General features: G+C 64.1%; 205 protein-coding genes, 3 tRNA genes, 1 other RNA gene and 3 pseudogenes (2 of these 212 only partly in view). 122 read left to right on the forward strand and 90 right to left on the reverse strand.

Annotated features, from left to right (window positions below):
- Positions 1-166, reverse strand: the 5' end (the start) of a protein-coding gene (locus EJA05_RS00835) for an NfeD family protein (RefSeq protein ID WP_125857060.1). It extends 1,175 nt beyond the left edge of the window; only the first 166 of its 1,341 coding nucleotides appear in the window; the start codon lies at positions 164-166; the stop codon falls past the left edge of the window.
- 96 nt (positions 167-262) lie between these two features.
- Between EJA05_RS00835 and EJA05_RS00840 the strand changes: the two genes are divergently transcribed.
- The 3 genes from EJA05_RS00840 to EJA05_RS00850 all read left to right on the forward strand — a co-directional run bounded on the left by EJA05_RS00840 (position 263) and on the right by EJA05_RS00850 (position 1,733).
- Positions 263-721: an aminoacyl-tRNA deacylase gene (locus EJA05_RS00840; protein ID WP_125857061.1), complete on the forward strand. Its 459-nt coding sequence runs from the start codon at positions 263-265 to the stop codon at positions 719-721.
- Between the two features lie 60 nt (positions 722-781).
- Complete coding sequence (locus EJA05_RS00845) at positions 782-1,024, forward strand: DUF2789 domain-containing protein (protein ID WP_125857062.1); 243 nt, start codon at positions 782-784, stop codon at positions 1,022-1,024.
- Between the two features lie 70 nt (positions 1,025-1,094).
- Positions 1,095-1,733, forward strand: a complete 639-nt coding sequence (locus EJA05_RS00850) for an NADH:ubiquinone oxidoreductase subunit N (protein ID WP_125857063.1) — start codon at positions 1,095-1,097, stop codon at positions 1,731-1,733.
- 12 nt (positions 1,734-1,745) lie between these two features.
- On the opposite strand, the gene EJA05_RS00855 is transcribed toward EJA05_RS00850, so the two are convergent.
- From EJA05_RS00855 to EJA05_RS00875, 5 genes are all read right to left on the reverse strand, one after another.
- Entirely contained in the window at positions 1,746-2,183 is a 438-nt protein-coding gene (locus EJA05_RS00855) for a CBS domain-containing protein (RefSeq protein ID WP_125462146.1), read from the reverse strand.
- A gap of 171 nt (positions 2,184-2,354) precedes the next feature.
- On the reverse strand, positions 2,355-2,816 hold the full coding sequence (locus EJA05_RS00860; RefSeq protein ID WP_125857064.1) for a DUF805 domain-containing protein: 462 nt from the start codon (positions 2,814-2,816) through the stop codon (positions 2,355-2,357).
- Between the two features lie 30 nt (positions 2,817-2,846).
- The gene (locus tag EJA05_RS00865; protein WP_125462148.1) at positions 2,847-3,194 is read right to left on the reverse strand and encodes a DUF4190 domain-containing protein; all 348 of its coding nucleotides are present in this window, start codon (positions 3,192-3,194) and stop codon (positions 2,847-2,849) included.
- Positions 3,195-3,381: 187 nt separating this feature from the next.
- A complete protein-coding gene (locus EJA05_RS00870) occupies positions 3,382-5,112 on the reverse strand; it encodes a dipeptidase (RefSeq protein WP_125857065.1) in 1,731 nt (576 codons plus the stop codon).
- A 216-nt stretch (positions 5,113-5,328) separates the two neighbouring features.
- A tRNA-Arg gene (locus tag EJA05_RS00875) sits at positions 5,329-5,405 on the reverse strand.
- A gap of 209 nt (positions 5,406-5,614) precedes the next feature.
- Between EJA05_RS00875 and EJA05_RS00880 the strand changes: the two genes are divergently transcribed.
- The 8 genes from EJA05_RS00880 (at position 5,615) to EJA05_RS00920 (ending at position 12,902) form a co-directional block, all read left to right on the forward strand.
- Positions 5,615-6,364, forward strand: a complete 750-nt coding sequence (locus EJA05_RS00880; RefSeq protein ID WP_125857066.1) for a GntR family transcriptional regulator — start codon at positions 5,615-5,617, stop codon at positions 6,362-6,364.
- Positions 6,361-8,085: a fumarate reductase/succinate dehydrogenase flavoprotein subunit gene (locus tag EJA05_RS00885; protein WP_125462151.1), complete on the forward strand. Its 1,725-nt coding sequence runs from the start codon at positions 6,361-6,363 to the stop codon at positions 8,083-8,085. The genes EJA05_RS00880 and EJA05_RS00885 overlap by 4 nt, the downstream gene beginning before the upstream one ends.
- A gap of 159 nt (positions 8,086-8,244) precedes the next feature.
- A complete protein-coding gene (locus EJA05_RS00895) occupies positions 8,245-8,490 on the forward strand; it encodes a 4Fe-4S dicluster domain-containing protein (RefSeq protein WP_008096634.1) in 246 nt (81 codons plus the stop codon).
- A 125-nt stretch (positions 8,491-8,615) separates the two neighbouring features.
- Positions 8,616-10,022, forward strand: a complete 1,407-nt coding sequence (locus tag EJA05_RS00900) for an ABC transporter substrate-binding protein (RefSeq protein WP_125857067.1) — start codon at positions 8,616-8,618, stop codon at positions 10,020-10,022.
- Between the two features lie 15 nt (positions 10,023-10,037).
- A complete protein-coding gene (locus EJA05_RS00905) occupies positions 10,038-10,814 on the forward strand; it encodes an ABC transporter permease (protein WP_125857068.1) in 777 nt (258 codons plus the stop codon).
- Entirely contained in the window at positions 10,814-11,665 is an 852-nt protein-coding gene (locus tag EJA05_RS00910; RefSeq protein WP_125857069.1) for an ABC transporter ATP-binding protein, read from the forward strand. Before EJA05_RS00905 ends, EJA05_RS00910 begins: the two co-directional genes overlap by 1 nt.
- Positions 11,662-12,627: a HEAT repeat domain-containing protein gene (locus EJA05_RS00915; RefSeq protein ID WP_125857070.1), complete on the forward strand. Its 966-nt coding sequence runs from the start codon at positions 11,662-11,664 to the stop codon at positions 12,625-12,627. Before EJA05_RS00910 ends, EJA05_RS00915 begins: the two co-directional genes overlap by 4 nt.
- A complete protein-coding gene (locus tag EJA05_RS00920) occupies positions 12,627-12,902 on the forward strand; it encodes a DUF971 domain-containing protein (RefSeq protein ID WP_125857071.1) in 276 nt (91 codons plus the stop codon). Before EJA05_RS00915 ends, EJA05_RS00920 begins: the two co-directional genes overlap by 1 nt.
- Before the next feature lie 102 nt (positions 12,903-13,004).
- Here EJA05_RS00920 and EJA05_RS00925 read toward each other — a convergent pair whose 3' ends face one another.
- Both EJA05_RS00925 and EJA05_RS00930 read right to left on the reverse strand, forming a co-directional pair.
- Entirely contained in the window at positions 13,005-13,868 is an 864-nt protein-coding gene (locus tag EJA05_RS00925; protein WP_125857072.1) for an ABC transporter ATP-binding protein, read from the reverse strand.
- A complete protein-coding gene (locus EJA05_RS00930) occupies positions 13,865-15,457 on the reverse strand; it encodes an ABC transporter permease (protein WP_125857073.1) in 1,593 nt (530 codons plus the stop codon). The genes EJA05_RS00925 and EJA05_RS00930 overlap by 4 nt, the downstream gene beginning before the upstream one ends.
- A 298-nt stretch (positions 15,458-15,755) precedes the next feature.
- Here EJA05_RS00930 and EJA05_RS00935 point away from each other — a divergent pair, with 298 nt between their 5' ends.
- Together EJA05_RS00935 and EJA05_RS00940 are read left to right on the forward strand one after the other, a co-directional pair.
- Positions 15,756-16,796, forward strand: coding sequence for an ABC transporter substrate-binding protein (locus tag EJA05_RS00935; protein WP_125857074.1), 1,041 nt, complete (start codon positions 15,756-15,758; stop codon positions 16,794-16,796).
- A 36-nt stretch (positions 16,797-16,832) separates the two neighbouring features.
- Positions 16,833-17,738: a TauD/TfdA dioxygenase family protein gene (locus EJA05_RS00940; RefSeq protein ID WP_110995712.1), complete on the forward strand. Its 906-nt coding sequence runs from the start codon at positions 16,833-16,835 to the stop codon at positions 17,736-17,738.
- A gap of 200 nt (positions 17,739-17,938) precedes the next feature.
- Here EJA05_RS00940 and elbB read toward each other — a convergent pair whose 3' ends face one another.
- On the reverse strand, positions 17,939-18,607 hold the full coding sequence (gene elbB / locus EJA05_RS00945) for an isoprenoid biosynthesis glyoxalase ElbB (protein WP_125462161.1): 669 nt from the start codon (positions 18,605-18,607) through the stop codon (positions 17,939-17,941).
- 284 nt (positions 18,608-18,891) lie between these two features.
- Here elbB and EJA05_RS28315 point away from each other — a divergent pair.
- Positions 18,892-19,491, forward strand: a pseudogene (locus EJA05_RS28315) (sterol desaturase family protein); the annotation flags it as partial.
- Between the two features lie 501 nt (positions 19,492-19,992).
- Here EJA05_RS28315 and EJA05_RS00955 read toward each other — a convergent pair.
- Complete coding sequence (locus tag EJA05_RS00955) at positions 19,993-20,637, reverse strand: DedA family protein (protein ID WP_110995710.1); 645 nt, start codon at positions 20,635-20,637, stop codon at positions 19,993-19,995.
- A gap of 208 nt (positions 20,638-20,845) precedes the next feature.
- Here EJA05_RS00955 and hemB point away from each other — a divergent pair, with 208 nt between their 5' ends.
- Both hemB and ppk1 read left to right on the forward strand, forming a co-directional pair.
- Positions 20,846-21,856 (forward strand): porphobilinogen synthase, encoded by a 1,011-nt coding sequence (gene hemB / locus EJA05_RS00960; RefSeq protein WP_110995709.1) that lies wholly within the window; start codon positions 20,846-20,848, stop codon positions 21,854-21,856.
- A 20-nt stretch (positions 21,857-21,876) separates the two neighbouring features.
- The gene (ppk1, locus tag EJA05_RS00965; RefSeq protein WP_125462163.1) at positions 21,877-24,120 is read left to right on the forward strand and encodes a polyphosphate kinase 1; all 2,244 of its coding nucleotides are present in this window, start codon (positions 21,877-21,879) and stop codon (positions 24,118-24,120) included.
- Positions 24,121-24,526: 406 nt separating this feature from the next.
- Here the strand turns inward: ppk1 and ppx are convergent, their stop codons facing one another.
- The gene (gene ppx / locus EJA05_RS00975; protein WP_125462164.1) at positions 24,527-26,029 is read right to left on the reverse strand and encodes an exopolyphosphatase; all 1,503 of its coding nucleotides are present in this window, start codon (positions 26,027-26,029) and stop codon (positions 24,527-24,529) included.
- A 246-nt stretch (positions 26,030-26,275) separates the two neighbouring features.
- On the opposite strand from ppx, the gene trxA reads away from it, so the two are divergent.
- From trxA to EJA05_RS01000, 5 genes are all read left to right on the forward strand, one after another.
- Positions 26,276-26,602 carry a thioredoxin TrxA gene (gene trxA / locus EJA05_RS00980; RefSeq protein WP_125462165.1) on the forward strand — a complete coding sequence of 109 codons (327 nt, stop codon included), beginning with the start codon at positions 26,276-26,278 and terminating at the stop codon, positions 26,600-26,602.
- Between the two features lie 308 nt (positions 26,603-26,910).
- Entirely contained in the window at positions 26,911-28,170 is a 1,260-nt protein-coding gene (gene rho, locus EJA05_RS00985; RefSeq protein ID WP_011536308.1) for a transcription termination factor Rho, read from the forward strand.
- A gap of 201 nt (positions 28,171-28,371) precedes the next feature.
- Positions 28,372-29,838, forward strand: coding sequence for a 4-hydroxy-3-polyprenylbenzoate decarboxylase (gene ubiD, locus EJA05_RS00990; RefSeq protein WP_110995705.1), 1,467 nt, complete (start codon positions 28,372-28,374; stop codon positions 29,836-29,838).
- Positions 29,838-30,806: a CDP-6-deoxy-delta-3,4-glucoseen reductase gene (locus tag EJA05_RS00995; protein WP_125462166.1), complete on the forward strand. Its 969-nt coding sequence runs from the start codon at positions 29,838-29,840 to the stop codon at positions 30,804-30,806. Before ubiD ends, EJA05_RS00995 begins: the two co-directional genes overlap by 1 nt.
- Before the next feature lie 346 nt (positions 30,807-31,152).
- Positions 31,153-31,803 carry a gamma-glutamylcyclotransferase gene (locus tag EJA05_RS01000; RefSeq protein WP_125462167.1) on the forward strand — a complete coding sequence of 217 codons (651 nt, stop codon included), beginning with the start codon at positions 31,153-31,155 and terminating at the stop codon, positions 31,801-31,803.
- A gap of 86 nt (positions 31,804-31,889) precedes the next feature.
- On the opposite strand, the gene EJA05_RS01005 is transcribed toward EJA05_RS01000, so the two are convergent.
- On the reverse strand, positions 31,890-32,867 hold the full coding sequence (locus EJA05_RS01005; RefSeq protein WP_125462168.1) for an NADPH:quinone oxidoreductase family protein: 978 nt from the start codon (positions 32,865-32,867) through the stop codon (positions 31,890-31,892).
- A 158-nt stretch (positions 32,868-33,025) separates the two neighbouring features.
- Between EJA05_RS01005 and EJA05_RS01010 the strand changes: the two genes are divergently transcribed.
- Complete coding sequence (locus EJA05_RS01010; RefSeq protein ID WP_125462169.1) at positions 33,026-33,430, forward strand: flagellar basal body-associated protein FliL; 405 nt, start codon at positions 33,026-33,028, stop codon at positions 33,428-33,430.
- On the opposite strand, the gene EJA05_RS01015 is transcribed toward EJA05_RS01010, so the two are convergent.
- Complete coding sequence (locus EJA05_RS01015; RefSeq protein ID WP_125857077.1) at positions 33,431-33,883, reverse strand: EVE domain-containing protein; 453 nt, start codon at positions 33,881-33,883, stop codon at positions 33,431-33,433. It lies immediately after the preceding gene.
- A 177-nt stretch (positions 33,884-34,060) separates the two neighbouring features.
- On the opposite strand from EJA05_RS01015, the gene EJA05_RS28125 reads away from it, so the two are divergent.
- Complete coding sequence (locus EJA05_RS28125) at positions 34,061-34,213, forward strand: hypothetical protein (protein ID WP_189654507.1); 153 nt, start codon at positions 34,061-34,063, stop codon at positions 34,211-34,213.
- A gap of 19 nt (positions 34,214-34,232) precedes the next feature.
- On the opposite strand, the gene EJA05_RS01020 is transcribed toward EJA05_RS28125, so the two are convergent.
- The 4 genes from EJA05_RS01020 to EJA05_RS01035 form a co-directional block, all read right to left on the reverse strand.
- Positions 34,233-34,841, reverse strand: a complete 609-nt coding sequence (locus EJA05_RS01020; protein ID WP_125857078.1) for a 5-formyltetrahydrofolate cyclo-ligase — start codon at positions 34,839-34,841, stop codon at positions 34,233-34,235.
- A gap of 61 nt (positions 34,842-34,902) precedes the next feature.
- Positions 34,903-35,082, reverse strand: a non-coding RNA gene (gene ssrS, locus EJA05_RS01025) — 6S RNA.
- A 17-nt stretch (positions 35,083-35,099) separates the two neighbouring features.
- Positions 35,100-35,420 carry a cell division protein ZapA gene (locus EJA05_RS01030; protein WP_125462172.1) on the reverse strand — a complete coding sequence of 107 codons (321 nt, stop codon included), beginning with the start codon at positions 35,418-35,420 and terminating at the stop codon, positions 35,100-35,102.
- Positions 35,417-35,626, reverse strand: a complete 210-nt coding sequence (locus EJA05_RS01035) for a TIGR02449 family protein (protein WP_110992146.1) — start codon at positions 35,624-35,626, stop codon at positions 35,417-35,419. Before EJA05_RS01035 ends, EJA05_RS01030 begins: the two co-directional genes overlap by 4 nt.
- Positions 35,627-35,779: 153 nt before the next feature.
- On the opposite strand from EJA05_RS01035, the gene EJA05_RS01040 reads away from it, so the two are divergent.
- The 10 genes from EJA05_RS01040 to gcvP all read left to right on the forward strand — a co-directional run bounded on the left by EJA05_RS01040 (position 35,780) and on the right by gcvP (position 48,231).
- Positions 35,780-36,334, forward strand: a complete 555-nt coding sequence (locus EJA05_RS01040; RefSeq protein WP_125857079.1) for a YecA/YgfB family protein — start codon at positions 35,780-35,782, stop codon at positions 36,332-36,334.
- Between the two features lie 21 nt (positions 36,335-36,355).
- Positions 36,356-37,690: a Xaa-Pro aminopeptidase gene (gene pepP, locus EJA05_RS01045; RefSeq protein ID WP_125462174.1), complete on the forward strand. Its 1,335-nt coding sequence runs from the start codon at positions 36,356-36,358 to the stop codon at positions 37,688-37,690.
- A complete protein-coding gene (gene ubiH, locus EJA05_RS01050) occupies positions 37,687-38,886 on the forward strand; it encodes a 2-octaprenyl-6-methoxyphenyl hydroxylase (RefSeq protein ID WP_125857080.1) in 1,200 nt (399 codons plus the stop codon). The genes pepP and ubiH overlap by 4 nt, the downstream gene beginning before the upstream one ends.
- Positions 38,883-39,365: a DUF4442 domain-containing protein gene (locus tag EJA05_RS01055; protein WP_125462176.1), complete on the forward strand. Its 483-nt coding sequence runs from the start codon at positions 38,883-38,885 to the stop codon at positions 39,363-39,365. Before ubiH ends, EJA05_RS01055 begins: the two co-directional genes overlap by 4 nt.
- Positions 39,366-39,374: 9 nt before the next feature.
- Complete coding sequence (locus EJA05_RS01060) at positions 39,375-40,592, forward strand: 2-octaprenyl-3-methyl-6-methoxy-1,4-benzoquinol hydroxylase (RefSeq protein WP_190306069.1); 1,218 nt, start codon at positions 39,375-39,377, stop codon at positions 40,590-40,592.
- A gap of 155 nt (positions 40,593-40,747) precedes the next feature.
- Complete coding sequence (locus EJA05_RS01065) at positions 40,748-41,749, forward strand: extracellular solute-binding protein (protein ID WP_125462178.1); 1,002 nt, start codon at positions 40,748-40,750, stop codon at positions 41,747-41,749.
- A 161-nt stretch (positions 41,750-41,910) separates the two neighbouring features.
- Entirely contained in the window at positions 41,911-43,533 is a 1,623-nt protein-coding gene (locus EJA05_RS01070; RefSeq protein WP_125857082.1) for an ABC transporter permease, read from the forward strand.
- A gap of 124 nt (positions 43,534-43,657) precedes the next feature.
- On the forward strand, positions 43,658-44,740 hold the full coding sequence (gene gcvT / locus EJA05_RS01075; RefSeq protein WP_125462180.1) for a glycine cleavage system aminomethyltransferase GcvT: 1,083 nt from the start codon (positions 43,658-43,660) through the stop codon (positions 44,738-44,740).
- Between the two features lie 49 nt (positions 44,741-44,789).
- Entirely contained in the window at positions 44,790-45,173 is a 384-nt protein-coding gene (gcvH, locus tag EJA05_RS01080; RefSeq protein WP_125857083.1) for a glycine cleavage system protein GcvH, read from the forward strand.
- A gap of 184 nt (positions 45,174-45,357) precedes the next feature.
- Complete coding sequence (gcvP, locus tag EJA05_RS01085; protein ID WP_125857084.1) at positions 45,358-48,231, forward strand: aminomethyl-transferring glycine dehydrogenase; 2,874 nt, start codon at positions 45,358-45,360, stop codon at positions 48,229-48,231.
- Between the two features lie 98 nt (positions 48,232-48,329).
- Here the strand turns inward: gcvP and EJA05_RS01090 are convergent, their stop codons facing one another.
- From EJA05_RS01090 to EJA05_RS01115, 6 genes are all read right to left on the reverse strand, one after another.
- Positions 48,330-48,731, reverse strand: a complete 402-nt coding sequence (locus tag EJA05_RS01090) for a hypothetical protein (RefSeq protein ID WP_125857085.1) — start codon at positions 48,729-48,731, stop codon at positions 48,330-48,332.
- Positions 48,732-48,930: 199 nt separating this feature from the next.
- Entirely contained in the window at positions 48,931-49,332 is a 402-nt protein-coding gene (locus EJA05_RS01095) for a hypothetical protein (RefSeq protein WP_125462183.1), read from the reverse strand.
- A 7-nt stretch (positions 49,333-49,339) separates the two neighbouring features.
- On the reverse strand, positions 49,340-50,743 hold the full coding sequence (locus EJA05_RS01100; protein ID WP_125857086.1) for a PAAR domain-containing protein: 1,404 nt from the start codon (positions 50,741-50,743) through the stop codon (positions 49,340-49,342).
- A gap of 366 nt (positions 50,744-51,109) precedes the next feature.
- Entirely contained in the window at positions 51,110-51,424 is a 315-nt protein-coding gene (locus EJA05_RS01105; protein WP_125462185.1) for a DUF2388 domain-containing protein, read from the reverse strand.
- Between the two features lie 93 nt (positions 51,425-51,517).
- A complete protein-coding gene (locus EJA05_RS01110; RefSeq protein WP_125857087.1) occupies positions 51,518-53,197 on the reverse strand; it encodes a GspE/PulE family protein in 1,680 nt (559 codons plus the stop codon).
- A 100-nt stretch (positions 53,198-53,297) separates the two neighbouring features.
- Positions 53,298-53,624, reverse strand: coding sequence for a hypothetical protein (locus tag EJA05_RS01115; RefSeq protein WP_125462187.1), 327 nt, complete (start codon positions 53,622-53,624; stop codon positions 53,298-53,300).
- Positions 53,625-53,749: 125 nt separating this feature from the next.
- Here EJA05_RS01115 and EJA05_RS01120 point away from each other — a divergent pair, with 125 nt between their 5' ends.
- Positions 53,750-54,220: an Lrp/AsnC family transcriptional regulator gene (locus EJA05_RS01120; protein ID WP_110992159.1), complete on the forward strand. Its 471-nt coding sequence runs from the start codon at positions 53,750-53,752 to the stop codon at positions 54,218-54,220.
- Here EJA05_RS01120 and EJA05_RS01125 read toward each other — a convergent pair.
- Positions 54,209-55,600 (reverse strand): CYTH domain-containing protein, encoded by a 1,392-nt coding sequence (locus tag EJA05_RS01125; protein WP_125857088.1) that lies wholly within the window; start codon positions 55,598-55,600, stop codon positions 54,209-54,211. The two genes, EJA05_RS01120 and EJA05_RS01125, sit on opposite strands and share 12 nt — an antisense overlap.
- 204 nt (positions 55,601-55,804) lie before the next feature.
- On the opposite strand from EJA05_RS01125, the gene argE reads away from it, so the two are divergent.
- On the forward strand, positions 55,805-56,947 hold the full coding sequence (argE, locus tag EJA05_RS01130; protein ID WP_125857089.1) for an acetylornithine deacetylase: 1,143 nt from the start codon (positions 55,805-55,807) through the stop codon (positions 56,945-56,947).
- A gap of 125 nt (positions 56,948-57,072) precedes the next feature.
- A complete protein-coding gene (gene argA / locus EJA05_RS01135) occupies positions 57,073-58,371 on the forward strand; it encodes an amino-acid N-acetyltransferase (RefSeq protein ID WP_125462190.1) in 1,299 nt (432 codons plus the stop codon).
- Between the two features lie 106 nt (positions 58,372-58,477).
- On the opposite strand, the gene EJA05_RS01140 is transcribed toward argA, so the two are convergent.
- Entirely contained in the window at positions 58,478-59,854 is a 1,377-nt protein-coding gene (locus tag EJA05_RS01140) for a glutamine synthetase family protein (RefSeq protein ID WP_110992163.1), read from the reverse strand.
- 667 nt (positions 59,855-60,521) lie between these two features.
- Here EJA05_RS01140 and EJA05_RS01145 point away from each other — a divergent pair.
- The 7 genes from EJA05_RS01145 to EJA05_RS01175 all read left to right on the forward strand — a co-directional run bounded on the left by EJA05_RS01145 (position 60,522) and on the right by EJA05_RS01175 (position 68,837).
- Entirely contained in the window at positions 60,522-61,880 is a 1,359-nt protein-coding gene (locus EJA05_RS01145) for a glutamine synthetase family protein (protein ID WP_125462192.1), read from the forward strand.
- Between the two features lie 48 nt (positions 61,881-61,928).
- A complete protein-coding gene (locus EJA05_RS01150; RefSeq protein WP_125857090.1) occupies positions 61,929-63,290 on the forward strand; it encodes an aspartate aminotransferase family protein in 1,362 nt (453 codons plus the stop codon).
- A 169-nt stretch (positions 63,291-63,459) separates the two neighbouring features.
- Complete coding sequence (locus EJA05_RS01155; RefSeq protein ID WP_125857091.1) at positions 63,460-64,557, forward strand: polyamine ABC transporter substrate-binding protein; 1,098 nt, start codon at positions 63,460-63,462, stop codon at positions 64,555-64,557.
- Between the two features lie 160 nt (positions 64,558-64,717).
- Entirely contained in the window at positions 64,718-65,812 is a 1,095-nt protein-coding gene (locus tag EJA05_RS01160) for a polyamine ABC transporter substrate-binding protein (protein ID WP_125462195.1), read from the forward strand.
- A gap of 75 nt (positions 65,813-65,887) precedes the next feature.
- Positions 65,888-67,030, forward strand: coding sequence for a polyamine ABC transporter ATP-binding protein (gene potA, locus EJA05_RS01165; protein WP_110992168.1), 1,143 nt, complete (start codon positions 65,888-65,890; stop codon positions 67,028-67,030).
- Positions 67,027-67,947, forward strand: a complete 921-nt coding sequence (locus tag EJA05_RS01170) for an ABC transporter permease subunit (protein ID WP_167409790.1) — start codon at positions 67,027-67,029, stop codon at positions 67,945-67,947. The genes potA and EJA05_RS01170 overlap by 4 nt, the downstream gene beginning before the upstream one ends.
- Complete coding sequence (locus EJA05_RS01175; protein ID WP_125857092.1) at positions 67,944-68,837, forward strand: ABC transporter permease subunit; 894 nt, start codon at positions 67,944-67,946, stop codon at positions 68,835-68,837. Before EJA05_RS01170 ends, EJA05_RS01175 begins: the two co-directional genes overlap by 4 nt.
- Before the next feature lie 101 nt (positions 68,838-68,938).
- Here the strand turns inward: EJA05_RS01175 and EJA05_RS01180 are convergent, their stop codons facing one another.
- Complete coding sequence (locus EJA05_RS01180; protein ID WP_125857093.1) at positions 68,939-69,394, reverse strand: REP-associated tyrosine transposase; 456 nt, start codon at positions 69,392-69,394, stop codon at positions 68,939-68,941.
- A gap of 343 nt (positions 69,395-69,737) precedes the next feature.
- Here EJA05_RS01180 and EJA05_RS01185 point away from each other — a divergent pair, with 343 nt between their 5' ends.
- The 17 genes from EJA05_RS01185 (at position 69,738) to EJA05_RS01270 (ending at position 86,700) form a co-directional block, all read left to right on the forward strand.
- Positions 69,738-70,826, forward strand: coding sequence for an efflux RND transporter periplasmic adaptor subunit (locus tag EJA05_RS01185; protein ID WP_125857094.1), 1,089 nt, complete (start codon positions 69,738-69,740; stop codon positions 70,824-70,826).
- Entirely contained in the window at positions 70,823-71,890 is a 1,068-nt protein-coding gene (locus EJA05_RS01190) for an efflux RND transporter periplasmic adaptor subunit (RefSeq protein WP_125857095.1), read from the forward strand. The genes EJA05_RS01185 and EJA05_RS01190 overlap by 4 nt, the downstream gene beginning before the upstream one ends.
- On the forward strand, positions 71,887-74,937 hold the full coding sequence (locus EJA05_RS01195; protein WP_125857096.1) for an efflux RND transporter permease subunit: 3,051 nt from the start codon (positions 71,887-71,889) through the stop codon (positions 74,935-74,937). The genes EJA05_RS01190 and EJA05_RS01195 overlap by 4 nt, the downstream gene beginning before the upstream one ends.
- A 232-nt stretch (positions 74,938-75,169) precedes the next feature.
- On the forward strand, positions 75,170-75,352 hold the full coding sequence (gene oscA / locus EJA05_RS01200; RefSeq protein ID WP_016712582.1) for a sulfur starvation response protein OscA: 183 nt from the start codon (positions 75,170-75,172) through the stop codon (positions 75,350-75,352).
- A gap of 48 nt (positions 75,353-75,400) precedes the next feature.
- Positions 75,401-76,408 carry a sulfate ABC transporter substrate-binding protein gene (locus EJA05_RS01205; protein ID WP_125462203.1) on the forward strand — a complete coding sequence of 336 codons (1,008 nt, stop codon included), beginning with the start codon at positions 75,401-75,403 and terminating at the stop codon, positions 76,406-76,408.
- Between the two features lie 206 nt (positions 76,409-76,614).
- Complete coding sequence (gene cysT / locus EJA05_RS01210; protein WP_110992174.1) at positions 76,615-77,433, forward strand: sulfate ABC transporter permease subunit CysT; 819 nt, start codon at positions 76,615-76,617, stop codon at positions 77,431-77,433.
- Positions 77,434-77,446: 13 nt separating this feature from the next.
- Complete coding sequence (gene cysW / locus EJA05_RS01215; RefSeq protein WP_110992175.1) at positions 77,447-78,319, forward strand: sulfate ABC transporter permease subunit CysW; 873 nt, start codon at positions 77,447-77,449, stop codon at positions 78,317-78,319.
- 3 nt (positions 78,320-78,322) lie between these two features.
- A complete protein-coding gene (locus EJA05_RS01220) occupies positions 78,323-79,312 on the forward strand; it encodes a sulfate/molybdate ABC transporter ATP-binding protein (protein WP_110992176.1) in 990 nt (329 codons plus the stop codon).
- Between the two features lie 365 nt (positions 79,313-79,677).
- Positions 79,678-80,475 (forward strand): energy transducer TonB, encoded by a 798-nt coding sequence (locus tag EJA05_RS01230; RefSeq protein WP_125857098.1) that lies wholly within the window; start codon positions 79,678-79,680, stop codon positions 80,473-80,475.
- Between the two features lie 30 nt (positions 80,476-80,505).
- On the forward strand, positions 80,506-81,228 hold the full coding sequence (locus EJA05_RS01235; RefSeq protein ID WP_125857099.1) for a MotA/TolQ/ExbB proton channel family protein: 723 nt from the start codon (positions 80,506-80,508) through the stop codon (positions 81,226-81,228).
- A gap of 1 nt (position 81,229) precedes the next feature.
- Complete coding sequence (locus EJA05_RS01240; RefSeq protein WP_110992180.1) at positions 81,230-81,631, forward strand: ExbD/TolR family protein; 402 nt, start codon at positions 81,230-81,232, stop codon at positions 81,629-81,631.
- A 340-nt stretch (positions 81,632-81,971) separates the two neighbouring features.
- The gene (gene ssuE, locus EJA05_RS01245; protein WP_125462205.1) at positions 81,972-82,565 is read left to right on the forward strand and encodes an NADPH-dependent FMN reductase; all 594 of its coding nucleotides are present in this window, start codon (positions 81,972-81,974) and stop codon (positions 82,563-82,565) included.
- Between the two features lie 95 nt (positions 82,566-82,660).
- Complete coding sequence (locus tag EJA05_RS01250) at positions 82,661-83,626, forward strand: sulfonate ABC transporter substrate-binding protein (protein ID WP_110992182.1); 966 nt, start codon at positions 82,661-82,663, stop codon at positions 83,624-83,626.
- Between the two features lie 60 nt (positions 83,627-83,686).
- A complete protein-coding gene (ssuD, locus tag EJA05_RS01255; RefSeq protein WP_125857100.1) occupies positions 83,687-84,835 on the forward strand; it encodes an FMNH2-dependent alkanesulfonate monooxygenase in 1,149 nt (382 codons plus the stop codon).
- A gap of 10 nt (positions 84,836-84,845) precedes the next feature.
- Positions 84,846-85,643: an aliphatic sulfonate ABC transporter permease SsuC gene (ssuC, locus tag EJA05_RS01260; RefSeq protein ID WP_110992184.1), complete on the forward strand. Its 798-nt coding sequence runs from the start codon at positions 84,846-84,848 to the stop codon at positions 85,641-85,643.
- Entirely contained in the window at positions 85,643-86,455 is an 813-nt protein-coding gene (ssuB, locus tag EJA05_RS01265; RefSeq protein WP_125857101.1) for an aliphatic sulfonates ABC transporter ATP-binding protein, read from the forward strand. The genes ssuC and ssuB overlap by 1 nt, the downstream gene beginning before the upstream one ends.
- Positions 86,456-86,484: 29 nt before the next feature.
- Positions 86,485-86,700, forward strand: a complete 216-nt coding sequence (locus EJA05_RS01270; protein WP_101322556.1) for a TOBE domain-containing protein — start codon at positions 86,485-86,487, stop codon at positions 86,698-86,700.
- A 131-nt stretch (positions 86,701-86,831) separates the two neighbouring features.
- Here the strand turns inward: EJA05_RS01270 and EJA05_RS01275 are convergent, their stop codons facing one another.
- The 4 genes from EJA05_RS01275 to EJA05_RS01290 form a co-directional block, all read right to left on the reverse strand.
- On the reverse strand, positions 86,832-87,464 hold the full coding sequence (locus EJA05_RS01275; protein WP_125857102.1) for a TetR/AcrR family transcriptional regulator: 633 nt from the start codon (positions 87,462-87,464) through the stop codon (positions 86,832-86,834).
- Positions 87,464-89,041 carry a glutamate--cysteine ligase gene (gene gshA / locus EJA05_RS01280; RefSeq protein WP_190306027.1) on the reverse strand — a complete coding sequence of 526 codons (1,578 nt, stop codon included), beginning with the start codon at positions 89,039-89,041 and terminating at the stop codon, positions 87,464-87,466. The genes EJA05_RS01275 and gshA overlap by 1 nt, the downstream gene beginning before the upstream one ends.
- A gap of 253 nt (positions 89,042-89,294) precedes the next feature.
- Complete coding sequence (locus EJA05_RS01285; protein ID WP_125857104.1) at positions 89,295-89,678, reverse strand: PaaI family thioesterase; 384 nt, start codon at positions 89,676-89,678, stop codon at positions 89,295-89,297.
- On the reverse strand, positions 89,678-92,005 hold the full coding sequence (locus EJA05_RS01290; protein WP_125857105.1) for a Tex family protein: 2,328 nt from the start codon (positions 92,003-92,005) through the stop codon (positions 89,678-89,680). The genes EJA05_RS01285 and EJA05_RS01290 overlap by 1 nt, the downstream gene beginning before the upstream one ends.
- A gap of 228 nt (positions 92,006-92,233) precedes the next feature.
- Between EJA05_RS01290 and ompR the strand changes: the two genes are divergently transcribed.
- Both ompR and EJA05_RS01300 read left to right on the forward strand, forming a co-directional pair.
- Positions 92,234-92,974, forward strand: a complete 741-nt coding sequence (gene ompR, locus EJA05_RS01295) for an osmolarity response regulator transcription factor OmpR (protein WP_110992190.1) — start codon at positions 92,234-92,236, stop codon at positions 92,972-92,974.
- A 106-nt stretch (positions 92,975-93,080) separates the two neighbouring features.
- On the forward strand, positions 93,081-94,394 hold the full coding sequence (locus EJA05_RS01300) for an ATP-binding protein (protein ID WP_110992191.1): 1,314 nt from the start codon (positions 93,081-93,083) through the stop codon (positions 94,392-94,394).
- A gap of 107 nt (positions 94,395-94,501) precedes the next feature.
- Here the strand turns inward: EJA05_RS01300 and rimK are convergent, their stop codons facing one another.
- Entirely contained in the window at positions 94,502-95,407 is a 906-nt protein-coding gene (rimK, locus tag EJA05_RS01305; RefSeq protein ID WP_110992192.1) for a 30S ribosomal protein S6--L-glutamate ligase, read from the reverse strand.
- On the reverse strand, positions 95,404-95,886 hold the full coding sequence (rimB, locus tag EJA05_RS01310) for a retropepsin-like aspartic endopeptidase RimB (RefSeq protein WP_110992193.1): 483 nt from the start codon (positions 95,884-95,886) through the stop codon (positions 95,404-95,406). Before rimB ends, rimK begins: the two co-directional genes overlap by 4 nt.
- A 109-nt stretch (positions 95,887-95,995) precedes the next feature.
- Here rimB and EJA05_RS01315 point away from each other — a divergent pair, with 109 nt between their 5' ends.
- Positions 95,996-96,397, forward strand: a complete 402-nt coding sequence (locus EJA05_RS01315) for an RNA-binding S4 domain-containing protein (protein ID WP_125462211.1) — start codon at positions 95,996-95,998, stop codon at positions 96,395-96,397.
- Positions 96,398-96,542: 145 nt separating this feature from the next.
- On the opposite strand, the gene EJA05_RS01320 is transcribed toward EJA05_RS01315, so the two are convergent.
- Positions 96,543-97,343: a phosphatase PAP2 family protein gene (locus EJA05_RS01320; RefSeq protein ID WP_125857106.1), complete on the reverse strand. Its 801-nt coding sequence runs from the start codon at positions 97,341-97,343 to the stop codon at positions 96,543-96,545.
- Between the two features lie 107 nt (positions 97,344-97,450).
- On the opposite strand from EJA05_RS01320, the gene hslO reads away from it, so the two are divergent.
- Positions 97,451-98,353: an Hsp33 family molecular chaperone HslO gene (hslO, locus tag EJA05_RS01325; RefSeq protein ID WP_125857107.1), complete on the forward strand. Its 903-nt coding sequence runs from the start codon at positions 97,451-97,453 to the stop codon at positions 98,351-98,353.
- Positions 98,354-98,532: 179 nt separating this feature from the next.
- Positions 98,533-100,074, forward strand: coding sequence for a phosphoenolpyruvate carboxykinase (locus EJA05_RS01330; protein WP_125462214.1), 1,542 nt, complete (start codon positions 98,533-98,535; stop codon positions 100,072-100,074).
- A 58-nt stretch (positions 100,075-100,132) separates the two neighbouring features.
- On the opposite strand, the gene EJA05_RS01335 is transcribed toward EJA05_RS01330, so the two are convergent.
- Entirely contained in the window at positions 100,133-100,405 is a 273-nt protein-coding gene (locus tag EJA05_RS01335; RefSeq protein ID WP_125857108.1) for a type II toxin-antitoxin system RelE/ParE family toxin, read from the reverse strand.
- Positions 100,405-100,869, reverse strand: a complete 465-nt coding sequence (locus EJA05_RS01340; protein WP_223811878.1) for a hypothetical protein — start codon at positions 100,867-100,869, stop codon at positions 100,405-100,407. Before EJA05_RS01340 ends, EJA05_RS01335 begins: the two co-directional genes overlap by 1 nt.
- 105 nt (positions 100,870-100,974) lie before the next feature.
- On the opposite strand from EJA05_RS01340, the gene EJA05_RS01345 reads away from it, so the two are divergent.
- Positions 100,975-101,409: an acyl-CoA thioesterase gene (locus tag EJA05_RS01345; protein WP_125857109.1), complete on the forward strand. Its 435-nt coding sequence runs from the start codon at positions 100,975-100,977 to the stop codon at positions 101,407-101,409.
- Here the strand turns inward: EJA05_RS01345 and EJA05_RS01350 are convergent.
- The 5 genes from EJA05_RS01350 to fdhD form a co-directional block, all read right to left on the reverse strand.
- Positions 101,399-102,052: a response regulator gene (locus EJA05_RS01350; protein ID WP_125857110.1), complete on the reverse strand. Its 654-nt coding sequence runs from the start codon at positions 102,050-102,052 to the stop codon at positions 101,399-101,401. The two genes, EJA05_RS01345 and EJA05_RS01350, sit on opposite strands and share 11 nt — an antisense overlap.
- A gap of 93 nt (positions 102,053-102,145) precedes the next feature.
- A complete protein-coding gene (locus tag EJA05_RS01355; protein ID WP_125857111.1) occupies positions 102,146-102,958 on the reverse strand; it encodes a CheR family methyltransferase in 813 nt (270 codons plus the stop codon).
- A 209-nt stretch (positions 102,959-103,167) separates the two neighbouring features.
- Positions 103,168-103,647, reverse strand: coding sequence for a glycine zipper domain-containing protein (locus EJA05_RS01360; protein WP_125857112.1), 480 nt, complete (start codon positions 103,645-103,647; stop codon positions 103,168-103,170).
- A 335-nt stretch (positions 103,648-103,982) separates the two neighbouring features.
- Positions 103,983-106,328, reverse strand: a complete 2,346-nt coding sequence (locus tag EJA05_RS01365; protein ID WP_125857113.1) for an FdhF/YdeP family oxidoreductase — start codon at positions 106,326-106,328, stop codon at positions 103,983-103,985.
- Positions 106,329-106,336: 8 nt separating this feature from the next.
- Positions 106,337-107,164: a formate dehydrogenase accessory sulfurtransferase FdhD gene (gene fdhD, locus EJA05_RS01370; RefSeq protein ID WP_125857114.1), complete on the reverse strand. Its 828-nt coding sequence runs from the start codon at positions 107,162-107,164 to the stop codon at positions 106,337-106,339.
- A gap of 174 nt (positions 107,165-107,338) precedes the next feature.
- On the opposite strand from fdhD, the gene lysM reads away from it, so the two are divergent.
- On the forward strand, positions 107,339-107,779 hold the full coding sequence (gene lysM, locus EJA05_RS01375) for a peptidoglycan-binding protein LysM (protein ID WP_125857115.1): 441 nt from the start codon (positions 107,339-107,341) through the stop codon (positions 107,777-107,779).
- A 127-nt stretch (positions 107,780-107,906) separates the two neighbouring features.
- On the opposite strand, the gene yrfG is transcribed toward lysM, so the two are convergent.
- On the reverse strand, positions 107,907-108,569 hold the full coding sequence (gene yrfG / locus EJA05_RS01380) for a GMP/IMP nucleotidase (RefSeq protein ID WP_125857116.1): 663 nt from the start codon (positions 108,567-108,569) through the stop codon (positions 107,907-107,909).
- Between the two features lie 64 nt (positions 108,570-108,633).
- On the opposite strand from yrfG, the gene nudE reads away from it, so the two are divergent.
- Together nudE and cysQ are read left to right on the forward strand one after the other, a co-directional pair.
- Positions 108,634-109,200, forward strand: coding sequence for an ADP compounds hydrolase NudE (gene nudE, locus EJA05_RS01385; RefSeq protein ID WP_110992208.1), 567 nt, complete (start codon positions 108,634-108,636; stop codon positions 109,198-109,200).
- Positions 109,197-110,030 carry a 3'(2'),5'-bisphosphate nucleotidase CysQ gene (gene cysQ, locus EJA05_RS01390; RefSeq protein WP_125857117.1) on the forward strand — a complete coding sequence of 278 codons (834 nt, stop codon included), beginning with the start codon at positions 109,197-109,199 and terminating at the stop codon, positions 110,028-110,030. Before nudE ends, cysQ begins: the two co-directional genes overlap by 4 nt.
- 223 nt (positions 110,031-110,253) lie before the next feature.
- Here the strand turns inward: cysQ and EJA05_RS01395 are convergent, their stop codons facing one another.
- From EJA05_RS01395 to rfbB, 7 genes are read right to left on the reverse strand one after another with little or no spacing between them, the layout of a single operon-like run.
- The gene (locus EJA05_RS01395; protein WP_125857118.1) at positions 110,254-110,709 is read right to left on the reverse strand and encodes a thioesterase domain-containing protein; all 456 of its coding nucleotides are present in this window, start codon (positions 110,707-110,709) and stop codon (positions 110,254-110,256) included.
- Complete coding sequence (locus tag EJA05_RS01400; RefSeq protein ID WP_125462228.1) at positions 110,706-112,118, reverse strand: sigma-54-dependent transcriptional regulator; 1,413 nt, start codon at positions 112,116-112,118, stop codon at positions 110,706-110,708. The genes EJA05_RS01395 and EJA05_RS01400 overlap by 4 nt, the downstream gene beginning before the upstream one ends.
- Positions 112,115-113,929, reverse strand: a complete 1,815-nt coding sequence (locus EJA05_RS01405) for a sensor histidine kinase (RefSeq protein WP_125462229.1) — start codon at positions 113,927-113,929, stop codon at positions 112,115-112,117. The genes EJA05_RS01400 and EJA05_RS01405 overlap by 4 nt, the downstream gene beginning before the upstream one ends.
- A gap of 38 nt (positions 113,930-113,967) precedes the next feature.
- Positions 113,968-114,828, reverse strand: coding sequence for a dTDP-4-dehydrorhamnose reductase (gene rfbD / locus EJA05_RS01410; RefSeq protein ID WP_125857119.1), 861 nt, complete (start codon positions 114,826-114,828; stop codon positions 113,968-113,970).
- On the reverse strand, positions 114,825-115,385 hold the full coding sequence (gene rfbC / locus EJA05_RS01415) for a dTDP-4-dehydrorhamnose 3,5-epimerase (protein ID WP_125857120.1): 561 nt from the start codon (positions 115,383-115,385) through the stop codon (positions 114,825-114,827). Before rfbC ends, rfbD begins: the two co-directional genes overlap by 4 nt.
- The gene (rfbA, locus tag EJA05_RS01420; protein WP_125857121.1) at positions 115,382-116,257 is read right to left on the reverse strand and encodes a glucose-1-phosphate thymidylyltransferase RfbA; all 876 of its coding nucleotides are present in this window, start codon (positions 116,255-116,257) and stop codon (positions 115,382-115,384) included. The genes rfbC and rfbA overlap by 4 nt, the downstream gene beginning before the upstream one ends.
- Positions 116,254-117,339, reverse strand: coding sequence for a dTDP-glucose 4,6-dehydratase (gene rfbB, locus EJA05_RS01425; protein WP_125857122.1), 1,086 nt, complete (start codon positions 117,337-117,339; stop codon positions 116,254-116,256). The genes rfbA and rfbB overlap by 4 nt, the downstream gene beginning before the upstream one ends.
- A 168-nt stretch (positions 117,340-117,507) precedes the next feature.
- On the opposite strand from rfbB, the gene EJA05_RS01430 reads away from it, so the two are divergent.
- From EJA05_RS01430 to EJA05_RS28320, 3 genes are all read left to right on the forward strand, one after another.
- Positions 117,508-120,408 (forward strand): aminotransferase, encoded by a 2,901-nt coding sequence (locus EJA05_RS01430; protein ID WP_125857123.1) that lies wholly within the window; start codon positions 117,508-117,510, stop codon positions 120,406-120,408.
- A 241-nt stretch (positions 120,409-120,649) separates the two neighbouring features.
- Complete coding sequence (gene aguA, locus EJA05_RS01435; RefSeq protein WP_125857124.1) at positions 120,650-121,756, forward strand: agmatine deiminase; 1,107 nt, start codon at positions 120,650-120,652, stop codon at positions 121,754-121,756.
- Positions 121,757-121,940: 184 nt separating this feature from the next.
- Entirely contained in the window at positions 121,941-122,138 is a 198-nt protein-coding gene (locus EJA05_RS28320; RefSeq protein ID WP_110992219.1) for a hypothetical protein, read from the forward strand.
- Positions 122,139-122,339: 201 nt separating this feature from the next.
- Here EJA05_RS28320 and EJA05_RS01445 read toward each other — a convergent pair whose 3' ends face one another.
- Positions 122,340-124,448: a TonB-dependent receptor gene (locus tag EJA05_RS01445; RefSeq protein WP_125857125.1), complete on the reverse strand. Its 2,109-nt coding sequence runs from the start codon at positions 124,446-124,448 to the stop codon at positions 122,340-122,342.
- Positions 124,449-124,939: 491 nt separating this feature from the next.
- Between EJA05_RS01445 and EJA05_RS01450 the strand changes: the two genes are divergently transcribed.
- On the forward strand, positions 124,940-126,259 hold the full coding sequence (locus EJA05_RS01450; protein WP_125462237.1) for an OprD family porin: 1,320 nt from the start codon (positions 124,940-124,942) through the stop codon (positions 126,257-126,259).
- Between the two features lie 30 nt (positions 126,260-126,289).
- On the opposite strand, the gene EJA05_RS01455 is transcribed toward EJA05_RS01450, so the two are convergent.
- Positions 126,290-127,960 carry an FMN-binding glutamate synthase family protein gene (locus EJA05_RS01455; protein WP_125857126.1) on the reverse strand — a complete coding sequence of 557 codons (1,671 nt, stop codon included), beginning with the start codon at positions 127,958-127,960 and terminating at the stop codon, positions 126,290-126,292.
- Between the two features lie 268 nt (positions 127,961-128,228).
- Between EJA05_RS01455 and EJA05_RS01460 the strand changes: the two genes are divergently transcribed.
- Together EJA05_RS01460 and EJA05_RS01465 are read left to right on the forward strand one after the other, a co-directional pair.
- Entirely contained in the window at positions 128,229-128,420 is a 192-nt protein-coding gene (locus EJA05_RS01460) for a type II toxin-antitoxin system HicA family toxin (protein WP_125857127.1), read from the forward strand.
- Between the two features lie 17 nt (positions 128,421-128,437).
- Complete coding sequence (locus EJA05_RS01465) at positions 128,438-128,851, forward strand: type II toxin-antitoxin system HicB family antitoxin (protein WP_125857128.1); 414 nt, start codon at positions 128,438-128,440, stop codon at positions 128,849-128,851.
- A 27-nt stretch (positions 128,852-128,878) separates the two neighbouring features.
- Here the strand turns inward: EJA05_RS01465 and EJA05_RS01470 are convergent, their stop codons facing one another.
- Together EJA05_RS01470 and nirK are read right to left on the reverse strand one after the other, a co-directional pair.
- A complete protein-coding gene (locus EJA05_RS01470; protein WP_125857129.1) occupies positions 128,879-129,598 on the reverse strand; it encodes a response regulator in 720 nt (239 codons plus the stop codon).
- 152 nt (positions 129,599-129,750) lie between these two features.
- Positions 129,751-130,893 carry a copper-containing nitrite reductase gene (gene nirK, locus EJA05_RS01475; RefSeq protein ID WP_125857130.1) on the reverse strand — a complete coding sequence of 381 codons (1,143 nt, stop codon included), beginning with the start codon at positions 130,891-130,893 and terminating at the stop codon, positions 129,751-129,753.
- A gap of 175 nt (positions 130,894-131,068) precedes the next feature.
- On the opposite strand from nirK, the gene EJA05_RS01480 reads away from it, so the two are divergent.
- Positions 131,069-131,284, forward strand: a complete 216-nt coding sequence (locus EJA05_RS01480) for a hypothetical protein (protein WP_125857131.1) — start codon at positions 131,069-131,071, stop codon at positions 131,282-131,284.
- Between the two features lie 72 nt (positions 131,285-131,356).
- Here the strand turns inward: EJA05_RS01480 and EJA05_RS01485 are convergent.
- Together EJA05_RS01485 and EJA05_RS01490 are read right to left on the reverse strand one after the other, a co-directional pair.
- Positions 131,357-131,432, reverse strand: a tRNA-Thr gene (locus tag EJA05_RS01485).
- 97 nt (positions 131,433-131,529) lie between these two features.
- Positions 131,530-131,778: a hypothetical protein gene (locus EJA05_RS01490; protein WP_110992228.1), complete on the reverse strand. Its 249-nt coding sequence runs from the start codon at positions 131,776-131,778 to the stop codon at positions 131,530-131,532.
- A 655-nt stretch (positions 131,779-132,433) separates the two neighbouring features.
- Here EJA05_RS01490 and EJA05_RS01495 point away from each other — a divergent pair.
- Both EJA05_RS01495 and mdtI read left to right on the forward strand, forming a co-directional pair.
- Positions 132,434-132,793: an SMR family transporter gene (locus tag EJA05_RS01495; RefSeq protein WP_125462244.1), complete on the forward strand. Its 360-nt coding sequence runs from the start codon at positions 132,434-132,436 to the stop codon at positions 132,791-132,793.
- Positions 132,787-133,104 (forward strand): multidrug/spermidine efflux SMR transporter subunit MdtI, encoded by a 318-nt coding sequence (gene mdtI, locus EJA05_RS01500; protein ID WP_125462245.1) that lies wholly within the window; start codon positions 132,787-132,789, stop codon positions 133,102-133,104. Before EJA05_RS01495 ends, mdtI begins: the two co-directional genes overlap by 7 nt.
- A gap of 234 nt (positions 133,105-133,338) precedes the next feature.
- Here mdtI and EJA05_RS01505 read toward each other — a convergent pair whose 3' ends face one another.
- From EJA05_RS01505 to EJA05_RS01525, 5 genes are read right to left on the reverse strand one after another with little or no spacing between them, the layout of a single operon-like run.
- Positions 133,339-134,574 (reverse strand): methyltransferase, encoded by a 1,236-nt coding sequence (locus EJA05_RS01505; protein WP_125857132.1) that lies wholly within the window; start codon positions 134,572-134,574, stop codon positions 133,339-133,341.
- 57 nt (positions 134,575-134,631) lie between these two features.
- Positions 134,632-135,321: an ABC transporter permease gene (locus EJA05_RS01510; protein ID WP_125462247.1), complete on the reverse strand. Its 690-nt coding sequence runs from the start codon at positions 135,319-135,321 to the stop codon at positions 134,632-134,634.
- Positions 135,322-136,014 (reverse strand): ABC transporter permease, encoded by a 693-nt coding sequence (locus EJA05_RS01515; RefSeq protein WP_125462248.1) that lies wholly within the window; start codon positions 136,012-136,014, stop codon positions 135,322-135,324.
- 56 nt (positions 136,015-136,070) lie between these two features.
- On the reverse strand, positions 136,071-136,826 hold the full coding sequence (locus EJA05_RS01520) for an ABC transporter substrate-binding protein (protein WP_125462249.1): 756 nt from the start codon (positions 136,824-136,826) through the stop codon (positions 136,071-136,073).
- A gap of 11 nt (positions 136,827-136,837) precedes the next feature.
- Positions 136,838-137,611: an ABC transporter ATP-binding protein gene (locus tag EJA05_RS01525; protein ID WP_046853793.1), complete on the reverse strand. Its 774-nt coding sequence runs from the start codon at positions 137,609-137,611 to the stop codon at positions 136,838-136,840.
- A gap of 736 nt (positions 137,612-138,347) precedes the next feature.
- Here EJA05_RS01525 and gabP point away from each other — a divergent pair.
- The gene (gabP, locus tag EJA05_RS01530) at positions 138,348-139,733 is read left to right on the forward strand and encodes a GABA permease (protein WP_125857133.1); all 1,386 of its coding nucleotides are present in this window, start codon (positions 138,348-138,350) and stop codon (positions 139,731-139,733) included.
- Positions 139,734-139,896: 163 nt separating this feature from the next.
- On the opposite strand, the gene EJA05_RS01535 is transcribed toward gabP, so the two are convergent.
- Both EJA05_RS01535 and ppk2 read right to left on the reverse strand, forming a co-directional pair.
- A complete protein-coding gene (locus EJA05_RS01535; RefSeq protein WP_125857134.1) occupies positions 139,897-140,340 on the reverse strand; it encodes a hypothetical protein in 444 nt (147 codons plus the stop codon).
- Positions 140,341-140,447: 107 nt separating this feature from the next.
- Complete coding sequence (gene ppk2, locus EJA05_RS01540) at positions 140,448-141,461, reverse strand: polyphosphate kinase 2 (RefSeq protein ID WP_125857135.1); 1,014 nt, start codon at positions 141,459-141,461, stop codon at positions 140,448-140,450.
- Between the two features lie 254 nt (positions 141,462-141,715).
- Here ppk2 and EJA05_RS28675 point away from each other — a divergent pair, with 254 nt between their 5' ends.
- Complete coding sequence (locus tag EJA05_RS28675) at positions 141,716-142,207, forward strand: sce7726 family protein (protein WP_374046940.1); 492 nt, start codon at positions 141,716-141,718, stop codon at positions 142,205-142,207.
- Here the strand turns inward: EJA05_RS28675 and EJA05_RS01550 are convergent.
- The 5 genes from EJA05_RS01550 to EJA05_RS01570 form a co-directional block, all read right to left on the reverse strand.
- A complete protein-coding gene (locus EJA05_RS01550) occupies positions 142,204-143,283 on the reverse strand; it encodes a beta family protein (protein WP_125857137.1) in 1,080 nt (359 codons plus the stop codon). The genes EJA05_RS28675 and EJA05_RS01550 overlap by 4 nt on opposite strands.
- Positions 143,284-143,708: 425 nt before the next feature.
- A tRNA-Phe gene (locus EJA05_RS01555) sits at positions 143,709-143,784 on the reverse strand.
- A 90-nt stretch (positions 143,785-143,874) separates the two neighbouring features.
- Positions 143,875-144,147 (reverse strand): oxidative damage protection protein, encoded by a 273-nt coding sequence (locus EJA05_RS01560; protein ID WP_125857138.1) that lies wholly within the window; start codon positions 144,145-144,147, stop codon positions 143,875-143,877.
- On the reverse strand, positions 144,144-145,211 hold the full coding sequence (mutY, locus tag EJA05_RS01565; protein WP_125857139.1) for an A/G-specific adenine glycosylase: 1,068 nt from the start codon (positions 145,209-145,211) through the stop codon (positions 144,144-144,146). Before mutY ends, EJA05_RS01560 begins: the two co-directional genes overlap by 4 nt.
- Positions 145,208-147,457: an AsmA family protein gene (locus EJA05_RS01570; RefSeq protein WP_125857140.1), complete on the reverse strand. Its 2,250-nt coding sequence runs from the start codon at positions 147,455-147,457 to the stop codon at positions 145,208-145,210. The genes mutY and EJA05_RS01570 overlap by 4 nt, the downstream gene beginning before the upstream one ends.
- A gap of 427 nt (positions 147,458-147,884) precedes the next feature.
- On the opposite strand from EJA05_RS01570, the gene EJA05_RS01575 reads away from it, so the two are divergent.
- The 6 genes from EJA05_RS01575 to hisF all read left to right on the forward strand — a co-directional run bounded on the left by EJA05_RS01575 (position 147,885) and on the right by hisF (position 153,011).
- Entirely contained in the window at positions 147,885-149,543 is a 1,659-nt protein-coding gene (locus tag EJA05_RS01575; RefSeq protein WP_125462255.1) for an OFA family MFS transporter, read from the forward strand.
- 255 nt (positions 149,544-149,798) lie between these two features.
- On the forward strand, positions 149,799-150,392 hold the full coding sequence (gene hisB / locus EJA05_RS01580) for an imidazoleglycerol-phosphate dehydratase HisB (RefSeq protein ID WP_110992314.1): 594 nt from the start codon (positions 149,799-149,801) through the stop codon (positions 150,390-150,392).
- Positions 150,393-151,031 (forward strand): imidazole glycerol phosphate synthase subunit HisH, encoded by a 639-nt coding sequence (gene hisH / locus EJA05_RS01585; RefSeq protein WP_125462256.1) that lies wholly within the window; start codon positions 150,393-150,395, stop codon positions 151,029-151,031.
- A complete protein-coding gene (locus tag EJA05_RS01590) occupies positions 151,032-151,292 on the forward strand; it encodes a DUF2164 domain-containing protein (protein ID WP_125462257.1) in 261 nt (86 codons plus the stop codon). It abuts the gene before it with no gap.
- 107 nt (positions 151,293-151,399) lie between these two features.
- Positions 151,400-152,131, forward strand: coding sequence for a 1-(5-phosphoribosyl)-5-[(5-phosphoribosylamino)methylideneamino]imidazole-4-carboxamide isomerase (gene hisA / locus EJA05_RS01595; protein ID WP_125462258.1), 732 nt, complete (start codon positions 151,400-151,402; stop codon positions 152,129-152,131).
- 109 nt (positions 152,132-152,240) lie between these two features.
- Positions 152,241-153,011 carry an imidazole glycerol phosphate synthase subunit HisF gene (hisF, locus tag EJA05_RS01600; protein ID WP_023629858.1) on the forward strand — a complete coding sequence of 257 codons (771 nt, stop codon included), beginning with the start codon at positions 152,241-152,243 and terminating at the stop codon, positions 153,009-153,011.
- Between the two features lie 113 nt (positions 153,012-153,124).
- On the opposite strand, the gene choV is transcribed toward hisF, so the two are convergent.
- The 3 genes from choV to EJA05_RS01615 form a co-directional block, all read right to left on the reverse strand.
- Positions 153,125-154,303, reverse strand: coding sequence for a choline ABC transporter ATP-binding protein (choV, locus tag EJA05_RS01605; protein ID WP_125462259.1), 1,179 nt, complete (start codon positions 154,301-154,303; stop codon positions 153,125-153,127).
- Positions 154,300-155,148 (reverse strand): choline ABC transporter permease subunit, encoded by an 849-nt coding sequence (gene choW, locus EJA05_RS01610; protein ID WP_178125776.1) that lies wholly within the window; start codon positions 155,146-155,148, stop codon positions 154,300-154,302. The genes choV and choW overlap by 4 nt, the downstream gene beginning before the upstream one ends.
- An 81-nt stretch (positions 155,149-155,229) precedes the next feature.
- Complete coding sequence (locus tag EJA05_RS01615) at positions 155,230-156,177, reverse strand: choline ABC transporter substrate-binding protein (RefSeq protein ID WP_110992252.1); 948 nt, start codon at positions 156,175-156,177, stop codon at positions 155,230-155,232.
- 443 nt (positions 156,178-156,620) lie between these two features.
- Between EJA05_RS01615 and EJA05_RS01620 the strand changes: the two genes are divergently transcribed.
- Both EJA05_RS01620 and gbdR read left to right on the forward strand, forming a co-directional pair.
- On the forward strand, positions 156,621-157,997 hold the full coding sequence (locus tag EJA05_RS01620) for an L-serine ammonia-lyase (protein WP_125857141.1): 1,377 nt from the start codon (positions 156,621-156,623) through the stop codon (positions 157,995-157,997).
- Positions 157,998-158,386: 389 nt separating this feature from the next.
- A complete protein-coding gene (gene gbdR, locus EJA05_RS01625) occupies positions 158,387-159,493 on the forward strand; it encodes a choline metabolism transcriptional regulator GbdR (protein WP_110992254.1) in 1,107 nt (368 codons plus the stop codon).
- Between the two features lie 118 nt (positions 159,494-159,611).
- Here gbdR and EJA05_RS01630 read toward each other — a convergent pair whose 3' ends face one another.
- From EJA05_RS01630 to choX, 5 genes are all read right to left on the reverse strand, one after another.
- A complete protein-coding gene (locus EJA05_RS01630; protein WP_125462261.1) occupies positions 159,612-159,869 on the reverse strand; it encodes a hypothetical protein in 258 nt (85 codons plus the stop codon).
- A 294-nt stretch (positions 159,870-160,163) separates the two neighbouring features.
- Positions 160,164-160,634: a thioesterase family protein gene (locus EJA05_RS01635; RefSeq protein ID WP_125462262.1), complete on the reverse strand. Its 471-nt coding sequence runs from the start codon at positions 160,632-160,634 to the stop codon at positions 160,164-160,166.
- A 10-nt stretch (positions 160,635-160,644) separates the two neighbouring features.
- Positions 160,645-161,610 (reverse strand): L-carnitine dehydrogenase, encoded by a 966-nt coding sequence (locus tag EJA05_RS01640; protein ID WP_125857142.1) that lies wholly within the window; start codon positions 161,608-161,610, stop codon positions 160,645-160,647.
- A gap of 161 nt (positions 161,611-161,771) precedes the next feature.
- Positions 161,772-162,659: a BKACE family enzyme gene (locus tag EJA05_RS01645; RefSeq protein WP_110992258.1), complete on the reverse strand. Its 888-nt coding sequence runs from the start codon at positions 162,657-162,659 to the stop codon at positions 161,772-161,774.
- Between the two features lie 168 nt (positions 162,660-162,827).
- Positions 162,828-163,772 (reverse strand): choline ABC transporter substrate-binding protein, encoded by a 945-nt coding sequence (choX, locus tag EJA05_RS01650; RefSeq protein WP_125462265.1) that lies wholly within the window; start codon positions 163,770-163,772, stop codon positions 162,828-162,830.
- A 146-nt stretch (positions 163,773-163,918) separates the two neighbouring features.
- Here choX and EJA05_RS01655 point away from each other — a divergent pair, with 146 nt between their 5' ends.
- Entirely contained in the window at positions 163,919-164,884 is a 966-nt protein-coding gene (locus tag EJA05_RS01655) for a GlxA family transcriptional regulator (RefSeq protein WP_125462266.1), read from the forward strand.
- 76 nt (positions 164,885-164,960) lie between these two features.
- The gene (locus EJA05_RS01660) at positions 164,961-166,049 is read left to right on the forward strand and encodes a metallophosphoesterase (protein WP_125857143.1); all 1,089 of its coding nucleotides are present in this window, start codon (positions 164,961-164,963) and stop codon (positions 166,047-166,049) included.
- A gap of 184 nt (positions 166,050-166,233) precedes the next feature.
- Here the strand turns inward: EJA05_RS01660 and EJA05_RS01665 are convergent, their stop codons facing one another.
- Entirely contained in the window at positions 166,234-166,635 is a 402-nt protein-coding gene (locus EJA05_RS01665) for a lysozyme inhibitor LprI family protein (RefSeq protein ID WP_125857144.1), read from the reverse strand.
- 285 nt (positions 166,636-166,920) lie between these two features.
- On the opposite strand from EJA05_RS01665, the gene EJA05_RS01670 reads away from it, so the two are divergent.
- The 6 genes from EJA05_RS01670 to etfB all read left to right on the forward strand — a co-directional run bounded on the left by EJA05_RS01670 (position 166,921) and on the right by etfB (position 174,746).
- Entirely contained in the window at positions 166,921-167,898 is a 978-nt protein-coding gene (locus EJA05_RS01670) for a dipeptidase (protein ID WP_016392223.1), read from the forward strand.
- A 78-nt stretch (positions 167,899-167,976) separates the two neighbouring features.
- Entirely contained in the window at positions 167,977-168,507 is a 531-nt protein-coding gene (locus EJA05_RS01675; protein WP_110992263.1) for a DUF5943 domain-containing protein, read from the forward strand.
- A gap of 15 nt (positions 168,508-168,522) precedes the next feature.
- Positions 168,523-170,583 (forward strand): dimethylglycine demethylation protein DgcA, encoded by a 2,061-nt coding sequence (gene dgcA / locus EJA05_RS01680; RefSeq protein WP_125462269.1) that lies wholly within the window; start codon positions 168,523-168,525, stop codon positions 170,581-170,583.
- Positions 170,584-170,780: 197 nt separating this feature from the next.
- Positions 170,781-172,733 (forward strand): dimethylglycine demethylation protein DgcB, encoded by a 1,953-nt coding sequence (gene dgcB, locus EJA05_RS01685; RefSeq protein WP_125857145.1) that lies wholly within the window; start codon positions 170,781-170,783, stop codon positions 172,731-172,733.
- Positions 172,733-173,965 (forward strand): electron transfer flavoprotein subunit alpha, encoded by a 1,233-nt coding sequence (gene etfA / locus EJA05_RS01690; RefSeq protein ID WP_125857146.1) that lies wholly within the window; start codon positions 172,733-172,735, stop codon positions 173,963-173,965. Before dgcB ends, etfA begins: the two co-directional genes overlap by 1 nt.
- A gap of 10 nt (positions 173,966-173,975) precedes the next feature.
- Positions 173,976-174,746 (forward strand): electron transfer flavoprotein subunit beta, encoded by a 771-nt coding sequence (gene etfB, locus EJA05_RS01695; RefSeq protein WP_125462272.1) that lies wholly within the window; start codon positions 173,976-173,978, stop codon positions 174,744-174,746.
- Between the two features lie 1,002 nt (positions 174,747-175,748).
- Here etfB and gbcA read toward each other — a convergent pair.
- The gene (gbcA, locus tag EJA05_RS01700; protein ID WP_125857147.1) at positions 175,749-177,041 is read right to left on the reverse strand and encodes a glycine-betaine demethylase subunit GbcA; all 1,293 of its coding nucleotides are present in this window, start codon (positions 177,039-177,041) and stop codon (positions 175,749-175,751) included.
- Positions 177,042-177,337: 296 nt separating this feature from the next.
- Between gbcA and gbcB the strand changes: the two genes are divergently transcribed.
- Positions 177,338-178,438 (forward strand): glycine-betaine demethylase subunit GbcB, encoded by a 1,101-nt coding sequence (gbcB, locus tag EJA05_RS01710; protein ID WP_031314933.1) that lies wholly within the window; start codon positions 177,338-177,340, stop codon positions 178,436-178,438.
- Positions 178,439-178,531: 93 nt separating this feature from the next.
- Here the strand turns inward: gbcB and EJA05_RS28680 are convergent, their stop codons facing one another.
- Positions 178,532-179,404, reverse strand: a complete 873-nt coding sequence (locus tag EJA05_RS28680) for a methyl-accepting chemotaxis protein (RefSeq protein WP_369992088.1) — start codon at positions 179,402-179,404, stop codon at positions 178,532-178,534.
- Positions 179,387-180,196 (reverse strand): annotated as a pseudogene (locus tag EJA05_RS28685) (MCP four helix bundle domain-containing protein); the annotation flags it as partial. The pseudogene EJA05_RS28685 and the gene EJA05_RS28680, both read right to left, overlap by 18 nt.
- Positions 180,197-180,433: 237 nt before the next feature.
- Between EJA05_RS28685 and EJA05_RS01720 the strand changes: the two are divergent.
- From EJA05_RS01720 to EJA05_RS28695, 4 genes and pseudogenes are all read left to right on the forward strand, one after another.
- Positions 180,434-180,664: a hypothetical protein gene (locus EJA05_RS01720; RefSeq protein WP_125857149.1), complete on the forward strand. Its 231-nt coding sequence runs from the start codon at positions 180,434-180,436 to the stop codon at positions 180,662-180,664.
- Positions 180,661-180,963: a cell division protein ZapA gene (locus tag EJA05_RS01725; RefSeq protein WP_110992273.1), complete on the forward strand. Its 303-nt coding sequence runs from the start codon at positions 180,661-180,663 to the stop codon at positions 180,961-180,963. Before EJA05_RS01720 ends, EJA05_RS01725 begins: the two co-directional genes overlap by 4 nt.
- 225 nt (positions 180,964-181,188) lie before the next feature.
- Positions 181,189-182,217 (forward strand): annotated as a pseudogene (locus tag EJA05_RS28690) (cache domain-containing protein); the annotation flags it as partial.
- Positions 182,218-182,352: 135 nt separating this feature from the next.
- Positions 182,353-183,081: a methyl-accepting chemotaxis protein gene (locus EJA05_RS28695; protein ID WP_374045876.1), complete on the forward strand. Its 729-nt coding sequence runs from the start codon at positions 182,353-182,355 to the stop codon at positions 183,079-183,081.
- Between the two features lie 83 nt (positions 183,082-183,164).
- On the opposite strand, the gene EJA05_RS01740 is transcribed toward EJA05_RS28695, so the two are convergent.
- Both EJA05_RS01740 and EJA05_RS01745 read right to left on the reverse strand, forming a co-directional pair.
- Positions 183,165-183,614: a hypothetical protein gene (locus EJA05_RS01740; RefSeq protein WP_125857152.1), complete on the reverse strand. Its 450-nt coding sequence runs from the start codon at positions 183,612-183,614 to the stop codon at positions 183,165-183,167.
- 315 nt (positions 183,615-183,929) lie between these two features.
- The gene (locus tag EJA05_RS01745; protein ID WP_125857153.1) at positions 183,930-184,970 is read right to left on the reverse strand and encodes a threonine aldolase family protein; all 1,041 of its coding nucleotides are present in this window, start codon (positions 184,968-184,970) and stop codon (positions 183,930-183,932) included.
- Between the two features lie 317 nt (positions 184,971-185,287).
- Here EJA05_RS01745 and EJA05_RS01755 point away from each other — a divergent pair, with 317 nt between their 5' ends.
- The 8 genes from EJA05_RS01755 (at position 185,288) to EJA05_RS01790 (ending at position 195,015) form a co-directional block, all read left to right on the forward strand.
- Positions 185,288-186,541: a serine hydroxymethyltransferase gene (locus EJA05_RS01755; RefSeq protein WP_125861225.1), complete on the forward strand. Its 1,254-nt coding sequence runs from the start codon at positions 185,288-185,290 to the stop codon at positions 186,539-186,541.
- Positions 186,542-186,556: 15 nt separating this feature from the next.
- On the forward strand, positions 186,557-187,807 hold the full coding sequence (locus tag EJA05_RS01760; protein ID WP_110992277.1) for a sarcosine oxidase subunit beta family protein: 1,251 nt from the start codon (positions 186,557-186,559) through the stop codon (positions 187,805-187,807).
- Positions 187,808-187,823: 16 nt separating this feature from the next.
- On the forward strand, positions 187,824-188,159 hold the full coding sequence (locus EJA05_RS01765; protein WP_110992278.1) for a sarcosine oxidase subunit delta: 336 nt from the start codon (positions 187,824-187,826) through the stop codon (positions 188,157-188,159).
- The gene (locus EJA05_RS01770; RefSeq protein ID WP_125462281.1) at positions 188,156-191,170 is read left to right on the forward strand and encodes a sarcosine oxidase subunit alpha; all 3,015 of its coding nucleotides are present in this window, start codon (positions 188,156-188,158) and stop codon (positions 191,168-191,170) included. Before EJA05_RS01765 ends, EJA05_RS01770 begins: the two co-directional genes overlap by 4 nt.
- Positions 191,171-191,313: 143 nt before the next feature.
- On the forward strand, positions 191,314-191,946 hold the full coding sequence (locus EJA05_RS01775; RefSeq protein WP_125462282.1) for a sarcosine oxidase subunit gamma: 633 nt from the start codon (positions 191,314-191,316) through the stop codon (positions 191,944-191,946).
- Positions 191,947-191,959: 13 nt separating this feature from the next.
- Complete coding sequence (gene purU, locus EJA05_RS01780) at positions 191,960-192,817, forward strand: formyltetrahydrofolate deformylase (protein ID WP_125462283.1); 858 nt, start codon at positions 191,960-191,962, stop codon at positions 192,815-192,817.
- Between the two features lie 250 nt (positions 192,818-193,067).
- Positions 193,068-194,267 carry a formaldehyde dehydrogenase, glutathione-independent gene (fdhA, locus tag EJA05_RS01785; RefSeq protein ID WP_125857155.1) on the forward strand — a complete coding sequence of 400 codons (1,200 nt, stop codon included), beginning with the start codon at positions 193,068-193,070 and terminating at the stop codon, positions 194,265-194,267.
- 175 nt (positions 194,268-194,442) lie between these two features.
- Positions 194,443-195,015 carry a DUF2780 domain-containing protein gene (locus EJA05_RS01790; RefSeq protein ID WP_125857156.1) on the forward strand — a complete coding sequence of 191 codons (573 nt, stop codon included), beginning with the start codon at positions 194,443-194,445 and terminating at the stop codon, positions 195,013-195,015.
- Positions 195,016-195,154: 139 nt separating this feature from the next.
- On the opposite strand, the gene EJA05_RS01795 is transcribed toward EJA05_RS01790, so the two are convergent.
- Positions 195,155-196,504, reverse strand: coding sequence for an APC family permease (locus EJA05_RS01795; RefSeq protein WP_125857157.1), 1,350 nt, complete (start codon positions 196,502-196,504; stop codon positions 195,155-195,157).
- A gap of 296 nt (positions 196,505-196,800) precedes the next feature.
- On the opposite strand from EJA05_RS01795, the gene EJA05_RS01800 reads away from it, so the two are divergent.
- Positions 196,801-198,186: a hypothetical protein gene (locus tag EJA05_RS01800; RefSeq protein WP_125857158.1), complete on the forward strand. Its 1,386-nt coding sequence runs from the start codon at positions 196,801-196,803 to the stop codon at positions 198,184-198,186.
- 173 nt (positions 198,187-198,359) lie between these two features.
- Here EJA05_RS01800 and EJA05_RS01805 read toward each other — a convergent pair whose 3' ends face one another.
- Complete coding sequence (locus EJA05_RS01805; RefSeq protein ID WP_125857159.1) at positions 198,360-199,247, reverse strand: acyltransferase; 888 nt, start codon at positions 199,245-199,247, stop codon at positions 198,360-198,362.
- A gap of 182 nt (positions 199,248-199,429) precedes the next feature.
- Between EJA05_RS01805 and rloA2 the strand changes: the two genes are divergently transcribed.
- From rloA2 to creD, 4 genes are all read left to right on the forward strand, one after another.
- Positions 199,430-199,930 carry a retropepsin-like aspartic peptidase RloA2 gene (gene rloA2, locus EJA05_RS01810; protein WP_125857160.1) on the forward strand — a complete coding sequence of 167 codons (501 nt, stop codon included), beginning with the start codon at positions 199,430-199,432 and terminating at the stop codon, positions 199,928-199,930.
- Between the two features lie 108 nt (positions 199,931-200,038).
- Positions 200,039-200,719 (forward strand): two-component system response regulator CreB, encoded by a 681-nt coding sequence (creB, locus tag EJA05_RS01815; RefSeq protein WP_125462289.1) that lies wholly within the window; start codon positions 200,039-200,041, stop codon positions 200,717-200,719.
- On the forward strand, positions 200,719-202,152 hold the full coding sequence (creC, locus tag EJA05_RS01820) for a two-component system sensor histidine kinase CreC (RefSeq protein ID WP_125857161.1): 1,434 nt from the start codon (positions 200,719-200,721) through the stop codon (positions 202,150-202,152). The genes creB and creC overlap by 1 nt, the downstream gene beginning before the upstream one ends.
- Positions 202,153-202,363: 211 nt before the next feature.
- Complete coding sequence (creD, locus tag EJA05_RS01825; protein ID WP_125857162.1) at positions 202,364-203,692, forward strand: cell envelope integrity protein CreD; 1,329 nt, start codon at positions 202,364-202,366, stop codon at positions 203,690-203,692.
- Between the two features lie 147 nt (positions 203,693-203,839).
- On the opposite strand, the gene EJA05_RS01830 is transcribed toward creD, so the two are convergent.
- The 5 genes from EJA05_RS01830 to aceE all read right to left on the reverse strand — a co-directional run bounded on the left by EJA05_RS01830 (position 203,840) and on the right by aceE (position 212,592).
- Positions 203,840-204,454, reverse strand: coding sequence for a glutathione S-transferase (locus EJA05_RS01830; RefSeq protein WP_125462293.1), 615 nt, complete (start codon positions 204,452-204,454; stop codon positions 203,840-203,842).
- 3 nt (positions 204,455-204,457) lie between these two features.
- Positions 204,458-205,126 (reverse strand): peptide-methionine (S)-S-oxide reductase MsrA, encoded by a 669-nt coding sequence (gene msrA / locus EJA05_RS01835; protein WP_125462294.1) that lies wholly within the window; start codon positions 205,124-205,126, stop codon positions 204,458-204,460.
- Between the two features lie 151 nt (positions 205,127-205,277).
- Entirely contained in the window at positions 205,278-207,971 is a 2,694-nt protein-coding gene (locus EJA05_RS01840) for a putative bifunctional diguanylate cyclase/phosphodiesterase (RefSeq protein WP_125857163.1), read from the reverse strand.
- 327 nt (positions 207,972-208,298) lie between these two features.
- Positions 208,299-209,933 (reverse strand): dihydrolipoyllysine-residue acetyltransferase, encoded by a 1,635-nt coding sequence (aceF, locus tag EJA05_RS01845; RefSeq protein ID WP_125857164.1) that lies wholly within the window; start codon positions 209,931-209,933, stop codon positions 208,299-208,301.
- Positions 209,934-209,946: 13 nt separating this feature from the next.
- On the reverse strand, positions 209,947-212,592 hold the full coding sequence (gene aceE, locus EJA05_RS01850; protein ID WP_110992293.1) for a pyruvate dehydrogenase (acetyl-transferring), homodimeric type: 2,646 nt from the start codon (positions 212,590-212,592) through the stop codon (positions 209,947-209,949).
- A 383-nt stretch (positions 212,593-212,975) separates the two neighbouring features.
- Here aceE and glnE point away from each other — a divergent pair, with 383 nt between their 5' ends.
- The 8 genes from glnE to EJA05_RS01890 all read left to right on the forward strand — a co-directional run bounded on the left by glnE (position 212,976) and on the right by EJA05_RS01890 (position 223,047).
- On the forward strand, positions 212,976-215,909 hold the full coding sequence (glnE, locus tag EJA05_RS01855) for a bifunctional [glutamate--ammonia ligase]-adenylyl-L-tyrosine phosphorylase/[glutamate--ammonia-ligase] adenylyltransferase (protein ID WP_125857165.1): 2,934 nt from the start codon (positions 212,976-212,978) through the stop codon (positions 215,907-215,909).
- 174 nt (positions 215,910-216,083) lie between these two features.
- The gene (gene waaF / locus EJA05_RS01860; RefSeq protein ID WP_125857166.1) at positions 216,084-217,133 is read left to right on the forward strand and encodes a lipopolysaccharide heptosyltransferase II; all 1,050 of its coding nucleotides are present in this window, start codon (positions 216,084-216,086) and stop codon (positions 217,131-217,133) included.
- On the forward strand, positions 217,134-218,192 hold the full coding sequence (gene waaC, locus EJA05_RS01865; RefSeq protein WP_125857167.1) for a lipopolysaccharide heptosyltransferase I: 1,059 nt from the start codon (positions 217,134-217,136) through the stop codon (positions 218,190-218,192).
- Positions 218,192-219,316: a glycosyltransferase family 4 protein gene (locus EJA05_RS01870; protein ID WP_125857168.1), complete on the forward strand. Its 1,125-nt coding sequence runs from the start codon at positions 218,192-218,194 to the stop codon at positions 219,314-219,316. Before waaC ends, EJA05_RS01870 begins: the two co-directional genes overlap by 1 nt.
- A complete protein-coding gene (rfaP, locus tag EJA05_RS01875) occupies positions 219,313-220,119 on the forward strand; it encodes a lipopolysaccharide core heptose(I) kinase RfaP (RefSeq protein WP_125462302.1) in 807 nt (268 codons plus the stop codon). The genes EJA05_RS01870 and rfaP overlap by 4 nt, the downstream gene beginning before the upstream one ends.
- Positions 220,119-220,853 carry a lipopolysaccharide kinase InaA family protein gene (locus EJA05_RS01880; RefSeq protein ID WP_125462303.1) on the forward strand — a complete coding sequence of 245 codons (735 nt, stop codon included), beginning with the start codon at positions 220,119-220,121 and terminating at the stop codon, positions 220,851-220,853. The genes rfaP and EJA05_RS01880 overlap by 1 nt, the downstream gene beginning before the upstream one ends.
- Entirely contained in the window at positions 220,850-221,602 is a 753-nt protein-coding gene (locus tag EJA05_RS01885) for a lipopolysaccharide kinase InaA family protein (RefSeq protein WP_125857169.1), read from the forward strand. The genes EJA05_RS01880 and EJA05_RS01885 overlap by 4 nt, the downstream gene beginning before the upstream one ends.
- Positions 221,602-223,047: a lipopolysaccharide kinase InaA family protein gene (locus EJA05_RS01890; protein ID WP_125857170.1), complete on the forward strand. Its 1,446-nt coding sequence runs from the start codon at positions 221,602-221,604 to the stop codon at positions 223,045-223,047. The genes EJA05_RS01885 and EJA05_RS01890 overlap by 1 nt, the downstream gene beginning before the upstream one ends.
- Positions 223,048-223,173: 126 nt before the next feature.
- Here the strand turns inward: EJA05_RS01890 and EJA05_RS28115 are convergent, their stop codons facing one another.
- From EJA05_RS28115 to EJA05_RS01900, 3 genes are all read right to left on the reverse strand, one after another.
- The gene (locus EJA05_RS28115) at positions 223,174-223,350 is read right to left on the reverse strand and encodes a DUF4175 domain-containing protein (RefSeq protein WP_145964608.1); all 177 of its coding nucleotides are present in this window, start codon (positions 223,348-223,350) and stop codon (positions 223,174-223,176) included.
- Complete coding sequence (locus EJA05_RS01895) at positions 223,347-224,459, reverse strand: PepSY-associated TM helix domain-containing protein (protein WP_125857171.1); 1,113 nt, start codon at positions 224,457-224,459, stop codon at positions 223,347-223,349. The genes EJA05_RS28115 and EJA05_RS01895 overlap by 4 nt, the downstream gene beginning before the upstream one ends.
- Before the next feature lie 131 nt (positions 224,460-224,590).
- Positions 224,591-225,837: the 3' portion of a TonB-dependent siderophore receptor gene (locus EJA05_RS01900; protein ID WP_125857172.1), read on the reverse strand. It continues 1,192 nt past the right edge of the window; 1,247 of the gene's 2,439 nt are visible here — the last part of the coding sequence; its start codon lies beyond the right edge, outside the window; the stop codon is at positions 224,591-224,593.

Genomic DNA, 225,837 nt, shown 5'->3' on the forward strand with positions numbered 1-225,837 from the left:
GCGCCTGTGCCTGTTGCAGCCCGCGCAGCAGGTAGTCGGCGCTGGCCGGGCCGATGGCGTCGTCGATGCTCAGCAGCCACACACTGCCCCCGGGCGCGGCTTGCCCACCCGGGGCAAAGCCGAGCAGCAACAGCAACAGCAACACGCGCCAGCCGTGAGCGATCACCTGTCGTCACCTCATGGGGGCCTGTAATTGAAGTTTAGCTGTGGCCGTCTGGCTGCGGCCTAAACTTGTGGATGGGGGCGAAACCGGAGGTGCATCATGCGTATGGCCAAGACCCTTCAGCAGCGCCTGGACCAGGCCAACTGCGATTACGACATTGTTCCCCATCCACATTCGGCCACCAGCCTTGAGTCAGCCCGCACGGCAGGCGTACCTGCTGAACGGGTCGCCAAGTCGGTGATGCTCGATGACCGCCATGGCAACTACATCATGGCCGTGCTGCCGGCCAACCGGCATCTGGACATGACCGAGGTGCGGATGAGCGGCGCCTGGCAGCTGACCCGTGAAAGTGCGCTACCGATGCTGTTCGGTGATTGCGAACGTGGCGCCGTGCCGGCACTGGGGGATGCCTATGGCATAAAAATGCTGCTCGATTCGAGCCTTACCCGCCAAGGTGATGTCTATCTTGAGGCGGGTGACCACGATCACCTGATTCACATGAGCATGGAGCAATACTTGAAACTGGTGCCGCACGCTGAAGTGCGCGAACTGAGCTGATGCTCACAACCAACGCCGGGCTGGCGTCGTGGACGATCGGCCCGGCCCAAGGAGTGAACCATGGAAGCGCCGATCCATAAGTTTTCCGAACTGTTCAAGCAACTGGGCCTGCCCGACGACCCTGTCGGTATCGACCAGTTCATCACTAGCCACTCTCCCCTCAAGGGTGATGTGAAGCTGGTCGACGCACCCTTCTGGAATGATGCCCAGCGAGGCTTTCTGAAGGACAGCATCAATGAGGATGCCGACTGGGCGGAGCTGTTCGATCAGCTCAATGAAGCCTTGCGTCGCCCCCGTAAATAAAGCGCCGAGCGGCACCTGATGGGTGACGGGGCCGTTGCTATGCTCAGGAAAACAACAAGGGGATGGCGCGATGAAAGATCCCTACGCACCGGGTTTCTGGTGCACCGTGACGATCCTGGGCACCCTGACCGCCGGTTACTTCTACGGTATCCGGCACACCCAGCAGATGAACCAGGCCGTGCAGTTCCTGTATGCCGCCGCCGCCGTCACCGCGGCGGTTGCCTTGTGCGGGCTGGCATGGATCGCCTGGGAATACCTGCACCTGAACAGGCGCGAAGTCGCCCAGGGCCGAACGTTGCTGACCATCTGGAACACCAAGGTCGCCCTGCGCCGGGTCGAGACCGTGTTCGATCGCTATTTCTGGGGCAGCTACTGGCATTCCGGGCGGACCTTCGAAGAGGTCATGGGCGAGCTCAAGGGCACGCCGCTGGAGCAGAGCCTCGACGCCCTCAAATTGCAGTGCCGTGAGCTCGACCGGGAAATCCACGATCACCACCATCATTGGCTGGCCAATGCCCGCGACCTGTCCAGCGTGGCCACGGCCATGGCCCGTGAGCGCTATCAGCTGGACCTGTGTGACGCGCCGATACGTGATGGCGGCAATACCGCCGTGCTCAATCGCGATCTGGAAGTGCTGGTGTACACCTGGTCGGCGCGCCTGCGCAGCTTCGACCATCAGCTGGACGAGCTGGAGCGCGCCTATCACTAGCGAGGGGTCGGGTCATTCGCCGCGGATGTACTGCTCCAGTTGCTGGATCAGGTTGGCCTGCTCGGCGATGGTTTCCTTCACCAGGTCACCGATCGACAGCAGCCCCAACAGCGCGCTGCCATCCACTACCGGCAGATGGCGCAGGTGGCGATCGGTCATCAGTTGCATGCAGTGATCGAGTTTTTCCTTCGGCCCTACAGTGACCACAGGTGCGCTCATGATTTCGCGCACGGGCGTGGCGGCCGAAGAGCGCCCTTTGAGCACCAACTTGCGGGCATAGTCGCGTTCGCTGACGATCCCCACCACCCGGTTGTCCTCCACCACCGGCAGTGCGCCGACGTTTTTCTCGGCCAACATTTTCAAGGCATCCAGTACCGAGTCATCAGGGCCGATGGTGTAGACGGTCTGATGCTGGGCCTTGGTCTTGAGGATTTGTTCGACGTTTTTCATGCGAGCCTCGGTGGGTGAAAAAGCGCTGTGTCGGAGTAAATAAAGCATCCGGTACGGCGCTCTGCACGGCAATGCAGGAAACGGCATCGAGACGATTGAAAAACGTCATGGTTGCAGGCGCATGAAAAAGGCGGCCCGAAGGCCGCCTTGTCATTCCCGCGCAGGCTGCACTCAGACCAGGCCTTTGGGGCTCGGGCCGAAGCGGTTGTTGCCAGGGGTGCCGTCCTTGATCAGGAACACCAGGTTGACGATCGGTACCAGCAGCCACCAGCCACTGTGATCACCGTCATGCAGGCGGCGCACGCCCACGGAGATGTTTGGGATCAGCATCGCCAGGTTATAGATCGGCCCCAGCACCGGGGTTGTGCCGAGAGCGGCTTCGACGAAGCCGATGGCCATGCCGATCAGGAAGTTGATGAGCACGAACATCCAGTATTCCTTGCGGCGTGCACGGCCTTTGAATACGGCGTACTTCTTCATGACTTCGATGAAGGCATTGCCGCTGCTGACTTCTGCAGTACCTGCAAATGTACCGCTGGCGGCAGTGACGGCCTGCGGTGCGCCGCAGCCTGGGCAGCTCAGTGCCGTTTGATGGATCTGTTTTGCGCAGCCACGGCAGAACACCATGCTCATTTGTTTTCCCTCACATATTGATTGGCTAGCTTAAATCTGGCCGATCCCGCATATCAGCGAAATACCTGCCATGACAACGCCGGCGATGGCCATGCCGTTACCGGGTCTTTTCTGGTTGATGCTGATGCTACCGACGAGCAGGCTGGTACTTGCGATCAGGACAAACCCCATGATGGTTTCAACGTCCCATTCGGAATCGTCGAACAGCGCTAAGACGCACATGATGCCGAGCATGAGGGAGACGATACCCATCCACGGCGTTTCGCCGCTGACAAGTCTCGTGGAGGAATTTGCGTGCTGTGGAGCGCCGCATTGGGGGCAGGTAGGTGCCGTTTCGTGCAGCTGTTTGGCACAGCCGCGACAATAAACCATTGCCATCGCAAATCCTTTTGTGGCGCTCGATGAGCGCATCCCTTTTCGCATACCGCGTCACCCGTATGGGTGGCCGGCGCAGAGGTTACCAAACATTGCGTGGGTGGCGAAATAGTGGCTCTGAAAATGCGTATCCCATCCGGTGTTGACGAAAAAGGCGCCAATTGGCGCCTTCCGGTTGCAAGTTAGAGGCTCAGAGCTTCGGCATCTGCCCGATCCGCGCCACCATCTCGCTGACGATCTGCAAATCGAGCATGAACTGCTCCACGGTCTTGAACTCGTTGTCGTTGTGCCCGGTGTACTTCACGTCCGGCATGGCCAGGCCGAACTGCACGCCGTTGGGCAGGTCATGTACCGAGGTGGCGCCGGCAGAGGTGCCGAACTCGTGCTTCATGCCCAGGTTCTCGCTGGCCACCGCAAGCAAGGCCTTGACCCATTCGCCCTGCGGGTTGCGGTACATCGGCTCGTCCAGGCTGTAGTCGAACGCCACAGCGGTCTTGCTCTTGGCAGTCCAGCTGTCGAGTTTGCCGGAGATCTCGCCCTTGAGCGTGTCCAGCGCCTTGCCCTTGGGGATGCGCAGGTTCACCGCCAGCTTCAGCGCCTTGTCATCCAGGCCGACGAAGGTCAGCGAAGTGGTCAGCGGGCCCATGAACGCATCCTTGAAGCCCACGCCGAGCTTGTTGCCCAGGTAGTCCAGGCCCCAGTTGTCGGCGGCGTAGCGGGCGGCGTCGGTGATGTGGTTGTGCTTGAGCGGCACCTCTTTGCCCAGGCCATTGAGGAACACCAGCATGCGCGCCACCGGGTTGACCCCCGACTCGGGCTCGGAGGAATGCGCCGACACGCCGGTCACGGTCAGCAGCACCTGCTTGCCCTCGACCTTGGCGTCGATGCTGAAGTTGCCACCGTTGTGTTTGACGAAAGCAGCACCGGCCTTGTTCAGGGCCTTGGCCAGGTCGGCCGGCTTGTCGCTGAGCAGGGTCGCCACCGAGTTGCCGGGGATCTGGTTGGTGGCCAGGCCACCGGTCAGGTTCACCACCTCGGCGCCTTTGCCGCTGCCGGCGCGCTTGGCGAAGGTGGCCATGACCGTGCCGTAGCCTTTCTCGGCGATCACCACCGGGTAGCCGCCGTCCAGCGCCAGGTTGTAGTCGGGCGTGGCGTTGCGCTCGAAGTAGTAGGGGATGGCGTCGCCGGTGGTTTCCTCGGTGGTGTCCACCAGCAGCTTGAACTGGCGGGCCAGCGGCAGCTTCTCATCCTTGGCCACTTTCAGCGCATAGAGCGCGACGACGATGCCGTTCTTGTCGTCCTCGGTGCCGCGGCCGTACATGCGGTCGCCCACCAGGGTGACCTTGAACGGGTCGAGCTTGGTGCCGTCGGCCAGCTTCCAGTTGGCTGGGGTGACCGGTACCACGTCGGCGTGGGCGTGGATGCCGATGACTTCCTTGCCTTCGCCGAGGGAGATCTCGTAGACACGGTTGTCGATGTTGCGGAAGGTCAGGCCGAAGCCTTCGGCCAGGGCCTTGATCTTGTCGGCGATCTTGAGGAACTCGGGGTTCTCGTGCTGCTCCACGCCCTCTTTGCGATAGGTCGGGATTTCCACCAGCTCGCGCAGGGTTTCGGTAGCGGCCTTGCCGTACTTGATGCGCGTGTACAGGCCCAGCAGGCGGTTGATCTCGTCCTGTTGTTCGGCTGCCAGCGGCTTGCCGGCCAGGTACTGCTTGAGGGTTTCGTCGAGCTTGTCGGCCTTGGCCAGGTCACTGCCGGCCAGCTTGCCGAGGAATTGCTTGAAGTCGGCCGGGTCGCTGCCGTCGTAGGCCTTGATGATGGCAGCGGACTGTTGCTGGGACAGGTTGGCCTGGGCCGGGATCGAGAACATGGCCACGCTGGCCAGCAGCAGCGATGTGGCGGAGAGCTTGGTAAATGGCATGGTCGTGCGCATTCCTTTGCAAGTGGGGGAAGTGTGTCCGTTTACGCAAACGGAAGATGCCCACGCTAACACCAATGACTGCCTGCGGGGGAGAGGTGGCAATGTGCACTCAGTCGCAAATCAGCAGGCACAAAAAAGCCCCGCCGGTGTGAACCGGGCGGGGCTTTCTGGGCGCTGTCAGCGATACAGGGGGTGCCGCTGACAGCGTGAAATTCATGGCGCACTCGGCGGGATTCGAACCCACGACCCCTGCCTTCGGAGGGCAGTACTCTATCCAGCTGAGCTACGAGTGCAACGGGCCGCATGATACCCATCTGCGCCGGTGGCGTCCATCGCCTTGATATGAGGGTGTTTTTCCAGGGAACCCAATCGCGGGGCAAGCCCGCTCCCACGCAGGGAAGCTGATCTATCCATATGCAATCTTGGTATTTCTCACGGCGCTGTTATGCCCGTTATCTTCTGGTCACAACTTGTTATAACAAGTCAGCCGACAGAGAAGACCATGGCCGAACTGCTCCCGCTTTCTCCCGTACCGCTCTACACCCAGCTCAAGGAACTGCTGCGCGAGCGCATCCTCGACGGCAGCTACCCACCGCACAGCCGCATGCCCTCGGAAAGCGAGCTGGGCAAGGCCTTCGACGTCAGCCGCATCACCGTGCGCCAGGCCCTGGGCGACCTGCAGAAAGAAGGGCTGATCTTCAAGATCCATGGCAAGGGCACCTTCGTCGCCAAGCCCAAGGCGTTCCAGAACGTCAGTACCCTGCAGGGCCTGGCCGAGTCGATGACGCAGATGGGCTACGAAGTGCTCAACCGCCTGCGCAGTTTCCGCCATGTCCCGGCCAGTGCGCTGGTGGCGCAGCGGCTGCAGGTCGAGGAGGGCAGCCTGGTCACCGAGATCCGTCGGGTGCGCCTGATCAACCGCGAGCCGGTGTCGCTGGAAATCACCTGGCTGCCGCACAGCGTCGGCGAGAAGCTGGAAAAGGCCGACCTGGTCACCCGCGACATCTTCCTGTTGCTGGAGAACGACTGCGGCCTCGCCCTCGGCCATGCCGACCTGGCCATCGACGCGGTGCTCGCCGACAGCGACCTGACCCAGGCGCTGGATGTGGAAGAGGGCGCGCCGATCATGCGCATCGAGCGCCTCACCCACACCGCCGACGGCGCCCCGCTGGACTTCGAACACCTCTATTACCGTGGCGATGCGTTCCAGTACCGCCTGCGTATCGACCGCCAGAAGGGGGGCAAGGCATGAGCATCCAGACCCAGGACTACGACATCGTCGTCATCGGTGGCGGCACCGCCGGGCCCATGGCCGCGATCAAGGCCAAGGAGCAGGACAAGAGCCTGCGCGTGCTGTTGCTGGACAAGGCCAACGTCAAGCGCAGCGGCGCCATCAGCATGGGCATGGACGGCCTTAACAACGCCATCATCCCCGGGCATGCCACGCCCGAGCAGTACACCAAGGAAATCACCGTCGCCAATGACGGCATCGTCAACCAGGCTGCGGTGCATGCCTACGCCACCAAGAGCTTCGAGACCATCGAGCAGCTCGATCGCTGGGGCGTGAAGTTCGAGAAGGACGAAACCGGCGACTACGCGGTGAAGAAGGTCCATCACATGGGCGCTTATGTGCTGCCCATGCCCGAGGGCCACGACATCAAGAAGGTGCTGTACCGCCAGCTCAAGCGCGCCCGGGTGGAAATCAGCAACCGCATGGTCTGCACCCGCGTACTGCTCGATGCGGCCGGCGCCGCAGCCGGGGTGCTCGGTTTCGACTGCCGCAGCGGCGAGTTCCGGGTGATCCGCGCCAAGGCGGTCGTGCTCGCCTGCGGCGCCGCCGGGCGCCTGGGTTTGCCGTCGTCGGGCTACCTGATGGGCACCTACGAAAACCCCACCAATGCCGGTGACGGCTATGCCATGGCCTATCACGCAGGCGCCGAACTGGCCAACCTGGAGTGTTTCCAGATCAACCCGCTGATCAAGGACTACAACGGCCCGGCCTGCGCCTACGTCACCGGTCCCTTGGGCGGCTACACCGCCAACAGCAAGGGCGAGCGCTTCATCGAGTGCGACTACTGGAGCGGGCAGATGATGTGGGAGTTCCACCAGGAACTCGAAGGCGGCAACGGCCCGGTGTTTCTCAAGCTCGACCACCTGGCCGAGGAGACCATCCAGAACATCGAGGAGATCCTGCACAGCAACGAGCGCCCCAGCCGTGGCCAGTTCCACGCCGGGCGCGGCACCGATTACCGCCAGCACATGGTCGAGATGCACATCTCCGAGATCGGCTTCTGCTCCGGGCATTCGGCCTCGGGGGTGTGGGTCAACGAAAAGGCCGAGACCAGCGTCAAGGGCCTGTACGCCGCCGGCGACATGGCCGCGGTGCCGCACAACTACATGCTCGGCGCTTTCACCTATGGCTGGTTCGCCGGGGTGAATGCCGCGCAGTACGTGGCCGGGCGTGAATTCGCCGAGGTCGACACGCTGCAGGTCGAACGCGAACAGGCGCGGGTGTTCGCACCCTTGCAGCGCGAGCACGGCCTGCCGCCGGCCCAGGTCGAGTACAAGCTGCGACGCATGGTCAACGACTACCTGCAGCCGCCCAAGGTGACCAAGAAGATGGAAATCGGCCTGGCGCGCTTCGCCGAAATCGAACGCGATCTTGAGCAGATGAAGGCCAACAACCCCCATGAGCTGATGCGTGCCATGGAAGTTTCGGTGATCCGCGACTGCGCCGAGATGGCCGCACGGGCCTCGCTGTTCCGCAAGGAGAGCCGCTGGGGGCTGTACCACCACCGGGTCGATTTCCCCGAGCGCAATGATGGCGAGTGGTTCGTGCATTGCCATCTGAAGAAGGGCGAGGACGGTGAGATGACCAGCTTCAAGAAAGCGGTGGAGCCGTACCTGATCCCGCTGGATGCCGAGGAACAGACCGCCTACGACCGGCTGCGCGTCAAAGCCGATGCCGCATAGGCAACACCGAACCCTGTGGGAGCGGGTTCACCCGCGAAGCAGGCGACGCGATGGATGGCACCGGCTTCGCCGGTGTTCGCGGGTGAACCCGCTCCCACAGTGACTTGTGCAAGCCTCAAGATAAAGGGCGCCCAAGAAGGCCCCAAGGACCCCGTGAAAATGGCCTACCAACCCCAGGAAATCTTCTTTCGCAGCAGCGCTCCGGTGACCATCGACGAAGACAAATGCATCGCCGAGAAAGGCTGCACGGTCTGCGTCGAGGTCTGCCCCATGGACCTTTTGGCCATCAACCCGGCCACGCAGAAGGCCTACATGGCCTTCGACGAATGCTGGTACTGCATGCCCTGCGAGAAGGACTGCCCCACCGGCGCGGTGAAGGTCGACATCCCGTACCTGCTGCGCTGAACCCGAACCACCCGCCATCCGGCCGAACCACCGGACGCCCACCTGCAATGCCCCCTCGTTTCCCACCACCCATGCCGGGCGGCGGAGACGACGCCAATACCTAAAACGATTCGAGGGGAACACCCATGCGCCTTGTAGCAACCGTGGCCGGCTTTGCGCTGGCAATCACCGGCCTGAACGCCAGCGCCGAAACCATCCGTATCGCCATCGGCACCCAGGACACCACCATCAACTGCGCCACCGGCGGCCTGTTGATCCGCGAGCTGGGCCTGCTCGACAAATACCTGCCCCATGACGGCAAGTACAAGGACGCCCAGTACCAGGTCGAGTGGAAGAACTTCACCAGCGGCGCGCCGCTGACCAACGAGATGGTCGCCGGCAAGCTCGACTTCGGCGCCATGGCCGACTTCCCCGGCTCGTTCAACGGCGTTGCCCACCTCGACGCCGGCAAGCGCAGCCTGTTCATCAGCGTGCTGTCCGGCAGCGTGCACGGCAGCGGCAACGGCATCGTGGTGCCGGCCGCCTCCAGCGTGCAGTCGCTGGCCGAACTCAAGGGCAAGACCATCTCTGTGCCGTTCGCCTCCACCGCCCACGGCATGCTGCTGCGCGCGGTCGCCGCCCAAGGCTGGGACCCGCAGAAGGACGTGAAGATCATCGCCCAGGCCCCGGAGATCGCCGGTTCCGCCCTGCGCAGCAACCGCATCGAGGCCCACGCCGACTTCGTGCCCTTCGCCGAGCTGTTCCCCAACCGCGGCTTCGCCCGCAAGATCTACGACGGCGCCCAGGCCAACGCGCCGACCTTCCATGGCGCGCTGGTGGACGCCGACTACGCGAAAAAGTACCCGGAAGTGGTCACCGCCTACCTGCGTGCCAGCCTCGAAGCCGACCGCCTGCTCGCCGCCGAGCCAGAGAAGTACAGCGAGCTGATCGAAAAGGTCACCGGCATTGAGGCCGAGGTGAACTACCTGTTCCACGGCCCGCTCGGCCTGCAGACCCGCGACCTCACCTGGAAGCCCGAGTACCGCCAGGCCGTGGCCACCTCCATCGACACCCTCAAGCTGCTGAAGAAGACCGACCGTGGTCTGGACACCGCGCAGTTCATCGACGACCAGTACATCCGCAGCGCCTACAAACAGGCCGGGCAGGACTACGACAAGGCGCTGAAAAACTACGACCCGCTGCCACTCAAGGCCGTTGATGCCGCGACCGGCAAAGCCATCACCGACTTCAGCCGCCTGGCGCAGATCTGGGTGCGCGGCGAGGACAAGGTGCGCCACTACGCCTCCCCGGAGGCCGCGCTCACCGCCCTGGCCCAGCTGGAGCAGGAGGGCAAGGACATCCGCGCGATCTACGCCCAGGCCGCCGACAGCGGCATCAAGCTGCTGGCCAACCAGGCCTGGTTCGTGCGCAACGGCCAGGGCCAACTGGCGGCCTTCCTGCTCAAGGACCAGGCCGAGCAGTACGCCAAGGCCCATGGCGGCGAGGCGCTGGACTTCGTCCACGCCAACCAGAAGCTGCTCGCCCAGCGCTGACCGGGAGCCGCCGCCATGACCCGTGACCTTGCGCGCTGGCCCCTGCGCCTGGCTTCGCTGCTGGCCTGCCTGCTGTTCTGGCAGCTGGCCGCGAGCCACAAGCTGGACCTGCTGCTGCTCACCTTCACCTACGTGCCCACACCCGGCGCGGTGCTCGACGCCGCCTGGCAACTGCTGGCCTCCAACACCTTGCTGGCGCACCTGGGCAGCAGCCTGGCGCGGGTGTTCGCCGGCTACGGCGTGGCGGCGCTGCTGGGGGTGAGCCTGGGCCTGTTGATCGGCCGCTCGCAGTGGCTGGAGGACACGCTGATGCCGCCGCTGGAGGTGTTGCGGCCGATCCCGGCGGTGGCCTGGATCCCGCTGGCGATCCTGATGTTCCCCTCATCGGAGCTGTCGATGGTGTTCATCACCTTCACCGGCGCGCTGTTCCCGATCCTGCTCAACACCGTGCACGGCGTCGAGGCGATCGACCCGCGCCTGGTGGCCTCGGCGCGCAGCCTGGGCGCCGGACGCTGGGCGATCCTGCGCGAAGTGGTGCTGCCGGGCGCGCTGCCGAGCATCGTCACGGGGCTGGCCATCGGCATGGGCACCTCATGGTTCTGCCTGGTGACCGCCGAAATGATCGCTGGGCAATTCGGTATCGGTTACTACACCTGGGAGTCCTACACCTTGCAGAACTACCCCGACATCATCGTCGGCATGCTGCTGATCGGCGTGCTGGGCATGGGCAGCAGCGCGCTGGTCAAGCGCCTTGGCGCGCTGGCCACGCCGTGGATACGGAGGAGCGCGTGATGAGCAGTCATCAACAGCTGCCCGGGCGTATCGAAGCGCAGGGTTTGTCGATTCGCCTGGGCCATGGGCGTGACGCGTTCGAAGCGGTGCAGGCGCTGGACTTTGCCATCGCCCCGGGCGAGTTCGTCTGCATCCTCGGGCCGTCCGGCTGCGGCAAGTCCACGTTGCTCGGCGCATTGGCCGGGCACCTTACCCCGGCCAGCGGCCAATTGCGGGTGGACGGGCAAGCGGTCGATGGCCCTTCGCCGCAACGGGGCATGGTGTTCCAGCATCACACCCTGCTGCCGTGGCGCAGCGTGCTCGACAACGTGGCCTTCGGCTTGAAGATGCAGGGGCAGGGCAAGGCCGAGCGCCAGCACCAGGCCGCCGAGATGCTGCAACTGGTCGGCCTGGGTGACTTCGCCCAACGCTGGCCCAGCCAGTTGTCCGGCGGCATGCAGCAGCGCGCCGAGATCGCCAGGGTGCTGATCAACCGCCCGCGCCTGCTGTTGATGGACGAACCTTTTGGCGCCCTCGATGCGCAGACCCGTGCGCGCATGCAGGAACTGCTGCTGGATATCTGGGCGCGCATCCGCACCACGGTGGTGTTCGTCACCCATGACATCGACGAGGCGCTGTTCCTGGCCGATCGCATCCTGGTGATGAGCCCCCGGCCTGGGCGCTTTATCGAAGACCTGCGGCTGGACTTCGCCCGCCCGCGGCGCGCGAGCCTGCTGACCAGCCCCGAATTCACCCACCTCAAACGCCATTGCCTGGCGCTGCTGCGCCATGAAGAAGGCCGCGAACTGCCGCGCCTGACACCCTTGGGCCTGCCCGACACCGACCATCCTCCGCTGCGGATTGCGCTATGACTGAACGAACCACGGACAACCCCGACATCATCGACCTACTGCCACGCCTGAACGACCTGGATGCCGGCGTGCGGCGCATCGCCCTGATCGAACTGGCCGACCTGGAAGACCCGGACGGCCTGCCCTGGCTCACTGATGCGCTGTTGGTCGATGCCAATGCTGAGGTGCGCGCCGAAGCCGCGCGCCTGCTCGAAGCCTGGGAGACGCCGGAAGTGGTGCAGGGCCTGTGCGCCGCATTGGCCGACCCCGCCGAGCCGGTACGCCTGGCGGCTGCCCAGAGCCTGAGCGAGCTCAAGACCCAGGAGGCCGGGCAACTGATCCTGCCCTGGGCCACCCATGCCGATGCGTTCGTGCGGGCCAGCGCCCTGCGCGCCCTGCGCGAGCTGCGCCTGGAGGACGCCGCGGTGCCTGCGTTGCAGGCGTTGGCGGATGTGGATGCCGGCGTGCGCCGCGAAGCGGTGGGCATCCTGGGCTGGCTCAAGCATGCGCCGGCCTTGCCCGCGCTGGCGCAGCTGGCAGCCAACGAGCCGGATACCGAAGTGCGCCGCGCCGCCATTGGCGCGCTGGGCCTGGCCCGCGATGCCCGTGTGCTGCCGGCGCTGATCGGCGCCTTGGCCGATGAGGCCTGGCAGGTGCGTGAAGAGGCGGCGACCACCCTGGGCAAGGTCGGCCAGGCGGAAGCGGGCCAGGCCTTGATCGCGGCCCTGGCCGACAGTTACTGGCAGGTGCGCTTGCGCGCGGCGAGGGCCTTGGGCCGGCTGCGCCATGTGGCAGCGCTGGATGGGCTGGCGCAGTTGCTTGGCCATGGCATCGCCAACCTGCGCAAGGAGGCGGCGCTGGCGCTGGGTGAGCTGGGTGAAGCCCGGGCATTGCCGGCGTTGCAGGCGGCCGAGGCCGACAGCGATCCGGAAGTGCGCAAGGCGGTGCGCATCGCCTTGGCGCAGTTGCAGGGGGCGGTGTGATGAGCGCGCCCAGTGCATTGCGCAACCGCCGCGAACGCGGTGAGCTGCTGGTGCAGTGGGGCGAGGTCGAGCAGGTGATCAGCCACGCCCGACTGCGCGGTGCCTGCCCTTGCTCACAGTGCCGCGCGGCGCGGTTGAAGGGCGCGATTTCGCTGGTGGGCGAGGATGTCCGCGTGGCGCGGATCGAGGCCCAGGGGTATGGGGTGCAGCTGGTGTTCAGCGATGGGCATGAGCGGGGGATTTATCCCTGGGATTACCTGCGCAGTTTTGGTTGACCGGGCCGGCCTCATCGCCGGCAAGCCGGCTCCCACAAAGGCATCGCAACTCCCTGTGGGAGCCGGCTTGCCGGCGATGAGGCCGGTACATGCAACCCATCCCTAGAGCGCAATCAACTCCGGCCGCAACCCTTCCACCCTTTGCACCACCGGCCGCAGATACCCGCCATCCCCGGTAATCTGGTGCAGCACCTTCTCGCGCAAGCCATGCAGCGCCACCCCGGTGCGTTGGCGCGGGTGTGGCAGCCCAATCTCCACCACCGCCTTGATCCGCCCCGGCCGCGGTTCCAGCACCACCACCCGGTCGGCCAGGTAGGTCGCTTCTTCGGCATCGTGGGTCACCAGCAGAATGGTCACCCCCGAGCGCTCACGAATCGCCAGCAGCTCGTCCTGCAACTGCTGGCGGGTCAATGCATCCAGGGCGCCGAATGGCTCGTCGAGCAGCAGGATGCGCGGGCTGGCCACCAGCCCCCGGGCGATCGCCACGCGCTGGGCCATGCCGCCGGAGAGCTGGTGCGGGTAGGCCGATTCGAAACCGACCAGCCCCACCAGTTGCACGAACTCATGCACCCGGCGGGCGCGCTCGCCCTGGGTGAGCTTGTCGTTGACCAGGCCAAGGGCGATGTTCTGCTCCACCGTCAGCCAGGGGAACAGGCGGTGCTCCTGGAACACGATGCCGCGCTCGCCGCCGATGCCGCTGACCACCTGGCCATCGACGCGGATCTGGCCGCTGTAGTCGTTGTCCAGGCCCACCAGCAGGCGCAGCAGGGTGGACTTGCCGCAGCCCGACGAGCCGACGATGGCGATGAATTCGCCCTGCTCGATCGACAGGTCGAAGTCGCGAATGGCTTCGAACGGCTGGCCGTCCACGCTGAAGGTCTTGCCGACTTTTTCGAAGCTGACCAGCGGTGGCGTGGCGTCAGGTTGATTGGCCGCGTGCAGGGCCGGGGTGATGAAGGCGTTCATGCGGATCTCCAGCGCGTGGCGCGCGATTCGAGGCGTTGGCCAAGGTGGCCGAGCAGGGCGCCGACCAGGCCGATCAGGACCATGGCGGCCATCACCTGGTCCATGCGGAACAATTGCTGGGCGCCGATCATCAGGCTGGCGATGCCGCCGTCCGAGGGCATGAAGTATTCGGCGCCGATGGTGCCCAGCCAGGCGTAGATCAGCGACAGGCGCAGGCCGGCGAAGATCGCCGGCGCAGCGCCCGGCAGCACCAGCAGGCGCAGGCGTTGCGCCAGGCCCAGGCGCAGCGCCTGGGCCGCCTCGCCCAGCTGCGGCGACAGGCTGGCGATGCCGCGCTGGGTGGCGATCAGCAGCGGGAAGAACGCCGCCAGGGCGACGAACACCAGCTTGGCGCCTTCCCCCAGGCCGAACCAGGCGGTGAGCAAGGGTACCCAGGCAAACAGCGCCACCTGGCGCAGCGCCGACAGGCTCGGGCCGAGCAGGCGCTCGCTGCGTTGCGACAAGCCCAGCAGCAGCCCCAGGGCAAAGCCCGCGCCGCCACCGAGCAGCAACCCGGCCAGGGTGCGTTGCAGGCTCAGGCGCAAGGCTTCGCTCAGCGAACCATCCAGCAGCCCGGCAGACAGGCTGCGCAGTACATCCAGTGGTGAGGCGAGGATATTGGCGTCTACCCAGCCAAAACTGTTGGCGCACTGCCACAGGGCCAGCAGCGCTGCCGGCAGCAACAGGCTCTGCCAGCCCTTGGCCACGGCGCCACGCGGCTGCTCGCCGGTGGCCGGTTGCGGCCAGTACAGCAGGCTGCGCTCCAGGCGTGAGAAGCCACGGTCCATCACCGCGCCGACCATGCCGATCAGCAGGATGCAGAGGAACACCAGGTCGAGCATGAACAGCTGGCGGCCCCAGACCATCAGGTAGCCGATACCTTCGCTGGAGGCCAGCAACTCGACCGCCAGCAGCGACGTCCAGCCGGTGGCCAGGGCCAGGCGTACCCCGGCGAGAAAGGCGGGCAGGGCAGCTGGCAGCAGCAGGCGCAGGAACAACAGGTGCGCGGGCAGGCGCAAGGTGGCGGCGGCTTCGCGCAGCTTGGGTTGGGCGTCGCGCACGCCGACCAGGGTGTGCAGGGTGACCGGTACCACCACCGCCTTGACCAGCACCACCAGCTTGAGCACTTCGCCAATGCCGAAGAACAGCATGAACAGCGGGATCCAGGCCAGCGTGGGGATTTGCGCCAGGGCCACGAAGGTCGGCAGCACCAGGGTCTGCGCCCGCCGCGAAGCCCCCAGCCAGGTGCCCAGCAGCAGGCCACTGGCGATGCCCGCCAGCAACCCCCACAACAGGCGTTGCAAGCTGATCCACAGGTGGCTCCACAGTTCCCCGGAGCCAAACTCCAGGGCACTCTGCCAGACCAGCGACGGCGCCGGCAGGATCTGCTCGCTCATCCAGTGCTCGCGGCTGGCCACCAGCCACAACGCCGCCAGCAGCACCGGCACGACCCAAGGCAGCGCGGCATGGCCGTAGGCGCGGCCTTGCGCCGCGAACGGGCCACGCAGCGGCCCCAGAAGCCATCTGGGCTTGCTCAAAACTCCGCTCATCCGGCCATCTCCCAAACCGTTCCTTGTTTATTCATTTATGGAATTAAAAGTTCACACAAATAACATTCAAGAGATAAGAGCATGCGCTCCCTGCATCGGGAAGCCCCAACCCGTTGCGTTTTCCTCATATTTTCCATGCGCTGCCTGCAAGCCGCCCCAAGGCCCGCATGGCCGCTGTTTTATGCCTTCTGGTTACTGAAGAATGACGTATTGATCTTTGTAGGTTCTAACCGGACCTGCCTAGCTTCTGGCCAAAGCGCCGGCCATCGCCGGTGGCAGCTTGCCAAGGAGCCTTGCCATGAAAACCCCTTTTCGCCACCTGCTCACCCCGCTGCTCGCCGGCTTGCTGAGCGCCTTGCCGCTGGCGGCGCTGGCCGCGCAGCCCGACGTGATCCGTATTGCCGTGCCCGACCTCAGCGCCGGCAGCAAGCCCAGCGCTGGTGGCGTGGTCGATGTATTGCGTGACCAGCAGTTGCTGGAAAAAGAGTTTGCCAAGGACGGCATCCGTATCGACTGGCGCTTCTTCAAGGGCGCCGGCCCCGTGGTCAACGAGGCGTTGGCCAACGGCCAGGCCGACTTCGCCTACCTGGGTGACCTGGCCGCCATCATCGGCAAGGCCAATGGCCTGGACACCCGCGTGCTGTCGGCCGGTGTGCGCGGGGTCAAGAGCTACCTCGGCGTGGTGCCGGGCTCGGGCATCCACAGCCTGGCAGACCTCAAGGGCAAGCGCGTGGCGGTGTTCCGCGGTACCGCCAACCAGCTGTCGTTCGCCAGCGCTCTGGCCAGCCAAGGGCTGTCCGAGCGTGAGCTGAAAGTCATCAACCTGGACTTCAACGCCGCCAACGCCGCGCTGGCGGCCAAGCAGATCGACGCCACCTGGGGCCTGTCCAACCTGTTGTCGCTGCGCGAACGCGGCCTGGTCGAGCTGCCGGTCAACTCCCGCGACCTCAAGGGCGCCGGCAGCACCCAGGCGGTGCTGCTGGGTACCGGCGACTTCATCCGCCAGCACCCCGAACTGGTGCAGCGCCTGGTCAATGCCCAGCTGCAGGCGGTGAAGTGGCTGCGCGACGAGCACAACCGCGACGCCTACATCGACCTCGTGGCCACCACCGCCAACTGGCCGAAGAGCATCCTGCGCGATGACCTGGCCCAGGAAAACCTTGCCGCCTACTTCGACCCGCGCCTGGACGCCGGCTTCGTCGGCCTGCTGCAACAGGGCGTCGACCTGGCCGCCAAGGAGCGCCTGATCCGCCGGGATTTCCAGGTAAGCGAGTGGGTAGAACCGCGCTTCCTCGATGCCGCCCTGCGACAGGACCAGGCCGTGCAGGCCGCCCGCTGATTCAAAACCCCGACAAAAACCCTGAGGACCACGACCATGAGCAACGCCGCACTGGCTACCGCGCCACACACCCTTGAGCTGGATATCCACCCCGTCGCCGGGCGCATCGGCGCCGAGATCCGTGGCGTCAAACTGTCCGCCGACCTCGACCCGGCCACCATCGACGCGATTCAGGCGGCGCTGGTGCAGCACAAGGTGATCTTCTTCCGCGGCCAGGACCACCTCGATGACATCGGCCAGGAGGCCTTCGCCCAATTGCTGGGCGAGCCGATCGCCCACCCCACGGTGCCGGTGGTGGACGGCACCAGCTACTTGCTGCAGCTGGATGGCGCCGAGGGCCAGCGGGCCAATTCCTGGCACACCGACGTGACCTTCGTCGATGCCTACCCCAAGGCCTCGATCCTGCGCAGCGTGGTGGCCCCGGCTTCGGGTGGCGACACGGTATGGGCCAACACTGCCGCCGCCTACCAGGAGCTGCCGGAACCCCTGCGCGCGCTGGCCGACCAGCTCTGGGCGGTGCACAGCAACGAGTACGACTACGCCAGCGTGAAGCCGGACGTGGACCCGGCCAAGCTCGAGCGCTACCGCAAGGTGTTCACCTCGACGGTGTACGAAACCGAGCACCCGGTGGTGCGGGTGCACCCGATCAGCGGCGAGCGGGCGCTGCAGCTGGGGCATTTCGTCAAACGCATCAAGGGCTATTCACTGGCCGATTCACAGCACCTGTTCGCGGTGTTGCAGGGGCATGTGACGCGCCTGGAGAACACTGTGCGCTGGCGCTGGCAGGCGGGGGATGTGGCGATCTGGGATAACCGCGCGACCCAGCACTACGCGGTGGACGACTATGGCACCCAGCCACGCGTGGTGCGCCGGGTCACCCTGGCGGGCGAGGTGCCGGTGGGGGTGGATGGGCAGTTGAGCCGGACCACACGCAAAGGTTAAGACCACGTAATGCCAGTCAGCTAAGGCAGTTGGGGTCGCTGTGCGACCCTTCGCGGGTAAATCGCAGCGGCGAACCGCCGCTCCCACAGGTTCCGTGCGATCTCTGTGGGAGCGGGTTTACCCGCGAAGGGCTGCAAAGCAGCCCCAATAGGTGCGATGAAGCCCTAACTGACTGGCATTAGCCGCTTGCGGTGCGGGGTTTACTTGTCACCTTCGTGGGTCAACTCCAGCACCCGGTCCACCAGCTTGTAGATGCCGCCGGCAGCTTCGCTGATCGACTTGGCCAGCATGTAGGCCGGGGTGGTCACCAGCTTGCGCTGGGTGTCTTCGACGATGTCATGCACATCGCACTCCTGGTGGGTGCCGCCCATCTTCACCACAGCCGCGCTGGTGCCGGTGTCGTTACCGATGGTGCAGACCACGCCTGGGCCGTAGATCTTGGCTGCCAGGGCTGGCGAGATGCACATCAGGCCCACCGGTTTGCAGGCATCGGCGAAGGCTTCAGCCAGGGCCAGCACGTCGGGGTTAACGCTGCAATTGGCGCCTTCAACGGCGAAGTTGGAGAGGTTCTTCGCGGCGCCGAAACCGCCGGGTACGATCAGCGCGTCGAAGTCTTCGACCTTGGCCTCGCGAATGTCCTTCACCTCGCCCCGGGCGATGCGTGCCGACTCGACCAGCACGTTGCGCGACTCGGGCATCTGTTCGCCGGTCAGGTGATCGATCACATGCATCTGCGCAATGTTCGGTGCGAAGCACTGCACCTGGGCGCCGCGCTGGTCGAGGCGCAGCAAGGTGATCACGCTCTCGTGGATTTCGGCGCCGTCATAGACGCCACAGCCGGAAAGGATCACCGCTACTTTCTTGGTCATGCTCATTACTCCAGTGTCGAGGCGCTAAATGTCCTCTAGTTTGGCAGATGTGGCCATAGGGGTTCGGCCAGGCGCGGCCTAGGCTTTGTACGAAAAGTGCCTGCGCGACGATCATGCTGCGTTGAAAACAGGCTCGGAATGCTCATTTGCAACCAGCAAACTCCGCTTCCTCGCCTGTTTTCGCCTTGCCTGATCGCCGCTCGGCGACTTTTCGTACAAACCCGAATCTCTTGCGACACCCTTGGAGACTGCCGCCGATGGACCTGATTCTGCTGGCTGTGCCGATGTTCTTTGTGCTGATCGCCGTGGAGCTGGTCGCCGACCGCGTGCGCGGCCAGCGCAACTATCGACTGGCCGATTCGATCAACAGCCTGAGCACCGGCGTGCTGTCGACCAGTACCGGCCTGCTGACCAAGGGCGTCGGGCTGCTCACCTATGCCCTGGCCTGGGAACACCTGGCGCTGCTGCGCCTGCCGGCCGAGGCCTGGTGGGTATGGGTGGGCGCCTTCGTGCTCTACGACTTCTGCTATTACTGGCTGCACCGCATGGGCCACGAGCGCAACGTGCTGTGGGCCGCGCATTCGGTGCATCACCAGAGCGAGGAATACAACCTCACCACGGCGCTGCGCCAGACCAGCAGCGGCTTCATCTTCTCGTGGATCTTCTACCTGCCGCTGGCGCTGCTCGGCGTGCCGCCGGTGGTGTTCATCACCGTGGCGTCGCTGAACCTGCTGTATCAGTTCTGGGTGCATACCCGCCATGTGCCCAAGCTGGGCTGGCTCGAATGGGTGCTGATCACGCCGTCCAACCATCGTGTCCACCATGCGCAGAATCCTCGCTATTTGGATTGCAACTACGGCGGTGTGTTCATCTTCTGGGACCGGCTGTTCGGCACCTTCCAGGAAGAGGACGACGATGAGCCGGTGATCTTCGGCGTGACCACGCCGTTGGCCAGCTGGAACCCGCTGTGGGCCAACCTGCAGTTCTATGCGCAGCTGTGGGCGGATGCCCGGCGCACCGGCCGCCTGTGGGACAAGCTGCGCATCTGGTTCATGCCCACCGGTTGGCGCCCGGCGGATGTGGCGGCTGCCGATCCGCACCCCAAGCAGGACCTGGCGCGTTTTCGCAAGTTCGCCATCGCGCTGCACGGCATGCAGCAGCTGTACGTGGTTGTGCAGTTCGCGGTGTACGTGGCGCTGGGCAGTTACTTGATGGACGTGGCCGAGCGGGTGCCGTTCGCCGCGCTGCTGCTGGGCTGGGCGGTGATGGCGTTCGGCTTGTTCGCGTTGGGCGCGGCGCTGGAAGACCGGCCCTGGGCAGGGCGCATGGAGTTGCTGCGGCTGCTTTTGAATGCGCCGGCACTGTATCTGGCCGGCGCTTCGGGGTTAGTGCTGGTCACGCCCCTGGCTTGGGGGCTGCTCCTGGCTTACAGCTTGCTCAGCTTGTGCTTCCTGGCCTTCTGCCGCCGCGCGGCGCTCGGCGCGCTGGGTACGGAAGCGCCGGCGCAGCCAGAGCAGCAAGCCCAGGCCCAGCAGGGCGCCGAGCACCCATAGCTCGTACTTCTTGATACTGCCCAGCATGCCTTCGAGGATGGCGCCGAAGTGGTAGGCGGCAAGCCCCAGCGCGAGGGCCCAGACCGCGGCGCCAATACCATTGAGCAGCAGGTAGCGGCGTGGCGGGTAGCCGGACAGGCCGATGGCCACTGGCATCACCGTGCGCAGGCCGTAGACGAAGCGGAAACTCAGGACCCAGAGGTCGGGGTGGCGGCGGATATGCTCCAGCGCCCGGTCACCCATGGCCTGCCAGCGCGGCTTGCGGGCGAGGATCTTGCGCCCGTGGCGGCGGCCCATGAAGTACCACAGCTGATCGCCGGCATAGCTGCCGCAGAACGCCACCAGCACCACCAGCTTGATGTCCATGTATTCGCGGAACGCCAGAAAACCTGCGAGCACGAGAATGGTCTCGCCTTCGAAGAACGTGCCGAGAAACAGGGCGAAATAGCCGAAATCGTTCAGGAATTGTTGAAGCATTTTCTGACGTGCTGGCGAAATGAACGCGCAGCCTACCCCTTCGTGCTCGTTCGGGAAAGTGTCCAAATGTGTCTCGACGTGAACATTTCCTACAAGGACAATGACTGCGGCCACAAGTCGCAGGGTTGCCCTTGGGTGTAACACAGGCGTCATAATGGCCGCTTATAACTGTCGCGCTCGCCCGCCTGCGCGGGCTCAGGAGTCTGCCGTGAGCTTTACCCCCGCCAACCGTCTGTTTCCTGCCACCCGCCTGCGTCGCAACCGCCGGGACGACTTTTCCCGTCGCCTGGTTCGCGAGAACACCCTGACCGTCGATGACCTGATCCTGCCGGTATTCGTCCTGGACGGCGAGAACCGCCGTGAGGAAGTACCCTCGATGCCGGGCGTCGAACGCCTGTCGATCGACCTGCTGCTCGAAGCTGCACAGGGCTGGGTGGAACTGGGCATTCCGGCGCTGGCGCTGTTCCCGGTAACGCCGACCGAGAAGAAATCCCTCGATGGCGCCGAAGCCTGGAACCCGGACGGTATCGCCCAGCGTGCCACTCGTGCCCTGCGCGCGCGCTTCCCGGAGCTGGGGGTGATCACCGACGTGGCGCTGGACCCGTTCACCACCCACGGCCAGGACGGCATCCTCGATGAAGAGGGTTACGTTCAGAACGACATCACCGTCGATGCCCTGGTGCGCCAGGCCCTGTCCCACGCCGACGCCGGCGCCCAGGTCGTCGCCCCGTCCGACATGATGGACGGCCGCCTCGGTGCAATCCGCGAGGCCCTGGAACTGGCCGGCCACGTCAACGTGCGCATCATGGCCTACTCGGCCAAGTACGCCAGTGCCTACTACGGCCCGTTCCGCGACGCGGTCGGCTCGGCGCTGAACCTGGGCAAGGCCAACAAGGCGTCCTACCAGATGGACCCGGCCAACAGCAACGAAGCCCTGCACGAAGTGGCCCTGGACCTGGCCGAAGGCGCCGACATGGTTATGGTCAAGCCGGGCATGCCGTACCTGGACATCGTCCAGCGGGTGAAAGCCGAGTTCAAGGTGCCGACCTTCGCCTACCAGGTCAGTGGCGAGTACGCCATGCACATGGCCGCGATCCAGAACGGCTGGCTCAGCGAAGCCGTGATCCTCGAATCCCTTACCGCCTTCAAACGGGCAGGTGCCGATGGCATCCTGACGTATTTCGCCGTGCGCGCCGCTCAAATGTTGAGAGGGCAATAACGCCCTCACAGGAACCTCAGATGAATAACGAAGTGCTCACACCTGTCGCGATCAAGGATGCCCAGGCCGTGCCCGAAGAGATGGTGCAGACCCCGCCCGACCTGCCGCCGGCAGCAGAGGCCGAGCCTGCGCCTGTGGTCGAAACCGTGGCCCCAGCACCGGCGCCGGCCCCGGCAATCGCCGTGCCGAGCCTGGACGACAGCAGCCTGTACATTCATCGCGAGCTTTCCCAGCTGCAGTTCAACATCCGCGTGCTGGAGCAGGCGCTGGATGAGTCGTACCCGCTGCTCGAGCGGTTGAAGTTCCTGCTGATCTTCTCCAGCAACCTGGACGAGTTCTTCGAGATCCGCGTGGCGGGGCTGAAGAAGCAGATCAACTTCGCCCGTGAGCAGGCGGGGGCCGACGGCCTGCAGCCGCACCAGGCGCTGGCGCGAATCAGCGAGTTGGTGCACATCGAGGTGGAGCGCCAGTACGCGATCCTCAACGACGTGTTGCTGCCGGAGCTGGAGAAGCACCAGATCCGCTTCATCCGCCGCCGCTACTGGACGCCCAAGCTCAAGACCTGGGTGCGCCGCTACTTCCGCGACGAGATCGCCCCGATCATCACCCCGATCGGCCTCGACCCGACTCACCCGTTCCCGCTGCTGGTGAACAAGAGCCTGAACTTCATCGTCGAGCTCGAAGGCGTCGATGCCTTCGGCCGCGACTCGGGCCTGGCGATCATCCCGGCGCCGCGCCTGCTGCCACGGGTGATCCGTGTGCCGGAAGAGGTCGGCGGCGCTGGCGACAACTATGTGTTCCTGTCGTCGATGATCCACGCCCACGCCGATGACCTGTTCCAAGGCATGAAGGTCAAGGGCTGCTACCAGTTCCGCCTGACCCGTAACGCTGACCTGGCGTTGGACTCCGAAGAGGTCGACGACCTGGCCCGCGCCCTGCGCGGCGAGCTGTTCTCGCGCCGCTATGGCGACGCGGTACGCCTCGAGGTGGCCGACACCTGCCCGAAACACCTGTCCGACTACCTGCTCAAGCAGTTCAGCTTGAGCGAGAGCGAGCTGTACCAGGTCAACGGCCCGGTCAACCTGACCCGTCTGTTCAGCATCACCGGCCTCGACAGCCATCCGGAGCTGCAGTACACGCCGTTCACCCCGGCGATCCCCAAGCTGCTGGTGAATGCCGACAACATCTTCAGCGTGATCGGCAAGCAGGACATCCTGCTGATGCACCCGTTCGAGTCCTTCACCCCGGTGATCGACCTGCTGCGCCAGGCCGCCAAGGACCCGCACGTGCTTGCCGTGCGCCAGACCCTGTACCGTTCGGGCGCCAACTCGGAGATTGTCGACGCCCTGGTGGACGCGGCGCGTAACGGCAAGGAGGTCACTGCGGTGATCGAATTGCGCGCACGCTTCGACGAAGAGTCCAACCTGCAGATGGCCAGCCGCCTGCAGGCCGCCGGCGCGGTGGTGATCTACGGGGTGGTGGGCTTCAAGACCCACGCCAAGATGATGCTGATCCTGCGCCGCGAGCAGGGTGAGATCGTGCGTTACGCGCACCTGGGTACCGGCAACTACCACGCCGGCAACGCCCGCCTGTACACCGACTACAGCCTGCTGACCTCCGACGACGCCCTCACCGAGGACGTCGGCAAACTCTTCAGCCAGCTGATCGGCATGGGCAAGACCCTGCGCATGAAGAAGCTGCTGCACGCGCCGTTCACCCTGAAGAAGGGCATGCTCGACATGATCGCCCGGGAGACCCAGTTCGCCCTGGACGGCAAGCCTGCGCACATCATCGCCAAGTTCAACTCGCTGACCGATGCCAAGATCATCAAGGCGCTGTACAAGGCCAGCCAGTCGGGCGTGCGCATCGATCTGGTGGTGCGTGGCATGTGCTGCCTGCGCCCGGGCATCCCGGGGGTGTCGCACAACATCCACGTGCGCTCGATCATCGGCCGCTTCCTCGAGCACACGCGGGTGTTCTATTTCCTCAATGGCGGTGAGGAGCAGATCTACCTGTCCAGTGCCGACTGGATGGAGCGCAACCTCGACAAGCGTGTGGAGACCTGCTTCCCGGTGGAAGGCAAGAAATTGCTGCTGCGGGTGAAGAAGGAACTGGAAGGCTACCTGACCGACAACACCCAGGCCTGGACGCTGCAGCCGGACGGGCGCTACGTGCGCAGCTCACCGACCGGCAACCAGAACCCGCGCAGTGCGCAGGCGGCGTTGCTGGAGCGGCTGAGCAACCCGGTGCTGAACGTACGCTAGCTGTGATGGCGAGCCGCTTCCCCTGTGGGAGCGGCTTCAGCCACGAAGCAGGCGACGCGGTGGATGGCACCGGCTACGCCGGTGTTCGCGGCTAAAGCCGCTCCCACATGGATCGTGGCAAGCATCGTAACTGTAGGAGCTTGCTTGCCAGCGATGAGGCCAGCACTGACAACACAAGACAGTTGCTCCCACAGGGATCGCGCTAGCCTTGCGGCAAGCATCGTAACTGTAGGAGCTTGCTTGCCAGCGATGAGGCCAGCACTGACAACACAAGACAGTTGCTCCCACAGGGATCGCGCTAGCCTTGCGGCAAGCATCGTAACTGTGGGAGCTGGCTTGCCAGCGATGAGGCCAGCACTGACAACATAAGACAGTTGCTCCCACAGGCCTCTGCCAAAACTGGCTTTCAGCGCACGCTAAGAACGAACCCAACCCGAGTCAGCCACTCCGCCTCGTTGGCGAAGTCGGCCTGGGTCAGCTGGTTCTGCTCCAGCCAGCCGTCAGGGAACACCACTTCCAGGCTGTCATCAGCGGCTTGCAGTTCCACCTTTGGCATCTGCTGGGTGCCGCGGATGTGGTGGAACAGGATGGCGAAGCGCAGCAGTACGCACAGGCGAATCAGCTTGACGCCTTCGTCGCCGAACTCGGCGAACTTGTCCTTGGGGATGTTGCGGCGGTGGCCGCGCACCAGCAGGGCCATCATCTGCTGGTCCTCGCGGGAGAAGCCCGACAGGTCGGAATGCTCGATCAGGTAGGCGCCGTGCTTGTGGTAGTGATAGTGGGCGATGTCCAGCCCCACTTCGTGCACTTTCGCTGCCCAACCCAGCAGATCGCGCCAATTGCCCTCTTCAAGGTCCCATGCCGCTGCCACCTGGTCGAAAGCGTGCAAAGCCTTGCGCTCGACGCGCGCGGCCTGGCCCTGATCGACGTGGTAGCGCTCCATCAGCGAGTTCAGGGTGCGTTCGCGCACGTCTTCATGGTGGTGGCGGCCCAGCAGGTCGAACAGCACGCCTTCACGCAGGGCGCCGTCGCAGTGGTCCATGCGTGCCAGTTCCAGGGCGTCGAAGATGGCCTCCAGGATTGCCAGGCCGGCCGGGAAGATCGCCCGGCGGTCGGGCTTGACCCCTTCGAAGTCGATCTTGTCGGTTTCGCCGAGCTTGAACAGTTTGCGCTTGACCCAGGCCAGGCCCTCGGCGTTGACCTCGCCGTTGCCCAGGCCGCCGGCCTTGATCGCCGCGCCGATGGCGCGGATGGTACCGGACGAGCCGATGGCCTCGTCCCAGGTCAGGCGGTGCAGGGCGTTTTCGATGCTCATCAGCTCCAGGCGCGCGGCGGTGTAGGCCTGGGCATAGCGCGCCGGGGTGACCTTGCCATCGCGGAAGTAGCGCTGGGTGAAGCTGACGCAGCCCATCTGCAGGCTTTCGCGCAACAGTGGCTCGAAGCGCTGGCCGATGATGAACTCGGTGCTGCCGCCGCCGATGTCGGCGACCAGGCGCTTGCCGGGGGTATCGGCGAGGGTGTGGGAAACCCCCAGGTAGATCAGGCGCGCTTCTTCACGGCCGGAGATGACCTCGACCGGGTGGCCGAGAATGGCTTCGGCGCGCAGGATGAATTCGTTGCGGTTACGCGCTTCGCGCAGGGCGTTGGTGCCGACGATGCGCACCGCGCCGGCGGGCATGCCGTTGATCAGTTGGGCGAAGCGCTTGAGGCACTCCAGGCCCCGTTGCATGGCTTCTTCGCTGAGCTTGCGCTCTTCGTCGATGCCGGCAGCGAGCTGAACCTTTTCCCCGAGCCGCTCAAGAATGCGGATTTCCGTGTGATGGGCCTTGGCCACGACCATATGGAAGCTGTTGGAGCCCAGGTCGATGGCGGCGATCAGAGACAGGTTCTTCGCGGTGGTATGCGGCATGGTCTGGGGGTTCTCGGTCGTTAACCTGGCAATCGTGCCACGATCGTGGCCATCCGCCAACGCGCAGCACTGCAAGGCTTTGATGCATGGCAATGTGATAGCGATGTTATGACGGTGATATGACAGTTTCGATTCGTGGGGTCTTGCACAACTATAGATACAGTCAATCGTCCGTGGCTTCCTGTCGCGCCAGGGTGCCGCTATGATGGGCAACGTTTTTTACTGCTTACGACCTTGGAGATTTCCATGAGCGACAAAATCAAACACGTCACCGACGCCAGCTTCGAAGCCGACGTACTCAAGGCCGAAGGCGCGGTATTGGTCGACTACTGGGCTGAATGGTGCGGCCCATGCAAGATGATCGCTCCGGTGCTGGATGCCATCGCTGAAGACTACGCAGGCAAGCTGACCGTCGCCAAGCTGAACATCGACGAAAACGCGGAAACCCCGGCCAAGCACGGCGTGCGCGGCATCCCGACCCTGATGCTGTTCAAGAACGGCAACGTCGAAGCCACCAAGGTCGGCGCCCTGTCCAAATCGCAGCTGACCGCGTTCATCGACGCCCACCTGTGATGTGAAAAAGCCCCGCAAATGCGGGGCTTTTTTTATCTGTCGCAGTTGATCTGCGTGGGAGCGGGCTTGCCCCGCGATGGCGCCAGCCCAGATAAAAACCTGTCGATGTGTGTGGTCAAAACCACTAGACGTCGAAAAATGCAAGTGTTACATTCGGCCTCGCACTGCTTCTTTCAGTGCCCTCTGCACGCCGTCGCCGAAGCATCCCAATTCGAATCAGTACGCGATCCTGTCGCCATCTAGCGGCGCGGCCTCATTAAGCCAAAGCTTAACTCTCTCCCTTCTTACATGATTACGTCACTCCCCTTATGAACCTGACTGAACTCAAGCAAAAGCCGATTACCGATCTTTTGGAAATGGCCGAACAGATGGGCATCGAAAACATGGCCCGTTCGCGCAAACAGGACGTGATTTTCGCCCTGTTGAAGAAGCACGCGAAAAGCGGCGAAGAGATCTCGGGTGACGGCGTGCTGGAGATTCTCCAGGATGGTTTCGGTTTCCTGCGTTCCGCCGATGCCTCTTACCTGGCCGGCCCCGACGATATCTACGTTTCGCCCAGCCAGATCCGACGCTTCAACCTGCGCACTGGCGACACCATCGTTGGCAAGATCCGCCCACCGAAGGAAGGGGAGCGTTACTTCGCGCTGTTGAAGGTCGACACGATCAACTTCGATCGCCCGGAAAACGCGAAGAACAAGATCCTGTTCGAAAACCTGACGCCGCTGTTCCCGAACAAGCGTCTGAAGATGGAAGCCGGCAACGGCTCCACCGAAGACCTCACCGGTCGCGTCATCGACCTGTGCGCTCCAATCGGCAAAGGCCAGCGTGGCCTGATCGTCGCGCCGCCTAAAGCCGGTAAGACGATCATGCTGCAGAACATCGCGGCCAACATCACCCGCAACAACCCCGAGTGCCACCTGATCGTCCTGTTGATCGACGAGCGCCCGGAAGAAGTGACCGAAATGCAGCGCACCGTGCGCGGCGAAGTGGTCGCCTCCACCTTCGATGAGCCACCGACCCGCCACGTGCAGGTTGCCGAAATGGTCATCGAGAAGGCCAAGCGCCTGGTCGAGCACAAGAAGGATGTGGTCATCCTGCTCGACTCCATCACCCGTCTGGCCCGTGCCTACAACACCGTGATTCCGAGCTCCGGCAAGGTGCTGACCGGTGGTGTCGATGCCCACGCCCTGGAGAAGCCGAAGCGCTTCTTCGGTGCCGCGCGTAACATCGAAGAGGGCGGCTCGCTGACCATCATCGCCACCGCGCTGGTCGAGACCGGCTCGAAGATGGACGAAGTGATCTACGAAGAGTTCAAGGGCACCGGCAACATGGAGCTGCCACTGGACCGCCGCATCGCCGAGAAGCGTGTGTTCCCGGCCATCAACATCAACAAGTCCGGCACCCGCCGCGAAGAGTTGCTGACCGCCGACGACGAACTGCAGCGCATGTGGATCCTGCGCAAGCTGCTGCACCCGATGGACGAAATCGCCGCCATCGAGTTCCTGGTCGACAAGCTCAAGCAGACCAAGACCAACGACGAGTTCTTCCTGTCGATGAAGCGCAAGTAAGCTTCGCGTCTGGCTGCAACTGGGGCTGCTGTGCAGCCCATCGCTGGCAAGCCAGCTCCCACAAGGATCACACCTGACCCTGTGGGAGCTGGCTTGCCAGCGATGGGTCGCGCAGCGGCCCCAAGTCATTTTTGGCCTTTACCCCGCCAACGGCGCTACACTCTGCACCCCCGACCGATACGGCCAATACGAGGCTCATGCATGCAGTATCGCGATTTGCGCGACTTCATCCGTGGCCTGGAACAGCGCGGTGAACTCAAGCGCATCCAGGTTCCCATCTCCCCTGTCCTGGAAATGACCGAAGTCTGCGACCGCACCCTGCGCGCCAAGGGCCCGGCATTGCTGTTCGAAAAACCCACCGGCTTCGACATCCCGGTACTGGGCAACCTGTTCGGCACCCCCGAGCGCGTGGCCATGGGCATGGGCGCCGAGTCGGTCAGCGAGCTGCGCGAAATCGGCAAGCTGCTGGCGTTCCTCAAGGAGCCCGAGCCGCCGAAGGGCTTGAAGGACGCCTGGTCGAAACTGCCGATCTTCAAGAAGGTCGTGTCGATGGCGCCGAAGGTGGTCAAGGACGCCGTGTGCCAGGAGGTGGTGGTCGAGGGCGATGACGTCGACCTCGGGCAACTGCCGATCCAGCACTGCTGGCCGGGCGACGTGGCGCCACTGATCACCTGGGGCCTGACCGTCACCCGCGGCCCGAACAAGGACCGGCAGAACCTGGGTATCTATCGTCAGCAGGTGATCGGCCGCAACAAGGTCATCATGCGCTGGCTGAGCCACCGCGGCGGTGCCCTGGACTACCGCGAGTGGTGCGAAAAGCACCCCGGCCAACCCTTCCCGGTGGCCGTTGCCCTGGGTGCGGACCCGGCGACTATCCTCGGTGCCGTGACCCCGGTCCCGGACACCCTGTCCGAATACGCCTTTGCCGGCCTGCTGCGCGGTAACCGCACCGAGCTGGTGAAATGCCGTGGCAGTGACCTGCAGGTGCCGGCCACCGCCGAGATCATCCTCGAAGGTGTGATCCACCCGGGCGAAATGGCCCCGGAAGGCCCGTACGGTGACCACACCGGCTACTACAACGAGGTGGACAGCTTCCCGGTGTTCACCGTCGAGCGCATCACCCATCGGCAAAAACCGATCTACCACAGCACCTACACCGGCCGCCCGCCGGATGAGCCGGCGATCCTCGGCGTGGCGCTGAACGAAGTGTTCGTACCGATCCTGCAGAAGCAGTTCCCCGAGATCGTCGACTTCTACCTGCCGCCGGAAGGCTGCTCGTATCGCATGGCGGTGGTGACCATGAAAAAGCAGTACCCAGGCCATGCCAAGCGCGTGATGCTGGGTGTCTGGTCGTTTCTGCGACAGTTCATGTACACCAAGTTCGTTATCGTCACCGACGACGATATCAACGCCCGCGACTGGAACGATGTGATCTGGGCCATCACCACGCGCATGGACCCCAAGCGTGATACGGTGATGATCGACAACACTCCCATCGATTACCTCGACTTCGCGTCGCCGGTGTCGGGGCTGGGGTCGAAGATGGGCCTGGATGCCACGCACAAATGGCCGGGCGAGACTACACGCGAATGGGGCCGGGTCATCGTCAAGGACGAGGCCGTCACCCGCCGTATCGATGAGCTGTGGGATCAGTTGGGAATAGATTGATGCAGGTAACCTTGCAGCCGTCCGGCGCGGTGCTGGCGGTGGAACCGGGCGAAAGGATTCTGGATGCGGCGCGGCGCCTGGGCTACGACTGCCCGAACAGCTGCCGTAACGGCAACTGTCATGTCTGCGCCGCGCTGTTGGTGGAAGGGCGTATCCGTCAGGAAGGCGTCATTCGCGATCACGGTGAGTTGTTCACCTGCATCGCCGAGCCGCTGGAGGACTGTGTCTTGCTGTGGGACGGTGTGCTGGCCCTGGGCGAGCTGCCGGTGCGCAAACTGGCCTGCACCGTCAGCGAGTGCGTCGACGTCGGTGGCGATGTCTGGCGCGTGCGCCTGCGCGCACCCGCTGGCAAGCCGCCGCGTTACCACGCCGGGCAATACCTGATGATCGAGCGTGAAGGGGCGGACAAGGCCGCTTTCTCGCTGGCCTCTGCGCCCCATGGCGGGCGTGAGCTGGAGCTGCATGTGCTGGCTCGTGAAAGCAGCGCCGTGCAGTTGATCGAGCAGTTGCGACGCAATGGCCTGGCGCGCATCGAGCTGCCCTTCGGTGATGCGCATCTGGCCGAACTGCCCGATGGCCCGTTGGTGCTGATTGCCGCCGGTACCGGCATGGGCCAGATGCACAGCCTGGTCGAGCACTGCCGCGCCCAGGGCTTCAAGCACCCGGTGCACCTGTACTGGGGCGTGCGGCGGCCCGAGGACTTCTACCAGATCGAGCACTGGGCCGAGTGGGAGCGCCTGCCCAACCTGTTCCTGCACAAGGTGGTCAGCGACCTGTGCGGTTGGGAAGGGCGTTGCGGCCTGTTGCACGAAGCGGTCTGCGAGGACATCGGCGACCTCAACCAGGTACACGTCTACGCCAGTGGCTCACCGAACATGGTCTACGCCACCCTCGACGCCCTGGTAGAAGCCGGCATGGACCCGCACCGCATGCGCGCCGACGTCTTCGCCTACGCCCCGCGCGGTTGATAACCAGGCGGCACACCGCAAGGGTGTGCCGTTATTAATAACCAACTTTTTTCCCGTTGATTATATGGCGTGGATTATTGCCGAGACGGTTAATAACTTTCGCTATACTCGAAACATTACTTCCCGTTCGGCGGAAGATTTAATGAAATCTTGCATTCAGGCTTGAGACCGACGTGCGATCTACTTTACGTTAGGCGCAGTGGCATTCGCGGGTGAACCCGCTCCCACAGGGCCAGCGTTGCTTTTGTGGGAGCGGGTTTACCCGCGAATACGTTGGCTCAGGCTCTGCAGTAATCGCGATCGAACGCGCACTTCAGTAGTTCACAGGAAATAATGGCGGCAGCTCATGTCGACACTTGAAAGTTTGTCCTGGCAAATCTCATATCCCCCGTCACTCGATTTCGGGCAGCAATTGACCCGCGAACAACTGCAGCACTCGATGCAGCAAACAATGGCCCAGCACACGGGTGGCCCGGTGTGGCTGTTCGCCTATGGCTCGTTGATCTGGCGCCCAGAGTGCAATTCGGTCGAGCGCCAGCGGGCGCGGGTGCATGGTTATCACCGTGGCCTTTACCTGTGGTCCCACGAACATCGCGGCACCCCGGAATGCCCTGGGCTGGTGTTCGGCCTTGATCGTGGCGGTTCGTGCAGCGGTTTCGCCTACCGCCTGGACGAGAGCAACCTGGACGATTCGCTGATGGCCCTGTGGCAACGCGAGATGCCTTATCCGGCCTATCGCCCGCACTGGCTCAGTTGCCGCCTGGGTGACGGCAGCAAGGTGCAGGCCTTGGGCTTTGTGCTGGAAAGGCACCTGCCGTGCTACGCGGGTAACCTGCCAGACACCCTGTTCAGCCAGATCCTCGCCAGCGCCACAGGGCGCTATGGCACCACGCGCGAATATGTGGAGCAGACGCTCAATGCCCTGCGCAGCCACCAGATGCCGGATCGCAACCTGGAGGCGCGGTTCAGGCGCTGCCATAACCTGCGCGAGGTCTAATCGCGGGGTAAGTCGCATCGGCGCACCGCCGCTCCCACGAGCGTCGCGGTATATAGCGTGGGAGCGGGCTTGCCCCGCGATGAGGTCTATCGGGCCACCACCACCAACTTGCCCACCGCCTGGCGCTGCGCCAGCCGCTCAATCGCCGCCCCCCCTTCAGCCAATGCATAGGTCTGCGACACCAACGGCTTCAGCTTGCCCTCGGCATGCCAGGCAAACAGCTGGCGGAAGTTGGCCGCGTTGTCCTCCGGCTGGCGCTGGGCGAACGCTCCCCAGAACACCCCGATCACTGCCGCGCCCTTGAGCAGCGCCAGGTTCACCGGCAACTGCGGGATCGTGCCGCTGGCAAAGCCCACCACCAGCAGCCGCCCATTCCACGCCAAGCCGCGCACGGCCTGGTCGAACAGCGCACCGCCCACCGGGTCGTAGACCACGTCCACTCCCTGGCCGCCGGTCAGGCGCTTGATTTCGTCCTTCAGGCTGGCCTGGCTGTAGTCGATCAGCTCATCGGCCCCGGCGGCCTTGGCCACCGCCAGCTTGTCGGCGCTGCTGGCGGCAGCGATCACCCGAGCACCCAGGGCCTTGCCGATTTCCACCGCAGCCAGGCCCACGCCCCCCGAGGCGCCCAGCACCAACAGGGTCTCGCCGGCCTTGAGCTGGCCGCGCTGGGTCAGCGCGTGCATCGAGGTGCCGTAGGTCATGCCGAAGGCGGCGGCGGTGGTGAAGTCCATGCCCGCGGGGATCGGCAACACGTTGTAGAACGGCACCGCCACCTGCTCGGCGAAAGCGCCCCAGCCGGTCAGGGCCATGACCCGGTCACCGACCTTGAACGCGCCGGCCTTCTCGCCGACCGCTGCGACCACGCCGGCCGCCTCACCACCGGGCGAGAACGGCAGGGGCGGCTGGAACTGGTACTTGCCTTCGATGATCAGGGTGTCGGGAAAGTTGACCCCGGCGGCATGCACCTCGAGCAGGATCTCGTTCTTCTTCGGCGCGGGGCTGGCGACCTCTTCCAGAACCAGGTCCCGCGCCGGGCCCAGGGCTTTGCACAACAAGGCTTTCATCAGGGCTATTCCTTTGCGTGTGGTGGCCGATAAGTGTAGGAGGGCCGTTTGGCGGGTCAACGAGCATGGTCCGCCCTGATGTGCCGGCATAAGCCCGGGCTTGGGTTTGCCCGGCGCGCTGGGTAAGCTGGCGCCAACTGTATTGAGGAGCGTAATTGGTGAAAGCGTGGATCTTGATGGTGCTGGCCCTGATGCTGCCAGCCGCGGCGATGGCCGAGGAGGCCAAGGAAGGGGCGCCCAAGGTGAGCTATATCAGCCTCAGCCCGCCCTTCGTCGGCAACTATGCCCTCGACGGCAGCCCCAAGCTGCGTGTGTTCAAGGCCGACGTTGCCCTGCGCGTGACCGGCGATGCCGCCGCCGCCGCGGTCAAGCACCACGAGCCGCTGATCCGCAACCAGCTGGTGGCGCTGTTCACCCAGCAGGGTGTGGACAACATGAGCAACGTCGAAGCCAAGGAAAAACTGCGCCAGGACGCGCTCAAGCAAGTGCAGCAGGTGATGGAAGCCGAAGAGGGCAAGCCGATCGTCGAGGACCTGCTGTTCAACAACCTGATCGTGCAGTGATCAACGGCCCAGGGCGATGATCGCCGCCCACTGGGCCTCGGTTACCGGCATCACCGACAGGCGGCTGCCCTTCTGCACCAGCGGCAGCTCTTCGAGGGCGGCCTGCTGTTTGAGCAGGCCCAGGCCGAGTACCTGGCGGAAGGTCTGCACATGCTCTACGTCCACGGCGCTCCAGGGGTTCTTGTCGGCGCTGGCCTTGGGGTCGTGATAGTGGCTTGCAGGGTCCAGCGCGGTCGGGTCCGGGTAGGCGGCGGCGCTGATCCGGGCAATGCCGGCCACGCCGGGTTGCGGGCAGCTGGAGTGATAGAAGAAAAACTCGTCACCGACGCTCATGGCCCGCAGAAAGTTGCGCGCCTGGTAGTTGCGTACCCCATCCCAGCGGGCGGTGCCGAGCCTTGCCAAGCCTTCGATGGAGAGCTCGTCGGGCTCCGATTTCATCAGCCAATAGGCCATGGATACTGCTCCTGAAAGGGTTTGAAATAACTCGTTGCATCAAACCGACAGCCGGTTGGCGTCAACGTTTGCGTGTGGGCTCACGTTGGCGGAAAATGCGCCGATTTTAAAGACAGACGCTCCGGCCGCCACCCATAAAGGCGCCGAGCACGGACAGTTTGCCTAGGGGGGCATTCGATGAAACAACGTAAACCGGACCTGCTCTGGATCCTCGCCTTCATTTTTGGCCTGGGCGTGGTGACTACCGGTTATGCGCAGGGCCTGTGGGAACGCAAGCTGGACGCCGCCAGCCAGCAGATGCCGGTCGACCCGGCGCAACAGCGGCGCTGATCCACATTTTCGAGCCTTATTACTTCGGCGCCAGGTACCTGCCACGGTCCGAGACCGTCCCCCGCAGCGGTACATCCCAGCTGGCCTGAGCGAGGCGTTCGACCTTCTGGCATTCGTGCGCCAGCCCCAGCAGCAACGGCTTCTTCCAGCCCTTGCGCCGCCCCAGGTAGGCCAGGCTGCGGTCGTAGAAGCCACCGCCCATACCCAGGCGCCCCCCCATTTCATCGAAACCGACCAGCGGCAGCAGGATCAGGTCCAGCGCCCAGACGGGTCGTTGGCGCTTGCGCTCGATCATCGGCTCCGAGATCCGGAAGCGATTAGGCCTTAGTTTTTCGCCCTGCTCGAAGCGCTGGAACACCATGCGCGTGCGTGGCCAGGCGTGCAGCACCGGCAGGTAGACGCGCTTGCCGCGCTTGTGGGCCTCGCGCAACAGCAGGCGCGGGTCGATCTCGCCGTCGTTGGGCAGGTACAGGGCAATGTGGCGGGCGCGGCGGAATAGCGGATCCTGCGCCAGCTGGCGGTACAGGCCAAGGGCGGCCTGGCTTTGCTGGGAGGGTGTGAGGGCGCGGCGCGCATTGCGCAGCAGGCGACGAAGCTGGGGGCGGGTAAGCGGCGCGGTGTCGGTCATGGCACGGGCGATCCCTGAAGAAACGAAAAGCCCGCCGTTGGAGGCGGGCAGTTCTGAATGCAGGCTCCCCGACAAGACCGCTATCGGTGTAGCCCTTGAACCCGAAAGTTCAAGGTGGAGATTGCAGGGGGCGTTAAGGCTTTCCGTCGGGCGGACATGCACACCGGCCCCAGCGTGCAACCCCCGTGGTTGTGCGTATCGGCTCAGGGACATAACCGACTGGCGCATCCCCCAGGGAGTGGCGCCAGTATACCAATCTCAGTCGCTTTTGCTAACCGGATCGTCGGACAGCGCCTGATCGACCCGTTCCAGCAGGTCGCGCACCTGCTCGCGGGTGGTGCCGCCGCTGCTGGCCGCTTCCGGTCGGTCCTGGCGGTGCAGCAGCTCGTGGGTGATGTTCAGGGCGGCCATGACCGCGATGCGGTCGGCACCGATCACTTTGCCGCTGCTGCGGATCTCGCGCATCTTGCCGTCGAGGTAACGGGCGGCGCCGACCAGGTTGTTGCGCTCCTCGGGCGGGCAGATGATCGAGTATTCCTTGTCGAGGATCTGGACGGTGACGCTATTGCTTGAACTCATGAGTCTTGCTCCAGTGCCTTGAGGCGCAGGATCATCGATTCGATCTTGCGCTTGGCGATCTCGTTCTTTTCGATGAGGTGGGCGCGCTCCTCGCGCCAGGTTTTTTCCTGCGCTACTAAGAGTGCGTTTTGCCGTTTTAGTTGCTCGACCCGCTCGATCAGCGACTCGAACCGGCTCATCAGCGCTTGCAGGTCGTTCTCTTGCATGGGTTGCACTCGATTCGCTCCATCGTCGACTCACCTTGCGATCATGCCCGCACAGTCGCCACGCGGCCAGTGCTGATGGTCTTGGCGCGCCTGCCGGTGCTAGGATACAAGGCCTTCATTCTAGTCATTGCGCCGTCTGGCGCCTAGCTGCCCATGCCCAATACCCAATCGCCCTACATCGCCTTCGCCATGCTGCTGTCCAGCAATGGCCACCCTGTCACCCCGGCCGAGCTGCATGGCCTGCTGATCGGCCGCAACTGCGCCGGTGCCGGCTTCGATGCCGATGCCTGGCTGGCCGACGCCGCCCAATTGCTGGAAACCGAACCCGGCGACACGGTTCGCAATGCCCTGATCGGCCTGCAAGAGATGGTCAAGGCCGAGCTGACCGGCGAAGACGTCGCCATCGTGCTGCTGCTGCCTACCGACGATGCCGCGCTGGCCGACCGCGCCGCCGCGCTGGGCCAGTGGTGCCAGGGCTTCATCACCGGTTTCGGCTTGAACGCCGGCGGCAAGGACCTGTCCACCGATGCCAAGGAAGTGCTCCAGGACCTGGTAGCCATTTCGCAAGTCCAGGAAGCGCTGGAAGAGTCCGAGGACGGCGAGAGCGACTACATGGAAGTCATGGAGTACCTGCGTGTCGCGCCGCTGCTGCTGTACACCGAGCTGGCCGCACCGGCCGCGCCCGCGCCCAAGCCATCGCTGCACTGATCGATTCGGGGTCGTTTGCCCATGAGCCACATACCCAAGGCGGAGTACGCCCGTCGGCGCAAGGCGCTGATGGCGCAGATGGTCCCCAACAGCATCGCCATCCTGCCCGCCGCCGCCGTTGCCATCCGCAACCGCGACGTCGAGCACGTCTATCGCCAGGACAGCGATTTCCAGTACCTCAGTGGCTTCCCCGAGCCCGAGGCGGTGATTGCCCTGATCCCTGGCCGCGAGCACGGCGAGTACGTGCTGTTCTGCCGCGAGCGCAACCCTGAGCGCGAGCTGTGGGATGGCTTGCGCGCCGGCCAGGACGGTGCGATGCGCGATTTCGGTGCCGATGACGCCTTCCCCATCACCGATATCGACGAGATCCTGCCCGGCCTGATCGAAGGCCGCGAGCGGGTCTACAGCGCCATGGGCAGCAACCCCGAGTTCGACCGCCGGCTGATGGACTGGATCAACGTGATCCGTTCCAAGGCCCGCCTGGGCGCGCAGCCACCGAACGAATTCGTTGCCCTGGATCATCTGCTGCACGACATGCGCCTGTATAAATCGGCGGCGGAAGTGAAAGTCATGCGCGAGGCCGCGGCGATCTCGGCGCGGGCCCATGTGCGGGCCATGCAGGCCTGCCGCGCCGGGCTGCACGAATACAGCCTGGAAGCCGAGCTGGACTACGAGTTCCGCAAGGGTGGGGCGAAGATGCCGGCCTACGGCTCGATTGTCGCGGCCGGGCGCAACAGCTGCATCCTGCATTACCAGCAGAACGACGCGCCGCTCAAGGACGGTGACCTGGTGCTGATCGACGCCGGTTGCGAGATCGACTGCTACGCCAGCGACATCACCCGCACCTTCCCGGTCAGCGGGCGCTTTTCGCCGGAGCAGAAGGCGATCTACGAACTGGTGCTCGCGGCCCAGGCCGCGGCCTTCGCGGTGATCGCCCCCGGCAAGCACTGGAACCATGCCCACGAGGCCACCGTACGGGTGATCACCGAGGGCCTGGTGGAGCTGGGCCTGCTCAAGGGCGAGGTGCAGGCGCTGATCGACAGCGAGGCCTACCGCGCCTTCTACATGCACCGCGCCGGGCACTGGCTGGGCATGGATGTGCACGACGTGGGCGAATACAAGGTCGGTGGCCAGTGGCGCGTGCTCGAACCGGGCATGGCCCTGACCGTCGAGCCGGGCATCTACATTGCCGCCGACAACCAGAACGTCGCGAAGAAATGGCGCGGCATCGGCGTAAGAATCGAGGACGACGTGGTAGTCACCAGGCAAGGTTGTGAAATCCTCACCTCGGGCGTACCGAGAACCATCGCCGAGATCGAAGCGCTGATGCTCGATGCCCGCAAGGCTGTGGCATGAGCCGGGTCAACCTGGCGATCATCGGTGGCGGGCTGGTTGGCGCCAGCCTTGCCCTCACGCTCCAGGCCGGGGCCAAGGCCCGTGGCTGGAAAATCCTGCTGATCGAGCCGTTCGCCCCGGGCGACAGCTTCCAGCCAAGCTACGACGCGCGCTCCTCGGCGTTGTCCTACGGCACCCGGCAGATCTACGAGCAGTTGGGCTTGTGGCAGGCCATCAGCCGCCGCGCCGAGCCGATCAGCCAGATCCAGGTGTCCGACCGTGGCCGCTTTGGCGCCACCCGCCTGGATGCGCTCGAAGAGGGCGTGCCGGCGCTGGGTTACGTGGTCGAGAACGCCTGGCTCGGCCAGTGCCTGTGGCAAGCCATCGACAATGAGGTGGTGAGCTGGCGCTGCCCGGCCGAGGTCAAGGCGATGCAGGCCATCGCCGGCGGCTACCGCCTGCAACTGGACGACGACACTTCGCTGGAGTGCGACCTGGCAGTGCTTGCCGACGGCGGCCGCTCTGGCTTGCGTGAACAGTTGGGCATCCACGTGCGCAGCACGCCCTATGACCAGAGCGCGCTGATCGCCAACATCACCCCGGGCGAGGCCCACCGCGGCCAGGCGTTCGAGCGCTTTACCGAGCAAGGCCCGATGGCGTTGCTGCCGTTGCCGGAAAACCGCTGTGCGCTGGTCTGGACCCGCCAGGGCATGGACGCCAGACGCCTGGCCGAGCTTGACGAGCGCAGCTTCCTGCGTGAACTGCAGGACGCCTTCGGCTACCGTCTCGGCGCCTTGCGCCAGGTGGGCGCGCGGCACCTGTACCCGCTGGCGCTGGTCGAGGCCCAGGAGCAGGTGCGTCCGCATCTGGTGGTGCTCGGCAACGCCGCCCACAGCCTGCACCCGATTGCCGGACAGGGCTTCAACCTGTCGCTGCGTGACGTGCAGTCGCTGGCCGACGCGCTGCTGGCCGGCCCGCAACAACCCGGCGACCTGGCCACCCTGCAGGCTTACCAGCAGCGCCAGCGGCTCGACCAGGCGCTGACCATCGGCTTCTCCGACCAGGTCACCCGCGTGTTCGGCAGCAACCAGCCACTGATCACCACCGGGCGCAACCTCGGCCTGCTGGGCCTCGACCTGTTGCCACCGGCAAAAAGCTGGTTCGCCCGCCAGGCCATGGGCCTCGGCACCCGCCCCGACCCGCGGGGCCGCCCATGAGCGATCCCCGCAAGCTCGCGCGCAAGGCCCGCCTGCTGCGCTGGCTGCTCAACTGCTACCCGCCCTACCTGGGCGCCGGCATCCGTGTCCTGGCCATCAGCCCGGACATGCGCAGCGTCAAGGTGCGCATGAAACTGACGCGGTGGAACCGCAACTACGTCGGCACCCAGTTCGGCGGCAGCCTGTACTCGATGGTCGACCCGTTCTACATGCTGCTGCTGATCGAGCAGCTGGGGCGCGAATACATCGTCTGGGACAAGGCCGCCAGCATCGATTTCATTTCGCCGGGCAAGGGCCCGGTGTACGCCGAATTCCACGTCGACGACGCGCTGCTGGACGAGATTCGCCAGCAGACCGCCAGCGGCAAGAAATACCTGCCCAGGTTGCAGGTGGAGATCCGCGATGGCGCCGGCGAGCTGGTGGCGCGGGTCGACAAAACCCTATATGTGCGGCTCAAGCCGCAAGCGAGGCAGGCGTAAGGCATGGAAATGCGCGCAGATCTTTTGATTGTCGGTGCCGGTATGGTCGGCAGCGCCCTGGCCCTGGCCCTGCGCCACAGTGGCCTGGAAATCCTCCTGCTCGATGGCGGCCCGCTGTCGGTCAAGCCTTTCGATGCCCAGGCGCCATTCGAGCCTCGCGTCAGTGCGCTATCGGCGGCCAGCCAGCGCATCCTTGAGCGCCTTGGCGCCTGGGACGGCATCGCCCGGCGGCGGGTCTCGCCGTACTCGGACATGCATGTCTGGGATGGCAGTGGCACCGGGCAGATCCACTTCTCGGCGGCCAGCGTGCATGCCCAGGTGCTCGGCCACATTGTCGAAAACCGGGTCATCCAGGATGGCCTGCTGGAGCGCCTGCACGACAGCGATGTCGGCCTGCTGGCCAACGCTCGCCTGGAGCAGCTGCGCCGCTCCGGCGATGAGTGGCTGCTGACCCTCGCCGATGGCCGCACACTGCGAGCGCCGCTGGTGATCGCCGCCGACGGCGCCAATTCGGCGGTGCGCCGCCTGGCCGGTTGCGAAACCCGCGAGTGGGATTACCTGCACCACGCCATCGTCACCAGCGTGCGTTGCAGCGAAGCGCACCGCACCACGGCCTGGCAGCGTTTCACCGACGAAGGCCCGCTGGCCTTCCTGCCGCTCGATCGCGATGGCAAGCGGGACTGGTGCTCGATCGTCTGGTCGACCACCCCGGAGCAGGCCGAGCAGGCCATGGCGATGGACGACGCGGCGTTCTGCACTGCGCTGGAGCGTGCCTTCGAGGGGCGTCTGGGCGAGGTGCTGGAAGCGGACCCGCGGGTGTGCGTACCGCTGCGCCAGCGCCATGCCAAGCGTTATGTGGAGGAGGGCCTGGCGTTGATCGGCGATGCCGCCCACACCATTCACCCGCTGGCAGGGCAGGGGGTCAACCTGGGCTTCCTCGATGCCGCGGTGCTGGCCGAGGAGCTGGTGCGCGCCACCGAGCGTGGCGAGCGTCTGGCCGATGTGAAGGTATTGAGCCGCTACGAGCGCCGGCGCATGCCGCACAACCTGGCGCTGATGGCGGCGATGGAGGGCTTCGAGCGATTGTTCCAGGCCAACCCGTTGCCGTTGCGCTGGTTGCGTAACAGCGGCTTGAAGCTGGTGGAGCAGATGCCTGAGGCCAAGGCGATGTTCGTGCGTCAGGCGCTGGGGCTTAGCGGTGACTTGCCGGAGCTGGCCAGGGCTTGAGGTCCAATCGCGGGGCAAGCCCGCTCCCACGCCAGTCCTGTGGGAGCGGGCTTGCCCCGCGATTGTTTGCAACATCTGGTAACTGCTCGGCAGGTGAGCCAGAAAATGGGATTCACTACCATTCGCACCTCTCATATCAGCGAGGAGTGCCCCCCATGTTGCCCCGCAAACCCCTACTGGCCGCCCTGGCCCTCACGCTGTTCGGCGGCACCGCCCAGGCGGCGGACGAAGTGGTGGTGTACTCCTCGCGTATCGACGAGCTGATCAAGCCGGTGTTCGACGCCTACACCGCCAAGACCGGCGTCAAGGTCAAGTTCATCACCGACAAGGAAGCGCCGCTGATGCAGCGCATCAAGGCCGAGGGCCAGAACGGCGTGGCCGACCTGCTGCTCACCGTCGATGCCGGCAATCTCTGGCAGGCCGAGCAGATGGGTATCCTGCAGCCGATCAAGTCGGACATCATCGACAAGAACATCCCCGCGCAATACCGCGCCTCGTCCCACGACTGGACTGGCCTGAGCCTGCGTGCGCGGACCATCGTCTACTCCACCGAGCGCGTGAAACCCTCGGAGCTGAGCACCTACGAAGCCCTGGCCGACAAGCAGTGGGAAGGCCGCCTGTGCCTGCGTACGGCGAAGAAGGTCTACAACCAGTCGCTGACCGCCACGCTGATCCAGAACCACGGCGAGGCTGAAACCGAAAAGCTGGTCAAAGGCTGGGTCAACAACCTGTCTACCGACGTGTTCTCCGACGACACCGCACTGCTCAATGCCATCGCTGCCGGACAGTGCGACGTGGGCATCGTCAACACCTACTACTACGGCCGCCTGCACAAAGAGAAGCCTGACCTGCCAGTGAAGCTGTTCTGGCCCAACCAGGGCGACCGTGGCGTGCACGTCAACCTGTCGGGTATCGGCCTGACCAAGCATGCACCGCACCCGGAAGCGGCGAAGAAGCTGGTGGAGTGGATGACCGGTGAGGAAGCGCAGAAACTGTTCGCCGACATCAACCAGGAGTTCCCGGCCAACCCCAAGGTAAAGCCTTCGGAAGAAGTGGCGGCCTGGGGCAGTTTCAAGGCTGACAGCATTCCGGTGGAAGTGGCCGGCAAGCGCCAGGCCGAGGCTATTCGCTTGATGGATCGGGCTGGCTGGAACTGAGTTTCAGCGCTTATCCTTGCGGGGCCTTCAAGGCCCCCTTCGCGGCTAAAGCCGCTCCCACAGGTTTTGTGCTGCCTGCAAGGTTTGCCCGGCCCCTGTGGGAGCGGCTTTAGCCGCGAACGACCGCGCAGCGGTCGCAATCCGTAACCGAGATCCCCGCCTTGCCCCACGCCCCCCAACGCCACTGGTACCCCCCGGTCTTTCTCATCGCCGCGCTGGTCCTGCTGCCGCTGAGCGTCCTGCTGCTGTCCTGGCAGACGGTCGACCTGCAGATCTGGTCGCACCTGCTCGACACCCAGATGAGCCGCCTGCTGGGCAACACCCTGACCCTGGTGCTGGGCGTCGGTGTCGGCGTGACCGTGGTGGGCGTAAGCCTGGCCTGGCTCACCAGTCTCTGCGAGTTCCCCGGGCGGCGTTGGCTGGATTGGGCGCTGATGCTGCCATTCGCCATCCCGGCCTATGTCCTGGCGTTCGTGTTCGTCGGTCTGCTGGATTTCGCTGGCCCCGTGCAGAGTGCCCTGCGCGAAGTCTTCGGGCCGATGCGCCTGCCCCGGGTGCGCTCCACCGGTGGAGTGATCACCGTGCTGGTGCTGGTGTTCTACCCCTACGTCTACCTGCTGGCGCGCACCGCGTTCATGGCCCAGGGCAAGGGCCTGATGGAGGCAGCGCGGGTGCTGGGGCTGTCGCCGTTGCAGGCGTTCTGGCGGGTGGCATTGCCCATGGCGCGGCCGGCCATCGGTGCGGGTATCGCCCTGGCGCTGATGGAGACACTGGCCGATTTCGGCGCGGTGTCGGTGTTCAACTTCGACACCTTCACCACCGCCATCTACAAGACCTGGTACGGCTTCTTCAGCCTGTCCAGCGCCGCGCAGCTGGCCAGCCTGCTGCTGCTGGCCGTGATGCTGGTGCTGTACGGCGAGCGGCGTTCACGCGGCGCCAGCCGCAGCGGCCACGAACGGCCACGGGGCCAGGCGCTCTACCACCTGCGGGGCATCAAGGCGTTCGCCGCCAGCAGTTGGTGCCTGCTGGTGTTCGCCTGCGCCTTCGTCATCCCGCTGCTGCAACTGCTGGTGTGGTGCTGGCAGCGGGGCCGGCATGACCTGGACGAACGTTATCTCGGGTTGGTGCTGCATACCCTCTACCTGGGTGGCATGGCGGCGCTGATTACCGTCTGCGCCGCCTTGCTGCTGGCCTTTGCCCGGCGCCAGGCGCCGACCACCGGCATCCGCGCCGGGGTCGGCCTGGCGAACCTGGGCTATGCCTTGCCGGGCTCGGTGCTGGCGGTGTCGATCATGCTGGCGTTCAGTTACCTCGACAATCAACTGGTGATTCCGTTTTCGCAATGGCTGGGTGGGGCGGGCAAGCCGCTGCTGCTGGGCAGCCTGTCGGCGTTGCTGCTGGCCTACCTGGTGCGCTTCATCGCCGTCGCCTACGGCCCGCTGGAAAGCAGCCTGGAGCGCATCCGCCCGTCGCTGCCGGAGGCTTCACGAAGCCTTGGGGTCGCCGGGCCGAGATTGTTTTTCAAGGTGTATCTGCCGTTGCTGGTGCCGGGTGCCCTGAGCGCTGCGTTGCTGGTGTTCGTCGACGTGCTCAAGGAAATGCCGGCCACCCTGCTGATGCGCCCGTTCGGCTGGGACACCCTGGCCGTGCGGGTGTTCGAGATGACCAGCGAAGGCGAGTGGGCGCGGGCCTCGTTGCCGGCGCTGAGCCTGGTGCTGGTCGGCCTGTTGCCGGTCATCGGTTTGATCCGCCGCTCGGCCCATCGTCCGGGGCAACCGCGCTAAAGGTGTCAGGCCGACAGCTTGCGGCTACAATGCGCGGCATTCGCAGCGGCGGCTCCTACAAGAACAGGTGATGACTGAACATCGCCGACTGCCGCCGCCTCGCCACGCCCGGAAGGAGAAACCCATGGGACAGCGTACGCCTCTGTATGACCTGCACCTGGCGCTCGGCGCCAAGACGGTCGATTTTGGCGGTTGGGACATGCCCCTGCACTACGGCTCGCAAGTCGAGGAGCACCATCAGGTGCGCAGTGACTGCGGGGTCTTCGATGTCTCCCACATGACCGTCATCGACATCGATGGCTGTGCCGCCACCCCTTGGCTGCAACATCTGCTGGCCAATGACGTGACCCGCCTCGACACCCCCGGCAAGGCCCTCTACAGCCCGCTGCTGAACGCCGACGGCGGGGTGATCGACGACCTGATCGCCTACCGCACCGAGGACGGCTATCGCCTGGTGGCCAACGCGGCCACCCGCGACAAGGTGCAGGCCTGGCTGCAGGCGCATAGCGCCGGTTTTGCCATCAATTTCAAGCTGCGCCCGGAACTGGCGATCCTCGCCATCCAGGGCCCGCAAGCCCGCGAAAAGGTCGCAGCCCTGCTCAGCCCCGCACGCGCGGCCCTGATCCGCGAGCTGCGCCCGTTCGAAGGCGTTGCCGAAGGTGACTGGTTCATCGCCCGCACCGGCTACACCGGCGAAGACGGCCTGGAGATCATCCTGCCAGGCGCGCAGGCCCCGGCGTTCTTCAACGACCTGGTCGGTGCCGGCATTGCCCCGAGCGGCCTGGGTGCCCGCGACACCCTGCGCCTGGAGGCCGGCATGAACCTCTATGGCCAGGACATCGACGAAGCCCACACCCCGCTGACCTCCAACCTGGGCTGGAGCGTTGCCTGGGAGCCGGCCAGCCGCGACTTCATCGGCCGGGCCGGCCTGCTGGCGGAAATCGAGCAAGGTGTGCAGGAAAAACTGGTCGGCCTGGTGCTGGAAGAGCGTGGCGTACTGCGCGCCCACCAGGTGGTCCGTGTATCCGGGATTGGCGAAGGGGAGATCACCAGTGGTAGTTTCTCTCCTACGCTGAGCAAGTCCATTGCCCTGGCCCGCGTGCCCATTGCTACTGGCGAACGCGCCGAGGTGGAGATCCGCGGCAAGTGGTACCCGGTGCGGGTGGTCAAACCGACCTTCGTGCGCCACGGCAAGATCCTGATCTGACTAATTAAACGGCGGGCCAACCGCTGACCCAATCGAGGAATACAAGACTATGAGCCAAATCCCCGCCGAGCTGCGTTTTGCCGAAAGCCATGAATGGGCCCGCCTGGAAGCCGACGGCACAGTGACCGTTGGTATCAGTGACCATGCCCAGCAAGCCCTGGGTGACGTGGTGTTCGTCGAGCTGGCCGAAGTCGGCAAGGTGTTCGAAGCAGGCGACGCTGCCGGCGTGGTCGAGTCGGTGAAAGCTGCCTCCGACATCTACGCCCCGATCGGTGGCGAAGTGATCGCGGTCAACGAAGAGCTGGCCGACAGCCCGGAGCTGCTCAACGAAGAGCCCTACGCGTCCTGGATCTTCAAACTCAAGCCAAGCAACCCGGCCGAGCTGGACAAGCTGCTGGATGCCGCTGGCTACAAGGCTGCCATCGGCGAGTAACCTTGCCTCCCTTCGCGGCACAAGGCCGCTCCTACAGGCGAACGCGGTCCCTGTAGGAGCGGCCTTGTGCCGCGATAGGGCTGCGAAGCAGCCCCAGCTTTGTGCAAGTTTTCCCGCACCATCGCCGATCCCTTCCTAGACTTGTAAGTCTCCATGAGAACTGGTCCAGGAAGAGATCGTCGCCATGTCCCAGTCGCCGTCCCTGCATCAACTGCAAGTATCCAACTCATTCCTGAGTCGCCACCTGGGGCCCGATGCCCAGGAGCAGCAGGCCATGCTCGACGCCCTTGGCGTCGCCAGCCGCGGCGAACTGATCGAGCAGACCGTGCCGCCGGGCATCCGTTTCAACCGCCCGCTCGACCTGCCGCCAGCCCTCGATGAACAGGCCGCCCTGGCCAAGCTCGCAGGCTATGCCGCGCAGAACCAGCTGTGGACCAGCCTGATCGGCATGGGCTACCACGCCACCGTCACCCCCACCGTCATCCTGCGCAACGTGCTGGAGAACCCGGGTTGGTACACCGCCTACACGCCCTACCAGCCCGAGATCGCCCAGGGGCGCCTGGAAGCGCTGCTGAACTACCAGCAGATGGTGATCGACCTCACCGGCCTGGCCCTGGCCAACGCCTCGCTGCTGGACGAGGCCACTGCCGCCGCCGAGGCCATGGCCCTGGCCAAGCGCGTGGCGCGCAGCAAGAGCAACGCGTTCTTCGCCGACGAGCATTGCCATCCGCAAACCCTGTCGGTGCTCAAGACCCGCGCTGAAGGCTTCGGCTTCGACCTGATCATCGACTCTGTGGATAACCTCGCCAGCCACCAGGTGTTCGGCGCCTTGCTGCAATACCCCGACACCCACGGCGAAGTGCGTGACCTGCGCCCGCTGATCGACCAGTTGCACGGCCAACAGGCCCTGGCCTGCGTCGCGGCGGATATCCTCAGCCTGGTGGTGCTCACCCCGCCGGGCGAGCTGGGCGCCGACGTGGTGCTCGGTTCCACCCAGCGGTTTGGCGTGCCCATGGGCTTCGGTGGCCCACACGCGGCCTATTTCGCCTGCCGTGACGACTACAAGCGGGCCATGCCCGGGCGCATCATCGGGGTGTCCCGCGATGCCCGCGGCAACACTGCGCTGCGTATGGCCCTGCAAACCCGCGAGCAGCACATCCGTCGCGAGAAGGCCAACTCCAACATCTGCACCGCGCAGGTGCTGCTGGCCAACATTGCCAGCTGCTACGCCGTCTACCACGGCCCCGAGGGCCTGCAACGCATCGCCCAGCGGGTGCACCGGCTGACCTTCATTCTCGCCGCCGGGCTTCAAAGCAAAGGCATCAAGCGCCTCAACCAGCACTTCTTCGACACCCTCACGCTGGACGTCGGCGGCACCCAGGTGGCGATCATCGAAAGCGCCGAGGCTGCCCGCATCAACCTGCGCATCCTTGGCCGTGGGCATCTGGGCCTGAGCCTGGACGAAACCTGCGACGAAGCCACGGTGCTCAAGCTGTTCGACATCTTCCTTGGCGTCGACCACGGCCTGGACATCGCCACCCTGGACCAGCAAGCCCTGCCCGAGGGCATCCCCGGCGCCCTGGTGCGGCGCACGCCGATCCTGCAGCACCCGGTGTTCAACCTGCACCACAGCGAAACCGAGATGCTGCGCTACCTCAAGCAGCTGGAGAACAAGGACCTGGCGCTCAACCAGTCGATGATTCCGCTGGGCTCCTGCACCATGAAGCTCAACGCCACCAGCGAGATGATCCCGATCACCTGGCCCGAGTTCGCCCTGCCGCACCCGTTCGCCCCGGCCGCCCAGATGCTGGGTTACAAGGCGATGATCGACGAGCTGGAAAGCTGGTTGTGCGCCATCACCGGTTTCGACGCCATCTGCATGCAGCCCAACTCCGGCGCCCAGGGCGAGTACGCGGGGCTGATGGCGATCACCCGCTACCACCAGAGCCGTCACCAACCCAAGCGCACCCTGTGCCTGATTCCGTCCTCGGCCCACGGCACCAACCCGGCTTCGGCGCAGATGGCCGGCATGGAGGTGGTGATCGTCGAGTGCGACGAGCAGGGCAACGTCGACCTCGACGACCTCAAGGCCAAGGCCCAGGCCGCCGGCGAACGGCTTTCCTGCCTGATGATCACCTACCCCTCGACCCATGGCGTGTATGAGGAGGGCATCCGCGAGATCTGCGAGGTGATCCATCAGCACGGCGGCCAGGTGTACATGGATGGCGCCAACCTCAACGCCCAGGTGGGGCTGGCGCGCCCGGCCGACATCGGCGCCGACGTCTCGCACATGAACCTGCACAAGACCTTCTGTATCCCCCATGGCGGCGGTGGCCCGGGCATGGGGCCGATCGGCATCCGGGCGCACCTCAAGCCGTTCGTTGCCAGCCACCCGGTTGTGCCGGTGCCTGGGCTGGACCCGAACAACACGGCGGTGAGTGCTGCGCCGTGGGGCAGCGCAAGCATCCTGCCGATCAGCTGGATGTACATCGCCATGATGGGGGCACAGCTGGCCGATGCCAGTGAGGTGGCGATCCTGTCGGCCAACTACCTGGCCAGCCAGTTGCGCGATGCCTTCCCGGTGCTCTACAGCGGGCGCAACCAGCGGGTGGCCCACGAGTGCATCCTCGATTTGCGCCCGCTCAAGGCGCTGACCGGCATCAGCGAGGAGGACGTGGCCAAGCGCCTGATGGACTACGGATTCCATGCCCCGACCATGTCGTTCCCGGTGCCGGGCACCTTGATGGTCGAGCCCACCGAGAGCGAGTCGAAGGCCGAGCTGGACCGCTTCGTCGAGGCGATGCTGGCGATCCGCGCCGAGATCGCGCAGGTGCAGGACGGCAACTGGCCCGCCGAGGACAACCCGCTCAAGCATGCCCCGCACACCCTGGCCGACGTGCTGGCGCCGTGGAACCGGCCCTACAGCATCGAACAGGGCATCGCCCCCAGCGCTCACGCGCGCCAGCATAAATACTGGCCGGCGGTGAACCGGGTCGACAACGTGTATGGGGACCGGAACCTGTTCTGTTCGTGTGTGCCGGTGGAGGCGTACCGATAAAGGAACTGTGCCCTGTAAATAGGCAGCGAGCCCTCCAGGAGAGCGATCCGCTCACCCGGGCGGTTTGCTGCTGGCCGTCGCTCGGTGACTTGTCGTGTTTATGAATAGGCATGATAAGTTATGGCGCATAGCAATGCGCCGATAGCTATGAGGAGTTCGCCGATGAGAAGTTGATATTTTAGGGGTTTGGGAAAATTATCTATTTCTTCTTTTTTTATTTTCCCAAGGCGGATGTGCAAATTTTTTATCGGCCAGTGCAATAAGCTTGCGATGGTGCCGGTTATCAGGAATTTCCCCCAAAGCCCAAACATACTCCATATAGCGCTTTCAAACCTTAGCCATTCACTGCTTTTCAGGGCTGAGAGCATAATTTCCAGATTTTTGGTCCATGCCAGGCGAGTAATGATGAAAAGCCCTGTTAGCAGGATCACGCAAGGGGTAAGGGCAATGAAAAGCTTCCAGGACTTCGAGGATGATGCCAATTCAACAAGTAGGCTCATGTTGTAGTCAATCCGAGTACAGGGATTCAAAAAGGACATCGCCGGTGATTTCTCCCGCCGCCATTCCGCCCATGCTTCCTGCCAAGGCTGCTGCGCCAGTTACGGCTATGAAGCAGACAGTTGCACTAACCGGGCCAAGGCTAAGGCACGCCGCCCCTGTTACATATTTTGCCTAGGCGCGCTCGGTGATTTGTCGTGTTTATGAATAGGCATGATAAGTGATGGCGCATAGTAGTGCGCCGGCAGCCATGAGGAGTTCGCCGATGAAAAGTTGGTATTTCAGAGACTTTGGGAAGTTGTCTATTTCTTCTTTTTTTATTTTTCCAAGGCGGATATGCATATGCTTGGTCGGCCAATGCAATAAGCCGGCGATGGAGCCGGTTATCATTAATTTCCCCCAAGCCCCGAACATGCACCATAAAGCGCTTTGAAGCCTTAGCCAATCACTGCTTTTCAAGGCTGAGAGCATGATGTTCAGATTTTTGGTCCATGCCAGGCGAGCAATGATGAAAAGCCCAGTTAGCAGGATCACACACGGGGTAAGGGCAATGAAAAGTTTCCAGGATTTCGAGGATGACGCCAATTCAACAAGTAGGCTCATGTTGTAGTCACTCCAAGTCCAGGGATTCAAAAAGGACATCGCCGATGTTTTCTCCCACCACCATTCCACCCATGCTCCCTACTAGGGTTGTTGCGCCAGTTACGGCTAGGACGCAGACAGTCGCACTGACCGGGCCAAGGCTAAGGCACGCCCCGGCTACAGCGTTTGCGAAAATGCCGCCAGCCGTACCGCCTGCAAGGCCGCCTGCAAAATTTCCAGACTCAGTGAAACGAATTTTTTTACAGGCTTTCGTTTCGCCGGCTCGGCATGCCTCTTGGATTTTCAAAAGCGATGAAGAACCACCAAGGATAATCCCTACGCTCCCTCCATATTTCAGGTAATTGGACATTTTTGCCAATTTGTCCAAGTGGGTCGAGTAACCCGGAATTTGTCCCGGCCCGCCGGCCTTGCTCCAGTGATGGACCAGGCTTCTGCTTGATATACCAAGGTCTCTACGCAAGGCGTCATGGCTGCCAAGGTCCATATGCTTGTTGAGAAAGGTGATCTTTAACTGTGCATCCAGTTTTTTGAAGAGCTCCTTGCGCGCACTGAAGAACTCCGAGCTTTTCAGATGGCCGTGCTTCGTGAATTGTTGCTGATGCAAGTGCTCTATACCGCGCAATGTGCCCTGCAACTCCTCAAGTGATCTGGCCATCATCGTCTGGACAACGCCCATCGATAAGCTTGTATCTGCGAGCAGGCCTGCAATATCGCTCTGGTGGCGCATCATGAAATCCGCCTCCTCGGCGTTCATTTCAGTCAGTGCCTCCCGTGCCCTCTGCGCTGCGGCCATCAACTCGGCCTCTTCGCGGGTGCAGGCATGGCTATTGTCCGGGTCGCCGATGACGAAGATCTCTCCGGCCTTGAAGCCTTGAGCGAAGGTGGGGTTCAGCCGTTGCAAGCGGGCGACTGGCAGCGAGCCGCGCACCTCGAACAGGCGCATGAGCAACTGAGGGAACGAGGTGCTGCGTTGCACTATGTGAAACCCAGGTTCAAGGCCGCCGGGGGCTGCCGAAGCCATGGGCGATGTGGCGCGAGCAAAGGCCTGTGGCTGGGGTGGAGCGTTGCGACGCAAGCTATCGGAGGTGGGCAGGTGTGCCGAATTCGCCAGTGCCGCGACTTGCTGGTTCATTGGAGCCAAGACGTAGTTGCTACCTGCTGGGCACCCGCATTTTACGGGGGTGCCATCTACAGCGACGGGGATGCCATCCTGAAGCCAGCGTGACTCGCCATCGACGATCGTGCCTTGCTTGCCGCACCGCGGACATGGCGTGGTACGGTCACCCTCGAGTAGCCAGCGGCGGCCATGGAAAGTACCGCGTGCCTGGCCAGCGATACAGGTGGCATCAGTACTGGTGAGATCGCCGTCCAGGCCTTGGCCTTTACCGAAGATGTTCATGCGCTGGCTCATGCTGCTGCTTCCTTGTGAGTGGAAGCCGGACGCTAGCAGCCTGGGAACTGTCTTTTTTCAGCTCAGGAGAGTTAGAGAAAGGTCCTACGGCATTTGACGATTTGTATGGCGCTGCCGCATGGAAATAGGGCGCTTCGAAGCGGCATTTGAGCTTTGTATGGTGCCCGGAACCTGTTCTGTTCGTGCGTGCCGGTGGAGGCGTATCGCTGAAGTTGCCCCGCCCTGTGGAAGCAGCAATTTTGTGTTGCTTGTACTGGCCTCATCGCTGGCAAGCCAGCTCCCACAAGGTTTGCCCATGGCCTGGGCTGATGCGGTCGGAGTGGGAGCCGGCTTGCCGGCGATTGGGCTACACAGCAGCCTCCTGGATCACTCGGCTACGGCATTCTTGGCCAGGATCGCGTTGGCCAGTTCCATGTCGCTGGCCTGCACGCCTGGGTTGTCGGCGCGAACCTGGTTGATGGCAGCTTCCAGGAACGGCCCGCGAATCGCACCGTCACTGGCAACGAAGCTGCCGGCGTCATCCTGGGCGGCGACGATCAGCTTGTGGTCCTTGAAGGTCAGGTAGGTCGAGGCAGTGGTGGCACCCGAGGAGATGACGTTACGCCAGAACGTGTCGGCCATGGCGGAGCCAATGGGCAGCGCGAACAGGACGGTGGCTGCGATGGCTGTTTTGAAACGCATGATGAATCACCTCGGTCTTTGAGGGCTGTTTGAGATGCCCGTTGGATCATGCCTGCCCAGGCCAAGTTCCCGTTCACACAGGGGATTTATCACTTATCCACAGACCCGCAGCACCTCCTCCAGGGTGGTCAGGCCCTGCTCGACGCGGTCCTGGCCGCAGCGTTGCAGGTCACGCAGGCCGTCGGCCTGTGCCTGCCGGCGCAGGGCGGCCAGGTCGGCGCCCGGGGTGATCCGTTCACGCAGGCTGGCGCTGACCCTGAGCAACTCGAACAAGCCTGTGCGGCCCTGGAAACCGCTGCCCCGGCATTGACGGCAGGCCTGCTCCTGCTGGGCGCTGTCGCGGCAGGCCGGGCACAGTGTGCGCACCAGGCGCTGGGCCAGCACGCCGATCAGCGTGGCCTTGATCAGGTAGTCGGCCACACCCAGTTCCTGCAGGCGGGTAATGGCAGCGCAGGCATCGTTGGTGTGCAGGGTGGACAGCACCAGGTGCCCGGTCAGCGCCGCTTGCACGGCCACCTGCGCGGTCTCGGGGTCACGGATCTCACCGATCATGATGATGTCCGGGTCCTGGCGCAGCAGGGCGCGCACGCCGTCGGCAAAGTTCAAGTCCAGGCCCGGCTGGACCTGCAGCTGGTTGATGGTGGGTTCCAGGCGTTCGATGGGGTCCTCGATGCTGCACAGGTTCACCTGGGGTGTGGCCAGGTGCCTGAGGCTGGCATACAGCGTACTGGTCTTGCCCGAGCCGGTGGGCCCGGTGACCAACAGGATGCCCTGGCGCTGTTGCAACAGCGCCTGCCACTGCTGCAGCAGCGAGCCACCCAGCCCCAGGCGTTCGAGGGTGTCATGCCGTTGCCGGGGGTCGAACAGGCGCAGCACCAGCTTCTCGCCGAACGGCGTGGGCAGGGTGGATAGCCGCAACTCGATGTCCGCCCCACCCGGTAGACGGCTTTTAAGCCGGCCATCCTGGGGCCGGCGTTTCTCCGCCACGTTCATCCGCCCCAGGTGTTTCAGGCGGCTGACCATGGCCAGCGCAACCGCCGCCGGGAAGGCGTAGACCGCGTGCAGCAGGCCGTCGATGCGCAGGCGCAGGTGGCCCTGCGCCTGGCGCGGCTCCAGGTGGATGTCGCTGGCGCCTTGTTCGATGGCGTACTGCAGCATCCAGTCGACGATGTGCACGATGTGGGCGTCGTCGGCACTGGCTTGAGCATGGCTGGCGCCCAGCTCCAGCAGCTGCTCCAGTTCGCCCAGGCGCGGCGACTGCTGCTGCCCGGCACCGTGCACCGAGTGGGCCAGGTCGTAGAAGGTCGTCGCCAGCTGGCGCAGTTGCCTGGGGCTGGCCAGCACCCGGCGTACCTGCTTGCCAAGGCTCAGGGCAAGGTCGGCTTCCCACTCGCGCTGGTAGGGCTGGGCGCTGGCCACGGTAATGCTGCTTTCGTCCATGGCCACCGCAAGGATGCCGTGGCGCTGGGCGAATGCCGCAGAGACCAGGTTGCCGAGGCGCGCCAGGTCGATCTGTAGCGGGTCGATGTGCAGGAACGGCTGGCCAGCCTGATGCGCCAGCCAGCGGCAGAGGCTATCCAGCCCGAGGGCCTGGCCTGGGTGCAGTGGGTCTGGCAGGGCCAGGCCGGCAATCAGTTCCAGAGGATGGTCGGCGGGGTGGGACCTTGCCCGTTCCAGTGCCTGCAGGGCATCGCCGGCGGTGATCCGCTGCTCGGCCAGCAGGGCGTCGAGCAGGCGGTTGAGGTCGAGGTCATGGCTATCCTTGGCGAGCATGGCGGCGTCCTGGCCAGGTGATCGAAGGCCTGGAAAGGCTAGACCGGGTGGCCCACCCGCGGTGCGGCAAAGGATTTCCGGATCTTGCCGCCGGCGGCCTTCAGCTGACTGCCGCGTGCGCCAGGCGCGGCAGGTTATGCAGGCTGACGTCGGCAACGCAGACCAGGTTGCGCAACTTTTGCGCGATCACTTCGGCGCGGTGCCAGCTCAGGCCGCCGATCCCGATCTGCACGTCGAGCAGGTCGTCGCACTGGCTCACCTGCACGCTGTGCGGGGTGAGAAATTGCAGCGCGAACAGGTTCAGCACTCGGCACAAGGTGTCCGGCTCGGCTTCGGCCTGCAGGTGGTAGTGCACGGTGCTGTGCGCGGCCGTGGCGGCCCAGGCGTCGGTGCGGGGCGAAGTGAGGGGGCGTTCGAGTGCGTTCATGCTGGGTCTCCGCGAAAGTGCAGAAATTCTTGCACGTTCGGCGGGGCATATTTTCGCTATGATTCGGCCATTTACGGTTTTGACGAATTAGTTAATTCGTTTTATGGCGCGTTGGAGAATCAATCATGCAAAGCGAACTGGACGCCTATGACCGGCGCATTCTCGAGGTGCTGCAGGCGGACGCTTCACTGTCCAGTGCGCAGGTCGCCGAGCGCGTGGGCCTGTCGCAATCGCCCTGCTGGCGCCGTATTCAGCGTCTGAAAGAGGAGGGGGTGATCCGCGGCCAGGTGACCTTGCTGGATCGCAAGAAGGTGGGGCTGAATACGCAGATCTTCGCCGAGGTGAAGCTCAATGCCCACGGCCGCTCGAACTTCGCCGAGTTCACCGAGGCGATCCGCGGCTTCCCCGAGGTGCTGGAGTGCTACGTGCTGATGGGCTCGGTGGATTTCCTGCTGCGTATAGTCACCCCGGACATCGAAGCCTACGAACGGTTCTTCTTCGAAAAGCTGTCGAATGTGCCGGGGATCCAGGAGGTCAATTCGATCGTGGCCTTGTCCGAGATCAAGTCCACGACCAGCCTGCCCTTAACGCGCTGAGGGCGATTTGAGCAGGTACTTCCAGGCGCGGTTCTGTTCGATGGCACGGGCTTGCTCGATGCGTGCTTCCAGCAGCTCGTCCTTGTGCTCATCGACCAGCGCTTGCTCGGCCAGCTCATGCAGCTTGTTCAGCTCACCGTACAGGCGGTCCTGCTGGGGCAGGTCGAGCACCTGGCGGGCATGGTGCATCCAGGCCTGTACCGACTCGATGCGCGGCAGCTGCTCGGCCAGGTCTTCCGGGCGCTGCACGTACAGCGGCAGCTTGAGGGCGCGGGCTTCTTCGCCGAGCAAGTGCTGCAGCCAGCTGGCCAGTTGCGCCTTGCCCTGGCGTTCGCCACGGCCTTTGCGTTCGACGGTCCAGGCACGGGCGCTCAGCCAGCGCGCGGTCTGCAGGGAGAACTGGCCCCAGCGCGGGTCTTCCAGCTCTTCGGTGAACTGCTCGGGCGCGGCGCGGCGGATGTCTTCGTCCTCGTTGCCGGCCAGCACCAGCGGGCGCCAGTCTTCCAGCAGGGCGTCTAGGCTGGCGCGCAGCTCGCGGGTGGCAGCGCGCGGCGCGGCCTGACCAAGGCTGCCAGTGAGTGCGCGCAGTTCGGCCAGGCAGCGCACCCAGTCCTGCAGCAGGCGCCAGTGGCCGGTGTGGCGGTACTGCTCGGCCAGGCGCTGGCTGCTGCCGAGCAATTGCCAGGCAAGGGCGGCGAAGGCGTCGTCCACCGGCATTTCGGCATCCAGCTCGGCGCTCGGCAGGTCCAGCTCGTAGCTGCCTTCGTCGAGCAGGCGGTAGCCGCGTTCGGCCTTGCTGATGTCACAGGGCATCAGTGGCAGCGTGGCGGCCAGTTCGGCGGCCAGCTCCAGCAGCGCTTCGGGCGCGCCTTCGCGCAGCTCGAGCTCCAGCTCGCAGATGGCTTCCTTGCGTTTGCCGGCGATCACGAAGCCTTGGTCCAGCGCAGCTTCGATCACCACCTTGGCCTTGCCACGGCCCCAGGAAATCTCCGCGTACTCGCGGGTGAAGTCGGTGGTGAACAGCGGCTTGATGGTTTTCTTGTCGAGCTCGGCCAGTTGCTCGGGCCAGCAGCTGGCGTCGAGCTTCTTCAGGTCGAGCTTGACCTTGTCCAGCTGCCACTCGTGCTCGTTGCGCTCGGACAGGCCGGCCACGCTCTGGCCGCGGCACTTGAGGGTCTGGATGATCACCTCGCCGTCACGGCGCAGGCGCAGGGCGACCCGGGCGGCGGACAGCTCACGCTCGGGGGTGTCGAAATACTGATTGAGCAGTTCGCGGGTCTGCCAGCCGGACTTGTTGCGCTTTTTCAGCAGCGGGTGCTCGCGCAGGGCGGCAAGGGTCTCGGGGCTGGCGCGGAGTTTGAGTTCGGTTTCTGTGTGCATCGCGGGCTCGGAAGGAGGGGCATCGTGGCGGGCAGTCTACAGCACTTACGTCATGAATCATCGTGGGAGCGGGCTTGCCCCGCGATAGATGGCACCGGCTGCGCCGGTATCGCGGGGCAAGCCCGCTCCCACGAAGGATGATCGAATTGCTTTGTCAGGCATCTGCATTGCTATGATGCCCCCATGCTTTTGAGGAGTCCGCGCATGCCGTTGCCGTCGCTGAAAGACCAGTTCGCCGCCCTGATCGCCGCCCCGTCGGTCAGTTGCACCCAGCCTGCGCTGGACCAGTCCAACCGCCCGGTCATCGACCTGCTGGCCGGTTGGCTGGGCGACCTGGGCTTCAAATGCGAGATCCAGCAGGTCACCCCTGGCAAGTTCAACCTGCTGGCCAGCCGCGGCACCGGCCCGGGCGGGCTGGTGCTGGCGGGGCACAGCGATACCGTGCCCTACGATCCGCAGCTGTGGAAAAGCGACCCACTCAAGCTGACCGAGGTCGATGGCCGCTGGGTCGGGCTGGGCAGCTGCGACATGAAGGGCTTCTTCGCCCTGGTCATCGACGCGGTGATTCCGCTGTTGGAACACGACTTCAAGCAACCGCTGCTGATCCTCGCCACCTGCGACGAGGAGAGCTCGATGTCCGGCGCCCGTGCCCTGGCAGAAGCCGGCCAGCCGCTCGGCCGCGCGGCGGTGATCGGCGAGCCCACCGGGCTCAAGCCGATCCGCATGCACAAGGGCATCCTCATGGACCGCATCGACATCCTTGGGCGCAGCGGCCATTCGTCGGACCCGTCCCTCGGCCACAGCGCCCTGGAGGCCATGCATGCGGTGATGGGCGAGTTGATGAGCCTGCGCCGCGGCTGGCAGGAAAAGTACCGCAATCCCCAGTTCACGGTGCCCACGCCAACCCTGAATTTCGGCTGCATCCACGGCGGCGACAACCCCAACCGGATCTGTGGCCAGTGCGCGCTGGAGTTCGACCTGCGCCCGCTGCCGGGCATGGATGTCGAGCAGCTGCGCGCGGCCATTCGCGGCAAACTGGCGCCGCTGGCCGAGCGCCACGAGGTGCGCATCGACTACGCGCCGCTGTTCCCCGAGGTGCCGCCCTTCGAGCAGGCCGCCGACTGCGAACTGGTGCAACTGGCCGAACGCCTGACCGGCCATCGCGCCGAAGCGGTGGCCTTTGGCACCGAAGCGCCTTATCTTCAGCAGCTCGGCTGCCAGACCATCGTGCTCGGCCCAGGCGACATCGCCTGCGCCCACCAGCCTGGCGAGTACCTGGAAATGTCACGTATCGAGCCTACCGTGCGTCTATTGCGTGACCTGATCCGGCACTATTGCCTGAGCTAAACGTCCATTGAGCTGATTCGTTCCTGCCTAGAGGAGACCGCGCGTGACCGCAAGCCTGTTCCGACGATGACTTTCGAACGTTGTGCGCCTTTTCGTTCTCCGTTCACTTATCCACAGGCCTCGTCATGCCCGATTACGTCAACTGGCTGCGCCATGCTTCTCCCTACATCAACGCCCACCGCGACTGCACCTTCGTGGTCATGCTCCCGGGCGATGGTGTGGAACACCCGAACTTCGGCAATATCGTCCACGACCTGGTGCTGTTGCACAGCCTAGGCGTGCGGCTGGTGCTGGTGCACGGCTCGCGCCCGCAGATCGAAAGCCGCCTGGCCGCCCGCGGCCTGACCCCGCACTATCACCATGGCTTGCGGATCACCGACGCGGCCACCCTCGACTGCGTGATCGATGCGGTCGGCGCCCTGCGCCTGGCCATCGAGGCGCGCCTGTCGATGGACATGGCGGCGTCGCCGATGCAGGGCTCGCGCCTGCGCGTGGCTTCCGGCAACCTGGTCACCGCGCGGCCGATCGGCGTGCTGGAGGGGGTCGATTACCACCACACCGGCGAAGTGCGCCGGGTCGACCGCAAGGGCATCAACCGCCTGCTCGACGAGCGCTCCATCGTGCTGCTGTCGCCGCTGGGCTACTCGCCGACCGGCGAGATCTTCAACCTGGCCTGCGAAGACGTGGCCACCCGCGCCGCGATCGAGCTGGGTGCCGACAAGCTGCTGCTGTTCGGCGCCGAACCCGGCCTGCTGGATGAGAAGGGGCAACTGGTACGCGAACTGCGCCCGCAACACATTGCGCCGCACCTGCAGCGCCTGGGCAGCGATTACCAGGCGGAATTGCTGGACGCGGCCGCCGAGGCCTGCAAGGGCGGGGTGGCGCGCAGTCATATCGTCAGCTACGCCGAAGATGGTGCGCTGCTGACCGAGCTGTTCACCCGCGGTGGCGGCGGCACGCTGGTGTCCCAGGAGCAGTTCGAAGTGGTGCGCGAGGCGACCATCGACGATGTCGGTGGCCTGCTGGACCTCATCAGCCCGCTGGAAGAGCAGGGCATCCTGGTGCGCCGTTCGCGCGAGGTGCTGGAGCGGGAGATCGAGCAGTTCAGCGTGGTCGAGCGCGAGGGCATGATCATCGCCTGTGCGGCGCTGTACCCGATTGCCGATTCCGAGGCGGGGGAGCTGGCGTGCCTGGCGGTGAACCCGGAGTACCGGCATGGCGGGCGTGGCGACGAGTTGCTCGAACGCATCGAAGCGCGGGCTCGGCAGTTGGGGTTGAAAACCTTGTTCGTGCTGACGACCCGGACCGCCCACTGGTTCCGCGAGCGTGGCTTTGCGCCCTGTGGCGTGGAGCAGTTGCCGGCGGCGCGGGCGTCGCTGTACAACTTCCAGCGTAATTCGAAGATTTTCGAGAAGCCGCTCTGACGACATCGCGGGGCAAGCCCGCTCCCACGTCGAACAGCGTGGGAGCGGGCTTGCCCCGCGATGCGATCCTGAAACAAAACGCCGCCCCTGAGGGCGGCGTTTTCGTTTACACGGTATGCAGATACCAGTTGTACTCGAGGTCGGAGATCGAATGCTCGAACTCCTCCAGCTCGCTCTCCTTGCACGCGACGAAGATGTCGATGTACTTCGGATCGATGTACTTGTTGAGGATCTCGCTGTCGTCCAGCTCGCGCAGGGCATCGCGCAGGTTGTTCGGCAGGCTCTGCTCCAGCTGCTCGTACGAGTTGCCTTCGATCGGCTCACCCGGTTCGACCTTGTTGGTCAGGCCGTGGTGCACGCCGGCCAGCACGGCCGCCATCATCAGGTACGGGTTGGCATCGGCACCGGCGACGCGGTGTTCGATGCGCACCGAGTCCGGCGAACCTGTAGGTACACGCAGGGCCACGGTGCGGTTGTCCAGGCCCCAGCTCGGCGCGTTGGGCACGTAGAACTGCGCGCCGAAGCGGCGGTACGAGTTGACGTTGGGGCAGAGGAACGCCATCGAGGCGGGCAGGGTCTCGAGCACACCGCCGACAGCGTGACGTAGCGCGGCGTTCTGCTCGGGATCCTCGCTGGTGAAGATGTTGTTGCCATCTTTGTCCAGCACGGAGATGTGTACATGCAGGCCGTTGCCTGCCTGGCCCGGGTAGGGCTTGGCCATGAAGGTGGTGTCCATTTCATGGTCGTAGGCGATGTTCTTGATCAGCCGCTTGAGCAGCACCGCGTAGTCACAGGCCTTGAGCGGGTCGGCAACGTGATGCAGGTTGACTTCGAACTGTGCCGGGGCGCTTTCCTTGACGATCGCGTCGGCCGGGATGCCCTGCTCTTTCGCGCCTTCGAGGATGTCCTGCAGGCAGTCGGCGTATTCGTCGAGGTCGTCGATCAGGTACACCTGGGTCGACTGCGGGCGCTTGCCCGAAATCGGCGAGCGTGGCGGCTGCGGGCGGCCGTTCACGTTCTCCTGGTCGATCAGGTAGAACTCCAGCTCGAACGCGGCGCAGATGGTCAGGCCCATGTCGGTGAACTTGCTCACCACCTGGCGCAACACTTCACGCGGGTCGGCGAAGAACGGCTCGCCTTCGAGTTCGTGCATGGTCATCAGCAATTGCGCGGTAGGGCGCTTCTGCCATGGCTCGTTGCACAGGGTGTCGGGGATCGGGTAGCAGATGCGGTCGGCATCGCCGATGTCCAGACCGAGGCCCGTGCTTTCGACGGTCGAACCGTTGATGTCGAGGGCGAAGAGGGAGGCCGGCAGGTTGATGCCTTTCTCGTAAACCTTGTGCAGGCTCGTGCGCTCGATGCGCTTGCCACGAACCACACCATTCATATCTGCAATCAGAAGGTCAACGTAGAGAACCTCAGGATGTTCCTTAAGGAACGCGTTCGCTTCGTTAAGCTGAACGGCACGCGGGGGTACCGACATGATGCAACACCTTTGTTGTTAAAAATATCAATCAAGGGGGGCTTGCAACCCCAGTCAATCGGAAAGACCGGGTTAAGTCAAGCCAGCCCCATGATGCCCTGAAATGGCACGTCTACGGCAGATTTGCTGCATATCGGGGCGTGCCATTATCCGCTATTTTCGTGCTGAGGGGTTATCCAGAGCGGGCCGTGTTTTATTTTTTACGGAAGAGTTGTGTAAAAAAATGAACAAGGCTAAGCTCGGTCACAACCCAAAACACAATAATACGAGGGTCACATGGTCCGCCTGTCGAGACCTGCCAGCACCGCATGCACGGTGCGCTCAGGTACATCTCCCGGTTACCGTCCGATCATTGCACGCCTGCAACAGTGGGTGGCCGCAGTGGCCGCAATAATTGACGGTTCGCACAAAAAAACCATGCCTCGTAATGCGTTATTGCACGTCTTCCTTTCTATCTGCCCTTTGCTTTCACCACGGAGCCACTCTTATGGAGTGTATCCACTGGCGTCCTGCGCGCAGGTTTTTGCTTTAGCCAGGCACTCCATCCAGAATCAAGGCGCGGGCCTGTCCAGGCCCCTCGGCGCTGTGTGCGCCGACTTTGACCGACGCCTGGCGTCAATGGCTGCCGGTTCCCTGCAACCGGGCCACATTACCTCCTGAGGTATTTATGAGTAACAACCTCGACCAGCTCACCGATTGGTTGAAAGAGCACAAGATCACCGAAGTGGAATGCCTGATCAGCGACCTGACCGGCATCACCCGCGGCAAGATCTCGCCCACCAACAAGTTCATCGCCGAAAAAGGCATGCGCCTGCCCGAGAGCGTGCTGCTGCAGACCGTGACCGGCGATTACGTCGACGACGACATCTATTACGAACTGCTCGACCCGGCCGACATCGACATGATCTGCCGCCCCGACGAGAACGCGGTGTTTCTCGTGCCATGGGCCATCGAGCCGACCGCCCAGGTGATCCACGACACCTACGACAAGAAGGGCAACCCGGTCGAACTGTCGCCGCGCAACGTGCTCAAGAAAGTCCTCAAGCTCTACGCCGACAAGGGCTGGCAGCCGATCGTCGCGCCAGAGATGGAGTTCTACCTGACCAAGCGCAGCGAAGACCCGGACTTCCCGCTGCAGCCGCCGGTAGGCCGCTCCGGCCGCCCGGAAACCGGCCGCCAGTCGTTCTCGATCGAGGCCGCCAACGAATTCGACCCGCTGTTCGAGGACGTCTATGACTGGTGCGAACTGCAGCAGCTCGACCTCGACACCCTGATCCACGAAGACGGCACCGCGCAGATGGAAATCAACTTCCGTCACGGCGACGCCCTGCACCTGGCCGACCAGATCCTGGTGTTCAAGCGCACCATGCGCGAGGCGGCGCTCAAGCACAACGTGGCCGCCACCTTCATGGCCAAGCCGATGACCGGCGAGCCGGGCAGTGCCATGCACCTGCACCAGAGCGTGGTCGATGCCGCCACCGGCAAGAACATCTTCTCCAATGCCGATGGCAGCATGAGCGAGCTGTTCCTCAACCACATCGGCGGCCTGCAGAAGTTCATCCCCGAGGCGCTGCCGCTGTTCGCCCCCAACGTCAACTCGTTCCGCCGCTTCCTGCCGGACACCTCGGCGCCGGTGAACGTCGAGTGGGGTGAAGAGAACCGCACCGTCGGCTTGCGCGTACCGGATGCCGGCCCGCAGAACCGCCGCGTCGAGAACCGCCTGCCGGGCGCCGACGCCAACCCGTACCTGGCCATCGCCGCCAGCCTGCTGTGCGGCTACATCGGCATGGTCGAAGGCATCCAGGCCAGCGCGCCGGTACAGGGGCGTGGCTACGAGCGCCGTAACCTGCGCCTGCCGCTGACCATCGAGGATGCCCTCGAACGCATGGAAATCAGCCGGGCACTGGAGCAGTACCTGGGCAAGAAATTCATTGCCGGCTACGTCGCCACCAAGCGCGCCGAGCATGAAAACTTCAAGCGCGTCATCAGCTCCTGGGAGCGAGAGTTCCTGCTGTTTGCTGTGTGATCAACCCTGAGGCCGCCTGGGCGCGGCCACCGGACCATGGAGAAGCACATGAGCGTCAACAACCCGCAAACCCGTGAATGGCAGACCCTGAGCGGCGAGCACCACCTTGCACCTTTCAGCGACTACAAGCAGCTGAAGGAGAAGGGGCCGCGCATCATCACCAAGGCGCAGGGCGTGCATTTGTGGGACAGCGAGGGCCACAAGATCCTCGACGGCATGGCCGGCCTGTGGTGCGTGGCGGTGGGCTATGGCCGTGAAGAACTGGTGCAGGCGGCAGAAAAGCAGATGCGCGAGCTGCCGTACTACAACCTGTTCTTCCAGACCGCCCACCCGCCCGCGCTGGAGCTGGCCAAGGCGATCACCGACGTGGCGCCCGAGGGCATGACCCATGTGTTCTTCACCGGCTCCGGCTCCGAAGGCAACGACACCGTGCTGCGCATGGTCCGCCACTACTGGGCGCTCAAGGGCAAGCCGCACAAGCAGACCATCATCAGCCGCATCAACGGCTACCACGGCTCCACCTTCGCCGGCGCGTGCCTGGGCGGCATGAGCGGCATGCACGAGCAGGGCGGCCTGCCGATCCCAGGCATCGTGCACATTCCTCAGCCGTACTGGTTCGGCGAGGGCGGCGACATGAGCCCCGACGACTTCGGCGTGTGGGCTGCCGAGCAGCTTGAGAAAAAGATTCTGGAGGTGGGCGAAGACAACGTCGCCGCCTTCATCGCCGAGCCGATCCAGGGCGCCGGCGGCGTGATCATCCCGCCTGAGACCTACTGGCCGAAGGTCAAGGAGATCCTGGCGAAGTACGACATCCTGTTCGTCGCCGACGAAGTGATCTGTGGTTTCGGCCGCACCGGCGAGTGGTTCGGCTCCGACTACTACGACCTTGCGCCCGACCTGATGACCATCGCCAAGGGCCTGACCTCCGGTTACATCCCCATGGGCGGTGTGATCGTGCGTGACAAGGTGGCCAAGGTGATCAGCGAAGGTGGCGACTTCAACCACGGCTTCACCTATTCCGGCCACCCGGTGGCGGCCGCTGTGGGCCTGGAAAACCTGCGCATCCTGCGCGACGAGCACATCGTCGAGAAGGCGCGCACGGAAGTGGCACCCTACTTGCAAAAACGACTGCGTGAGCTGCAGGACCACCCACTGGTGGGCGAAGTGCGCGGCCTGGGCCTGCTCGGCGCGATCGAGCTGGTCAAGGACAAGGCCACCCGCAGCCGTTACGAGGGCAAGGGCGTGGGCATGGTCTGCCGCAACTTCTGCTTCGAAAACGGCCTGATCATGCGCGCCGTGGGCGACACCATGATCATCGCCCCGCCGCTGGTGATTACCCATGCCGAGGTGGACGAACTGGTGGAGAAGGCGCGCAAGTGCCTGGATTTGACGTACGAAGCGATCAAATGACGGTCTGCTAGGCTGGCGAGGTGACATTAAGTCATTACAAGGCTCTGGTTGTGTTGAAACAGCGCCTTGTAACTTGCCAGACTAACGGCTGTTTCAGTCGCCCAGCGCGTGCACCGTGGGCCCTGGCTGCTGAACAGATGGCTTGATAATAAATTCTGGAGCATTACGCATGAAGAAATTGGGCAAGACGCTGCTGGCCGCCGCCCTGATGGGTGCCGTGGCGACCGCTGTTCAGGCTGATGACAAAGTGCTGCACGTCTACAACTGGTCGGACTACATCGCCCCGGACACCGTGGCCAACTTCGAGAAGCAGACCGGCATCAAGGTCGTCTACGACGTCTTCGACAGCAACGAAACCCTCGAAGCCAAGCTGCTGGCGGGCAAGTCGGGCTACGACATCGTCGTGCCGTCCAACAACTTCCTGGCCAAGCAGATCAAGGCTGGCGTCTACCAGGAGCTGGACCGTTCCAAGCTGCCCAACTGGAAAAACCTCGACCCGGCCCTGCTCAAGGCCGTCGGCGACGCCAGCGACCCGGGCAACAAGTTCGCCTTCCCGTACATGTGGGGCTCCATCGGCATCGGCTACAACCCGGAGAAGGTCAAGGCCGCGCTGGGCGTGGACAAGATCGACTCGTGGGACGCCGTGTTCAAGCCTGAGAACATCGCCAAGCTCAAGAGCTGCGGCGTGAGCTTCCTCGATGCACCGACCGAGATGATCCCGGCCGCGCTGCACTACCTGGGCAAGCCAAGCGACAGCACCAAGAAAGAAGACCTGAAGGCTGCCGAAGACCTGTTCCTCAAGATCCGCCCTTCGATCACCTACTTCCACTCCTCCAAGTACATCTCCGACCTGGCCAACGGCAACATCTGCGTGGCCGTGGGTTACTCGGGTGACCTGGAGCAGTCCAAGGCCCGTGCCCACGAGGCCGGCGACAAGGTCAAGCTGAGCTACACCATTCCTAAGGAAGGTGCCGGCACCTTCTACGACATGGTTGCCATTCCGAAGGACGCCGAGAACGTCGAAGCGGCCTACAAGTTCATGGACTACCTGCTGCAACCGGAAGTGATGGCCGGCATTACCAATGCCGTGCGCTTCCCGAACGGCAACCAGGCGGCCACCCAGTTCGTGGACAAGGACATCACCAGCGACCCGGCCATCTACCCGTCCGATGAAGTGAAGGCACAGTTGTACGCCATCAAGGCGCCGGAGAAGTCTGCCCAGCGCGACATCACCCGTAGCTGGACCAAGATCAAGTCGGGCAAGTAAGCCCGATGCGGGACCCTCTGGGCCGGGCCTTTGCGGCCCAGAGGCAGCTTTAGGCAAATAAGTTTGCGGCATCGAAGCCGTGAAGGTAAGTTGCGCGCCGGTTTTGCGTGAGCGGCCAGGTTTTCCGCCCGCAAAGGCACTGATTGTAAGGAGCCCCCACTTGTCTATTTCTGTATTGCGCAAGGCCTTGATGGCTGGAGCGGGCCTGACGCTGGCTTGCAGCGTCCAAGCGGCGCCCACGGTGCATATCTACAACTGGTCCGACTACATCGGGCCGACCACCCTCGCGGATTTCGAGAAAGAAACCGGTATCAAGCCGGTGCAGGACGTGTTCGATTCCAACGAAACCCTGGAAGGCAAACTGCTGGCCGGCAAGACCGGCTATGACGTAGTCGTGCCGTCCAACCATTTCCTCGGCAAGCAGATCAAGGCGGGCGCGTTCCAGAAGCTCGACAAGGGTCTGCTGCCCAACTATGCCAATCTCGACCCGGTGCTGATGAAGCGCCTCGAGAAAAACGACCCGGGCAACCAGTACGCCGTGCCCTACCTGTGGGGTACCAACGGCATCGGCTACAACGTCGAGAAGGTCAAGGCGGTGCTGGGCACCGACAAGATCGATTCCTGGGCCGTGCTGTTCGAACCCGAGAACATGAAGAAGCTCAGCAAGTGCGGCGTGGCCTTCCTCGACTCGGCCGACGAGATGCTCCCGGCGGTGCTCAACTACATGGGCCTGAGCCCCAACAGCACCGACCCTGAAGACTACAAGAAGGCCGAGGCCAAGCTGTTGGCCGTGCGCCCCTACGTGACCTACTTCCACTCTTCGAAATACATCACCGACCTGGCCAACGGCGACATCTGCGTCGCGGCAGGCTTCTCCGGTGATGTGTTCCAGGCCAAGGCCCGCGCTGCTGAAGCGAAGAAGGGCGTGAACCTGGCCTACGCAATCCCGAAAGAAGGCGGCAACCTCTGGTTCGATGTGCTGGCGATCCCCAAGGACGCCAAGAACCTCAAAGAGGCCCACGCCTTCATCAACTATTTGCTGAAGCCTGAGGTTATTGCCCAGGTCAGTGATTACGTCGGTTACGCCAACCCGAACCCCAAGGCTGGCGACCTGATGGACCAGGCCGTGAGGACTGACGCCGCGGTTTACCCACCGCAGGAAGTGCTGGACAAGATGTTCGTCAACGCAGAGTTGCCACCCAAGGTGCAGCGCCTGATGACCCGCAGCTGGACCAAGGTCAAGTCGGGCAAGTAACAACAATCCAGGCCCGCCACGGCCCCTGTAGCAACAGGCCGTGTGGGCATATAAATCTTGTTGGGAGTTTCACTCATGGCAGTTGCCTCCGGTGCCTATAAGAAAGCCCTCGAGGGTGGCCAGCAACCCAAGCAGGTGCTGGTCAAGATCGACCGGGTCACGAAGAAGTTCGACGAAACCATAGCCGTGGACGATGTGTCCCTGGAAATCCGCAAAGGCGAGATCTTCGCCCTGCTGGGTGGCTCCGGTTCCGGTAAATCGACCCTGCTGCGCATGCTCGCCGGCTTCGAGCGCCCGACCGAGGGGCGGATCTTCCTCGACGGTGTCGACATCACCGACATGCCGCCCTACGAGCGGCCGATCAACATGATGTTCCAGTCCTACGCGCTGTTCCCGCACATGACCGTGGCGCAGAACATCGCCTTCGGCCTGCAGCAGGACAAGATGCCCAAGGCCGAGATCGACGCCCGCGTGGCCGAGATGCTCAAGCTGGTGCACATGACTCAGTACGCCAAGCGCAAGCCGCACCAGCTGTCCGGTGGCCAGCGCCAGCGTGTGGCCCTGGCCCGTTCGCTGGCCAAGCGCCCCAAGCTGCTGCTGCTCGACGAACCGATGGGCGCGCTGGACAAGAAGCTGCGCTCGCAGATGCAACTGGAGCTGGTGGAGATCATCGAGCGCGTGGGCGTGACCTGCGTGATGGTGACCCACGACCAGGAAGAGGCCATGACCATGGCCCAGCGCATCGCCATCATGCACCTGGGCTGGATTGCCCAGATCGGCAGCCCGATCGACATCTATGAAACCCCGACCAGCCGCCTGGTCTGCGAGTTCATCGGCAACGTCAACCTGTTCGAAGGTGAAGTGGTCGAAGACGCCGAAGGCCACGCCGTCATTGCCAGCCCGGAGCTGGAGCGCAAGATCTACGTCGGCCACGGCATCACCACCTCGGTGGAAGACAAGCACATCACCTACGCCCTGCGCCCGGAGAAACTGCTGGTCACCACCACGCAGCCAACCTGCGAGCACAACTGGTCGCGTGGCAAGGTTCACGACATCGCCTACCTCGGTGGCCACTCGGTGTTCTACGTCGAGCTGCCCAGTGGCAAGGTCGTCCAGTCGTTCGTCGCCAACGCCGAGCGTCAGGGCACCCGCCCTACCTGGGGTGACGAAGTGTACGTGTGGTGGGAAGACGACAGCGGCGTGGTACTGCGGTCATGAAACTGCGCAAGCTCAAGCGAGCCTTCCAGCGCCTGACCCCGGAGGGGCGGCACCTGGTGATCGGCGTGCCGTTCATCTGGCTGTTCCTGTTCTTCATGCTGCCGTTCTTCATCGTGTTGAAGATCAGCTTCGCCGAAGCCGACGTGGCGATCCCGCCCTATACCGAGATCTACACCTATCTCGAAGGCAAGGTGCAGCTGGTGCTGAACCTGGCCAACTATGGCCTGCTCACCGAAGACGAGCTGTACATCTCGGCCTACCTCGGTTCGTTGAAGGTCGCCCTGTTCAGCACCCTGCTGTGCCTGCTGATCGGCTACCCGATGGCCTATGCCATCTCCAAGGCCAAGAAGGAGTCGCAGACCGTCCTGCTGCTGCTGATCATGATGCCGACCTGGACCGCGATCCTGATCCGCGTCTACGCCTGGATGGGCATCCTCAGCAACAACGGGCTGCTCAACAGCTTCCTGATGTGGCTGGGGCTGATCGACCAGCCGTTGCAGATCCTCAACACCAACCTGGCGGTGTATATCGGCGTGGTCTATTCGTACCTGCCGTTCATGATCCTGCCGCTGTACGCCAACCTGGTGAAGCACGACGAAAGCCTGCTCGAGGCAGCATCGGACCTGGGCTCGAGTACCTTCAACAGCTTCTGGAAGATCACCGTGCCGCTGTCCAAGAACGGCATCATCGCCGGCTGCATGCTGGTGTTCATCCCGGTGGTGGGCGAGTTCGTGATTCCTGAACTGCTCGGCGGCCCGGAAACCCTGATGATCGGCAAGGTGCTGTGGCAGGAGTTCTTCAACAACCGTGACTGGCCGGTAGCGTCCGCGCTGGCAGTGGTGATGCTGGCGATCCTGATCGTGCCCATCCTGCTGTTCAACCGCAGCCAGGCCAAAGAGATGGAGGGTCGGGCATGAAACGCTTCAGTTTCTCCAACCTGATGCTGATCGTCGGCTTGCTGTTCATCTACCTGCCGATGCTGATCCTGGTGATCTACTCGTTCAACGCCTCCAAACTGGTGACGGTGTGGGGCGGCTGGTCGGTGAAGTGGTACGTCGGCCTGCTCGACAACAGCCAGCTGATGGGTTCGGTGATGCGCTCGCTGGAGATCGCCTGCTACACGGCGGTCGCCGCCGTGGCACTGGGTACCCTGGCGGCCTTCGTACTGACCCGGGTCACCCGCTTCAAGGGCCGCACGCTGTTCGGTGGCCTGGTCACCGCGCCGCTGGTAATGCCCGAGGTGATCACCGGTCTGTCGCTGTTGCTGCTGTTCGTGGCCATGGCGCAGATGATCGGCTGGCCCCAGGAGCGTGGCATCGTCACCATCTGGATCGCCCACACCACGTTCTGCGCCGCCTATGTGGCGGTGGTGGTGTCGGCGCGCCTGCGTGAGCTGGACCTGTCGATCGAAGAAGCGGCCATGGACCTGGGTGCCAAGCCGTGGAAGGTGTTCTTCCTGATCACCATCCCGATGATCGCGCCATCGTTGGCGGCGGGCGGCATGATGTCGTTCGCCCTGTCGCTGGACGACCTGGTGCTGGCCAGCTTCGTGTCCGGCCCCGGCTCGACCACGCTGCCGATGGAAGTGTTCTCGGCCGTGCGCCTGGGTGTGAAGCCCGAGATCAACGCCGTGGCCAGCCTGATCCTGCTGTCGGTGTCGCTGGTGACCTTCCTGGTCTGGTACTTCAGCCGCCAGGCCGAAGAACGTCGCCGCAAGGCGATCCAGCAGGCCATCGAGGAAGGCGCCGCGGCCAACGTTTCGCAGCCGCAGGTGCGTCGCCCCGCTCAGGTCGCCACTTCGGCCTGAGTCCTTCGCGGGTAAACCCGCTCCCACAGGGACGGCGGTGTCCTCGGACATGGCGCCAGCCCTGTGGGAGCGGGTTCACCCGCGAATGCTTCACCCCGGTTTCAAAGCCAGATGGCATCCCAATGCGGATACTCCCTGACACTCCCCACCAGCCCAGCCCGCAATGGATTGGCAACGATATACCTGGCAACCCATTTCACATCCTGGTCTCGACGTAGTGCTCTGTCCTGATAGCCGGGCTGCCATACCGGGTCCTGCTCAACTCCCGACTTGTGCAAGGCCAGGCTCGATCGCGATTTGAATCTGCGCATCAGCGTGGCAAGCGTCACCGAATGCAGCTCGATAAGCCAATGCAGATGGTCTGGCATGACCACCCACGCCAGCGATTGGCAAGATTGTTCCTGGTCGGATCTGCGCAGTTCGTTGATGACGAGCCGGGCATTATGGAAATCCATGAACAATGGTTTTCGTTGGTGGGTGATGGTGGTCAGTAAATAGATCCTGCCCGGCTCAGAGAACCGTCCTCGGCGAAGCAGATACGACTGGGCCAGGCTCATGCAGGTCGTCCTTGAATAGGGGCTCGCCATGAACACTAGTGGCGCGTCTTGAAACCACGCGTGGCTGATGTTTTCAGAATGTGGCAGCGGTCGTAGACCATTGATCCAGTTCGGCCCTGTGGGAGCGGCTTTAGCCGCGAAGCGGGCAACGCGGTGCTTGGCACCAGCTACGCCGGTGTTCGCGGGTAAACCCGCTCCCACAGTTACCGCGCCAGATTTCAGATTTGATGCAAGACAGTTGCTCCCACAGGGGAATTGCCCACCGTCCCATGCCGTTTGTCGATCCCTGATCTACGCTTCTCCCACGCGTCGTACAAACCATTCGTACAAGCGAGGAGCCTGCATGACGGTATCGCATCCGATCATGGTCGGTGGCCTGGGGCTGTTGTTGATGCTTGCGGGCTGTGACAAGGAAGAAGCCGCCCCGGTATTGCCCAGGGTTGCGGTGCAACAAGTCCAATCTACCGATTTCGCCGCCCGGGTCACCCTCACCGGCGACGTGCAGGCGCGGGTGCAGACCGACCTGTCGTTTCGCGTGGGCGGCAAGATCATTTCCCGCAGCGTCGATGTGGGCGACCACGTCAAGGCCAACCAGGTGCTCGCGCGCCTGGACCCGAAAGACCTGCAGAACACCGTCGACTCGGCCAAGGCCGAGGTGTTCGCCGAACAGGCGCGGGTGACCCAGAGCAGCGCCGCGTTCATCCGCCAGCAGAAGCTGCTGCCCAAGGGCTACACCAGCCAGAGCGAATACGATTCCGCCGAAGCCGCCCTGCGCAGCAGCCAGAGCGCGCTAAAGGCGGCCCAGGCGCAGTTGGCCAATGCCAACGAGCAGCTGAGCTATACCGCCCTGGTGTCCGAGGCCGATGGCGTGATCACCGCGCGCCAGGCCGAAGTGGGGCAGGTGGTGCAGGCCACCATGCCGATCTTCAGCCTGGCGGTGGACGGCGACCGCGACGCGGTGTTCAACGTGTACGAATCCCTGCTGGTCAAGCCGCCCAGTGACGAAGGCGTGGTGGTCAGCCTGCTGGACAACCCGGCGGTGAAGGCCGAAGGCCGGGTTCGCGAGATCACCCCGACAGTGTCCGCCGAAAGCGGCACGGTGCAGGTCAAGGTAGCCCTGCGCAACGTGCCGGCCGGCATGCAACTCGGTTCGCCGGTGACCGCCACCGGCAACGCCCAGGGCCGGCCGAGCATCGAGTTGCCCTGGGCCGCGCTGACCAAGGCGCTGCATGAGCCCGCAGTGTGGGTGGTGGGCGAGGGCGACAAGGTCGAGCTGCGCAAGGTCCAGGTGTCGCGCTATCTCACCGGCAAGGTGGTGATCGCCGACGGTATCAAGGGCGGCGAGACCGTCGTGGTGGGCGGCGGGCAGTTGCTGCACCCCGGCATGCAGGTGGTGAAAGTCACCGCCAAGGACGGAGGGGCCGCGCCATGAAACGCCTGTTGTCGATCCTCTGCGCCAGCCTGTTGCTCGGTGCCTGCGGCGGCGAAGAGATGGCGCCGGAGATGATCCGCCCCGTGCTGTCGACGCTGGTCGAGCCGCAAGTGCAATCGCAACTGGGGCGTTTCGCCGGCACCATCCAGGCGCGCTTCGAAAGCACCCTCGGTTTTCGCGTGTCTGGGCGTATCGCCCGGCGCTGGCTGGATGTCGGTGCCCGGGTGCAGCCCGGCGATACCCTGGCCACCCTCGACCCTACCGATCAACAGAACCAGCTGCGCGCCGCCGAAGGCGACCTGGCCAAGGTCCAGGCGCAGTGGATCAACGCCCAGGCCAACGCGCGCCGCCAGCAGCAGCTGTACGACCGTGGCGTCGGCGCCCAGGCCCAATTGGATATCGCCCAGACCGACCTGAAGACCACCAGCGCGGCGCTGGAGCAGGCACGCTCGGCGGTCAGCCAGGCCCGCGACCAGTTGGACTACAGCACCCTGCGCACCGACCATGCCGCCGTGGTCACCGCCTGGCAGGCCGAAGCCGGGCAGACCGTCAGCGCAGGCCAGGCCGTGGTCACCCTGGCACGCCCGGACGTCAAGGAAGCGGTGATCGACCTGCCGATCCCCCTGGCCGAGCAGTTGACCAAGAGCCTGACCTTCACCGTGGCCTCGCAGCTCGACCCGAGCATCAACACCACCGCCACCTTGCGCGAGCTCGAGCCCCAGGCCGACGCCACCACCCGCACCCGGCGTGCCCGGCTGACCCTGGCCAGCACCCCGGATGCGTTCCACCTGGGCACCGCGATCAGCGTCACCCTGAGTTCGGCGGTGAGCCCGCGCAGCGAGCTGCCACTGACCGCGCTGCTCGAACGCGATGGCAAGACCCAGGTGTGGGTCGTCGACCCGCAACAGAAAACCGTGGCCACCCGTGACGTCGCGCTGCTCGAACGCACCGCCGACCGCATCGTCCTGGCGTCCGGCGTGCAGCCCGGGGAGCGGGTGGTGACGGCCGGTGTGAACAGCCTCAAGCCTGGCCAGAAAGTGACCTTCGACGAGGACCCGCAATGAAAGGAAGCTTCAACCTCTCGGAGTGGGCCCTCAAGCACCAGTCCTTCGTCTGGTACCTGATGTTCGTCGGCGTGCTGATGGGCATCTTTTCGTACTTCAACCTGGGCCGTGAGGAAGACCCGTCCTTCACCATCAAGACCATGGTGATCCAGAGCCGCTGGCCGGGTGCGACCCAGGACGAAACGCTCTACCAGATCACCGACCGCATCGAGAAGAAGCTCGAAGAACTCGATTCGCTCGACTACGTGAAGAGCTACACCCGCCCTGGCGAGTCCACGGTCTATGTCTACCTGCGCGACACCACCAAGGCCAAGGACATTCCCGAGATCTGGTACCAGGTGCGCAAGAAGATCCAGGATATTCGCGGGCAGTTCCCCCAGGGCATCCAGGGCCCGGCCTTCAACGACGAGTTCGGCGACGTGTTCGGCTCGATCTACGCCTTCACCGCCGACGGCCTGACCCTGCGCCAGTTGCGCGACTATGTGGAGGTGGCCCGCGCCGAAGTTCGCGAGGTGCCCAACATCGGCAAGATCGAGCTGATCGGCACCCAGGACGAGGTGCTCTACCTGAACTTCTCGACCCGCAAGCTGGCGGCCCTGGGCATCGACCAGCGCCAGGCCATGCAGGCCCTGCAGCAACAGAACGCGGTGACCCCGGCCGGGGTGATCGAGGCGGGGCCGGAGCGCATCTCGGTGCGCACCACCGGGCAGTTCGCCTCGGAGAAAGACCTGGAAACGGTGAACTTGCGCATCAACGACCGGTTCTTCCGTCTGGCGGACATCGCCGACATCGAGCGCGGCTACGTCGACCCGCCTGCGCCGATGTTCCGCTACAACGGCCAGACCGCCATTGGCCTGGCGATCGGCATGAAGGCCGGCAGCAACATCGAGGTGTTCGGCGCGGCGCTGAAAGAGAAGATGGACGAGGTGGTGCGCGACCTGCCGGTCGGCGTGGGCGTGCACAACGTGTCCGACCAGGCCGTGGTGGTCAAGCAGGCGGTCGGCGGCTTCACCAGCGCGCTGTTCGAGGCCGTGGTGATCGTGCTCGCCGTGAGCTTCGTCAGCCTCGGCATACGCGCGGGGCTGGTGGTGGCCTGCTCGATTCCGCTGGTGCTGGCCATGGTCTTCGTGTTCATGGAGTACAGCGACATCACCATGCAGCGGATCTCGCTCGGCGCGCTGATCATTGCCCTGGGCCTGCTGGTGGACGATGCGATGATCACCGTCGAGGTGATGGTCACGCGGCTGGAGATGGGCGAGACCAAGGAGCAGGCGGCCACGTTCGCCTACACCTCGACGGCCTTCCCGATGCTTACCGGCACCCTGGTGACGGTGGCCGGCTTCGTGCCGATCGGCCTCAACGCCAGCTCCGCGGGCGAATACACCTATACCCTGTTCGCGGTGATCGCCGTGGCCCTGATCGTGTCCTGGGTGGTGGCGGTATTCTTCGCCCCGGTGCTCGGCGTACACATCCTCAACAGCAAGGTAAAGGCCCACGAGGCCAAGCCCGGGCGCCTCGACCGGGCGTTCGAGGGCGGGCTGCTGTGGTGCATGCGCAATCGCTGGCTGACCATCATCGGCACCATCGTCCTGTTCGCCTTGGCGCTTTTCTGCATGCGCTTCGTGCAGAACCAGTTCTTCCCGTCCTCGGACCGCCCGGAAATCCTCGTAGACCTCAACCTGCCGCAGAATGCCTCGATCGAGGAAACGCGCAAGGTGGTCGACCGCCTGGAGGCCAGGATCAAGGACGACCCGGACCTGGTGCGCTGGAGCACCTACATCGGCCAGGGCGCGATTCGTTTCTACCTGCCCCTCGACCAGCAGTTGCAGAACCCCTACTACGCCCAGCTGGTGATCGTCAGCAAGGGCTTCGAAGAGCGCCAGGGCATGATGGACCGCCTGCAGAAGCTGCTGCATGAGGAATTCGTCGGCGTGGGCACCAACGTGCAGTCGCTGGAGATGGGCCCGCCGGTGGGGCGGCCGATCCAGTATCGGGTCAGCGGCAAGGACATCGACCAGGTGCGCCGGCATGCCATCGAGCTGGCAACCTTCCTCGACAGCAACGAGCACATCGGCGAGATGATCTACGACTGGAACGAGCCCGGGAAGGTGCTGCGCATCGAGATCGCCCAGGACAAGGCCCGTCAGTTGGGGCTGTCGTCCGAGGACGTGGCCAACGTGATGAACAGCATCGTCAGCGGCGTGCAGGTCACCCAGGTCAACGACAACATCTACCTGGTCAACGTGGTCGCGCGCGCCGAAGACAGCGAGCGTGGTTCGCCCGACACCTTGCAGAACTTGCAGATCGTCACGCCCAGCGGCGCGTCGATTCCGCTGCTGGCCTTCGCCACCGTGCGCTACGAGCTGGAGCAGCCGCTGGTGTGGCGGCGTGACCGCAAGCCGACCATCACCATCAAGGCCTCGGTGGTCGGCGACATCCAGCCCACCGACCTGGTGGCCCAGCTCAAGCCGGGCATCGATGAGTTTGCCAGCAAGCTGCCGGTCGGCTACGAGGTGGCCACCGGGGGTACGGTCGAGGAGAGCGCCAAGGCCCAGGGCCCGATCCGCAAGGTCGTGCCGCTGATGCTGTTCCTCATGGCGACCTTCCTGATGATCCAGTTGCACAGCGTGCAGAAGCTGTTCCTGGTGGTCAGCGTGGCGCCCCTGGGGCTGATCGGCGTGGTCGTGGCGCTGGTGCCCACGGGCACGCCCATGGGCTTCGTGGCGATCCTCGGGATTCTTGCCCTGGCCGGCATCATCATCCGCAACTCGGTGATCCTGGTGACCCAGATCGACGAATTCGAGGAACAGGGCCTGTCGCCCTGGGAGGCGGTGCTGGAGGCCACCAACCATCGCCGGCGGCCGATCCTGCTGACGGCGGCGGCCGCCAGCCTGGGCATGATCCCGATTGCCCGCGAAGTGTTCTGGGGGCCGATGGCCTACGCCATGATCGGCGGCATCATCAGTGCAACGCTGCTGACGCTGCTGTTCCTGCCGGCGCTGTACGTGGCCTGGTACAAGATCCGCGAGCCGCAAAAGACTCCCTGAGAACCACGCGGACCCTGTGGGAGCTGGCTTGCCAGCGATGGCGTCGTCAGCCTCACCGACGCTATCGCTGGCAAGCCAGCTCCCACAGGGTTCGTCGTTCACGCTAATGGTTATATAAACATTCTTAAACAGTATTTTTAAGAATAACCCCGCCTCACTACTATGGCTCTCACGCCAGGCGCATATCCCCTTCAAACCTCTGCCCGGCACCCTTACTCCAAGGAGAACGAGCATGAGTGCATCACTGCGCAGCATCGACGGTCAGGACGAAGCCACCATCTTGCGTGAAATCCAGAGTGCCCTGCGCGACCTGCGCTTCGGCGCGGTGGAGATCACCGTGCACAACGCCCAGGTGGTGCAGATCGAACGCAAGGAGAAGTTCCGCCTGCAGCAGCCCGGCAACAAGGCCGGCTGACCACGCAACAACCCCTAATTAGAAAAAATGCCAATCGGGAGCTTCACCATGTCCATCCGCCGTTATGCGCTTGCCGCCCTGGCCAGCGCCGTTTTTGCCGGTTCCGCGATCGCCAAGGACTTCGAACTGTTGAACGTGTCCTATGACCCGACCCGCGAGCTGTACCAGCAGTACAACGCCGAGTTCATCAAGCACTGGCAAGCCGCTCACCCGGGCGACAAGGTGAAGATCCAGCAATCCCACGGCGGTTCGGGCAAGCAGGCCCGCGCGGTGATCGATGGCCTGCGCGCCGACGTGGTCACCCTGGCCCTGGCCGGCGACATCGATGAAGTCGCCAAGCTCGGCAAGACCCTGCCGGAGGACTGGCAGAAGCGCCTGCCGGACGCCAGCACCCCGTACACTTCGACCATCGTGTTCCTGGTACGCAAGGGCAACCCGAAAGGCATCAAGGACTGGGGCGACCTGATCAAGAAGGACGTCTCGGTGATCACCCCCAACCCGAAAACCTCCGGCGGCGCCCGCTGGAACTTCCTCGCCGCCTGGGCCTACGGCCTGAAATCCGGCGGTAGCGAAGACAAGGCCAAGGCCTACGTGCAGGAGCTGTTCAAGCACGTACCGGTGCTGGATACCGGCGCCCGTGGTTCGACCATCACCTTCGTCAACAACGGCCAGGGCGATGTGCTGCTGGCCTGGGAGAACGAGGCCTTCCTGGCGCTGAAAGAAGACGGTGGCGCCGACAAGTTCGAGATCGTCGTGCCGTCGCTGTCGATCCTCGCCGAGCCGCCGGTGGCCGTGGTCGACAAGAACGCCGAGAAGAAGGGCAACGAGCAGATCGCCGAGGAATACCTCAAGCACCTGTACAGCCCGGCTGGCCAGAAGATCGCCGCCGAGAACTTCTACCGTCCGCGTGACGCGAAAGTCGCCGCCGAGTTTGCCAAGCAGTTCCCGAAACTGGACCTGGTGACCATCGACAAGGACTTCGGTGGCTGGAAGACTGCGCAGCCGAAGTTCTTCAATGACGGCGGTGTGTTCGACCAGATTTATCAGGCACAGTGATCGGCAATGAAATGAATAGGAGCGGGGCCGCTTTGCGGCCCTTTCGCCGGCAAGCCGGCTCCCACAGGAAGCGGGTATGCACTGCAACTGTGGGAGCTGGCTTGCCAGCGAAAGGGTTGCGTAGCAGCCCCACAAAGAAAACCCTTCAGTAGCCTGCATGTGCCCGGGACCGACCCCGGGCTTCGTGCGTTCAACCAGGGACCTTTATGTCACGTCGTATATCCCCCGTCATACCCGGCTTCGGGCTGACGCTGGGCTACACCTTGGTGTACCTCAGCCTGATCGTGCTGATACCGCTGGCGGCCATGTTCATCCATGCCTCGCAGCTGACCTGGGAGCAGTTCTGGAACATCGTCAGCGCGCCGCGGGTCATCGCCGCGCTGAAGCTGAGTTTCGGCACCGCTCTGTTTGCCGCCATCATCAACGGCGTGATCGGCACCCTGCTGGCCTGGGTGCTGGTGCGCTACACCTTCCCCGGGCGCAAGATCATCGACGCGATGATCGACCTGCCGTTCGCCCTGCCCACGGCCGTGGCCGGTATCGCCTTGACCGCGCTGTACGCGCCGGCAGGCTGGGTCGGCCAGTTCGCCACCGACCTGGGCTTCAAGATCGCCTACACCCCACTGGGCATCACCCTGGCACTGACCTTCGTCACCCTGCCGTTCGTGGTGCGCACGGTGCAGCCGGTGCTGGCCGACATCCCGCGTGAAGTGGAAGAGGCCGCCGCCTGCCTGGGCGCGAAGCCCTTGCAGGTGTTCCGTCACATCCTGGCGCCGGCGCTGCTGCCAGCCTGGCTGACCGGCTTCGCCCTGGCCTTCGCCCGCGGCGTGGGCGAGTACGGTTCGGTGATCTTCATCGCCGGCAACATGCCGATGAAGACCGAGATCCTGCCGCTGCTGATCATGGTCAAGCTCGACCAGTACGACTACACCGGCGCCACCGCCATCGGCGTGCTGATGCTGGTGGTTTCCTTCATCCTGCTGCTGCTGATCAACTTGCTGCAGCGGCGCATCGAAACCCCTTGAAGGAGGCCCGCTAATGTCTTCATCGACCCTTGGCGCGAGCGCCGCCGCCAACGCCGCCCGGCGTGGCAGCGCCACTTCGCGCCGCGTGCTGATCACCCTGGCCTGGATCGTCTTCGCCCTGTTCCTGGCCTTGCCGCTGGTGATCGTGGTGTCCCAGGCGCTCAAGAACGGCTTCGGCACGTTCTTCGAGGCAATCTTCGAGGCCGATGCGCTGTCGGCGCTCAAGCTCACCCTGCTGGCGGTGGCCATCTCGGTGCCGCTGAACCTGCTGTTTGGGGTCAGTGCCGCCTGGTGCGTGAGCAAATACACCTTCCGTGGCAAGAGCCTGCTGGTGACCCTGATCGACCTGCCGTTCTCGGTGTCGCCGGTAATCGCCGGCCTGGTCTACGTGCTGATGTTCGGCGCCCAGGGCCTGTTCGGCCCGTGGCTGCAGGACCACGATATCCAGATCGTGTTCGCCCTGCCGGGCATTGTCCTGGCGACCATCTTCGTCACCGTGCCGTTCGTGGCCCGTGAACTGATCCCGCTGATGCAGGAGCAGGGCACCCAGGAAGAGGAGGCCGCGCGCCTGCTCGGCGCCAACGGCTGGCAGATGTTCTGGCACGTCACCCTGCCGAACATCAAATGGGGCCTGATCTACGGCGTGGTGCTGTGCACCGCGCGGGCGATGGGCGAGTTCGGCGCGGTGTCGGTGGTGTCCGGGCATATCCGTGGCGTCACCAACACCTTGCCGCTGCACGTGGAGATCCTCTACAACGAGTACAACCATGTCGCGGCCTTCAGCGTGGCCAGCCTGTTGCTGATCCTGGCGCTCTTCATCCTGCTGCTCAAGCAGTGGAGCGAGAACCGTATTAACCGCCTGCGCCACAGCGCCGCGGAGGAATGATTCATGTCGATCGAAGTTCGTAATGTCAGCAAGCGCTTCAACAGCTTCCAGGCCCTGAACGCCATCAACCTGGATATCCACAGCGGCGAGCTGGTGGCCCTGCTCGGCCCGTCCGGCTGTGGCAAGACCACCCTGCTGCGCATCATCGCCGGCCTGGAAACGCCGGACGACGGCAGCATCGTGTTCCACGGCGAGGATGTCTCGGGCCACGACGTGCGTGACCGTAACGTCGGCTTCGTGTTCCAGCACTACGCGCTGTTCCGCCACATGAGTGTGTTCGACAACGTCGCGTTTGGCCTGCGCATGAAACCCAAGGGCGAGCGCCCGAGCGAGAGCAAGATCGCCGAGAAGGTCCATGAGCTGCTGAACATGGTCCAGCTCGACTGGCTGTCCGACCGTTACCCCGAGCAGCTGTCCGGTGGCCAGCGCCAGCGTATCGCCCTGGCCCGTGCCCTGGCGGTGGAACCCAAGGTGCTGCTGCTCGACGAGCCGTTCGGGGCGCTGGATGCCAAGGTGCGCAAGGAGCTGCGCCGCTGGCTGGCGCGCCTGCACGAGGACATCAACCTGACCTCGGTGTTCGTCACCCACGACCAGGAAGAGGCCATGGAAGTGGCCGACCGCATCGTGGTGATGAACAAGGGCGTGATCGAGCAGATCGGCTCGCCGGGCGAGGTGTACGAGAAGCCGGCCAACGATTTCGTCTACCACTTCCTCGGCGACTCCAACCGCCTGGCGCTCAGCGAAGGGCACCATGTGCTGTTCCGTCCGCACGAAGTGTCGCTGTCGCGCCATGAAACCGAAGGCCACCATGCCGCCGAGGTGCGTGACATTCGCCCGCTGGGCGCGACGACCCGGGTGACCTTGAAGGTGGAAGGGCAGAGCGAGCTGATCGAGGCCGAGGTGGTCAAGGACCACGACAGCCTGACCGGGCTGGCGCGCGGCGAGACGCTGTTCTTCCGGCCGAAGGTGTGGCAGAAGGTGGCCGATATCTGAGCGACTGGATGTGAATGAAGAACCCGGGCCTGGTCCCGGGTTTTTTTTGCCTGCACCATCGTATTCGCGGGTAAACCCGCTCCCACAAGGACCGGCGCCAAAGTCTGTGGGAGCGGGTTTACCCGCGAACGAGGGCGCAGCCCTCGCAGCGATTCGATGCCTTTCACAAATATTTTCAATGCAGGCCAGGCATCGTTGACTTGGCGGCCTGCTACAAGCCACGAACGACGCGGCCTGCAAACAGCACATCAAAATCAATATTCATAAAAGCTATAACGTTAACTTTAAACATTACTTTATGGCCTAAGCCCCTGCCGTCGATGATTCAGCCACACACCTGAATCGAGACCCCAGGAGTTTCAGCAATGGGTAATGTCCAGTCGGCCGTCAGGGCCTTTGAGCAGCCATGGCACCCGGCATCGGGCGACCTGGTCGAGCTCGGACGCACACTGCGCCTGCCGCTTGGCCAGTTGCGCCTGCAGCGCACGCCGGTGAGCGGCCTCAAGCGCCGCGACAAGCTCGCGCTGGGCCTGCTGGTGCTGGCGCTGCATGGCGCCGCCGCCTACTGGATCAGCCAGGCGCCGACCCCGGCGCTGCCGGTCGTGCCGCCGCAGATCCCGCCCATGACCATCGAGTTCGCCGCGCCCGCCCCGCCGATCGTAGAGCCGCCGCCACCTGCCCCGGCACCGCCTGTGGTGGAACCGCCACCGCCGGTGGTCGACGAGCTGGCCGCCAAGCCAAAGCCCAAGCCGAAACCGGTGCCCAAGCCGGTGGCCAAGCCGCAACCCAAGCCGCAGCCGAAACCGGTCGAAGCACCGCCGCCAACGCCGGTGGCTGCCCCTGCACCGCCTGCGCCAGCCGCACCGCCCGCGCCGGCCCCGGTGACCCCGGCATCGGCCAACGCCGCGTACCTGAAGAACCCGGCCCCCGAGTACCCGCAGATGGCCCTGCGCCGTGGCTGGGAAGGCACCGTGCTGCTGCGCGTCGAGGTGCTGCCCAGCGGCAAGCCCGGGCAGATCCAGCTGCAGAAGAGCAGTGGCCGTGACGCCCTGGATGCTGCCGCGCTGGCCGCAGTCAAGCGCTGGAGTTTCGTCCCCGCCAAGCAGGGCGACGTGGCCCTGGCCGGCTGGGTCAGCGTACCCATCGATTTCAAGCTTCGTTAATTCGCCACCGCACAAAGGAAGGACATCACCATGAGCCTGTTGGCATCCCCCCTCGAATCCGTTGAAAGCGCCGTCATCTGGCTGTTGGTCGGTTTCTCCGTGGCCACTTGGGCGCTGGCCCTGGTCAAGGTTGTGCAGTTCGTGCGCCTCAAGCGCCAGGACAAGCGCTTTCACCAGCAGTTCTGGGCCGCATCCAGCCTCGACTCCGCCGCCGAAATCAGCCACCAGCAACCCGGCCCCGCCGCCCGCGTCGCCCAGGCCGGTTACGCCGCCATCGCCGTCGGCGAACCCGGCCAGGCCAATGACCTGAGCCAGGCCATCAACCATCAGGACCGCCTCGAGCGTGCCCTGCGCCAGCAGATCGTGCGCGAGCGCCGCTCGCTGGAAACCGGCCTGGCGGTGGTCGCCAGTATCGGCAGCACTTCGCCCTTCATCGGCCTGTTCGGCACCGTGTGGGGCATCATGGAAGCGCTCAAGGGCATCAGCGCGGCAGGTTCCGCCAGCCTGGAAACCGTGGCCGGCCCGATCGGCGCGGCGCTGGTCGCCACCGGCGTGGGTATCGCCGTCGCGGTGCCGGCAGTGCTGGTCTACAACTACTTCCTGCGCCGCCTCAAGCTGACCGCTGCCGACCTCGACGACTTCGCCCACGACTTCTACAGCCTGGCGCAGAAGAGTGCCTTCCGCGTGCTGCTGCACCCGGCGGTGCAGCGCCAGCAGGCCGGCTTCAACCAAGCTGTGAAGGAGGCCTCCTGACATGGCCTTCTCGACCCAGGACAGCGATGAAGTATTGAGTGAAATCAACGTCACGCCACTGGTGGACGTCATGCTGGTGCTGCTGGTGGTGTTCATCGTCACCGCGCCGCTGCTGACCAATGCCATCCCCATCAACCTGCCCAAGACCGAGGCCGTGGCCCCGGTGGAGCAGAAGGACCCGCTGGTGGTGAGCATCGATGGCAGCGGCAAGCTGTTCATCAACAAGGACGAGATCCAGCCCGACCTGCTGGAAACCAACCTCAAGGCCGCCAAAGGCAAGGACGCCGAGCTGCGCGTGCAGCTGCAGGCCGACGATGGCGTGAACTACGGCGAAGTCGCCCGGGCCATGGCGGCCATCGAACGGGCCGGCATTACCAAGCTGGCGGTGATCACCGCGCGCTGACCGGCAATACCCTCTTCAGGCAAGTGCTTATGGGCCATTTTCCTTGGCAGGGGATGGCCCTTTTTTTATGGGGCCTTCACTGGACTGTGTTGCGTTGCTGGTGCTGGCCTCATCGCTGGCAAGCCAGCTCCCACAGGGTTCGCGTATGGCTGGGTATATGCGGTCGAGGTGGGAGCTGGCTTGCCAGCGATGAGGCCTGAGGGATTGCATAGTCATAAAACGAATAAACAAATGAAAAAATATGATTTATGGATATATGTGACCAGCTGTTAAGGTCAGTTCCATCCAGCGGGGCCAACCCCTCGCGGCCCTGCAAATCGAATCGAAGGAAGCGCTTTCAATGCTGGTTGTTTCTGTCGGTGGTAGCCCCAGTCTTCGTTCACGCTCCGGCGTGCTGCTAGAACGCACCCGCGACTGGCTGCAGGAGCGCGGTGTCGAAGTGGTGACCTTCCAGGTGCGTGAGTTCAACGCCGAAGACCTGCTGCACGCGCGCTTCGACAGCCCGCAGGTGCGTCACTTCATCGAACTGGTGGCCCAGGCCGACGGCCTGGTGGTGGCCACCCCGGTGTACAAAGCCTCGTTTGCCGGCGCGCTGAAGACCCTGCTCGACCTGCTGCCCGAGCGTGCCCTGGAACACAAGGTGGTACTGCCGGTGGCAACCGGCGGCAGCATCGCCCACATGCTTGCCGTGGACTACGCGCTCAAGCCGGTGCTGTCTGCCTTGAAGGCGCAGGAGACCCTGCAAGGGATCTTCGCCGACGACAGTCAGATCGCCTACGGCGAAGGCAACCGCCCTGCGCAGCTGGCCCCGGCCCTGGAGCAGCGCCTGCAGGATTCGCTGGAAACCTTCCATGGCGCCCTGGCGCGGCGGCCTCGGCCGGTCGCACCGGGTGTGCTCAACGAACGCCTGCTCAGTGCCCGCTGGAGCATCTGAGCCACTGATCCATCGCTTCACTGCTGTCCCACCTTACTCGCCCGTCAACGAGGCAAGCAGGTGCAACCCGAACCCAACTCGCACAGGAGAGCGCCATGCGCACAGTCTTCTTGCGTCGTGGTCTGGTCGCCCTGTTTGCGGCGGCTGTGTCCTTCGGCGCCATCACCCAAGCCCAGGCCGAGAGCCTGCGTATCGGTTACCAGAAATACGGCACCCTGGTGCTGCTCAAGGCCAAGGGCTCGCTGGAGAAGCGCCTGAAGGAACAGGGCATCGACGTGCAATGGACCGAGTTCCCCGGCGGCCCGCAGCTGCTTGAAGGGCTCAACGTCGGCTCGATCGACTTCGGTGTCACCGGTGAAACCCCGCCGGTATTCGCCCAGGCCGCAGGCGCCGACCTGCTCTACGTCGCCTATGAGCCGCCAGCCCCGCACAGCGAGGCGATCCTCGTGCCCAAAGGCTCGTCGATCCAGTCGGTGAAAGAGCTCAAGGGCAAGAAAGTCGCGCTGAACAAAGGCTCGAACGTTCATTACCTGCTGGTGCGTGCCCTCGAAGACGCCGGCCTCAAATACACCGACATCCAGCCGGTCTACCTGCCGCCGGCCGACGCCCGCGCCGCCTTCGAGCGTGGCAGCGTCGATGCCTGGGTGATCTGGGACCCGTACCAGGCCGCCGCCGAGCAACAGCTGCAGGCCCGTACCCTGCGTGACGGCAAGGGCCTGGTCGACAACCACCAGTTCTACCTGGCCACCCGCAGCTACGCCACCCAACACCCGGCGGTGATCAACACCCTGGTCGAGGAAGTGCGCACCGTGGGCCAGTGGTCCCAGGCCAACCCCCAGGAGGTGACCGACCAGGTCGCGCCGCTGCTCGGCCTGCCCGCCGACATCACCCTGACCTCGGTGAAACGCCAGGGCTACGGTGCCGCGCCGCTGACCCCGGAAGTGATCGCCGCGCAGCAGAAGATCGCCGACACCTTCCAGGCCCTGAAGCTGATCCCCAAGCCCTTGAGCATCAAGGACGTGATCTGGACACCCCCCGCCAAGGTCGCCAGCGCGCCTTGATCGATTCGCCAGTGCCGGGGCCAGGCCCCGGCTCGAGCCACCCTTGAGGAGACAACTCCAATGAGCCTGAACATCTTCTGGTTCCTGCCCACCCACGGTGACGGCAAGTACCTGGGCACCAGCGAAGGCGCCCGCGCCGTCGACCATGGCTACCTGGCGCAGATCGCCCAGGCCGCCGACCGCCTCGGCTTCGGCGGCGTGCTGATCCCCACCGGGCGGTCCTGCGAGGACTCCTGGCTGGTCGCCGCGTCGCTGATCCCGGTGACCGAGCGCCTGAAGTTCCTGGTCGCGCTGCGCCCGGGGATCATTTCGCCGACCGTGGCCGCGCGCCAGGCCGCCACCCTCGATCGCCTGTCCAACGGCCGTGCGCTGTTCAACCTGGTGACCGGCGGCGACCCCGACGAACTGGCCGGTGACGGCCTGCACCTGAGCCACCAGGAGCGCTACGAGGCCTCGGTGGAGTTCACCCGCATCTGGCGCAAGGTGCTGGAAGGTGAAAACGTCGACTACGACGGTAAACACATCCAGGTGAAGGGCGCCAAGCTGCTCTACCCGCCGATTCAGCAACCACGTCCGCCGCTGTATTTCGGCGGTTCGTCCGAGGCCGCCCAGGACCTGGCTGCCGAACAGGTCGAGCTGTACCTGACCTGGGGCGAGCCACCGAGCGCCGTTGCCGAGAAAATCGCCCAGGTGCGCGAGAAAGCCGCCGCCCAGGGCCGTGAAGTGCGCTTCGGTATCCGCCTGCACGTGATCGTGCGGGAAACCAACGAAGAAGCCTGGGCTGCCGCCGACAAGCTGATCTCGCACCTGGACGACGACACCATCGCCCGCGCCCAGGCTTCGCTGGCGCGCTTCGATTCGGTCGGCCAGCAACGCATGGCTGCGCTGCACAACGGCAACCGCGACAACCTGGAGGTCAGCCCCAACCTGTGGGCCGGCGTCGGCCTGGTGCGCGGCGGTGCCGGCACTGCGCTGGTGGGCGATGGCCCGACCGTGGCGGCGCGGGTCAAGGAATACGCAGACCTGGGCATCGATACCTTCATCTTCTCGGGTTATCCACACCTGGAAGAGTCGTACCGCGTCGCTGAACTGCTGTTCCCGCATCTGGATGTGCAGCGCCCGGAGCAACCGAAAACCGGTGGTTACGTGAGCCCGTTCGGCGAAATGGTCGCCAACGACATCCTGCCCAAAGCCGTGTCGCAGAGCTGAGGGCCGGACCATGGGTGCTGATACCTCAACCTCCTGGGCCAAGCGCCTGGCGCCGTGGGCGCTGCCGGTGCTGCTGTTGGCAGTCTGGCAGCTGGCGGTCAGCGCTGGCTGGCTGTCGACCCGCATCCTGCCGGCACCCAGCGCAGTGGTCAGCGCCGGGGTCGAGCTGGTGCGCAGCGGGGAAATCTGGACGCACCTGGCCATCAGTGGCTGGCGTGCCGGGCTGGGCTTCGCCATCGGCGGCAGCCTCGGCCTGCTGCTGGGCTTCATCACCGGCCTGTCGAAGTGGGGCGAGCGCCTGCTCGACAGCTCGGTGCAGATGATCCGCAACGTGCCGCACCTGGCGTTGATCCCGCTGGTGATCCTGTGGTTCGGTATCGATGAGTCGGCAAAGATTTTCCTGGTGGCGCTGGGGACCTTGTTCCCGATCTACCTGAACACCTACCACGGCATCCGTAACGTCGACCCGGCGTTGGTGGAAATGGCGCGCAGTTACGGGCTGTCGGGCTTCGGCCTGTTCCGTCAGGTGATCCTGCCGGGGGCGCTGCCGTCGATCCTGGTCGGTGTGCGCTTCGCCCTTGGCTTCATGTGGCTGACCCTGATCGTCGCCGAGACCATTTCGGCCAACGCCGGCATCGGTTACCTGGCGATGAACGCCCGTGAGTTCCTGCAGACCGACGTGGTGGTGCTGGCGATCGTGCTGTACGCCGTGCTCGGCAAGCTCGCCGACCTGGCCGCCCGTGGCCTGGAGCGTGTGTGGTTGCGCTGGCACCCGGCCTATCAGGTCGCCAAGAAGGAGGGTGCGTGATGACCGTGCTCAAAGAGCAGCCGCCACGCCTGCTGCGTGGCATCCCGCTGGCCGCCAACGGCCTGCGCAAGACCTTTGGCCAGCGCGAAGTGTTGAAGGGCATCGACCTGCACATTCCGGCCGGCCAGTTCGTCGCCATCGTCGGCCGTAGCGGCTGCGGCAAGAGCACCTTGCTGCGCCTGCTGGCCGGGCTCGACAACCCCAGCGCCGGCGAATTGCTGGCCGGTGCCGCGCCACTGGCCGAGGCCCGGGAGGACACCCGGCTGATGTTCCAGGACGCCCGCCTGCTGCCGTGGAAGAAGGTGATCGACAACGTCGGCCTGGGCCTGTCCGGCGACTGGCGGCAACGGGCGTTGGATGCCCTGGAGGCGGTCGGCCTGGCTGACCGCGCCAATGAGTGGCCGGCGGCCTTGTCCGGCGGCCAGAAGCAACGGGTTGCCCTGGCCCGGGCGTTGATCCATCAGCCGCGCCTGCTGCTGCTGGACGAGCCGCTGGGCGCGCTGGACGCATTGACCCGTATCGAGATGCAGCAACTGATCGAACGCCTGTGGCGTCAGCACGGTTTCACCGTGCTGCTGGTCACCCACGACGTCAGCGAAGCCGTCGCCGTGGCTGACCGGGTGATCCTGATCGAGGACGGCGCCGTCGGCCTCGACCTGCTGGTCGACCTGCCGCGCCCTCGGGCGCGTGGTTCGCACCGCCTGGCAAGCTTGGAAAGTGAAGTGCTGGACCGTGTTCTGTCCGCCCCGGGCACCCCGCCCGAGCCGGAACCTGTAGCCCCTTTGCCCACGCAGCTGCGTTGGGCGCATTGAACCCCGAAGCCAATCAAAGGAAATCAGCCATGACCATCAAAGCCATCAACGTTCGCAACCAGTTCAAAGGCACCGTGAAGGAAATCCTCGAAGGCCCGGTACTGTCGGAAATCGACGTGCAGACCGCCTCGGGCGTGGTGACTTCGGTGATCACCACCCGTTCCGTGAAGGAGCTGGAGCTGCAGGTAGGCAGTGAAGTGATTGCCTTTGTGAAATCGACTGAAGTGTCTATCGCCAAGCTGTGATGCTGCTCGCTATCGGGGCTGCTTCGCAGCCCTTCGCGGGTAAACCCGCTCCCACAGGGTCCGCGCAAGATTTTGACCCTGCGCAGTACCTGTGGGAGCGGGTTTACCCGCGAAGGGTGGCCCCGATAACTTCAGCTGGAGCGCTTGGCCAGAAACGGCGGCAGGTACAGCCCCAGATACGCCTCGAACACCCGCATCCCTTCTTCCGCCATGCGCGGGGTGATCTGCTCGTGCAGCTGCATTGAGCGGGCATACACCCGATCGCTCAGCTCCATCGCCAAGGCGAACACATGCACATCCTGCGGCATCGCCGGCAACTGGAAATGGCGGTCGAACAGCTGGTGCATCAACTCGCCCAGTTCCAGGTCGTGCTGGCGGTCAGCCTGGACCACTTCGCTCAGGCCATGCTGGGCCAGGATCAGTTGCCGCGCTGCGGCGTCCTCGTTGTAGATGTCGAGCATGCGCTGCTCGATCAACCGTGACAGGCCATGCCAGGTGCTGAACGCCGCGCTGTCGATCGGTGCGCTCAAGGCTTCGCGAAAGGCCCGGTGCACATCGGCGGTCAGCGCTTCGAGCAGGGCCGGTACGCTGGCGAAGAAGTGGTACACCGACGACGGCGGGATCTGCGCCCGCTCGGCGACGTTGTAGATCGACAACCCCGCCACCCCTTGCCCGGCCAGCAGCTCGCGCGCAGCTGCCAGGATCGCTTCGATCCTGGCCTGGCTGCTGGCGCGCGGTTTGCGCGGGGTGGCGGTGCGGTTCATCAGTTGCTGATGGCCAGGATGCTGGCCTGGTAGGCGCCGACGAACAGGTCGAAGTCGCCGACTTCCTGCTGCTCCAGGCGCGACTGCTCGGCCAGGGAATCGCGGGCGAGGGTTTCGAAGGCCTGTTGCTGCTCGGCGGGCAGCGGCTGTTCGCGGAAGGTCTCGGCGTGCACGCGGCTCTGGCGCAGGGAGAACTCGATGAAGCTTTCATCGTGTTCGGTCATGCGCGCCAGTACCTGGGCCGACGGGGTCAGTTCAGGGTCATCGACCTTGGCCTGTTGGGCTTGCAGGGCCTTGGCGTGCTCGTTGCCGCCTTGGGCACGGTCGAGCAGCTCGGCCATCTGGCCGATACGGCCGATGAGCTCGCTGGCCCAGTCCTTGAGCGCGATCGGCTGGCCGTTACGCTGCAGCGCAAGGCCCGGGCGACGGCCTTCCTTGACCACGGTCAGGAAGTTGCTGGTGCACTGGCCGCATTCGCCGTTGTCCAGCTGCGGGCTGTCGTCCAGCGCACAGAGCAGCAGGAAGGCGTCGAGGAAGCGCGCTTCGGTGAGGTCGATGCCCACCGGCAGGAACGGGTTGATGTCCAGGCAACGCACTTCGACGTACTGCACGCCACGGGAGATCAGGGCCTGGATCGGCCGCTCGCCGGTGTAGGTCACGCGCTTGGGGCGGATGTTCGAGTAGTACTCGTTCTCGATCTGCAGGATGTTGGTGTTGAGCTGCACCCACTCGCCATCCTTGTGCGTGCCGACCTCGACGTAGGGCGGGTAGGGCGTGCCCACCGCCTTGCGCAGGCTGTCGGTGTAGCTGGCGAGGTTGTTGTAGCAGGGCGTGAGGCCCGCCTGGGCGTTGCTCTGGTAACCCAGGTCGCTCATGCGCAGGCTGGTGGCGTAGGGCAGGTAGAGGGTGTTGGCGTCGAGCTCTTCGAGCTGGTGCGGGCGGCCGCGCAGGAAGCCTTTGTCCAGGGTCGGCGAGGCACCGAACAGGTACATCAGCAGCCAACTGTAGCGGCGGAAATTGCGGATCAGCGCGATGTAGGCCGAGGACTGGTAGTCGCGGTCGTCCTCTGCGCTGCCTTCTTCGGCGCGCAGCAATGGCCACAGTGCTTCAGGCAGCGAGAAGTTGTAGTGGATGCCGGCGATGCACTGCATGGTGCGGCCGTAACGCAGGGCCAGGCCCTTGCGGTACACGTGCTTGAGCTTGCCGATGTTCGAGGTGCCGTACTCGGCGATCGGGATGTCCTCCTCGGCCGGCAGCGCGCAGGGCATCGACGGGCTCCACAGCAACTCGTGGCCCAGCTTGCTGTAGACGAAGCGGTGGGTCTGTTCGAGGCTTTCGAGCACCTTGGCCGGGTCGGCCAGGGCTGGGGTGATGAACTCCAGCAGCGACTCGGAATAGTCGGTGGTGATCTGCTCGTTGGTCAGCGCCGAACCCAAGGCTTCGGGGTGCGGGGTCTGGGCCAGGCGACCGTCTTCGGTCACGCGCAGGCATTCGCGCTCAATGCCGTGCAGGCACTGCTTGAGCAGGTCGAGGTTGTCGCCGAGCAGGCTCAGGCGGCGGTTGAGGAGGTCGCTCAAGATGGATTCCTTCACGCGTCAGTCGCCCCAATATGGGGGTAGGTATGACGGTCTACAAGGGTAGTTGGGAAAGGAACTGGCGTTGTCGCCTGGTTGCGCGGTTCCGACGCCAATAACGCGGGACCGCTGCGCGCTCCATCGCCGGCAAGCCGGCTCCCACAAGACCCTGTGGGAGCCGGCTTGCCGGCGATGGGCTGCAGAGCAGCCCCAACAGCTATTGCCGGCAAAAATACCGCAGATGGGTCGGAGTCAGCTAGAGAACCGCGAAGGTTCCCTGCGCCTTGGCCACCAACTTGTCGCCCTGGAGCACGTCGGCGTCGACCACCAGCGTGCGCCGCCCGGCGTGCAGCACGCGGGCGGTGCACAGCACCTCACCCTCGCTGACGGCGCGCATGTAGTTGATCTTGCACTCGATGGTCACGCTCTGCTGGTCGAAACCATGGCTGGCCGAACAGGCCAGGCCCATGGCGATATCGACCAGGCTGAAGATCGCCCCGCCGTGCAGCTTCTGGCCACGGTTGCGCAACTGCGGCTCGAGCGCCAGGGCTACCTCGGCAACGCCGCTGTCCAGGCGTTGCAGGCGGCAGCCCAGCAGTTGGCTGAAGGCGCTTTCGACGTACTCTTTCGGGACGTCCATCACTTCTTCTTCAACTGCTTGGCGTTGGCGAACAGCGAGGCCATGGCGTTGTTGGCCGGTGCGGCGGCAGTGGTTTCACGCGGGCGCGGTGCCTGCTGCTGGCGGTTGCCGCCATTGCCGCCACGGCTGCCGCCACGGTTGCCTTCGACCTTCTCGCCCGGGGTGTCGCTCATGCGCATGGACAGGCCGACCCGCTTGCGCGGGATGTCCACTTCCATGACCTTGACCTTGACCACATCGCCGGCCTTGACGGCTTCGCGCGGGTCCTTGATGAACTTCTCGGACAGCGCCGAGATGTGCACCAGGCCGTCCTGGTGCACGCCGATGTCGACGAAGGCACCGAAGTTGGTGACGTTGGTCACCACGCCTTCGAGGATCATGCCCGGCTCCAGGTCCTTGAGGTCCTCGACGCCGTCCTGGAAGGTGGCGGTCTTGAACTCGGGGCGTGGGTCGCGGCCGGGCTTGTCCAGCTCCTGCAGGATGTCGGTGACGGTCGGCAGGCCGAAGGTTTCGTCGGTGAACTGCTTCGGGTCCAGGCGCTTGAGGAAGCCGCTGTCGCCGATCAGCGAGCGGATGTCGCGCTCGGTGCCGGCGGCGATGCGCTGCACCAGCGGGTAGGCCTCGGGGTGCACGGCGGAGGCGTCCAGCGGGTTGTCGCCGTTCATCACACGCAGGAAGCCGGCGGCCTGTTCGAAGGTCTTTTCGCCGAGGCGGCTGACCTTTTTCAGCGCGGCGCGGGTGGCGAACGGGCCGTTGGCGTCGCGGTGGGAGACGATGTTCTGCGCAAGCGTGGCGTTGAGGCCGGAGATGCGCGTCAGCAGCGCCACCGAAGCGGTGTTGACGTCCACGCCCACGGCGTTCACGCAGTCCTCGACCACGGCATCCAGGCCACGGGCCAGTTTCACCTGCGACACGTCGTGCTGGTATTGGCCGACGCCGATGGATTTCGGGTCGATCTTCACCAGTTCCGCCAGCGGGTCCTGCAGGCGGCGGGCGATCGACACGGCGCCACGGATCGATACGTCCAGATCCGGGAACTCCCGGGCGGCCAGTTCCGAGGCCGAGTACACCGAGGCGCCGGCTTCGGAGACCATGATCTTGGTGATCTTCAGGGCTGGGTATTTCTTAACCAGCTCGGCCACCAGCTTGTCGCTTTCGCGGCTGGCGGTGCCGTTGCCGATGGCGATCAGCTCCACCGAGTGCTTGGCGCACAGGGCGGCCATGATCGAGATCGTGCGGTCCCAGTCGTTCTTCGGCGCGTGCGGGTACACCGTGGTGTAGTCCAGCAGCTTGCCGGTGGCATCGACCACGGCGATCTTGCAGCCGGTGCGCAGGCCCGGGTCGAAGCCCAAGGTAGCGCGCGGGCCGGCCGGGGCGGCCAGCAGCAGGTCGTGCAGGTTGTGGGCGAACACGTTGATCGCCTCGCCTTCGGCGTTGTCGCGCAGCTCGCCGAACAGGTCGGTTTCCAGGTGGGTGTAGAGCTTGACCTTCCAGGTCCAGCGCACCACTTCGCCCAGCCACTTGTCGGCCGGGCGGTTGCGGTTTTCGATGCCGACGTGGTTGCCGATCATCACTTCGCACGGGTGCAGGGTGCCGGGCAGCTCTTCGCCGACTTTCAGCGAGGCGCTCAGCACGCCCTCGTTGCGCCCGCGGAAGATCGCCAGGGCGCGGTGCGACGGGGCGGTGCGCAGCAGTTCGTCATGGGCGAAGTAATCGCGGAACTTGGCGCCTTCCTCTTCCTTGCCGGCCACCAGGCGGGCGCTGAGCACGGCTTCCTGCTTGAGGAAGTTGCGCAGTTTTTCCAGCAGGGCGGCGTCTTCGGCGAAGCGCTCCATGAGGATGTACTTGGCGCCTTCGAGCGCTGCCTTGACGTCGGCCACGCCTTTTTCGGCGTCGATGAAGCGCGCCGCTTCGCTTTCCGGATTCAGTTGCGGGTCGTTGAACAGGCCGTCGGCCAGCTCGCCGAGGCCGGCTTCCAGGGCGATCTGGCCCTTGGTGCGACGCTTCTGCTTGTAGGGAAGGTAAAGGTCTTCGAGGCGGGTCTTGGTGTCGGCGAGCTTGATTTCGCGGGCCAGTTCCGGGGTCAGCTTGCCCTGCTCCTCGATGCTGGCGAGGATGCTGGCGCGCCGGTCGTCGAGTTCGCGCAGGTAGCGCAGGCGCTCTTCCAGGTGGCGCAGCTGGGTGTCGTCCAGGCTGCCGGTCACTTCCTTGCGGTAACGGGCGATGAAGGGCACGGTCGAGCCTTCGTCCAACAGGCCCACGGCCGCTTCGACCTGTTGTGGGCGCACGCCCAGTTCCTCGGCGATACGGCTGTTGATGCTGTCCATGAGAACCACCTGACAAATAGTGAATGCAAGGCCGCGGGTGGCTGTTCAGGCCCGGCGGCGCTGGGTGAAAGGCGCGCATTATACCCATCGTGCCGGGCTTGCGGTGATGGCGCCGGGCCATGGGCCGCGGCCTGGAAGTGGCACCATGGGAAAAATCTGCTAACAATGCACACGGCACGCGCTGCAATGGCTACGCCATAATGCGCGGCGATCTCAGAGGAGCAATTCATGACCAGCACCGCAAACGCCGCAGATGGCGACAAGATTCTCATCGTCGACGACGACCCAGGCCTGAGCAGCCTGCTGGACCGTTTTTTCACCAGCAAGGGCTTCCGTGTGCGCACCGTGCCCAACGTCGAACAGATGGACCGCCTGCTGGCCCGTGAGGTGTTCAACCTGGTGGTGCTCGACCTGATGCTGCCGGGCGAGGACGGCCTGTCCGCGTGCAAGCGCCTGCGCGCGTCGAACAACCAGATCCCGATCATCATGCTCACCGCCAAGGGCGACGAGCTCAGCCGTATCAAAGGGCTGGAGCTGGGCGCCGACGACTACCTGGCCAAGCCCTTCAACCCCGACGAGCTGGTGGCCCGGGTCAAGGCCGTGCTGCGTCGCCAGTCGCCGACGGTGCCGGGCGCGCCGGGCAGCGAGGAAGAGACCGTCACCTTCGGTGACTACGAACTGTCGCTGGCCACCCGCGAACTCAAGCGTGGCGACGAAACGCACATGCTTACCACCGGCGAATTCGCCGTGCTCAAGGCCCTGGTGATGCATGCCCGCGAGCCGCTGACCCGCGACAAACTGATGAACCTGGCCCGTGGTCGCGAGTGGGATGCGCTGGAGCGCTCCATCGACGTGCAGATCTCGCGCCTGCGCCGGATGATCGAACCCGACCCGTCCAAGCCGCGTTACATCCAGACCGTGTGGGGCGTGGGCTACGTCTTCGTGCCGGACGGAAACGCCGGTAAATGAGCCAGCCGGCTCGTTGCGACGGTGCAGGGCGGCTCGCAGGAGCCGCCCTGTTTTCGTCTGTGGCGCGCGGCTTTTCCACGTTGCCTTTGCTGATTAGTAGTGATCGATGAAAACCCCTCTCTGGTTCCCGCAAAGTTTCTTCGCCCGCACCCTGTGGCTGGTGCTGATCGTCGTGCTGTTCTCCAAGGCGCTGACCTTGGTGTACCTGCTGATGAACGAGGACGTGCTGGTCGATCGCCAGTACAGCCATGGCGTGGCCCTGACGTTGCGCGCCTACTGGGCGGCGGATGAAGAGAACCGTGACAAGATCGCCGAGGCTGCCGGGCTGATCCGGGTCACCGGTTCCGGCGTGCCGGAAGGCGAGCAGCACTGGCCGTACAGCGAGATCTACCAGCGCCAGATGCAGGCCGAACTGGGTGATGACACCGAGGTGCGCCTGCGCATCCACGCGCCACCGGCGCTGTGGGTGAATGCGCCGAGCCTGGGCCCGGGCTGGCTCAAGGTGCCGCTGTACCCGCATCCATTGCGCGGGCAGAAGATCTGGAACGTGCTGGGCTGGTTCCTGGCCATCGGCCTGTTGTCCACCGCCTCGGCGTGGATCTTCGTGCGCCAGCTCAACCAGCCGCTCAAGCGCCTGGTGTTCGCCGCCCGCCAGCTGGGCCAGGGGCGCAGCGTGCGCCTGCCGGTCAGCGACACCCCCAGCGAGATGACCGAGGTGTACAAGGCGTTCAACCAGATGGCCGAGGACGTCGAACAGGCTGGGCGTGAGCGCGAGTTGATGCTGGCCGGTGTCTCCCATGACTTGCGCACGCCCTTGACCCGGCTGCGCCTGTCGTTGTCGCTGATGGGCAACGACAGCGACCTCAGCGACGACATGGTCCGCGACATCGAAGACATGGATGCGATCCTCGACCAGTTCCTGGCGTTCATCCGTGACGGGCGCGACGAGCCGGTGGAGGAGGTCGACTTCAACGAGCTGATCCGTGAAGTGGTGGCGCCGTACAACCAGCCCAAGGAGCGCGTGCGCCTGTGCCTGGAGCCGATCCCGCCGTTCGCGCTGCGCCGTGTGTCGCTCAAGCGCATGCTCGGCAACCTGATCGGCAACGCCCTGCACCACGCCGGCAAGGGCGTGGAGGTGGCGGCCTATGTGTCGGGTGACCAGAGCGCGCCTTATGTGGTGCTCAGTGTGCTGGACCGTGGTACGGGCATCGATGAATCGGAGCTGGAGACCATCTTCAACCCGTTCATCCGTGGCGACCGGGCACGGGGTGGCAAGGGCACCGGGCTGGGGCTGGCGATTGTCAAGCGGATTGCCGCGCAGCATGGTGGCAATGTCGAGTTGCGCAACCGGTCCGGTGGCGGGATCGAGGCGCGGGTGAGACTGCCGCTGGGGTTGCTGTTGCCGCGTAACGCCGTCTGATCGTTGTTGCTTGTACCGGCCTCTTCGCGGCTAAAGCCGCTCCCACAGAGAACATGCAAAACCCTGTGGGAGCGGCTTTAGCCGCGAAGAGGCCGGTACAGGCACCATCAACCCTTGCCCTTGGTCCGGGTCTGATTCGGCCCGCCATTCTTCTCCAGGTGCTCGATGATCATCCCGGCCACATCCTTGCCGGTGGTCACCTCGATACCCTCCAGGCCCGGTGAGGAATTCACCTCCATCACCAGCGGCCCGTGATTGGAGCGCAGGATATCCACACCCGCCACGCTCAGCCCCATCACCTTGGCCGCGCGGATCGCCGTCATGCGTTCCTCGGGGGTGATCTTGATCAGGCTGGCCACGCCACCGCGGTGCAGGTTGGAGCGGAATTCGCCGGGCTTGGCCTGGCGCTTCATCGAGGCGATCACCTTGTCGCCGACCACGAAGCAGCGGATGTCGGCGCCGCCGGCCTCCTTGATGTACTCCTGGACCATGATGTTCTGCTTCAGGCCCATGAACGCCTCGATCACCGACTCGGCGGCCTTGGTGGTTTCGCACAGCACCACGCCGATGCCCTGGGTGCCTTCGAGCACCTTGATCACCAGCGGTGCGCCGTTGACCATCTGGATCAGGTCAGGAATGTCGTCCGGCGAATGGGCGAAGCCGGTGATCGGCAGGCCGATGCCGCGGCGCGACAGCAGCTGCAGCGAGCGCAGCTTGTCCCGCGAGCGGGCGATGGCCACCGACTCGTTGAGCGGGTAGACGCCCATCATCTCGAACTGGCGCAGCACCGCGCAGCCGTAAAAGGTGACCGAGGCACCGATGCGCGGGATCACCGCATCGAAGCCTTCCAGCGGCTTGCCGCGGTAATGGATCTGCGGCTTGTGGCTGGCAATGTTCATGTAGGCCCGGAGCGTGTCGACCACCACCACTTCATGGCCCCGCTGGGTACCGGCCTCGACCAGGCGGCGGGTGGAATACAGACGCGGATTGCGCGACAGCACAGCGATCTTCATGCAGCACCTGTGACAGGGGAAAGGGTGGCCGGGAAGGCCGGTTTGTCCTGGACGTACTTGAGGCCGGGGTTGACGACCAACTGGCCATGGATGAGCGCTTTGGAGCCCAGCAGCAGCCGATAACGCATGTTCTTGCGGCAGGCCAGGGTGAACTCCACTTCCCAGACCCGGTCGCCAAGTGCCAGGGTGGTGCGGATCACGTAGCGGGCCTGGGCCTGGCCGTTGGAGCTCTTGATGCTTTTCATGGTCACCAGCGGCGCCTCGCAGCGCCGATGGCGCAGTTGCACCACCGAGCCCAGGTGCGCGGTGAATCGCACCCAGGGCTGGCCATCGCGCTCGAAGGGTTCGACGTCGGTGGCGTGCAGGCTCGAGGTGCTGGCGCCGGTGTCGATCTTGGCGCGCAGGCCGGCCAGGCCGAGGTCGGGCAGGGCGACCCACTCGCGCAGGCCGATCACAGTCAGGTGGTCAAATGTCTTCACGGAGCGTGCCCTGCGGATAAGGTGGTGAACTGTAATGACGGCACGGACTTTTTGCATCCGTCAGTCACGGTAGTACAGTTCCGTGAAAGACAGAATTCGAGGAAAAACCATGGCACAAAAGCCCGAAGACGATGACAAGGTCCGCCTGGACAAATGGCTGTGGGCGGCGCGCTTCTACAAGACCCGCGCACTGGCCAAGGCGGCCATCGAGAGCGGCAAGGTGCACTGCCGGGGCGAGCGTTGCAAGCCAGGCAAGGAGCCACGGGTGGGCGACGAATTCCTGCTGCGCACGGGCTTTGACGAGCGCACCGTGGTGGTCAGGGCGTTGTCGGCGGTACGCCGTGGCGCGCCGGAGGCGCAAGCGTTGTATGAAGAAACCGCCGAGAGCGTGAAGCGCCGCGAGCAGGCGGCCGAGCTGCGCAAGGCAGGGGCGATGGGCGTGACTACCGACGGGCGGCCGAACAAGAAGCAGCGACGGCAGATTCACCAGCTGCATGGCAGTTTCGAGTGATGGGATTACGTAGTTTGTAGGAGCGGCCTTGTGCCGCGATGGGCTGCAAAGCAGCCCCAGAATCTCTGCCTTTGCACAAATTCGGGGGCTGCTTCGCAGCCCATCGCGGCACAAGGCCGCTCCTACAGGGACCGCGATCAGTTGATCACATGGCGCGCATCACGCTCATGCGCCCGACCAGCGGCAGTTTGCCGAACAGGTCGAACAGCGGCGCCGTCCAGCGCACCAGCGCCCGGCTGGCGTTGGCCGCCAGCGGCGTGTGGCAGCTCCAGCCCAGGGCCAGCACCGCCATCAGCAGGCCACCGATGTAGTCATCCTGGCCCCAGTGGGCGCCCGCTACCAGGCGCGGCAGCATGAACAGGCAGGCCAGCGCCCAGATCACCAGGTGCTGTACCAGCCGGCGGCTGAACAGGCTCATGAACAGCGCCCAGACCAGCAGCACCGAGGCATGGTCACCCGGGAAGCTCTGGCCGGAACGGTCCTTGAGCTCCCACTTGGCTTCCAGGTTCGGGTAGAGGTCGCTCAGGTGAACAGCGTTGTCGATGACCATCGACGGGCTCTTGTGTTGCCAACCCATTGCACCGACCCACTTGGAAAACAGCGCACGAATCACCACTAAGAGTAAAAGGGTCACCAGGAAGCCGAAAAACGCCTGGCGCACCTGAATTGCCTTGAATACCCAGTCGCCGCGGATCAGCAGTGACAGCATGATCACCCCGACCAGGAGGTCGAACGGGCGAAGGCTGCCGACGGCCCAGATGGAGCGCCAGAGCACATGGTCGGCCAGTGGGGCGTTGAGGCTGTGGAACAGCCACTCGTCGAAAGTCAGGCACAGGTTCTGGCCAACGGGCCATAACCAGAAACACAGTAGTGCGATGGGCACCAACGTGCAGGCTGCCAAGGGTCCCCAGGACCACCTTGCTTGGAACAGTGGTCGATTATCCATAAAATACCTCGATCTCCAGCGGGAATTAGCGCCTTGTGAGCGCTCTATGACGGACCTTTCAGTCTCCTGCAATTATTTTGTCATCATTTTCAGATAGCCAGACAACCATGAGCGACTTGCCAGATACAGATTTCACCCAACGCTTCCTGTTCGACGACCGCGACGTGCGCGGCGAGATGGTCGCGCTGGAACGCAGCTACGCCGAGGTGCTGGCCAAGCACGATTACCCGCGCCCGGTCCGGTACTTGCTGGGCGAGCTGATGGGCGCCGCTGCGCTGCTGGTCGGCACGTTGAAGTTCGATGGGCTACTGGTGCTCCAGGCTCAATCCCAGGGCCCGGTGCCGCTGCTGGCCATCGAATACACCAGCGAGCACGAGATCCGCGGGCTGGCGCGCTATGAAGCCGAGCAGATCAAAGAGGATGCGAGCCTTGCCGACCTGATGCCCGGCGGCCACCTGGTGCTGACCATCATTCCGGTCAACGGCCAGCGCTACCAGGGCACCGTCGAGCTGGATGGCAAGGACCTGTCGGAGTGCTTCACCAACTACTTCGTCATGTCGCAGCAGGTGAATACCAGCATCACCCTGGCCGCCGATGGCGTGCGCGCCCGTGGCCTGCTGGTGCAGCAACTGCCGGCCGAGATCCACAAGGACATCGAGGAGCGCGACGAAAGCTGGGCCCACGTGAAGGCGCTGGCCAACACCGTGAAGGCCGAAGAGCTGATCGGCCTGGACAACGAAACCGTGCTGCACCGCCTGTACCACGAGGACGCGGTTCGCCTGTTCGATATCCAGCCGCTACGCTTCCGCTGCAGCTGCTCGCGCGAGCGTTCCGGCAACGCCCTGATCAGCCTCGGCGAAGCCGATGCCAAGGCGCTGGTGGCCGAATGCGGCGGCCAGGTCGAGATCGATTGCCAGTTCTGCAATGAACGCTATCTCTTCGATGCAAGCGATGTTGAGCAATTGTTTGCCGGTGGTGGCACCGACGCACCATCAGAAACTCACCACTGAAACGGTTAACTACAGGACTTTCTCCTGTCGAATTGCGCAAAAGCGCAGTTCTGACAGGAGGGGCCTACTTTTTTTGGGCGTTTCTGGCATAATCCGGCCACTTTTTTCGCTGTAGTAGTTTTTTCGAGACAACTACAAAACGTTTGGAGCACTCGGCCTCGGGCCGGATGGGGTATCTCATGACGCAAGCCAACAACACCGTGTACACCGACCTGAGCGTCGATGAGCTGGTAAAAGAAGCGCTGTCCCGCGGTGAAGGCGTGCTGGCCGATACTGGCGCGCTGGTGGTGGAAACCGGTCATCGCACCGGCCGTTCGCCGGCTGACCGTTTCATCGTCGAAGAACCTTCCACCCAGGACCAGATTGGCTGGGGCCCGATCAACCGCAAGTTCCCGGCCGACAAGTTCGATGCCCTGTGGGACCGCGTGGAGGCGTTCAACAACGCCCAGGATCACTTCGTTTCCTACGTTCACGTAGGTGCCGCGGCCGAGCACTACCTGCCGGTCAAGATGACCACCCAGACCGCCTGGCAAAACCTGTTCGGCCGTTGCCTGTTCATCAACCCGGAGCAGTACAACCCGGCTGGCCGTGGTGAGTGGCAGATCCTCAACGTCGCCAACTTCGAGTGCGTGCCTGAGCGTGACGGCACCAACTCCGATGGCTGCGTGATCATCAACTTCGCTCAGAAGAAGGTGCTGATCGCCGGCATGCGTTACGCCGGTGAAATGAAGAAAGCCATGTTCTCGGTGCAGAACTTCCTGCTGCCGGCCGCCGACGTGCTGCCGATGCACTGCGCCGCCAACATCGGCGAAGAGGGTGACGTCACCCTGTTCTTCGGCCTGTCCGGCACGGGTAAGACCACCCTGTCGGCCGACGAAAGCCGTTACCTGATCGGTGACGACGAGCACGGCTGGGGTGAGGGTGTGGTCTTCAACATCGAAGGCGGTTGCTATGCCAAGTGCATCGACCTCTCCGAGAAGAACGAGCCGGTCATCTGGAAAGCCATCAAGCACGGCGCGGTGCTGGAAAACGTCGTGATCGACGCCAACAAGCACGCCGACTACGCCGATGTAAGCCTGACCCAGAACAGCCGTGCCGCCTACCCGCTGGCGCACGTCGAGAAGGTTTCGGCAGAGAACCTGGGCGGCGAGCCGAACGCGGTCATCTTCCTGACCTGCGACCTGACCGGCGTACTGCCGCCAGTGTCGATCCTGAACAACGAGCAGGCGGCCTACCACTTCCTGTCCGGCTACACCGCGCTGGTCGGTTCCACCGAAATGGGTTCGGGCGGCGGCATCAAGTCGACCTTCTCCACCTGCTTCGGCGCGCCGTTCTTCCCGCGCCCGGCTGGCGTTTACGCCGAGCTGCTGATCAAGCGCATCAAGGCGTTCGGCTCCAAGGTCTACCTGGTCAACACCGGCTGGACCGGCGGTGGCTACGGCGTTGGCAAGCGCTTCAGCATCCCGACCACCCGTGGCGTGATCGCCGCCATCCAGAGCGGCGCTCTGGTCGGTGCCGAAACCGAGCACCTGGACATCATCAACCTGGACGTGCCGAAGGCCGTTCCGGGCGTCGAGACCGAGCTGCTCAACCCGCGCAACACCTGGGCTGACAAGGCTGCCTACGACGAAGCTGCCCAGGGCCTGGCCAAGCTGTTCATCGAAAACTTCAAGAAGTTCGAAGTTTCCGACGCCATCAAAGGCGCTGGCCCGCAGCTGTAAGCAGCTACCGGCTCGAATGAAAAAGCCGCCCTTCGGGGCGGCTTTTTTGTTTCTGCCCTCAGGGCCATTGTTGTCGAGCGTGCAGAATGCGGATGATCTCGATCTGATCCACCAGGGTTCGGTAGACCATTACATAGTTCGGGTGCACGACGATTTCGCGTGTTCCGGGTCGGCGCCCGGGCTTGTATAGGGCTGGGTACTGTGCGGCGCGCCTAGCCTTATCCCTGAATGTTTCATCCAGCACTTCGGCTGCAATCGGATTGTCCTCGGCAATAAGCTCAAGGATCCGCAAGCGATCCTTGTAAGCCATGGACGACCAGGTAAGGCGCATCAGCCTTTTTTGGCTCGCAACTCAGCGCGGCGGGCGGCAAAGAATCTTTCTACCTCGGCATCATCCATAGCGGGCGAGGGATCGCGCAGGCTCGCTTCGACCTGCTCGACGAACCAGGCATCGTAAGCGGCGGCCTCATGGGCGCGCTTGAGTGCTTGCGCGCGATCCGGTCGTTGATAGGTACTGGTTTGTTGTGGATCGTAGGTTGAGGTGTCGACCTGAAAATGGTCGATGCTCAACTCGTGCAGGTAGCTGACAAGTGTTTCGAACTTCTTGAACAGCCTTACATTGCCGCTACGCTGCGCAGTAAGCACGTGCTCCTGGTCATTGATGTCGACCTGAATGGCCCAGCCGCCAGGCTGCCCGACGATATGGGTGGCGTTGATGCGCCCATTGACGGCCATGCGGCTGAGGATGGTGTGATCCAGCTGTTGGGTAGGCACCGGCGAGTGTCTCGGTTTCATGAAGATGGACCATGCTATGCGATCTATTGTTGATTGCGACTATAGGCGTTCCCAAGTCCGTGTGGGAAGCTTCCCTGATGTGCAAAAGACAACACAGGACAAACCATGACCGAATCCCCTCAACGCACCGCCTTCTCCCATTTCCATCCGATCCTCACCCGCCCCCAGGACAACGACCTCAACGGCCACCTCGCCGGTTCCACCGTGCACGGCTTCTTCGAGACGGCCATCCAGGCCTTCCTCGTCGAACAGGCCGAACTGGACCTGCGTGACGGCGAACTGGCCGGTTTCGTGGTCAGTTCGGCGGCAGACTTCTTCGCGCTGCCTGGCTTCCCCGACGTGCTCGAAGTGGGCCTGGGCATCACGCGCCTTGCGGGCAGCACGGTGGAATATCGCCTGGCGCTGTTCCGTCCTGGCGAGGCCGAAGCCTGCGCGGCAGGCACCTTGGTGCAGGTATTCGTCGAGCGTGCTTCGGGGCGCCCGGCCGCATTGCCAGAGACGCTGCAATTGATCCTCGCCGGGCTGTCGCTCAATCGTTGAGGCGGATGATCCCTTCTCGTACGGCAAACAGCACCAGCCCCGGCACGTCGTGGATCTGCAGGCGGTGCATGATCTGCGAGCGGTGCGCCTCCACCGTCTTGATGCTCAGGCCCAGGCCATCGGCGATGGAACGGGTGGTTTCACCACGGGCGATCAGCCGCAGGATCTCCAGCTGGCGGGTGGTCAGCGGCGTCTGCACCTGACCTGTCGGGCGTTTGCGGCTGTGCTTGAGGGCCAGGTCGATGACCATCGGCAGCACCGCCGATGACAGGTACTGGCCGCCGTGGCGCAGGGTCTGCAGGGCCTGCTCCAGCTCACCCACCGAGGCATTCTTGAGCAGGAAGCCATGGGCGCCGAGTTGCAGGCAGTTGAGCACGTGTTCCAGCTCGGAGCGTGCGGAAAACATCAGCACACGGCTGGCCGGGGCGCGAATGAACAGTTCCTGCAGGGCTTGCTGGTTGTCCAGCTCACCGCTCATGTCGAGCACCACGATATGCGGCTTGAGTTTCTCGGCGAGGTTCACGGCAGCCATGGCATCGCCGGTGTCGCCGACCACGGCGAAGTCCTTTTTCTGTTCAAGCAGGGCGCGCAGGCCGGCGCGAAAGAGCGGCGAATCGTCGGCAAGCAGGATACGGCAAGGCATGGGTCAGGGCCTGTTTCGCAAGGGAAGGGGGGGCGGCAGGCCGGCACGATCCGCAAGGGCACTGCGGCGCGGGGGCGCAGTCAGTGCCTCTGATCATAAGCGTTCGAACACCGAGGGCAGCAAGGGGCGCAGGGGCAGGTCCAGCTCGTGGATGCTCTCGCTGTGCCCGATGATCAGCAAGCCGCCGGGGCGCAGCTGTGCCAGCACACGCAGCAGCACCTCGCACTTGTACGTTGGGGCGAGGCTGGACAGCAGGTTGCGCAGCAGGATGGCGTCGAACTGGCCGAGCCGTTCCGGCAGAGGCTGAATCAGGTTGATCGCCTCGAAGCCTACCTGCCCGCGCAGGGCGCAGGCTACGCGCAGTCGCCCGGCCATTTCACCCACCCCGCACAAGCAGTGGCGGGCCAGCCAGCCTTCCGGGAAGTAACGGGCCTGGGCAATGTCGTAAATGCCGGCGGCTGCGTGCTCCAGCACCTGCGGATCGAAATCGCTGGCCAGCACCTGCCAGCCTGGGTGACTGGCGTTTTCGGCGGCGACCATGGCCAGGCTCCAGGCTTCTTCACCGGTGGCGCAGGCGGCGCTCCACAAGCGCACGGGGTGCTGGTGCTCAGCCAGCCAGCCGGCCAGCCATTCGAAATGGCGGTGTTCGCGGAAGAAGTAGCTGTCGCGGGCTACCAGCAGGCGCAGCAGGTGCTCGTGTTCCGTTGTGCCCTGTTCGCTGTCGAGCAGGGCCAGGTAGTGCTCAAAGTCTGCCAGGCCATGGGTTTTCAGGCGCTTGTGCAGCCGCGCTGCGACCACTGCCCGGCGGTCGTTGGCCAGATGTACGCCGGTCGCCTGCACAACCCGTTGGCGAATGCGTGCAAAGCTGGTTTCACTGAGCAGTGGCGGGCGAGTGCGGGTGGGCATGTTTCAACCTCCCAGGGCTGGAGGCGAGCAGATGAAGAGGGGGCTGATCGCGCGCATTCCCTGCGTCCTGTTCAAGGTGGAAGCAGGGAATGATAGCTAGTGGCAACTGGCCTCCATATCGGGGCGGCCCCTAATCCTCGGGCATTGGCGCAAACGAAAAGGCCCCGCCGATGAGGGCGGGGCCTAGGCGCAAGGCTTAAGCCTGGCGATCAGTCGCGCCAGTGGCGCTTGTGCTTGCGGTGGCCGTAGTGGTGGCCGCGGTCGTAGTAACGGCGATCATCGTAGTCGCGGCGATAGCGACGCGAATCGCGGCGTTCGTCTTCGTCGGCCTTGTTGCCCATGTAGTTACCCAGCGCGCCACCGGCGCCGCCGCCGGCAGCCGCACCGATATAGCTGCCAGTGGTGCCGCCCACGGAGCGACCGACCACGTTGCCGCCCGCAGCGCCCAGCGCGCCACCGATGGCCGCTTCGCCACGCTGGCGCTTGTCGGCACCCAGGGCACCGCCGGCAGCGCCGCCCAGGCCGGCACCGATGGCGCCGCCGGTGCTACCACCGATGGAGTTGCCCACCACGGAGCCCAGTACCCCACCCAATGCGCCGCCAATGCCGGCTTCGGTGGTGCCGCCTGCCATGGCCACGCCGCTGAGCAAGCTGAAAGACAACAACAGAATCGAGGAGTACTTCTTCATCAAGAGAGCCTCAGAGGGATGACGAAGCGGAATTTGAGGCCCGGCGAAGCGGCTGGCAATGGAAATCCGACGAGTAGCACGAGTTGTACACAATTCTCTAAGTTATTGAATTATGTATGAAACTTTCCTGAATTTCGGTGGTCTGAGGCTTTTATGACAAAGCCCTGATCCATTGCGGACAGGGCTTTTTTTGTGGGCGACGCCTGGGTGAAGAGAGGCTGCGCAGAGTGCTGCGTGGGAGCGGGCTTGCCCCGCGATAGGCCCTGCCTGGCAACCCCGTTTCGGCGGCTGGCCCTATCGCGGGGCAAGCCCGCTCCCACGCAGTATCTGCGAATTCAGATGATCCGCCCGTCGTCCCGCGCCCGCTCAAGCTTGATGGCAATGAACTTGGACGTCGGTGTATGGCTGCCCTCGCCAATGCTCTCCAGCGGCACCAGCGGGTTCACCTCGGGGTAATAGGCTGCCGCCTGCCCGGCAGGAATGTCGAACGCCAGCAAGGTGAAACCATGCACCCGGCGTACATGCTCATCCCCCCACAGCGACACGATGTCGACCTTCTGCCCCGGCTGGAAGCCCAGGCGGACGATGTCGGCTTCGTTGGCGAACAGCACGTCGCGCTGGCCGCGCACGCCGCGGTAGCGGTCGTCCATGCCATAGATGGTGGTGTTGTACTGATCGTGCGAGCGCATCGACTGCATGATCAGGTCCGGCAGTTGGCCGCTGGCCCGCACCCGCTCGTCGAGCAGGCTGTCGGGCAGCAGGTTGGCCTTGAAGTTGGCGCGGCCGGTGGCGGTTTTCCACTGGCGGCTGGCGGCGCTGTTACCCAGGTAGAAACCGCCCGGCAGGCGCAGGCGCTCATTGAAGTCGGCAAAACCCGGGATGGTGTCGGCGATCAGCGCGCGGATGCGGTCGTAATCGGCCACCAGCCAGTGCCAGTCCACCGGCTGCTTGCCCAGGGTGGCGGCGGCGATGCCGGCGACCACGGCGGGCTCGGAGCGCATCTGCCTGGACAGCGGCTTGAGCTGGCCGTTGGAGGCATGGACCATGCTGAACGAGTCCTCCACCGTGACTGTCTGCGGGCCATCGCTTTGCAGGTCGATATCGGTACGGCCCAGGCACGGCAGGATCAGCGCCTGCTTGCCGTGGACCAGGTGGCTGCGGTTGAGCTTGGTGCTGATCTGCACGGTCAGTTCGCAGTTGCGCAGGGCCTGGGCGGTGCGTTCGGTGTCCGGGGTGGCCTGGGCGAAGTTGCCGCCCAGCCCGATGAACACCTTGGCGCGGCCTTCGAGCATCGCGTGGATCGCCTCGACGGTGTTGTGGCCGTTGTGGCGCGGCACGGCAAAGCCGAAGCGCTTTTCGATGGCGTCGAGCAGGAACACCGGTGGGCGCTCGTTGATGCCCATGGTGCGGTCACCCTGCACGTTGCTGTGGCCGCGTACCGGGCACAGGCCTGCGCCGGGTGCGCCGAGGTTGCCGCGCAGCAGCATCAGGTTGACGATTTCCTGGATGGTCGGCACCGAGTGGCGGTGCTGGGTGATGCCCATGGCCCAGCACATGATCACCCGCTTGCCTTTGCAGTACATGCGCGCCGACAGTTCGATGTCGCTCAGGGCAAGGCCGGACTGCGCCTCGATCTGCTCCCAGGGCGTGGCATCCACCACCGCCAGGTACTCGTCCACGCCATGGCCGTGCTCGGCGATGAAGGCGTGGTCGAAGATCGCCGGTTCGCCCTTGGCCTGCGCTTCGCGCTCCCACTGCAGCAGGAACTTGGCCATGCCGCGCAGCAGTGCCATGTCGCCGCCCAGGGCCGGGCGGAAGAACGCGGTGTTGGTCGGGCGATCGCTGTTGGTCAGCATCTCCAGCGGGTTCTGCGGGTGCTGGAAGCGTTCCAGGCCACGCTCTTTGAGCGGGTTGACGCACACCACCTGGGCGCCGCGCTTCACCGCGTCACGCAACGGGTCGAGCATGCGCGGGTGGTTGGTGCCGGGGTTCTGGCCCCAGACGAAGATCGCGTCGGCGTGCTCGAAGTCGTCGTAGGTGACCGTGCCCTTGCCCACGCCAACGCTCTGGCTCAGGGCAACGCCGCTGGCTTCGTGGCACATGTTCGAGCAGTCGGGGAAATTGTTGGTGCCGTAGGCGCGCACGAACAGCTGGTAGAGGTACGCCGCCTCATTGCTGGCCCGGCCGGAGGTATAGAACTCGGCCTGGTCGGGGCTGGCCAGGTTGTTCAGGTGGCGGGCGATCAACGCGAATGCCGCGTCCCATTCGATCGGCTGGTAGCGGTCGGTGACCGGGTCGTAGACCATCGGTTCGGTCAGCCGGCCCTGGTATTCAAGCCAGTAGTCGCTTTGCTGGCGCAGCGCGCTGATGCTGTAGCGGGCGAAGAAAGCCGCATCGACGCGGCGCTTGGTGGCTTCCCAGTTGACCGCCTTGGCGCCGTTCTCGCAGAACTTGACCATGCCGCTCTCGGGCGAGTCGCCCCAGGCGCAACCGGGGCAGTCGAAGCCGCCGTTCTGGTTGGTCTTGAGCAGGGCGCGCAGGTTCTTCAGGGCGTTGTCGCTGCCAACCCAGGCCTTGGCCACGCTGCGCAGCGCGCCCCAGCCACCGGCGGGGCCGGGGTAAGGCTTGTAGCGAGGGGAAGAGGCGGGGGCGTTGTCCGGGAGTTTTTCGTACGAGGTCACGGCTGTTACTACTCCGCCGCTGGGCTGAATACCCGCGGTGCGCTGTGTTTGGGCAGATGGATAAGGTTGAGGTTGTGCTTGCGTGCCCATTGCAAGGCAAGGCCCGTGGGCGCCGAGAGGCTGACCAGGGTCTGGATGCCGGCGCGCAGCACTTTCTGGATCAGTTCCAGGCTGCAGCGGCTGGTGACGATGGCCAGGCCACCCGTGGTGTCGATGCGCTGGCGCAGCAGGGCGCCGATCAGCTTGTCCAAGGCGTTGTGCCGGCCGATGTCCTCGCGACCCAGCAGCAGCTGGCCGTCGCGGTCCATGAACAGCGCGGCGTGCACAGCGCCGCAGTGCTGGCCGAGGGGCTGGAAGGCATCGATGCGTTGGCGCAGGTCCTTGAGCCAATGGGCCGGAGGCAAGGGGGCCCCGGGTAGCACCTTCAGTTCGGGCAGCGCCTGCTCCAGGGCTTCCACACCGCACAGGCCGCAGCCGCTGGTGCCGGCCATCTGGCGGCGCTGGTTCTTCAGGTCCCAGAAGGCACGGCTGGAAATTTCCAGGTCGGCATACAAGGCCGAGCCGCTGCCGGAGAGCTTCACGTCATAGATTTCGTCAGTGCCGCTGACGATGCCGCTGCCGACGCTGAAACCGACCGCAAAGTCTTCAAGGTCGGTGGGGCTGACCAGCATCACCGCCTGGTTGAGGCCGTTGTAGACGATGGCCAGCGCGACTTCCTCGGCCAGCGGCGTGTTGTCACGCGCAGCATCGGTGAGCTCGAGGTAGTCGTAGGTGTTGCTGGCGGCGGGCAGATCGAATGACGAAGGCGCCGCGCAGACCGGAGGCTTGCTGTTCATCGGGGCGAATACCGGCGGCAGTTTGATGCCACAAGCCTAGGCCGCCGGGCAGGTGGCGTCTAATCGCTAGCGTCTATGCCGTGATAGACCGCGTCGATTGGTTGCACAGGGGCAGGGGGCGGGATCCTGGCCTAGACTCCTGCTTCCACGGATTCACCCTAAAAGGAGCGCCACATGAGCCTGTTCAGTTTCGTGAAGGAAGCCGGTGAGAAGTTGATCGACCTGCTGACCCCGGGCAATGCCAATGCCGAGGAGCAGTTGAAGAAACACGTCGAAAGCGTTGGCCTGGGCAACCCGAACATCTCGGCCACTGTAGAGGGAGACAAGGTCATCCTCAAGGGCGAGGTGAGCAGCCAGGAAGAGAAGGAGAAGATCATCCTGGCGGCCGGCAACATTGCCGGTGTGGCTGCGGTGGAGGACCAGATCACCGTCACCGGGCCGATTGCCCAGGCGGCGGTGTTCGTCACCGTGGTGAAGGGTGACACGCTCAGTGCCATCGCCTTGAAGGTGTATGGCAATGCCAACCAGTACAACAAGATCTTCGAGGCCAACAAACCGATGCTCAAGCACCCGGACAAGATCTATCCGGGGCAGGTATTGCGTATTCCCAATTAATCATCATCGCCTGATCCGGCCCTTTCGCGGGTAAATCGCAGCGGCGAACCGCCGCTCCCACAGGATTTGCACCGCCCTTGGATGCAGTGCAGTACCTGTGGGAGCGGGTTTACCCGCGAAGAGGCCCTTACAGGCCAACCAGTAACTCCCGGTAATCCTCGACCGCCGCGAACTCCTGGGTATCTCGCGGCTCGGCCCGACTATCCGGCTGACGCACCGCCAGCAGGTGCCCCACCCCAAATTGCCGAGCACTGCGCAGAATCGCCAAGGTGTCATCGATGAACAGGCTGCGCGCCGGTTCAAAACCGATGTCCGCCTGCAACGCGTCCCAGAACTGCGGGCTTTCCTTCGGGTAGCCGTAGTCATGCGAGCTGATCAACCGCTCGAAATACGGCGCCAGCTCCACCCGCTCCAGTTTCAGCGACAGTGAGTCGCGGTGCGCATTGGTGATCATCACCACTCGCTTGCCGGCCTTGCGGATGGCGGCGAGGAAGGTGTCGGCATCCGGCTTCAAGGCGATCAGGTCGGCGATCTCCTGCTTCAGCTCGCGGATCGGCAGGCGCAGCTCGCGGCTCCAGAAGTCCAGGCAGTACCAGTTCAGCGTCCCGGCATGCTGTTCGAACAGCGGCTGCAGCTCCATTTCGGCCATCGCCCGGCTCACCCCGTGCAGCTCGGCGTAGCGCTGGGGCAGGTGCTGCAGCCAGAAGCGGTTGTCGTAGTGCAGGTCGAGCAGGGTGCCGTCCATGTCCAGCAGGACAGTATCGATGGCGGACCAGGGAAGAACGGGCATGGGAAACTCTCGATCAGGTGGCAAGCCACGGTATAGTAACCCGTTCACGCCAAGGAGCCGCCCCATGCGCCAGAAACCCACCGTCCTCAGCCGCGAGATCGTCGCCAGCAGCCGCCTGTTCCGCGTCGAAGCCGTGCAGTTGCGCTTTTCCAACGGCACCGAACGCACCTATGAGCGACTGGTCGGCCGGGGCAATGGTTATGGCGCGGTGATGATCGTGGCCATGCTCGATGCCGAGCACGCAGTGCTGGTCGAGGAATATTGCGGCGGCACCGATGAATACGAACTGTCCCTGCCCAAAGGCCTGATCGAGCCGGGTGAGGACGTGCTGGCCGCCGCTGACCGCGAGCTCAAGGAAGAAGCTGGTTTCGGCGCACGCCAGCTGGAGCACCTGACCGAGCTGTCGTTGTCGCCCGGTTACATGAGCCAGAAGATCCAGGTAGTGCTGGCCACCGACCTGTACGAAGAGCGGCTGGAGGGTGATGAGCCGGAGCCGATGCGGGTCGACAAGGTCAACCTGCGCGAGCTGTCGGCGCTGGCCATGCACCCGCAGTTCAGCGAAGGCCGGGCACTGGCGGCGTTGTACCTGGCGCGTGACCTGCTGATCCAGCGTGGGGTGCTGAGCGCATGAACGATGTTCAACTGATGCAGCACGTGGTGAAGCTCGCCCAGTTGGCCGGCGAGGCCATCCTGCCGTTCTGGCGCGCAGGCGTGGCAGTCACCACCAAGGCCGACGACTCGCCGGTGACCGCTGCCGACCTGGCTGCGCACCGGATCATTGCCGATGGCCTGCAAGCGCTGGCGCCACAGATCCCGGTGCTGTCCGAGGAAGACTGTGATATCCCGCTGCAAACCCGCGCTGCCTGGCAGCGCTGGTGGTTGGTCGACCCGCTGGACGGTACCAAGGAATTCATCGCTGGCAGTGAAGAGTTCACCGTCAACATTGCGCTGATCGAGCAGGGCGAGGTGGTGTTTGGTGTGGTGGCGATGCCGACCAATGGCCGTTGTTACTTCGGCGGTCGCGAGCTGGGGGCCTGGCGTGCCGAGCGCGATGCCGAGGCGCAGGCGATCCAGGTGCGCAATGCGCCGCCACAGGATGGCCGCTTCACCGTGGTCGCCAGCCGCCGGCATTCGAGCCCGGAGCAGGAAGCGCTGCTGGCTGGCCTGACAAGCGCCGTGGGTGAGCTGGAGCTGGCCAATATCGGCAGCTCGTTGAAGTTCTGCCTGCTCGCCGAAGGCGCTGCCGACTGCTATCCGCGGCTGGCACCGACTTCGCAGTGGGACACCGCTGCCGCGCAGGGCGTGCTGGAAGGGGCCGGTGGCGAGGTGATCGGGCTGGATGGTCAGGCGTTTCAATACCCGCCACGGGAATCGTTGCTCAACCCGTTTTTCCTGGCGTTGCCCAAGGCTGCCGATTGGCGGCAGGCGTTGATCGAGCTGGCGGGCGCGATCCGAACTTGAGTAAGCCGGGGCTGCTTTGCAGCCCATCGCGGCACAAGGCCGCTCCTACAGAACGGCACATGATTTTCTGATTTGGCAGGGCCCTGTGGGAGCGGCTTTAGCCGCGAACACCGGCAATGCCGGTGCCATCCACCGCATCGCCTGCTTCGCGGCTAAAGCCGCTCCCACAGGGGTGTGATGCGATTGAACAATGGTTCCTCTACGCAGCCTCCTGCTGGGAAGATCAACGGTGCAGCACGTACTGGCCGCTGAACCTCACCGCAGGCTCGTCACTGCCCTCATTGCTCACCACCGTCTCCAACGTCAACCGCGCCCGCCCGCGGCGCTGGTACATCGTCAGGAACCGCTCCCAGGCTTTCTCGTCCGGCGCCGGGCAACGTGCCACGGCGGTACCGGTCACCGGCAGTGGATAACTGATCTGCCCTTCCTGGATGACGATGTGCCCGTCATCGATGCCCAGCTCACGCAAGCGCAGGTGCAGCCAGCCCCAACCCACCAACACCGCGCCGCAGTACAGGCTGCCGCCGAACATGGTGCTCTTGTGGTTGACGTTGGGGGCCAGCGGCAGCTGCAGGCGCAGGCAGTGGTCCTGCCAGTCGATGACCGCCATGCCCATCTCGCGGGTCAGGGGAATGTCGCTGTGCAGTACGGCTTGCAGGTACTGGCTGTCGGTGCTCATTGACGGTTGTCCTCATGGTCGTCGTGCCCGCCGCTGGCGCCGTCGAAGCTCATGCCATGCTTGCGCAGCTTGTCGTGCAGGGTCTTGCGCGGGATGCCGAGGGCTTCGGCAAGGCTGCGCATGGAGTTGTGTGGCTGGGCCAGTTCGGCGGCGATCAGCGAGCGTTCGAACTGTTCGACCTGCTCGCTCAGATTGCCGCTCGGCACGGGCAGGTGAACGTCGTTGGGGGTGGCTGGCGGCTGCCCGTCGAGGGCCAGTTCAAGGCCCAGGGCGAAGCGTTCGGCGGCGTTTTGCAATTCGCGCACGTTACCCGGCCATTCGTGGCGCAGCAGCATGGCGCGCTGGGCGGGTTGCAGGCTGTGGGGCGCCAGGCCGTGGCGCTCGCTGGCGGCATCGGCGAAATGCTGGAACAGCACCAGGATGTCGTCGCCACGCTCGCGCAGTGCCGGGATGCGCAGCGGCGCGACGTTCAGCCGGTAATACAGGTCGGCACGGAAGCGGCCCTGATCGGCGGCTTGGCGCAGGTCTTCCTTGGTCGCGGCGATGATGCGGATGTCCAGCGGGATCAACTGGTTGCCGCCCAGGCGCTCGACCACCCGCTCCTGCAACAGGCGCAGCAACTTGACCTGTACATCCAGGCTCATGCTCTCGATCTCGTCGAGGAACAGCGTGCCGCCATTGGCGAATTCGAACTTGCCGATGCGGCGCTTCTGCGCGCCGGTGAACGCCCCTGGCTCGTGGCCGAACAGCTCGCTCTCGACCACCGATTCGGCCAGGGCGCCGGCGTTGATCGCCACGAACGGGCCGTCGCGACGGCTCGACAGGTCGTGCAGGGCACGCGCCACCACCTCCTTGCCGGCGCCGGTCTCACCGAGGATGAGCACGTCGGCGCGGGTGCCGGCGAGGGCACCGATCTGCTCGCGCAGGCGCAGCATGGCCGGCGACAGGCCAACCAGGCGCGTGGCCAGTTGCTGGCGGTCGCTCAGGGCCAGGCGCAGGCTACGGTTGTCCAGCACCAGCCGGCGCAGGGCCAGGGCACGGCGCACGCTGTCGAGCAGGGCGTCGGTGGCAAAGGGTTTTTCAAGGAAGTCATAGGCCCCGGCACGCATCGCCTGCACCGCCAGCGGCACATCGCCGTGGCCGGTGATCAGCAGCACCGGCAGTTCGCTGTCACGGGCGTGCAGTTGCTCCAGCAGTTGCAGGCCATCGATGCCGGGCATGCGGATGTCGCTGACCACCACGCCCGGCCAGTCGGCCTCGATGCGCGCGGCCAGGCCCTGGGCATCGGCCAGCGCCACCACCTTGAGCCCGGCCAGGTCGAGGGTCTGGCTCAGCGCCTGGCGCAGGTGCGGGTCGTCATCGACCAGAATCACCTGGGCGTGGCTGTCGATCAGTGTCTCGGTGGTCATGCCGAGGTGTCCTCCGAAGATTGCAGGTTGGCGCCAGGCTTGGCCACGCGCAGTTGCAGGGTCAGCAGGGCGCCGCCTTCCGGGTGGTTGGCCAGCAGCAGCTCACCGCCCAGGGCGCGCATCAGGCTCTCGCAGATGGCCAGCCCCAGCCCCAGGCCCTGGGTGCGGGTCTTGGTGGTGAAGAACGGCTCTTTGGCGTGCTCCAGAGCCTGGCGGCTGAAGCCTGGGCCGTTGTCGCGAATGTACAGGTAGACGCAATCGTCCTGGCGCTCGGCACTTAGCCACAGCTTGCGGGGGTTGGCCTTTTCGGTGAGCGCGTCCAGGGCATTGGCCAGCAGGTTGCCCAGTACCTGGCGCAGGCGGGTTTCGCCGGCCTGCACCCACAGGGTGGCTTCCGGCAGGTCACGCACCAGCTCCACGGCCATGGCCCGGCGGCGCTTGGCCAGCAGCGCCAGGGCGTCGTCCAGCGCCGGCTGCAGGGCCACGCTTTCCGGGGCGTGACGGTCGCGGCGGGCAAAGGCGCGCAGGTGGGCGATGATCGAGGCCATGCGCCCGGTCAGTTCGCCGATCAGCTTGAGGTTGCCGCGCACGTCCTCGGAACGCTGGTGGTCGAGCAGGATCTCGGCGTTTTCGGCGTAGCTGCGGATCGCCGCCAGCGGCTGGTTGAGTTCGTGGCTGATGCTCGCCGACATGGTGCCGAGCACCGACAGCTTGCCGGCCTGCACCAGCTCGTCCTGGGCGCGCACCAGCTCCTGCTGGGCGTTCTCGCGCTCCAGCACGGCGCTTTTCAGCCGGGTGTTGAGGCCTTCGAGGTCGGCGGTGCGCTCCACCACGCGGTTTTCCAGCTCATGGCGGGCGCGGGCTTCGAAGTCGATGCGGTCGATGTAATGGCGGCGGCGCTGCATCACCAGGCCAGCCAGCAGCATGGTCACCAGCAGCGCACCGGCGCCGATGGCCATGACCGTCTGCACCGAGCGGTCGACCAGGGTGCGCGGCGCGAGGATGCTGACCTGCCAGCCGGTTTCCTTGATGTCGCGGGTCTGCGTGAGCCAGGCGTCGTGGTTCAGGCTCAACGGTTGCGGCGCCTGGGTCGGGTACGGCTGGATGGCGATGATCGCCTGGCGCTCGGCCTCGGTCAGTTCACGGGTGGCGCGAAAGCGCCAGTCCGGGCGCGAAGTGAGCACCACCACGCCGTTCTGGTCGGTCAGCAGCAGCTGCTCGGGGGTGCGGCCCCAGAGGGTTTCGGTGTGGTCGAGGTCGACCTTGACCACCAGCACGCCGATCACCCGCTCACGGTCGTGCACGGCGGCGGCGAAGAAGTAGCCGCGCTTGGCCGAGGTCGTGCCCTGGCCGAAGAAGCGCCCCAGGTGGCCGTCCATGGCTTCGATGAAGTACGGCCGGAACGAGAAGTTGCGGCCGACGAAGCTGTCCTGCTTGTCCCAGTTGGAGGCGGCCAGGGTGTTGCCGCTGACATCCATCAGGTACATCACTTCGGCACCGGTCTGCTGGGTGATGTGCTTGAGCAGGCGGTTGGCGTTGGTCACCGCCTCGAGCTTGAACGGGTCGGCCAGCACGCCGCGCAGGGCAGGCAGTTCGCCGAGGATCTGCGGCAGGGTCTCGTAGCGGTGCAGGGTGCCGAGCAGGTTGGCGACGTAGAGGTCGAGGGTCTGGCGGTTCTGCGAGGCCAGTTCTTCCTGGTAATAGCGCTCGGCCAGGTGATGCAGGGGCCACAGCAGTGGGGTCAGGCACAGCGCCAATAGGGCAAGGCTGCGCCAGCGGGGGCGGCGAGGTGGCGTGGGTTTGGGAATCATCGGTTAGGGGCGCCAGAAGAGTCTGGCGCAATTATGCGCTAGTTGAGGCAGTCGATCAGTGCTTGATGCCAGTGCGGCTGCGTAACCTGCCATTCGTGCGCCAGGCGCGAGCAGTCCAGGCGCGAGTTGAGCGGCCTTTGCGCGGGTGTGGGGTATTCGCTCGACGTGATCGGCAGCAGCTCGGCGCAAGGCAGGCGCTGTGCCTTGAGTTGTTCAGCAATGGCCTGGGCAAAGCCAAACCATGACGTTTCGCCCTGCGCGGTCAGGTGATAGGTGCCCCAGGCGCCGCCCTGGCCCTGTTGCCAGCGCTGGATCAGGGCGCGGGTGCTGGCGGCAAGGGTGCCGGCCCAGGTGGGGGCGCCGATCTGGTCATTCACCACCTTCAATTGCGGGCGTTCCTGCAGCAGGCGCTGCATGGTCAGCAGGAAGTTGCGCCCGTGCCGCGAGTAGACCCAGCTGGTGCGCAGGATCAGGTGCTCGCCACCGACTTGCGCAATGGCCTGTTCGCCGGCCAGCTTGCTGCGGCCATAGACACCCAGCGGGTTCGGTGCATCGTCTTCGTCATAGGGCACCGCCTTGCTGCCATCGAAGACATAGTCGGTGGAGTAGTGGATCAGCGGCACGCCCCGGCGCGCGGCCTCTTCGGCGAGCACCCGGGGGGCTTCGGCGTTGATGGCGAAGGCCAGTTGCGGCTCGCTTTCGGCCTGGTCCACCGCGGTGTAGGCCGCGGCGTTGATGACCAGGTCGGGCTTCAGCTCGCGCAGCGGCGCGCGCAACTGCTGCGGGTGGGCAAGGTCGAGCTGCCCGTGGCCCAGCAGGTGCACCTCGCCCAGGCCGGCCAGCGCGCCTTGCAGTGCCTGGGCCACCTGGCCATTGCGACCGCACACGAGCACTTTCATGGCAGCAGGCTCCCTGCCTTGCGCAGTTCGCTGAAGCGTTTGCCCAGCTTGTCCTTGTCGGAAAGCTTTGGCTCTACACCCTGCAACTGCCAGTCGATGTTCAGGTCGGGATCATCCCAACGGATGCAGTGCTCGGCTCTGGGGTTGTAGAAGTCGGTGGTCTTGTACAGGAACTCGGCCGACTCGCTCAGCGCCACGAAGCCATGGGCAAAGCCGGGCGGGATCCACAACTGGCGACGGTTTTCGGCGGACAGGCGCACCGCGACCCACTGGCCACAGGTCTTGGAGCTGCAACGCACGTCCACCGCCACGTCCAGCACTTCGCCGTGGACCACCCGCACCAGCTTGCCCTGGGTGTTCTGTACCTGGTAGTGCAGACCACGCAGCACGTTGTGCTCTGAACGCGAGTGGTTGTCCTGAACGAAGTCGCCCTTGAACCCGGTCAGTTCGGCGAACGCCCGGACGTTGAAACTTTCGAGGAAAAACCCCCGATCGTCACGGAACACCTTGGGTTCGATGATCTTTACGTCGGGTATCGTGGTGGCAATGATGTTCATGCGGACTCTTTGGCCAGTTTGCCCAGGTATTGACCGTATCCGGTCTTTTTCAGTTTTTCGGCTTTGGCCAGCAAGTCTTCACGGCTGATCCAGCCTTGGTTGAAGGCGATCTCTTCCAGGCAGGCCACTTTCAGCCCTTGGCGGTTCTCGATGGTATGCACGTACTGCGAGGCGTCCAGCAGGCTCTCATGGGTGCCGGTATCGAGCCAGGCAAAGCCGCGGCCGAAACGCTCCACGCGCAGGTCGCCGCGTTTGAGGTAGGCATTGGTGATGTCGGTGATTTCCAGCTCACCGCGTGCCGAAGGGCGTACATCCTTGGCGATGCGCACCACATCGTTGTCGTAGAAATACAGGCCGGTCACGGCATAGCTGGACTTGGGCTGCAGTGGTTTTTCCTCGATCGACAGGGCATTGCCCTGCTCATCGAACTCGACCACACCGAAGCGCTCCGGGTCCTTGACCCAGTAGCCGAACACGGTGGCCCCCGACTCATGTTTCACGGCGCGGTGCAGCTGTTCGGTGAAACTCTGCCCGTGGAAGATGTTGTCGCCCAGGATCAGGCATACCGAGTCGTCGCCAATGAACTTTTCGCCGATCAGGAAGGCCTGGGCCAGCCCGTCCGGCGAGGGCTGTTCGGCGTAGCTGATGTTGAGGCCGAACTGCTGGCCGTCGCCGAACAGGTTCTTGTACTGCGGCAGGTCCTGGGGAGTAGAAATCAGCAGGATGTCGCGGATCCCGGCGAGCATCAGCACCGAGACCGGGTAGTAGATCATCGGTTTGTCGTAGATCGGCAGCAGCTGTTTGGAGACACCGAGGGTGATGGGGTGCAGACGGGTGCCGGAGCCACCGGCCAGAACGATACCTTTGGTCATGCGATCAAGTCCTTGATGTTGGAGTTGCCCAGGCGCTCACCTTGATAGCTGCCGTCCTGCACGCGGCGGCACCATTCAAGGTTGTTCAGGTACCACTGCACGGTCTTGCGCAGACCGCTTGCGAAGGTTTCTTCGGGGACCCAGCCCAGCTCGCGTTCGATCTTGCTGGCGTCGATGGCATAGCGCAGGTCGTGGCCGGGGCGGTCCTGCACGTAGGTGATCAGGTCCTGGTAATGCGCTATGCCGACCGGGCGTTGCTCGGGGGCCAGCTCTTCAAGCAGCTTGCACAACTCGTGCACCACATCGATGTTCTTCTGCTCGTTATGCCCGCCGATGTTGTAGGTCTCGCCGACCTGGCCTGCGGTCACCACCTTGAGCAGCGCCCGGGCGTGGTCCTCGACGTACAGCCAGTCGCGCACCTGCTGGCCGTTGCCGTACACCGGCAGCGGTTTGCCGGCCAGGGCGTTGAGGATCATCAGCGGGATCAGTTTTTCCGGGAAGTGGTAGGGCCCGTAGTTGTTCGAGCAATTGGTCAGCAGTACCGGCAGCCCATAAGTGCGCTGCCAGGCGCGGACCAGGTGGTCGGACGCCGCCTTGCTGGCCGAATAGGGCGAGCTGGGCGCGTAGGGGGTGGTTTCGGTGAACAAGTCGTCCACGCCATGCAGGTCGCCATACACCTCATCGGTGGAGATATGGTGGAAGCGGAAGGCTTGGCGCTGCGCCGCTGGCAGGCGAGACCACCAGGCGCGGGTGGCTTCGAGCAGGGCATAGGTGCCGACGATATTGGTCTGGATGAAGGCCGCCGGGCCATCGATGGAGCGGTCCACGTGCGACTCGGCCGCCAGGTGCATGATCGCCTGGGGCCTGAAGCGTTCCAGGACCTCGGCGACCGTTGCCTGGTCGGTGATGTCGGCCTGGACGAACTCGTAGCGGCTGTTGCTGGCGATGGGCTGCAGCGATTCCAGATTGCCCGCGTAGGTCAGCTTGTCGAGGTTGAGTACCTCGTGCTCGGTGTTGCCGATCAGGTGGCGGATCAGGGCCGAGCCAATGAAGCCGGCACCGCCGGTGACGAGAATGCGCATGTGCAATTGCCTTTGCTGAGGGCTTTGGCGAAAAGCCTAGCTGGTTTGTTTGTGGCCGCTCGTCGTAAATCGTGCTGGCGCACGGTGTCCGTCGCCTGGTGCGAGCTGCCTCTTGAATATCGGCAACAGTAGTGGCGATATAAGCGGCAAAAAAACGAGGTCCCCCGCATGCCCCTGAGCACCCTGATCCAGCGTTCGAGCCAGCCCAGCCCTTCACTCGGTGAAGCCCAGGCCCATGCCCTGCTGCGTTCGCATTATGACCTGCGGGGCGAGTTGCAGGCACTGGGTAGCCAGCAGGATGTGAATTTTTGCCTCGACAGCGCCCAGGGGCGCTATGTGCTCAAGGCCTGCCACGGCAGCTATGCCGAAGTCGAATTGCAGGCCCAGCACGCCGCCCTGGCGTATTTGCGCGAGCGTGGCGTGCCGGTGCCGCAGGTGCAGCCGTCGCTTGCCGGGGAGGCGCTGCTGGCGCTGGAGGTCGATGGCCAACCCCTGCGGGTGCGGCTGCTCAGTTATATCGAAGGCCAGCCGCTGACCCGCCTCAAGCACCTGCCGGTGTCGGTGGTGGCTGAGCTGGGCAGGCTGTGCGCGCAGGTCGACCAGGCGCTGGCAGGTTTTGAGCACCCCGGCCTGGACCGCACCTTGCAGTGGGACCCGCGGCATGCCCAGGCACTGGTCGAGCACCTGCTGCCGGTACTCACTGACCCGGAACGCCGCCAGCAGGTTGACCAACTGGCCCGCCAGGCCGCAGACAAGCTGGCGCCGCTGGTCGGGCAACTGCCGACCCAGGCCGTGCACCTGGACATCACCGACGACAACGTGGTCTGGGCGCGTGACGGGCAACGGGAGTGGCAAGTGCAGGGGGTGATCGATTTCGGTGACCTGCTGCGCAGCTGGCGCATCGCCGACCTGTCGGTGACCTGTTCGGCGCTGCTGCATCACGCCGAAGGCGACCCGCTGCGCATCTTGCCGGCGGTGGCCGCCTACCAGGCCGCCAACCCGCTTGAAACGGCCGAATTGCAGGCGCTTTGGCCGCTGGTGCAGCTGCGTGCCGCCGTATTGGTGCTCAGCAGTGAGCAGCAGTTGGCGATCGACCCGCTCAACCAGTACACCCGCGACAACATCGCTCACGAGTGGGAGATCTTCGACACCGCCTGCGCGGTGCCCGCCGCGCTGATGGAAGTGGCCATCCTGCAGGCTGCCGGAAAGCGGCCCGCTAGCGCCGACTTCAGCGGTTGCCTGCCGTTGCTGCCAGCGCTTGCAGGGCAGGCAGTCAACCGGGTCGACCTCGGTGTGCTGAGCCCGCACTGCGAGGCCGGCAACTGGGAACAGCCGGGCTTCGACCAGCGCCTGCTGGCCAGCCAGCCTGCGCCGGCCAGCAGCCTGCACGGCCAGTACCGACTGTCGCAGACCCACATCGACCGCCCCGAGGAGCCCGCCACCTGTGCCTTGGGTGTGGAACTGAACCTGGTGCCCGGCAGCCTGGTGCAGGCACCTGCCGAGGGCGTATGGCAGCGTGCCGGCGACAACCGCGGCTGCCTGCGCACCGCGCACTGGAACCTGTGGCTCAACGGCCTGGAAGAGGCCCCGGCCGACGGCCAGCTGCTTGCCAGGGGCCAGGCGCTGGGCGCCACCTGTGGCTTCCTCAGTGTGCAGTTGTGCCTCGATGGCCAGGCCGTGCCGCCGTTTTTCGCCACGCCCAGTGCCGCCGCTGCCTGGCTGGCCCTGTGCCCTTCGCCTTCGGCGCTGCTGGGCTTTGATTGCGCTGCCGAGCCCCTGGCCGATGCGCAGGCGCTGCTGGCCCGCCGCGATGCCAGCTTCGCCCGCTCGCAGAAGCACTATTACGAGCAGCCGCCGCATATCGAACGCGGCTGGCGCAACTACCTGATCGACATGCAGGGCCGTTCGTACCTGGACATGCTCAACAACGTCGCGGTGCTCGGCCATGGCCACCCGCGCATGGTCGCCGAGTCGGCGCGCCAATGGTCGTTGCTCAATACCAACTCGCGCTTCCACTACGCGGCCATTGCCGAATTCTCCGAGCGCTTGCTGGAAGTGGCGCCGGAAGGCTTCGACCGGGTGTTCCTGGTCAACAGCGGGACCGAGGCCAACGACCTGGCGATCCGCCTGGCCTGGGCCTACAGCGGCGGGCGCGACCTGCTCAGCGTGCTGGAGGCCTACCACGGCTGGTCGGTGGCAACGGATGCGATCTCCACCTCCATCGCCGACAACCCCCAGGCCCTGGAAACCCGCCCGGACTGGGTGCACCCGGTTGAGGCGCCGAACACCTTCCGTGGTCGCTTCCGGGGCGCCGACAGTGCCGCTGACTACCTGCGCGATGTCGACGCCAAGCTCGCCGACCTCGATGCCCGTGGCCGCCAGCTGGCGGGCATGATCTGCGAGCCGGTGTACGGCAACGCCGGCGGCATCTCGCTGCCGGCCGGCTACCTGCGCGAGGCCTACGCCAAGGTGCGCCAGCGGGGCGGGGTATGCATCGCCGACGAGGTGCAGGTGGGCTACGGGCGCCTGGGCGAGTACTTCTGGGGCTTCGAAGAGCAAGGCGTGGTGCCGGACATCATCACCATGGCCAAGGGCATGGGCAACGGCCAGCCGCTGGGGGCAGTGATCACCCGCCGCGAGATCGCCGAGGCGCTGGAGGCCGAGGGTTACTTCTTCTCGTCCGCAGGCGGCAGCCCGGTCAGCTGCCGTATCGGCATGGCGGTGCTGGACGTGATGCGTGACGAAGGGCTGTGGGACAACGCCCGTGACGTGGGGCGGCATTTCAAGGCGCGGTTGCAGGCGCTTGTCGATAAGTATCCGCTGGCGGGTGCCGCCCATGGTTCGGGCTTCTACCTGGGGCTGGAACTGGTGCGCGACCGGCAGACGCTGGAGCCGGCCACGCAGGAGACCATGCTCCTGTGCAACCGCCTGCGCGAGCTGGGGATCTTCATGCAGCCAACCGGCGACTACCTGAACATCCTCAAGATCAAGCCGCCGATGTGCACCACGCGGGCAAGCGTGGACTACTTCGTCGACAGCGTGGAGAGGATCCTCGCCGAAGGGCTTTGAAATCGATTGTTATCGAGTTGAAGGCATGCTTTATGCGAAATTGGTCTTCATTGCACCTTTGAAAGCAGATATTTATCGGCTATAAATGTTCGCCATCAGCCGGTGGGACCACTTTGCGGTCCTTTCGCGACACAAGGCCGCTCCTACACAGGGGACGCGATTCCCTGCAGGGGCGACCTTGTGCCACGAGAGGCGCGCACAGCGCGCCCCACCCTTCCGCCAGTTGCCCCAGAGGTTATCGATGAAAACCCTCAACACGACTCCCCGCGCCGACGGCTTCCACATGCCCGCCGAATGGGCCCCGCAAACCCAGGTGTGGATGGTCTGGCCGGAGCGCCCGGACAACTGGCGCCTGGGCGGCAAGCCGGCACAGGCCGCGCACGTGACCCTGGCCAAGGCCATCGCCCGTTTCGAACCGGTCACCGTGGCGGTTTCCGCTGGCCAGTACGAGAACGCCCGGCGCCAGCTCGACGTGCCCAACATCCGCGTGGTCGAGATCAGCAACGACGACGCCTGGGTGCGTGACACCGGCCCGACCTTCGTGATCAACGACCAGGGTGAAGTGCGTGGCGTGGACTGGGGCTTCAACGCCTGGGGTGGCTTCGATGGTGGCCTGTACGCACCGTGGAACCGCGACGAGGAACTGGCGGCCAAGGTGATGGAAATGGAGCGCGTGCAGCGTTACCACACCGAAGGCTTCGTGCTTGAGGGTGGCTCGATCCATGTCGATGGCGAAGGCACCCTGATCACCACCGAAGAGTGCCTGCTCAACCGCAACCGCAACCCTCACCTGACCCGCGAGCAGATCGAAGACATCCTGCGCGAGCACCTGGCGGTGGAAACCATCGTCTGGCTGCCGGACGGCCTGTACAACGACGAAACCGACGGCCACGTCGACAACTTCTGCTGTTACGTCAGCCCAGGCGAAGTGTTACTGGCCTGGACCGATGATTCCAACGACCCCAACTACGCACGCTGCCATGCGGCCTACGATGTGCTGAAAAACAGCCGCGACGCCAAAGGCCGCGAGTTTGTGGTGCACAAGATGCCGATCCCTGGCCCGCTGTTCGCCACCGAAGCCGAATGCGCCGGTGTCGACCAGGTGGCCGGCAGCCAGGAGCGTGACCCGTCGGTGCGCCTGGCCGGTTCCTACGTGAACTTCCTGATCGTCAACGGCGGCATCATCGCGCCGAGCTTCGACGACCCCGCCGATGCGCAGGCCAGAGCGATCCTGGCCAAGGTCTTCCCGGATCACGAAGTGGTGATGATCCCCGGCCGCGAGCTGCTGCTCGGCGGCGGCAACATCCACTGCCTGACCCAGCAACAGCCGGCGCCGTTCAAGCGCTGATTCAAGCTGAATGAAAAAAGCCCGTCTGATGACGGGCTTTTTTTTTGTGGCGACGTTCGGTGGCGGCGAATGGCACAGCTCTTGTATTAGTTTTTCATTGTGTTTCAGAGAGATAGGCCCACGCCGTTCTGTAACAAACCTTAAGTAAGTTGGCCGCTCACGGGCCCAGGGAGTGCGTGTTGAAATGAATGCAGCAAGTGAGTCGGCTATGCCCCCATCGGCAGTGAATCACCAAACGCTTGAAATACTGGCGCAGTGGTTGCGGGACCATGGATGCATCCGGGTCAGGAAGACCGACCCACGACGTCTGCTGAACGGGCGTTATCCGCAGGGCTTGATCAGCGATGCGGAGCTCGAAGCGCTGCTGGCTGTATGGCACTGACCGGGTATCGACCCGTCGCAACGAAAAACGCCACCGCTCATGCGGTGGCGTTTTCGTTTGTGGCACAGGCCTGGCCGGTTTGGCCGCAATGCCCATGTGGCACTTGTACTGGCCTCATCGCCGGCAAGCCGGCTCCCACATAGCAAGCGCATAGTTTGGGTTTATGCGGTCAAGGTGGGAGCTGGCTTGCCAGCGATGGCGTCAGAAGCTGTAGCTGCCGGTCACCACCAGGCTACGCGGATCGCCATACTGGATCTGCGCCGCGCTGGTGGCCGAATCGTAGTAGGTCTTGTCGGTGATGTTCTTCAGTGCCGCACGCACGTCCCAGTCATGGGTGCGATAGCCGGCCAGGGCATCCCAACGGCCATAACCCGGCAAGATCACTGTGTTCTGGTTGTCGGCATAGCGGTCACCCACCAGCGTCATGCCGGTTTCGGCATACCAGCCCAGCTCCGGCTTCCAGGTCACGAACAGGCTGGCGTTGCGCCGGGCCACGTCGTTGATGCGGTTACCTTCCTGGCCATTGTTGTCCTCGACGATCTTCGCGTCCTGCAGGCCGATGCCGCCGCGTACATACCAGTTGCCGACCACATTGCCGGTGGCGGTCAGCTCGATGCCGCGCGAGCGCTGCAGGCCAGACATCAGGGTGATGTTCGGGTCGAGCGGGTCGCGGGTGCGGCGGTTGTATAGCTCCAGTTCGTAGAGCGCCAGGGTGGTGGTCAGGCGCTCGTCGAACCAGTCGCTCTTGACCCCGATTTCTTTCTGCCGGGTCAGCTCCGGCTCGGTCTCGTTGGTGTTGCCGGCCGCGCCAGGGGTGATGCCGATCAGGCCGCCACCGACGGGGGAGTAGGTCTTGCTCCAGGAGGCGTAGAAGGAGTGGTCGCGCCATGGCGTGTAGACCACGCCCAGGCGCGGGCTGAAGCTGTTGTCGTTCTGCTTCTCGGAGAGGTTGCGCAGTTTGTTGGTGGTTTCCACCTCGAACTGGTCGAAGCGCACCCCGGCAAGGATCTGCCACTGGTCGTTCAGGCGGATCTGGTCCTGCAGGTAGATGCCACGGCTCTCGACCACCGTGTGGTTGTTGCTCGACACCGCCATACGGCCATTGTGCTGCAGGTTGCGGTTGGGGCTGTCGAGGTTCAGGGCCGGCACCGGGCGCGCGCCAGGGCCCGAAGTGGCGGCGTTGTACAGCGTCGGGTCGCGGCGCTGGCTGCCGAATTCCAGGCCCAGCAGCAGTTTATGCTCCAGGCCCCAGGTGCTGACATCGCCCTCGGCCTCGAGGTTGTTGAACAGGTTGCGGGTGTTCAGGTCCTGCTGCCAGCGCTGGCGGGTGACCAGGTTGGTGCGCGGGTTGTAGGCGGTCTGGTAGGTGTTGTCGAACTCACTGTCGAGCTTGAACAGGCCCAGGGTATGACGCAGTTGCCAGTTGTCGCTGAGCTGGTAGTTCAGCCGCGAGCGCAGCGACTGGGCGCGGTCGTCGATGTAGTCGCGCTGGGTATCGCCATAGGTGGCGCTGCGGCTGACGTCCGCCGGGCGCCCGGTCAACGGGTTGCCGGGGATGCCGCGGTCCGGCGTGCGGTTGTAGCGGCTGTACTCGTACTGCACCAGCCAGTTCAGGTCGGGGTTCAGCTGCCAGCTCATGGACGGGGCGAACAGCTGGCGGTTGCCATCGACGCCGTGGCGGAAGCTGTTGCTGTCTTCATTGCCCATGTTCAGGCGCAGGCTGATGGTGTCGCTGGGGTCGGCGCTGAGGTCGGCGTACAGGCTGCGCAGGTCCTGGCTGCCACCCTGGGCTTCGATGGTCGAGCGGCGGCCATGTTCCGGCGCCTTGCTCACCCGGTTGACGATGCCACCCTGGCTGCCTCGGCCATACAGCACTGCGGCCGGGCCCTTGAGCACTTCGACCCGCTCGATGTTGTGCAGGTCGCGGGTGTACTGACTGTCGTCGCGGATACCGTCCAGGTAGAAGTCGTTGCTGGCCTCGAAGCCGCGGATGCGTACGCTGTCGAAACGCGTGTCGGCGCCGCTGCTGACGTTGGGGATACCTTCCAGCGCTTCGCCCAGGGTGCTGCTGCCATAGTCCAGCACATTGCTGGTCTTCACCGTGTCGATGGCCTGGGGCACGTAGCGCACCGGTGTCGAGGTGCGGGTCGCAGTGCTCACTTCGCGTACCCGTGGGTTGTCCTCCTCGCGCTCGCTGTCGGCGGTGACTGCGGTTTCCGGCAGGGTGGTGGTGGCGGCGCTGGCCAGGCCTGCGCTGAACAACAGCGACAAGCCCAGGGTCAGGGGTGAAAGGCGGCAAGGGGCGGGCATTGCAGGCATCCATCTACGCAAGTGAGAAATTGGGCGCGAATGGTAATGCTTGCTATTTGCTGTTGCTCGCCTATTCGTAAAGAGTTGTCTTTACGTTTGTATCACTTTGTAACTAGTCCTTTCTGGGCGATTCGACCGCGTGTGCGCGTTGCCCACTTAGATGACCGTTGTGCGAGATTTTTCGGAAAAACCTGAAAGAGACAAATTTGCGCAGAAGCTGGGCATTAGTGCGTGGAAATGCACTGTTCCAGACCTTTTTTTTGGTTATATCAACCTGCAATTCACGATTTTTTGACATGTATAAGCAGGCACGGCTAGGATTCGGCCTCTACGCCTGCTGGCCATGACTTGGCCATGCGGCTGTAAGGCCCGTTGCAGACCATCAGCGGGGCCTTGCGGCCTGGATCCGCATAGCGTCGAACCTACGAAGGGGCGTTGGTTCCTGGCGTTCTCATGCAGAGCGTTTTTGATTAAGCAATAAGGAAAATAAAATGTTGAAAACCAGGATCAGCCTGGTCGCCCTGGCGATGATCGCCGCGACCCAGGCCCAGGCCAACGAGCAGGCCGACAGCAAAGGTTTCATCGAGGACAGCCACGCCAACGTCCTTCTGCGCAACGCTTACATCAACCGTGACAAGAAGCACGGCACCGATGACCAGATCGAATGGGGCCAGGCCTTCATCGGTAACTTCTCTTCGGGCTTCACCCAAGGCACCGTCGGTGTCGGCGTTGATGCCTTCGGCCTGTACGCCGTGCGTCTGGACGGCGGCAAAGGCCACAACGGTGGTGGTGGCGTCGACTTCTTCAAGCCGCACAACACCAAGAACGCCGACGGCAACGCCAGCAGCCCACACGACCTGGCCCGTGCCGGCGCAGCCGTGAAATTCCGCATCTCCAACACTGTGCTCAAGTACGGTGACCAGATGCCGGCCCTGCCGGTGCTGAACTACGACGACGGCCGTCTGCTGCCTGAAAGCTTCACCGGCACCATGATCACCTCCAAGGAGATCAAGGGCCTGGAGCTGAACGCCGGCCACTTCACCCAGGAAGCCCGCAAGAGCGCCGAAGGGCGTGACAGCGGCGGCCTGAAGTCGATCGACGTGCTGGGTGGTAGCTACAAGTTCACCGACAACTTCACCGCTTCGCTGTACACCGCAGACAACGAAGATGTGATGAAGAAGCACTACCTGGGCTTGAACTACGTCTTCCCGATCGCCAATGACCAGTCCCTGACCCTGGACTTCAACGGCTACAAGACCAGCATCGACAAGCAATTCGTGCGTTCGGCCGAGCTCAATGGTGACTCCAACACCATCTGGAGCCTGGCGGCCACCTACGCCTTCGGCCCGCACTCGATCACCCTGGCGCACCAGCGCAGCACCGGCAGCACCGGCTACAACTACAGCGGCTACCAGAGCGCAGGTGGTACCAGTGACGGTGGTTCGACCATCTACCTGGCCAACTCCTACTGGTCCGACTTCAACGCCGAAGACGAGCGCTCCTGGCAGCTGGGCTACGGCCTGGACTTCGGCGCCTTCGGCGTGCCGGGCCTGACCTACAAGGTCGCCTACGTAGTGGGTGACAACATCAACACCCGCAACCTGAAGAACCCGGAAGGCTTCGGCGAAGGCAAGGAGCGCGAGATCTTCAACCAGCTGCGCTACGTCGTTCAGGAAGGCCCGGCCAAAGACCTGTCGATCAAGCTGCGTAGCTCGTTCCTGCGCACCAACAACGCGGTCCAGCAGAACGGCTACAACGACGACGGCAACGAAGTTCGTGTATTCGTCGAGTACCCGATCAGCATCTTCTGATCCTGATCTGGCGTCATCAGCAGCCCCGGCCTATGCCGGGGCTGTTTCTTTGTGGCGTGCCACGTTCGCCCCAGGCACCCCTTCGACTTCCCCCATCTGCGGCGCAAAGCTGTCACCCCGCGCCATCCGCCACATCCGTGCATAGAAGGCATTTTCGATCGAGCCGCTGAGCAATTCACCCGGTTTGAGGAACGCGTGCAGCTGCGAAAACAGGCTGATCTCACTGGGGCTGATACGCCGTGCCAGGTGCTTGGGCTTGAGCTCGGACGGGTGGTCCAGCCCTGCAGCGGCGAGCATTTCGGCCAGGGCATGCAGGGTGTTGCGGTGAAAACTCGCAACCCGCTCGGCTTTCTCCGGTACCACCAGCGCCCGCTGGCGCAGCGGGTCCTGGGTGGCCACGCCGGTGGGGCACTTGTTGGTGTGGCAGCTTTGCGACTGGATACAGCCGATGGCGAACATGAAGCCGCGTGCCGAGTTGACCCAGTCGGCGCCGATGGCCAGCACGCTGGCGATGTCGAACGCGCTGACGATCTTGCCCGCCGCGCCGATGCGCACGCGTTCGCGCAGGTTCAGGCCCACCAGGGTGTTGTGCACGAACATCAGGCCGTCACGCAACGGCATGCCCATGTTGTCGGAGAACTCCCGGGGCGCAGCGCCGGTGCCGCCTTCCTTGCCATCGACGACGATGAAGTCCGGAGTGATGCCGGTGGCGAGCATGGCCTTGGCAATGCCCATGAATTCCCACGGGTGGCCCAGGCAGAACTTGAAGCCTACCGGTTTGCCGCCTGACAGCTCGCGCAGCCTGGCGACGAACTGCAGCAGCTCCAGCGGGGTGCGGAAGGCGCTGTGGGCGGCTGGCGAGATGCACTCCTGGCCCTCGCGCACCCCCCGGGTGGCGGCGATCTCGGCGCTGACCTTGTGCCCCGGCAGGATGCCGCCATGGCCCGGCTTGGCGCCCTGGCTGAGCTTGATCTCGATCATCTTCACCTGGCCATCGCGAGCCTGTTCGGCGAAGCGCTCGGGGTCGAAGCGGCCGTCCTCGGTGCGGCAGCCGAAATAGCCGCTGCCGATTTCCCAGATCAGATCGCCGCCGTGCTCGCGGTGATAAGGGCTGATGCTGCCTTCGCCGGTGTCATGGGCAAAGCGCCCCAGGCGCGCCCCTTTGTTCAGCGCGGCGATGGCATTGGCGCTGAGCGCGCCGAAGCTCATGGCCGAGATATTGAAGATCGACGCCGAATACGGCTGGGTGCACTGCGGCCCGCCGATGCGAATGCGAAATGACGCAGGATCGGCCTGTGGCACGGGCAGCATCGAATGGCTGATGAACTCGAAGCCCGGCTTGTACACATCATTGAGGGTGCCGAAGGCCTTCTCGGCGCTCTCGTTCTTGGCCCGGGCATAGACCAGCGAACGTTGCGCGCGGGAGAACGGCAGCTTGTCATCGTCGCCCTCGATCAGGTACTGGCGAATCTCTGGCCGGATGGTTTCGATCAGGTAGCGGAGGTTGCCCAGTATCGGGTAGTTGCGCCGCACCGCGTGGTGGCTCTGGCGCAGATCATTGAGGCCGACCAGGCTGAGCAGCGCGGTCACCAGGGTGAATGGCCACAGCCAGCTGTGCTGGATCAGGAAGGGGATGCTGGCAAGGGTGAAGACCAGGCACAGGGCCAGGCAGGCATAACGGCTGGGGAGTGAATCGTTCATGGGTCCATCGCAGGCGGGATGACGCGGCCTAGGATAGGCAAAGCCTGTGCGCGGAAAACCAGGGGTTTCGGTAAAAGACTCTTGCATGGGCGTGGGGTGTGGCGTTTGCGCCGCAAGATCCGGCATCACTTGCGTGCCTGCCTTCTTCTGTCCCCTGACCATACTTCCCCTCCAGGAGGCCCGCTGGTCGGATTGGTGGGTATGGTGTTGATAGATCGCATTCGGTGGTTATACTAACCACCGCTGCGAACAGCCCAAGGAAGGGTTCATGAACAGCCGCGTAATGATTTCGGTGATCGAGGCCGATGGTTGGTACCTGGTGCGATCCAAGGGCAGCCACCATCACTTCAAGCACCCCCACAAGGCTGGGCTGGTGACCATCCCGCACCCGAAGAAGGACCTGCTGCCCGCCACTGCGGCCAGCATCCTGCGCCAGGCGCGGATCGGCTACGCCAGCTGACCAGGAGAGCCACTGCCATGTTATTCCCCATCGCCATCCTGCCCGGCGACGATCAGCACGCCTGGGGCGTGGAAGTCCCGGACATCCCGGGCTGCTTTTCGGCCGGTGAAGACCTCGATGACGCCATTGCCATGGCCCGCGAGGCCATCGAGGGCCACCTCGAACTGCTCGCCCAGGACGGCGAGGAAATCCCCAAGGCCAGCAAGGTGAGCGTGCATGCGGCCAACCCTGACTACGCCGGATGCACCTGGGCACTCATCGACATCGATATCACCCGCTACCTGGGTAAGGCCGAGAAGCTCAACATCACACTGCCGGCCTACCTGCTCACCCGCATTGATGCCTACGTGAAGAACCATCCGGAGCAGAAAAGCCGCTCGGGCTTCCTGGCTGAAGCGGCGCTGAGAATCCTGCAGGGCGACTGCAAATAGCTACGCTGGGCCCGCGTTGGGCAGCCGTCAGGTGCCCGAGGCTTCGCGGCGCAGGTTCAGCAAGTAGCCTTGGTTGCGGATGGTGAGGATCTGCGCGGCTTGGCCCGGCGCACGGCGCAACTGTTGGCGCAGGCGGCTGATGCACATGTCCACCGAGCGGTCGTCGGGCAGGTGGTCGCGGCCGAACGCGCTACGTGTCAGATGATCGCGGGATACCACGCGGTTATCGGCCTGCAGCAGTTCGTGCAGCACCCGGTAGTCGGAGCGTGGCAGGGTCAGGGCCTTGCCGTCGGGGTGGGTGAGCAGTCGTCTGATGGGGTCCAGTTCAAAGCCTGCGAATCGCTGCGGCTGGGTAGCGCTTTCGTCGCCGTTGGCTTCCAGCTGTAGGGGCCGGCGCAGCACAGCCTTGATCCGGGCAACCAGCTCGAGGGGCTCGAAGGGCTTGGCCAGGTAGTCGTCGGCGCCTGCTTCCAGGCCTGTAATACGGTCCAGGGTGCTGCCCTTGGCCGACAGCAGGATCACCGCCGGCCCCGGCAGCCCCTGCAACTGCCGGCACAGGCTCAGGCCATCCTCGCCGGGCAGCATCAGGTCCAGCACCACCAGGTCGACCTTGTGCAGGGCCAGTTGCGTGCGCATCTGCTCGCCATCTGCGGCCGGCAATACCTGGTAGCCGGCATCACTCAGATAATCGCAAAGAAGTTCGCGAATCTCGTCGTCATCGTCGACAACCAGCAGGGTGGTGCTCATGGAAGGGTACCTGTAAAAATGCGAGCGGCAGCGCCCGTTACGATCAACGTTATCCCCGCGCAGACCGGCATGCCGGCAGTGCGTGAAACGACGCAATCGTAACAAAAAATCATCTGCGAATGCGAAGTCTTCGCAAATGCTGCCGATCGCCGCTAGCGAATCGGTCCAGGCGCTTCCAGCTGTTTCATCAGGTCGTCATTCCATTGCCCTTCGACCTGCACGTGCGCAGCGGCACCCAGCATCACGGCCTCGATCAGGTTGTGATTGAGGTAGGTGTACAGGCCGGGCTGGCGGAAGGTGTACAGCGCCGCGCCTGCGGCACCGCCGGGGATAAACCAGGTTTCCAGGTTGCGCTGCGGCGGGTTGGCGAACTTGCCGGCGGCCCACACGTAGTCGCCATGGCCGCCGATCAGGTGCGGGCGGGTGTCGCGGTTGGCTTGCGAGTGGACGATCAGCACCGTTTCGCCGAGCGTGGCGGTGAGCGCGTGCTGGCCGGTCAGTGCGCCGACGCTGCCATTGAAGACCACGTGCGTGGGGATGAGCCCCTTCATTACCTGGTACATGTCGGCGAAGCTCGCCGATGGGCTGGCGTAGCGCTTGTACTTGCCGTCCTTGTCGCGCGGGATGTAGTAGTCCTGCTCGCCGATGTACCAGACCTTGTCGTATTGCAGCGCACGCCCGTCGCCGTCCCGCAGGCCGTCCCGCGGCAGCACCATGATTGCGCCGTTCATGCCGCACACCACATGCCAGGGGATCATCACCCCGCCCGGCGCGCAGTGGTACACGAACACCCCGGCGCGGTCCGCCTTGAAGCGCAGCTTCACCTGCTCGCCAGGCTTCACATGGGTCAGCTCACCACCGCCGAGCGCGCCGGTGGCGGCATGGAAGTCGATGTTGTGCACCATGCTGTTGCTGGCCGGGTTGACCAGGGTGAGCTCCACGTAGTCGCCCTCGTGCACCACCATCAGCGGGCCGGGCACCGAGCCGTTGAAGGTCATGGCATGGATGTAGGCCCCCTCGCTGTCGACCGCCAGTTCTTTCTCCTCGATCTCCATGCGGAACTCGACGATCCGCGGTTTGCCAGGCGCGCGCTGGCTGTGGGCATGTACCTGGGGTGGTGCCACCAGCTCGACCCGGGTGCGTTCCAGCTGGGTCAGGTCCGTGGGCGGATTATTGGTCGCCGCCGCCGCCGCCCGGGCCAGGCCGCTGGCCAGCACGCTGCTGCCAACCCCCAGCAATACACCCCCCGCCAGCACCCCGCGCCGCGTCAGGGCTACGCCTTGTTGCTCACTCATGGGACTTCTCCTTAAGTCGACGAAAGCCGTCGGCACAGGAATACCCATTTTGAAAGCAGGGTTTATTGAGCCCAAACAAGAAATCGAGCGGCAGGGCAATCTGTCGCAATTGTGGCCGATAGCTACTATGGAGTTACGCGGGCTGCCACGCGCAGCGACTCAGGGAGCACAGGGAGTGAGCCGTTTCGTCAGTTTCGAGGTCAGCAATCACCGTCAGTATGTGATCAGCATCGATCACATCATTGCGCTTTATCCGCTTGCTCAGGAAAGGACGTTTGCTAAAGGAGGGATCGTGCTGATCAACGGGCTGGGGAAGGAGGGCAAGCATGTGGCGCTGGAGCTTAGCGGGCCGGAGATCAGGAAGCTGCATAAGGCGCTGTTGCTGGAGTGACGGGGTGGGGTGTGCGACTGGATGATCCCCGGAAACGCAAAAGCCTCGACTGACGTCGAGGCTTTTTGAGTGTGGTGCCGGCACCAGGAATCGAACCCGGGACCTACTGATTACAAGTCAGTTGCTCTACCATCTGAGCTATACCGGCACAGGGGCGTCATTATAGCGATGGATTCGCGGCTGTAAACTACTTCTTGCAATCAATGCGTAACGCCCTAAGTCACCGAGCGCAAAGGAGAATTTTCCTACCAGCCGCGGTGGATGGTGGTGACGCTTGGTTCGGTCTTGCCGGGGTTGAAGAACAGCTTGTCGTTGTCGCAGCCGCGCTTGCGGCAGGGGGTGGCGACGTGCAGCGGCAGGCCGCGGTCGCCGCCGAGCTGCATGCCGGGCATGTTCCAGTCCAGCGGTGTCGGCTTGGCCGGTGGCGTGCTGCTGGCGCAGCCAGTCAGGGCCAGGGCGACGGTCAGCAGGGCGAAGGGCTTGGCGTGTTTCACGATTTTCGAATCCGTTCCAAGGTCAGTCTGTGTTCAAGAGGCGGCTGCAACGCCAGCTGCTCCCTCGCGGGGATCGGTAGCTTGGTATTGGCAGCTGTGACGCGCGTCCCGTTAATACGATGAGGCCATGCCCCTACGCGAACAATCACGGTTGTTGGCATCCTTGATCATTTTTCGCACAGTGCTGGCAGATCACCGGGAGGGTTGTTCTGCGCGTGTTGGCTCGATTGAACAGTGCATGATCACGTGGACAGCCGGCGATGATACACCGAACGAGCCGATGAAGCTTAGCCGTGCTGTGGATGACTTGCGGGGCCACGAGGCATGCTGTGTTCCAGTCGCTCCATGGGTGGTTAATATAATTTACGTGCCGTTCTGGATGTTTTCAGGAGTTTGTTCGGTATCACTGCAATTTAACAGCGTCTTTATTTGTGTTTTTTCTATCGTTTTGACTTTTTCGATTGCCTAAGCTAATTTGTTGTTCATTATGTTGAACAGTAAAGCTTTCAAGCTCCTCTCCACCTCCCGCCTGGTTTCCCGTGAGCGTCACTGGACCGGCGACCTCTAGCGCCACCCTCCCACTACAGCCTTAAACCTTTCTGTATTGCGCCGACGCCTGTGCGTTCGGCTGCTGTGTCGCCCATGGGAGGGCACCATGCGTTCCTGGATCTACCTGATCGTCGCCATCACCGCCGAGGTGATCGGCACGGCGTCGATGAAACTCGCCGCCACTCATTTCCCCGTGGCTGGGCATGCCGTGATGTACGTCATGATTTGCCTTTCGTATTTCTTCCTGGCCCTGGCGGTCAAGCGTGTACCGGTCGGCGTGGCTTATGCGCTGTGGGAGGGGATCGGCATCGTCCTGATCACCCTGGTCAGCGTGCTCTGGCTGGGCGAAAGCCTGGGCTGGGCCAAGGCCCTGGGGCTGGCTGTGATGATTGCCGGCATCCTGCTGATCAAGGCGGGTACCCGCAGCAAGCCCGTCGTGGTTGAAGGGGAGGCATTGCCATGCTGATTCCCTTTGCCTGGCTGGGCCTGGCCATCGTGCTGGAAGTGCTGGCCAACCTGTTGCTCAAGTATTCCGACGGTTTTCGTCGCAAGGGGCTGGGCGTAGCCTCGATCTTCTGCGTGCTGGCGGCCTTCACCGCTTTGGCTCAGGCGGTGCAGGACATCGAGTTGTCGCTGGCCTACGCCATCTGGGGCGGCTTCGGCATCCTGGCCACTGTCGCCATGGGTTGGGCGCTGTTCGGTCAGCGTCTGGCCGGCCGTGGCTGGCTGGGGCTGGCGCTGCTTCTGGTCGGCATGGGCCTGTTGAAACTGGCTTGAAATGCCCTGTTTCAGGCGGTTTCCAGCTTGCCGCCGAAATGCTTATGCACAAGCGGCATTTTTTGCTTGCGCGAAAGGCATGCCGACTGGCAGTGCCACCGGTCTTTGCGCAAAGCCCTGTTTTTGCTGGTTTTCAGCTGGTAAGCGGAATAAGCAAAGCGGCGCAAATAGCGCTTGGATCCAAGCCTTGGACATTTTCATCACAAGCTTGTGCACAGACTTATCCACAGGTTGTCAGCTGCGCTGCGGCGATCCGTCGCGTTCGGCCAGCAGCAACAGGTTGCGTGGCGTCAGCGGGTATTCGCAGAACAGTCCTACGCGCACGGCATAACCTTGCTCTTGGAGGTACAGGGCTCGGTCGAGCACCAGCCACAGTTCCAATGGGCGGCGGAACAGGTTGCGCACCAGCTCCAGGTTGCGCACCTGAGCCAGCCGTTGCCAGCCCTGCGACTCAAGGGCGGCCCAGTCCGTCGTGCCGCTCAGTTCGACCTGGCGCAGCGCGGCAAGGTCGCGGCAGTACTGCTCGAAGGGCTTCTTCAGCCAATCGACCGGCAGTGACGGTGTTGGCAGATACGCATCGATACCCCGCTGTTGGCGCTGCAGCAGGTCGAAACCCAGGCGCCTGGCCATCGAGCTGTCGCGCTGGCGGCGTACCCGGGCGCTGGAGGTGACGGCCTCGCTCAGCGGTAGGCCCAGATCGCCGATCGACAGCTGCAGGGCAGAAGCCTGTGCGGCTGTGGATATCGCCTTGTACTGCTCGCCCTGGATGCGGTTGTAGCAGCACGGCGCCACGGCCAGTTGCTGGCAGCCTTGCTGGCTGGCCAGGTGCAGCAGGCGCACATGCAGATCGCCACAGGCATGCAGGGCAATCACGCTTTTGTCGCCATCCAGCTGCTGCATGCTGTCTGCGGCCATCACATCCTGCTGCACATGGTGGGCGGGCAGTTGATGGTGATCGCTCAGCGCCTGGCCGGCGTTGACCAGCTCGGCGTCGTACTCCAGGCAGGTCAATTGCTGGCCGGCTTGCAGCAGGCGGCGGCCCAGGTGGCCCTTGCCCGAACACCAGTCCAGCCAGTGCCGGGTGGGCTGGCTGAAGCTCAGGCGGCGGCTGAAGGCCTCGATCTGCTGCCATTTGCGCCCAGGGACATTGGCGTCAAGGCGATGGCCGGCCGGGTGCAGGCCCGCGTCGGGCAATTCACCCACGGCAGACAACTGCCGGGCCAGGCTGGCCAGTTGCGGAAAGGGGGCTGGGGCCGGAAGCTGTTCCGGGTGTTGCTGGACGGCTTCGGCTTGTTCCAGGGTGCGATTGCGCAGCCATGCGGACAGCTCTGGGTACTGGCTTTCCCAGCCCAGCTGCAGCTCGGTGAACGGCCGTGGCCGCCACAGCGGCTGGTGCTGAAGCAGAAAATGGTCAAGGGCCTGGAAGCGCTCGAGGAGCTGGCTGCCTTGAAGGGGGAGTGTTGTGTTCATTCAAGCACCGAGGCGCAATTGAAAGGGGCCGCAAAGCGGCCCCGAGCGTGTTGCAGGTTAGCGCCCCTGGCAGGCATCCACGCGCAACCAGCGTTCCAGCAGCTTGAAGCCCTGCACCAGGAAGAACGAGATCACCAGGTAGAACACCCCGGCGGCAAAGAAGATCTCCACCGGCAGGTAGGTACGGGCGATGATGGTCCGTGCCATGCCGGTCAGCTCCAGTAGCGTCACGGTGCTGGCCAGGGCGCTGGCCTTGAGCATCAGGATCACTTCGTTGCTGTAGGCCGGCAGGCCGATGCGTGTGGCGCGCGGCAGCATGATGTAGAACAGCGCCTTGCCCCGCGACATGCCCAGTGCCCGGGCGGCTTCGATCTCGCCCTTGGGGATCGCCTGCAGTGCGCCGCGCAGGATCTCAGCGATGTAGGCGGCGGTGTGCAGGGTCATGGTCAGTACCGTGCACCAGAACGGGTCGCGCAGGTACGGCCACAGCGCGCTGTCACGCACCGCGTCGAACTGAGCCAGGCCGTAGTAGACCAGGAACAGCTGCACCAGCAGTGGCGTGCCGCGGAAGAAGAAGATGTAGCCGTAGGGTAGGGCGCGCACGTACCAGTGCCGCGAGGAACGGGCGATGCCCAGCGGGATGGCCAGGATCAGCCCGGCGATGACCGCGATGGCCACCAGCTCCAGGGTCAGGACCGCGCCTTCGGCCAGTCGTGGCAGCCACTTGATGATGACTTCCCAGTTCATTTATTCGGCCCTCATGAAGCCGCGGGCGGCGCGTTTTTCCAGGAAGTACATGCCGATCATGGCGACGATGGTCAGGCTCAGGTAGATGCAGGCGGCCACCGCGTAGAAGGTGAACGGTGCCTTGGTCACGGTCACGCCGATCTGCGCGTGGCGCATGATTTCTTCCAGGCCGATCACCGACACCAGCGCGGTGTCCTTCATCAGGATCATGAACAGGTTGCCCAGGCCCGGCAGTGCGATGCGCCACATCTGCGGCAGGATGATCCGCGACAGGATGCGGCCTTTCGACAGGCCCAGGGCCAGGCCCGCTTCACGGTGGCCCTTGGGGATGGCCAGGATCGCGCCGCGGAACACTTCCGTGGCGTAGGCGCCGAAGCACAGGCCCAGGGCAATCACACCGGCGGCGAATGCGCTGAGTTCGAGCCCGGGCATGTTGAGCGCGTCGCCGAGGCTGTTCATCAGGCCGACGGTGCCGAAATAGATGAGCAAGACCCACAGCAGCTCGGGCACGCCGCGCACCAGGGTCGAGTAGAAGCCGCCAAGCCATTGCAATGACTTGATAGAGGAAGTCTTGGCCAGGGCGCCAAGCAGGCCCAGGGCCAGCCCCAGCAGCAAGGCGCAAAGCGCCAGTTTTACGGTCATCAGGGTGCCGGCCATCATGGCCGGACCGAATCCGTGCAGGTCGATATTCATGGGCAGCTTTGTTCAAGGGACCCGCACCGCGCAGGGCGGTACGGGTCGGGAGGGCATCACTCGATGCTGAACGGGAAGTACTTGTCGTTGATCTTCTTGTACGTGCCGTCAGCTTTGATCTCGGCCAGGGCCTTGTTCAGCTTCTCGCGCAGCGGGTCACCCTTGCGCACGGCGATGCCGATCTTGTCGCTGTCTACTACAGGTTCGCCTTTGAACTCGTAGTCTTTGCCCGCGTCGGACTTCAGCCACTCGTACTGCACGTACTTGTCGGCCAGGATGCCGTCAACGCGACCGGAGGTCAGGTCGAGGTAGGCGTTTTCCTGGGTGTCGTATAGCTGAATGGACTTCAGCACGTCCTTGTAGTTGTCTTCAAGCCAAGTGCCGGCCAGGGTGGCGCGCTGGGTGCCGATGGTCTTGCCCTTGAGGTATTCCTTGTCGGTCTTGAAGTCGACTTTCTTCGGCGCGATGAACTGCAGCTTGTTGGAGTAGTAGGGGTCGGTGAAATCCACTGCCTGCTTGCGCTCGTCGGTGATCGACAGCGACGACACCAGGAAGTCGAACTTCTTGGCGTTCAGGGCTGGGATGATGCCGTCCCAGTCGGAAGTCACGACCGTGCACTCGACCTTCATCTTGGCGCACAGGGCGTCGCCGATGTCCTTGTCGAAGCCGACGACCTGGCCGCTGGCGTCCTTGTTGTTGAACGGTGGGTAGGCTGCCTCGATACCCATGCGCAGTTTTTCTGCGGCCATGGCGTTGGCCGACATCACCAGGGTGGCAGCAGCGGCCAGGAGGAACTTCTTGTAAGTCTGCATGTATTGCTCCGTTAGCGGTGGCTGGACATGAATTGCTTGCAACGCGCCGAGGTCGGGTTTTCGAAGACCTGCTGCGGCGATCCCTGCTCTTCGACCAGGCCCTGGTGCAGGAAGACCACTTCACTGGACACCTGGCGGGCAAAGTTCATCTCGTGCGTCACCAGCAGCATGGTACGGCCTTCTTCGGCCAGGGCGCGGATGACGTTAAGCACTTCCTGGACCATTTCCGGATCGAGCGCCGAAGTCGGCTCGTCGAACAGGATGACCTTGGGCTTCATGGCCAGGGTACGGGCGATGGCGGCACGCTGTTGCTGGCCACCGGAAAGCTGGGCGGGGTAGCTGTGGCGCTTGTCGAAGATGCCGACCTTGTTCAGCAGCGCCTCGGCGTGCTCGATGGCCTCGGCCTTGCTCTGGCCAAGTACGCGGCGCGGCGCCTCGATGATGTTGTCGAGGATCGACATGTGTGGCCACAGGTTGAAGTTCTGGAAGACAAAGCCGATCTCGCTGCGCAGGCGGTTGATCTGGCGGTTGTCGGCGGCGATCAGGTCGCCGTTTTTCTGCGCCTTGAGCTTGAGGGCTTCGCCGGCGACCAGGATTTCGCCCTGGTGCGGGTTCTCGAGCAGGTTGATGCAGCGCAGCAGGGTGGACTTGCCGGAGCCGGACGAGCCGAGGATGGAGATCACGTCACCGTCGCGCGCGGTCAGCGAAATGCCCTTGAGAATTTCCTGCTCGCCGTAGCGTTTGTGCAGGTTACGGATTTCCAGCGCGGGCGTGGCCTGGGCCATGTGCGGTCCTCATGTGTTCGGGTGCGTTCCCAGCTGTTGGCGGCCTTCCTGGCGAGCGCCACGCTAGCATAGCGGCGCAACAGCGGCCAACCGGGTCGCAAGGGGCTTCGGTCATTGATGGGGCAGTTTGTCGCATCGTTGCAGTGGACTGTCGCGAGGATGTCCGCAATGGCGTTTTGCCCAGCACCGGAGCCTTGATGAAAAAAGGCGCGATGGTGCCAGCTTTGGTCAAAGCATGGAAGCGGTTTTGGCCCTTTTGCCGCGAAAGCAGGTGCAACCGCCCATGTGACCGGCACAGGGTGGCGTGGGAGCGGGCTTGCCCCGCGATGGCTTCGGCAGGACTGAAGGTGTTGGGGCGACAATCGCTATCGCGGGGCTAGCCCGCTCCCACGCAGATCGCATCATGGCTGAAACAATGGTTGTACCTTTGGTTGCACTATTTTGCCTTGCCCTGGTGCGCGGGTGTTACCGGGGAGCACCTTTGGTGCGTTTGTAAGTGGGTATTTCAGTAATCCGGACTTGGCATGGAGATTTGGCGGGCTTTCGGTCAAAGCCTGGCAGAAAGGCCGCAAAGCCAGAGAATTTGCTGCCGTCAGCCATTCCAGATAAATGGCATTTAAAAATGGCGCGCTTATTGCCAGTGGGAAAAGACCGAATGCGGCGACGCCTAAATCACCCCTTGGTGCGCTTCGTATTCCCTTCATTCGGGTGGTCCACTCCTTACAAAGGTAGTTTTATGAGCGGTAACAATTCCAATGACCTCGCTCAGGGGCTCAAACAACGGCATGTGACCATGCTGTCCATCGCAGGCGTGATCGGCGCCGGCTTGTTCGTCGGCTCCGGCCATGCCATCGCCGCCGCCGGCCCTGCCGTGCTGCTGGCCTACGCCGCTGCCGGCACCCTGGTTGTACTGGTGATGCGCATGCTCGGTGAAATGGCGGTTGCCTCGCCCGACACCGGTTCTTTCTCGACCTACGCCGACCGCGCCATCGGGCGCTGGGCCGGTTTCACCATCGGCTGGCTGTACTGGTGGTTCTGGGTGCTGGTGATTCCGCTGGAGGCCAACGCCGCCGCAGCCATCCTGCATGCCTGGTTCCCGGCCGTGGACCTGTGGGCGTTCTCGCTAATCATCACCCTGGTGCTGACCGTTACCAACCTGTTCAGCGTGAAGAACTACGGTGAGTTCGAGTTCTGGTTCGCCCTGCTCAAGGTGCTGGCGATCATCGGCTTCATCGTCGTCGGTTGCGCGGCCATGTTCGGCATGGTCCCGAGCAGCCAGATCAGCGGCGTCAGCCACCTGTTCGATACCCAAGGCTTCATGCCCAATGGCCTGGGCGCCGTGCTGGCCGCCATGCTGACCACCATGTTCTCCTTCATGGGGACCGAGATCGTCACCATCGCCGCCGCCGAGTCGAAAGACCCGGGCAAGCAGATCAGCCGGGCCACCAACTCGGTGATCTGGCGTATCTGCCTGTTCTACCTGGTATCGATCTTCCTGGTCGTGGCCATGGTGCCGTGGAACGATCCGACCCTGGCCGAGAAAGGCTCCTACCAGACCGTCCTCAGCCTGATCGGCGTGCCGAATGCCAAGCTGATCGTCGACATCGTCGTGCTGATTGCCGTGACCAGCTGCCTGAACTCGGCGCTGTACACCTCCTCGCGCATGCTCTTCTCCCTGAGCAAGCGTGGCGATGCCCCGGCAGTCGCCCAGCGCACCACCAAGGCGGGCACCCCGCACTGGGCCGTGCTGCTGTCCACCGCTGCGGCCTTCCTGTGCGTGTTCGCCAACTTCCTGGCCCCGGCCGCGGTGTTCGAGTTCCTGCTGGCCAGCTCTGGCGCCATCGCCCTGCTGGTGTACCTGGTGATCGCCGTGTCGCAACTGCGCATGCGTGCCCAGCGTGAAGCCAGCGGCGAGAAGATCTCGTTCAAGATGTGGATGTTCCCGGGCCTGACCTGGGCGACCATCGCCTTCATCGTCGCCATTTTGGTGGTGATGGGGCTGCGTGAGGATCACCGCGTCGAGATCATCGCTACCGCGCTGCTGAGCATCGCAGTTGTGGCGGCAGGCTTGCTGGTGCACCGCAAGCGCGGCGCTGCCGGGCGCGTGGCGCTGGATACCTGATTCGCAGCCGGTGAAATGAAAAGGCCGCGCCCTGTGAAGGGCGCGGCCTTTTTGTTTGCCTGGGAGGGCCCCATCGCCGGCAAGCCGGCTCCCACAAGGACTGCACGCTACTCTGTGGGAGCCGGCTTGCCGGCGATGAGGCCGGAGCAGGCGATACAGCTGTTCAGCCGAACTGCTTCTGCTGTTGCTGCCCCTTGGCCACCACCTCGGAGGCTGTGACATAAGCCGCCTGGAATTCATCGCTCTCAAGCCAGGCCATGGTCGCGTCCTCGTCGGTGCCGTCGAGCCATTTGCGGTAGGCGGTGAACACCATGACGATGTAGTCGGTGGCGTGCTCTTCCTTGTGACCCTTGAGCACCAGTGCCAGCAGTGGGTCAACCAGGAACACCGAGATCATCGGCACCAGGCCGTTTTCCTGGGCTTCTTTCATCTTGTCGAACAAGCTGTTGTAGCTGCCCGACTCCATGGCCTTGTTGAACACCTGCTCGACGCTGGCGCTTTCGCCGGTGCTGGCCTTGACCGCCTGGCCGCTGCGCACCATGCGGTTCTGCTTGGCCTTGGTGGCGGCGCGCTTGGCGCGTTTCTGTTGCTTGGTGTTGGTGGCCATGAGGCGGTCCTTGGAGGTATCTGGTAAAGGCGCGTATTGAAGCGCAGTTGCCCTGAAAACCCAAGGGCGAGGCGCCGCGTGGGAGCGGGCTGGCCCCGCGATGGCCGTTACAGAGGGCTCGGCGCCGCCGGCTCATCCTCCTCGAACCCCCGCGAAGCCCGCCCGACCAGCAGCGGATCCGGCGCATGCGCCACGCTGTGGTCCTTGCCCGGATAGTCCAACGAATGCAGGAAATGCCGGATGCAGTTGATCCGCGCGCGCTTCTTGTCGTCGGACTTGATCACCGTCCACGGCGCATCGGCAGTATCGGTGTGGAAGAACATGGCTTCCTTGGCGGCAGTGTAATCCTCCCACTTGTCCAGCGACTTGATGTCGATGGGCGACAGCTTCCAGTGCTTGAGTGGGTCGTCGCGCCGCGAGATGAAGCGGCGCAGTTGCTCCTCGCGGTTCACCGAGAACCAGAACTTGAACAGCAGGATGCCGCTGTTGCACAGCATCCGCTCCAGGTCAGGCGCCTGGCGCATGAACTCCAGGTATTGCAGCGGCGAGCAGAAGTCCATCACCCGCTCGACCCCGGCGCGGTTGTACCAGGAGCGGTCGAAGAACACCATTTCACCGGCGGTGGGCAGGTGCTGGATGTAGCGCTGGAAGTACCACTGGCCTTTCTCCTGTTCGGAGGGCTTCTCCAGCGCGACGATGCGAGCGCCACGCGGATTCAGGTGCTCCATGAAGCGCTTGATGGTGCCGCCCTTGCCCGCTGCGTCACGGCCCTCGAAGAGGATGACGATGCGCTGGCCGGTTTCCTTCACCCAGTTCTGTACCTTCAGTAGCTCGATCTGCAGCGCGTGCTTGGCCTTGTCGTAGTCCTGGCGGCGCATGCGCGTACGGTAGGGGTAACTGGCCGGCAGGTGCGCCGAGGTACTGTCCTCGCTGCTGCCTTTGCGGGCGTTGGCCACTACCAGGGCGGCGGGTTGCTGGCTGACCTGGGTGATGGTCTCTGGCACGGGGGCGTTGGTGGCGGGCTTGCGCTGGCGTGGGCGGCGGGTGCGGGTGACGGGCTTGGTGCCGCTGCCGGTGTCGGTCGGCGACGGCAGGAGGAGGGTGGCGGATTCTTCGCTCATGGAGGTCCTTGCGGGGTCGGTCGAGTGTCCACCTTCCATCCTAAGGCCATAGGGAGGCTGGCTTTTTGATGCCGATCAATCCGGCAGAACGATGCTCGCTGAGGTGAGCGGTCGGATGTGGCTATAAATGGAAATATTTGCAGGGGGTGTTCTGTCGCGCGCGCTGTGAAGGGCTATGGCCGGGTGGCTATAATCGCCAGATGTTGAATCCAGACCAAATCCGCCCCCTCCTGAAGCAATGGGTCACCAAGGTGATGCCCCATGAGTCCGGTGACGTGTTCATCGAGGAGCTTTGCTTTATCGACAAAGCCCGGCGTGCGGATCTCGTGCATGCGAACGGAAAACTCAGTGCTTTCGAAATAAAATCGCACGCGGATACGCTGGTTCGGTGGGGTGGTCAGCAAGAGGCTTACCTGGCGTGTTTCGATGAAGTATGGCTTTGTTGCCACTCCCGTCACCTGATAAAGGCCCTGGAAGTGTCGGTAGCCAACGTCGGGATTCTGGTATTCGACGACTTCTCCGGAATGGTCATGGTGAGAAGCGCAAAAGCGAACAAGAGGCAGGAGAAATTCCATCTCACGGGGTTCCTCTGGCGGGAGGAGTTGGACAGGCTGGCCCGAGAGCATGGAGTTGCTGTGCGGAGCAAGGAACTCATAAAGACAGTGCGTCAACGGGTCAGCGACGCACTGCCGCTTGAAGTTATTCGTACGTTTGTTCTGGCAGTGCTGAAGCAGCGCTACGCTTAGATCAGATCGTCCAGGTCATCAATGTCGATGGGTTCAAGTGCTGTGCGTTGGCGATCCATGATGGACTTCAACATGGCGCAGATGTGCTGATTTATCCGATATCCGTTCCAAGTGCCATTGTTTCCATAGTTAGTTGAAGTCGCGATAATTCTTGCGTACTCCCTGGTCGCCCAACAGAAATCATCACCATGGTATCCCGGTAAGTTGCGGATCTCTTTGGCTATCTCGATGTAGTTACCAAACTCTTTGTCTCCCCCTTTGCGACGTTGCCACCATTCGGTTGGCGTGTAGTAGCAGCCGAAGGGAAGTACGGGCATGCCCACCACATATTCCATCGGAGCGGTAGGGTTGGTGGCGGCGTAGTCTCCGTACACCAGCTCGATACCTGGCTGATTTCTGTTCACGGTCGCCTGCCAGGCGGTATCGAAGCAGGTGGCTGAACGTGAGCTGTTCGATGCGGGTTTGTCGATGGGGAATGATGTGCTGAGCAGGATTACCGCAGCGGGCATGTAGGCGCCGATATCCTTGAGCAAGTGGTCGAAGTCTGATCCGCTGGCGGTGCTGGACGGGGCAGAGGCGATGAAGTCCAGAATGATATGCGCACAGCGTGGGGCTGACAGTGAGTCGAGTGTCGCAAGCAGGCGGTTGCGAGAGGTTTGGGTCGGTTTCTCCGGGCAGGTGACTCGGATGGCGATATTGTCGAAGTCACGCTCAAGTGAAAGAGCTAACTGGATGACGTCTCGTTGCGTATCGTCGTCAGTCCAGGAGATGACAGGAATAACGTTCGGGTTTTTATTGCGAACTTGATAGATGAACCTTCTTTTTTGTTCAAATGCATTGGCAGGGCTGTGCAGATTATTGGCAGATATGAAGGCCTCCCGTATATCCTTCTTGCCTCTGGATACATCAAGAAAAAAGGGATGTTCAGTCCAGTTGTTCAAGAAGGTCTGTAGATGCCGGTCATCATCGCCGCGCATGTCAAGCAATGGTGTGAATGAGTTTCTTCTTTCGGGCTCGAGATTTATCAATGCCTTGATGTCGTTCTGGCCTACTCGTAAACAGGCGGAATACTGCATGTTCAACTCCCTGTAAGTCCTGGATGTGGTGCAAGTGTCCAGTCAAGGTAGACCACTTGCCGCGATCTGCCTAAACATCCAAGTGTGTATGGATGTTGCGAGTTTGTTGGGTGTTTTGAACGTGATGATTAAACTCGGGATGTTACCTAGGAAGGTTCCTATAGCCTGCCCATGTCTTTTGGGGTCAGATCGAGACGTTTGATGCTAGTGGCCGCTGCTTGGCTCAGGGGCGTGCGAATACAGCCGCATACAATTGCGGGGCGGCGTGCGAAGCGAAGGAGGGGTGAAGCGCTGTCATGGGGCGCTTGCTGGTGAGCGCTGACGAAAGCTGCCTGTCAGGCAAAAATCTCAGGCAACAAAAAACCCGCACTAGGCGGGTTTCTTGTGTCGCTTCGGGTAACTTTGCAACCACCAGAAGCTGAAGGTGGTGCCCAGAGACGGAGTCGAACCGCCGACACGAGGATTTTCAATCCTCTGCTCTACCGACTGAGCTATCTGGGCGACGAGGTGAATTAAATAGATTTCCAGACCGCTCGTCAACGACTTTTTTGAAAAAATTTAAATTAATTCCGTCGCTTACGATTTTTGGGGTCATTCCGACGGCGGAACGTAGCCTTCAGCCTTGGCGTAATCCTCGCCGGCGAAGAACTTGTCCATCTCGGCCTGGATGAACTTGCGGTCCTCGGCGTTCATCATGTTCAGGCGCTTCTCGTTGATCAGCAGGGTCTGGTGCTTCTGCCAGTCGGCCCAGGCCTTCTGCGAGACGTGTTCGAAGATGTCCTGGCCCTTGGGGCCGGGGTAGGGCGCGCGTTCCAGGCCTGGCAACTGTTCTTTGTATTTGCGGCACATCACGGTGCGGGTCATGGGTTCTCTCCTGCAATCAGTTCGTCGGCCGCGCGTTGCAGCAGCTTCTTGACCGGGGCGGCGAGGCCCAGGCGCGGCGGGGTGGCGAGGTTATACCAGAGCCAGTCGGGCTCGGCCACGTGCGCGCCGACGGGGTCGACACGCACCAGCCACGGCTCGATGGCCAGCTGGAAATGGCTGAAGGTGTGGGTCAGGCCTTGCAAGGCCTGGCTGCCGGCCAGGCGCAGGCCGTGCTGGTAGGCGAGGTCGTCGAGCTGCTCGAGGCTGTCCAGCTCCGGCAGGCTCCACAGGCCCCCCCACAGCCCGGTGGAGGGCCGGCGGTAAAGCAGGATCGCGCCTTCGTGGTTGGCCAGCAGCGGCATCAGGGTCTTGCGCTGGGGCAAGGCTTTGCGCGGCTTGGGTTCCGGGTAGCGGGTCTCTTCACCGTGCAGATGGGCTTCGCAACCACGCTGCAGCGGGCAGATCAGGCAACTGGGCTTGCTGCGGGTGCACAGCGTCGCGCCCATGTCCATCATCGCCTGGGTGAAGTGGTTGACCCGCGTCATCGGTGTGAAGCGTTCGGCGGTGGCCCACAGCTGGTTGGCCACTTTCGGCTCGCCCGGGTAACCCGCCTGGGCAGTGAAGCGGGCCAGCACGCGCTTGACGTTGCCATCGAGGATCGGCGCGCGGATGCCCATGCTGATACTGGCGATGGCCCCGGCGGTGGAGAGGCCGATGCCGGGCAGTTCGGTGAGCTGCTCGACACTGCGCGGGAACTCGCCGCCATGTTGCGCGACGACGATCTTCGCGGCCTTTTGCAGGTTGCGTGCGCGGGTGTAGTAGCCCAGGCCCGTCCAAAGGTGCAGCACTTCGTCTTCTGGTGCTTCAGCCAGCGCCTGCACGGTCGGCAGCGCCTGCATGAAGCGGTCGAAGTAGTTGAGCACGGTGCTCACCTGGGTCTGCTGCAGCATGATTTCCGAGACCCACACCCGGTATGGGGTGATGCCCTGTTGCCAGGGCAGGTCGTGACGACCGTGCTGGTCGTACCATTCCAGCACGGCGCTGGAGAACTGCTGGGGGCTCATCGCTTGAACAGCCCCTTGAGCGCATCTTTGAGTTCCGGGCTCACTTTGTCTCCGAGTTTTTCTTCGAGCTTTTCATCGATCTTGTCCTTCAGGCGGTTGCCGGCCAGTTTCGCCGCCACCTTGCCCAGGCCGTCCTGGTCCAGGCGGCAGGCCTTGGCGCCCAGCTCCAGCGGGCCACGGCAGCGCAGCGGCACTTCGATACCGGCAAAGCGCTCGTTGACCTGGCAGGCCGGGTCGGGCATCGCGCGCTGGTCGCCTTCGACCACCACGCCGACGTTGTAGTCCATGCCCAGCACCCGCAGGTCGAGGTCGCCATGGCCGTTGACGGTCAGGCCGGGAATGCGCGCCTTGAGGTCCGGGTTGCTGGCCACGCCATTGCGGATCACCAGGCTGCCGCGCAGCTCTTCGAACGGCGTGTCCTTGCCGCGCGGTTCGCTGCCGAGCTGTTTGCGGTTGAGGGTGGCGATGGCCTGGCACAGTTGCTGTTCCAGGTTGGCGTTGACCAGCACGCCATCGTTGATGGTGAAGCTGGCGTTGCCGTTGAGGGTGTCGACCAGCGCTTTCTGGCTGTTGCCGGTGGCGGTGAGGTCGCTGGCGAGGGTCAGCAGGCCCTTGACCGGTGGCGCCTGGTCGGGGCTTTCGCGCTTGATGAAATGCTCCACCGGCACGCGGTTGATCTTGGTGTTCACCCCCAGTTGCGGCACGGCGGGGCGCACGTCGACCGTGCCCTTGGCTTCGAAGCTGCCGTTGTACAGGCCACCGCGCAGGGTTTCGAGGGTGATCAGGCCACCCTGGCCGTTGGCCTTGAGCCGGGCGTCGCTGATCGGCAGCTTGTCCAGGGTCAGGGCGCCGAACGCCAGGTCGGCCTGCAGGTCGAGGGCGCGCAGGCGGTCCACCGGCAGCAGCTTGTCGTTGCTCCAGGCCACTTGCGTGGGGGCGTTGGGCAGCGGGGTGGTGCCGGCACCGGCAGTGGCGCTGGCTTCCTGCTGTTTCACCTCGGCCTGGCGCGCCGCGGTGGTGCCCTTGGCCTCCTCGCTCTTGGCTGGCAGATAGCGGTCAGCGTCGAAGGTGTCTGCCTTGAGGTTTACCCGCAGGGCCTGCTTGGCGAAATCTTCGACGGCCACGCGGCCGGTGAAGGTGCTGTCGTCCAGCTTCACCGCCAGGTCTTCCAGGGCCAGGCTGTTCGGGGTGCCTTGCAGGCGGGTGACCAGCTCCAGCTTGTTGAAGGCGGCCGCATCGGCGGTGGCCGGCAACGGGTGGCCGATGCCGTCGAGGAAGGTGCGCAGGTTGAACTGGGCGATGGACAGCCCGCCACTCACCTGCGGCGCCTTGTCCAGGTCGCGCACATTCAGCTCGCCCAGGGCGCGCAGCTGATTGGCCGAGACTTTCAGGCTGCTCCACGAGGCGACATTGGCGGCCAGGTCGACCAGCACCTGGCCTTGCGCGGCGAAGGTCATGGTCTTGCCCGCCAGCGGCTCGCCCGAGGTTTCGCCGGACAGGCGCATGTCTTCAAGGTTGTAGCGCTTGAGCTTGCGGTCGAAGCGCAGTTCGCCGGTCAGCTCGGTGCGCGCCTTGATGTTCGGCTGGCTGGCGCTGAGGAAGGCGCTGGCCTTGAGCGGGATGTTCACGCCTTCGTGCACGGGGCCCGTGCTCAGCTGGATGCTTTCGGCACCGTAGCTTTGGCCGGCCTTCTCGTCGGTGAACTGCACCCGGGCGTTGTTGACGGTCAGGCTGTCGATGTCGAGCTTGACCGAACGCTCGCTGGTTTCGGGCTTGGACGGCTCGCTGGCCGGCGCTTCGCCTGGCGCGGTGGCCGGGGCGTTGGCAACGGCAGGGTCAGGCAGCGGCTTGCCGATGTCTTCCCAGTTGCCGTGGCCATTGGCATCGCGGGTGAGGGTGAGGTTCAGGCCCTCGACCCGCACGTCGCTCATCTGCACTTCGCGGCGCAGCAATGGCAGCACGCGCACGGACAAACCCAGCATCTGCAGGTCGGCGAACGGCACCTTGGGGTTGTTCAGCGTGGCGATGCTCGCCTCGTGCAGCTCCAGGCCCAGCCAGGGGAACAGGCTCCAGCCGATGTCGCCGTTGAGCGTCAGCTCGACATGGGCCTTGTCGCGGGCCAGTTGGCGGATTTCGTCTTTGTAGTCGTTGGGATCGAAGAGGTGCGTCAGGGCGAAGCCCAGCGCCACGATGATCAGCAACAACCCGAGAAGCGACAGCCCCAGGATTTTGCCGAACGCTTTCATGGGCGAGTCCTTGTAGTCCGATTGTGAAATTCAGCGGCGAGTATAGCGCTGTGGCACTTGGCTCTGCGTATCCGACATTTCGACAGTGGGAATGACGGCAGTTCATTTATCACCTGCTCGGCCCTCATCGCGGGGCAAGCCCGCTCCCACGCAGCCATCGTGGGAGCGGGCTTGCCCCGCGATAAGGCCAGAACAGGCGACACAACCTCACCTGAGCATGCGAAGTACCGATTCAGCTGGCAAAAAAAACGCGATATCAGATTGCTTTCATGCCACTGGCTGCTGGTAATCTTGCGCCGCTTTCGCAGCCTCCGCGACCCATTGTCGCGGGGCAATGCCGCAAACGGCCGGCGTCATCCCGGGGGAGACGCCACAGCAGAGCCGGGCCGGCAGCCCGTAAGCAGCCCACCTACAAAAGGAACGACCCATGAGCAGCAGTATCACGACGGAGATGCCGGTAAGCGTGCCCGGTTTCCTGTCGAAGGAGCGCATCATCGCCCGCCCGGGCTTCAACCGCTGGCTGGTACCACCGGCGGCCCTGGCCATCCACCTGTGCATCGGCATGGCCTACGGTTTCTCGGTGTTCTGGCTACCGTTGTCCCAGGCTCTGGGCGTCAGCGCGCCAGTGGCGTGCGCGGCAGACATGGGCTTCGTCGCCCGCCTGTTCAGCGCCGAGTGCGACTGGCCGATCTCCATGCTCAGCTGGATCTACACCCTGTTCTTCGTCTTCCTCGGTTGCTCGGCCGCAGTGCTCGGCGGCTGGCTGGAACACGCAGGTCCGCGCAAGGCCGGCCTGGTGTCGGCACTGTGCTGGTGCGGCGGCCTGCTGATCTCGGCGATCGGCGTAAAGACCCATCAGCTGTGGCTGATGTGGCTCGGTTCGGGGGTAATCGGCGGCATCGGCCTGGGCCTGGGTTACATCTCGCCGGTGTCGACCCTGATCAAGTGGTTCCCGGACAAGCGCGGCATGGCCACCGGCATGGCGATCATGGGCTTTGGTGGTGGTGCCATGGTTGGCGCGCCGCTGGCGACCGCATTGATGGGCCACTTCGGCAGTGCGACTGAAGTCGGCGTATGGCAGAGCTTCGTTGCCATGGCCGCGATCTACTTCGTGTTCATGACTGCCGGCGCCCTGGCTTACCGCGTACCGCCCACCGGCTGGAAGCCAGAAGGCTGGACCCCACCGGCGAAGAAGGCCAACGCCATGGTCACCGACCGCCACGTGCACGTGAGCGTGGCCTGGAAGACCCCACAGTTCGCCCTGGTGTGGCTGGTGCTGTGCCTGAACGTCTCGGCCGGTATCGGCATTCTCGGCATGGCCTCGCCACTGCTGCAGGAAGTGTTCGCCGGCAAGCTGCTGGGCAACGAGCTGACCTTCAGCGAGTTGAACGCCGCGCAACTGGCGCAGATCGCCGCCATCGCCGCCGGCTTCACCGGCCTGCTCAGCCTGTTCAACATCGGCGGGCGCTTCTTCTGGGCGTCGTTCTCCGACTACATTGGCCGCAAGAACACCTACTTCGCCTTCTTCGCCCTGGGCGTGGGCCTCTACAGCCTGGTGCCGAACATGGGGCACATCGGTAACGTGGCGCTGTTCGTGGCGGCGTTCTGCATCATCCTGTCGATGTACGGTGGCGGCTTCGCCACGGTGCCGGCCTACCTGGCCGACCTGTTCGGCACGCAGATGGTCGGTGCCATCCACGGCCGCCTGCTGACCGCCTGGGCCGCCGCTGGCGTGCTTGGCCCGGTGCTGATCACCTACCTGCGTGAAGCGCAGCTGGCGGCAGGTGTGGAGCGGGCCGCGGCCTACGACATGACCCTGTACATCCTCGCCGGGCTGCTGGTGCTGGGCTTTGTCTGCAACATGCTGGTACGTCCGGTGGCCGACAAGTACTTCATGACCGAGGCCGAGCTGGCCGCGGAGCGTGCCCTGAGCCATGACAAGGGCGCCGACAGCGCGCGTTCGCTGGAGTGGCACGCTGCGCCGGGCAGCCTGCCACTGGTGCTGCTGGCCTGGGCCGTGGTGGTGATTCCGCTGGCCTGGGGGGTGTGGATTACCCTGCAGAAGACGGCGGTGCTGTTTCACTGATTGAGATTGCCGGGGGCGCTTTGCGCCCCTATCGCGACGCAAGGCCGCTCCTACAGGCGACCGCAATCCCTTGTAGGAGCGGCCTTGTGTCGCGATAGGGCTGCAAAGCAGCCCCAGTTACACGGTTGTATAGACCTGTAAGCCCGTTATCCCCCCGCAATTGCTAGCCCTGCCATATGTCATCCGCGTTTCAAGCTGGCGCGTTCTGGGCCTATAATGTTGCCCTTTTCGCCCAATGATTTTGCGGAGCTGGTGATGGTCGAACGTAAGGCTTCCGTCGAGCGCAATACCCTGGAAACCCAGGTCAAGTGCTCGATCAACCTCGATGGCACTGGTAAGGCCCGATTCGATATCGGTGTGCCTTTCCTTGAACACATGCTCGACCAGATCGCCCGGCACGGGCTGATCGATCTGGACATCGAATGCAAGGGCGACCTGCATATCGATGACCATCACACCGTCGAAGACGTCGGCATCACCCTCGGCCAGGCGTTTGCCCAGGCCATCGGTGACAAGAAAGGCATCTTCCGCTACGGCCACGCCTACGTGCCGTTGGACGAAGCGCTGTCGCGTGTGGTCATCGACTTCTCCGGCCGCCCTGGCCTGCAGATGCATGTCCCCTACACCCGCGCCAGCGTCGGTGGCTTCGACGTCGACCTGTTCCAGGAGTTCTTCCAGGGCTTCGTCAACCACGCCCTGGTGACCCTGCACATCGACAACCTGCGTGGCCACAACACCCACCACCAGATTGAGACCGTGTTCAAGGCCTTCGGCCGCGCGCTGCGCATGGCCGTGGAGCAGGACGAGCGCATGGCCGGGCAGATGCCATCGACCAAAGGGTGCCTGTAAATGCAGACCGTAGCCGTAATCGACTATGGCATGGGCAACCTGCACTCGGTGGCCAAGGCCCTCGAGCACGTGGGTGCCGGCAAGGTGCTGGTCACCAGCGACGCCGCGGTCATTCGTGAAGCCGACCGCGTGGTGTTCCCCGGCGTTGGCGCGATCCGCGACTGCATGGCCGAAATCCGCCGCCTGGGCTTCGACAGCCTGGTCCGCGAAGTCAGCCAGGATCGCCCGTTCCTCGGCATCTGCGTGGGCATGCAAGCCCTGCTCGAGCACAGCGAAGAGAACGAGGGTGTCGACTGCATCGGCCTGTTCCCCGGCCAGGTGCGCTTCTTCGGCAAAGACCTCAAAGAAGACGGCGAGCACCTGAAAGTGCCGCACATGGGTTGGAACGAAGTCGGCCAGACCAACGACCACCCCCTGTGGCATGACATTCCCGACCGCGCGCGCTTTTACTTCGTGCACAGCTACTACATCAATGCCGGCAAGCCGGGCCAGGTCGTCGGCCGCGGCCACTACGGCGTCGATTTCGCCGCCGCGCTGGCCGAGGGCTCGCGCTTCGCCGTGCAGTTCCACCCGGAGAAGAGCCATACCCATGGCCTGCAACTGCTGCAGAACTTCGTCGCCTGGGACGGGCGCTGGTAAATGAGCAGGTCGCGGACCAAGGCGCCGATCCTCACGCTGGCCCCCGAGCAGGAGCGCGAAGCGCTCGACAAGCTCAAGCGCTTCCTCGAAGACCGTTTCGAGCTGGAGCTGGGGTCGTTCGAGGTGGCCGAGGTCCTCGAGCTGTTTTCCAGAGAAGTTGCTCCGTATTACTACAACAGGGCGATTGCCGATGTTCAGCTGCACCTCAAGGAGCGGTTCGAGAGCATCGAAAGCGACCTGTGGGCTTTAGAAAAGAGCTGAAAGCTTCAAGCTCCAAGCTTCAAGCCAAAGCTTGATCGCCGATCCGACACATAACGCGCATTGCTTGCAGCTTGTCGCTTGCAGCTTGCAGCTTGAAAGGAAAGAGCATGCTGATTATCCCCGCTATCGATCTGAAGGACGGCGCTTGCGTGCGTCTGCGCCAAGGCCGCATGGAAGACTCCACGGTATTCTCCGACGACCCGGTGAGCATGGCCGCCAAATGGGTCGAAGGTGGCTGCCGCCGCCTGCACCTGGTCGACCTCAACGGCGCCTTCGAAGGCCAGCCGGTCAACGGTGAAGTGGTCACCGCCATCGCCAAGCGTTACCCGAACCTGCCGATCCAGATCGGCGGCGGCATCCGCTCGCTGGAAACCATCGAGCACTACGTCAAGGCCGGCGTCAGCCACGTGATCATCGGCACCAAGGCGGTCAAGCAGCCGGAGTTCGTCGCCGAGGCGTGCAAGGCCTTCCCGGGCCGGGTCATCGTCGGCCTGGACGCCAAGGACGGCTTCGTCGCCACCGACGGTTGGGCCGAAGTGAGCAGCGTGCAGGTCATCGACCTGGCCAAGCGTTTCGAGGCCGATGGCGTCTCGGCGATCGTCTACACCGACATCGCCAAGGACGGCATGATGCAGGGCTGCAACGTGCCCTTCACCAAGGCCCTGGCCGAAGCCACCTCGATTCCGGTGATCGCCTCGGGCGGCATCCACAACCTGGGTGACATCAAGGCCCTGCTGGATGCAAAAGCGCCGGGCATCATCGGTGCCATCACCGGCCGTGCCATCTACGAAGGCACCCTCGACGTCGCCGAGGCCCAGGCCTTCTGCGACAACTATTGACAGGAGCGGCAAGCGGCAAGCTGCAAGCTGCAAGAGCAAAGCCAGATCGAGTGTTGCTTTTTCTTGTTGCTTGAAGCTTGCAGCTTGAAGCTGCTCCCCAGGAGCCCATATGGCACTAGCCAAGCGCATCATCCCTTGCCTGGACGTGGACAACGGCCGGGTGGTCAAGGGCGTCAAGTTCGAGAACATCCGCGATGCCGGTGACCCGGTGGAAATCGCCCGTCGCTACGACGAGCAGGGTGCTGACGAGATTACCTTCCTCGACATCACCGCCAGCGTCGATGGCCGTGACACCACCCTGCATACCGTCGAGCGCATGGCCAGCCAGGTATTCATCCCGCTGACCGTGGGCGGTGGCGTGCGTACCGTGCAGGACATCCGCAACCTGCTCAACGCCGGTGCCGACAAGGTTTCGATCAACACCGCCGCGGTGTTCAACCCGGAGTTCGTGGGTGAGGCGGCCGACCGTTTCGGTTCGCAGTGCATCGTCGTCGCCATCGACGCCAAGAAGGTCTCCGGCCCGGGCGAAACGCCGCGCTGGGAGATCTTCACCCACGGCGGGCGCAAGCCTACCGGGCTGGATGCGGTGGAGTGGGCGAAGAAGATGGAAGGCCTGGGTGCCGGTGAAATCCTGCTGACCAGCATGGACCAGGACGGCATGAAGAACGGCTTCGACCTGGGCGTGACCCGCGCCATCAGCGATGCGCTGGGGATCCCGGTGATCGCCTCCGGTGGCGTGGGCAACCTGCAGCACCTGGCCGACGGGATTCTGGAAGGGCATGCCAGCGCGGTGCTGGCGGCGAGCATCTTCCACTTCGGCGAGTACACGGTGCCGGAGGCCAAGGCCTACATGGCTTCGCGCGGGATCGTCGTTCGCTGAAACATTGATTGGGGCTGCTTTGCAGCCCTTCGCGGGTAAACCCGCTCCCACACAACGCTATCCCTGTGGGAGCGGGTTCACCCGCGAAGGGCCGCACAGCGGCCCCAATTGCATCACCCGTGGGTCTTACCCAACAACGCGTGATACAGCTCTGTATCCCCCAGAATCCCCACCAGCTTGTCGTTCTCCTGCAGCACCAGCTTGTTGCCGGTCTGGTAACGAATCTGCAGCGCTTCGCGCATGCCGATGTCGGCGTGCACCACGGTCGGCCGGCGATCCAGCCCTTCCACCGCTTGCCCCGGTACCCAGTTCTGCATGTCCAGCCCGTTCTGGCCCTGGCGTGCGCGTTTGATCGAGTTGCCTTCGCCCAGGTCCAGCCACGAGTCGCCGCCCGGGTCCAGGCACACCGAGCCATTGACCCGTTTGCACTTGTCCAGGGTGCGCATCAGGCTGCGGCCGCACAGCACGTTCAACGGGTTGGTGTGGGCGACGAAGGTCCGCACGTACTCGTCGGCCGGGTTCAGCACGATCTCCTCGGGCTTGCTGTACTGGATGATCCGACCGTCCTTCATGATGGCGATGCGGCTGCCCAGCTTCAGGGCTTCGTCCAGGTCGTGGCTGACGAACACGATGGTCTTGCTCAGTTTGCTCTGCAGGGCCAGCAGCTCATCCTGCAAACCCTGGCGGATCAGTGGGTCGAGGGCCGAGAACGGTTCGTCCATCAGCAGGATGTCGGCGTCCATCGCCAGCGCCCGGGCCAGGCCCACGCGCTGCTGCATGCCGCCGGAGAGCTCGTCGGGCTTCTTGTTGCGCCATTGGGTCAGGCCCACCAGCTCCAGCTTCTCGTCCACCAGCTTGCGCCGTTCCTTCTCCGGGCGACCCTGCATTTCCAGGCCGAAGCTGATGTTTTCGCGTACCGTCAGCCAGGGCATCAGGGCGAACTTCTGGAACACCATGGCGATGCGCTTGGTGCGCATCATCTTCAGTTCCGCGGGGGTGCAGTGGGCGATGTCGATGTGCTTGCCTTCGTGCTCGACGAACAGCTTGCCGCGGCTGACGGTGTTCAGGCCGTTGATGCAGCGCAGCAGGCTCGACTTGCCCGAGCCGGACAGGCCCATGAGCACGCAGATCTCGCCCTTGTTGATGTCCAGGTTGGCCTTCTCGACACCGACCACCAGGCCGGTCTGCTTGAGGATCTGTTCGCGGGTCTTGCCTTCGTCCAGCAGCGACAGCGCCTCGCGCGGCTTGTTGGAGAAGATGACGTCGACGTCTTCGAAACGAATGATGCTCATGCCTCACCCCTTACCGGCAGTTCCGGTTGCTTGCAGATACGGTCCAGCATGATCGCCAGCAGCACGATCGCCAGGCCCGCTTCGAAGCCGAGCGAGATATCGGCGGTGTTCAGTGCGTTGACCACAGGTTTGCCGAGGCCGTCGGCGCCCACCAGGGCGGCGATCACCACCATCGACAGCGACAGCATGATGCATTGCGTCACGCCGGCGGCGATGCTCGGCATGGCGTGGGGCAGTTCGATGCGGGTCAGCAGCTGGCGGCGCGAGCAGCCGAAGGCCTTGCCGGCGTCGAGCAGCTCCTGCGGCACGTCGCAGATGCCCAGGTAAGTGAGGCGGATGGGGGCGGCGATGGCGAACACCACCGTCGAGATCAGCCCCGGCACCACGCCCAGGCCGAACAGGGTCAGCGTGGGGATCAGGTACACGAAGGTGGGTACGGTCTGCATCAGGTCCAGCACCGGGCGCATGCCGGTGTAGAACATCGGCTTGTGTGCGGCGACGATGCCCAGCGGCACGCCGATGGCCACGCACACCACGGTGGCGAAGCTCACTTGTGCCAGGGTTTCCATGGTTTCCTGCCAGTACCCCAGGTTGAGGATCAGCAGGAACGACAGGGCGACGAATACGGTAAGGGCCCATTTGCGCTGGATCAGGTGCGCGAGGGCGGCGAACAGGGCGATGAGCACGAACGGGTTGAACCAGGTCAGGGCGCCGGTGACCCCATGGATCATGAATTCCAGGCCCTTGGCGATGGCGTCGAAGTAATCGGCGCCATTCTGGGTCAACCATTCGACGAATGAGGCGATGTACTGCCCCAGAGGTATTTTCTGATCGATAAGCATGATAGCGAGCTTCCACCTGCAAAGATTGAAATCAGTTCGGGGTGGGCACGGTCCCACCCCGCGGTGTTGCCAAAGCGTCTTGCGTTATTGCGTCAGTTTGGCCTTGGCCGCCTCAAGGCCGGGTTTGCCATCCACGGTCGTCACCCCTGCCAGCCAGGTGTCGAGCACTTGCGGGTTGTTCTTCAGCCACGCCTTGGCGGCTGCGTCGGCTTTCATCTTGTCGTCCAGGACCTTGCCCATCAGCTCGCTTTCCATGTCGAGGGTGAACGACAGATTCTTCAACAGCTGGCCCACGTTGCTGCATTCCTGCGCGTAGCCTTTGCGGGTGTTGGTCAGCACGGTGGCCTTGCCGAAATCGGGGCCGAAGAACTCATCGCCGCCGGTGAGGTACTTCATGGCGAAGCGCTTGTTCATCGGGTGCGGCTCCCAGCCCAGGAACACCACCGCCTCACCCCGTTTCTGCGCCCGGTCGACCTGCGACAGCATGCCCGCCTCGCTGGACTGCACCAGCTTGAAACCGGCTGTCTTGAGGCCGAAGGCGTCCTTGTCGATCATGCTCTGGATGGTGCGGTTGCCGTCGTTGCCCGGCTCGATGCCGTAGATCTTGCCTTCGAGTTCCTTCTTGAACTTGGGGATGTCGCTGAAGTCCTTAAGGCCTTTGTCATACAGCGCCTGGGGCACCGCCAGGGTGTACTTGGCGTTCTCCAGGTTGGCGCGCACGGTCTCGACGGTACCGGCATCGCGGTACTGCTTGATGTCGTTTTCCATGGTCGGCATCCAGTTGCCGAGGAACACGTCGAGGTCCTTGCCCCCGGCCAGCGACTTGTAGGTCACCGGTACCGAGATCATGTTGGTGTGGGTCTTGTACCCCAGGGCCTCGAGCACCACGCTGGTCATCGCGGTGGTCACGGTGATGTCGGTCCAGCCGACGTCGGAGAACCGTACCGTCTGGCACTGTTCGGGTTCTGCAGCCTGGGCCAGCAATGGAGCGGACAACATCGCAACCAGCAACAGCGAGGGTGAAGCTTTCATAGGTGGACTCCTGTGATTTTATCTTCGGGTTCGCGGGGGCCGTCGGCGCTTTCTAGGGTGCCGATCAGCCAGGCCTGCAGAGGGCAGGATGCGAGGCCGTGCAAAACGAGTCGCTTTCGATAATCCTCCAGCGTTCGGCAATCGCCTACTGGTGGCGTCGTATCCAGTACAGGACGGGTCGCATCCAGTACTGGCAATGTCGCAACTGGATTTTTCCACCCCCGTGCCCGGGTTTTTACGCCGTCCGAGCGCTGCAAAACGGCGCGAACCGGACCGGATCAGTGCGGCGCAGGCGGACAAAAGTACGTCGGTTGCAGACGGCGAGGGGGTGGGCAAAAGCCCGATGATGCGAGCATTCCAAGGCGGCTCGACGCTTCAGCCTAGCAGTTGTGCAAGGCGGCGTTTGGCGCGACCAGGCAAGCCCATCAAGAGGTGAAGCGACAATGGCCATCAGCGTGTTCGACCTGTTCAAGATCGGTGTCGGGCCTTCCAGCTCCCACACCGTCGGCCCCATGCGCGCCGGCGCCCTGTTCGTCCAGGGCCTGCGCCAGCGCGGCGAGCTGGATCAGGTGCGGCGCATCGAAGTGCGCCTGTATGGCTCGCTGTCGGCCACCGGTGTCGGGCACGGCACCGACAGCGCCACCATCATGGGCCTGATGGGCGAATGGCCCGACGCCATCGACCCGACCCAGATCACCCCACGCATCGCCGACCTGCGCGAAACCAACGTGCTCAAGCTCGACAACCGCCTGCCCATCGAATTCGTCTGGGCCCGCGACATGCTGCTGCTGGACGAGAACCTGCCGTACCACCCCAACGCCATGACCCTGGTGGCCGAAGGCGAGGGCGGCGAACTGCACCGTGACACCTACTACTCGGTGGGCGGTGGCTTTGTGGTCGATGCCGCCCAGGCCGCCAGCGGCGTGCTGGACGCCGACCAGACCGTGTTGCCCTACGATTTCAACAGCGCCGCCGAGCTGCTGCGCCTGTGCAAGCAAAACGACCTGCGCGTGTCGCAATTGATGCTGGCCAACGAAAAGGTCTGGCGCAGCGAAGAGGAGATTCGCGCCGGCCTGCTCAAGCTCTGGAGCGCCATGCAGGAATGCGTGAACAACGGCCTCAAGCACGAAGGAACCTTGCCCGGCGGGCTCAATGTGCGCCGCCGCGCCGCCAAGCTGCACCGCAGCTTGCAGGAGATCGGCAAACCCAACGTCATCGGCTCGACCATGAGCGCCATGGAGTGGGTCAACCTGTTCGCCCTGGCGGTCAACGAAGAGAACGCCGCCGGCGGGCGCATGGTGACCGCGCCCACCAACGGCGCGGCGGGGATCATCCCGGCCGTGCTGCACTACTACATGCGTTTTTCCGACGTGGTGGACGAGTCCAACGTTGTCGACTTCTTCCTCGGTGCGGCGGCTGTCGGCATCCTGTGCAAGAAGAACGCGTCGATTTCCGGCGCCGAAGTCGGCTGCCAGGGCGAGGTCGGCTCGGCCTGCGCCATGGCCGCCGCGGGCCTGGCCGAGGTGCTCGGTGCCACCCCGGCGCAGTTGGAGAACGCCGCCGAGATTGCCCTTGAACACAACCTCGGGCTGACCTGCGACCCGGTCGGTGGCCTGGTCCAGGTGCCCTGCATCGAGCGCAACGCCATCGCTGCGGTAAAGGCGATCAACGCCGTACAGATGGCCCTGCGCGGCGACGGCGAACACTTCATCTCCCTCGATCAGGTGATCCGCACCATGCGTGACACCGGCGCCGACATGCACGACAAGTACAAGGAAACCTCGCGCGGGGGCCTCGCGGTCAGCGCCATCGAATGCTGATGCGCCGTTTCTGCCCGCGCCTGAGCGCTGCGCCACATTTTGGCGCAGCACTTGTCATCTACCAGTTGTCGGCTGTCGTTACCGGTAGCGTCGTTGTCGGTGACACTTAAGTTTGTCGCATCTGGGCAACCTTCCCAGCAGTGCTACCGAACTGCTCAGTCGTTACACCCGAAGGCGCTGGCGCGCCGGTTTGCGATTAGGTCTACGCTCGGTCCAGAGCCCGCTGCACGTCGCCTGTCGACGTCGTTTTTGGGTTTTATTGGATACGTGTTCAATTTCAGGCATGCCATTTGCGTTGAGATTGGCAAAGCCCCTGCATACGAAACGGGGCCATTACAAGAACAGTGCTCGCCTGAGGCACACCCTGCATTGTGTGAGGAGAAATCGCGATGACGTCGTACACCTCCGGGACCCCAACCCAGAACCGCACAGCACCCCAGTCCATTGGTTTTCTCCTGTTGGACAACTTCACCCTCATTTCCCTGGCGTCGGCAGTCGAACCCCTGCGCATGGCCAACCAGCTGTCCGGCCGTGAGCTGTACCGCTGGCACACCCTGACCGCGGACGGCGGCCAGGTGTGGGCCAGCGATGGCCTGCAGATCACCCCCGACGCCGCCATGCACAGCGCCCCGCCGATCGACACCGTGATCGTCTGCGGCGGCGTGGGCATCCAGCGTACCGTCACCCGTGAGCACGTCACCTGGCTGCAGGCCCAGGCCCGCCAGTCGCGCCGCCTCGGTGCGGTGTGCACCGGCAGCTGGGCGCTGGCCTGTGCCGGCCTGCTCGACGGCTTCGATTGCAGCGTGCACTGGGAATGCCTGGCCGCGATGCAGGAGGCCTACCCGCGGGTGAACATGAGCACCCGCCTGTTCACCCTCGACCGCAACCGCTTCACCAGCTCCGGCGGCACCGCGCCGCTGGACATGATGCTGCACCTGATCAGCCGCGATCACGGCCGCGAACTGTCGGCGGCGATCTCCGAAATGTTCGTCTACGAGCGCATCCGCAACGAACAGGACCACCAGCGCGTGCCGCTCAAGCACATGCTCGGCACCAACCAGCCGAAGCTGCAGGAAATCGTCGCGCTGATGGAGGCCAACCTGGAAGAGCCGATCGACCTCGACGAACTGGCGGTGTACGTGGCGGTGTCGCGGCGCCAGCTCGAGCGCCTGTTCCAGAAGTACCTGCACTGCTCGCCGTCGCGCTACTACCTCAAGCTGCGCCTGATTCGCGCACGGCAACTGCTCAAGCAGACGCCGATGTCGATCATCGAGGTGGCCTCGGTGTGCGGCTTCGTTTCCACCCCGCACTTCTCCAAGTGCTACCGCGAGTACTTCGGCATTCCGCCGCGTGACGAGCGCGTGGGCTCCAACACCACCCAGCAGGTGGCGATGATGCCGATCCCGCAGGCCATGGCCTTGTCGCCGCACAGCGGCCCGCTGGCCGCCCTGAGCCAGGCGCGCAACGAGTCGACCTTCGCCAGCGTCAGGCTCTGACACCGCGTCGCTTTTTTCGCGGGTGAACCCGCTCCCACAGGTACTGCACCCTCTTCAAGAGCGATGCAGCACCTGTGGGAGCGGGTTTACCCGCGAAAAGGTCAATGGAAATTGGACGTCAGGCGCGCTTGCTGTACTGCGCCAATGCCGGCAGCAACTGCTTGTCGATGGCCTGGCGCACCGCCGGGAGAATGGTCGCGCTGCCGGTGTACATCTGCTCCACCATGCCCTTGAGGGCGCGGGCATTGGGCTCGGTCAGCCCCCTTACCACCACCTCGCAGGCCTGCTCGGCGCTGGCGCCGGCCGGAATGTCGAAGCCCCGCGAGCGCAATTGGCCCAGCAGGTCATCCTGATCGATCAGATCCGCATGCATCATGGCTGTAATCCTTCTGCTGCTGTTGTTTGCGACCGATTCTGTGACCAAGCCGACAACCCGGCAAGGGCAGACTGTCGCGATGGCCGCTTTGGCTAAGAACAGGTCGTTTACGGCTAAATTGCCCAGGACAGAAGCCAGCAAACTGAAGTCATTCACGGCACCGAGGGTTTGGTCACCCTCACTTCTCGCACAGTGGATGTTGCTCGCTCTTGGCCCCGCAAGCTCACGGCTTTGCGGGGTTATTTTTTGGCCACGAACGCCATCGCGGGCTTGCCCCGCGATGGCTTGTTCCGGCTATCCAGGCAGTGCTATCACCCGGCCTGCGAATTCGGCGTCTGGCAGATCCTGCTGCCCAAGCGCAATCGCGCGTAGCAACTCGACACTGCGGTCCCCAAACGGCGCCGACTTCGGCCCCGCCAGGTCCACATGCAACAACATCTGCTCACTGGCTGCCAGCGCCTCGTCGAACCCTGCCCGGTGCAGGCTGTGGTACAGGTGCAGGCGCTTCTTGTCGAAGCCAATGATCTGCGTCTGCACCCACACCTCGGTATCAAGCTTCACCTCGTGCAAGTAGTTGATATGCGCCTCCAGGGTGAACAGCGAATGCCCGCTCTGCCCCCGCGCATCGGCATCCAGGCCGATGCGTTCCATCAGTGCGTCGGTGGCGTAACTGAAGATCAGCAGGTAATAGGCATCGCGCAGGTGGCCGTTGTAGTCGACCCACTCAGGCAGCACCTGGGTGCGGTAGGTGGTCAGTGCGGGCATCGTCGTCTCCTCAGTCGCCGAAGGCCATGCCGTGCTTGGCCTTGCTGTTCTTCACCGCTTCGAGCACCGCCAGCAGGGTGTCGTCACGGTAGCGTTCCAGGGCGGCGATGCTGCGCTCGCCCAACTGCTCAGAGGTGCCATCGACCACATCGTCGATCAGTTTGTCGGTCAGCTCCGGCGCCGGCAGGTAGGTCCAGGGCAGCTGCAGCGCCGGGCCGAACTGGGCCATGAAGTGGCGCATGCCGGCATCGCCCCCGGCCAGGGTGTAGGTCAGGAACGTGCCCATGAACGACCAGCGCAATCCGGCGCCAAACCGAATCGCGTCGTCGATCTCGCCGGTACTGGCAACGCCGTCGTTGACCAGGTGCAGGGCTTCGCGCCACAGCGCTTCGAGCAGGCGGTCGGCGATGAACCCTGGGACTTCCTTGCGCACATGCAGCGGGCGCATGCCCAGCGCGGTGTAGATGGTCTTGGCCGCCTCGATGGCCTCGGGGCTGGTGTTGCGCCCGCCAACGATCTCCACCAGCGGCAGCAGGTACACCGGGTTGAACGGGTGGCCCACCACGCAGCGTTCGGGATGGCTGGCCGACTCGTAGAACTCGCTGGGCAACAGGCCCGAAGTGCTGGAGCCGATGATCGCGTTCGGCTTGGCGGCCGCGCTGATCCTGGCGTGCAGGTCGAGCTTGAGGTCCAGGCGTTCGGGCGCGCTTTCCTGGATGAAGTCGGCGTCGCGCACGCATTCTTCGATGGTGCTCACGAACTTCAGGCGGCCCTGTGCGGCGCCGGGGGCCAGGCCTTGTTTCTCCAGCGCCGGCCAGGCGTTGGCGATGCGTTTGCGCAGGGCGGCTTCGGCACCGGGCGCCGGGTCCCAGGCCACCACGTCCAGGCCGTGGGCCAGGGCACGGGCGACCCAGCCGCTGCCGATGACGCCGCTACCCAGGGCGGCGAAGGTCTTGATGTCGGTGATAAAAGGCATATCTGACTCTCACTGAAAATTTCATGGCTGGGCGCAGGCCCTGTGGGAGCGGGTTTACCGGAGTGCCGGACCACCGCGAACACCGGCGCAGCCGGTGCCATCCACCGCGCCGCCTGCTTCGCGGGTAAACCCGCTCCCACAGGGATTGATGCGGGCTGGTTTTATCCGCGACGCTTGAGGTTCATTTTTTCGCGGCCTTCGGCCGGGGTCAGCACGCGGCCACCGAGGCGCGAGATGATCTCCACCGCGCGCTCCACCAACTGGCCGTTGCTGGCCAGCACACCGCGGTCCAGGTACAGGTTGTCTTCCAGCCCGACTCGCACGTTGCCGCCCAGCAGCACCGCCTGGGCGGCCATCGGCATCTGCATGCGGCCGATACCGAAGCCGGCCCAGGTGACGTCGGCGGGCAGGTTGTCGACCATGGCTTTCATCGTCGTGGTGTCGGCCGGTGCGCCCCACGGGATGCCCAGGCACAGCTGGAACAGCGGGTCGTGCAGCAGGCCTTCCTTGATCATCTGCTTGGCGAACCACAGGTGGCCGGTGTCGAAGATCTCAAGCTCCGCTTTGACGCCCAGCTCGGTGATGCGTTTGGCGCCGGCGCGCAGTTGCGCCGGGGTGGACACGTAGATGGCGTTGCCGTCGCCAAAGTTGAGGGTGCCGCAGTCCAGGGTGCAGATTTCCGGCAGCAGCGCCTCGACGTGGGCCAGGCGTTCCAGCGGGCCAATCAGGTCGGTGCCGGCGCCGAACTCCATGGGGGTTTCGCCCGGGCCGATCTCCAGGTCGCCACCCATGCCGGCTGTGAGGTTGACGATGATGTCCACGTCGGCTTCGCGGATGCGCTCCATCACTTCGCGGTACAGCGCCACGTCGCGGCTGAAGCGGCCGGTTTGTGGGTCGCGGACGTGGCAGTGGACCACGGTGGCGCCGGCCTTGGCGGCTTCCACGGCGGCTTCGGCGATCTGTTTCGGGGTGACGGGGACCAGGTGGCTCTTGGCGACCGTGTCGCCAGCGCCGGTGAGGGCGCAGGTGATGATGACGTCATGGTTCATGGTTGTGATCCTTGTAATGTCTGTGGTGGCCCGATCGCTTGTAGGAGCGGCCTTGTGTCGCGAAAGGGCCGCGAAGCGGCCCCAGCTTTCAGCAGCGCGCACAAATCCCGGGGCTGCTGCGCAGCCCTTTCGCGACACAAGGCCGCTCCTACAGGCGATGAGGCCCTGTCAGTTGGCAGTGAGCTTGAGGTTGTCGGCGGCCGGCTTGCCGTCGAAGGTGGTCACGCCTTGCAGCCAGCGAGCCTTGTCCTCGGGGTGGTCCTTGAGCCACTGGCGGGCCGATTCCAGCGCATCCTTGTGGTCGAGCAGCGGCTGCATCATGCGGCTCTCGTCCTCGGCGCTGAAACTGAGGTTGGTCAGCAGGCGATGGGCGTTGGGGCAACGTTCGGCGTAGTCCGGCGCGGTCACCGTCCACACCGTGGCGCGACCTTCGTCCGGGCCGAGGGCGTCCTGGCTGTCGCCCAGGTAGACCATGTCGATGTTCACGTTCATCGGGTGCGGCGCCCAGCCGAAGAACACCACCGCTTCGTTGCGCCGCACGGCGCGGTCGACCGCGGCGAGCATGCCGGCCTCGCTGGACTCGACCAGCTGGAACTTGCCCAGGTCGAACTGGTTCTTGGCGATCATCGCCTTGATCTGGGTGTTGGCGCCGGACCCCGGCTCGATGCCGTAGATCTTGCCGCCCAGCTCTTTCTGGAACTTGTGGATGTCGGCGAACGTCTTCAAACCCTTGTCGGCGAGGTATTTCGGTACCGCCAGGGTGGCGCGGGCATCCTCCAGGCTTGGCTTGTCGAGCACCTTGACCTGGCTGGCCGCCACGAACGGGGTGATGGTCTGGGTCATGATCGGGTTCCAGTAACCCAGGAACATGTCCAGGCGCTTGTCGCGGATGCCGGCGAAGATGATCTGCTGCGAGGCGCTGGTCTGCTTGGTCTGGTAGCCCAGGCCATCGAGCAGCACTTGAGCCATGGCGCTGGTGGCGATCACGTCGGTCCAGTTGACCACGCCCAGGCGCACGTCCTTGCAGGCGGCGGGTTCGGCGGCGAAGAGCGGGGATACCACGGTGGAACTGAGGGCGAGGGACAACAGGCTGCGGCGGATAAAGCGTTGCATGGTGGCTCTCCATCGGCAGTGCATATTGTTATGGGTTCCGGCCTCTGCGGGCCGTGAGAACACGCTACGCTGGTGACGGGGTGGGAAATCGCACCCTGGCGACCAACACTTGCACGCAGGCGACCACTTTTTGTGGGGAGCATGGGATGTCGGAAACGCTGCATTTCCTCTTGTTGCCGGGCTTCTCGGCCATGGGCTTCATCAGCGCCATCGAGCCGCTGCGGGTGGCCAACCGCTTTCGTGGCGCGCTGTACCAGTGGCGCGTGCTCAGCCTCGATGGCGGGGCGGTGCAGGCCAGCAACGGCATGTCGGTGAACGCCGATGGCGCGCTGGGTGAAGGCGAACAGGTACGCCTGCTGCTGGTGGTGGCAGGCTTCGAGCCGCTGGCCTGCTATGGGCCGGCACTGCAGCAGGCGCTGCGCCGTCTTGACCATGAAGGCGTGGTGCTGGGCGGCATCGACACGGGCGCCATGGTGCTGGCCGAGGCCGGCCTGCTCGATGGCTATCGCGCCACCCTGCACTGGGAGGCACTGGAGGCTTTCAAGGAGCGTTATCCGCGCCTGCAGGCGACCCAGGAGCTTTTCGAACTCGATCGCCGGCGCATCACCTGTGCCGGCGGCACCGCGTCCATCGACCTGATGCTCGACCTGATCGCCCAGGCCCATGGCAGCGAGCTGGCGGTGCAGGTGTCCGAGCAGTTCGTGCTCGGACGCATCCGCCCGCGCCAGGATCACCAGCGTATGCAGATCGCCAGCCGCTATGGGTTGCGCAACAAGAAGCTGGTGAAGGTGATCGGCGAAATGGAGCGCAATACCGAGCTACCGCTCAACACCCAGGTACTGGCCGAGGCGATACAGGTCACCCGGCGCCAGTTGGAGCGGCTGTTCCGTCTGCACCTGGACGACACACCCAGTGGTTTCTACCTGCGCTTGCGCCTGGACAAGGCCCGGCAGCTGTTGCGCCAGACCGACATGAGTGTGCTGGAGGTGGCGGTTGCCTGCGGCTTCGAGTCGCCGTCGTACTTTACCCGCTGCTACCGGGCACGCTTCGAGCGGTGCCCGCGGCAGGACCGCCAGGTGACGGGCGCCGATTACCGCCCGGTGAACGCATAGGGCGCACTTCCCGATTATTGTCAGACCGATAGTTCACTAGCGTAGGCAATCCATTAACGAACCAAGGATTGTCGCGATGTCTCCTACGCATGGATTCAGCAAATACCTGTTCAGCTCGCTGGCGCTTGCCTCGATGCTGGCGCCCTGGCAGGCCCATGCCGCTGTGCCTGGTTGTGACAGCACCAGCACCGATCTGTATCAGGACTACTACCAGCCCGGCTGGAACCAGCTGGCCGACTACCCCGATGGCCGGCAGAAGATGATCATCGCCTCCGACCCCCAGGCGTTCCGCTACATGAGCCAACGTTTCGATGAGTACGTCGAGGAGATCGACTCGGCCGGCTGGCACAAGACCGCGCCGGTCTACGAGGCAATCGCCCGCGAGCGTGACGTTCCCTACCATGTGCCGGTGGTGGTCAACGGCGACATCACCGAATACGGCCATGGCAACGAACGCTCGGCGATGCAGGCGATGTTCCGCAAGATGGCCAACGGTGTTGGCGGCCCGCTGCTGCTACCGGGGCTGGGCAACCATGACTACGAGAACAACGTCGACGACTGCAGCAACAATGGCTGCGCCCGTGATGCCGTGTGCGATCACATTGCCTGGGTTAAGGCCATGGATCCGGTCAACGATTTCGACTACCGCTATGAAAACGACACCCATGAAGGCTCGCTGTCCTACTCGGTGACCGTGGGCCGTGTGCGGATCATCCAGTTGAACAATGAACCGACCTATGAGCGCCAGTGGAGCACCGGCGGCGGATGGAGCATGAAACCCAAGCGTCATTTCAACATCACCCGCTCGCTGGAGTGGTTGAAAGGCCAGCTTGAGGACGCCACCGCCCGGGGCGAGGTGGTCATCGTCAACATGCATATTTCGGAATACTGGGTGGACGAGGAGCAACGTTACTGGGAAGTGCCGAAACTGCTGGAAGCCCATAACGTGGCCGCAGTGTTTTCCGGTCACCTGCACTCGAACGTAGGCAAGTACCACGCCGGCTTCGGCAAGGTGCCGCACTTCAAGTCCGGCGCCTTGAACGCGGGTACCTACCTGCGGCTGACCTTCGACTGGAACAGGCAGCAGTTGCAGGTCGATGTGGTGAGCATGGATGGGGCCTTCGACGAAAGCACGGTGATTGACCTGAACCGTCGCGGCGCCTGATCAAGCCTTCGCGGGGCAAGCCCGCTCCCACATGGATCGCGCTAACTTCGAGGCAGCATCGTACTTGTGGGAGCTGGCTTGCCAGCGATGAGGCCAGCACTGGAAACATAGGACAGTTGCTCCAACAGCGGACGTGCAAGTTCATTGTGGGGGCCGGCTCTCACAGAGGCTCTGCCTGCCTGGTTTATTGCTGACCGATGGTCTGCAGATACTCCGACCGCTCATCGCTACGCTGCGCCACGCAGGTGTTCCAGGAGGCTTCGAAGGCCTTGCTGCCGGGTTTCTCGGCATAGGTCTCGACCTTGCAGTCGGCATCGCGCAGCTGGGCCCAGAGTTTTTCCGCAGCCTCCATCTTCGCGCTCAACGCCGCGGCCTTGTCGTTTTCATCCGCATACTGGTCGCGAATGCGCTGGATCAGGTCGTCATAGGCGGCCTTCAACTCGCGTTCGGCGGTCTGCTTGTTGTAGGCCGCGCAGGCATAGCCCTGCTGGTCGGTCTCGACGTTGTCGCAGGGCGTGCTTTCTTCCTCGGCGGCCTGGGCGCCGCACGCGACGGCCAGCAGGACCAGCCATGCCATTGATTTCATCCGTTTTCTCCTGAACAGGCTGACGAATCGCAGGGATTCTCGCTCAGCCTCGGGCGCGGCGATAGCTCCCTGACGAAATGTTCATCAAAGCCCTACAAAAGCCGTTGTCGAGACTGGCTCTCATCTGCGAGGCGCAGGCCAGAGCGTGCCGTTTGGGCCTTTGACGCTTTCGGCAAACCCCCTGTCGTTTTTGCATCGGGGCGCCTCGGGCGGCAGGCATATGCTGGCCCCAAAGCGCCGACACAAGGTTTGGCGCCAGCAAACTCAATAAAAGGGGACAGCCTGATGAGCCCAGCCGAACTTCACGCCGACAGCATCGTCATCGACGGTTTGATCATTGCCAAGTGGAACCGCGAGCTGTTCGAAGACATGCGCAAGGGCGGGCTGACCGCGGCCAACTGCACCGTCTCGGTGTGGGAGGGCTTCAAGGCCACCGTCGACAACATCGCCGCCAGCCAGAAGCTGATTCGCGACAACAGCGACCTGGTAATGCCGGTGCGCACCACCGCCGACATCCGCAAGGCCAAGGAACTGGGCAAGACCGGCATCCTCTTCGGCTTCCAGAACGCCCATGCGTTCGAAGACCAGATCGCCTATGTAGACGTGTTCAAGCAGCTGGGCGTGGGCATCGTGCAGATGTGCTACAACACCCAGAACCTGGTTGGCACCGGCTGCTACGAGCGTGACGGCGGCCTGTCGGGCTTCGGTCGCGAGATCGTCGCCGAAATGAACCGCGTCGGCATCATGTGCGACCTGTCCCACGTCGGCTCCAAGACTTCCGAAGAAGTCATCCTCGAATCGAAGAAACCGGTGTGCTACTCGCACTGCCTGCCGTCGGGGCTCAAGGAGCACCCGCGCAACAAGTCCGATGCAGAGCTCAAGTTCATCGCCGACCACGGCGGTTTCGTCGGCGTGACCATGTTCGCGCCGTTCCTGGCCAAGGGCATCGACTCGACCATCGACGATTACGCCGAAGCCATCGAGTACACCATGAACATCGTCGGTGAAGACGCCATCGGTATCGGCACCGACTTCACCCAGGGCCACGGTCAGGACTTCTTCGAATACCTGACCCACGACAAGGGCTACGCCCGTCGCCTGACCAACTTCGGCAAGATCATCAACCCGCTCGGCATTCGTACTGTCGGCGAGTTCCCCAACCTCACCGAGACCCTGCTCAAACGCGGCCATTCCGAACGCGTGGTGCGCAAGATCATGGGTGAGAACTGGGTGAACGTCCTCAAGGATGTGTGGGGCGAGTAAGCCGCACTCCGAGCCTGAAAGCCCCTGCCAGCAACGCCGGGGCATCCAAATACAAAAATTTTCTGGAGTTGAGTTTCCATGGCCAAGATCGCCCCGCAATTGCCAATCGAAGTCGACAGCGAGACCGGTGTCTGGACCAGCGACGCCCTGCCGATGCTCTACGTGCCACGGCATTTCTTCGTCAACAACCACATGGGCATCGAGGAAGTGCTGGGCGCCGACGCCTATGCCGAGATCCTCTACAAGGCCGGCTACAAGTCCGCCTGGCACTGGTGCGAGAAAGAAGCCGAGTGCCATGGCCTGGAAGGCGTGGCGGTGTTCGAGCACTACATGAAGCGCCTGAGCCAGCGTGGCTGGGGCCTGTTCAAGATCCAGGACATCGACCTGGATAAAGGCACCTGCAGCGTCAAGCTCGAGCACTCGGCGTTCGTCTATGTCTACGGCAAGGTTGGCCGCAAGGTCGACTACATGTTCACCGGTTGGTTCGCCGGCGCCATGGACCAGATTCTCGCTGCCCGCGGCAGCTCGATCCGCACCGTGGCCGAACAGGTCTATGGCGGGTCGGAAGAAGGCCACGAAGATGGCCTGTTCGTTACAAAGCCGTTGTAAGCCGGAGATAGCGTCATGGCCTTCGAAGCAATGTTCCAGCCGATCCAGATCGGCAAACTGACCATCCGCAACCGTGTGCTCAGCACCGCGCACGCCGAGGTGTATGCCACCGACGGCGGGATGACCACCGACCGCTATGTGAAGTACTACGAAGAGAAGGCCAAGGGCGGCATCGGCCTGGCGATCTGCGGCGGCTCGTCCGTGGTGGCCATCGACAGCCCGCAGGAGTGGTGGTCGTCGGTCAACCTGTCGACCGACCGCATCATTCCGCACTTCCAGAACCTGGCTGACGCCATGCACAAGCATGGCGCCAAGATCATGATCCAGATTACCCACATGGGCCGTCGCTCGCGCTGGGACGGTTTCAACTGGCCGACCCTGATGTCGCCGTCGGGCATCCGTGAACCGGTGCACCGCGCCACCTGCAAAACCATCGAAGTGGAAGAGATCTGGCGCGTCATCGGCAACTACGCGCAAGCTGCGCGCCGCGCCAAGGAAGGTGGCCTTGACGGCGTCGAACTGTCGGCGGTGCACCAGCACATGATCGACCAGTTCTGGAGCCCACGGGTCAACAAGCGTACCGACGAGTGGGGCGGCACCTTCGAAGGCCGCATGAAGTTCGGCCTGGAAGTGCTCAAGGCCGTGCGCAAGGAAGTCGGTGACGACTTCTGCGTGGGCATGCGTATCTGCGGCGACGAATTCCACCCCGATGGCCTCAGCCACGAGGACATGAAGCAGATCGCTGCCTACTACGACGCCACCGGCATGCTCGATTTCATCGGCGTGGTCGGCTCGGGCTGCGACACCCACAACACCCTGGCCAACGTCATCCCCAACATGAGCTACCCGCCGGAGCCATTCCTGCACCTGGCGGCCGGCATCAAGGAAGTGGTCAAGGTCCCGGTGCTGCACGCGCAGAACATCAAGGACCCGAACCAGGCCACGCGTATCCTGGAAGGCGGCTACGTGGACATGGTGGGTATGACCCGCGCCCACATCGCCGATCCGCACCTGATCGCCAAGATCAAGATGGGCCAGGTGGACCAGATCAAGCAGTGCGTCGGCGCCAACTACTGCATCGACCGCCAGTACCAGGGCCTGGACGTGCTGTGCATCCAGAACGCCGCCACCTCCCGTGAATACATGGGCGTGCCGCACATCATCGAGAAGACCACCGGCGCCAAGCGCAAGGTGGTGATCGTCGGCGCAGGCCCTGCCGGCATGGAGGCCGCCCGCGTGGCCGCCGAGCGTGGCCACGATGTCACCGTTTTCGAGAAGAAAGAGCAGATCGGCGGGCAGATCACCATCGCCGCCAAGGCCCCGCAGCGCGACCAGATCGCCGGCATCACCCGCTGGTACCAGCTGGAGTTCGCCCGCCTGAAGATCGACCTGCGCCTGGGCACCGCCGCTGACGTGGCGACCATCCAGGACCTGCGCCCGGACATCATCGTGCTGGCAGTGGGCGGCCATCCGTTCGTCGAGCAGAACGAGCACTGGGGCGCTGCCGAAGGGCTGGTGGTGAGCAGCTGGGACGTGCTCGACGGCAAGGTCGCACCGGGCAAGAACGTGCTGGTGTACGACACCATCTGCGAGTTCACCGGCATGTCGACGGCGGATTTCATCGCCGACAAGGGCAGCCAGGTCGAGATCGTCACCGACGACATCAAGCCGGGCGTGGCCATGGGCGGCACCAGCTTCCCCACCTACTACCGCAGCATGTACCCCAAAGAAGTGATCATGACCGGCGACATGATGCTGGAGAAGGTCTACCGCGAGGGCGACAAGCTGGTGGCGGTGCTCGAGAACGAGTACACCGGCGCCAAGGAAGAGCGGGTGGTGGACCAGGTAGTGGTGGAAAACGGCGTGCGTCCTGACGAGCAGCTGTACTACGCGCTCAAAGACGGTTCGCGCAACAAGGGCCAGATCGACGTCGAGGCGCTGTTCGCCATCAAGCCGCAGCCGATCCTCAGCCAGCCGGGCGAGGGCTACCTGCTGTACCGCATCGGCGACTGCGTGGCCCAGCGCAACGTGCATGCGGCGATCTACGACGCCTTGCGCCTGTGCAAGGATTTCTGAAGCAGCGGCAAGCTTCAAGCTGCAAGCTGCAAGAAAAAGCGATCAGTACCGCTTTCGCTTGCAGCTTAGGTCTTGAGAGTTGCTTGGGAATGATTCTGTAAAGCAGCGGTGAGCTGCAAGGTTCAAGCAAGGGGCGGGGCTAAGTGGCTTCTTCTTGCAGCTTGTAGCTTGCAGCTTGCAGCTCAAAGGTGCCTGCCATGTTGAACACCCTTCTACCCATCCTGCTGTTCACCGCGCTGGCCCTGGCGGTGCTCGGCGCCCTGCGCCGGGTGCGCATGTGGCGGCGCGGGCGGCCGAGCCAGGTCGACCTGATCAAAGGCCTGCTGGCCATGCCACGGCGCTACCTGGTGGACCTGCACCACGTGGTCGAGCGCGACAAGTACATGTCCAAGACCCACGTGGCCACTGCCGGCGGCTTCGTGCTCTCGGCCGTGCTGGCGATCCTGGTGCACGGCTTCGGCCTGCAGAGCAAGATACTCGGCTATGCCCTGCTGGTGGCCACGGTGATCATGTTCACCGGTGCCCTGTTCGTCTTCAAACGCCGCCTCAACCCGCCTTCGCGCCTGTCCAAGGGCCCGTGGATGCGCCTGCCCAAGAGCCTGCTGATGTTCGCGGCGAGCTTCTTCATCGCCACGCTGCCGGTGGCCGGCATCCTGCCGCAAGGCACCGGTGGCTGGGTGCTGGTGGCGGTGCTGGGCGTCGGAGTGCTGTGGGGCGTGTCCGAGCTGTTCTTCGGCATGACCTGGGGCGGGCCGATGAAGCACGCCTTCGCCGGCGCCCTGCACCTGGCCTGGCACCGCCGCGCCGAGCGCTTCGGCGGCGGCCGTTCCACCGGCCTCAAGCCGCTGGACCTGGAAGACCCGAACGCGCCGCTGGGCGTGGAAAAACCGGTGGACTTCACCTGGAACCAGCTGCTCGGTTTCGACGCCTGCGTGCAATGCGGCAAGTGCGAAGCCATGTGCCCGGCGTTCGCCGCCGGCCAGCCGCTGAACCCGAAAAAGCTCATTCAGGACATGGTCATCGGCCTGGCCGGTGGCACCGACGCCACCTTCGCCGGCAGCCCCTATCCGGGCAAGCCGATCGGTGAGCATGGCGGCCATCCGCACCAGCCGATCGTCAACGGCCTGGTCGATGCCGAAACCCTGTGGTCGTGCACGACCTGCCGCGCTTGCGTGGAGGAGTGCCCGATGATGATCGAGCACGTCGATGCCATCGTCGACATGCGCCGCCACCTCACCCTGGAAAAGGGCGCCACCCCGAACAAGGGCGCCGAGGTACTGGACAACCTGATCGCCACCGACAACCCCGGCGGTTTCGCCCCCGGCGGGCGGATGAACTGGGCGGCCGACCTCAACCTGCAACTGCTCAGTGATGTGAAGCGCACCGAAGTGCTGTTCTGGGTGGGCGATGGCGCCTTCGACATGCGCAACCAGCGCACGCTGCGCGCCTTCGTCAAAGTGCTCAAGGCCTCCGGCGTGGACTTCGCCGTGCTTGGCCTGGAAGAGCGCGACAGCGGTGACGTGGCCCGTCGCCTGGGCGATGAAGCGACCTTCCAGCACCTGGCCAAACGCAATATCCAGACCCTGGCCAAGTACCAGTTCCAGCGCATCGTCACTTGCGATCCGCACAGCTTCCATGTGCTGAAGAATGAATACGGCGCCCTTGGCGGCGACTACCAGGTGCAGCACCACAGCACCTACATCGCCGAACTGATCGCCGCCGGCAAGCTCAACCTTGGCCAGCACAAGGGTGGCAGCGTCACCTACCACGACCCGTGCTACCTGGGCCGTTACAACGGCGAGTACGAGGCCCCGCGCGACGTGCTCAAGGCCTTGGGTATCGAAGTGCGCGAGATGCAGCGTTCGGGCTTCCGTTCCCGTTGCTGCGGCGGTGGCGGCGGCGCGCCGATCACCGACATTCCGGGCAAGCAACGTATCCCCGACATGCGCATGGACGATATCCGCGAGACCGAGGCCGAGCTGGTGGCCGTGGGTTGCCCACAGTGCACGGCGATGCTCGAAGGCGTGGTCGAACCACGGCCACAGATCAAGGACCTGGCCGAGTTGGTCGCCGATGTGCTGATCGAAGACGAAGCCCCGGCGAGCGCCAAGTCGCCAGCCAGCAAACGTGAACCTGCGGAGGTGCACTGATGAGCGACATCATCCGCCGCGACCCACGCGCCGAGTGGATCGCCCGTAACCGCCTGCACCCGCTGCATGCAGCGATGCAGACGCAACAAACCAGCTGGATGGGCCCCAACGGGCTGATGCGCAAGAACCCCCATGCGATCGCTGCCGGCTTCATCGGCCCCAGCGGCCTCAAGCGCATCGACCGCAGCGGCGCCCAGCAGGGCACCGGTGTCGGCGGGCGGCGCACGGCCGCCGCCGAGGTGCAGCTGCCGCTGCATCAGGTGGCCGAGCCTGGGTTCTACATCGCCGTGGTGCCGGACATGGTCGGCGGTCGCCTCGGCAGCCACGACCGCGACCTGCTCGGCCTGGCCCACAGCCTGGCGGGCAGTGACGGTGCGGTGCTGGCCGTGGTGTTCGGCGAGCACAAGGAAAGCAACTTTTCCACAGCCGGCGTTGATCGCCTGCTGGTTATCGAGGGCGAGGCCTTCGAAGGTTATGCACCGGAGCAACTGGTCCAGGGCCTGCGGGCTGTGGATAACCAGTTCGCGCCGCGCCACTGGCTGTTGCCCGATAGCCGCACCGGTGGCGGGGAACTCGGCCGGCGCTTCGGCGCGGCCCTGGGCGAACGCCCGGCGACGCGGGTATGGCAGGTCAAGGACGGCCAGTGCATCGGCCGTGCCGGCGCCGGCCAGCAGGATATCCAGCGCGACGTGCCACGCTTGATCCTGGCCGCTGCCGAATGCGCAGAGCCCGTGAGCGAAACCCGCCACGAAGCCCTGCCCGTGGAGTTGTCCACAGGCGTGGCGCGCAGCCTGTCGCGCATCGAGGACCTCGGCTCGGTGGCCGTGGACCCGGCCGCCATTGCCATGGCCGAGGCTGAGTTCATCGTCTCCGGCGGCAACGGCGTCAAGGACTGGGACCTGTACCACCAGGCCACCAAGGCCCTCGGCGCCACCGAAGGCGCCTCGCGGGTGGCGGTGGACGACGGCTTCATGCCGCGCAACCGCCAGGTGGGGGCCACCGGCACCTGGGTCACGGCACGGGTCTACGTGGCTGTGGGTATCTCCGGCGCGATCCAGCACCTGCAGGGCATCGGCGCCTGCGACAAGGTGGTGGCGATCAACATGGACCCGGGCTGCGACATGATCAAACGAGCCGACCTGTCGGTAATTGGCGACAGCTCGGCGATTCTCAAGGCACTGATCGAGGCTGTGGATAACTACCGCAGCGGCGGCCAGCGCGACGCGGCATAAGGGCATGAGCATGAGTACGAAAGTGATCAGCCTGGTATCCATAGGTGCCCACCCAAGCTCGGGCCGCGCCCGCCGCGCCGAGCAGGATGCGCGTGCCGTGGAACTGGGCTTGCAGTTGGCTGGGGATAACTTGCAGGTGGTGCATGCCGGTGATCCCCACGAAGAGGCCCTGCGTGCCTACCTGGGCATGGGGCTTGAACACCTGGACGTATTGGAGCAGCCCGCTGGCGCCGATGTGCTGGGCGTGCTGGGCGACTACCTGCGTGATGCCGGCGCCCAGTTGGTGCTGGCTGGCAGCCAGGCGGAAACCGGGGAAGGCTCGGGCATGTTGCCGTTCCTGTTGGCCGAGAAGCTCGGTTGGCCGCTGGTGGTCGGGCTGGCCGAGGTGGAATCGATCGAGAATGGTACCGCCCAGGTGCTGCAAGCCCTGCCACGGGGTCAGCGGCGCCGCTTGAAGGTGCGCCTGCCCTTGTTGGCAACTGTGGATAACGCCGCGCCCAAGCCTCGCCAGAGCGCCTTCGGCCCGGCGCGGCGCGGGGTGCTGGCGCCCTTTGATGTGGCGGTGGTGGACGACCCGGTACTGGGTGATGACGCCCTGCAGCCAGCGCGGCCACGGCCCAAGCGGCTCAAGGTGATCAAGGCCAAGAGCGGTGCCGACCGCATGAAGGCCGCCACGGCCAAGGCCAGTGGCGGCGGGGGCAAGGTGCTGAAGGATGTGTCGCCGCAGGAAGGCGCCGAGGCGATCCTCAAGTTGTTGGTGGAGGAGGGGGTTCTGCGCTGAAACCACTGGCACCCTCGCGGGGCAAGCCCGCTCCCACAATGCCGCCCATTGATACAAGGACGGACACTGTGGGAGCGGGCTTGCCCCGCGATGCTTTTGTCCACAGCACTTTTGCCCACGGAATCTGTTCGCCAAGCTGTGGACAAAGTGTTTGCGCAATGCTGTAGCCCTTTGAAATCAGTGGGTTCAAGGGTTTGATCAATTTGTGATCAGTCGTTGATTTCATCTTTGAGACCCAATCCCGTAAAACTGCCCACAATCGCTGTTGGCCGGTGTGTGGATAACGTGTTCGCCCATCGCTGCAGGCCTTGAATTTACTGGCTTACAAAGAATTGATCGTTTTTTGATCTGTTGCCGATAAAGTCAGGTAAACCCGCTGATTATCTGGGCTTTACGGACTTTTCCACAGCCAGTTTTAGGCCAGCCCGGTTTTCCCACATTCTTTGTTGGTGGCTCTGTGGACAATGTGTTTGCAGAGGGCTGTGAGCCTTTGTACACGGGGGCTGTAGAGATTTGATCAAAAAATAGCCAATTCACCAGGGGTGTGACGACGCTGACCTGTCAGCCGTTGTGCACAGCGTGAGCCTGCTGGTCTGTGGATAACCAATTCAACGTACCTGTCCTTTTTGCCAGTATCCACTTGCGTTCCAGGCGATCAGCCGTGACAAGCGCAATGCAGAACACGCTAAGAGCCGCTCGGAACGGCTTTGCTTGGGCGGCCTCTAGGCATCAAGTGGTGGAGTGATGCGCGCAGCCACGGCATATCGCATGCACGTGTACTTGGGAAAGGGGTGTTTGAGGTCACAGGTCTGGGCCTGGCCTGCGTGCTGCTGGCAGGGGGATCAACTCCGGCGTCTGCAGCGTCGGTAGCTGGCTTGTCTCCTGGCGAACGCCAGTAAAAATGCAGGCCAGTGATCCTGAAAGCGTCGGTTCGGGTATTCGTAAGGTTCTTGAGGTTGAGCCCCGCGCCTTGGCAGGCGTTGCCAAAGCGCGGGGAAGCAGTTACTGCGCTTTGACTTCCTTCAGATAAGGCGCCGGCTCCGCCCCCAGGTTCTCCAGCATGCGCTGGCTGTACCAGTCGATGAAGTTCACCACACCAAACTCGTAAGTCTTCGAGTACGGCCCCGGTTGATAGGCGGTGGAGTTGATCCCGCGCTGGTTCTCTTCGGCCAGGCGACGGTCCTGGTCGTTGGTGGCATCCCACACCTTGCGCATTTCTTCAGGGTTGTAATCCACCCCCTCCACCGCATCCTTGTGCACCAGCCATTTGGTGGTGACCATGGTCTCCTGCGCGCTGATCGGCCACACGGTGAACACGATCATGTGGTCGCCCATGCAGTGGTTCCACGAGTGCGGCAGGTGCAGGATGCGCATCGAGCCCAGGTCGGGGTTCTTGATGCGGCCCATCAGCTTCTTGCAGGCCACCTTGCCGTCCATGGTCATCGACACGGTGCCCTTGAGCAGCGGCATGCGCACGATGCGGTTACGCAGGCCGTGGCTCTTGTGCAGGTAAGGGATCTTCTCGGCTTCCCAGGCGGCGGCCGAGGCGGCCACGTGGTCCTTGAATTCCTGGCTGGCGCGCGGGTCGTTGGTGTCGTCCCACTCCAGCAGCGTCTTCAAAAGCTCCGGGTGCGAACCGCTGCAGTGGTAGCACTCGCGGTTGTTCTCCAGCACCAGCTTCCAGTTGGCCTTCTCCATCAAGGTGGTCTGCACCGCCACCTTGGTGTTTTCCATGTCGTACGGTTCCATGTAGTGGTCGAGGGTGGCCAGGAACTCGTCGATGGCCGGCGGGTTCTCGGCCAGGCTGATGAAGATGTAGCCACCGGCCACCTTCACGTTCACAGGCTTGAGGCCGTACTGGTTCATGTCGAAGTCGGCGCCCATCTCGGTGCCGGCGAACAGCAGGCGGCCATCGAGCTCGTAGGTCCACTGGTGGTAGTGGCAGACCAGCTTGGCCACCTTGCCTTTGTCGCTGACGCACAAGCGCGAACCGCGGTGGCGGCAGACGTTGTGGAAGGCATGCACCTTACCTTCGGCACCGCGAATCACGATGATCGGGTTCTTGCCGATCTGCAGGGTGATGTAGTTGCCCTTGGTCGGGATCTCGCAAACCATGCCGGCGATCAGCCATTCCTTGTGGAAGATCTCCTGCATGTCGATCTGGAACAGGCGCTCGTCGCTGTAGAACGGTTGCGGCAGCGAGTAGGTGCGCTCGCGGGTCTGCAGCATCTCGGCGGTGGCCTTGCGTGCGGGTTCCAGTGGGTCGCCCAGGCTCAGGGTTGCGGTGACGTCCATCGTGTGGTCCTCGGGGCCGCGTGCGGCCGACAGAAGTGGCTAATCGTTGTTGTTTGCCGCAGGGCTGCTGCTTTGGATAAACAGCGTGTTGTTTTGCCGAGGAGTGTGCGTTCGAAGGCGTCGGGAACCATATCCATGGGCGACATGGCCGCATCGAATTCCGACGCGCCAACCCTTGTAGCGTGGGGCTGGTCGCGATAAGCACGCCGATGTCGCGGATGGGAATGTACGCAGCCCTCGCGTTGCGCATTATCGGAGCCATAAGAAAGGCCGACAGTCGGCTGCTGGAGATGAACATGTCCGATACCTTCCTCAACCCGGTCACCACCCAGACCTGGGCCAATGGCCGCCACATCGTGCGCTGCGTCAAGGTCATCCAGGAAACCTGGGATGTGCGCACGTTCTGCTTCATGGCCGACCAGCCGATCATGTTCTTCTTCAAGCCCGGGCAGTTCGTCACCCTGGAGCTGGAAATCGAAGGCAAGCCGGTGATGCGTTCGTACACCATCTCCAGCTCGCCGTCGGTGCCCTACAGTTTCTCGATCACCGTCAAGCGCGTGCCGGGCGGGCTGGTCTCGAACTTCCTCCACGACACCATGCACGAAGGTGCCGAGCTGCCGGTGCACGGGCCGGTGGGGCTGTTCAACGCCATCGACTTCCCGGCGGGCAAGACGCTGTACCTGTCCGGTGGTGTCGGTATAACCCCGGTGATGTCCATGGCCCGCTGGTTCTACGACACCAACGCCAATGTCGACATGGTCTTCGTGCACAGCGCCCGTTCACCGAAGGACATCATCTACCACCGCGAGCTGGAGCAGATGGCCTCGCGCATCCCCAACTTCAGCCTGCACATCATTTGCGAGAAGCACGGCCTGGGTGAGCCGTGGGCCGGTTATCGCGGTTACCTCAATCAGCGCCTGATGGAGCTGATTGCCCCGGACTATCTGGAGCGCACCATCTTCTGCTGCGGCCCTACGCCCTACATGAGCGCGGTCAAGCGCATGCTCGAGGCGGTCGGCTTCGACATGAAGAACTATCACGAGGAGTCGTTCGGCGCGACGCCGCCCGAGGCCAAGGCCGATGCGGTGGAGCACGCGGAAGCGGCGGCCGATGCGCCGGAAGTGGACGCGGCCGACCTCAACCTGGTGGAGTTCGTCGGCAGCGACAAGAGCATTCGCGTGGCCCCGGGCGAGACCGTGCATGCGGCGGCGGCCAAGGTCGGGCTGATGATCCCCAAGGCCTGCGGCATGGGCATCTGCGGCACCTGCAAGGTGCTCAAGCTGGGCGGCGAGGTGGAGATGGAGCACAACGGCGGGATCACCGAAGAGGACGAGGCCGAGGGCTACATCCTGTCGTGCTGCAGTGTGCCGAAGGGGGATGTGCGGATCGAGTATTGATCCGACGCCAGAAACCATCGCGGGGCAAGCCCGCTCCCACGCCATGCTGTGATCTGGCGTGGGAGCGGGCTTGCCCCGCGATCATTTTCAAGGTCAGGTGCGGAAGCGAGCCACCAGACCATTGAGGTCCACCGCCAACCGCGACAACTCGGCACTCGCCGCGCTGGTCTGATGGGCGCCGGTGGCGCTCTGCACCGACAGGTCGTTGATGTTTACCAGGTTGCGGTCCACCTCGCGGGCCACCTGGGCCTGCTCCTCGGCGGCGCTGGCGATCACCAGGTTGCGCTCGTTGATCTGCCCCACCGCCGAGGCGATGGTGTCCAACGCCAGGCCTGCGCCCTTGGCGATGTTCAGGGTCGACTCGGCGCGCTCGGTGCTGGTGCGCATCGAGTCCACGGCCTGCTCGGTGCCGCCCTGGATGCTGCCGATCATCCGCTCGATCTCGCTGGTGGACTGCTGGGTGCGGTGTGCAAGCGCCCGGACTTCGTCGGCCACCACGGCAAAGCCACGGCCCGCCTCGCCGGCACGCGCCGCCTCGATGGCGGCGTTGAGCGCCAGCAGGTTGGTCTGGTCGGCCAGGCCGCGGATCACGTCCAGCACCTTGCCGATGTCGCGGGACTGCTCGGCCAGGTGGGTGATCAGCTTGGCGGTGGCTTGCACGTCGCCGCTCATGCGCTCGATGGCGCCCACGGTTTCCATGACCAGGTCGCGGCCATCGCCGGCCGAACGGCTGGCTTCGCTGGAGGCTTCCGAGGTGCTTACCGCGTTACGTGCCACTTCCTCGACCGCGCTGGTCATTTCGGTGACGGCGGTGGCGGCCTGCTCGATTTCGTTGTTCTGCTGCTGCAAGCCCCGGGCGCTTTCGTCGGTGACGCTGTTCAGCTCTTCGGCGGCCGAGGCCAGCTGGGTGGCGGAGCCGGCAATCAGCTGCAGGGTGTCGCGCAGCTTGTCCTGCATCTTGGCCATGGCCTGCAGCAGGCGCGCGGCCTCGTCGGTGCCTTCGGGGCGGATGCTGTGGGTGAGGTCGCCCTCGGCGATCTGCTCGGCGGCCTTGAGCGCTTCGTCGATGGGTTTGACGATGCTGCGGGTGAGCAGGAAGGCGAACAGCAAGGTCAACGCGGTGGCCGCCACCAGCAGGCCGACCACCAGGGCGAAGGTGCTGGCGTACTGGCTGGCGGCTTTGGCGTTGGTGTCGGCGGTCTGGTCGGTGTTGATCTTCACCAGTTGGTCCATGACCTTGTTGATCTGCTCGGAATTGCTCAGCAGCTCGCTGTTGAGCAGGTCGCGCAGCTCATCCACCTTGCCGGCCTGGCTCAGGCTGCGCATGCGCGACTCGAGCTGGCGGTACTGGCTGAGCAACATGCCGTACTGCTCGAAGGCGGCCTTTTCATCAGCGGCGGCGATCAGCGGCTCGTAGGTACGACGGGCCTTGTCGATCTGCGCGTTGCGCTCGTCGAGCAGGCGCAGGGTGTCCTGCTGGGTGGCCGGCTCGCGGTTGAGCAGCAGGCGGTAGGACAGGGTGCGCAGGCGCAGGTTGAGCGCGGTCAGCTCGTCGAGGGTCTTGATGCTGGGCACGCTGACTTGCTCGATGGTCACGCCGGCCTGGCGGATGTTGCCCATCTGGATCAGCGAGAAGACACCCAGGCCAAGCATCAGCAGGCCGATCACGGAGAAGCCCAGCAGCGCACGCGGGGCGATGTTCATGTTGCGTAAGGACATGGAGGCGGTATCCAGGGCAGAAAGGGGGCCGCAGTCCATGCGACGAAATAAGACCTGCCGGCGTATCGGTCGTGACCGGGCAGTCTTGATAGTGGCACGGTGGATTTGTGAGGCAGCTAACGAAATTCCTGACAGGCGGTTGACCCAGGCCGGAACAAGGGCGGTCGACACCGGTCAACCTGAGCAGGTAAAAACCTTTTGAATCCGATATTTAATGGCGAGGGCGCAGGTTTTTCCTTATCGTGTGCGCCCTTTGCAACAACCCGAGATAGACGCATGTTGGAAACTTCCCTGAATCAACTCGAGCAACTGGTCAGCGACCTGATGCACAAGAACGCTCAACTCACCGAGCAGAACACCGCCCTCAGCCAGGAACTGGCCCAGGCCAAGGAAGAGAACGAGACCCTGCAGCTGTCGCTGATGGAGCAGGAAGAGAAGCACGGCGCCACCGCTGCCCGCATCCAGGCCCTGGTCGACCGCGCCAGCGCGGGTGTCGTGAACGCATGAGGCTGCACGCGCAGCCGGTCAATGTCGTATCGATCCTCGGCAACGACTATTCGCTCAAGGCGCCGGAAGGCCAGGAAGAAACCCTGGCCCAGGCCGTGCGCATGCTCAACGTCGCCCTGGCCGAGACCAAGCGCAGCTACCCGACCCTGATCGGTGACAAATTGCTGGTGCTGGCGGCCCTGAACCTGTGCTCGAAACAGATCGAGTTGCAGCGCGAACACGCCAAGACCCTGGAGCGCACCCAGGCGCAGATCGACGCCACCGTCGATGCCATCAGCCGGACCATCGGCGACCAGTAAAGCGCTCAAGCATCCCCTGTGGGAGCGGGTTTACCCGCGAAGACGATGGTGGTTTCACCGACGTTTTCGCGGGCAAACCCGCTCCCACAGTCTTTTTGTGCTGTCTCAGATCTCTGGAATAACTGGATACTTGAGTGTATACACTTCTCGCAAAACAATAATTAGCGGGAGTAGCAGGGCATGCGTATCTGGCGGCGGAGTATCCAGTGGCAATTGATCGCAAGCATGGGCGCGGCCCTGCTGGCGAGCATCCTGGTGGTGGTGGCGATCTACACCGTGGCGGTCAACCGCCTCACCGAGCGGTACCTGGTCGACACGGCGCTGCCGGCCAGCATCGAGGCGATCCGCAACGACATCGAGCGCATGCTCGGCCGACCGCTGGTGGCCGCGGCGGACATCGCCGGCAATACCCTGCTGCGCGACTGGCTGGCCGCCGGTGAGGATCCAGCGCAAGCACCGCGTTTCATCGAGTACCTGGAGGGCGCCAGGCAGCGCAACAAGGCCTTCACCACGATGTTCGCCGCCACTGCGAGCAACCACTACTACAACGAGAAAGGCCTGGATCGCACCCTCAGCCGCGCCAACCCCAAGGACAGCTGGTTCTACGGCTATATCGACAGCGGCGCCGAGCGCCTGGTCAATATCGATATCGACGGGGCCACCGGTGAGTTGGCGCTGTTCATCGACTATCGGGTGGAAAAGGATGGCCAGTTGGTGGGCGTGGCGGGCATGGGCCTGCGCATGAGCGAACTGTCCAAGCTGATCCACGACTTCAGCTTCGGTGAGCACGGCAAGGTGTTCCTGGTGCGCAACGACGGCCTGATCCAGGTGCACCCCGACCAGCAGTTCAGCGGCAAGCGCCAGCTCGCCGAGCAGCTTGATGCCGATGCCGCCAAGGCGGTGATGAGCGGCGATCAGGGCCTGCGCAGCAGCCGTTTCAGCCGCGACGGCGAAACCTACCTGGCCCTGGGCCTGCCCCTGCGGGACCTGAACTGGACCCTGGTGGCCGAAGTGCCGGAGGCCGAGATCTATGCCCAGATGCGTCAGGCCGTATGGCTCACCAGCCTGATTGGCGGTGGCGTGGCGCTGGTGTCGCTGTTGCTGGTGGTACTGCTGGCGCGCGGGCTGGTACGGCCGATCCGCCAGGTCACCGCGGCATTGGTGCAGATTGGCAGTGGTGCCGGTGACCTCAGCCACCGCCTCGACGATTCGCGCCAGGACGAGCTGGGCGACCTGGCCCGGGGCTTCAACCGCTTCCTCGACAGCCAGCGCGGCTTGATCGGTGAAGTGTTGCGCACCACCGAACGCCTGCACCGCTCGGTTGAGCAGGTAACGCAAGTGGTGGACAACACCGCCGAACGCTCCGGGCGCCAGCAGGAAATGACCGAGATGGTCGCCACCGCCGTCCATGAGATGGGTTTGACCGTACAGGACATTGCCCAGAATGCCGGCTCCGCCGCCGTGGCTTCGCAGTCGGCACGCGACGAGGCGCTGCAGGCGCGCGAAGTGGTGCGTCGGTCCATTCACAACATCGAAGGCATGTCTGGCGAGATTGGCAAGGCGGCCGACGCGGTCAGCCAGTTGGCCGACGAAGTCGCCTCTATCGACGAAGTTTTAGCAGTGATCCGCAGTATTTCCGAACAGACCAACCTGCTGGCACTGAACGCCGCCATCGAAGCGGCGCGGGCCGGTGAGATGGGCCGTGGCTTTGCCGTGGTGGCCGACGAGGTGCGCACCTTGGCCCGGCGTACCCAAGTGTCCACCGACGAAGTCCAGCAGATGATCCAGCGCCTCAAGCAGGGCGCGGGCACGGCGGTGTCATCGATGCAGGCGGGGCAGCAGGCGACCGGCAATGGGGTCGAGTCCAGCCAGCGCACGGGCACGTCGCTGGGGGCGATCACCGATCAGGTGGAGCAGATCAGCGACATGAACCACCAGGTGGCCACGGCGACCGAGGAGCAGTCGGCGGTGACCGAGGAAATCAACCGCACGGTGCAGGGCATTTCCGACCTGGCGCGGCAGACAGCGGCCGAGGTGCAAGGGTGCCGGGAGGAGTGCCAGGCGCTGCGCGGGTTGGCCGATGACCTGGCGCGACAGATGGGTGGGTTCAGGCTTTAGCAGGTCACGAAGTCAATTGGATCGCCACGCTTCTGTCATTGATGCAAACGTGAGTGTGGCGATCCAATCGTGTCATAAATAGTTCAAACGCTTGTGAACTTTCTATATTTGACCTGTATCTCGATATACCCAGAAGGAATCACGGGATTGGGCGTCTCATAATGATAATGTTTATTGATGATCTCAATCCAGTCGCCGTTATATTTAATGATGTCCCCTACGATTAGACTCGATATGAAAGTTTTGAGCTTCTCCGGAACTTCAGCAAGCCCGTCTCCATCCCTGTCGCCGAAGGCCACAGATACAAAGTCCGCGGGGTTTTGACGAGTCTTGGTAGACGAGGATGATTTGCCAGCGCTCTCAGGATCCCTAGGCATTATATCCAGCCTTGGCTCCTCGTCTGGACTATATGTCAACGATACTTCAGCACTGCCGAGTCGAGTCTCATTGCCTTCGCGATACGTCATCAGAACTTTTTTGAATTCAGGATCTTGGACTGGGAGTCCAAACCACGACAGATCTAAGTCTTCCATCACTGTAGCCTCGCCATAATGTTAATGGGAGGTTCAAGACTGCTGCGAGATTTCAATCTCAACAACTGTCATATTTATCAGTTGACACCAGTATTAGCTCGGTACTGGTCGGGCCAATCGTGTAGACATTTTTAGCCATTGGACAGATGCGATTGCTATTTCCCGCACTTCCCGCTGTCACACGAGGTATGAAAAATCAGCCTTGGCATGGGTAGCATCATTCTTCGCGGGCAAGCCCGCTCCCACAGGTTAGCGCGCAGGCCCGCAGCTTGGCGCTGACCCTGTGGGAGCCGGCTTGCCGGCGATGGCGGTCTGTCAGGCGCCGACGATGCTGCGGATATCCGCCGCCAACTCGCGCACCCGCGCCTCTTGGGTATCCCACGAACACATGAACCGCGCCCCACCGCTGCCAATGAAGGTATAGAAGCGCCAGCCTTTATTGCGCAGCGCTTCGATGGCAGGTTCCGGCATCTGCAGGAACACCCCGTTGGCCTCCACCGGGAACATCAGCTCCACGCCCGGCAAGTCGCTGACCAGCGATGCCAGCAGTTGCGCACACTGGTTGGCGTGGCGGCCATGGCGCATCCAGGCGCCGTCTTCCAGCAGCCCGACCCACGGCGCCGACAAAAAGCGCATCTTCGAGGCCAGTTGCCCGGCCTGCTTGCAGCGGTAGTCGAAGTCTTCGGCCAGGGCGCGGTTGAAGAACAGGATCGCCTCGCCCACTGCCATGCCGTTCTTGGTGCCGCCAAAGCACAGCACATCGACGCCGGCCTTCCAGGTCAGCTCGGCTGGCGAACAACCCAGGAACGCGCAGGCATTGGTGAAGCGCGCGCCGTCCATGTGCAGGTTCAGGCCCAGCTCTTTACAGGTGGCGCTGATCGCCTTGAGCTCGTCGGGGCGGTACACCGTGCCCACTTCGGTGGCCTGGGTGAGGGTCACCACGCGGGGCTTGGGGTAGTGGATGTCCTGGCGCTTGAGCGCCACTTCACGGATCGACTCGGGGGTGAGCTTGCCGTTGACGCTGGGCGCGGTCAGCAACTTGGAGCCGTTGGAGAAGAACTCCGGCGCGCCGCATTCGTCGGTCTCGACGTGGGCGGTCTCGGAGCAGATCACGCTGTGGTAGCTCTGGCACAGCGAGGCCAGGGCCAGGGAGTTGGCGGCGGTGCCGTTGAAGGCGAAGAACACTTCGCAGTCGGTTTCGAACAAGTTGCGAAAGTACTCCGAGGCGCGCTCGGTCCACTGGTCGTCGCCATAGGCGCGTTCGTGGCCGTGGTTGGCCTTTGCCATCGCGGCCCAGGCTTCTGGGCAGATGCCGGAATAGTTGTCGCTGGCGAATTGTTGGTTGTTATCGGTCATGACGCCTGTCCTTTTTTACGACGCAGGCACGCACTCTAAACCATCGATTTGGCGGTTGCCTATACAAGCCCAGGCCTGCGTCGCCTGTACCGGCTGCTTCGCGGGTAAACCCGTTCCCACAGGCACAGCGGCGCACCCTGTGGGAGCGGGTTCACCCGCGAAGAGGCCGGCACAGACAAACCCTGCAGCCAATGTCGTAAACGCGCCATTGCAAGGCGCGCGCAGGCATCTGTGCCCACCGGCCCGGTCATACCATCGCTGCAAAGGGTGACAAGTCCCTCTACAGACAAGAAACGATCGCTGCCGGGAGATACATGATGTTCAGCAAGCAAGACCAGATCCAGGGTTACGACGACGCACTGCTGGCGGCGATGAATGCCGAGGAACAGCGCCAGGAAGATCATATCGAGCTGATCGCCTCGGAGAACTACACCAGCAAGCGCGTGATGCAGGCCCAAGGCAGCGGCCTCACCAACAAGTACGCCGAAGGCTACCCGGGCAAGCGCTATTACGGCGGCTGCGAGCACGTCGACAAGGTCGAGGCGCTGGCCATCGAGCGCGCCAAGCAGCTGTTCGGCGCCGACTACGCCAACGTGCAGCCGCACTCCGGCTCGTCGGCCAACGGCGCCGTGTACCTGGCCCTGCTGCAGGCCGGCGACACCATCCTGGGCATGAGCCTGGCCCATGGCGGCCACCTGACCCACGGCGCCAAGGTGTCGTCCTCCGGCAAGCTGTACAACGCCGTGCAGTACGGCATCGACACCACTACCGGCCTGATCGACTACGACGAAGTCGAGCGCCTGGCCGTCGAGCACAAGCCGAAGATGATCGTCGCCGGCTTCTCGGCCTACTCCAAGACCCTCGACTTCCCACGCTTCCGCGCCATCGCCGACAAGGTCGGTGCCCTGCTGTTCGTCGACATGGCCCACGTCGCCGGCCTGGTCGCCGCCGGCCTGTACCCGAACCCGATCCCCTTCGCCGATGTGGTCACCACCACCACCCACAAGACCCTGCGCGGCCCCCGTGGCGGCCTGATCCTGGCCAAGAGCAACGAAGAGATCGAGAAGAAGCTCAACGCCGCGGTCTTCCCCGGCGCCCAGGGCGGCCCGCTGATGCACGTGATCGCCGCCAAGGCCGTGTGCTTCAAGGAAGCGCTGGAGCCTGGCTTCAAGGCCTACCAGAAGCAGGTCATCGAAAACGCCCAGGCCATGGCCCAGGTGTTCATCGACCGCGGCTTCGATGTGGTCTCGGGCGGTACCGACAACCACCTGTTCCTGGTCAGCCTGATCCGCCAGGGCCTTACCGGTAAAGATGCCGACGCCGCCCTGGGCCGCGCGCACATCACCGTCAACAAGAATGCCGTGCCGAACGACCCGCAGTCGCCGTTCGTCACCTCGGGCCTGCGCATCGGCACCCCGGCCGTCACCACCCGTGGCTTCAAGGTGGCCCAATGTGTGGCCCTGGCCGGCTGGATCTGCGACATCCTCGACAACCTCGGCGACGCTGACGTCGAAGCCGATGTGGCCAAGAACGTCGCCGCCCTGTGCGCAGACTTCCCTGTTTACCGCTGAGTGGAGTAAACGACCATGCAACGCTACTCGGGCTTCGGCCTCTTCAAACACTCCCTCAGCCACCACGAGAACTGGCAGCGCATGTGGCGCACGCCAACCCCTAAAAAGGTCTACGACGTGGTCATCGTCGGCGGTGGCGGCCATGGCCTGGCCACTGCCTACTACCTGGCCAAAGAGCACGGCATCACCAACGTTGCCGTGATCGAAAAAGGCTACCTGGGCGGCGGCAACACCGCCCGTAACACCACCATCGTGCGTTCCAACTACCTGTGGGACGAGTCGGCGCACCTGTACGAGCACGCCATGAAGCTGTGGGAGGGCCTGTCCCAGGACCTCAACTACAACGTGATGTTCTCCCAGCGCGGCGTGTACAACCTGTGCCACACCCTGCAGGACATCCGCGATTCCGAGCGCCGGGTCAACGCCAACCGCCTCAACGGCGTCGATGGCGAGCTGCTCAACACCGCCCAGGTCGCGGCCGAGATCCCCTACCTGGACTGCTCGAAGAACACCCGCTACCCGATCCTCGGTGCCACCGTGCAGCGCCGTGGCGGCGTGGCCCGTCACGATGCCGTGGCCTGGGGCTTCGCCCGTGCCGCCGACGCCCTGGGCGTGGACCTGATCCAGCAGACCGAAGTGATTGGCTTCCGTAAAGAGAACGGCGCCGTGATCGGCGTGGAAACCAACAAAGGCTTCATCGGCGCCAAGCGCGTCGGCGTGGTCACCGCCGGTAACTCCGGGCACATGGCCAGGCTCGCCGGCTTCCGCCTGCCGCTGGAATCGCACCCGCTGCAAGCCCTGGTATCGGAGCCGATCAAGCCGATCATCGACAGCGTGATCATGTCCAACGCCGTGCACGGCTACATCAGCCAGTCCGACAAGGGCGACCTGGTGATCGGTGCCGGTATCGACGGCTGGGTCGGCTACGGCCAGCGCGGCTCGTACCCGGTGATCGAACACACCCTGCAGGCCATCGTCGAGATGTTCCCCAACCTCTCGCGCGTGCGCATGAACCGCCAGTGGGGCGGCATCGTCGACACCTCGCCGGACGCCTGCCCGATCATCTCCAAGACCCCGGTCAAGAACATGTTCTTCAACTGCGGCTGGGGCACCGGCGGCTTCAAGGCCACCCCGGGCTCGGGCAACGTGTTCGCCGCGAGCCTGGCCAAGGGCGAAATGCACCCACTGGCCGCGCCGTTCTCCATGGACCGTTTCTACAACGGTGCGCTGATCGACGAACACGGCGCTGCTGCCGTCGCCCACTGACCCGGAGACAACCGTCATGTTGCATATTTTCTGTCCCCACTGCGGCGAGCTGCGCTCCGAAGAAGAATTCCACGCTTCCGGCCAGGCCCACATCCCACGCCCGCTGGACCCGGCCGCCTGCTCCGACGAGGAGTGGGGCACCTACATGTTCTTCCGCGACAACCCGCGTGGCATCCACCACGAACTGTGGGACCACGTTGCCGGCTGCCGCCAGTACTTCAACGTCACCCGTGACACCGTGACCTACGAAATTCTGGAAACCTACAAGATCGGCGAGAAGCCTCAAGTCACCGCTGCCGGCAAGCAAAGCGCGGCATCCGCGACCGCCAAGGGCCAAGGGGAAAAAGTATGAGCCAGACCTATCGCCTCGCCAGCGGCGGCCGTATCGACCGCAGCAAGGTGTTGAACTTCACCTTCAACGGCAAGACCTACCAGGGCTATGCCGGCGACAGCCTGGCTGCCGCCCTGCTGGCCAACGGCGTCGACATCGTCGGGCGCAGCTTCAAGTACTCGCGCCCCCGCGGCATCATCGCCGCCGGTACCGAAGAGCCGAACGCCATCCTGCAGATCGGCTCCAGCGAAGCCACCCAGATCCCCAACGTGCGTGCCACCCAGCAGGCGCTGTACGCAGGCCTGGTCGCTACCAGCACCAACGGCTGGCCGAACGTCAACAACGACGTCATGGGCATCCTCGGCAAGGTGGGCGGCAGCATGATGCCGCCGGGCTTCTACTACAAAACCTTCATGTACCCGAAATCGTTCTGGATGACCTACGAGAAGTACATCCGCAAAGCCGCAGGCCTTGGCCGTGCGCCGCTGCAGAACGATCCGGACAGCTACGACTACATGAACCAGCACTGCGACGTGCTGATCGTCGGCGCCGGCCCCGCTGGCCTGGCCGCTGCCCTGGCCGCCGCCCGCAGCGGTGCCCGGGTGATCCTGGCCGATGAACAGGAAGAGTTCGGCGGCAGCCTGCTCGACACCCGCGAAACCCTCGACGGCAAGCCCGCCGCCGACTGGGTCAACGCCGTGGTCAAAGAGCTGGAAAGCCTGCCGGAAGTGACCCTGCTGCCACGTGCCACGGTCAACGGCTACCACGACCATAACTTCCTGACCATTCACGAGCGCCTCACCGACCACCTCGGCGACCGCGCCCCGATCGGCCAGGTGCGCCACCGCGTGCACCGCGTGCGTGCCAAGCGTGTGGTGCTGGCCCCTGGCGCCCACGAGCGCCCGCTGGTGTACGGCAACAACGACGTGCCGGGCAACATGCTGGCCGGTGCGGTCTCCACCTACGTGCGCCGCTACGGCGTTGCGCCGGGCCGCAAGCTGGTGCTGTCGACCAACAACGATCACGCCTACCGCGCAGCGCTCGACTGGCACGACGCCGGCCTGCAAGTGGTGGCCATCGCCGACGCCCGCCACAACCCGCGTGGTTCGCTGGTTGAAGAAGCGCGTGCCAAGGGCATCCGCATTCTCACCTCCAGCGCCGTGGTCGAGGCCAAGGGCAGCAAGCATGTCACCGGCGCCCGTGTGGCCGCCATCGATGTAAAGGCACACAAGGTCACCAGCCCAGGCGAGACCCTCGAGTGCGACCTGATCGCCACCTCCGGCGGCTACAGCCCGATCGTCCACCTCGCTTCGCACCTGGGCGGTCGCCCGGTATGGCGTGACGACATCCTTGGCTTCGTGCCGGGCGATGCCCCGCAGAAGCGCGAGTGCGTCGGCGGCATCAACGGCGTCTATGCCCTCGGTGACGTGATTGCCGATGGTTTCGAAGGCGGCGCCCGCGCTGCCACCGAGGCCGGTTTCAAGGCCACCGTCGGCACCCTGCCGAAAACCGTGGCGCGCAAGGAAGAGGCCACCGTGGCGCTGTTCCAGGTGCCGCACGACAAGGGCAGCAAAGGGCCGAAGCAGTTCGTCGACCAGCAGAACGACGTCACCGCCGCCGGTATCGAACTGGCCACCCGCGAAGGCTTCGAGTCGGTCGAGCACGTCAAGCGCTATACCGCGCTGGGCTTCGGTACCGACCAGGGCAAGCTGGGCAACATCAACGGCCTGGCCATCGCCGCCCGTTCGATCGGCATCACCATCCCGGAAATGGGCACCACCATGTTCCGCCCCAACTACACGCCGGTGACCTTCGGCGCAGTAGCGGGCCGGCACTGTGGCCACCTGTTCGAGCCGGTGCGCTTCACCGCCCTGCATGCCTGGCACGTGAAGAACGGCGCCGAGTTCGAGGACGTCGGCCAGTGGAAGCGCCCGTGGTACTTCCCTAAAGCCGGCGAGGATATCCACGCTGCCGTGGCCCGCGAGTGCAAGGCCGTGCGTGACAGCGTCGGCCTGCTGGACGCCTCCACGCTCGGCAAGATCGACATCCAGGGGCCGGACGCGCGCGAGTTCCTCAACCGCATCTACACCAACGCCTGGACCAAGCTCGACGTGGGCAAGGCCCGCTACGGCCTGATGTGCAAAGAGGACGGCATGGTCTTCGACGACGGCGTGACCGCCTGCGTCGGCGACAACCACTTCATCATGACCACCACTACCGGCGGCGCCGCCCGTGTGTTGCAGTGGATGGAGCTGTACCACCAGACCGAATGGCCGGAACTGAAGGTGTACTTCACCTCGGTCACCGACCACTGGGCGACCATGACCCTGTCCGGCCCCAACAGCCGCAAGCTGCTCAGCGAGCTGACCGACATCGACATGGACAAGGAAGCCTTCCCGTTCATGACCTGGAAGGAAGGCAATGTCGGCGGCGTGCCGGCCCGGGTGTTCCGCATCTCGTTCACCGGCGAGCTGTCGTACGAAGTGAACGTGCAGGCCAACTACGCCATGGGCGTGCTGGAGCAGATCGTCGAGGCCGGCAAGAAGTACAACCTGACCCCGTACGGCACCGAGACCATGCACGTGCTGCGTGCCGAGAAGGGCTTCATCATCGTGGGCCAGGACACCGACGGTTCGATGAACCCGGACGACCTGAACATGAGCTGGTGCGTGGGCCGCAACAAGCCGTTCTCGTGGATCGGCCTGCGTGGCATGAACCGCGAAGACTGCCTGCGCGACAACCGCAAGCAGCTGGTGGGCCTCAAGCCGGTCGATCCCAAGGTGTGGCTGCCTGAAGGCGCCCAACTGGTGTTCGACCCCAAGCAACCGATCCCGATGGACATGGTCGGCCACGTCACCTCCAGCTATGCCTCCAACTCCCTGGGCTATTCGTTCGCCATGGGTGTGGTCAAGGGCGGCCTCAAGCGCATGGGCGAGCGGGTGTATTCGCCACAGGCCGATGGCAGCGTGATCGAGGCGGAAATCGTCTCCGCGGTGTTCTTCGATCCGAAGGGTGAGCGGCAGAACGTCTAAGGCTCCGGCTGACAACATCGGACACTGTGGGAGCGGGTTCACCCGCGAATGCGATGCTGGCTTTACCGCCGCATTCGCGGGTAAACCCGCTCCCACAGGTTCGGTGCCCGCTCTGACCCACAAGAATTCAAGGCAGGTAAGAAATGAGCGCTATCAACGTCTTCCAGCAAAACCCCGGCCCTGATGCCAAGGCTCAGTCGCCACTGCACCACGCCGACCTGGCCAGCCTGGTCGGCAAGGGCCGCAAGAACGCAGGCGTGACCCTGCGCGAGAAGAAATTCCTCGGTCACCTGACCCTCCGCGGCAACAGCCACGACCCGGCCTTCGCCGGCGCCGTGCACAAGGCCCTGGGCCTGGAGCTGCCGGTAGCCCTGACCGTGGTCGCCAACGGCGACATCTCGCTGCAATGGATGGGCCCGGACGAGTTCCTGCTGATCGTCCCCGGCGGCCAGGAAGTGGAAGTCGAGAACAAGCTGCGTGCAGCCCTCGACGGCCAGCACATCCAGGTGGTCAACGTCAGCGGCGGGCAGACCCTGCTCGAGCTGCGCGGCCCCAACGTGCGCGACGTGCTGATGAAATCCACCAGCTATGATGTTCACCCGAACAACTTCCCGGTGGGCAAGGCCGTGGGCACCGTGTTCGCCAAGTCGCAACTGGTGATCCGCCGCACCGCCGAAGACACCTGGGAGTTGATGATCCGCCGCAGCTTCTCCGACTACTGGTGGCTGTGGCTGCAGGACGCATCGGCCGAATACGGCCTGGCCATCGAAGCCTAAGGGAGTACACAGCATGAGTCGGGCACCGGACACCTGGATTCTCACTGCCGACTGCCCGAGCATGCTCGGCACCGTCGATGTGGTGACGCGTCATCTCTACGAGCAGCGCTGCTACGTCACCGAGCACCATTCCTTCGATGACCGGCTGTCGGGGCGGTTCTTCATTCGCGTGGAGTTCCGCGCCCCGGACGGCTTCGACGAGGGCGGCTTTCGGGCCGGCCTTGCCGCGCGCAGCGAAGCCTTCGGCATGGCCTTCGAGCTGACCGCACCGCATCACCGCCCCAAGGTGGTGATCATGGTGTCCAAGGCCGACCACTGCCTGAACGATCTGCTGTACCGCCAGCGCATCGGCCAACTGGCCATGGACGTGGTCGCGGTGGTGTCCAACCACCCTGACCTCGAGCCCCTGGCCCACTGGCACAAGATCCCTTACTACCACTTTGCCCTGGACCCCCACGACAAGCCGGCGCAGGAGCGCAAGGTGCTGGACGTGATCGAGCAGACCGGTGCGGAGCTGGTGATCCTCGCCCGCTACATGCAGGTGCTGTCGCCCGAGCTGTGCCGCCGGCTGGATGGTTGCGCGATCAACATCCACCACTCGCTGCTGCCGGGGTTCAAGGGCGCCAAGCCGTATCACCAGGCCTACAACAAGGGCGTGAAGATGGTCGGTGCCACCGCGCACTACATCAACAATGACCTGGACGAAGGGCCGATCATTGCCCAGGGCGTCGAGGTGGTGGACCACAGCCACTACCCCGAAGACCTGATTGCCAAGGGGCGCGATATCGAGTGCCTGACTTTGGCGCGAGCGGTGGGGTATCACATTGAGAAGCGGGTGTTCCTGAACGCCAATCGCACGGTCGTTCTTTAAACGCCTGCGCTGGCCCTTTCGCGGGTAAACCCGCTCCCACAGGTTCCATGCAATACCTGTGGGAGCGGGTTTACCCGCGAAAGGGCCGGCACATTTTCAACTGCCGCAAAAAGACATCCCCCTGTCGCAACCAGTCACTGCGACATCCCCCATCAGGCCCACAATTCCTGCATTCCAGAAACACATGCCGCCCATGGATGGCGGCGCTTCAACCAACGCTGCATAAATACAAATCAAGCGAGGTAAGAGCATGTCTGGCAATCGTGGAGTGGTGTATCTCGGCGCTGGCAAGGTCGAAGTACAGAAGATCGACTACCCGAAAATGCAGGACCCGCGCGGCAAGAAGATCGAACACGGCGTCATCCTCAAGGTGGTCTCCACCAACATCTGCGGCTCCGACCAGCACATGGTCCGTGGCCGCACCACTGCCCAGGTCGGCCTGGTTCTGGGCCATGAAATCACCGGTGAAATCGTCGAGCTGGGCCGTGACGTCGAGCGCCTGAAGATCGGTGACCTGGTATCGGTACCCTTCAACGTCGCCTGCGGCCGCTGCCGCTCCTGCAAAGAGATGCACACCGGCGTCTGCCTCACCGTCAACCCGGCCCGCGCCGGTGGCGCCTACGGTTACGTCGACATGGGTGACTGGACCGGCGGCCAGGCCGAATACGTGCTGGTGCCTTACGCCGACTTCAACCTGCTGAAACTGCCGGACCGCGACAAGGCCATGGAGAAAATCCGTGACCTGACCTGCCTGTCCGACATCCTGCCAACCGGTTATCACGGTGCCGTGACTGCCGGCGTTGGCCCAGGCAGCACCGTTTACGTAGCCGGTGCCGGCCCGGTCGGCCTGGCCGCCGCCGCGTCTGCCCGCCTGCTGGGCGCCGCCTGCGTGATCGTCGGCGACCTCAACCCGGCCCGCCTGGCCCACGCCAAGTCCCAGGGCTTCGAAGTGGTCGACCTGTCCAAGGACACCCCGCTGCACGAGCAGATCATCGACATCCTCGGTGAGCCAGAAGTGGACTGCGCCGTCGATGCCGTAGGCTTCGAGGCCCGTGGCCATGGCCACGAAGGCGCCAAGCATGAAGCGCCGGCCACCGTGCTGAACTCGCTGATGCAAGTCACCCGTGTGGCCGGCAGCATCGGTATCCCTGGCCTGTATGTGACCGAAGACCCGGGTGCGGTGGACGCCGCCGCCAAGATCGGTGCGCTGAGCATCCGCTTCGGCCTGGGTTGGGCCAAGTCGCACAGCTTCCACACCGGCCAGACCCCGACCATGAAGTACAACCGCCAGCTGATGCAGGCGATCATGTGGGACCGCATCAACATCGCCGAAGTGGTGGGCGTGCAGGTGATCAACCTAGACCAGGCGCCGGAAGGCTATGGCGAGTTCGATGCCGGCGTGCCGAAGAAATTCGTGATCGACCCGCACAAGATGTGGGGCGCGGCGTAACGGATGTGGAGTGAAAAGAGCCCCTCTTGCCGAGGGGCTTTTTCATGCCTGCTTGCGTCATGCGGCGAGGTATCGTCCAGCCCGAACAGCGCCGACAATCGGCCCGGAACAAAGGTTCAAACCTCCAGTCAAACCCCTCGTTTCCCGGCCATTCCGGCCGACGAGGTCCCTCCCGATGAAAGCATTCACCCTGGCAACCCTGATGACCCTGGCCGCAAGCCCGGTGTTCGCCTTCAACCTCAGCGACGTCGCCAATGCGGTATCCGCCACGCAAAACCAGGAGCAGGGCGCCCAGGTGCAGGCGCCTGCGGCCCAGGCCAACCTGCTCAACACCTTGGGCAGCGAGTTGAAAATCACCCCCGAGCAGGCCATCGGCGGCGCCGGGGCGATGCTGGGGCTGGCGCGCAACAACCTCAGCGGCGATGACTATGGCCAGTTGACCAAGGCCGTGCCGGGGCTGGACTTGCTCTCGGGTGCCAGTGCATTGGGCGGATTGAGCGGCCTGGGGCAGTTACTGGGCAACGGCAAGACCGACTCGCCGCTGGGCAATGCGCTGGGTGGTGAGGTGCAGAACCGCAACGACCTGGATACCGCGTTCAAGGCGCTGGGCCTGGATACCGGGATGATCGGGCAGTTTGCGCCGCTGATCCTGCAGTACCTGGGGCAGCAGGGGATTGCCGGGTCGTTGCTGCAGAACCTGGGGAATTTGTGGGCAACGCCGGCGCCTTTGGCCCAGCCATCGGTCTGAGGGACTTGCAGGGCCGCTGCTGGCCCTATCGCCGGCAAGCCGGCTCCCACAGAGAAATCACCGTCCTTAAGTGCTGCGGTGAAACTGTGGGAGCCGGCTTGCCGGCGATGAGGCCGGTGCAGCCAGCGCACATTTACCGTCAGGCGACTTCGGAGAAGTCCACCAGGCTCACTGGGCGACGGAAGCCAGCGGTCAGCACGGCCAAGTAGGCAAGCCCCAGGGCAAACCAGCAAAGGCCAATCACCAAGGTCAGCGCCGACAGGCTGGTCCACAGCCACAGGGTCAGGCCCAACCCCACCAGCGGCACCGCGCCATAGCGCAGCAACCCCTTGAGGTTGCGATGCGCGCTTTCATTCACCAGGTGCGTCTTCACCACCGCCAGGTTCACCGCCGAGAACGCCACCAGCGCGCCGAAGCTGATCAGCGAGGCCAGGGTGGCCAGGTCGATCACCAACGCCAGCAGCGAGAACGCCGACACCAGCAGGGTGGCGAATACTGGTGTGCCGAAGCGCGGCGACAGATAACCGAAGCTGCGCTGCGGCAGCACACGGTCGCGGCCCATGGTGAACAGGATGCGCGACACCGCCGCCTGCGAGGCCAGCGCCGAGCCCAGGCTGCCGGCGACGAAGGCGGCGGTGAAGAAGTTGGCGAGGAACTGCCCGCCGGCCTTGAGCATCACTTCGTTGGCCGCCGCATCGGCGTTGGCGAAGTGGCTGCCCGGCAGCACCAGTTGGCTGACATAGGCCAGCACGGTGAACAGCAGGCCAGCGCCCAGAGTGGTGAGGATGATCGCCTGGGGCACGTCGCGGCGGGCGTCCTTGCATTCTTCGGCCAGGGTGGAGACGGCGTCGAAGCCGAGGAACGACAGGCACAGCAACGCCGCCCCAGCCATCAGCGCGCCGAAGCCCGGTGCGCTGCCGTCACCGCGCAATGGCGCCAGCAAATCCACCGGCTGACCGGCCAGGCCCTGCCACGACAGGGCGACGAACACCCCGATGAAGACAATCTGCGCGCCGACGATCAGGTTGCTGGTTTTGGCCACCGAGTGGATGCCGATCACGTTGAGCACCGTCACCAGGGCGATGGAGGCCAGCACGATGGCCCAGGCCGGGATGGCCGGGAAGGCGATGTTGAGGAACAGCCCGATCAGCAGGTAGTTGATCATCGGGATGAACAGGTAATCGAGCAGTAGCGACCAGCCGGCCAGGAAGCCCACGTTGGGGCCGAAGGCCATGTTGGTGTAGGAGTACGCCGAGCCCGCGACGGGGAAGCGCCGGACCATGAAGCTGTAGGAGGTGGCGGTGAACAGCATGGCCAGCAGAGTGACCAGGTAGGCGCCGGCAGTGCGGCCACCGGTGAGCTCGGTGACGATGCCGTAGGTGGTGAAGATGGTCAGCGGGACCATGTACACCAGGCCGAAGAACACCAGGGCGGGCAGGCCCAGGACACGGCGCAGTTGCGCGGGGGCGGAGCAAGGTTGGGTTGCCATCGATCAATCCTGGCTTTTTTGTAGTTGTGGTTGATCGATTTTTATCCACCAGGGTGGCTGGTGACAAACAAAGAGTTGCTAATGTCGATTATAAATCTGGATTTTAATCTGGAACACACACGGCTCTCGTGGGGTGCCTGCTTCGGCAGCGTTGGCGCAACCTGATATTTTTGCTAGTTATGCGCAATCGCAGAGATCGCTAGTCTGGGCGGGCCAAGGAAACGACTGTCGAGCACACTGTTTGTAACTTCCTCAACAGCCGTTGCGCGTGCAAATGACTATTGAGTGAGTGTGCGATGAAGAGAAACTACGTTGCCCTGTTGTTATTGTTTTTACTCGCGGCCTGTGCCCCGCTAGTTGAAAAACCGCCAGCGCCGGTTTCCCCGCCCATCGGTGTCGAACAGGCGCCGCCCACGCTGTCGGCGGCGCAGAGCCTGCGCCTTAGGGGGCCTGCTGCTGCTGCACAACTCAAAGGCTGGTACGACCAGACTGCAGACAACTGCGGCTCTGCAACGCGTCCGTCGTTTTTGTGCTCGGGTGTAATGTTGCGCGGTACGCTCAGTCGGCAGAGCTATTTTCCCTGGGACCCAAGCCCAGGCTCAGTAGCCAGTGGAGGGGTGTCCTTTGCCTGGATTCGAACGGACACCAACTTCAGAGATTTACCAATGAACTACAATAACGGATTTATTTTTTATCCGGTGCTCGATACACCTGCAGGCAAAAACTCCGATATCCAGATCATGTGTTCGTTCCCATTCGACGGCTGGACGGATATCCGCAATCAGCAGGGTTGCGGTACCACCACGCAATACCCAACGCAAAGTCGACCGTGCAGTGACCAGGGTATCAACACGGGCCAGCAGTGGATTACCCACTTCAACGCGGCGGCCGACAAATACAAAGCCCAATGTGGCTGGAACGTGAGGGAAGGTCAGCCTAATACGGCGGATAGGTTCAAACAAAGCACCGTCGGGCGTTCGCTGATCACGACTTCCCATTGGTACGGCAACAACGAACTGCGCTTGGCCACTTGGGCGGCGGGGACAGGGGCGCAGTTGCCGATTCAATCGTTTTTCTATGTGGCGGGTACTGCAGGACTTGCGTCGGCCCAAGATGATCAGCGGCGTTACTATCAGGCCTACAATCAGGTAGTTCCGGTTATTCAACTGACGTTTGCTTCCAACAAAAACGCAAAAGCGTCATTCATCTACAATGAGTCTGATCAAGTGGTAGGGGGAGAGGAGGGGCCAGACCCTATCGCGCTAATTGATTTCGAGAACGTGCCGCTACAGGAAAATGTCAAGGAGTTTAGCGTTCCCAGTGGGAAGTTTGTGGCGGAAAGGCCGGCCGGCGTTATTACAGTGCATAATAGAGTGCCCCCGTTATATAATATTTCCGGTCATCACTTGTTTCTGAAGTCAGAATATTATGGGGGAGCTATTTTTACGCCGAATTCGCCGGTGGGTGGCGTTTCATTTGACTATTGGCATGGCGCGGGTACAACGAACAATGCGGGTTTTGTTAGATACGTAGGTGGGGGTATATATAATTTATCTATAGAGCCAGGAACGCTTGTTGGGCGAGTCAACTTCATGGCTCCACCGGGCAAGAAAATAGAAAGTATATCTATTCTCTTGGTCCCACCCTCCAGTGCTATTGATAATATCAAATTATATGAATAAGCCTGGTTAAGAGATAAGGTCAGTCCGAGGTGCCTGCTGGTGTTGGCAGCAGGCAAATCGGACTCATGTGTGCGCAATGATCCTACTCCGATGTTCCGCTACTGCCATGCACTGGGTTCGTCGTGTTTTGTGACCGCTTTCGCCAGCTGTACCTGCGGTTGGAGCGGATTGCGTTATCGCATTTGCGTGCGCAACTGCTCAATCCGCTGGTCCTTCTCCACCCACAGCTGGTTCACCCAAGCCTGCACCGTCTGGCGAAACACCGGGTCGTTCTCGTAATCCCCCGCGCACAGCGCCGGGTCCAGCTCACGCACGCGAATGTCGATGATCACCCGGCTGATGCTGCCGTTGAGCAGGTCCCAGAACCCCGGGGCCTTGTCGCCCGGGTAGACGATGGTCACGTCCAGCAACGCATCGAGCTGTTCGCCCAGCGCCGCCAGCACAAAGGCCACGCCGCCGGCCTTGGGTTTGAGCAGGTGGCGGTAGGGCGACTGCTGCTGGGCATGCTTGGCCTGGGTGAAGCGGGTGCCTTCGAGGTAGTTGACCACGGTCACCGGCTGGCGCTTGAACAGCTCGCAGGCGGCCTTGGTGATTTCCAGGTCCTTGCCCTTGAGCTCCGGGTGCTTGTCGAGGAAGGCCTTGCTGTAGCGCTTCATGAACGGGTAGTCCAGCCCCCACCAGGCCAGGCCCAGCAGCGGTACCCAGATCAGCTCCTTCTTGAGGAAGAACTTGAAGAACGGCACGCGGCGGTTGAGGCTTTCGATCAGCGCGGGGATGTCGACCCAGGTCTGGTGGTTGCTGATGCACAGGTACGAGGTGTCCTGGCGCAGGGTGTCGACGCCGCGCACTTCCCATTGGGTGGGGATGCACAGGGCGAAGATGGCCTTGTCGACTTCCGACCAGCTTTCGGCCATCCACATCACCCCGGCGGAGGCATAGTCGCGTCCGCGCCCGGGCAGCACCAGCTTGAGCAGGGCGAAAACCAGCAGCGGGCCGATCATCACCAGGGTGTTGAGCAGCAGCAGGGTGGTGGTGAGCAGGCCAGTCAGCAGGCGACGCATAAGGGAACTCTTGTTGTGTGAAAGGTACGGGCGGCAATGATAAGCAGCCCGGGGGCCTACGCCAAACGTCGTACGTCCATTAAGTGGCACAAATGTTTCACATTGTGTTGTTTAACCTGTGGCAACGAACCTATCCTGCCCGCGCAGTCTAAGCACTGACCCCTCTCAAGGAAGCCTGCCCCGTGAAACCCTTGCTTGCCCTGCTGTCCCTGCTGGCGTTGCCGGTCATGGCCGCCGAGCCCACGCTCTACGGCCGTTACGAGAACATCAAGTTGCCGGAGATCGGCGAAACCCTGAAAGCCAAGATGGACACCGGTGCCTACACCGCGTCGTTGTCGGCCAAGGATATCGAGCTTTTCAGCCGTGACGGCAAGGAATGGGTGCGCTTTCGCCTGGCAACCAAGGACGCCGATGGCAAGGTCTACGAGCATGAGGTTTCGCGCATCAGCAAGATCAAGAACCGCGCCGACGAGGACGAGGAGGGCGATGCCCCCGAGTTGTCCCGCCGCCCGGTAGTCGACCTGGAGCTGTGCCTGGGTGACGTGAAGCGCACCGTGGAGGTCAACCTGGTCGATCGCAGCAACTTCAACTATCCGTTGCTGGTCGGCGCCAAGGCGTTGAAGAAGTTCAAGGCGGCGGTGAACCCGGCCGAGAAATTCACCGCGGGCAAGCCGAGCTGCTGATTCGCCAACTGCAAGTTTCAAGCGACAAGCTGCAAGAAACAGCGGATCGGTGTAAGTTGCCGCGATCCGCTTTCACTTGAAGCTTGCAGCTTGAGGCTTGCCGCTCAGATGCCCCACATCCTCATCGTCGAAGACGAATCCGCCATCGCCGACACCCTGGTGTACGCCCTGCAGGCCGATGGCCACAGCACCGAATGGGTGACCCTGGGCAGTGCCGCGCTCGAGCAGCAGCGCCTGCGCCCGGCCGACCTGGTGATCCTCGACATTGGCCTGCCGGATATCAGCGGCTTCGAAACCTGCCGCCAACTGCGCCGCTTCACCGAGGTGCCGGTGATGTTCCTCAGTGCCCGCGACGCCGAGATCGACCGCGTGCTGGGCCTGGAAATCGGTGCCGACGACTACGTGGTCAAACCGTTCAGCCCGCGCGAAGTGGCGGCCCGGGTCAGGGCGATCCTCAAACGCATGGCGCCACGCAGCGAGCCGGCCACAGACAGCACGCCGTTCCAGCTCGACAGCCTGGCCATGCGTATCGTCTATCGCAGCCAGGCGCTGGCGCTGACCCGCCACGAATTCCGCCTGCTGCAATGCCTGCTCGAACAACCGCGGCGGGTGTTCAGCCGCGAGCAATTGCTCGATGGCCTGGGCGTGGCCTCGGACGTGGGCTACGAACGCACCATCGACAGCCATATCAAGAGCCTGCGCGCCAAGCTGCGCCAGGTGGCCGCCGACGCCGAACCGATCCAGACCCACCGCGGCCTGGGCTACAGCTACAGCCCGGAGCACGCCTGATGCGCCTGGGGATTCGCATCTTCCTGGTGTATTTCCTGTTCGTCGGGCTGGCCGGTTATTTTCTGCTCAATACCGTGCGCGAACAGATCCGCCCGGTGGTGCGCCAGTCCTCCGAGGAGACATTGGTGGACACCGCCAACCTGCTGGCGGAAATCCTCCATGACGACGTCAAGCACGGCACTCTGAACCAGAGCCGCCTGTCGCAGGTGCTGCAGTCCTACGGCGAGCGCCGCCCCAGCGCGCAGATCTGGGGGCTGGCGAAGAACCAGGTCAGCCACCGCATCTATGTCACCGACGCCAAGGGCATCGTGTTGCTCGACTCCAGCGGCCAGGCCCTGGGCAAGGACTATTCGCGCTGGAACGATGTCTACCTCACCCTGCGCGGGCAGTACGGCGCGCGCTCGACCCGCAGCGACCCGGACGACGAAAGCACCTCGGTGATGCACGTGGCGGCGCCGATCCTCGATGATGGGCAGATCATCGGCGTGGTGACGGTGGCCAAGCCCAACAGCTCGCTGCAACCCTACATCGACCGCTCCGAGAAGCGCCTGCTGACCCTCGGGCTGGGGTTGATCGTGCTCGGCCTGTTGGTCGGCGCGGCGCTGTCGTGGTGGCTGACCCGCTCGCTGCGCCGGCTCACCCACTATGCCCAGGCGGTCAGCGAAGGCGAGCGCGCCGCCTTGCCGCACTACAAGGGCGGCGAGCTGCAGCAGCTGGCCACGGCGGTGGAGCGCATGCGTACGCAGCTGGAAGGCAAGGCCTATGTCGAGCGCTACGTGCACACCCTTACCCATGAGCTGAAGAGCCCGTTGGCGGCGATCCGCGGCGCCTCGGAGCTGCTCCAGGGCCCCATGCCGGACGAGCAGCGGGCGCGCTTCGCCGGCAATATCGAGCGTGAGAGCGAGCGCCTGCAGCAGATGATCGAGCGCCTGCTCAACCTGGCCCGTGTCGAGCAGATGCAGGCGCTGGAGGACGAACAGCAGGTGGCGTTGGCGGCGCTGGTCGATGAACTGCTGCTGGCGCACGGGGCGCGTATCGACAATGCCGGCTTGCAGGTGCGCCAGCGGGTGCCGGTGGATATGCGCCTGTGGTGCGACCCGTTCCTGATGCGCCAGGCGCTGGCCAACCTGTTGGACAATGCCCTGGACTTCACCCCGCAGGGTGGTGCCTTGCTGTTCGAGCTGGAGCGCGAGGGCGAGCGGGTGGCGCTGAGCCTGTTCAACCAGGGGCAGGCGATTCCCGAGTATGCGCTGGGGCGGGTGAGCGAGCGGTTCTATTCACTGCCAAGGCCGGATACCGGGCGCAAGAGCACCGGGCTGGGGTTGAACTTCGTCGCCGAGGTGATGCAGCTGCATGGCGGCTCGCTGGCGGTGGACAACGTCGAGGGTGGGGTGCGGGTGCGGCTCTGGTTGCCGGTGCGACGCTTCAGCTGACGCGTGGGAGCGGCGGTGCGCCGATGCGACTTGCCCCGCGATGAGGCCCGATCAGGCAGTGACGTTGCCCGGGCTGGCCTCATCGCGGGGCAAGCCCGCTCCCACGCAGTGTGTCGCCGTCCATGCAATCTCCACACAATCTCCACATTCCCTCCCTGAGGGCTCCACGCAGCGGGCGGACACTGGCCCCATCGCACACGGAGCCTCACCCATGAACAAGACCCTCGGATTCAAGCTCGGCACCATCGCCGTGCTGATCCTGCTGTTACTCATCCCGCTATTCATGATTGGCGGCCTCATCGACGAACGGCAGAGCCTGCGTGACGATGTGTTGCGCGATATCGCCCGCAGTTCCAGCTTCGAGCAGCAGATCAGCGGCCCGATGGTGGTGGTGCCCTACCGTAAGTACGAACGCCGCTGGATCGAAAAGGACGGCCAGAGCGTTCAGGAAACCTACACCCTCAATGGCAACCTGTACTTCCTGCCGGAAACCATGGATGCCGACATCGGCGTGGAGACCGAGCTGCGCGCCCGTGGCATCTACCAGGCCCGGCTGTTCCACGCCAAGGGCAGCATCAAGGGCCGTTTCAAGCTGCCCGAGCGCTGGGGCATCGACAAGGACTACGATGACTACCGCTTCGACAAGCCGTTTCTGGTGGTGGGCATCAGCGATATCCGCGGCATCGAGAGCGGCCTGGAGCTGAAGTTCGACGACCAGCAACTGGCCTTCGAGGCCGGCACCGGGTTGGACTGGATGCGCGCCGGGGTGCATGTGCCGCTGCCGCAGCTCGATGGCCAGCAGGCACGGGCCTTCGACTACGGCTTTGACATCGCCCTGCAGGGCACCGGCCAGCTGCATGTGTTGCCGGTGGGCCGCAGCAGCAGCGTGGCCATGCGCGCCAACTGGCCGCACCCCAGCTTCATCGGCAGCTACCTGCCGACTCGTCGCGACATCGACGACACCGGCTTCACCGCCCACTGGCAGACCTCGTTCTTCGCCACCAACCTGGAAGACGCTCTCGACCAGTGCGTCAGCCCGCAGGCATGCAACGTGTTCCTGGGCACCACCTTTGGCGTGAGCTTCGTCGATCCGGTCGACCAGTACCTCAAGAGCGAGCGGGCGATCAAATATGCGCTGCTGTTCATAGCCCTGACCTTCGCTGGCTTCTTCCTGTTCGAGGTGCTCAAGGGCCTGAGCGTGCACCCGGTGCAATACATCCTGGTGGGCGTGGCCCTGGCGTTCTTCTACCTGCTGCTGCTGTCGCTGTCGGAGCACCTGGGGTTTGGCCTGGCCTATGGGCTGTCGGCGTCGGGGTGTGTGCTGCTGATCGGCTTCTACCTGGCGCATGTACTGCGCAGCCTGGGGCGCGGGGTTGGCTTTGCGGCGGGTTTGGCGGCGCTGTACGCGATGCTTTATGGGCTGCTCAGTGCCGAGGACTATGCGCTGCTGATGGGCTCGTTGCTGTGCTTCGGGCTGCTGGGGGTGTTCATGGTGCTGACCCGTCGGTTGGACTGGTCGCGGGTGGGGAGGTTGGGATGAGGGAGGATCGCGAGATAGGGCGGTGGTTGGCCCTTAAAATTGGAATGTTGTTTCCTGTAACACCGAGGTGAGGCCTTCGCGGGTAAACCCGCTCCCACAGGTACGGCACAGATCCTGTGGGAGCGGGTTTACCCGCGAAGAGGCCCTTCAGCCTTGCGGCGCGGTGGCCAGCATCGACGCCCGCTGGCTCACCTCGGCATACCACGCCGCCAGCCCTGGCTGGCGCTCACGCCATCCGAAATCAGGCTGGCGCAGGTCCAGATACCCCAAGGCACAAGCCACGCCAATCGCCGCCAGGTCGAACCCCGAAGCCAGCTCCGCCAGGTGCTCGTGTTCAAGGTTGGCCAGGCTGCGACGGATCTTTTCGCCCTGTGCCTGGACCCAGCCGTCCCACTGCTTGTCCGCCGGGCGCAGGAAGGTTTCGTAGCGGGTACCCACCGCGGCATCCATGATCGCGTCGGCCTGGGAGGCCAGGGTCAGCCGGCGCCAGCGCGCCGAGCCTTCGCGGGGCAGCAGCGGGTTGCCGACGTGGCGGCTGTCGAGGTACTCGCAGATCACCCGGCTGTCATGCAGCACACTGCCGTCGTCCAGGCGCAGGGCCGGGATCTTGCCGATCGGGTTGCCCTCATTGAGCTGCTCGTCACCGCTCACCGGGCTGATATTCACGCCTTGCAGGGTGACGTCGCCCAGTTGCCCGGTCTCGTGCAGCACCACCATGACCTTGCGCACGAACGGCGACAGCGGCGAATGGAACAGGATCATGGCTCAGTTACCTTGCAGGCTGGGTGGCAGGCACACGCCCAGGCCGCCGATACCGCAATAGCCGTCGGGGTTCTTGGCCAGGTACTGCTGGTGGTAGGCCTCGGCGAAGTACACGGTCGGTGCCTGGTCGATCTCGGTGGTGATCTCGCCGAAGCCGGCCTTGCCCAGTTCGGCCTGGAAGGCGTCGCGGCTGGCCTTGGCCTCAATCAGTTGCTGCGGCGAGGTGCAGTAGATGGCCGAGCGGTACTGGGTGCCGATGTCGTTGCCCTGGCGCATGCCCTGGGTCGGGTTGTGCAGCTCCCAGAACATCGCCAGGAGTTCGCGGTAGCTGACCCGGTTCTTGTCGAACACCACCAGCACCACTTCGGTGTGGCCGGTCAGGCCCGAGCAGACTTCTTCGTAGGTGGGGTTGGGGGTGAAGCCGCCGGCATAGCCGACCACGGTGCTGACCACGCCTTCGCGCTGCCAGAAGCGGCGCTCGGCGCCCCAGAAGCAGCCCAGGCCGAAGATGGCGAAGTCGATGTCGCCCTCGAAGAACGGGCCGAGCAGCGGGGTGCCTTCGAAAACGTAGTGGAACTCGGGCAGGGTCATCGGGGTTTCGCGGCCAGGCAGGGCCTGTTCCGCGGTGGGCAGGACGTTTTTGTTCACCAGGATTTCCGAACGCAGGGTCATGGCCGTTCCTCTGTGTTTTTTCAGTGGGATAGGTGTTGGCCCCATCGCCGGCAAGCCGGCTCCCACAGGGATTGGATTGAACCCTGTGGGAGCCGGCTTGCCGGCGATAGGGCCCGAATGGCTTCTATAGTGCCCGAGGTTTGGGCCGCTGTCAGGCCAGCGGGCCACGCGGGTAGCGGCGCAGCTTTTCGGTCAGCTCGCGCCCAGGGATCGGCCGGTCGAACAGGTAGCCCTGGCCGACGTCGCAGCGGTGCCGGCGCAGGAACGCCAGCTGCTCCGGCGTCTCGATGCCCTCGGCGACCACCTTGAGCTTGAGGTTGTGGGCCATGGCCACCACCGCCGAGGTGATCTCCATGTCGTCCTGGTTGTCGGGGATCTCGTTGATGAAGCTGCGGTCGATCTTGATGATGTCGATCGGGAACTTCTTCAGGTAGCTCAGCGACGAGTAGCCGGTGCCGAAGTCGTCCATGGCCAGCGTCAGGCCCAGGGCCTTGAGCTCGTCGAGCTGGCGGTGGGTGTCCTCGCTGGCTTCGAGCAGCAGGCCTTCGGTCAGTTCCAGCTCCAGCAGGTGCGGCGGCAGCGCCTCTTCCTTGATGATGCTGCCGATCGAGCTCACCAGCTCCGGGTCGGAGAACTGCTTGGGCGACAGGTTGATGGCCACGTGCAGGTTGCCCATGCCGGCCTCGCGCAGCTCCAGGCTCATGCGGCAGGCCTGGCGTACCACCCACTTGCCGATGGGGATGATCAGGCCGGTCTCTTCGGCCACGCTGATGAACTGGTCGGGGCGGATCATGCCGCGCTCCGGGTGGTTCCAGCGCAGCAGCGCCTCGAGCCCGAGCAGGCGGCCGCTGCGCAGGCACAGCTTGGGCTGGTAGAACACTTCCAGTTCGTTCTGGGTCAGCGCCCGGCGCAGGTTGTTCTCGACGAACAGCTTGTAGCTGGCCTCGGCGTTGAGCACTTCGGTGAACACTTGCACCTGGTGCTTGCCGTTGGCCTTGGCCTTGTGCAGGGCCAGGCCCGCGTTCTTCATCAGGGTGGCCGGGTCGCTGCCGTGCAGGGGGGCACAGGCCAGGCCCACGGAGGCGGTGACGTTGATCAGCTGATTGTCGACGAACATCGGTTTGTCGAGAGTGCGCAGCAACTGGTGGGCCACGCCCTGGCCGTCTTCGAGGGAGGTATCGTCGAGCAGCACGGCGAATTCGTTGCTGGCGAAGCGCGCCAGGCTGCCGCCGCTGCTCAGGCTGTTGCGCAGGCGCCGGGCCAGGCTGATCAGCAGTTTGTCGCCGGTCTGGTGGCCGAGGCTGTCGTTGATCCGCTTGAAGTTGTCGATGTCCACCAGCAGCAGGCAGATCGGGCTGCTGCTGTCGCGGGCGAAGCGCTCGTCGAGGTTGCGGATGAACGCCGGGCGATTGCCCAGGTTGGTCAGGTTGTCGGTGTAGGCCAGCCGCTCGATGCGTTGTTGCGCCAGCTTGGTCTGGGTGACGTCTTCGTAGATGCCGATGTAGTGCGTCAGCTCGCGGTTGTCGCCGTACACCTTGGAAATCGACAGCTGGCCCCAGTAAGGCTCGAGGTTCTTGCGCCGGCTTTTGAACTCGCCCTGCCAGCTGTTGCCCATGGCCAGGCTGGAGGGGGAGTCGAACAGCAGTTCGCTCAAGTTTTCCAGTGCCGGCAGCTCGGCCAGGTGGTGGCCCTGGACTTCCTCGGTGCTGTATTGGGTGATGGCGGTGAAGCTGGGGTTCACGTACTCCACCACGCCGTCGCGGTTGACCAGCAGGAAGGCGCTGGCGCTCTGTTCCACGGCGCGCTGGAACAGGTGCAGCGCGTTGGCGGCGGTGCGCCGGTTGTGGTTGTTGATCACTTGCGCGAACTGGTCGGCCAGCTCGCCGGCGAAGGCGATCTCGTCCGACTGCCAGGCCCTTGGCCGGCCAGTCTGCTCCAGGCACAGCACCCCCACCACCTGGCCGTCGATGCGGATGCTGGCATCGAGCATGGCGTTGTCGTCGGTGGGGTAGAGCAGCTCGGCCATTTCGCGGGTGCGCGGGTCGTGGCTGGCGTTGTGGGCATCGATGGCGCGGCTGGCGTGCAGGGCTTCGAGGTAGTCGGGGAAGCGGCTGGCGTCGATCGGCTCGGGCAGGCGGTGCAGCCGCTCGTGGTGGTACCAGGCGCTGATCGGCTCCAGGCGTTGATCGTGCAGGTACCAGATGCTGGCGCTGTCGACCTTGTAGATCTCGCAGGCGCTCTGGGTGATCAGTTCGGCGGCTTCGAGCAGCGAGTTGCCGATGCTGTAGCGCTGGCGGGCCAGGCGCAGGATCAGGTCCTGCTGGGCACGCACCCGCTCCAGGTGTTCGAGCTGCTCCTGCTGGGCGCGCTGATTGAGCTGCAGGGCCAGTTGCAGGCGATTGTTGCGGGATTCGAGATCGTTTGCGTCGAGGTCGGCGCTGTCGTCCTGCTGGTCGTCCATCACCGTCAGGTAGCCACGCAGCAGCTGGCGGTTGTGCTGCTTGTAGCTTTCGCCCGCTTCCAGCACGCGCAACGGCGTCGGGCCTGCGTGCAGGGTGTAGCGCACGCGGTAGTGGCCGCGCCGGGCCAGTTGCAGCTGGATCTCGTCGTGCAGTTTGTAGCGCGCCTCCGGCTCCATGAGGCTGGCGTAGGGCGAGCCGATCAAGGCGCAGAGTTCGGCGGCGGCCAGGCCGAATTGCCGCTCGCAGGCGGGGTCGACGTAGAGCATGGCCCAGCTGGCTTCGTTCAGCCGTTCGAAACGCAGCATGCCGAGCCGCGAGGGCACGGGGAGCTGCGTGACGACCTCGGCCGCCACTCGGCTGGCGGCATCGGGTTGGCTTTTCATCGAAGACTCGCTTGAACAGGGAGCGCCGCCTGGAAAGCGGCGCATCGGGCAAGGTTGCATCATGTCCCGTGGGCTGGCAAGCGGCCATGCGGGATGCTGTGTGCAGGTTGTCGGCAAACAAGATGAAATCTGAAGAAAAGCAGCTGCGAGCTTCGAGTTGCAAGCATCAAGCTGAGCGGTGTTGGGGCATGAACTGCTTTTTCTTGCAGCTTGCAGCTTGCGGCCTGCAGCTCAAAAAAAGCCCCGCCAATTGGCGGGGTTGAGGTACGAGCGTGGCAGCTCGAAAGGGGTGCCCGCCTTCCCGAGGGAAGGCGGGCAAACAGCGGGTTACAGCAGCATGGTGCGGATGTCGCCCAGCACGTCGCCCAGGCGCTTGGTGAAGCGCGCGGCGGCGGCGCCGTTGATCACACGGTGATCGTAGGACAGCGACAGCGGCAGCATCAGCTTGGGCTGGAAGGCCTTGCCATCCCAGACCGGCTGCATGGTCGCCTTGGAGACGCCCAGGATAGCCACCTCAGGCGCGTTGACGATCGGCGTGAAGCCGGTGCCGCCAATGTGGCCGAGGCTGGAGATGGTGAAGCAGGCGCCTTGCATGTCGTCGGCCGACAGCTTTTTGGTGCGCGCCTTCTCGGCCAGTGCAGCGGCTTCGGCAGCCAGTTGCAGCAGGCTCTTCTGGTCGACGTTCTTGATCACAGGGACCAGCAGGCCATCCGGGGTGTCCACGGCGAAGCCGATGTGCACGTACTTCTTGCGGATGATCGCCTTGCCGCTTGGGGCCAGCGAGCTGTTGAAGTCCGGCAGTTCCTTGAGCAGGAAGGCGCAGGCCTTGAGCAGCAGCGGCAGCACGGTCAGCTTGACGCCGGCTTTCTCGGCGACGGCTTTCTGCGCGACGCGGAAGGCTTCCAGCTCGGTGATGTCGGCCGAGTCGAACTGAGTGACGTGCGGCACGTTCAGCCAGCTGCGGTGCAGGTTGGCGGCGCCGACCTGCATCAGGCGGGTCAGGGCCACTTCTTCCACTTCACCGAACTTGCTGAAGTCCACGGCCGGGATCGGCGGGATGCCTGCACCACCGGTAGCACCGGCGGCTGGAGCCTCCTTGGCCTTCTGCATCATGGCCTTGACGTAGACCTGAACGTCTTCTTTCAGGATACGGCCGTGCGGGCCGGTGGCGGCGACCGCACCCAGGTCGACACCGAATTCACGGGCCAGCTGGCGAACGGCAGGGCCGGCATGGACCTTGGCGTTGCTGCCGGCGGCCGGCGCGGTGGCGACCGGGGCTGGAGCAGGCGCGGCAGCCGGAGCGGCGGCCGGCGCAGCAGCTGGGGCAGGAGCGGCAGCCGGAGCAGCAGCGGCCGGAGCCGGTGCTGCTGCAGGGGCGGCGCCTGCGGCCTTGATCTTGAAGATCAGGTCGCCGGTGCCCACTTCGTCTTCCAGCTTGCACAGCACGGCTTCGATCACGCCGGCGCTAGGCGACGGGATTTCCATGGAGGCCTTGTCGGACTCCAGGGTGATCAGCGACTGGTCGGCTTCGACGGTGTCGCCGACCTTGACCAGCACTTCGATGATCTTGGCCTTGCCCGACGAGCCGATGTCCGGCACGTGGATGTCCTGCACGCTGGCGGCAACCGGGGCTGCTGCGGCTGGCGCGGCAGCTGGGGCGGCTTGCGCAGCCGGCGCCGGTGCGGCAGCCGGGGCAGCGGCGGCCGGAGCCTCGGGCGCGGAAGCTGCGCCCTCGACTTCCAGGACCAGCAGCTCGTCGCCTTCTTTCAGGCGGTCGCCCAGTTTGACCTTCAGTTCCTTGACGATGCCGGCCTTGGGGGCCGGGATCTCCATGGAGGCCTTGTCGGACTCCAGGGTCAGCAGGCTCTGGTCGGCCTCGATACGGTCACCGACCTTGACGAACAGCTCGATGATTTCACCTTCACCGCTGCCGATGTCAGGTACGCGAATGAGTTCGCTCACTTAAAAATACTCCTCAGCAGTCCAGTGGGTTGCGCTTGTCCGGGTCGATGCCGAACTTGACGATGGCGTCAGCCACAACCTTGGGTTCGATCTCGCCACGGTCAGCCAGGGCTTCCAGGGCAGCCAGCACCACGAAGTGGCGGTCGACTTCGAAGAAGTGACGCAGCTTCTTGCGGCTGTCGCTGCGACCGTAACCGTCGGTACCCAGGACTTTGAATTCTTTGCTCGGTACCCACTGGCGAATCTGCTCGGCGAACAGCTTCATGTAGTCGGTGGAGGCGATGACCGGGCCTTTGCGGCCGGCCAGGCACTCTTCCACGTAGGTGGTCTGAGGCTTCTGGCCAGGCTTGAGGCGGTTGGCGCGTTCCACGGCCAGGCCGTCGCGGCGCAGTTCGTTGAAGCTGGTGACGCTCCATACGTCGGCACCGACGTTGAACTCTTCACGCAGGATCTTCGCCGCTTCGCGGACTTCGCGCAGGATGGTGCCGGAGCCCATCAGCTGTACGTGGTGCGCGGCTTCGCGGGTGTCTTCCTCGAGCAGGTACATGCCCTTGATGATGCCTTCCTCGACACCGGCCGGCATGGCTGGCTGCTGGTAGGATTCGTTCATCACGGTGATGTAGTAGAAGATGTCCTGTTGCTCTTCGGTCATCTTCTTCATGCCGTCCTGGATGATCACCGCCAGCTCGTAGCCGTAGGTCGGATCGTAGGTGCGGCAGTTCGGGATGGTGCCCGCCATCATGTGGCTGTGACCGTCTTCGTGCTGCAGGCCTTCACCGTTGAGGGTGGTACGGCCGGCGGTACCGCCGATCAGGAAGCCACGGGTGCGGCTGTCGCCAGCGGCCCAGGCCAGGTCGCCGATACGCTGGAAGCCGAACATCGAGTAGAAGATGTAGAACGGCAGCATCGGCTGGTTGTGGCAGCTGTACGAAGTACCGGCAGCGATGAACGACGACATGGCGCCGGCTTCGTTGATGCCTTCTTCGAGGATCTGGCCCTTCTTGTCCTCGCGGTAGAACATCACCTGGTCTTTATCGACTGGCTCGTAGAGCTGGCCGACCGACGAGTAGATGCCCAGCTGGCGGAACATGCCTTCCATACCGAAGGTACGGGCTTCGTCCGGGATGATCGGCACGATGCGCTGGCCGATTTCCTTGTCCTTGACCAGCTGCGCGAGGATACGCACGAAGGCCATGGTGGTGGAGATTTCACGGTCGCCCGAGCCGTCCAGGATCGCTTTCAGCGTTTCCAGGGATGGGGTCGGTACGCTGAAGCTCTTGGCGCGGCGCTGCGGCACGAAGCCACCCAGGGCTGCGCGGCGCTCGGCCAGGTACTTGGCTTCGGCGGAACCTTCTTCCGGCTTGAAGAACGGCAGGTTCTCAAGGTCGGCATCCTTGACCGGGATGTCGAAGCGGTCACGGAAGTGACGCAGGCTGTCGACGTCGACCTTCTTGGTGTTGTGCGCGGTGTTCTTGGCTTCGCCAGCACCGGTGCCGTAACCCTTGATGGTCTTGGCCAGGATGACGGTTGGCTGCTCTTTGTGGTTCACAGCCTGGTGGTAAGCCGCGTAGACCTTGTACGGGTCGTGGCCGCCACGGTTGAGCTTCCAGATCTCCTCGTCGGACAGGTCTTCGACCATGGCCTTGAGTTCTGGGGTATTGAAGAAGTTCTCACGAACGTACGCGCCGTCTTTGGCTTTGTAGTTCTGGTACTCGCCGTCGATGACTTCGTCCATGCGGCGCTGCAGGGCACCGTTGGTGTCCTTGGCCAGCAGTGGGTCCCAGAAACGGCCCCAGACCACTTTGTTGACGTTCCAGCCACCGCCGCGGAACACGCCTTCGAGTTCCTGGATGATCTTGCCGTTGCCGCGAACCGGGCCGTCGAGGCGCTGCAGGTTGCAGTTGATGACGAAGATCAGGTTGTCCAGCTTCTCGCGGCCGGCCAGGGCGATCGCGCCCAGGGATTCCGGCTCGTCGCACTCGCCGTCGCCCATGAAGCACCAGACCTTCTGCTTGCCGGCCGGGATGAAGCCACGGGCTTCCAGGTACTTCATGAAGCGTGCCTGGTAGATCGCCTGGATCGGGCCCAGGCCCATCGAAACGGTCGGGAACTGCCAGAAGTCAGGCATCAGCCAAGGGTGCGGGTACGAAGACAGGCCGTTGCCGTCCACTTCCTGACGGAAGTTGTTCATCTGGTCTTCGTTGATGCGGCCTTCCATGAAGGCGCGGGCGTAGACGCCTGGCGAAGCGTGGCCCTGGAAGAAGATCAGGTCGCCGCCGTGTTCTTCGGTCGGGGCCTGGAAGAAGTAGTTGAAGCCGATGTCGTACAGCGTGGCGCTGGAGGCGAAGCTCGAGATGTGGCCACCCAGGTCCGAGTCTTTCAGGTTGGTGCGCATGACCATGGCCAGGGCGTTCCAACGCACCATCGAGCGAATGCGGCGTTCCATGAACAGGTCGCCAGGCATGCGTGCTTCGTGGGTGACAGGGATGGTGTTGCGGTACGGCGTGGTGATGGCATACGGCAGCTGCGAGCCACTGCGGGTGGCCAGCTCGCCCATACGGGTCATCAGGTAATGAGCGCGGTCTTCGCCTTCTTTGTCGAGGACCGACTCCAGGGCATCCAGCCATTCCTGGGTTTCGATTGGATCGAGGTCTTGCATGGCTTGCTCCAGGGCGGAAAGGCCACCAGAATCGGGGGCCTGAGTTTGCGACTGGCCTTATGGGCAGACGTCGTGAATTCTTGGATTACCGGACAGTCATCCGGCGCGGTGTAGTTTTACTACAAATGCTTTCGGATTTCATGCTTTTGCACGGCATGGGTAGTAGTAAAACTACACAAATGCGACGGTTTGTCGCATCCCGGGTTGTGGGGAAAAACGTTCCCGTCGGTTGAATCTGTGTTCGAGTTAGGTGTTTGTTGATGTTTCTTACTAGAAAATCAAGATTTTCAGCTATTTCTAACTTTTGTATGACAGTCCAACCGTGGTCCGGCCCCCGTTCGACCGCTCCAACCCCTCTCTTTCACGCCGATCAAGGATAGACCATGCGCCTGCCTTTGCCGCTCGATCTGCCTGCCGCCCTGCAACCGCTGGTTGCCCGCAATCAACAGTTCCTGCGCGATGCGCTGGCCGGGCACCCTGAGCTGAACCCGGACAGCTGGAGCGTCGAGCAGCGACGGCAGTTCGACCAGGTGTGCGCCGCGAGCGACTTCGTGCTGGCCCAGGCCCAGCGCGACCCGGCCATGCTGTTCGGCCTGCTGCAAGGTGGCGAGCTCGATCGGCCCTATGCTCCGGGCGAGCTGCGTGGGCAGATCAACGCCGTGGCCCAGGCCGCCCAGAGCGAGGACGAACTGGCGCGCAACCTGCGCCGCGAGCGTAACCGCCAACAGCTGCGCATCATCTGGCGCGACATCACCCGCGCCGCGGCCCTGGGCGAAACCTGCCGCGACCTGTCCGACCTTGCCGATGCCTGTATAGATGAAGCCTATGCCTGGCTTTACCCACGCCACTGCCAGCAGTTCGGCACGCCTATCGGCAACCGCAGCGGCGAGGTGCAGCACATGGTGGTGCTGGGCATGGGCAAGCTGGGCGCGGTGGAGCTCAACCTGTCTTCCGACATCGACCTGATCTTCGCTTTCCCCGAAGGCGGCGAAACCACCGGGGTCAAGCGCTCGCTGGACAACCAGGAGTTCTTCACCCGGCTCGGCCAGCGCCTGATCAAGGCGCTCGACCCGGTCACCGTCGATGGTTTCGTGTTCCGCGTCGACATGCGCCTGCGCCCTTATGGCTCGGCCGGCTCGCTGGTGCTGAGCTTCAATGCGCTGGAGCAGTACTACCAGGACCAGGGCCGCGACTGGGAGCGCTACGCGATGATCAAGGCGCGGGTGGTGGCCGGCGACCAGGCGGCCGGCGCGCAGTTGCAGGAGATGCTGCGCCCGTTCGTGTACCGGCGTTACCTGGACTTCTCCGCCATCGAAGCGCTGCGCACCATGAAGCAGCTGATCCAGCAGGAAGTGCGGCGCAAAGGCATGGCCGACAACATCAAGCTTGGCGCCGGTGGCATCCGCGAGGTGGAGTTCATCGCCCAGGCCTTCCAGCTGATCCACGGCGGGCGCGACCTCAGCCTGCAGCAACGGCCCTTGCTGAAAGTGCTGGCGACCCTGGAGGGGCAGGGTTACCTGCCGCCGGCGGTGGTTGCCGAGCTGCGCGAGGGGTATGAGTTCTTGCGCTACACCGAACATGCGATCCAGGCCATCGCCGACCGCCAGACCCAGATGCTGCCGGATGACGACACCGACCGTGAGCGCATTGCCTACATGCTCGGCTTTGCCGACTGGGCCAGCTTCCACGCGCAATTGATGGAGTGGCGCGGGCGCATCGACTGGCACTTCCGCCAGGTGATCGCCGACCCCGATGAAGACGAAGCCGAGGGCGAGCTGGTGGTGGGCGGCGAATGGTCGCCGCTGTGGGAGCAGGCCCAGGATGAAGAGGCAGCCTGTCGCCAGCTCGAGGAAGCCGGCTTCAAACTACCCGCCGATGCCCTGCGCCGCTTGACCGCCCTGCGCGTCAGCCCGTCGCTGCGCTCGATGCAGCGTATCGGCCGCGAACGCCTGGACGCATTCATTCCGCGCCTGCTGGCCCAGGCCGTGGAGCATGCCAACCCAGACCTGGTGCTGGAACGGGTGCTGCCGCTGGTCGAGGCCGTGGCCCGTCGTTCGGCCTATCTGGTGCTGCTCACCGAAAACCCCGGCGCCCTGCGCCGTCTGCTGACCCTGTGCGCGGCCAGCCCGTGGATCGCCGAGCAGATCGCCCGTTACCCGTTGCTGCTCGACGAGTTGCTCAACGAAGGCCGGCTGTTCAGCCCGCCCCTGGCGCCAGAGCTGGCCGCCGAGCTGCGCGAGCGCCTGACCCGCATCCCCGAAGATGACCTCGAACAGCAGATGGAAGCGCTGCGCCACTTCAAGCTGGCCCACAGCCTGCGCGTGGCGGCGTCCGAAATCACCGGCAACCTGCCGTTGATGAAGGTCAGCGACTACCTGACCTGGCTGGCCGAAGCCATCCTCGACCAGGTGCTGGCCCTGGCCTGGCGCCAGACCGTAAGCCGCCATGGCCAGCCCAAGCGCAGTGATGGCAGCCTGTGCGATCCGGGCTTCATCATCGTCGGCTACGGCAAGGTCGGTGGCATCGAGCTGGGCCATGGCTCGGACCTGGACCTGGTGTTCATCCACGATGGCGACCCGCAGGCCGAGACCGATGGCGCCAAGCCCATCGACAGCGCGCAGTTCTTCACCCGGTTGGGCCAGCGCATCATCCACCTGCTGACCACCCAGACCAACTCCGGGCAGCTCTACGACGTCGACATGCGCCTGCGCCCGTCCGGCGCCTCGGGCCTGCTGGTCAGCTCGCTCGGCGCCTTCGAGCGCTACCAGCAGAACGAAGCCTGGACCTGGGAACACCAGGCGCTGGTACGCGCCCGCGTGCTGGTGGGTTGCAAGCAGGTGGCGGCGGCGTTCGAGACGGTGCGCGCGGGGGTGCTGGGCAAGGCCCGTGACCTGGATAAACTGCGCGCCGAAGTGAGTGAAATGCGCGCCAAGATGCGCGACAACCTGGGCACCAAGGGCACCGCTGCAGGCACTGCGGGCAACGCCTTCGATGCCGGGCAACCCTTCGATATCAAGCAGGATGCCGGCGGTATCGTCGATATCGAATTTATGGTGCAATACGCCGCTTTGGCCTGGTCCCACGACCACGCGGCCATACTGCGCTGGACCGACAATATCCGCATCCTCGAAGAGCTGGAGCAGGCCGGGCTGATGCCCGCCGCCGACGCCGTGCTGCTGCGCGAGGTGTACAAGGCGTTCCGTGCGGCCTCGCACCGCCAGGCCCTGCAGAAGCAGGCCGGGGTGATCGATGCGGCGCAGTTCGTCGATGAGCGCCGCGAGGTGCGGCGGATCTGGGGGCAACTGGGGTTGAGTTGAAGCATCGCGGGGCAAGTCGCATCGGCGCACCGCCGCCCCCACGGTGCGTGGGAGCGGGCTTGCCCCGCGATTCGGACCCCAGTGGTACACTGCACGCCACATAGCCTGAATATAAAGAGGGGAGGCCAGGTTGTAACGCAGCCTGCAGCCTCCCCGAATGTTTCTGGATAAAGCATGAAAATACTGATCATTGGCCCCAGCTGGGTCGGCGACATGGTGATGGCGCAGACTTTGTTCCAGTGCCTGAAACAGCAGCACCCCGACTGCGAGATCGATGTGCTGGCCCCCGAGTGGAGCCGGCCGATCCTCGAGCGCATGCCGCAAGTGCGCCAGGCCTTGAGCTTCCCGCTCGGCCACGGCGCGCTGGAACTGGCTACCCGCCGGCGCATCGGCAAGTCGCTGGCCGGCCAGTACGACCAGGCGATCCTGCTGCCCAACTCGCTCAAGTCGGCGCTGGTGCCGTACTTCGCCGGCATCCCCAAACGCACCGGCTGGCGCGGCGAAATGCGCTACCTGCTGCTCAACGACGTGCGCAAGCTGGACAAGGCGCGCTACCCGCTGATGATCGAGCGCTTCATGGCCCTGGCCTACGCACCGGGCACCGAACTGCCGCAACCTTATCCACGCCCCAGCCTGCAGATCGAGGCCCAGAGCCTTGATGCGGCCGTGGCCAAGTTCAACCTGCAGCTGGACCGCCCGGTACTGGCCCTGTGCCCCGGTGCCGAGTTCGGCGAGGCCAAGCGCTGGCCGGCCGAGCATTACGCGCAAGTCGCCGATGCCATGATCCGCCAGGGCTGGCAGGTGTGGCTGTTCGGTTCGAAGAACGACCACCCGGTGGGCGAGCAGATCCGCGAGCGGCTGATCCCGGGCTTGCGTGAAGAATCGTACAACCTGGCCGGCGAAACCTCGCTGGCCGAGGCCATCGACCTGATGTCCTGCGCCAACGCCGTGGTCTCCAACGACTCCGGCCTGATGCACGTGGCCGCCGCCTTGAACCGCCCGCTGGTGGCGGTGTATGGCTCGACTTCGCCGGGCTTTACCCCGCCGCTGGCCGAGCAGGTCGAGGTGGTGCGCACCGGCATCGAGTGCAGCCCCTGCTTCGACCGCACCTGCCGCTTCGGCCACTACAATTGCCTGCGTCTGCTCGAGCCGGCCAAGGTGATCGCCGCCCTGCACCACCTGGGCGGGCCAAACCTGATCGATAGCGTGGCAGAGGTCGACTGAGTGCGGGTCCTGATCATCAAGACGTCGTCCCTGGGCGACGTCATCCACACCCTCCCGGCGCTCACCGACGCCGCCCACGCCATCCCCGGCATCCGTTTCGACTGGGTGGTGGAAGAGGGCTTTGCCGAGATCCCCAGCTGGCACCCGGCGGTCGACCAGGTGATCCCGGTGGCCATCCGCCGCTGGCGCAAGAACCTCTGGCAGACCATCAGGAGCGGCGAGTTCAAGGCCTTCAAGCAACGCCTGCGGGCGCGCAAGTACGACCTGGTGATCGACGCCCAGGGCCTGGTCAAGTCGGCCTGGCTGACCCGCTACGTGAAAGCGCCGGTGGCCGGGCTCGACCGCTATTCGGCCCGTGAAGGCCTGGCCAGTCGGTTCTATGACCGGCGCCTGTCGGTCGCCGTCGGCCAGCACGCCGTCGAGCGCGTGCGCCAGCTGTTTGCCCTGGCCCTGGCCTACGACCTGCCCGAGGGCCTGGGCAACTACGGCCTGGACCTCAACCGCCTGCAACTGCCGCCAGCGGCGCCCTACGTGGTGTTCCTGCATGGCACCACCTGGGCCACCAAACACTGGCCGGAAGCCTACTGGCGCGAGCTGGCCGAACGCATGGGCCGGCGCAAGCTGCAGGTGATGCTGCCGTGGGGCAACCCGGCGGAGAAGGCCCGCGCCGAGCGCATCGCCCAGGGCTTGAATAACTGCCAGGTGCTGCCCAAGTTGAACCTGGTCGGCGTCGCCCGCGTGCTGGCGGCCGCCAAGGCCTGCGTGGCGGTCGATACCGGCCTGGGCCACCTGGCCGCTGCGCTGGATGTGCCGACCATTTCGCTGTTCGGCCCCACCAACCCTGGTTTGACCGGTGCCTACGGACGCGCCCAGATCCACCAGGCGAGCAACTTCCCCTGCGCCCCGTGCCTGCAGAAGAAGTGCACCTACAAACCGAGCGCCGAGGATCTGCGCCGGTTCGATCTCAAACGCGAGTGGCCGCTGTGCTTCACTCGCCTGAATCCCGAGCATGTAGCGGGCCGCTTGAGCGCGCTGCTGCTGGCTGAGGATGTTCGTTGATGCAACTGGCTTTCGTGCTCTACAAATATTTCCCTTTTGGCGGGCTGCAGCGCGATTTCATGCGCATCGCCCTGGAGTGCCAGAAGCGTGGCCACCAGATCCGCGTGTACACGCTGATCTGGGAAGGTGATATTCCGCCGGGCTTCGAGGTGCTGGTGGCGCCGGTCAAGGCGCTGTTCAACCACCGCCGCAACGAGAAGCTCAGCGCCTGGATGGCGGCGGACCTGGCCAAGCGCCCGGTCGACCGCCTGATCGGCTTCAACAAGATGCCGGGGCTGGACGTGTATTACGCCGCCGACGGCTGCTTCGAGGACAAGGCCCAGACCCTGCGCGGTGGCCTGTACCGCCGCTGGGGCCGCTACCGCCATTTCGCCGAATACGAGCGGGCGGTGTTTGCCAAGGATGCCCACACCGAGATCCTGATGATCTCCGAAGTGCAGCAGCCCCTGTTCATCAAGCACTACGACACCCCCGAGGCACGCTTTCACCTGCTGCCGCCGGGGATCTCCCAGGACCGCCGCCGCCCGGCCGATGCCGACGCCATCCGTGCCGAATTCCGCAAAGAGTTCGGCCTGGCCGACGACGAGCTGCTGCTGGTGCAGATCGGTTCGGGCTTCAAGACCAAGGGTGTGGACCGCAGCCTCAAGGCCCTGGCCGCGCTGCCTTCGGCCCTGCGCAAGCGTACCCGGCTGATGGTCATCGGCCAGGACGACCCCAAGGTGTTCCAGCTGCAGAGCGCCACCCTGGGCCTGGGCGAGCAGGTGCAGTTCCTCAAGGGCCGCAGCGATATTCCGCGTTTCCTGCTGGGCGCCGACCTGCTGATCCACCCGGCGTACAACGAAAACACCGGCACCGTGCTGCTCGAAGCGCTGGTCGCCGGCCTGCCGGTGCTGGTCTCGAAGGTGTGCGGCTACGCCCACTACATCGCCGAGGCCGACAGCGGCCTGGTGCTGGACGACCCCTTCGAGCAGGAGCAGCTCAATAGCTACCTGCAACGCATGCTCGAAGACGCCGAAGCCCGCGCGGCCTGGTCGCGCAATGGCGTGGCCTTTGCCGACAGCGCCGACCTGTACAGCATGCCGCAGCATGCCGCCGACGTGATCCTCGGTCAGGAGACCGCATGAAGCTGATACTGGCCGAACCGTTCAAGCGCCTGTGGGCCGGGCGCGACCCGTTCGAGGCCGTCGAGCAGCTGCAAGGCGAGGTGTACCGCGAGCTGGAGGGCCGCCGCACGCTGCGTACCGAGGTCGATGGCGCGGGCTTTTTCGTCAAGATCCACCGTGGCATCGGCTGGGGCGAGATCTTCAAGAACCTGTTCAGCGCCAAGCTGCCGGTGCTCGGCGCCGGCCAGGAATGGCGGGCCATCCAGCGCCTGCACGAGGTCGGTGTGCCGACCATGACCGCGGTAGCCTACGGCGAGCGCGGCAGTAACCCGGCCACCCAGCATTCGTTCATCGTCACCGAAGAGCTGGCGCCGACCGTCAGCCTGGAAGACTTCAGCCTCGACTGGGTTCGTCAGCCGCCCGAGCCACGGCTCAAGCGTGCGCTGATCGCCGAAGTGGCGAAGATGACCGGCGGCATGCACCGCGCCGGCGTCAACCACCGCGACTGCTACATCTGCCATTTCCTGCTGCACACCGACCGCCCGGTGACGGCGGATGACTTCAAGCTGTCGGTGATCGACCTGCACCGAGCACAGACCCGGGCGACAATCACCCGGCGCTGGCGCGACAAGGACCTGGCTGCGCTGTACTTTTCGGCACTGGATATCGGCCTGACCCGCCGTGACAAGCTGCGCTTCCTGCGTGGCTACTTCCAGCGCCCTTTGCGCGAAGTGCTCAAGGAGGAAGCCGCACTGCTGGCCTGGCTGGAAAGCAAGGCGCAGAAACTCTATGAACGCAAGCAACGCTATGGGGATGCGCTCTGATGGCGGGTTGGACACTGGCGCCGGGCTACGAATGGCTGGCGGCGGACTTCGGTAGTTTGAACACGGTATTCGCCCTGCAGGGCGAACACCTGACCCGCGACCCGCTCAGCGAGGTCATCCGTGTGCAGCGCGACGGCGTCTGGTATTACGTCAAGCGCTACACCGGTGCCGGCAAGCACATGCGCCGTTACCTGGGGCGTCCGCGGATCAAGGCCGAATGGCAGAACCTCAAGCAGTTCGCCAAGTGGGGCATTCCCACCGCCGAGGTGGTTGCCTGGGGCCTGGAACGCAACGGCCTGGCCTTTGGCCGTGGGGCGATGATCACCCGCGAGCTGCCGAACACCGAGGACCTGTCGGCGTTGGCCGAGCGCAACGACCCACGTTTGCAGGATCGCGCCTGGGTCGACCATGTCAGCCGCCAGCTGGCCCGGCATACCCGCGAGATGCACGACCATCACTTCGCCCACAACGACCTGAAGTGGCGCAACCTGCTGGTGGACGATCAGGGCACGCTGTTCTTCATCGACTGCCCGACCGGCGATTTCTGGCGCGGCTTCATGCTCCGTCACCGGCTGATCAAGGACCTGGCGTGCCTGGACAAGGTCGCCAAATACCACCTGTCGGCGACCCAGCGCCTGCGCTTCTACCTGCAGTACCGCCGTCACGCGCGCCTGACTGCCCGCGACAAGCGGCGCATTCGCCAGGTGCTGAGCTTTTTCGAGGGAAGGGAATGACCGATTACCTGGCCAGCGCCGACCAGGCGCTGCTCAAGCGCCATGGCCTGAGCGATTTCGAAGCGCTGTGGGCGCTGCAGCTGGACGCCGTGGACGAGCCCAATACCGGCCGTGGCGGCTGGAGCAGCGTGTTCCGCCTGGAGCTGGAGGGCAAGGGCTACTACCTCAAGCGCCAGTGCGACTACCTGACCCGCAGCCTGCAACGGCCGTTTGGCGAACCGACGTTCGCCCGAGAATTTCGCAACATCAGCCGCTACCAGAAACTGGATATCCCGGCGTTGCAGGCGGTGTTCTTCGGCGAGCGCAAGCAGGCCGGCCAGCACCGTGCGATCCTCATGACCCGCGCGCTGGACGACTGGAGCGACCTTGAGCGTTTGCTGGAGCAATGGCCGCAGCTGCCCGAGGGGCAGCGCCGGGGCATCCTGCAGGCTTGCGGCCAGCTGGCCCGCACCCTGCACGGCGCCGGGCAGATGCATGGGTGTTTCTACCCCAAGCACATCTTCCTGCGCGAGCGCCGCGAAGGCTGGCAGGCGCAGCTGATCGACCTGGAGAAGACCCGCCCGCTGTTGTTCGGCCAGCGCGACCGGGTCAAGGACCTGGAGCCGCTGTTGCGTCGCGCCCGTGCCTGGAGCGAGGCGGATGTGCGCGAACTTCTCGGTGCCTACCTGCAACAGCCGGTGGACAGCGCGCAGGTGAATGCCTGGCTGCAACGCCTGACGCAACGCCGTCGCCATAAAGAGGCCCGCTGATGCACCTGTCCGAACTGAAGGACCTCGGGCGCAGCCCGTCGTTGCCGCTGACCGTCACCCTCGCCGATGCTGCGGGCATGGCCGACCTGCAACTGCTCAGCCTGCTGCGCGTGCTGCCCGGCCAGCGCTATGTCGGCGCCGGTATCTGGCGCGGCACCCCGGTGCTGGCCAAGCTGCTGGTGGGCGCTAACGCCGCCCGCCATTTCCAGCGTGAGCTCGATGGCGTGCGCCTTTTGGCCGAACAAGGCCTGACCACGCCGCAATTGTTGGCCGATGGCCTGAAGGAAGGCGAGGGCGGCTGGCTGCTGTTCGAGTACCTCGATCACGCCGAAAGCCTGGCCGATGCCTGGGCCGCAGTGGAGCACCTGCCGATGCTCGCCGACGAGCAGCATGCGGTGCTGGGCGAGGCGCTGACGGCAGTGGCGCAGATGCACGCCAAGGGCCTGTGGCAGGAAGACCTGCACCTGGACAACCTGCTGCGCCAGGAGGGCCGGGTGTACCTGATCGATGGCGCTGGCATCAAGGCCGAAACCCCTGGCCAGCAACTGTCGCGTCAGCGTGTGCTGGAAAACCTCGGGGTGCTGTTCGCCCAGTTGCCCAAGCGCCTGGAACCGTTCATCGAAGAGGCGCTGGTGCATTACCTGCTGGCCAACGGCGAGCACGCGCTGCCGCTCGAAGCCCTGCTGAAGCAGGTGGACAAGGTGCGCAACTGGCGCTTGAAGGATTACCTGGAGAAGGCCGGGCGCGAATGCACGCTGTTCAGCGTCAAACGCACCCTGTCGGGCTTGCGCGCGGTGCGTCGCCCACAAGCCGAGGCGCTGCTGCCGGTGCTGGAGCAGGCCGATGCGTTGATCGACCAGGGCCACCTGTACAAGACCGGCGGTGCGGCGAGCGTCGCGCGGGTCGAGGTGGGCGGACGCACGCTGGTGCTCAAGCGCTACAACATCAAGAACACCGCGCACTGGTTCAAGCGCTTCTGGCGCCCGAGCCGGGCCTGGCATTCGTGGATCGAAGGCCACCGCCTGGAGTTCCTCGAAATTGCCACGCCACGCCCGCTGGCAGTGCTGGAAACCCGCACCCTGGGCCTGCGCAACCGCGCCTACCTGCTGACCGAGTATGTCGATGGGCCGGACCTGACCGCCTGCTTTGCGCCGTTCGTGGACAGCGGCGACGCGCCGGATGAGCAGGTCGAGGCGCTGGTGCAGCTGATGCAGCAGCTGATCCGCGAACGCATCAGCCACGGTGACTTCAAGGGCCACAACCTGTTCTGGGACAACGGCCGCTGGTCGCTGATCGACCTCGATGCCATGTGCCAGCATGCCACCCAGCTCAGCTTCGCCCCGGCATTCGGCCGTGACCGCGCGCGGCTGCTGCGCAACTGGCCGCGCAGCAGTGCGTTGTATCAGCGGCTGGATCAGGTGCTGCCGCGCTTGGCGGAACACTGATCGAAGATCTAGCGTGGGAGCGGGCTTGACCCGCGATGCAGCCAGCACATGGGATGGCACCGGCTACGCCGGTGTTCGCGGGGCAAGCCCGCTCCCACGATCAAGACCGCTGAGGCCAGGGTCTGTCTAGCGTCGCCAGAACCCGCTCAGGCCCAGCACAGCCGAAGCCCCCAGGCCGATCCAGGCCAGGCTATCCCAGACCCCATCCCCGAGCAGCGCGGCGAACAGCCCGACGGAGCTCAGCAGCGCCACCAGCGCCGGCCAGGCGAAGATCCGCCCGGTGCTTTGCGAATTGTGGCTCATGCCCGCGCCTCCTTCGCTTTGCGCCGCTTGCCCCACCACAGGTACAGGCCGCTGCCGAGCACGATGATGGTCAGCACGTCGAGCACGGCCCAGAGGATCTGCATCGGCCGCCCGCCGTAGTCACCAAAATGCAGCGGCTGTGACAGGCCCATGGCGTCCATGTACCACGGGCGCTCGCCGACCGCGGTCACATGGAGCGTGCGGGCGTCGATCAGTACTGGGGTGAACAGGTGCGAGGTCAGCGGCGTGGCGCCATTCATGAACACCGCGTAGTGGTGCTCGCTGGAAAAACGTGTGCCGGGGAAGGCGATGAAATCCGGGCGCATGCCAGGGGCGGCTTGTTCGGCGATATGCAGCAGCTGCGTGGCCGGTGCGCGCTCGGTGAGGGGCGGCGCCTCGCGATAGGGCGCGACCATGGCCGCCAGGCTGTCGTTGCGCCAGGCGGCGATGACCAGGTCGGACAGTGCGCTGATCACCCCGGTGACGCCCACCACCAATGCCCAACTGAGGGTGACCACGCCGATCAGGTTGTGCAGGTCGAGCCAGCGCAGCCGTGATGATTTTTCGTGGCGCACGGTGGCGAACTTCAGGCGGCGCATGAACGGCGCGTAGAGCACGGTGCCGGAGACGATCGCCAGCACGAACAACACGCCCATGAAAGCCAGCAGCAGCTTGCCCGGCAGCCCGGCGAGCATGTCCACATGCAGGCGCAGCATGAGCATCATGAAGCCGCCGTTGGCAGCCGGCATGGCCACCGCCTCGCCGGTGCGGGCGTCGAGCATGAAGGTGTGCGAGTCGTTCGGGTCGGTGCCGGCGGTGGCGGCGGTGATCGCCACCACGCCATTGGGTTCGTCTTTCTCGTAACCGAAGTACTGCATCACCTCGCCGGGGCGGTGCTGCTCGGCCTTGAGCACCAGCAGCTGCAGGTCCAGGTGCGGGGTGCCTGCGGGCATCTCGCGCAGCTCTGGGGCTTCGCCCAGCAGGTGCTCGATCTCGTGGTGGAAGATCAGGGGCAGGCCGGTGAGGGCGAGCAGGAGCATGAAGAGGGTGCAGATGAGGCTGGTCCAGGTGTGGATCGCTGACCAGCGGCGGATGGTTGAGCTTTTCATCACGGTACCGTTTACGTCTGTTGGACCGTGGGGCTGCTGCGCAGCCCTTTCGCCGGCAAGCCGGCTCCCACCATGCGATCCCTGTGGGAGCCGGCTTGCCGGCGAAAGGGCCGCGCAGCGGCCCCGGTCACTCAGAACTTGTAGGTGGCGCTGGCGACGACGCTGCGCTGGTCGCCGTAGTAGCAGTAGAAGCTGTCGCAGGTGGAGATGTAGTCCTTGTCGAACAGGTTGGTCGCGTTGAGCGCCACCGACGCGCCCTTGAGGCTGTTGTCCAGGCGGCCGAGGTCGTAGTGCACCGAGGCGTCGAACACCGTGTAGGCGTCGGCCTTGCCCAGCCAGGTGTTGCCCTGGTCGCCATAGGTATTGCCGGTGTAGCGCGCGCCGGCACCGATGCCGAAGCCATCGAGCACGCCGCTGTGCCAGGTGTAGTCGGCCCACAGCGAGGCTTGCTGGTTGGGCATCAGTTGCAGGCGGTTGCCTTTGTACTGGCCATCCTGCACTTCGGACTTGGCCAGGGTGTAGGCGGCGATCACCTTGAGGTTTTCGGTGACGTCGGAGGTGGCTTCCAGCTCAAGGCCGCGCACCTTCACTTCGCCGGTCTGGCTGGTGACCGGCACCGCGCCGACGAAGCTGGTGACCGAGACGTTCTTCTGGGTCAGGTCATACACCGCTGCGCTGAGCAGGGTGTTGGAGCCGGGTGGCTGGTACTTGATGCCCAGTTCCCACTGCTGGCCTTCGGTTGGCTTGAGCGAGTTGCTCGAGGTGACGTCGGCCTTGCTGGTGGGCTGGAACGACTCGGCGTACGACAGGTAGGGCACCAAGCCCGAGTCGAACACGTAGCTGATCGCCGCGTTGCCGCTGAACTTGCGGTTGAGCTGGCTGTTGTCGGTGTCGTCCTTGATGAAGTGGGTATCGGTCTTCACCCAGTCCTGGCGGCCACCCAGGGTCAGGCGCCAGTTGTCGAGGGCCATCTGGTCCTGGATGTAGAGGCCGGTCTGGCGGGTTTTCTGGTCGTAGTCGTAGAACGCGTCGGAACGTGGCGGGCGGGTGATGGGCGCGCCGGTCACCGGGTTGTTCACATTGATGTCGGTGGCGCTGCCAAAGATCGCCGTGTAGTTGTTGTTCATGCGCTGGTGGTCCAGGCCGAGCAACAGGGTATGGCTGACGGCGCCGGTGTCGAAGTCGCCCTGCAGGTTGTTGTCGACGGCGAACTGGCTGATGTCCTCGTCGACGTTGGTGGTGCCGCGGCCGGTGTTGCCCTGGTCGTCCACGACAAAGCCAAAGGCGGCGAAGGCCGGGTTGTAGCTGCGCACGGTGACGGTCTGGAACGACAGGTCCGACTTGGTGTAACGCAGGTTCTGGCGGAACTGCCAGACAT

The organism is Pseudomonas oryziphila (genome assembly GCF_003940825.1).
Lineage (GTDB): Bacteria > Pseudomonadota > Gammaproteobacteria > Pseudomonadales > Pseudomonadaceae > Aquipseudomonas > Aquipseudomonas sichuanensis.

Coding starts and splice junctions, on each gene's coding strand:
- EJA05_RS00840 (WP_125857061.1), top strand. CDS start 263: ATGCGTATGGCCAAGACCCTTCAGCAGCGCCTGGACCAGGCCAACTGC.
- EJA05_RS00845 (WP_125857062.1), top strand. CDS start 782: ATGGAAGCGCCGATCCATAAGTTTTCCGAACTGTTCAAGCAACTGGGC.
- EJA05_RS00850 (WP_125857063.1), top strand. CDS start 1,095: ATGAAAGATCCCTACGCACCGGGTTTCTGGTGCACCGTGACGATCCTG.
- EJA05_RS00855 (WP_125462146.1), bottom strand. CDS start 2,183: ATGAAAAACGTCGAACAAATCCTCAAGACCAAGGCCCAGCATCAGACC.
- EJA05_RS00860 (WP_125857064.1), bottom strand. CDS start 2,816: ATGAGCATGGTGTTCTGCCGTGGCTGCGCAAAACAGATCCATCAAACG.
- EJA05_RS00865 (WP_125462148.1), bottom strand. CDS start 3,194: ATGGCAATGGTTTATTGTCGCGGCTGTGCCAAACAGCTGCACGAAACG.
- EJA05_RS00870 (WP_125857065.1), bottom strand. CDS start 5,112: ATGCCATTTACCAAGCTCTCCGCCACATCGCTGCTGCTGGCCAGCGTG.
- EJA05_RS00880 (WP_125857066.1), top strand. CDS start 5,615: ATGGCCGAACTGCTCCCGCTTTCTCCCGTACCGCTCTACACCCAGCTC.
- EJA05_RS00885 (WP_125462151.1), top strand. CDS start 6,361: ATGAGCATCCAGACCCAGGACTACGACATCGTCGTCATCGGTGGCGGC.
- EJA05_RS00895 (WP_008096634.1), top strand. CDS start 8,245: ATGGCCTACCAACCCCAGGAAATCTTCTTTCGCAGCAGCGCTCCGGTG.
- EJA05_RS00900 (WP_125857067.1), top strand. CDS start 8,616: ATGCGCCTTGTAGCAACCGTGGCCGGCTTTGCGCTGGCAATCACCGGC.
- EJA05_RS00905 (WP_125857068.1), top strand. CDS start 10,038: ATGACCCGTGACCTTGCGCGCTGGCCCCTGCGCCTGGCTTCGCTGCTG.
- EJA05_RS00910 (WP_125857069.1), top strand. CDS start 10,814: ATGAGCAGTCATCAACAGCTGCCCGGGCGTATCGAAGCGCAGGGTTTG.
- EJA05_RS00915 (WP_125857070.1), top strand. CDS start 11,662: ATGACTGAACGAACCACGGACAACCCCGACATCATCGACCTACTGCCA.
- EJA05_RS00920 (WP_125857071.1), top strand. CDS start 12,627: ATGAGCGCGCCCAGTGCATTGCGCAACCGCCGCGAACGCGGTGAGCTG.
- EJA05_RS00925 (WP_125857072.1), bottom strand. CDS start 13,868: ATGAACGCCTTCATCACCCCGGCCCTGCACGCGGCCAATCAACCTGAC.
- EJA05_RS00930 (WP_125857073.1), bottom strand. CDS start 15,457: ATGAGCGGAGTTTTGAGCAAGCCCAGATGGCTTCTGGGGCCGCTGCGT.
- EJA05_RS00935 (WP_125857074.1), top strand. CDS start 15,756: ATGAAAACCCCTTTTCGCCACCTGCTCACCCCGCTGCTCGCCGGCTTG.
- EJA05_RS00940 (WP_110995712.1), top strand. CDS start 16,833: ATGAGCAACGCCGCACTGGCTACCGCGCCACACACCCTTGAGCTGGAT.
- elbB (WP_125462161.1), bottom strand. CDS start 18,607: ATGACCAAGAAAGTAGCGGTGATCCTTTCCGGCTGTGGCGTCTATGAC.
- EJA05_RS00955 (WP_110995710.1), bottom strand. CDS start 20,637: ATGCTTCAACAATTCCTGAACGATTTCGGCTATTTCGCCCTGTTTCTC.
- ppk1 (WP_125462163.1), top strand. CDS start 21,877: ATGAATAACGAAGTGCTCACACCTGTCGCGATCAAGGATGCCCAGGCC.
- ppx (WP_125462164.1), bottom strand. CDS start 26,029: ATGCCGCATACCACCGCGAAGAACCTGTCTCTGATCGCCGCCATCGAC.
- trxA (WP_125462165.1), top strand. CDS start 26,276: ATGAGCGACAAAATCAAACACGTCACCGACGCCAGCTTCGAAGCCGAC.
- rho (WP_011536308.1), top strand. CDS start 26,911: ATGAACCTGACTGAACTCAAGCAAAAGCCGATTACCGATCTTTTGGAA.
- ubiD (WP_110995705.1), top strand. CDS start 28,372: ATGCAGTATCGCGATTTGCGCGACTTCATCCGTGGCCTGGAACAGCGC.
- EJA05_RS00995 (WP_125462166.1), top strand. CDS start 29,838: ATGCAGGTAACCTTGCAGCCGTCCGGCGCGGTGCTGGCGGTGGAACCG.
- EJA05_RS01000 (WP_125462167.1), top strand. CDS start 31,153: ATGTCGACACTTGAAAGTTTGTCCTGGCAAATCTCATATCCCCCGTCA.
- EJA05_RS01005 (WP_125462168.1), bottom strand. CDS start 32,867: ATGAAAGCCTTGTTGTGCAAAGCCCTGGGCCCGGCGCGGGACCTGGTT.
- EJA05_RS01015 (WP_125857077.1), bottom strand. CDS start 33,883: ATGGCCTATTGGCTGATGAAATCGGAGCCCGACGAGCTCTCCATCGAA.
- EJA05_RS28125 (WP_189654507.1), top strand. CDS start 34,061: ATGAAACAACGTAAACCGGACCTGCTCTGGATCCTCGCCTTCATTTTT.
- EJA05_RS01020 (WP_125857078.1), bottom strand. CDS start 34,841: ATGACCGACACCGCGCCGCTTACCCGCCCCCAGCTTCGTCGCCTGCTG.
- EJA05_RS01030 (WP_125462172.1), bottom strand. CDS start 35,420: ATGAGTTCAAGCAATAGCGTCACCGTCCAGATCCTCGACAAGGAATAC.
- EJA05_RS01035 (WP_110992146.1), bottom strand. CDS start 35,626: ATGCAAGAGAACGACCTGCAAGCGCTGATGAGCCGGTTCGAGTCGCTG.
- EJA05_RS01040 (WP_125857079.1), top strand. CDS start 35,780: ATGCCCAATACCCAATCGCCCTACATCGCCTTCGCCATGCTGCTGTCC.
- pepP (WP_125462174.1), top strand. CDS start 36,356: ATGAGCCACATACCCAAGGCGGAGTACGCCCGTCGGCGCAAGGCGCTG.
- ubiH (WP_125857080.1), top strand. CDS start 37,687: ATGAGCCGGGTCAACCTGGCGATCATCGGTGGCGGGCTGGTTGGCGCC.
- EJA05_RS01055 (WP_125462176.1), top strand. CDS start 38,883: ATGAGCGATCCCCGCAAGCTCGCGCGCAAGGCCCGCCTGCTGCGCTGG.
- EJA05_RS01060 (WP_190306069.1), top strand. CDS start 39,375: ATGCGCGCAGATCTTTTGATTGTCGGTGCCGGTATGGTCGGCAGCGCC.
- EJA05_RS01065 (WP_125462178.1), top strand. CDS start 40,748: ATGTTGCCCCGCAAACCCCTACTGGCCGCCCTGGCCCTCACGCTGTTC.
- gcvT (WP_125462180.1), top strand. CDS start 43,658: ATGGGACAGCGTACGCCTCTGTATGACCTGCACCTGGCGCTCGGCGCC.
- gcvH (WP_125857083.1), top strand. CDS start 44,790: ATGAGCCAAATCCCCGCCGAGCTGCGTTTTGCCGAAAGCCATGAATGG.
- gcvP (WP_125857084.1), top strand. CDS start 45,358: ATGTCCCAGTCGCCGTCCCTGCATCAACTGCAAGTATCCAACTCATTC.
- EJA05_RS01090 (WP_125857085.1), bottom strand. CDS start 48,731: ATGAGCCTACTTGTTGAATTGGCATCATCCTCGAAGTCCTGGAAGCTT.
- EJA05_RS01095 (WP_125462183.1), bottom strand. CDS start 49,332: ATGAGCCTACTTGTTGAATTGGCGTCATCCTCGAAATCCTGGAAACTT.
- EJA05_RS01100 (WP_125857086.1), bottom strand. CDS start 50,743: ATGAGCCAGCGCATGAACATCTTCGGTAAAGGCCAAGGCCTGGACGGC.
- EJA05_RS01105 (WP_125462185.1), bottom strand. CDS start 51,424: ATGCGTTTCAAAACAGCCATCGCAGCCACCGTCCTGTTCGCGCTGCCC.
- EJA05_RS01110 (WP_125857087.1), bottom strand. CDS start 53,197: ATGCTCGCCAAGGATAGCCATGACCTCGACCTCAACCGCCTGCTCGAC.
- EJA05_RS01115 (WP_125462187.1), bottom strand. CDS start 53,624: ATGAACGCACTCGAACGCCCCCTCACTTCGCCCCGCACCGACGCCTGG.
- EJA05_RS01120 (WP_110992159.1), top strand. CDS start 53,750: ATGCAAAGCGAACTGGACGCCTATGACCGGCGCATTCTCGAGGTGCTG.
- EJA05_RS01125 (WP_125857088.1), bottom strand. CDS start 55,600: ATGCACACAGAAACCGAACTCAAACTCCGCGCCAGCCCCGAGACCCTT.
- argE (WP_125857089.1), top strand. CDS start 55,805: ATGCCGTTGCCGTCGCTGAAAGACCAGTTCGCCGCCCTGATCGCCGCC.
- argA (WP_125462190.1), top strand. CDS start 57,073: ATGCCCGATTACGTCAACTGGCTGCGCCATGCTTCTCCCTACATCAAC.
- EJA05_RS01140 (WP_110992163.1), bottom strand. CDS start 59,854: ATGTCGGTACCCCCGCGTGCCGTTCAGCTTAACGAAGCGAACGCGTTC.
- EJA05_RS01145 (WP_125462192.1), top strand. CDS start 60,522: ATGAGTAACAACCTCGACCAGCTCACCGATTGGTTGAAAGAGCACAAG.
- EJA05_RS01150 (WP_125857090.1), top strand. CDS start 61,929: ATGAGCGTCAACAACCCGCAAACCCGTGAATGGCAGACCCTGAGCGGC.
- EJA05_RS01155 (WP_125857091.1), top strand. CDS start 63,460: ATGAAGAAATTGGGCAAGACGCTGCTGGCCGCCGCCCTGATGGGTGCC.
- potA (WP_110992168.1), top strand. CDS start 65,888: ATGGCAGTTGCCTCCGGTGCCTATAAGAAAGCCCTCGAGGGTGGCCAG.
- EJA05_RS01170 (WP_167409790.1), top strand. CDS start 67,027: ATGAAACTGCGCAAGCTCAAGCGAGCCTTCCAGCGCCTGACCCCGGAG.
- EJA05_RS01175 (WP_125857092.1), top strand. CDS start 67,944: ATGAAACGCTTCAGTTTCTCCAACCTGATGCTGATCGTCGGCTTGCTG.
- EJA05_RS01180 (WP_125857093.1), bottom strand. CDS start 69,394: ATGAGCCTGGCCCAGTCGTATCTGCTTCGCCGAGGACGGTTCTCTGAG.
- EJA05_RS01185 (WP_125857094.1), top strand. CDS start 69,738: ATGACGGTATCGCATCCGATCATGGTCGGTGGCCTGGGGCTGTTGTTG.
- EJA05_RS01190 (WP_125857095.1), top strand. CDS start 70,823: ATGAAACGCCTGTTGTCGATCCTCTGCGCCAGCCTGTTGCTCGGTGCC.
- EJA05_RS01195 (WP_125857096.1), top strand. CDS start 71,887: ATGAAAGGAAGCTTCAACCTCTCGGAGTGGGCCCTCAAGCACCAGTCC.
- oscA (WP_016712582.1), top strand. CDS start 75,170: ATGAGTGCATCACTGCGCAGCATCGACGGTCAGGACGAAGCCACCATC.
- EJA05_RS01205 (WP_125462203.1), top strand. CDS start 75,401: ATGTCCATCCGCCGTTATGCGCTTGCCGCCCTGGCCAGCGCCGTTTTT.
- cysT (WP_110992174.1), top strand. CDS start 76,615: ATGTCACGTCGTATATCCCCCGTCATACCCGGCTTCGGGCTGACGCTG.
- cysW (WP_110992175.1), top strand. CDS start 77,447: ATGTCTTCATCGACCCTTGGCGCGAGCGCCGCCGCCAACGCCGCCCGG.
- EJA05_RS01220 (WP_110992176.1), top strand. CDS start 78,323: ATGTCGATCGAAGTTCGTAATGTCAGCAAGCGCTTCAACAGCTTCCAG.
- EJA05_RS01230 (WP_125857098.1), top strand. CDS start 79,678: ATGGGTAATGTCCAGTCGGCCGTCAGGGCCTTTGAGCAGCCATGGCAC.
- EJA05_RS01235 (WP_125857099.1), top strand. CDS start 80,506: ATGAGCCTGTTGGCATCCCCCCTCGAATCCGTTGAAAGCGCCGTCATC.
- EJA05_RS01240 (WP_110992180.1), top strand. CDS start 81,230: ATGGCCTTCTCGACCCAGGACAGCGATGAAGTATTGAGTGAAATCAAC.
- ssuE (WP_125462205.1), top strand. CDS start 81,972: ATGCTGGTTGTTTCTGTCGGTGGTAGCCCCAGTCTTCGTTCACGCTCC.
- EJA05_RS01250 (WP_110992182.1), top strand. CDS start 82,661: ATGCGCACAGTCTTCTTGCGTCGTGGTCTGGTCGCCCTGTTTGCGGCG.
- ssuD (WP_125857100.1), top strand. CDS start 83,687: ATGAGCCTGAACATCTTCTGGTTCCTGCCCACCCACGGTGACGGCAAG.
- ssuC (WP_110992184.1), top strand. CDS start 84,846: ATGGGTGCTGATACCTCAACCTCCTGGGCCAAGCGCCTGGCGCCGTGG.
- ssuB (WP_125857101.1), top strand. CDS start 85,643: ATGACCGTGCTCAAAGAGCAGCCGCCACGCCTGCTGCGTGGCATCCCG.
- EJA05_RS01270 (WP_101322556.1), top strand. CDS start 86,485: ATGACCATCAAAGCCATCAACGTTCGCAACCAGTTCAAAGGCACCGTG.
- EJA05_RS01275 (WP_125857102.1), bottom strand. CDS start 87,464: ATGAACCGCACCGCCACCCCGCGCAAACCGCGCGCCAGCAGCCAGGCC.
- EJA05_RS01285 (WP_125857104.1), bottom strand. CDS start 89,678: ATGGACGTCCCGAAAGAGTACGTCGAAAGCGCCTTCAGCCAACTGCTG.
- EJA05_RS01290 (WP_125857105.1), bottom strand. CDS start 92,005: ATGGACAGCATCAACAGCCGTATCGCCGAGGAACTGGGCGTGCGCCCA.
- ompR (WP_110992190.1), top strand. CDS start 92,234: ATGACCAGCACCGCAAACGCCGCAGATGGCGACAAGATTCTCATCGTC.
- EJA05_RS01300 (WP_110992191.1), top strand. CDS start 93,081: ATGAAAACCCCTCTCTGGTTCCCGCAAAGTTTCTTCGCCCGCACCCTG.
- rimK (WP_110992192.1), bottom strand. CDS start 95,407: ATGAAGATCGCTGTGCTGTCGCGCAATCCGCGTCTGTATTCCACCCGC.
- EJA05_RS01315 (WP_125462211.1), top strand. CDS start 95,996: ATGGCACAAAAGCCCGAAGACGATGACAAGGTCCGCCTGGACAAATGG.
- EJA05_RS01320 (WP_125857106.1), bottom strand. CDS start 97,343: ATGGATAATCGACCACTGTTCCAAGCAAGGTGGTCCTGGGGACCCTTG.
- hslO (WP_125857107.1), top strand. CDS start 97,451: ATGAGCGACTTGCCAGATACAGATTTCACCCAACGCTTCCTGTTCGAC.
- EJA05_RS01330 (WP_125462214.1), top strand. CDS start 98,533: ATGACGCAAGCCAACAACACCGTGTACACCGACCTGAGCGTCGATGAG.
- EJA05_RS01335 (WP_125857108.1), bottom strand. CDS start 100,405: ATGCGCCTTACCTGGTCGTCCATGGCTTACAAGGATCGCTTGCGGATC.
- EJA05_RS01340 (WP_223811878.1), bottom strand. CDS start 100,869: ATGAAACCGAGACACTCGCCGGTGCCTACCCAACAGCTGGATCACACC.
- EJA05_RS01345 (WP_125857109.1), top strand. CDS start 100,975: ATGACCGAATCCCCTCAACGCACCGCCTTCTCCCATTTCCATCCGATC.
- EJA05_RS01350 (WP_125857110.1), bottom strand. CDS start 102,052: ATGCCTTGCCGTATCCTGCTTGCCGACGATTCGCCGCTCTTTCGCGCC.
- EJA05_RS01355 (WP_125857111.1), bottom strand. CDS start 102,958: ATGCCCACCCGCACTCGCCCGCCACTGCTCAGTGAAACCAGCTTTGCA.
- EJA05_RS01360 (WP_125857112.1), bottom strand. CDS start 103,647: ATGAAGAAGTACTCCTCGATTCTGTTGTTGTCTTTCAGCTTGCTCAGC.
- fdhD (WP_125857114.1), bottom strand. CDS start 107,164: ATGAACAGCAAGCCTCCGGTCTGCGCGGCGCCTTCGTCATTCGATCTG.
- lysM (WP_125857115.1), top strand. CDS start 107,339: ATGAGCCTGTTCAGTTTCGTGAAGGAAGCCGGTGAGAAGTTGATCGAC.
- yrfG (WP_125857116.1), bottom strand. CDS start 108,569: ATGCCCGTTCTTCCCTGGTCCGCCATCGATACTGTCCTGCTGGACATG.
- nudE (WP_110992208.1), top strand. CDS start 108,634: ATGCGCCAGAAACCCACCGTCCTCAGCCGCGAGATCGTCGCCAGCAGC.
- cysQ (WP_125857117.1), top strand. CDS start 109,197: ATGAACGATGTTCAACTGATGCAGCACGTGGTGAAGCTCGCCCAGTTG.
- EJA05_RS01395 (WP_125857118.1), bottom strand. CDS start 110,709: ATGAGCACCGACAGCCAGTACCTGCAAGCCGTACTGCACAGCGACATT.
- EJA05_RS01400 (WP_125462228.1), bottom strand. CDS start 112,118: ATGACCACCGAGACACTGATCGACAGCCACGCCCAGGTGATTCTGGTC.
- EJA05_RS01405 (WP_125462229.1), bottom strand. CDS start 113,929: ATGATTCCCAAACCCACGCCACCTCGCCGCCCCCGCTGGCGCAGCCTT.
- rfbD (WP_125857119.1), bottom strand. CDS start 114,828: ATGAAAGTGCTCGTGTGCGGTCGCAATGGCCAGGTGGCCCAGGCACTG.
- rfbC (WP_125857120.1), bottom strand. CDS start 115,385: ATGAACATCATTGCCACCACGATACCCGACGTAAAGATCATCGAACCC.
- rfbA (WP_125857121.1), bottom strand. CDS start 116,257: ATGACCAAAGGTATCGTTCTGGCCGGTGGCTCCGGCACCCGTCTGCAC.
- rfbB (WP_125857122.1), bottom strand. CDS start 117,339: ATGCGCATTCTCGTCACCGGCGGTGCCGGCTTCATTGGCTCGGCCCTG.
- EJA05_RS01430 (WP_125857123.1), top strand. CDS start 117,508: ATGCCCCTGAGCACCCTGATCCAGCGTTCGAGCCAGCCCAGCCCTTCA.
- aguA (WP_125857124.1), top strand. CDS start 120,650: ATGAAAACCCTCAACACGACTCCCCGCGCCGACGGCTTCCACATGCCC.
- EJA05_RS28320 (WP_110992219.1), top strand. CDS start 121,941: ATGAATGCAGCAAGTGAGTCGGCTATGCCCCCATCGGCAGTGAATCAC.
- EJA05_RS01445 (WP_125857125.1), bottom strand. CDS start 124,448: ATGCCCGCCCCTTGCCGCCTTTCACCCCTGACCCTGGGCTTGTCGCTG.
- EJA05_RS01450 (WP_125462237.1), top strand. CDS start 124,940: ATGTTGAAAACCAGGATCAGCCTGGTCGCCCTGGCGATGATCGCCGCG.
- EJA05_RS01455 (WP_125857126.1), bottom strand. CDS start 127,960: ATGAACGATTCACTCCCCAGCCGTTATGCCTGCCTGGCCCTGTGCCTG.
- EJA05_RS01460 (WP_125857127.1), top strand. CDS start 128,229: ATGAACAGCCGCGTAATGATTTCGGTGATCGAGGCCGATGGTTGGTAC.
- EJA05_RS01465 (WP_125857128.1), top strand. CDS start 128,438: ATGTTATTCCCCATCGCCATCCTGCCCGGCGACGATCAGCACGCCTGG.
- EJA05_RS01470 (WP_125857129.1), bottom strand. CDS start 129,598: ATGAGCACCACCCTGCTGGTTGTCGACGATGACGACGAGATTCGCGAA.
- nirK (WP_125857130.1), bottom strand. CDS start 130,893: ATGAGTGAGCAACAAGGCGTAGCCCTGACGCGGCGCGGGGTGCTGGCG.
- EJA05_RS01495 (WP_125462244.1), top strand. CDS start 132,434: ATGCGTTCCTGGATCTACCTGATCGTCGCCATCACCGCCGAGGTGATC.
- mdtI (WP_125462245.1), top strand. CDS start 132,787: ATGCTGATTCCCTTTGCCTGGCTGGGCCTGGCCATCGTGCTGGAAGTG.
- EJA05_RS01505 (WP_125857132.1), bottom strand. CDS start 134,574: ATGAACACAACACTCCCCCTTCAAGGCAGCCAGCTCCTCGAGCGCTTC.
- EJA05_RS01510 (WP_125462247.1), bottom strand. CDS start 135,321: ATGAACTGGGAAGTCATCATCAAGTGGCTGCCACGACTGGCCGAAGGC.
- EJA05_RS01515 (WP_125462248.1), bottom strand. CDS start 136,014: ATGAATATCGACCTGCACGGATTCGGTCCGGCCATGATGGCCGGCACC.
- EJA05_RS01520 (WP_125462249.1), bottom strand. CDS start 136,826: ATGCAGACTTACAAGAAGTTCCTCCTGGCCGCTGCTGCCACCCTGGTG.
- EJA05_RS01525 (WP_046853793.1), bottom strand. CDS start 137,611: ATGGCCCAGGCCACGCCCGCGCTGGAAATCCGTAACCTGCACAAACGC.
- gabP (WP_125857133.1), top strand. CDS start 138,348: ATGAGCGGTAACAATTCCAATGACCTCGCTCAGGGGCTCAAACAACGG.
- EJA05_RS01535 (WP_125857134.1), bottom strand. CDS start 140,340: ATGGCCACCAACACCAAGCAACAGAAACGCGCCAAGCGCGCCGCCACC.
- ppk2 (WP_125857135.1), bottom strand. CDS start 141,461: ATGAGCGAAGAATCCGCCACCCTCCTCCTGCCGTCGCCGACCGACACC.
- EJA05_RS28675 (WP_374046940.1), top strand. CDS start 141,716: ATGCCCCATGAGTCCGGTGACGTGTTCATCGAGGAGCTTTGCTTTATC.
- EJA05_RS01550 (WP_125857137.1), bottom strand. CDS start 143,283: ATGCAGTATTCCGCCTGTTTACGAGTAGGCCAGAACGACATCAAGGCA.
- EJA05_RS01560 (WP_125857138.1), bottom strand. CDS start 144,147: ATGACCCGCACCGTGATGTGCCGCAAATACAAAGAACAGTTGCCAGGC.
- mutY (WP_125857139.1), bottom strand. CDS start 145,211: ATGAGCCCCCAGCAGTTCTCCAGCGCCGTGCTGGAATGGTACGACCAG.
- EJA05_RS01570 (WP_125857140.1), bottom strand. CDS start 147,457: ATGAAAGCGTTCGGCAAAATCCTGGGGCTGTCGCTTCTCGGGTTGTTG.
- EJA05_RS01575 (WP_125462255.1), top strand. CDS start 147,885: ATGAGCAGCAGTATCACGACGGAGATGCCGGTAAGCGTGCCCGGTTTC.
- hisB (WP_110992314.1), top strand. CDS start 149,799: ATGGTCGAACGTAAGGCTTCCGTCGAGCGCAATACCCTGGAAACCCAG.
- hisH (WP_125462256.1), top strand. CDS start 150,393: ATGCAGACCGTAGCCGTAATCGACTATGGCATGGGCAACCTGCACTCG.
- EJA05_RS01590 (WP_125462257.1), top strand. CDS start 151,032: ATGAGCAGGTCGCGGACCAAGGCGCCGATCCTCACGCTGGCCCCCGAG.
- hisA (WP_125462258.1), top strand. CDS start 151,400: ATGCTGATTATCCCCGCTATCGATCTGAAGGACGGCGCTTGCGTGCGT.
- hisF (WP_023629858.1), top strand. CDS start 152,241: ATGGCACTAGCCAAGCGCATCATCCCTTGCCTGGACGTGGACAACGGC.
- choV (WP_125462259.1), bottom strand. CDS start 154,303: ATGAGCATCATTCGTTTCGAAGACGTCGACGTCATCTTCTCCAACAAG.
- EJA05_RS01615 (WP_110992252.1), bottom strand. CDS start 156,177: ATGAAAGCTTCACCCTCGCTGTTGCTGGTTGCGATGTTGTCCGCTCCA.
- EJA05_RS01620 (WP_125857141.1), top strand. CDS start 156,621: ATGGCCATCAGCGTGTTCGACCTGTTCAAGATCGGTGTCGGGCCTTCC.
- gbdR (WP_110992254.1), top strand. CDS start 158,387: ATGACGTCGTACACCTCCGGGACCCCAACCCAGAACCGCACAGCACCC.
- EJA05_RS01630 (WP_125462261.1), bottom strand. CDS start 159,869: ATGATGCATGCGGATCTGATCGATCAGGATGACCTGCTGGGCCAATTG.
- EJA05_RS01635 (WP_125462262.1), bottom strand. CDS start 160,634: ATGCCCGCACTGACCACCTACCGCACCCAGGTGCTGCCTGAGTGGGTC.
- EJA05_RS01640 (WP_125857142.1), bottom strand. CDS start 161,610: ATGCCTTTTATCACCGACATCAAGACCTTCGCCGCCCTGGGTAGCGGC.
- EJA05_RS01645 (WP_110992258.1), bottom strand. CDS start 162,659: ATGAACCATGACGTCATCATCACCTGCGCCCTCACCGGCGCTGGCGAC.
- choX (WP_125462265.1), bottom strand. CDS start 163,772: ATGCAACGCTTTATCCGCCGCAGCCTGTTGTCCCTCGCCCTCAGTTCC.
- EJA05_RS01655 (WP_125462266.1), top strand. CDS start 163,919: ATGTCGGAAACGCTGCATTTCCTCTTGTTGCCGGGCTTCTCGGCCATG.
- EJA05_RS01660 (WP_125857143.1), top strand. CDS start 164,961: ATGTCTCCTACGCATGGATTCAGCAAATACCTGTTCAGCTCGCTGGCG.
- EJA05_RS01665 (WP_125857144.1), bottom strand. CDS start 166,635: ATGAAATCAATGGCATGGCTGGTCCTGCTGGCCGTCGCGTGCGGCGCC.
- EJA05_RS01670 (WP_016392223.1), top strand. CDS start 166,921: ATGAGCCCAGCCGAACTTCACGCCGACAGCATCGTCATCGACGGTTTG.
- EJA05_RS01675 (WP_110992263.1), top strand. CDS start 167,977: ATGGCCAAGATCGCCCCGCAATTGCCAATCGAAGTCGACAGCGAGACC.
- dgcA (WP_125462269.1), top strand. CDS start 168,523: ATGGCCTTCGAAGCAATGTTCCAGCCGATCCAGATCGGCAAACTGACC.
- dgcB (WP_125857145.1), top strand. CDS start 170,781: ATGTTGAACACCCTTCTACCCATCCTGCTGTTCACCGCGCTGGCCCTG.
- etfA (WP_125857146.1), top strand. CDS start 172,733: ATGAGCGACATCATCCGCCGCGACCCACGCGCCGAGTGGATCGCCCGT.
- etfB (WP_125462272.1), top strand. CDS start 173,976: ATGAGTACGAAAGTGATCAGCCTGGTATCCATAGGTGCCCACCCAAGC.
- gbcA (WP_125857147.1), bottom strand. CDS start 177,041: ATGGACGTCACCGCAACCCTGAGCCTGGGCGACCCACTGGAACCCGCA.
- gbcB (WP_031314933.1), top strand. CDS start 177,338: ATGTCCGATACCTTCCTCAACCCGGTCACCACCCAGACCTGGGCCAAT.
- EJA05_RS28680 (WP_369992088.1), bottom strand. CDS start 179,404: ATGGCCAAGATGCAGGACAAGCTGCGCGACACCCTGCAGCTGATTGCC.
- EJA05_RS01720 (WP_125857149.1), top strand. CDS start 180,434: ATGTTGGAAACTTCCCTGAATCAACTCGAGCAACTGGTCAGCGACCTG.
- EJA05_RS01725 (WP_110992273.1), top strand. CDS start 180,661: ATGAGGCTGCACGCGCAGCCGGTCAATGTCGTATCGATCCTCGGCAAC.
- EJA05_RS28695 (WP_374045876.1), top strand. CDS start 182,353: ATGGTCGCCACCGCCGTCCATGAGATGGGTTTGACCGTACAGGACATT.
- EJA05_RS01740 (WP_125857152.1), bottom strand. CDS start 183,614: ATGGAAGACTTAGATCTGTCGTGGTTTGGACTCCCAGTCCAAGATCCT.
- EJA05_RS01745 (WP_125857153.1), bottom strand. CDS start 184,970: ATGACCGATAACAACCAACAATTCGCCAGCGACAACTATTCCGGCATC.
- EJA05_RS01755 (WP_125861225.1), top strand. CDS start 185,288: ATGTTCAGCAAGCAAGACCAGATCCAGGGTTACGACGACGCACTGCTG.
- EJA05_RS01760 (WP_110992277.1), top strand. CDS start 186,557: ATGCAACGCTACTCGGGCTTCGGCCTCTTCAAACACTCCCTCAGCCAC.
- EJA05_RS01765 (WP_110992278.1), top strand. CDS start 187,824: ATGTTGCATATTTTCTGTCCCCACTGCGGCGAGCTGCGCTCCGAAGAA.
- EJA05_RS01770 (WP_125462281.1), top strand. CDS start 188,156: ATGAGCCAGACCTATCGCCTCGCCAGCGGCGGCCGTATCGACCGCAGC.
- EJA05_RS01775 (WP_125462282.1), top strand. CDS start 191,314: ATGAGCGCTATCAACGTCTTCCAGCAAAACCCCGGCCCTGATGCCAAG.
- purU (WP_125462283.1), top strand. CDS start 191,960: ATGAGTCGGGCACCGGACACCTGGATTCTCACTGCCGACTGCCCGAGC.
- fdhA (WP_125857155.1), top strand. CDS start 193,068: ATGTCTGGCAATCGTGGAGTGGTGTATCTCGGCGCTGGCAAGGTCGAA.
- EJA05_RS01790 (WP_125857156.1), top strand. CDS start 194,443: ATGAAAGCATTCACCCTGGCAACCCTGATGACCCTGGCCGCAAGCCCG.
- EJA05_RS01795 (WP_125857157.1), bottom strand. CDS start 196,504: ATGGCAACCCAACCTTGCTCCGCCCCCGCGCAACTGCGCCGTGTCCTG.
- EJA05_RS01800 (WP_125857158.1), top strand. CDS start 196,801: ATGAAGAGAAACTACGTTGCCCTGTTGTTATTGTTTTTACTCGCGGCC.
- EJA05_RS01805 (WP_125857159.1), bottom strand. CDS start 199,247: ATGCGTCGCCTGCTGACTGGCCTGCTCACCACCACCCTGCTGCTGCTC.
- creB (WP_125462289.1), top strand. CDS start 200,039: ATGCCCCACATCCTCATCGTCGAAGACGAATCCGCCATCGCCGACACC.
- creC (WP_125857161.1), top strand. CDS start 200,719: ATGCGCCTGGGGATTCGCATCTTCCTGGTGTATTTCCTGTTCGTCGGG.
- creD (WP_125857162.1), top strand. CDS start 202,364: ATGAACAAGACCCTCGGATTCAAGCTCGGCACCATCGCCGTGCTGATC.
- EJA05_RS01830 (WP_125462293.1), bottom strand. CDS start 204,454: ATGATCCTGTTCCATTCGCCGCTGTCGCCGTTCGTGCGCAAGGTCATG.
- msrA (WP_125462294.1), bottom strand. CDS start 205,126: ATGACCCTGCGTTCGGAAATCCTGGTGAACAAAAACGTCCTGCCCACC.
- EJA05_RS01840 (WP_125857163.1), bottom strand. CDS start 207,971: ATGAAAAGCCAACCCGATGCCGCCAGCCGAGTGGCGGCCGAGGTCGTC.
- aceE (WP_110992293.1), bottom strand. CDS start 212,592: ATGCAAGACCTCGATCCAATCGAAACCCAGGAATGGCTGGATGCCCTG.
- glnE (WP_125857165.1), top strand. CDS start 212,976: ATGCGCCTGCCTTTGCCGCTCGATCTGCCTGCCGCCCTGCAACCGCTG.
- waaF (WP_125857166.1), top strand. CDS start 216,084: ATGAAAATACTGATCATTGGCCCCAGCTGGGTCGGCGACATGGTGATG.
- EJA05_RS01870 (WP_125857168.1), top strand. CDS start 218,192: ATGCAACTGGCTTTCGTGCTCTACAAATATTTCCCTTTTGGCGGGCTG.
- rfaP (WP_125462302.1), top strand. CDS start 219,313: ATGAAGCTGATACTGGCCGAACCGTTCAAGCGCCTGTGGGCCGGGCGC.
- EJA05_RS01880 (WP_125462303.1), top strand. CDS start 220,119: ATGGCGGGTTGGACACTGGCGCCGGGCTACGAATGGCTGGCGGCGGAC.
- EJA05_RS01885 (WP_125857169.1), top strand. CDS start 220,850: ATGACCGATTACCTGGCCAGCGCCGACCAGGCGCTGCTCAAGCGCCAT.
- EJA05_RS01890 (WP_125857170.1), top strand. CDS start 221,602: ATGCACCTGTCCGAACTGAAGGACCTCGGGCGCAGCCCGTCGTTGCCG.
- EJA05_RS28115 (WP_145964608.1), bottom strand. CDS start 223,350: ATGAGCCACAATTCGCAAAGCACCGGGCGGATCTTCGCCTGGCCGGCG.
- EJA05_RS01895 (WP_125857171.1), bottom strand. CDS start 224,459: ATGAAAAGCTCAACCATCCGCCGCTGGTCAGCGATCCACACCTGGACC.